The sequence below is a fragment of the Caulobacter sp. CCNWLW153 genome (genome assembly GCF_036889365.1).
Classification (GTDB): Bacteria; Pseudomonadota; Alphaproteobacteria; order Caulobacterales; family Caulobacteraceae; genus Caulobacter; species Caulobacter radicis.
This window is the reverse complement of sequence record NZ_JBAKFV010000009.1, coordinates 1-228211: the sequence shown is the minus strand read 5'-3', so window position 1 is coordinate 228211 and position 228211 is coordinate 1. Positions and strand designations below refer to the sequence as shown.

Here is a 228211-nt window from a genome sequence, read left to right as displayed (position 1 = left end):
ACGGCGGCTTCATGACCCTGATGATGCTGAGCGCCGAAGGCACGCCCTTCAAGGCCGGCGTCGCGGGCGCCCCGCCCACCGAGTGGGGTCTCTACGACACCCACTACACCGAGCAGTTCATGGGCAAGCCGGACGAGAACAAGGCCGGCTACGCGGCCTCGGACTTCCTGGGTCGCGTCGACAAGCTGAAGCCCGGCAGCCTGATGCTGATCCACGGCATGGCCGACGACAACGTGATCTTCGAGAACAGCACCCGCGTGCTGGCGGCCTTGCAGAAGAAGGGCATCGCCTTCGAGACCATGCTGTATCCGGGCGAACGCCACAGCGTCATCCGCAGCCGGTCCAAGGGCCTGCACGTGATGAAAACACATCTCGACTTCTTCGACCGCAAGCTCAAGGGCGAGTGATCGAGCAAGCGGCCCCGGTTCTCGCCGGGGCCGTTTTCGTATCCGGCAGGGGGAATGACCGTGGGGATGAAGCGCCTGTTGCTGCTCGGTGTAGCCGCCTTGCTGTTGGCTGGTCCGGCCGTGACAGCGCCCGCAACACCGAAGACCAGGACCCCGGCCGAGTTCCTCGCCTCGCTCTCCGAAGCCGCCAAGGATGAAACCGTGCTCATCGGCTTCATCGGCCCGGACGGCGATTTGACAGACGAACAGGCCCGACAGGCCTCGGGCGAACTGACCGCCGAGGACGCCGTGCTGGGCCGCCTCATGGCGCAGCACCTGTTCGGCGCCAGGACCAACGCCATCCTGGCCTTCAATCCGGACGCCCTGGATATCGCCCGCGCCCTCGACGCCGAGCGCAAGGCCGGCAAGACGCGCGGCCCCCTCCACGGCCTGCCGATCCTGGTCAAGGACAACATCGAGACCGCCGACCCGATGGCCACCACCGCCGGCTCGCTGGCGCTGAAGGACAATGTCACCGGCCGCGACGCAGCCCTGGTCGCCCGGCTGCGGACGGCGGGCGTGGTGGTGCTGGGCAAGGCCAACCTGTCGGAATGGGCCAACATCCGCTCGTCGCGCTCGACCAGCGGCTGGAGCGCCGTCGGCGGCCTGACCCGCAATCCCTACGCGCTCGACCGCAGCGCCTGCGGCTCGTCCAGCGGTTCGGGCGCGGCGGTCGCGGCGGGCCTGGCGGCGGCCGCGATCGGCACCGAGACCGACGGCTCGATCACCTGTCCGGCGGCGATGAACGGCCTGGTGGGCCTCAAACCCACGGTGGGTCTGGTCTCGCGCACCCATATCGTGCCTATCAGCCACAGCCAGGACACCGCCGGCCCCATGACCGCCACGGTGCGCGACGCGGCCCTGCTGCTGACCGCCATGGCCGGCTCGGACCCAGCCGATCCGGCGACGCTGGAGGCCGACGCCCGCAAGGGCGACTACGCCGCCGCCCTGTCGAAGGACGCGCTGAAGGGCGTCACCCTGGCGGTGGCGCGGTTCTACGCCGGAGATTCCCCGAAGACCGACGCGGTGTTCGAGCAGGCGCTGAAGGACCTGACCGCCCAAGGCGCGACCCTGGTGGAGGTGAAGGCCTTCGACGAGGGCCCGGTCGGCAAGGCCGAGGGCGTGGTGCTGTTCACCGAGTTCAAGGCCGACATCGCCGCCTACCTGGCCTCGACCGACCCGGCCAAGGTCAAGCCGCGAACCCTGGCCGACCTGATCGCCTTCAACGCCGCCACGCCGGAGGAACTGCGCTGGTTCGGCCAGGAGACCTTCGAGAAGGCGCAAGGGACCAGGGGCCTGGACGATCCCGACTACCTGAAGGCCAAGGCCGACGCCAGGCGGCTGGCAGGCCCCGAAGGCATCGACCGGATCCTGAAGGAGACCGGCGCCGTCGCGATCGTCGCCCCGACCACGGGGCCGGCCTGGACCATCGACCCGGTCAACGGCGACCACTACGGCGCCTCGGCCACCACCCTGCCCGCCGTGGCCGGCTATCCGCACCTGACCGTGCCCATGGGCCAGGTCGAGGGCCTGCCCTTAGGCCTGTCGTTCATCGGCCCCGCCTGGAGCGAGGCGCGGCTGCTGAGCCTGAGCTACGCCTACGAGCAGGCGACGATGCGACGCAAGCCGCCGGAGATGAAGGCGACGGTGGGGCCTTAGGTTTGATCCCTCTCTCTTCGAGAGAGGGAGGGGCCCGCCGCGAAGCGGTGGGAGGGTGAGAGGTGACAAACTCACCAGAACGTCCGGCGCCGTCGGCGCGGCTTCGGATAAGGCCGAGGTCAGCCTGCCGACGTTGAAACCTCTCACCCTCCCACGCCTTCGGCGCGGGCCCCTCCCTCTCTCAAAGAGAGAGGGATTTTGGCCTCACACCTTCGGGCGGATCACGTCGATGGGCGGCGGGGGCGGCGTCACCTCCGACGGGTGCGGCGGCGGGGGTGGGCGGTGGCCGTGCGGGGTCGTGCAGGCGGTCAGGACGACGACGGCCAGGCCCAGCAGGGCGAGACGGATCAGCATCCGCGCGCGCCGGGGAAGATGCCCAGGCTGCCGCGGAAGCAGCGGTGCTCGCCGCGCGGATCCCAGTACTCGGTCGTGCCGTCGGAACGCTTGATGGCCCAGCGCTCGCCGGTCTGGCCGTCGCGGCCGACCACGGCGATGTCGCCCGGCCCGCGCGAGGTGACCGCGTAGCCGTCGCCGGTCAGGGCGTCGGAAGCGCAGCTTTCGGTCACGCCCGGCTTCGACAGATCGCCCCGCAGGCCCGCCGACGAGCCGGTGCGCTGGTTGAAGGCCGAGACCTCTGTCCCGCCCTGGCCGCTGACGAACACCTGCGTGCCGGTGGCGCGGTCGTAGGTCATGACGTCGGGCGCCTGGCCGGTCAGGGGAGCGCCGCACGGAACCCGGCCGGGCGGGCCAGGACGCTTGGCGGGTCCCGCCGGCTGGGCCTGGGCCGCGCCGGCGACAAGGGCCAAGGCCAGAACGCTGGTTGCGATAAGGCGGATCATCGCGGGCTCCCTTGAGGACCAACGGGCGGAGCGCCGACCGGACCGCCGGCGGCGGCCGAGGCGTCGTAGGGATCGGCCGGACCGCCGGCCAGGGCGCTGGACGGCGGCCCCGACAGCACCGCCACCGCGCCGGTCGGCCAGTAGCTGTCATAGTCGGCGCGGGCCCGGTCGCGCGGCGTGCGGAACAGTTCCGGCGCCTCGAACCACGGGCGGCAGGTCAGCGCGCCGTCGAAATAGCCGGTGACCAGGGCCTCGCAGCCGCCGGGGCGGGCGAAGACCCGGTTGTCGCGGGCTCGGATCTGGGCCCCGCTGTCGGCGAACAGCCCCGCGCGCATCACCCCGGCGATGGCGTTGTCGGAGGCGTAGACCACGCCCGAGGCGGCGTAGATGCCGACGTCGGCGGCTTCCAGCCGGCCGTCCAGCACCCGAAGGTCGGCGCCTTCCAGCACCACCGCCCAGTCGCTGTCGCGGACCACGGGGCGCTGCAGGGTGGTCTCGCCGCCGCTGATATAGATGCCGCGCGAGAAGCCGTCGGTGGACAGGCCGTCGATCTGCACCAGCTGGTCACGGTTGACGCCGGTCAGCACGAAGCCGGCCGAGTTGCGGGTGCGCGACGAACCGCTCCAGTCGCCCAGGCGAACGACGCGGACGTCGCGCAGGCGGCTGTCGCGGCCGGTCTCGACGGCCATGCCGATGGCGGTGGCGGCCACGTCGATGTCCTGGGCCTGCAGGCTGCCCGACAGCTTGACCACCGGGGCGCGGGTGCGGCCGACGAAGGCCGTCTCAATCATCTCCACCCGGCTGTCGGCGACGTCTATGGCCGAGCCCTCGCCGTCATAGCGCACGACCACGCCCTTCAGGGCCAGCTCGGTGGCGCGGCCGACGATGCACGAGGCGGTTCCGCCACGCGAGGCTTCCAGGCCCAGGTTCTGCAGCACCACGAAGGCCACGCCCGGCGCGATGCGGATGCAGGGCTGGTCGGCCGGCGCCAGCAGGATCGGCCGGGTGCGCGCGGGGCTGTAGTCGCGGGCGGTGATCACCACCGAGCGGGTGACGCTGAGCGATTCCAGGCAGGCGCCGCCGTTGCGCGAGACGAGGGTCAGGGTGTCGCCGTCATAGAGGCGGGCGAGCACGTCGTTCACCTCGCCCGGATAGGCGATGTCGCAGTCGACGACGGTGCGATACGGGCCGTAGCCGCCGCCGGGATAATGGGGCCGGCGCGGCGGCTTGCGCTTGACCGGCCGGCGCGCGCCGCAGCCCTTCGACAGGTTGGGCTCGAGCAGCAGGCCGAAGCACGGGCGGATCTGCTGGTCGATCCGGGCGTCGGGCGAGGCCTGGGCGACCTGCGGCGCGGCGCCCACCAGGCCCAGGACGACGAGGGCCGCCGCGAAGGAAGCCAGGCGCTTCATCGATAGTCCCTTTCGGCATCAGGGCGGGCGGGGGCGTTGACGGGCACGGCGTCGACCGGACCGGCATTGGCCGGCGCCACATAGGCGCGCGCCGCATAGGGCTGGGGCCGCTCGCCCGGGCCGCGCGGCGGGCGCGAAACCTGGGCCAGCAGCTGTTGCAGCCGCCAGGCCGACGGCTTGAAGCCGGCCAGCGCCGCGTCCAGCTGGTAGACCACCGCCTTGGCGCGATCCTGGTCGGCCACGCCCTGCAGGCCCAGCGAGAAGAAGGTCGACATGGCGTACTTGGCCTCGGGCGAGCCCTGGCGCTCGGCCTCCTCGTACCAGTGGTAGGCCCGGGCGTAGTCGCGCGGCACGCCGACGCCCTCGGAATACATCACCGCCAGAACGAGCTGGGCCTTGGACGAGCCGTTGACGGCCGCGTACTGCACCGCCCTCACCTTCTCGATCGGCGACAGGCGGCCCGTGGTCCGGCGGCCGATCGAGGCCTGGAAGGTCTGGGCGTCGTTGAGGGAAAGCAGCCGCTCGTCGAGCAGCGGCGCGGGGATGATCCGCAGGTACGACAGCGCCTCGCCGATGTGCACGAACGGCAGCTCGTGCAGGCGGGCCAGGGCCGCCTCCTTGGCCTCGCCGGCCGGATCGCTCTCGTCGGAATGCGGCACGCCGGAATCCGGCGAGTCCGGCGGGTAGAATTCGTAGGGCGGGATCCAGCGCTTGGCCTTGGTCTCGACGAACGTGCCGTACGAGGCCCGCTGCGGCGACGAGCGCTCGAAGTCCTTCAGCATCACATAGGCCGACACGTCGCCGGTCTGCACCGCCAGGTAGTTGTAGAGATAGGCGTCGATGTCGTTGCGGCGGAACAGGTCCAGCGCCGCCGGCGCGCCGACATGGCGGCGGTCGCCATAGGCCTCGACGGCCTGCAGGTTGTCGGACGGCTCGCCATAGGGGCCGAAATAGCCGTCATGCATCCGCGCCAGGGTGCGGTAGCCGTCGGCCCCCTGCGTCGACAGGATGTAGATCACCCGGTTCCTGACCTGCTCGCGCTCCTCGGTCGACATCCGCGACAGCTGGCGGTCGAGCGCGCCATAGGCGGCGTGGCGCTCGTAGGCGCGGCAGTCGTCGAAGCGCGAGACGGCCTTGCCCGGCTTGCCGCGCGGCTCATAGGCGGCGATCGGCGCGTAGCCGGACGGATTGGCCAGGGCCATGGCGTACCAGGCGGCCGCCTCGACCGGATCGTCGAGGTTCTTGTCGCTGGTCCGCTGGCCCTCGTAGCGGCGGGCCAGTTCCAGCTGGGCGAAGAAGTCGCCGCGGAAGCCGCCCTGGCGCAGGTTGCGGATCTCTATCTGCTGCTGGTTGAACTGGCCCGAAGACCCTTGCGCCACCTGCGGGCGCGGACACGCCGTGGCCCGCTTGGCGAACAGCTGCGGCGCGGAGAAGTCGCAGCCGAACAGCGGCAGCACGGCGACCGCCGCCACCGCGCCCAGCGGCACGCGGCGGATCAGACGACGCCTGTTTTCGAGGAGATGGACGCCCGCGCGCCTCAGCCGGCGGAGGAGCGCAACAGCATCGCCGGCCTCGTGCATCGCTCCCCCTCCAGCACGCCGTTAACCATGATCGGAAACCCGTTCATGAGCCGCCGGAAGCGAGACTGTCAAGCTCGCCGACCGACGTTCATCAACTCTTGTTTGACGTGCCTGAAATGGAACGGGTTTTGGGGAGGTCGAAGTGGGGAAGTACGTGTATTTTCACGGTTTATGGCTCAGCCGCGCTCACGTCTGACCCGATCGATAGCCCGCAGAATCTCGTCCCGATTCTTCGCCGACTTGGCCCATGCCGGCAGCCGCGAGACGATGGTCCGATTGCGGGGCCCGACCGGATCGGCGGACCGTTGCTCCACCCTGACACGGCCTGACAGGTAGGTCTCGAGATAGTCGAGGTGCGCATCGTTCCAGGCCACGAGGTCACCGTGACGGGTCACCGCGCGGAAACGCGGCGCCAGGCCCATGAACGGGTCGATCGGCGCGCCGTTCGGGGTCTTGGGCCTGTCGCGCGTCGCTCCACAGTCGCGGCAGACCATCCGGCGCGCGGCGGACGCCTGCGCGTCGGCCGGATCGCGCGGCAGGATGGACGCATACCCGCCGCACACTGGGCAATCGACGACGAGCCGGCCCAGAAAGTCGTCGGGCAGGCGGGCAGGAACCACGGAACGTCCATCGCTGCCCGCCATCCCGCCCCCTGTCTTGGCTACCGTCCCGTCGGCATGTCCCTGAACGGCACGTCCTTGTCCACGCGCACGTCGCCCGGCAGGCCAAGGACGCGCTCGGCGATGATGTTCTTGAGGATCTCGTCGGTGCCGCCGGCGATGCGCAGGCCCGGGGCCCACATCAGGCTTTGCTGGAAGGCCGCGCCGGCGGCGGCTTCGGGGCCGGTGAGGATGCCGTATTCGCCCTGCATCTCGACGGCGGTGTTGGCGAGGTCCTGAAGCTGGTTGGCCGAAATGATCTTGCCGATCGAGCTTTCCGGGCCGGGGGTCTGGCCGCGCGACAGGGCGGTCATGGTGCGGAAGCGGGTGAACTTCAGCCCCTGCGAGGCCACGAACCAATCGGCCAGCTTTTCGCGGAAGGCGTCGTTGGCCAAGGCGGGGCCATCGGCCCCAGGGAGGGCGCGGGCCAGCTCCAGCACCTCGCGGTAGTTGGGGCCGGCCGAGCCGCCGACGGCCAGGCGCTCGTTCATCAGGGTGACGAGGGCGACCTGCCAGCCCTGGCCCACCTCGCCCAGGCGCTGGCTGTCCTTGACCCGCAGGTCGCTGAAATAGACCTCGTTGAACTCGCGCCCGCCCGACATCTGGTGGATGGGACGGCACTCGACGGCCGGATCGCGCATGTCGATCCAGAACATGGTCAGGCCCTTGTGCTTGGGCACGTCGGGATCCGTCCGTGTAAGGAGTATGCCGAAGTCGCTGTAGTGGGCGCCGGTGGTCCAGACCTTCTGGCCGTTGATCACCCACTCGTCTCCGTCCTTGACCGCCCTCGTGCGCAGGGCCGCGACGTCGGAGCCGCCGGCCGGTTCGGAGAACAGCTGGCACCAGATCTCCTCGCCCTTCACGGCCGGGGAAACGAAGCGCTTCTTGGCAGCGGTGTCGGAGAAGGCCATCACCGTGGGCACGCACATGCCAAGGCCGATGGTGAAGTAGCCGTAGGCGACGCCGGCCTTGCCCTCCTCCTGGCCGAAGATGACGGACTCGATCGGCGTGCCGCCGCCGCCGCCCACGGCCGCGGGCCAGGTGATGCAGGCGTAGCCGGCGGCGGCCTTGCTGGCCTGCCAGGCCTTGGCGGCGGCCATGTGCTCGGGGGTGTTGGGTTTGGGCTCGCCATGCTCGGCGCGATGAGCGGCGGCGGCCTCGACCAGCCAGGCGCGGGCCTTTTCGCGGTAGGCGGCTTCGGCGGGGGAGTCGTTGAAGTCCATCTTGGATCTCCTTCCTTCTCCCCTTGCGGGAGAAGGTGTCGGCGAAAGCCGACGGATGAGGGGTTGAAAGGTCGATCCGGAAAGATCTGAGAGACCCCTCACCCGACCCTTCGGGCCACCCTCTCCCGCAGGGGGAGAGGGATCGCCGCTGCTAAGCCGCGTTCTTCTTCTCGAGCTCGCTGACCAGCCGCTCCTTCCAGAGCCTCGGCGAGCCGGCGACCAGGGAGAGCTGCCGCGAGCGGCGATAGTAGAGGTGGCAGTCCACCTCCCAGGTGAAGCCCATGCCGCCATGCACCTGGACGCTCTCCTTGCTGGCGAACCAGAAGGCCTCCGAAGCGGCGATGCGGGCGGCGGCGGCGGCGGTGGGCAGCTCGGGCGCCCCATTTTCCTTGAGGGTGGAGGCGTTGAGGGCCCAGGCGCCGTAATAGGCGTTGGAGCGGGCGACCTCGTTCTTGACGTACATGTCGGCCAGCTTGTGCTTGATGGCCTGGTAGCCGCCGATGACCCGGCCGAAGGCGTAGCGGCCAAGTGCGTAGTCCTTGGCCATCTCCAGGCAGCGGTCGGCGCCGCCCAGTTGTTCGAAGGCCAAGAGCACGGCGGCGCGATCGAGGATCGACTGCACGAGGTCGAAGCCCTCGCCCGCCCCGCCCAGCCGCTCGGCTGTCGCGCCGTCGAAGGTGAGGCGGGCGACGCTTCGGGTGGGGTCCAGGCTCTCCAGCGTCTCGCGCTTCACGCCGGCGCCGGTCAGGTCGACGAGGAACAGGCCAGGCTTGCCGCCTTCGCTCGCCAGCACGATGGCGATGTGGGCGATGTCGCCGTCGGTGACGGGGATCTTCACGCCGGAAAGCCTGCCGCCCTCGACCCGGGCCGACAGGGCCGAGGGCGTGAGCACGCCGGGACCCTCGCTGACGGCCAGGGCGCCGATCACCTCGCCGGCGGCGACGCGGGGCAGGATGGCGGCCTGCTGGGCGCTCGTCCCGTGGGCCATGACGGCCTCGGCCAGGATGTAGACGGTTGAGGCGAAGGGGATCGGGGCGACGGCGCGGCCCAGTTCCTCGGCGATGGCGCACAGCTCGACGCGGCCAAGCCCCAGGCCCCCGTGCTCCTCGGGGATGGCCGCGCCCAGCCAGCCCTGCTCGGCCACCGCGGCCCACAGGGGCGCGTCGTAGCTCCTGGCCGGATCGTCGAGCACGCCGCGCACCACGGCGGGCGGACAGCGACCGCCCAGGAACTTGCGGGCCTCGTCCTTGAGGAACTTCTGGTCGTCGGAATAGTCGAAATCCACGGCCGCTTTCTCCCTTGGCCGTTCTGGCGACGGCCGTTGGAAGCGACGATGAACCACGTTTACGTGCGTGGAAAGATTGACCCGGCGTCAAGAATTTCAGGTTCTTATGGCCGCCGAGTATTTGGAGCCGTTCGAGATCCCATGGCCAAGACCGTCTATCAGCGGAACCAGAAGGTTTGGGTCGAGAGCGTCGGCGCCTGGGCGGTGATCGAGAAGATCGTGCCCATCTGGGCCAAGGGCTTCGACGAGCCGGTGCGGGTGACCTACGACGTGGGCCTGGGCCGCGAGTTCCTGGCCCACGAGCTGAAGCCCGAAGACCGCATGGACCCGCAGGAAGGCGGCGTGCTGTCCAACTGGCGGGTCTTGAGGGCCCGCAACAAGTGGCAGCAGGAGAGCGACTGCCTGCACCACCCCTTCCCCGGCACCTATCCGGTGGTGGTCACCGATCCCAACGACTGGGGCGGCTGGCGCACGCCGGGGGCGGAATACGACCGCGACCCGCGCAAGATCGAGTTCCAGGCCAAGCTGATCGCCGCCGCCCCGCGCCTGCACGCGCTGTCGCGCGAGATCATGACCCTGGTCGGCGACCATCCTGAAGACGCGCCCCCGGCCCTGCTGGCCCTGGCCCAGAAGGCCGCGGCCATCGAGCGGGAACTGCACGAGACCCCGGCGGCGAGCGGAAGCGTGGAGGGGTGAAGCCCTTCATCTTTTCTCCCGTCATTCCCGCCCTTGTGGCGGGAACCTCTGGTTCCGCTCGCACGTGAGGCGCCAGCGGCGTGCTAAGCACGCCGCCCCTCCCGCCCGTGCAGTTGATAGAGGGGTTCCCGCCACAAGGGCGGGAATGACGGAAGGTTTGGGGGCTGTCAGAACCGCCGCCCGATCCCCACCGACACGACCATCGGATCCAGGTTCACCTTCGACTTCAGGGCGCCGCCGTTGATCTTGGCGTCGGTCTCGAACCACACCTTCTTGACGTCGACATTGACGACGTAGGGGCCCTTCACGGCGATGTCGGCGCCGGCCTGCAGGGCGTAGCCGAAGCCGTCGTCGAGATCGACGGTGAAGCCGTTTTTGTCCTTGCCGCTATAGAAGATCATGTAGTTCAGGCCCGCGCCCACATACGGATTGAACCGGGCCTTGGGCGCGAAGTGGTACTGGGCCGAGACCACCGGCGGCAGCACCCAGGTCTTGTGAACGACGACGTCGGTTCCCGGCCCCACGGCCTTGACGGTGTGCTGGGTCGTGCCGGCGATCACTTCCACAGCCAGCTTGTCGGTCAGGAAGTAGGAGACGCCCAGGGTCGGCATGACGTCGTCCTTGACGTCGGCCTTCAGGCCGCTGGCGGCGCCGGCAGCGGTGACGATCGGGTCGCCGGCGTCGGGCGAGACGCTGGTGGCGCGCAGGTTGACCTGCCAGGTCCCCTTGGCGGCGGGCGTGAAGGCTCCCTGGGCCTGCGCGCCCGTGGCGACGGCGGCCAGCGCGAAGCCGACGGCCCCCAATGCAGCAAGGCGAGCGTTGGGAAGGGCGGTCATGGTCTTAATCCCCTTGGAATTCGACGCGTCGAGGCGTCGCCAGGGTGATGCGCCCGCTCGCCGGGGCGCACCTTGATCCGCCTCAAGTGTCCGAGAAGCGGCCCTCCTTCCAGGCGCGCCAGGCCAGGAAGGCGGCGGCCAAGACACATCCCGCCAGCAAGGGAACCGAGTTTTCCGGGCCGCCCGTCCCTCGCAGCCAGGCGATCAGGTGTCCCCGCCCAGGCTCGTAGATGGACGTATCCCCGCCGTCGACCATCGGAGAGCCGGCGATCACCACGCCGGACAGCGCGCCCCACCCCGTCGAGAGGCCCAGCCCCGGCCACAGCCGCCCGTAGCGCAGCCAGAAAAGGCCGAGGATGGCCCCGCCCAGCGCCACGTTCACCCACTGGAGAGGCGGAAGCTCCTCCACGAACGATACAAGCCAGGACGCCAGCAGGGCCGCCAGCGCCACGCCGACGACCGGCCCGAACGCCTGGGTCGCCAGGCGTGCGCCTCCGCCCTGCACGGCCAAGCCCAGCAACAGGCCGCCGAGCGCGCCGTTGCTGGAGCCGTCCAGCGCCCAACGCCAGTTGACGATCGCCGGCGACCGCCAGACCACGTCGCCGCTCAGGATAAGCACGCCCATCAGCAGGCCGAAGGCCGACACGGCCAGGATGATCCCCATGCCCAGTCCAGGGATCGCCGAGGCCGGCGCCAATTCGGACGGCCAGCGCTTTTCGCCCAGCCGAACCGCCAGGACATAGGTCCCAAGGGCGACGACCGTCGCCGCCAGTACCGCCACGGGCGTCTTGACCAGAAGAGGCTCGTAGCAATCGCAGCGCGTCGCGAGTTCGACGAAGACGAAGTCGCCGATGACCGACACGGCCGTCACGACGGCGACGCCCGCGATACCGGGCGCCAGCGTCAGGATGATCGCCCAGACCAGGATCATGACCCAGCGGCCCAGTGACATACGGCCGCCCTGGGCGAGCGTTTCGGGCATGGACGGCGCCTCCGGTCTAGCTTCGAAACTTAGCCGATAAATCGACAAGTCGCGCAACCGCCGGCCTCGCCGACGCGCGGACGGGCGACTACATTGCGGTGATGCGCACCGAAACGCCCCAGCCGATCCGGCTCTCCGACTATCGTCCGTTCCCGTTCGAGATCGAGACGACGCACCTTGCCTTCCAGCTGGAGCCGTCGGCCACGCGGGTGACCGCCACGCTGAAGGTGCGCCGCACGGGCGCGGCCGGCGAGGCCCTGGCGCTGAACGGCGAGCGGCTGGCGCTGAAGTCGATCGCCATCGACGGCCAGGCCCTGAGCGCCAACCAGTACGTGCTGGACGAAGAGCGCCTGGTGATCGCCGAGGTCCCCGACGCCTTCGAGCTGACCACGCAGGTCGAGATCGATCCGTCGGCCAACAAGGCCTTGATGGGCCTCTACATGTCGGGCGGCCGGTTCTGCACCCAGTGCGAGGCCGAGGGCTTCCGCACCATCACCTTCTTCCCGGACCGGCCGGACGTGCTGTCGCGCTACACCGTGCGGATCGAGGCCGACCAGGCCTTCGAGCACCTGCTCAGCAACGGCAACCTGATGGAGACCGGCGAGCTTCCGGAAGGCCGCCACTACGCCGTCTGGAACGACCCCTTCCCCAAGCCGGCCTATCTGTTCGCCCTGGTGGCCGGGCGGCTGGACGTGCTGGAGGACGACTTCGTCACCATGAGCGGCCGCACCGTGGCGCTGAAGGTGTTCGTCGACCCCGGCCAGGCCTCGCGCGCGGCCTATGCGCTGGACGCCCTCAAGCGCTCGATGAAGTGGGACGAGGAGGCGTTCGGGCGCGAGTACGACCTGGACCTCTTCATGATCGTGGCCGTGCGCGACTTCAACTTCGGGGCCATGGAGAACAAGGGGCTGAACATCTTCAACAGCTCGCTCCTGCTGGCCGAGCCGGAGACGGCGACCGACTTCGACTACGAGCGCATCGAGAGCGTCGTCGCCCATGAATACTTCCACAACTGGACCGGCAACCGCATCACCTGCCGCGACTGGTTCCAGCTGTGCCTGAAGGAAGGCCTGACGGTCTTCCGCGACCAGTCGTTCAGCGCCGACATGCGTGGCGCGGCCGTGCAACGGATCAAGGACGTGAAAGCCCTGCGCGCGCGGCAGTTCGCCGAGGACGCCGGCCCGCTGGCCCATGCCGTGCGGCCGTCGAGCTATCTGAAGATCGACAACTTCTACACCGCGACCATCTACGAGAAGGGCGCGGAGATCATCCGCATGCTGAAGACCATCCTGGGCGTGCAGGCGTTCCGGGCCGGTCTTGATCTCTATTTCGAGCGCCACGACGGCGAGGCGACCACGGTCGAGGCCTTCATCGCCTGTTTCGCCGAGGCCTCCGGGCGCGACCTGAACAGCTTCTTTTCCTGGTACGAACAGGCCGGCACGCCGTCGGTGTCGCTGACCCACGCCTATGACGCGGCCGCCAAGGCCCTGTCGATCACCCTGACCCAGAAGACCGCGCCGACCAGCGGCCAGCCGGTCAAGAAGGCGCTGCCCATCCCGGTGACCATCGGCCTTCTGGCCCAGGACGGCAACACCCTGCGCGACAGCGAGGTGGTGCTGCTGGAGGGCGAGAGCCTGACGGTGCGTTGGGAAGGCGTGACCGAGACGCCGGTGATCTCGGCCCTGCGCGGCTTCTCGGCCCCGGTGACCCTGACCACCGACGCGCGGCCGGCCGACGCCTATGTGCTGTTCGCCGCCGATCCGGACCTCTTCAACCGCTGGGAGGCCGGCCAGGGCCTGGCCCGTGGCCTGATCCTGGCGCGCGCCGCCGGAACGCCCGACGAGGTCGGCGAGGAACGCTACGCGCAGGCCCTGGGCCAGGCGCTGGACGACGCCGCCGCCGATCCGGCCTTCAAGGCCCTGTTGCTGGCCCTGCCGACCGAAGGGGATCTCGCCCTGGCGGTCGAGCCCGCCGATCCGGCCGCGATCCACGAAGCTCGCGGCGCCTTGCGCGCCCGCATCGCCGTGCACCTGGGCGAGCAGCTGGCCCGCATCCACGGCGCCATGCAGGGCGACGGCGAGTTCTCGCCCGACGCGGCTTCGGCCGGCCGCCGGGCGCTGCGCAACGCCTGCGTCGACCTGCTGGCCGCAGACCCGCACGCCGACAACGTGCAACGCATCGTCGGCCATTTCGAGGCCGCGGCGGCGCTGACCGACGCCATGGGCGGCCTGTCTGCCCTGCTGGCGGTGGGCGGCGAGCCTTGCGAGACGGCGCTTGCCGCCTTCCACGCCAAGTGGCGGCACGAGCCGCTGGTGCTGGACAAGTGGTTCTCGGTGCAGGCCCGCGATCCGTCGCCGGACGCGCTGCAGCGGGTGCTGGCCCTGACCGCGCACGCCGACTTCGACGCCGGCAACCCCAACCGCTTCCGCGCCCTGGTGCAGGGCTTCGCCAGCGCCAACCCGGCGCGGTTCCACGATCCGAGCGGCGCGGGCTATCGCTTCCTGGCCGACCAGATCCTGGCGGTGGACGACTTCAACCCGATGACCGCCGCGCGCCTGGTCGAGCCCCTGGGCGGCTGGCGGCGCTACGTCCCGGCGCTGGGCGACCTGATGCGCCGCGAACTCGAGCGCGTGAAGGCCGCGCCGGGCCTGTCGAAGAACGTGCTGGAGCTGGCGGGGCGGGCGCTGGAGTAGGGGAAACCTCCCCGTCTGGGGGAGGCGGCCGAAGGCCGGTGGGGGGACGTTTTCAACTTCCGGTGCGTCGACCGGGGTCCGGATCAGCCCCCCGCCGATCGCTTCGCGATCACCTCCCCCCGGGGGGAGGTTCCCTCAGGCGGCGAGCCTGGGGTGATTCCTCCGCGCAACGGTTGCGACCAAAGCGCTCATCCCCCGCTTATTCGCCTCTCCCCCGGGTGACGGCGCATGAACGGGTACGGTAGATTCACCATGTCGGCGAACTGACTCGCCTGGGGTGCTAGAGGTTCAAGCGTTGCGAATTGGCGGGGCGAAACCCGGAAGGCCGGCCAAGGCTGGACTTTCGGCTGCGGGCGTGGCCCGCATGCGCGCCGCCCGGTCGTCGCAGGCCTATGTCCGCATCGTCATTCTGGCCGCGCTGCTGCTGCTGGCCGTCTATACCGCCCTTGGCCTGCACAGCCTGCAGAAGGAAGCCTCCGCTCCCCCCGGCGGCGCGGGCCTGGCGGCCGAGGCGCAGATCCTGTCCGGCAAGGTCGAGACCAACCTGGCCGCCCAGCGCGCGGGTCTGTCGGCGGCCGCCGACATGCTGGAACGCGACCCGACCTCGGCCATCGACGCGGCCGAGACCGCCCTGCGCGCCGCCGGCGGCGAGGCCATGGCCGTGGCCGTGACCACCAACGCCGAGGTGCTGGCCGTCGCGGGCCGCGATCCGTCGGCCGACTGGCGCCTGGCCGCCAAGGCCGCCTCGGCCTCGGGTCGCAGCGTCTGGGTCGGCGGTGTCGGCCGCAGCGGCCGCCTCTACGTCGCCATGGCCGCCCAGACCAGCGCCGGCCGCGGCTATGTCATCGCCGCCGGCGATCCCTCGCGCCTGCTGGGCGAGCCGGCCAAGGAGCGCTCGGTCGCCCTGTTCCTGGCCGACGGCGGCCTGCTGGTCGGCGCCGGCCGCGCCGTTCAGGGCGCCGCCAGCCTCAGCCAGGCCTACACCCTTTCCATCGAGGACCTGCAGGGCGGCGCAGCCGCCCTCACCGGCCGCGGCGTCGACGGCTCCAGCCTGGACGTGGCCTTCGAGCCCCTGGCCCAGGGCGCCGTCATCGTCGCCGTCAGCACCCCCAGCCACACCGTGGCCAATGTCGATCGCCGCGTCATGGAAGGCGCGCTGAACCTGCTGATCCCGCTCGCCGCCGGCATCGCGCTGGCCTTGATCCTGATGCTGCAGAGCCGCCGCGCCGAAAGCGCCCAGAAGGAATTCATCGACAGCGAGCAGCGCTTCCGCCTGGCCGTCGAAGCGGCCCGCTGCGGCATCTGGGAATGGGACCTGCGCTCGGACGAGGTCTACATGTCCGACGTCACCGGGGCGATGTTCGGCTGGGGCGGCGGCGGCGTGGCGCCCGGCCAGGACCTGGTCGAGCGGATCTCGGCCGACCATCGCGACCGGGTGCGCCAGGCGCTGGCCAACGCCGCCCAGTTCGGCGCCTTCGACGTCTCGTTCCGCATCCCGGCCCGCGAGCACGGCGGCCGCTCGATCTGGGTGGACGCCCGCGGCCAGGGCTTCGGCAAGCCGGGCGAGGACGGCTATTCGCGGATCATCGGCGTGGCCCTGGACGTCACCGAGGAGCGCCTGGCCCAGGCCCGCGCCCAGGCCGCCGAGAACCGCCTGCGCGACGCCATCGAGAGCGTGTCGGAGGCCTTCGTGCTCTGGGATCGCCAGGGCCGCCTGCTGATGTGCAACAGGAACTACCGCAACGTCTTCTCGCTGGAGCCCAAGCTCTTGAAGCCCGGCGCGGCCCGCGCCGAGGTCAACCGCTTCGCGGCCCTGGCCATCCGCCAGGAGATCCCCGACCCCACCGGCGCCAAGGGCGTGCGCGAAGCCGAACTGAACGACGGCCGCTGGATCCAGATCAGCGAGCGGCGCACGGCCGAGGGCGGCCTCGTCATGACCGCCGCCGACATCACCGCCATCAAGACCCAGGAAGAGGCCCGCCGCCGCAACGAGGAGCAGTTGCAGAACGCCGTCACCGGCCTCGAGCGCAGCCAGGAGCAGTTGGCCGAGCTCGCCCGCAAGTACGAGATGGAGAAGGTCAAGGCCGAGGGCGCCAACAAGGCCAAGAGCGAGTTCCTGGCCAACATGTCCCACGAGCTGCGCACGCCGCTGAACGCCATCAACGGCTTCTCCGAGATCATGATGAACGAGATGTTCGGCCCGCTCGGCGACCAGCGCTACAAGGGCTACAGCCTCGACATCCACAATTCCGGCCAGCACCTGCTGGCCCTGATCAACGACATCCTCGACATGTCGAAGATCGAGGCCGGCAAGATGGCGCTGAAGTTCGAGCCGCTGCACCTGGAGGACGTCACCGAGGACGCCGTGCGCCTGGTGCGCAACCGCGCCGAGGCGGCCGGCCTGAAGCTCGAGGTCGACTTCCCGCCCCTGCCCGAGATCGAGGCCGACTATCGCGCGGTCAAGCAGGTGCTGCTGAACCTGCTGAGCAACGCCATCAAGTTCACCCCCCGCCAGGGCCGCGTCGTCGTGCGCGCCGAGATCCGCCGCGATCCGCTGGGCGAGCGCGTAAAGGTCTCGGTCACCGACACCGGCATCGGCATCGCCGCCGAGGACCTGGCCCGCCTGGCGCGTCCGTTCGAGCAGGTGGAAAGCCAGCACTCCAAGACCACGCAGGGCACGGGCCTGGGGCTGGCGCTGACCAAGTCGCTGGTCGAGATGCACGACGGCGCGCTGGAGATGGTCTCGACCCCCGGCGACGGCACCACGGTCAGCTTCACCCTGCCGATCAGCCAGAGCAGCCCGATGCAGGTGCGCGACTACGCGGTGGCGTAGAGACGTCCTGTCGACAAAAACGACCCAACAAGCTTGACCGCTCGCGGCAACAGCTAAACTCTCGCTTGCAGTAGCAGGAGAGACTTCTTGAAGATGGTGCGTTTTCCATATGTGTGCAGGCTCGCCCTAGGACTGGCGCTTCTGGCGCTTTCGACGGCCGCCGCAGCGGCCGAAGCCGACAAGGCGAAGGCCCTCGAGAACATCACCGTTCCGCAGGGCTCGACGCTTATTCTGAACCCTGGCTTGACGCTAATAGGCCAGCTGCAGCTCGGGCCCGGTGCACAGATCATCACCAGAGGCGCTTCGGTGCAGTTGCAGATCCAGGTCCTGATCATCGAAGACACGGCCGAGCTAATAGCCAACACCCCCGCGGGGCTCAACACCGGCCCAATCGAGCTGACGGTCGGCGCCGTGGCCGGCAGCGGTCTCTCGATCCTCAACGCCGGGACACCGGGCTTGCCAGGCCCCAATGCCTCGCCTCGCGACCAATCCACCTGCGCGGCCGACGCCGCCGCCTCGGCGGGCAACCCCGGCGGGCCGGGACAGAACGGTGGTGACGCGGGCAGTGTCTCCATCTCCACCATATCGCAGTCGAACTTGGCGGCCTTCCGGGTGCTCACTGACACGAACGCCGCCGGGCAGCCTCAGGATTGCGGCGGCCACATCTGCGGGGGTTTCGGCGGTCCAGGCGGCGCGGGCGGCAGCGGTGTTCCCGTCAAGCCCGCATGCGACAGCAACGCCCTCGGACCGAACGGTCCCCAAGGCGCGGCGGGGTCGACGGGCCGCAATGCGCAGTTCAAATCCCAGGTCATGTTGAGCGGGTCCATCGCCAAGCCCTAGCTTTCGCGGCAGGATTCGCGGAAAGCACCTCGCGGGGAGTGAAAGACCATGCCAGCCGCCTCCGGAACGCCCGTCGCCTTTATCCATGTCAGCGACCGCCAGCGCGCGCTGGACTTCTATGTCGGCAAGCTGGGCCTTGTGGTCCGCAGCTCCGATCCGTTCGGCGACTTTCTTGAGGTCGGCGCGGCGCTGATCCGCCTGACCGCCCTGCCCGACTACAAGGCCGGCGCCCATCCGGTGTTCGGCTGGCACGTCGACGACATCGAGGCCGGCGTGAAGGCGCTGACCAGCCGGGGCGTGGTCTTCACGATCTATGACGGCTTTGGCCAGGACGCCCTGGGGATCTGGACCGCCCCGGGCGGGGCGGCCAAGGTCGCATGGTTCGCCGATCCCGACGGTAACGTGCTGAGCCTGTCGCAGGGGTGAAAGTGTTCCCGCTCCCAGAGGGAGAGAGGGTTCTCAGTGCGCCGCCAGCCTGGCCACCAGCCCTGACCCCGCCTCATCCAGCCCCACGACCTCGACCGTCGCGCCCTGGCGGCGATAGCGCAGCACCACCTTGTCGAGCGCGCCGACGGCGGTGAGGTCCCACAGGCGCACGGCGGTCATGTCGATCTCGACGCGCTCGGGATGGCCGTGGAACTCGAAGCCGGCGGCGAACAGTTCGGCCGAGACGAAGAACAGCTGGCCCTCGACGACGTAGCGACGGGCGGTCTGCGTGCTGTCCGGGCGCTCGGTGACGCTGATCATCTTGCCGACCTTGCGGGCGAAGAACAGCACACTGAGGAGCACGCCCAGCACGACGCCCTTGGCCAGGTCGTGGGTGATCAGCACCGTCACGGTCGTGGCCAGCATGACGATGGTCGACTGCAGGGGCGTCGAGCGCAGCTTGCGCACCGAGTTCCAGTCGAAAGTGGTGAAGGCCACCATGATCATCACCGCCACCAGGGCCGCCATGGGGATCTTGGCCACCCAGTCGCGCAGCACCAGGATCAGGATCAGCAGGAACAAGCCCGCCCAGAAGGTCGACAGGCGCGAGCGGCCGCCGGATTTGACGTTGATGATCGACTGGCCGATCAGGGCGCAGCCGGCCATGCCGCCCAGCAGCGGCGAGACGATATTGGCGATCCCCTGCCCCCGGGTCTCGCGATCCTTGTCGGACGGGCTGTCGGTCAGGTCGTCGAGCAGGTTGGCGGTCAGCAGGCTTTCGAGCAGGCCGACGAAGGCCAGGGTCAGCGACACCGGGGCGATGATCGCCAGCGTCTCCAGCGTCAATGGCACGGCCGGCAGGTGGAAGCCGGGCAAGGCCGTGGGCAGCTGGCCCATGTCGCCAACGGTGCGCACCGGCAGGTTCAGCGCGATGGCCACGGCGCTGAGCGCCAGGATCGCCACCAGCGACGAGGGGACCGCCTTGGTCAGGCGCGGGAACAGATAGATGATCGCCAGGCCCGCTCCGACCAGGGCGAAGGTCTGCCAGTTGCCGCCGATCAGCTGGGGCATCTGTGCGGCGAAGATCAGGATGGCCAGCGAATTGACGAAGCCGCTCATCACCGAGCGCGAGACGAACTTCACGTAGCGCCCCAGCCGCAGCATGCCGATGACGATCTGGATGACGCCGGTCAGCAGGCTGGCGGCGAACAGGTACTCGATCCCGTGGTCGCGCACGAGGCCGCCCATCAGCAGCGACATGGCCCCGGTGGCGGCCGAGATCATCGCCGGCCGGCCGCCGACGAAGGCGATGGTCATGGCGATGACGAACGAGGCGTAGAGCGTCACGGCCGGATCGACGCCGGCGATGAAGGCGAAGGCCAGGGCCTCGGGGATCAGGGCCAGGGCGACGACCGTGCCGGCCAGCAGGTCGCGGCCAGGATTGGCGAGCCATTGCTGGCGCGTCTTGGCGAGGAAGCTCATGGGATCTGTCTTGCGTGGTGCGACGAGACGGGCGCCGCGAAGGTTTCCCGAGGGATCGGCGCCCGGGGTAGCCATCCGGCGGGACCGGATCCGTTGTGCGGCCTGCTGATGCCGCATCCGGCGGCGCGGGGCAAGCACCCCGTCCGCGAACTATTTTTCCGTCGATGGTGGCCCAACTTGCGGTTTCGTGCTCCGCCTGCGTCAAGCTTAGGGGGCCGGCGAGAAAGCACGCCCCGCTTTGGTGGATGGGGAGTGCGATGACGCGACACGTAGCGATGGCCGGGGCCGCCCTGGCGCTGGTGATGAGTTTCGGCGGCCAAGCGGCCTTCTCCGCGGAGATCACCCCGCCCGCACAGGCCTTCGCCCAGGATCCGGGCAGCGACTACTTCCTGGCCGACTACACCGCCTACGAGGCCTATCTGAAGACCCTGGCCGGCCAGTCGGACCGCATGAAGCTGGTCGACATCGGCAAGTCCGAGGAAGGCCGCACCCAGTGGGTGGCCATCGTCTCCTCGCCGGCGAACCTCGCCAAGCTCGACGAATACAAGACCGTCGCCCGCAAGCTGGCCAAGGGCGAAGTCAGCAAGGAAGAGGCCGAGAAGCTGGCCGCCACCGGCAAGGCCGTGGTCTGGATCGACGCGGGCATGCACGCCACCGAGACGGTGACCTCGCAGGGCCAGATCCAGGTGCTCTACCGGATGCTGACCAAGACCGATCCGGAAACGCTGCGCATCCTCGACGACGTCATCGTGCTGTTTGGCCACGACAATCCAGACGGCATGGAGCTGGTGTCCGACTGGTACATGCGCAATGCCGACCCGCAGAAGCGCGAGTACAACTCGATCCCGCGCCTCTATCAGAAGTACGTCGGCCACGATAACAACCGCGACAGCTTCATGTCGCAGATGTCCGAGACCACCAACGTCAACAAGGTGCTGTTCCGCGACTGGTATCCGCAGATCATCTACAACCAGCACCAGCCGGCCCCGAACGGCATGGTGGTGTTCGTGCCGCCGTTCCGCGACCCCTTCAACTACAACTACGACCCGCTGGTCATGACCTCGCTGCAGGAAGTCGGCATGGCCATGCACAGCCGCCTGGTGGCCGAAGACAAGCCGGGCTCGGGCGCCCGCAGCGCCGCCCCCTACTCGACCTGGCACAACGGCATGGAACGCTCCATCGCCTACTTCCACAACGCCGTGGGCCTGCTGACCGAGATCACCGGCTCGCCGACGCCGATGCCGCTGAACCTGGTGCCGGACGTGCAACTGCCCAACGGCGACCGCCCGATGCCGGCCCCGCCGCAGACCTGGCATCTGGCTCAGACGGTCGAGTACCAGTGGAGCCTGGACCGCGCGGTGATGGACTACGCCTCGCGCAACCGCGAGCGCATGCTGTTCAACATCTGGAAGATGGCCAGCAACTCGATCGCCAAGGGCAGCAAGGACAGCTGGACCATCACCCCGACCGAGATCGACGACCTGAAGGCCGCCGGCGCCAAGGTGAAGTTCGAGGGCCGCGTCACCGGTTCGCCGACCTCGGCCTCGGTGGATCCGTCGCTCTACAAGACCATCCTGCAGGCCCCGGAAAAGCGTGACCCGCGCGGCTACATCCTGACCGCCGACCAGGCCGACAAGCCGACAGTCGTGGCGTTCCTGAACGCCCTGATCAAGGCCGGCGTCGATGTCGACGAGGCCACCAAGCCCTTCACCGTGGCCGGCAAGACCTATCCGGCCGGATCCTACGTGGTGAAGACCGCCCAGGCCTATCGCCCGCACATCCTCGACATGTTCGAGCCGCAGGACCACCCGCACGACGCCGAGTATCCGGGCGGTCCGCCCAAGGCCCCCTACGACGTCACCGGCTACACCCTGGCCTACCAGACGGGCGTGAAGTTCGACCGCGTGCTCGACGGCTTCGACGGGCCGTTCCAGCGCGTGCCCGACCTGATCGCCGTCAAGCCGGGCGCCGTGAAGGGCTCGGGCAAGGCCGGCTGGCTGATCGACCACGCGCCCAACAACGCCTTCACCCTGACCAACCGCCTGCTGAAGGCCGGCGCGCAGGTCTCGTGGCTGAAGGACGGCGCCAAGGCCGGCAAGCAGAGCTTCGCCGCCGGGGCCATCTGGGTCCCCTACTCGCCCGCCGCCGCGCAGGTGATCGGCGCAGGCGTCAAGGAACTTGGCATCGACGCCTGGGCGGTCGGTTCGAAGCCGGGCGGCTCGGCCCTGCCGCTGAAGCCGATCCGCGTGGGCCTGGTCGACGTCTATGGCGGCTCGATGCCGTCGGGCTGGAACCGCTGGATGTTCGAGAAGTTCGAAGCGCCCTTCCAGGTGGTCTACCCGCAGCGCCTGGACGCCGGGGACCTGGCCAAGGACTTCGACGTGCTGGTGTTCGCCGACGGCGTGGTGCCCGCGCCCGCCGGCGGCCCGTTCCGCGCCGGCCGCGGCTATCCGCAGCCCAAGCCCGAGGACATCCCGGCCGACTATCATTCGTGGCTGGGCACGGTGACCGACGAGACCACCATCCCGCAACTCAAGGCCTTCGCCGAGAACGGCGGCACGGTGATCGCCATCGGCGCCTCCACGCGCCTGGCCACAGCCTTCGGCGCGCCGGTCGACGTGGCCACGGCCAAGACCGAGAACGGCAAGCTGGTGGGCCTGTCGACCAAGGAGCTCTACATCCCCGGCTCGGTGCTGCGGGCCAAGGTCGACGTCACCCAGCCGCTGGCCTACGGCATCCCGGCGGACGTCGACATCTTCTACGACCGCTCGCCGACCTTCACCCTGAAGTCGGACGCCAAGGGCGTTGCGCGCGTCTCGTGGTTTGATGCCGACAAGCCGCTGCGCAGCGGCTGGGCGGTCGGCCAGGAGCGCCTGAAGGACACCACGGCGATCCTCGACGTCGACGTGGGCAAGGGCAAGCTGTTCGTCATGGGCCCGGAGATCACCCAGCGGGCGCAGTCGTACGGGACCTTCAAGTTCCTGTTCAACGGCATGCTCTACGGGCCCGCGGTCAGCGCGGGGAAGTAAGGCTCAACCACCGTAAAACCCCCGCGAAGGCGGGGGCCCAGGTGCTTTATCGTCGAGCGCCACGCGTTTCAGAAAAGCCTGGGTCCCCGCCTTCGCGGGGATTTGACGGATGAGGATATGGAAAAGCCCCGGTCGCAGGACCGGGGCTTTTTCTTTTGCCCTTCTCCCTGGAGGGAGAAGGTGGCGGCCAAAGGCCGTCGGATGAGGGGTTAGGGACCGGAGACGGCGTGCCGGCACGACGGTCGACGCCGTCACCCCTCACCCTCCCACGCTTTGCGCGGGCCCCTCCCTCTCCCCTCCGGGAGAGGGTTTACCTGATAACCCGCGCCCCGGCGCCCTTCACCAAGGCCTCGACCTCCTTCAGGCGCACCATCGAGGTGTCGCCGGGGGTGGTCATGGCCAGGGCCGCGTGGGCCGCGCCGTAGTCGACGGCGGCCTGAGGACCCAGGTTCTCCATCAGCGCGTAGGCGAGGCCCGAGGCGAAGCCGTCGCCGCCGCCGATGCGGTCGTAGATGGCCAGGCCGTCACGCATCGGGGCTTCATAGAACGCCCCGTCGGCCCACAGGACGGCGCCGAAGTCGTTGACGCTGGCCGAGCGCACGGCCCGCAGGGTGGTGGCCAGGACCTTCAGGTTCGGGAAGGCCTTCACCGCCTGCGGAGCCAGGGTCTTGAAGTTGGCCGGGTTCGTGGGTTCGAGACCCTTCACCAGGCCATCGATCTCCATCCCCAGGCACACCACGAAGTCATGATCGTTGCCGATCATCACGTCGGTCATGGCGGCGATCTTGCGGTTCAGGGCCTGGGCGGCGTCGAGACCGCCGCGGTCCTTCCACAGCGAGGCGCGGTAGTTCTGGTCGAAGCTGACGATGACGCCGTGCTTCTTGGCGACCTCGAGGGCCTCCAGCACCACTTCGGCGGTGTTGGACGCCAGGGCGGTGAACACGCCGCCGGTGTGGAACCAGCGCACGCCTTCCTCGCCGAACAGTCGCTCCCAGTCGATCTCGCCGGGTCGCAGCTGCGAGGCGGCCGAGTTGGCGCGGTCCGAAACCCCCAGGGCCGGACGCACGCCGAAGCCGCGCTCGGTGAAGTTCAGGCCGACCCGGGTGTTGCGGCCCAGGCCGTCGAACTCGCGCCAGACCACGTGGGACATGTCCACGCCGCCCTGGCCGATCAGGTCCTGGACCAGCCAGCCCAGATCGCTGTCGGGCAGGGCCGTGGCGACGGTGGCGCGCTTGCCCCAGCACTTGCTCATGCCGCGGGCGAAATTGTACTCGCCGCCGCCTTCCCAGACCTGGAACTGGCGGGCGTTGCGCACCCGCCCGTCGCCGGGATCGAGCCTCAGCATCACCTCGCCGAGGGCCGCGCAGTCCCAGCGGGTCTCCGACGCCGGGCGAAGCTTAAGGATCGGGTCGCTCATCAGGCCTTGCCGCGCACCTTGGCGATCAGGTCGACCGTCTCGCGCACCTTCTTGGAGATGCCGGCGTAGTCCTTGGCGTCGAGGGCTTCCTGGGTGATCAGCTTGGAGCCCATGCCGGCGGCGACGATGCCCGCGCCGAACCACTTCTTGATCGAGGCCTCGTCCGGATCGACGCCGCCCGTCGGCATGATCTTGGTCCAGGGCATCGGGCCCATCACGGCCTTGATGAAGTCCGGGCCGCCGACCGACGAGCCGGGGAACACCTTGACGATCTCGCAGCCCAGTTCCTGGGCGTAGGAGATCTCGGTCGCCGAGCCGCAGCCGGGGCTGTAGGGGATCATGCGGCGGTTGCAGAGCTTGGCCACGTCGGCGTTGACGATCGGGCTGACCATGAACTTGGCGCCGTTGGCGATGTAGAGACCGGCGGTCGGCGCGTCGACGATCGAGCCGACGCCCATGATCACGCGCGGATCGGCCGAGGCGAAGTGCTTGGTCACTTCGTAGAAGACGTTGGCGGCGAAATCGCCGCGGTTGGTGAACTCGATGCAGGGCGCGCCGCCGTCGGCGCAGGCCTGGATGACGTTCTTACAGATCTCGACGTCCGGGTGGTAGAACACCGGCACCACGCCTTGGGTCTCAAGGGCCTGCAGCACCGCCATACGGTTCTTCAGCATTCTCGTACTCCTCCCGGAAAGGGCCGTTCTTGCGCGAGGCGCCGCCGTGGCGCGCCGCGCGTGGAAGATCTGTTCGGGCGATCCCTTAGCCCGCGCGCGCGACTTGCGCCACAGCGCGTGGCTGCCGCCGCGTCACTTTCCGCGAGCCCCCTGCTCCCGGCGAAATAAAGGGCGCCGAGCCAAGGCCCGGCGCGCACCCCAAGGTAAAATGAAGGGCGTCGAGCTAAAGCTCGACGCCCTGGAAAAGTTTGCGCAGGAGCGAACTCAAAGAGCCGCAGGACGCCGGGCCGGGGGAGCCGACCCAAAACGTCATGACACCGGTAGCAAAAAGAGCTCGGCTCGCTTTGTCACCGGTGTCATAGACAGATAAGCGCAGTTTCTGCATTTGAGCAAGCCTGTAGAAAACGTCGCTCGGGGACCGTCGGCGTTTTTGACGGGCGCGCGGATTTATCCCGCGCGCCGCGCCCTTCCCGGCTCAGCCGGTGTTGCGCAGGCCCGCGGCGATGCCGGCCACGGTGAGCTGGATGGCCAGGCGCACGTCCTCGGCCTGCTCGCCGCCGCGACGGCGGGCCAGCAGCTCCAGTTGCAGGTGGTTCAGCGGATCGACCGAGTGGCCGGCCAGGGCCACCGACTCGGCCAGCTCCGGCTGGTTGTCGAGCAGGCTGGCGCCGCCGCGGATCGCCAGGGCGATCTCGGTGGCCTTGTCATGCTCGCGCTTGATGGTCTCGAAGATGCGCTGGGCGTTGGCCTGGTCGGGCGACAGGGCCACGTAGCGGGCGGCGATGCCCATGTGGCTCTGGGCCAGGGCCAGCTCCATGTTCGACAGCAGCGAGGCGAAGAAGTCGAAGTCGCCGGCCAGGTCCTGCAACTGGCCCGTCGACAGGGTCGCGCGCTCGACGCCCGAGGCGAAACCGTACCAGCCCGGCAGCATGAAGCGGGCCTGCGACCACGAGAACACCCACGGGATGGCCCGCAGGTCCTCGATCTTGCGGCTGGCGGTGCGCGAGGCGGGGCGGCTGCCGATGTTGAGGCCGACGATCTCGCCGATCGGGGTGGCCGACCAGAAGAAGTCCTCGAAGGCCGGATCGTCGTAGACCAGCGCGCGGTAGCCCTCGAACGAGGCCTGGGCCAGGGCGGTCATCGCGGTCTCGACCTTGGGATCGGGGCGATTGACGTCACGCTGGCTGGACTGGACCACGGCGGCGGCCAGGCCGTCGAGGTTGCGGCGGGCCGTGGGTTGGTCGCCAAAGCGGCGGGCGATCATCTCGCCCTGCTCGGTCATGCGGATGCGCCCCTGGACGGTGCCGGCCGGCTGGGCCAGCACGGCCTCGGCGGCGGGACCACCGCCGCGCCCGACGCTGCCGCCGCGACCGTGGAACAGCTGGATGCCCACGCCCATGCGGTCAGCCTCGAACGCCAGGGCCGAGGCCCCGCGCGCCACGCCCCGACGCGAGGCGACATAGCCGCCGTCCTTGTTGCTGTCGGAGTAGCCGAGCATGATCTCCTGCACCGGCCGGTCGCCCAGGATGGTGCGGCTGATCGGCAGTTCCAGCCACTGGCGCAGCACGCGCGGGCCGTTCTCCAGGTCCTCGATGGTCTCGAACAGCGGGGCGATCTTCAGCGACGAGCGCGGCGCGGCGCCGCCCCAGACCAGGCCGACCTGCTTGAGCAGGACCAGCGGCTCGAGGATGTCCGACAGGGTGGCCGACTTGGAGATGATGTAGGCGCCGATGCAGGCGTGGCCGTAGTCGCGCACGGCCTGGGCGGCGGCTTCCATCGTGGCCAGTTCCTTGGCCGTCTCCTCGCCATAGGCAGTGAACGGCGAGACCAGGGGCCGCTGGTGCGACAGCTCCTCGATCAGCAGCTTGGAGCGGGCCTCCTCGTCGAGATCGAGATAGCGCACGCCAGAGCCCGAGCGCTGATAGAGCTCGTGGATGGTGCGTTCATGGACGTCGGCGTTCTGGCGCAGGTCCAGGCTCATCAGGTGGAAGCCGCAGGCCCTGGCGACGGCGACCAGGGTGCGAAGGGCCGAACCGACCAGGCGCTCGCCGCCGTTGGCTTCCAGCGACTCGATGATGATCTGCAGGTCGGCGACGAAGGCGTCGGGGTGGGCGTAGGGCTCCACGTCCGTGCGGCTGGTGGCGTAGGCCACCCACTGGCCGGTCAGCTTCTGCGACACGGCGGTGAGGCGGTCGAAGATCAGCTCCAGGGCTAGGCGGTAAGGCTCATCGAGGCGATGCACCGACGGGTCCTTGGCCTGGGAGGCCAGGGCCAGCAGTTCGTCCGACACCGGGGTGTAGGCGGTCGAGACGGCGAGGTTCGACCACAGCTTGCGCACCTCGCCGGCGTACCAGTCGAGGATCACCCGCGATTGCGACGAGAGGGCCAGCTTCAGGGTGTCGCCGTTGACGCCGGGGTGGCCGTCGCGGTCGCCGCCCAGCCACGAGCCCATCTTCAGGAGCGGCGCGATGTGGCCGTGGCTGCCGATCTTGCCCGACCATTCCTCGTAGAGGTCGACCATGGCCGGCAGGATCGAGGTGCGGACGATCGACAGGGCGTTGCGGATCTCGTCCTTCACGGTGATCCGCTCGGGCCGATAGAGGCGCGTGCGCCACATCAGGGCGATCTCGCGGAACAGGCGCTCGCGGATGTCGGCTTCCAGGTCGGCCGGCAGGTGGTGGCGGCGCAGGGTCATCAGGCGCGAGATCTCGGTCTCGCGGTCGACCATGCTGCGACGGCGCACTTCGGTCGGGTGGGCGGTCAGCACCGGCACCACGTTCATGGCGGCGAAGATCTTGGCCAGTTCCGCGTCGGTCTTGCCCGAGGCCTTCAGGGCCGCGACGGCGTCGACCAGGGTGCGGGCGCGCTCGTCGCCGGGACGGGCGTCGGCCTCGGCGTGGCGGCGGCGGCCGGCGACGTCCTCGCCGATGTTGGCCAGCAGCGAGTGGCTGGCGAAAGCCCGCGCCAGGAACACGGCCTGGTCGTTGGAGAGGCCTTCGAACAGGTGGTCCAGACCCGGGGCCTCGCCCGCCTCGGTCTCGTGCGCGGCGGCCTTGCGGGCTTTGCTGACCAGGCCGGCGGCGTCCTCCCCTTCCAGATAGGCGATGGCCTCGATGAGGAGGTCGCCCAGCAGGTTGGCGTTCTGCCGCACGTCGCGGCTGGTGGGACGGCTGGCGCCGAGGGAGAGGGCCGAGTCGCGCATGCGCATGCTCCATCACCGCCGTCAGGGAGAACGGCGGATCGTCGGGACTGTAAGAACAGATCTAACGGTTCTCGCGTTCAGCCCGGCCCGGTCGAACGCTGTGCGGGCTCTACAGCCCTTCTTCGCCCGGGGGAAGCCGGGCGGCTCAATGGTTGCGCTACCATCGTTCGGCGGCGCGCTTTTTATGCGTGAGCTGAACGGATAGCCCTGCTTCCTGAAACGAAAATCCCCGCGAAGTCGCCTTCGCGGGGATCATGCGGCTTGGTGACGGCCCGGGGGCCGACGGCCTTAGCGGGCCAGCCAGCCGCCGTCGACCGGCAGGGTCACGCCCTGAACGTAGTCGGCGGCCGACGAGGCCAGGAACACCGCGGCGCCGCCCAGGTCTTCCGGGCGCCCCCAGCGACCGGCCGGGATGCGGGCCAGGATCGAGGCGTTGCGGTCGGCGTCGGCGCGCAGGGCCTCGGTGTTGTTGGTGTCGAAATAGCCCGGCGCGATGGCGTTGACGTTGATGCCCTTGGTCGCCCACTCGTTGGCCAGGATCTTGGTCAGGCCGGCCAGGCCCGATTTGGCGGCCGTGTACGACGGCACGCGGATGCCGCCCTGGAAGGACAGCAGGCTGGCGATGTTGATCACCTTGGCGCCGGTCCCTTGCGCCAGGGCCTGCTTGGCGAAGGCCTGGGTCAGGAAGAAGACGACCTTGAGGTTGGTGTCGATCACCGCATCCCAGTCGGCTTCCGAGAATTCGATCGAGTCGGCGCGGCGGATGATGCCGGCATTGTTGACGAGGATGTCGACCTTGCCGAGGGCGGCGACGGTTTCGTCGATCACGCGCTGGACAGGCTCGGTGGTCGAGAAGTCGGCCTTGATCGACACGAACTTGCGGCCCAGCGCCTCGACGGCGGCCTTCGTCTCGGTCGGTTCGCTGCGGCCCGCGGCGGCGATGTCGGCGCCGGCCTGAGCGAGCGCGATGGCGATCCCCTGCCCGATGCCGGTGTTGGCGCCGGTGACGAGCGCGACCTTGCCTTCGAGGCTGAACGGATTGGCCATGGTGCTTAGTTTCCTGAATCCCAAAGTGTCATCATCCCGGACGGCCTAAGGCCGATCCGGGACCCAGGGGCCGGCGCACTGCGGCTGCCCCTGGATCCCGGCTCTACGCTGCGCTTCGGCCGGGATGACGGCCGAAGGAACGCGGGCGGCGTGTTACGCCTACTTCAGCTGGCAGATGTCCAGCACGTTCATGTCGGTGTAGTCGAGGTTCTCGCCGCCCATCGCCCAGATGAAGGTGTAGTTGGCGGTGCCCGAACCCATGTGGATCGACCACGGCGGGCTCATGACGGCCTCTTCGTTGGCGATCACGATGTGACGCATCTCGTCCGGCTCGCCCATGTAGTGGAACACGCGGTCGTTCTCGCCCAGGCCGAAGTAGAAGTAGGCTTCCGAACGACGATCGTGCAGGTGGGGCGGCATGGTGTTCCAGACGCTGCCCGGCTTCAGGACGGTCATGCCCAGCAGCAGCTGAGCCGACTTGCAGGTGGTCGGCACGATGTACTGGTAGATGGTGCGCTCGTTGCTGGTCTCGAGAGCGCCGCGCTCCAGCGGGATGGCGTCGGCGAAGGCCAGCTTCTTGGTTTCGAACGAAGCGTGGGCCGGCAAGCTGACCAGGTAGAAGCGAGCGGCTTCGCCGCCCGTGCCTTCGAAGGTCACGTCCTTGGCGCCCATGGTGACGTACAGGCCGTCACGCGGAACGATGTCGTAGACGACGCCGTCGACGGTGATCTTGCCGGTGGTCTCGCCGACGTTGATCACGCCCAGTTCGCGGCGCTCCAGGAAGGGGTGGCCGGCGGCCGAGGCGGGCTCGGTCTGGTCGGGCAGCTTCACGGCGGCGCTGGCGACGACGCCGCCGACGACGAAGCGTTCGGCGTGGTTGTAGTTCAGGACGATCTCGCCTTCGACGAAGAGGTCCTGCATCAGGTAGCGGTCGCGCAGGTCGTCGTTGCTGACGGCGAACATCATGTCCGGATGGGTGGCGTGGTAGGTCTTGGCGAACATCGAGTTTACTCCGGAAGTGGTGTTCTTATTCGGCAGCGAGCGCCGGGGCCGGTAGCGGCCGCGGCTGATCGAGCTTGTAGGCCTTCTTAGGCAGATTGTACGTCAGGTCTACGATGAGCTCCTGAGCTTCCACCAAATCCATGCGGTGCTCGCTCACCATGCGCGCCAGGAAGGCGCTGTCGACGCGACGGGCGACATCGTGGCGAGCGGGAATCGACAGGAAGGCGCGGGTGTCGTCGTTGAAGCCGACGGTGTTGTAGAAGCCGGCGGTCTCGGTGACCTGCTCGCGGAAGCGCATCATGCCTTCCGGGCTGTCGTGGAACCACCAGGAGGGGCCAAGCTTCAGCACCGGATAGTGGCCGGCCAGCGGGGCCAGCTCGCGGCTGTAGGTCGTCTCGTCCAGGGTGAACAGGATCACCGACAGGCGCTTGTCGTTGCCGAGGCGCGTCAGCAGCGGCTTCAGCGCATCGACATATTCCGTGCGCATCGGAATGTCGGCGCCCTTGTCGCGGCCGTGCGATTCCAGCAGGCCGACATTGTGGTTGCGGTGCGAGCCGGGGTGGATCTGCATCACTAGGCCGTCCTCGAGGCTCATCTTGGCCATCTCGGTCAGCATCTGGGCGCGGAACAGCTCGGCCTTCTCCGGCGTGACGTTGCCCTTCACTAGGTCGGCGAACAGGGCTTCGGTCTCGGCTTCCGACAGGTCGGCGGTGGCGGCGGTCGGGTGGCCGTGGTCGGACGAGGTGGCGCCGGCCTCGATAAAGGCCTGGCGACGCAGGCGGTGGGCTTCGAGATAGCCCTTCCAGCTGTAGACGTCCTGGCCCGAGATCTCGGCGAAGCGCTCGAAGGCGCGCGGGCTGCGCTCGTCCTCGAAGTCGATGACCGCGTCGGGACGATAGGCGGTGATGACGTGGCCGCCCCAGCCGCTCTCGCGGATGGCCTTGTGGTGCTTCAGCGGATCGTGCGGCCCCTCGGTGGTGGCCAGGGTCTCGATGTTGAAGCGGTCGAACAGGGCGCGCGGACGGAAGGCGTCGGTGGCCAGGGCCTCGTTGATGCCGTCGAAATAGGCGTCGGCGTTGTCCTCGCCCAGGAACTCGGTGAAGCCGAACACCTTGCTGAACACGTGGTTCAGCCAGATCCACGACGGCGTGCCGCGGAAGAGATGGAAGTTCTGGGCGAACAGCTTCCAAGCCGCGCGCGGATCGGTGGCCGGCACGCCGGACTTGCGCGGCACCTTCAGGTCGTCCAGCGCCACGCCCTGGCTGTAGAGCATGCGGAAGACGTAGTGGTCGGGCGCCAGCAGCAGGTCGGTGGCGTCGCGGAACGGCTCGTTGGTGGCGAACCAGGCCGGGTCGGTGTGGCCGTGCGGGCTGATGATTGGCAGGGCCGCGACCGTCGAATAGAGCTCACGGGCGATGCCGCGGACGGTGGGATCGGCCGGGAACAGGCGATCGTCGTGCAAAATCAGGGGCCGGGCCATGGCGTGTCTCCTCGTCCCTTCGCCGGCGGCTGCTAGCTGGCCGCTTCGTGGCGCTTGGTAACCGGTGTCAAAGTTCGGTGCAAGGTGCAGGGCGCGCGGCGCACCCTACACTTTCTTCGGTGACGAGGAAGACTCGCGCACCACGAGATAGGGGATGGTCTTGGCCGGATCGCCCGGCTCGTAGCCATCGCGGGCGATCAGCTTCTCGGCCGCCATGCGGCCCACTTCCCGCGTCGGGATGTGGATCGTGGTCAGCGGCGGCCAGACGGCCTGGGCGATCTGGAAGTCGTCGAAGCCGACCACGGTCAGGTCCTCGGGCACCGTCAGGCCGGCGCGGCGAGCGGCCTGCAGCACGCCGGCGGCCATTTCGTCGTTGCCGGCGAAGATGGCGGTCGGACGCGGGGTCTTAGCCAGCAGCGCCTCGCCGCAGGCCAGGCCCGATTCGAAGGTATAGGCGCCCTGCACCACGTAGTCGGGATGGAGCTTCACACCGGCTTTTGTCAGCGCGTCCTCGAAGCCCCCTCGCCGCTCGTGCGACGACCGGAAGCTGGGCAGGCCGGTGATGAAGCCGATGCGCTCGTGGCCCAGACCCACCAGGTGCTCGCCCATGGCCTGGGCGCCCAGCCGGTCGTGACCGACGATCATGTGCTCTTCCTCGTCGAGCGGCACCGAGGCGATGCGGATGTACTCGCAGCCGATGTCGCGCAGCAGGTCGGCGACGCGCTCGTCCTCGGACACCGACGGCGGCAGGATCACGCCGAACAGCTTCTGCCGCTCGATGAACATCCGCACGTCCTGCAGGAAGGTGGGGCTGGAGCGGTCGCACGGATGGACCACCAGCTCGAAACCCGAACCGCGCATGCCGTCCAGGAGGCCCAGCTGCATGTTCACGACGTACTGCGGGTTGGGGTTGTCGTAGATCATGCCGATCAGGAACGAGCGGCGGAAGGCCAGGCCCCGGGCCTGGGGATCGGGGGCGTAGCCCCACTCGGCGATCACCGTCTCGATCCGCACCCGCGTCTCTTCGCGGACGAACGGCGACTGGTTGATCACGCGCGAGACGGTCTTCTTGGAGACCCCCGCCAGGCGGGCGATGTCGTTGATGGTGGCGCGGCGTCGACCGCTTTCCAGCGCGGCGTTCACATCCGACTCGTCGGCGGACTTGTTGGGCGTCTTTGACGAGGTCACGGCGTTTCCATGCGGCGGGCGTTCTTTTCTTTTGTCATACTCCAGCGTCGAAAGCGTAGCCAATCTGCGGCTAAAAGCGCGCTGGCGAAGCTCTTGACACCGGTTTCCACTCCCTTAGGACCGGATGGCAACACAAAAAGTCGCAAAGACAAAGACCCCAGATGAGCGAAACGGCCACCTTTCCCGGCGAATCGATCCACGGCGTCGATCCGCGCGACCACGTCGCCACCGCCCTGCGCCCCCTGGCGGCGGGCGAGACCGTCGACCTGCACGGCCAGCAGATCCTGGTGCGGAGCGACATTCCCAAGGGCCACAAGATCGCCGTGCGCGCGGCCGCCAAGGGCGACGACGTGCTGAAGTACGGCTGGCCGATCGGCCGGGCCGTCAGCGACATCGCCGTCGGCGACCACGTGCACGTCCACAATGTCGAGACGCGCCTTTCCGGCGTCGAAGGCTACGCCTACGCGCCGACTGGGACCGACAACACCGAGGTCGTGGGCGAGCGCAGCTTCCTGGGCTATCGCCGCAAAAACGGCCGGGTCGGCACGCGCAACGAGATCTGGGTGCTGTGCACCGTCGGCTGCGTGGCCAACACCGCCCGCCGCATCGCCGAGAAGGCCAACGCCCGCTTCGCCGGCCGCGTCGACGGCGTCTTCGCCTTCCCCCATCCGTTCGGCTGCTCGCAGCTGGGCGACGATCTTTCCCACACCCGCCAGCTGATCGCGGGCCTGGCCGCCCACCCCAACGCCGGCGGCGTGCTGATCCTGGGGCTGGGCTGCGAGAACAACCAGCTCAAAGCCCTCCTCGACAGCGCCCCGGACCTGGACCCCGAACGCCTGCGCTCGTTCACCACCCAGTTCGTCGAGGACGAGTACGAACAGGGGCTGGAGGCCATCGAGGCGCTCATCGAGATCGCCGAGAAGGACAAGCGCGAGCCCGCCCCGATCTCCGAGCTGGTGGTGGGCCTCAAGTGCGGCGGTTCGGACGGCTTCTCGGGCGTGACCGCCAATCCGCTGGTCGGCCGCATCGCCGACAAGGTGGCCGCGGCCGGCGGCACCCCGGTGCTGACCGAGATCCCCGAGGTGTTCGGCGCCGAGAACGTGCTGCTGCAAAGGGCTGCAAGCCGCGAGATTTTCGACGAGGCCGTCGAGGTGATCGACGACTTCAAACGCTACTTCATCGACAACCACCAGCCCATCTACGAGAACCCCTCGCCCGGCAACATCGCCGGCGGCATCACCACCCTGGAGGAGAAATCCCTGGGCGCGGTGCAGAAGGGCGGCCGCGCGCCGCTGGTCGAGGTGCTGCGCTATGGCGAGCGGGTGGGTCCGCACGGGCTGACCTTGCTCGAAGCGCCCGGCAACGACGCGGTATCGTCCACGGCCCTGACGGCGGCCGGCGCAACGGTCATACTGTTCACCACCGGCCGCGGCACGCCGCTGGGCTTCCCCGCCCCGACCCTGAAGATCGCCTCCAACAGCGCCCTGGCCGCCCGCAAGCCGTCGTGGATCGACTTCGACGCCGGCGTGGTGCTGGACGGCCAGACCATGGACCAGGCGGCGGACGCGCTGCTCGACCTGGTGGTCGCCACCGCCTCGGGCCAGGAGACCAAGGCCGAGCGCAACGGCGAGCGCGAGATCGCCATCTGGAAGTCGGGGGTTACGCTCTAGGCTCGTTCCGCCTTGGCCGGCAGCCGCGCGCCGACGAAGTCGGCGAGGCAGGCGGCGGCGGGATGGCCGCGGTTGCACAGCGTGATCGTCGTGAAGTCCGGGAAGACCGCCAGGTCGCCGTTGATCCCGGGCGCGGCGCCGCCATGACCGTAGTAGCGCAGGCCGTTGCGCTCACGGATCGGAAAGCCGAGACCCCAGTGCGCGCTTCCGGCGACCACCAGCGGCTGGGTCATGGCCCGTAGCGTCTCGGAACGCACGAGCTTGCCCGCCCGCAGGGCGACCACGAAGGCGTGCAGGTCGTCGACGGTCGAATAGGCCCCGCCAGCCGGCAGGCCGACATAGGGGCCCAGCGGCTTCAGGCCGGTGGCGCGCGCGCCGGTATAGGCGGCGGCCGTGGTCCCGGCATGGTCCGCGCTCAACGAGGTCGCCGTCATGGCCGCCGGCTCGAAGACCGCCGCCTTGACCAGCGCCGCATAGGGCCGGCCGCCGACACGCTCCAGGATCCGCCCCAGCAGCACGAACCCGTAGTTGCTGTAGCCCCACCGCGAGCCCGGCTCGAACAGCGGATCGCGGCCGCCGTACATCGCCACCAGGTCGGCCGGCTCGGCGCTGGCGCCGGCGCCGGCGCGCCCGTCATAGCCGGGACCGAAGATGTCGCCGGTTCCGCCGGTATGGGTCAGCAGATGGCGAACGGTGACGCGATCGGCGATGGCGGCGTTGGGATAGTCGGGAAGACAGGCCCGGATCGGCGCGTCCAGCGTGACGATCCCCGTCTCGACCATCCGCATGACGGCGACGGCGGTGAACATCTTGCCCATCGAGCCGATGCAGAAGCGCACGTCCGGGCGATTGGGCGTCCGCGCGGCCTCGTCCGCCAGGCCGCGCGCTTCGCGCAGCAGGACGCGCTCACCCCGGGCGACCAGCACGGCGCCGTTGAAACGGCCGGCCAGCCCCTCGCCCTCGATCTTCTCGCGGGCGGCTTTCAGCGCCATCGCCTCGCTCAAGCGAGGAATCGCCTCGCCGACCGGCGCGCCGGCGAAGGCGATGTCGTCAAGGCGCTGGTCGCCCGACGCCTGCAGGGTGAGGCGCGAACGCCGGTCCCAGGCCCGGTCCCGGACCAGGGCGGTGATGCTGCCCGCCGTCGCCGTCTCGACCGCGATCAGGTCGAACCCGCCGCTGATCTCCCGCACGGAAAGGTCGTCGTCGAGATAGGGAACGACGCTTGGAGCCGTGCGGGTCACAAAGGCCTGATAGACGACGAGGTCGGCGTCGTTGAAGGCCGCCAGCCAGCGCTTCAGCCACGACCGCATGCGATCGGCCTCGCCGCCGGCCTGGGCCCGCGCGACGCCGGACGACGTCGCCGCTCCGGCGACCCCAGCCACGAACTCCCGACGGCGCATGCTGCCTCCCCTGCCCCGAAATCGCTTGCGCCGAATCGTTGTAACTAGTTACGATGAGAGTCAATGACCGAACCGCTCGACCCTCCCTCCGACTTCAGCAAAGGCAGCGGCGCGGCCGCCATAGGCGCGCGCCTGCGCCGGCTGTCCGAGCGGATCGACCGCGACGCCGCCCGGCTCTACCAGGAAAGCGGGGAAGCGTTCGAACAGCGCTGGTACGGCGTCGTCCAGTTGCTTAGCCGCCAGGACGCGCTGTCGGTCGGCGACCTGTCGGCGGCGCTCGGCGTCAGCCACGCCTCGATCAGCCAGATCCGCGACGGCCTGGCCAAGGCCGGCCTGATAGCCTGGGAAATCGACGCCAAGAACGCCCGCCTGCGCCGACTGCGCCTGACGCCGAAAGGGCGAGACCTGGCGGCTCGCCTGGCGCCGCTGTGGGCCGCCCTGAACGCGGCGGCCATCGATCTGAACGACGAAGCGGCCGACGCCCTGGCCGCGATCGAGCGCCTCGAAGCGGCGCTGGCCGGGACCTCGCTCTACGACCGGGTCAGGGCCAGGCTCGACTAGCCGGAGAGGCCGCTCACTTGGCCTCGGCGATCTCGTACATCAGGTCGACATAGCTCATCGTGCCGCCGACCAGGCCCTGCACCTTCGGATTGCTGCTCTCGATCACGTAGTACTCGTTGGGCGCATGGGCGCCGCTGCCGTGCCCCAGGCCGAACTGGCCCGCCGGCAGGCTGACCGGCGGCGAGGTGAACACCGTGCCCGGCCACGAGCCGGCCAGGCGCGGATAGAGCGTCGCCGGCGCGCCCAGGCGCTTGTAGCTGGCCAACTGGGCGCGGATCAGGCGGCTGTCCTCCGGCGTCTCGGTGGGGTCGTAGCCGCCGCTGACCTTGATCTCGACGTCGTTGAAGCCGCGCTTGTCGAGATGGGCGCGGATCTTGGCCACCGCGTCGTCCATGGTCATGTTCGGCACCAGGCGCAGGTCGATCTTGGCCACGGCGCGGCCGGGCAGCACGGTCTTGCCGCCGGGACCGGTATAGCCCGAGACGAGGCCCTCGATGTTGATCGTCGGCTGCGAGGCCAGGCGCTCCAGCGCCTTCTCCCACGGCAGGTCGTCGATCCAGCGGTCGACGCCGAGCGCCTTCTTGGCGTCGGCCTCGGTCATGCGCTGGGCCGCCAGCGAGATCAGCTCCTTCTCGCGGGCGGTCAGCGGCCGGACCTTCTCGAAATAGCCGTCGACGGCGGGCGTGTTGCCATCGGGCGTGACCAGGGTGGTCAGCGCCTGAACCAGCCGCCAGGCGGGACTGTCGACGCGGGCCTTCTCGCTGGAATGGATGTCGGTCTTGGGACCCCTGCCCCATTTCTCGCCGCTGGCGACCAGTTCGAACTCGACGACGCCCTTGGCGCCCAGGTTGACGCTGACGCCGCCGTTGCTGGGGCTCTGCCAGCCGGCCGGGATGATCACGCCCTCGCACTTCTTGAGGGCCGCCAGCACGTGGGGCCGAGTGACGATCTGGCGGAAATGCGGGCTGCCGATCTCCTCCTCGCCCTCGCAGACCAGGACGAGGTTCACCGGCGGCTTCTTGCCCGCGGCGCGGATGGCGTGCAGCGCGGCCAGCAGCGAGGCCTGCGGCCCCTTCTGGTTCACCGCCCCGCGCCCGACGATCACCTTGCCGAAGCCGGGCTTGTCGACGATGCGCGCTTCAAGCGGCGGCGAGCTCCATTCGGCCGGGTCGTACTGCTTGACGTCGTACATGAAGTAGATCGCCAGCCAGCGCCTGGCGCCGACGTCGAGCACGCCGAACACGCCCGGCGCGCCGTCGGTCGGGATCTTCTCGACGCTCGTGAAGCCGGCGTCGCGGGCCAGGGCCGCCATGTAGTCGGCGCCCTTGTCCATGTCGCGGTTCTCGGCGGCGATCGACGGCAGCGCGATCCAGTCCTGGATGCGCTTGACCGAGACGTCGTAGCCGGCCTCGGCGGCCTTGCGGATCGCCGCCATGTCAGCCTCGCGCGCGGACGGCTTGGCGGCGGCCAGGCCGGGGGCCAACAGGGTGGCGGCGGCCGCGCCGGTCATCAGCGCGCGGCGGCTAGGAGCGTCGGACATCGTCTTCCCCACGAAACTCTGCGTGGAGAGGATAGGAGGCTACGACTCACCGGGGAGCAAGACGCCCGACCGCGCTTCAGCCGCGGCCGCGCACCCAGGGCATGATGCGGTCCTGCACGGGCTGGTCGACATAGGTGTGGAACAGCCAGGCCGCGCCGATGGCCAGCGGGAAGCCGGCCAGCCACATCAGCCATTGCCAGCCGATGCCGATCGGCACGGTGTCGATCAGCTTGTGAACGGCGCTCCAGTAGATCACGCCCACGAGGATGTGGGTGATGAACAGGGCGAACGAGAGCTTGGCGCCCTCCTCGATCCAGGCCTTGGGATGCTTCACCGGCAGGCGGCCGGCGCCGAGGATGATGGCGGCCAGGCAGGTCAGGCTGGGCAGGTCGAAGCGGCCGATCATCTGCAGGATGACCAGGCCAGCGCAGCCCAGCGTCAGCAGGACCTTGGCCGCCTTCTCGGTCGGCCAGGACAGCTCGACCGCCCGCGCCAGGCAAAGACCCAGCAGGAACAGCGGGATGGCGCGCAGCACGCCTATGCGCAGCGGCAGGTCGGAAAGGCCGATCGGGACCTCGGCGAAACCGAAGCCTTTGGTGCTGCGGGCGGCGATGTCGAACAGCGCCACGACCACGGCGGCCAGCACGATGGGCAGCCAGGGCCGGCGCGTGGCGCTGGCGGCGCGCCAGAACCAGGGGAACAGGGCGTAGCAGACGATCAGCGCCGACAGCGACCAGCTGGGCAGGTTCCAGCCGTCGCTGTTGAAGCCCCAGGCGTGCATCAGCATGGCCTGCAGCGGCAACTGGTCCCAGGCGAAGCGCGAGGGCTTGTGGGCGTCGGTGCCGACCAGGTTCAGGGCGAAGACGAGGCCGGCCATGGCGGCCAGCACCATCAGGTGGCCCGGCCAGACGCGGGCGGCGCGGCGCAGCCAGAACTGGAAGTGGGTGATGCGGCCGGAGATGGCCGACGGTCCGTAGGCGCGGCCAAGCACATAGCCCGAAAGCATCAGGAAGAAGTCGGTGGCCAGATAGCCCCGCGCGAACACCGGATGGAACCGCTCGATCCGCAACGGGCTCTCGGCGCCGAAGTGGTAGACCACGATCAGCAGTGCGGCCAGCAGGCGCAGCAGGTCCAGGGCGCCGCCACGGGTGGCCGGACGGGACGAATGGCCGACGGGTGACGCGACCGGGGCGGCGGATCCCGACGGGGACGCGGCCGACTCCGAGGATGACTGGGACGTGCTCACGAGGGGAGGCCTTAACAAAGCCGAGCCGCCGGGGGAAGCGGCGGAAGGTCGCGCTGGGCCATGCTTGACCACCGAGGTGCGAGCGCCCATCTGTAACTGCACAAGTTTCTATTCGGATATCGCCGCCATGACCCGCATGCCCGTCCTCTTCATCGGCCACGGCTCGCCGATGAACGCCATCGAGGACAACGCCTGGAGCCGCGCCTGGGCGCAGCTGGGCCGCGACCTGCCGCGCCCCAAGGCCGTGCTCATGGTCAGCGCCCACTGGGAGACCATGGGCGGCACGGCGCTGAGCGCTTCGGAGCGGCCCGAGACCATCCACGATTTCGGCGGCTTCCCCCAAGCGCTGTTCGACGTGCAGTACCGGGCGCCGGGCGATCCGGCCCTGGCGCAGCGCGCGGCCGACCTGCTGGCGCCGCAGCGGACCGTGCAGCACCCGACCCGCGGCCTCGACCACGGCGCCTGGAGCGTGCTGCTGCCGATGTATCCCGACGCCGACGCGCCGGTGGTGCAGCTCAGCATCGACCGCGGCCAGCCCAACGCCTGGCACTACGAGGCCGGCCGCAGGCTGGCGGCCCTGCGCGACGAGGGCGTGCTGATCATCGGCAGCGGCGACATCGTCCACAACCTGCGGGCCGTGAACTTCCGCACCGGCGAGACCCCCGACTGGGCGCCGCGCTTCAACGAGCGCGCCAAGGCCCTGATCGCGGCGGGCGACCACCAGCCGCTGATCGACTGGGAAAGCCTGGGTCCGGACGCGGCGCTGTCGATCAACAGCGCCGAGCACTACCTGCCCCTGCTCTACGTGCTGGGCGCGCAAGCGCCGGGCGAGTCGGTGTCGTTCTTCGCCGACGACGTGTTCGCGGCGATCTCGATGACGGGCGTGCAGGTGGGGTGAGGGCTTTAGCGTCCCACTCTTAACCTCCCGTCATTCTCGCCCGAGAAGATCCCGACACGGATAGCGGGCCGCCTAGAAATCCGCCAACGGCCTTGCGCCGTTGGCCTCCATCGTCCTGAGCCCACTGGAGCAGCGTCTCAAAGCCGCTGCGAAGCTCGGCGAAGATCTCGCCGCGATTGGGGCCGGGGGTGAGGATGATCTCCTGAATGAGCGCCCGGATCGCCTGGGCGGCAGCGTCGCGCTCCTCGGGCTGGCTAAGCGCTTCGCTCAACCGCTCGACCTTGCGGCGGTAAAGCTCGGCGATGTTGGGGTGAAGGTCGGGCACGTCGATCATCGGCTCGGCGAGCTTGGCCTCCAGCGCCTCGACGTCGGCCTCCAACGCCTTCAGGCGCTCCATGAGGGGGCGAGTGTAACCACCGTCCTCGATGGCGCTCACGATGCCGTCGATGGCCTTGCGCGCCTTTTCTAGGCGCAGGAGGTCGGCTCCGCGATTGGCCCGGCGGTGATGGTTGAAGCGGTTGCTCTCCTCGATATAGGTCCGCATGGCCCGCTCAAGGGCCTCGGGCGTAACCAAGCTCTCCTTGAGGCCTTTGAGAACCCGCTCCTCCAGCCGGTCGCGGATGATCGTGCGGCCGTTGGAGCAGCCGTTGCCCAAGGCGTTGTTGGAGCAGCCAAAGCGGTTGTTCGACCGCTTGGCGACCGTGCCCCCGCAAAGGCCGCAGACGATCAGGCCGGAAAGCAGGGTCTTGGGGCGACGCATGGCCGGCAAGGCCGCCTTGTGCTTGGCCATGTTCTCCTCAAACACGTTGACCAAGCTGGCCTGACGCTCGCGGGCCGCCGCCCAAAGCGCGTCGCTGACGATCTTCAGGTGCGGGGCCTGCACATGCACCCACTCGCTCTCGGGATTGAACCGCATGGCGTTGCGGCCGGTGTCGGGGTTCTTGAGGCGGCGACGCCGGTTCCAGATCATTTCGCCTACATAGAACTCGTTGTTGATGATCCCCGAACCCAAGGCCCGGTTGCCCCGGATAGAGGTGTCGCTCCAGCGCCCTCCCCACGGCGAGGCCACGCCCTCGGCGTTGAGTTCGATGGCGATGCGGCGCGGGCTCTTGCCGGCGGCGTAGTCGCGGAAGATGCGCCGGATGATCTCGGCCTCCTCGGGAACGATCTCCCGCTCGCCGGTCGTCACCTTGCCTGAAGCGTCGATGGTGCGAACGACCCGATAACCGTAGGCGTTGCCGCAGCCGACCTTGCCGGCCTCCACCCGTCCGCGAATGCCGCGATGGGTCTTGGCCGCGAGATCCTTGAGGAAGAGAGCATTCATCGTGCCCTTGAGGCCGACGTGAAGCTCTGTGATCTCTCCCTCCGACAAGGTGACGATCGGCACGCCCGCGAACCTCAGTCGCTTGAAGGCGGCTGCGATATCCTCCTGATCGCGGCTGAGCCGGTCCAGGGCCTCGGCGAGCACCATGTCGAACTTGCCGTCCAGCGCGTCGCGGATCAGCGCTTGGACGCCGGGACGAAAGATGACTGTCGAACCGGAGATCGCCGCATCCGAATAGGTCTCGACCACCCGCCAGCCTTGCTTGTCGGCGTGCATGCGACAGATGCGGAATTGATCCTCAATCGAGGTGGCCGACTGCTTGTCGTCCGAATAGCGGGCGTAGAGCGCAACGCGGGTCATGTCCTACCTCCAAAACAGATCAGGTCTCGTCGTCCTCGCCCCCATCCCCGCCATCCCCGCCATCGGCGTTGGCCGCCGCCAGACGGGCCAAGTGATGCTCGCGGGCCAGCTGCCGCCCCAGAAGCTCAGCCAGGGTCATGACCACGGCGTCGAACTCGGGATGGGAGGGCGGAGCGTCGTTGGCCGGCACGTTGGCGTCTGGGGCGGGGGGCGAAGTCTCGTCCATGGGCGGCTCCTCGGGAGGGGGAGCCAGAAGCGTTCGAGGGGCGTCGATATCGGTCAACGCAGGGCCAACGGCCTGCGGACCTTCGACAGGCAAGGCGCAAGAACGCCCGGAAACCTCGCGAGGGGTCACGGGAATTTCCGGGAAACTAGTAGAAAGCGTCAGATTTCTGCGCAGCATGCCCCTTAGACGATCCAGACCGGCAACAAGGACAGGACCGACCGGCAACAATCCGCGCCCGCGCCCTCGTTTCATCGCACAAAGGCCGGCAAGGTTTCGGGCGCGGCGTAAGCGGCGCCGCAGTCGGGGCAGTGGCAGCGCGACAGATATTCCCAGGCGCTACGCACGAACGGCCAAGCCGGTTCTTCCTGCAAGGCGAGGAGACGATAGGCGACCGAGAGCAGGGCGACGGCGTCTTGAGCCGAACGCGGCTTTAGCTTTCCGAGCGGCCCTAAGGCCTCTTCAGAGATATCGCCTAAGCGGACGGTCTCGGCGTCGATGGCGGCCATTTCGGCGCTCATCGGCAAGGCCCGCAGGCGCTCGGGGCTGAGGTTGAAATAGTCGAACTGCCGGACCGCCTGGTCCTCCAGCTCCGACCAGCGCCGGGCGATGCGGTCGATTTCCTGGTCCAGCGCCACCCAGGCCGCACAACGGGCCGGAATGCTGACGCGCTTGGGACCGCCCACGGCTCTTGCGGAACCGACCACGGGAACACCGCTGGCGGCGATCACCGCGCGGCGCGAGATGGCAGGCAGGCGCAACTGGTCGCCCGCCTTTCGACGCTGGCCCATGGCGTAGGTCCTGATTCAGTGGTTATGATTTTTCTATCAAATTGGTCGGTTCAAATCAATAGAAAATCATCATGCGAGGCGAAAATTGTCACCGAGGCTGACGACCGCGCAAATCCGGGCAGCTCGGGCTTTGCTGGACTGGAGTCAGCCGAAGCTTGCTGAAGCGTCGAAGCTATCGCTGCCGACGATTAGTCGCATGGAAGGGCCATTGGGGCCTGGTCGCAGCACCCCCGCTAATGTCGAAGCGGTTCGCAGGGCGTTCGAGGATGCTGGGGTGGAGTTTCTTGACGCTGATGAGCCCTCGCAGGGCGGCGGGGTGGGCCTTCGCCTCAAAGATTGAGGCTGGCGGTTAAGCCGCAGGCGCCTCGCGCCTGAAGCGGCTTAAACCGCATGCCGAGCCCAAGCCGGGCGACGAGCGGCCGGTCAAGGGTGCGCGTAGCGCACCGCCGTAGGCGGCGGCGAAGCCGTCCTTGAGGGGGCGAACGGCGTCTGGCCGTAGCGCTACAAGCAGACGACCCCAGTTGCCGCCAACCACCGCCAAACCCAAGCATGTCAAAGTCCTGCCGAAGAACGGCGACGTGATAGATAGCCAGACCTAGGAAGAGGACTCCCGAGAGAATACCTCCCACTCGGATCGGATCGAAGCTGACGCCGTTTCGCGTAGTGACGAGGTAATTCAGGAAAGTTTTGATGAAGTCGAACATGCCCATATTTATTGTGGGCGATCTGGCTCCGACGTCGATTCGAGGACAACACATGACTGAAGACAAAACCAAGCTGACCGAACTCACGGCTGAAATCGTCTCGAACTACGTGGCCAACAACCCCACAGCCGTCAGCGATCTGCCCGCCCTGATCAAGGCCACCTATGACGCCCTCGCTGGCGTCGAGAGCGGCGGCACTGTTGAGGGGAAAGGCGTCGAAATCACCAAGCCGACCCCGGCTCAAATCCGTAAGTCCATCACGCCGGACGCTCTGATCTCGTTCGAGGACGGTCGCCCCTACAAGACGCTCAAGCGCCACCTGACAACCCAAGGCCTGACGGTCGCGGAATACAAGGTTAAGTGGGGCCTGCCGAACGACTACCCGACCACGGCCCCGGCCTACAGCGAAGCCCGTTCGGCGATGGCCAAGGCGCTTGGCCTTGGTCAGGGCGCTCGCAAGGCCAAGGCTCCGGCGGCTAAAGGCCGCGCGAAAAAGGCAACCGCGTAAGGTTTGCAAGCATGAGGCGAGGCCTCTACGGTCTAGCTTTTGCGTGATGGATGACGATGAGCCGCTTAGACCAATACGTTTTCGCACTCTTGGCCGCTGGCGCCGTGCTCGGATCGGCCGAGCTAATCAGTGGCTCGATTAGAGACGGCCAAACCCAAGAGCAGCGCATCTATCCCAATCGCTGGAGCGTCCATCAGGAACTTACTGACGGGTGGGTCTTGCTCGACGCCGAGGACGGCCGCCTGTGTGTGGTCATGAAGAACGTCAGCATTCCGACGCAGCAACCCTCCTGCACTCAGCGACCACCGCACTCGTGAACCCGCGACCTCTCGACTTGCCACCGCTGACGAGACAGCTACAATTATGGCGCGTCACAAGACGCCAACATCAACCGATCCGAGCTTGCTCGGTGGCAGCAAAAGAGAATTCGGATTCAACACTGAATGTCGATTACGTTAGCGACCGTTCTCACGGTCACTCAACTTGCTTATTGGACTATCAAGGTCGCCAAGGCGGTTAAGAACTTCAATAAGAGCTAAGACGAAGGCCGGGCCACAAACCCGGCCTTTCTTTTTGCCCTGCGATCAGTGCAGCCGGTAGGCGTCGAGGAAGCTCCAATCGACGTTGTCGAGAGCCGCCCGCGACCACTCGCGAACTAGCTCCTCGTGCTCATCCTCGGGGTAGTCCTCTAGGGCTTTCTCAACGGCCGCCATGGCGCTCGTCATGCTCTCTTGCAAGCCTTGCCACGCCTCCACGGTCTCGGCGTCGGCCCTGCCTTCCAAGACGTCGGCGCGGACCTCTAGCAGCCTCTTGAACGTGGGGCTGTTCACCAGTTCCTTAAACTCGTCTTCGGTCATGACGCCACCTCAGATAGCGGCTCAACGCTATCCCGTAGGCAGGCCTCCGTCGAGCAAGCTGCTCAGAATGACCTTCAGGAATCCATGCCTCAGAAATGGCGCTCCTAAATCCGCATCTAAAAATGGAGTGCTAAAAAATGATCCATAAAAAATGGCATCAGGAAATTGCGCGTATAATTGAAAATAGGTGGAAAAATTTTGACGACCTTTAAAGCGTTCCCATACGCGTCAAACTCTACATCTGTTTATTATCGCAAAAAAAGTTCGATTGAATCGCCCATTTTGGGCGAATTTATACGCCAAAGCGCAACTGTTACCTTGCACTCATTAGATGCCTTGAGAGAGATTTCAGCCGTCGAGGGCATCACGCCCCGGCAGCGGTGACGAGGGGCCAGTTCCTAGGCCGGACCCCTCGCCAGAACTCCAAGCAGCGGCCAGAGCCGTGAAGGAGGTGCGCGGTGCGGCACATCGCCCGGAGGAGAAGAGCCAACGCCCGGCTAGTCTAACATGACTGCCGGGCCAAGGTCATCAACGGGGCCGGATCAGCAATGGTCCGGCCTTTTTGTTCTCGTGCTTTGGCATGGCGACGCCTAGCGCTGAGTAGCGCCTTCGAGATTTGCCGCCGCGTCCAGCACCCGTTCCAAAATCTCTTGGCTGTAGCCGCTACCGGCCTTCATGGCTTTGACAGCCCGCTGCGCTTCGTCGGCCGTTATGACGAACTGCGTCGCGGCTTCGTCAAACTTCATGGTGATGTGAAAATCCTTGGCCACTTGGCCAACGACGATCTGCGGAAATCCTTGTAGGCCGAGGCCGTTGCCCCGGACGTCTTCGATCAACGCGAGGGCTACAGCGCCGCCGATGTCTCCCGACGAAATCCCGATCGCATATCGCGTTCCCATCGCTCACCTCCGTCTGCTGCAAGCAAAGCTAGGCATGCGGTTTTCAGTCGGGAACCCCCTATTTCTACGGTATTGCGCGGGCCAGCGTTCTGCGGGATCGTTGGCCGTCGCCGGTTGCTTGAGAACAGCCGACGACAGGCCCGGCGCGTGAGAACGTCGGGCCACCCTCTCGTGGCTACCCACCCTTAGCCGCCTTATCTCCGAGTGGCCGCAGCTGCGGGCAGTTCAGACCCCACCGCAGCGCGATCACTAGTGGCAGGTTGGGCTAGGGAAGTGCTCAGCCAGGTAAGCGTCGATCAAATCGGCGCCCTGGCGCCAGAGCGCGTCAGCGGCGTCTATGTCGGCGGCGGCTTCCATGTCCCGAGTAATGCGCTCCACCATCCGGCCAAGGTCTCGATAGGCCCGCACCTGCTCTAGCGTCAGACGTCCCGCCTTGAGGTCGTCACGAACCATCATGATCCGAGCCAAGATGGCGTCAGCCTCGTCCTCTTGGTCATCCACGCGTGATGCGTTCCCTGAAGGTGGTCGCCAGCTTGCGGGGCTATAGCCTCGCAGCAAAGAGCAAAGCCGGGAGGGCGCAAGCCGTTCCTATGGAGCGCTCAAACCGATCTCGCGCGCAAGAACCCTCCCAGGCTTCCGGCCGCGATGGACGCCGCCGCACTCATTCCTTTTGATGGCTAGGGCTTCTCTTTCGTCGATCCATCAGCCGGCGGGATTGAAACCTCGGCGTCGCAGCCGACCATGCCGCACGGTCTTGGAGCCGCGACATGGGTCAGCCCCTCCACCTCACAAGCGTCGATCTGATCTGGCTAAAGGCCCGCCTTCAGCGCTGGGTCCGTTTCGGCCGCCCCGTCGCTGACGAGCAGATCGACCGCCGCCGCCGAACCGTCAGCTTCGCCCCCGGCTCGGTCTTCGCCGTCGTCCATTGGGAGGCCGGCGACTACGGCACGACCCTCTCCCGCCTCTGGGTCCTGCGGGCCGTCGCCCCCGCCGAGCCCTGCGACCGCGTCCCCTTCGTCAGTCCCGGCGCCGAAATCCTCCTCGACCTCAAGACCTGGGTAAAGGTCCGCGCCGCCCTGGAAGCCATCGACGCCATCGAGGCGGCAGGCTTTCGCCCCGAAAGCATCTGCCCCGACCACTGGCGCCACGTCGGCGGCCGCATCGCCGTCGCTGAGACGGTCTCGCCCTATACCCGCGCCCGTCATCGCGCCTGGCTGATGAGGAAGCGCCTGGGCCTGACCGACGAGGCCGCCGCATGAAGGTCGAAACCAAGGTCTATCTGCCCGCTGATCTCTCCAAGGCCCTAGACCAACTGGCGATCCGCACCCGCCGACCAAAGTCCGAGATCGTCCGCGCGGCCGTGGCCTCGTTCATGTCGCCGGACGGCTCGGAACGCTCGGAAGCGGCCTTGCTCCGCCGCCTCGACCGCATGAACAGCCGCATCGAGCGGCTGGAGAAAGAGGCCCAGGTCGGCAACGAGGCCATGGCGATCTTCATCCGCACCTGGCTTGGCACCGCCCCCATCGTCCAGGCGGCCGATGAGCCAGCGACGCGGGCGCTGGGCCAAACGCGCTATGCGAAGTTCATCGAGGCCCTTAGCCGGCGCGTCGCCAGCGGGACCTCGTTGACCGATCAGGCTTTTGAGCCTTCCGGTTCTCCTCCTATCGACGAGACCGCTAGTTAGTCTTTGTCTCCCAGCCGAGCGTCAAAATGCGACCGGTTCGGTGATAGTATGCGCGGCCATTCGGTGCTTTCGCAGGTTCTTGTAACGGTAAGCCACTAGGGCGAGGATTGGCGACTTTTTCCGCCATGAAATCAAGCATGCGATCAATGAACCACGACACCGTGGCCTCATCGTATGAAACATCAGCCTCAACCACGGACGGAACGTAATTGGAATTATCGCCTTTATGGCGCGTCACAATCATACGCTCGACACGAACTCTTCCAGCATTCAGGTAAAACGACAAGTGCTGCTCGTTGTCTGATCCGTAGTCGTGCCCAGCCTGCTTCAATCCCATCGAAACCTGCTGATAGCCCTCTTCGGAACGCCCCGCATACCCTCCGGGAACAAGTACGAACTCCGTGTCCAATGCAAAGGCATGCATTTGATCGAGTGCGGCCTCTAAGCGGGCGAGAATGAACCTTCGGCGCAAGGCTGCTTCAGCCTTTTCGTCGAGCGCCCTTCCATCGGCGTTGTTCCAGGCGACCGCCAACTCAACAAGGCGACGTTGCTGTTCATCGGTCATGCTGAACCTTCCGTAAGACCCGTGGAGCGCTCTCGTTCTAAGCAACCCACCAAGTTCGGAACGTGTCTTTTTGCACTCTATGGATTCCAACAGTAGCCGCCAGACCGGGTAGGGATCATAGCCCAAGGCCTCGCCCCCGCCCGAGCTGCCACGAGATCCCGCCGCCGATTTCGACGGTCCCGCTGATCTCCTGGCCAAGGTGGTGCTCCATCGCCGGCCGCCAGGGAACGAGGGTGAACGCCTTGCTCTCCTCGATCACCGCGTACTTTCCCGATGCAAGCTGTGTGGTGTCCGTCAGCTTGCCGCGCACGCTCTCGCCGGGCTCGGCGATGCGGAACGGCAGGCCCTTGGCCCTGGCCATGGCCCGGCCTGCGCTGCCGACCTCCTGACGCTCCAGGGTGGCCAGAAGGTCGCGCTTGGGCTTCCAGCCGCCTTGGCTGTCGCGGCTGTCGCGGCTGTCGCGGCTGTCGCGGCTGTCGCGGCTGGCGTGGCCCTGGCGGACCAGCACGTCGCGGCGGCGCTCCAGGGCGCGGCCGACCTCGCCGCCGAAGCCCTGGGGCGAGGCCTCGAGCGCGCCCTTGCCGACGAGCTGGCGGTCGAGCCAAGTGGCCCCGTTGCTCCTGATCTGCCCCTCCAGGTCGAAGGCCGACAAAAGCCGTACCTGCGCCCGCTTGCCTTGGGCCTGGTCGAAGGCCTCGGCGCGAGCCGGGAAGTCCTTGGGGATGCTCCAGGCGTCCTTGTCCCAGCGCTCGACCACCCCGCCTCGGCGCAGGGCCTCCAGGCGGCGGACGTGCGAGGCGACGAGGTCGTCAGCGTCGGCGCCGGGAGGAAGGCGCATCTCGCCATTGAGGAGCCGCTGGCGGTGCTCGCTGGGCCGATAGACCCCGTCCTCTGCCAAAGCCGCGATGGTGCGATCTGCCGGACGGCTGGCAGGCTTCTGGCCGGTCTCGACGACGGCGCCGATGCGGATATCCGCAGCCGTCTGGCCATCGACCTCGACGTGACGGACCCGCCCGTCCAGGCCATCGACCACAAGGCCGATGCGGTCGCCAAGCTCGTCGGTCAGGCGCTTGTCGATCACCCGGCCGACCTTGGGCGAGGAGGCCTCGCCGGCAGGGTCGATGACGAAGGTTTCGGGCGCGGCCTCGCGGCCTCGGCGGCTGACCGCCCGGCTCATGGCGCGGATGATGTCGCCGCGCTCTCCCATGGCCTTCAAGGTCGGCTCTATGTCCTCGGACAGCCGCCAGACGCCGGGCGAGACCTGCTCGGCCAGGTCCATACGCTCTAGGGTCTTGAGGCGGCCCTGGCGCAAGGTCGTTTCGGCCTGGGCGCGGACCTGTCCGGCGACGGGGCGCACGTCCACGGTGCGCTCCAGGCTCGCCTCGGCGACGAGGCTGCGGTCGATGCTGGTGAAGCGCTCGGCGGTGATCTCGGCTTGGCGCTTCCTGGCGATCTCCTGCTCCGTCTGCGGTCCAAGCTCCAGGGTCGCCAGATCCTGGGCGCGATGGCGCAGGCCCTGGGTGATGTAGTCCTGGGCGATCACGAGATCCTTGCCGAACTCGTCCTTGCCCCGGATGACGACATGGCTGTGCGGATGGCCGGTGTTGAAGTGATCGACCCCGACCCAATCGAGCTTGGTTCCTAGGTCGCGCTCCATCTGGCCCATCAGGTCGCGGGTATAGGCGCGCATGTCCGAAAGCTCCGCGCCGTCCTCGGGCGCGACGATGAACCGGAACTGGTGGCGGTCGCCCGCGCCGCGCGCGGTGAAGGCGCCGCCGTCAACGCCTTCGGTGTCGCGGTCATAGAGTTTAGCGGGCTCGCCCTCACGGGTGACGCCATCGCGCACGAGGTAGCGCAGATGCGCCCCGGCCGCCTGGCTCCCGGCCTTCAAACCAACGATGCGGGCTTTGATGACGACGCGGCGCCCCGCGCCGCCGCCTCGGAAGCGCAGGGCGTTGGCCACGTCCTGGCCTCGGCCGGTGCGCGAGCACTTGCCCGGCGCGGTCGCCGGCCGCGCCGGTCGACCGCCGGCCCGCCGGGCTCGGACCGGCTTGGGCTTCCCGACCAAGCGAGAGAGCCGCTGATTGCCGCCCACCGCTTGCCGGCCGTCGCTGCGGATGCGGCCAGGGCGCAGCTCGAAATCCAGCAGGTGATCGTCCATGGCCCAAGCTTGCGCCCAAGGCCGCCAGCGGCAAGCGGGACCGGCTTTGGGGACAGCTAAGGGGAAGAAAAAGAACCCGGCGACAAATTCGAGGGCCGGTCGCCCGTTCGGCTAGGCCCGAAAATTCCAGTGTGCAGACAATCGCGTGCGGGGATCTGGCCCCGGACGCTTCAATCTTGCAATCCTCCCTTACCCCGCTTTCCGCCCCTCCAGCCCCCATTTCCCCCCGCCTTCCAAAGGTCGGGCGACGCACAAAGTACGCCGCCCGCATGCGGTTAGATGGTCCAGACTTGGTTCAAAACCTGCGCCGCCAACGCCGCCTTATCCTGTGGCAGGAAGCGCCCGTAATGCTCGGCGATGGTGTCGGGCGTGTCCTGGATCGCGTAGCTCGCCTGCTCGAAAGAGCCCGTCCGCTTGAGGACGTGGGTCGCCAGCACGTCGCGCACATTGTGCGGACCGTGGGGCAAAAGACCCTCGATGGCGCCGCGCCCGGTGTAGGGATTGTAGATCCCGTAGCGCTGAATGATCGTGCGCCACGCTTCATAGAAGGTGTGCTGCTCGTAGGCCGGATTGGTGCTGATCGTCTTCACCGTCTTGATGAAGAACGTCCGTGGATCGGCCCGGCCTCGCAGCAGCGTCGGCCGATCCTTGGCCAGATAAACGTCGATCTCGTCATACAGGCCGTCGAGGTCTTGCAGGATCAGACGCAGCGGACTTTTGCGGAAGAAGGTCGAACCGGCGTTCTTGAACGCCACGGCCGGAACAAGCACCTCCCATCCACCCTCGCGGTCACTCCACCGCATTTCACCGCGCTTGAGGCCCTCAAGCTGCTTCTCCGGTGTCCCGCTGCGCCCCCTTGGCACGAACAGCAACTCCCGCAAGTTCTTCTGACGAAGGCCCAGGTGAAGGCCGACGCGGAGCATCAGATAGGCCCGTGTCGCCTCGGCCGCTGCGACCGGAAACCGCCGCCGATCCGGCCGCAACCGGCGCACCTCCTCGCCGATCTTCCGGTACTCACCAAGCGGGCTATCGGCCTCCAAAACAGGAAGGATCGGCTCGAAGGGATCGCGATGGACGCGCGCCACCCGGTCGATTTCGCGTGTCCGAACGAGCGCATGGCGGTGCATGGTCTCGCAGACTGCATCCCAGTCAGCGTGCGCCGCCTCGACGTCTTCTGCGCTGATCAGCCCCTCAATAGGGCGCAGATAGCTGGCTAGATGCGGTGATTGCCGAAGCCAACCCGTGCCCTTGCGTGTGAGGCCGGCGATGACGATCAGCATCTCGCTTTCCCACCGCGTGAAGAAACCGCGCTTGGTCTCGCGCCAACGCAAGTACCAATCCCAAACGGGCGGGAAGAGCAGCATCGCGAAGGTCAGGGAGCGAAGCGGCGCGCCATAGCCGCGCAAATCGTCCTCGGGACATGCCGCCAGGGCGCCGAACATCAGCCCGAGGTGATCCATCTTCTGATCGGCCGTCGCCTCGTTCCAGACGCCGTTTCGGCCCTTGCCGCTGGTTGGTCAGGGTCGCGGTCTTGAAGAGGCGTAGGTCCCTGGCTTCGGCGTCTAGAACCGGCGGCGCCCGCTCGGCGCCGAGCGGCCGGCCTATGACGATTTCGCCGCCGTCAGCCAGGCGGTCGGCCAGCGCGGCGGGCCGTGGCATGGGCAGCGGCCGATTGCCTTCTGAGAAGCGGAACGAGAACCGATAGAGCTGCGCGTTAGCGTGATAGCGCCGGTACTCGGTCGAGCCGGACACGACGACGGTACGCACCCATTCTAGGATCTCGTCGCGTTTGGCCTTGGGAAGTCGGTCAAAGTCGTCGGGCAGGTGCCAGGCGATCCGGCGGCGTTCGGCCGTAGAAAGCTTCTCTAGGCCGCCGCCCGTGACCATCCGGCTTGGATGCGTGAGCTTGGCGCGGAAATAGCCCTCGGGCAGTCGATAGCGGGCCTCGATCGCCGTCAGGATGCGGAAGGTCGAAGTGCTGCGCGGCTCCTTCTCTCTCCGCTGCCAAGTGTAGAGGGTTTGGACGTCGATCTTGTCGCCGCTGACGGCGAGGGCCTTGTGAAGGGCGTAGATGGTCTCGCCGTGACGGCGGACGTGCAGATCGAGGGCGGCGGCGAAGTCGCCGGGGTCTTCCCATTCGATCCACAGTGGATCCGGCCGGGCGACGATGGGGCGGGTCTTGTAGACCCTCTTGGGCTTGCTGGCGGCTCGGCTGATTTGCGCAGAGAGGCGCACGCCTTTCAGCGGCGCGGCTTTGGATTTGGAAGGCATGGTGTTCGCACTGACGCGCGGACCAGTTGTCCGCACGGTCTAGACGCGCTGGCTGCCTAAGTCAGGCAGTGCCGCCATGAAATTTCCTAGGGTTTTAGGCTGGGGGCGAGCAATCACAAGCTCGCCACCCTCGCGGCCCCAATTATGGTGAGCTCAGCGAAGACACCAAGGACGCAAAAAGCTCATAGCGGCCCCGACCCAGCAGGCTCTTCCGCAAGTTTGGAAGGTTCCGACGCGCAAGATTGCCCACCTGGTGCATTCACCGCTGGGGTCGACGCTTTACGCTTTCGCTTTACTGGTCGTTGCTCGTGTATTGAGGGATTGATTGCGTCCTTCTGGTTGCAAATTACTTCAGTTGAAACGTTTTGCGTCACCCTCTCAAAAGAAGCTTCATTTCGAGATTCAGTTTTCGTGGAACGATGCTGCCACAAATATGCAAAGGCTACCAGCATGATGAGTATCATGCCTATAACAATATATTTAGTAACATAATATGTTCGCTCCCCTCGTTTCACCCTCCTCCATTCAAATCTTAAAAGGGATTGAGAGCATTCGATAAATTTTTCTTCGACCTCTTTTATATTTTCGGGGGTTAATTTCGCATTTTGACCAGCAAGGGTTTCAAATTCTTTCATTTGGAACAAAAGCGCCTTTGAGGGCTCTTCATCCGGGTTAATTCTAAGGGTTATTCCGTGGCTAGCTTCGTTTAGATTCTTATAGTTACCCAACAATGCGGAACTATCGACCGCCTTGCCAGATTTATTCAATCTTATTACGTCCGATATTGCATTTATGCACGCCAAATAATCAATTATACACTTCCTGAGGTCATTTATCCATGCTTGGCGAAACTCGGATACCTTTTGCTCCTTCCCGATTACTAAGCCCAGGAGGGATACAAGGCCGGCGATTATCGCAGCGCCGACCGCGCCGATGCTTATGTCGTTCATCTTACCGTTGCGAGCCATCTTGCGTTGCCACCCACTCTGGGCGGCAGCCGGGCTTGGAATTTCCACCGGAGGATGCAAGCTTGAGGCAAGCTTAACAAGGAGGCAGTGCCTCAGGGGGCAGTTCCAACAATGCCAGAGTCGATCACATTTCACTTCGAGGGTGGCCTCGCCGATAGCCACCAAATGAACTTCTACGAGGCCGCTAGATTTCAGTATTCCGCAGCGCGCCTCATGGTTAAACTTGCCCAATTCCGCCAAACCGGGCGATTCGTTAAGAAAATAACGAACAAGTCAAACTTCAATATCCTCCTTAAGAGTCAAACTGACGGATCCTTCAATATAAACGTCGAGGAACCTGAGCAGGAAGCATCTAAAGACAATTTTATCGATATATCGATTGCAGATTTGATCGCTTATGTGAGCGAGCGCGTGATCGAGAAGATTGATGAGGGCGCAAGGGCATCGGTCCCCGGAAGTCTCGCATCGCTACTCCCCACCAGTGCGCTCGGTGGCGACGAATCCGTTCTCGACAAGCTTGCTCAAGCAGCCATTGCTGACGACAATTTCGTCGCGACGCTTCCGTGGCAAGTTCAAGACCTCGTAAAGCGAAGGGTGTCTGAATTCTATCGTGAGCAGAGGATGCTCGAAAAGAAGGATGCGCTCGCAAAGATCGATTTTGCGAGAAGTCAAAAACTGATAGCGATGTCCGCCCCGCTTCTGAGCGACATGGCCACAGCGTTGCGACGCAGCGCAGATACTCTTGAAGTGACGTCATCGAAAAGCGGCACTTCTCGCCCCCTGCTATTTCTCGATCAAGACATGGCTCAAGAGATCGAGACAGCAATCGTTGATGATGAAATAACCCCCATACTGGGAGACATAACTCAGTTCAATAAGGACAATGGCTGGGGTAAGTTGAAAATTGAAGACGGAACAAAGACCGTAAGCTTTAGCATTCCGTCAGACATACTTCCGACCATGAAGCAAATTCTTATTGATAACATGAAAAGAGACCTGGTTTATCTCCAGGTATATTTTGTTCGCGATCGATCCGGCGAGATAGTTCGGATGATTCCCGTGGGCATAATCCCGACGCCAACGCGCTAGGCGGCCCCATTCGACCAGGCGGTCCGGTGCCCGAAGACTACGAGAAGCCCCACCTTTTAAGGTGGGGCTTGTTGTTAAGTGACAATTCTTAGGCCCGTGGGGGAGCCGCGCTCGTCCGGTGCCGACGCTATGCCGAACAACATGCTTCGCAGTTCATGTTCAGGAACCGATAGACGCTCGGCTACGCGCGAAAGCGATATACCTTGGCGCCATAGATCTTGGAGTACCTTTGCCCAGATTTGAGAGGTCTCCCTAGGCATTGGGTTCGGCTCAACATTTCTCCCCATCTTGCCAAGCTCAATGCAATGGCCACGATAGTGCCAATCGCTGATCTTACCGATTTTATGCAGAGCATATGCCAAGGCCGCCGCCGAAACGCCCCAGCGCCGTTTTTTTTCGATAATTTCGTGGAGGCCTCGTACCCAGCGCACTTCTGCCTTGAGGTCCTCTTCAGGCATTAGGAAAGCTGAAGCAAAGGCGTCAGCCTCGCTCTCTGCCCGCGGATGGGAAGAGCCCGTGTGCCGATGGAGGATCAGATGGCCGAGTTCATGGGCGGCATCAAAGCGACTGCGCTCGGCGGTCTTCATCGTGTTGAGGAAGATATACGGCTTGTCGTCTCGCCAGAGTGAATACGCATCTAGGTGCCGCGTCTCTTCAACTAGTGAGAAGACGCGCACGCCACGGGCTTCCAGCAGGTTCACCAAGTTCCCGATGGGGCGCATGCCTATCCCCCAGGCCGCTCGAACCTGCATAGCGGCATGGGACGGCGATGCAGCCGTCACTCTTTCTGGCGAAAGATCGTGAGGCGGAAGCGCGTAGCGCTCGGAAACCCAATCATCCAACTCAAACGCTAAGGCTCCTGCCGCCATGGCCGCATTGCGCATCCCGGCTGTTAGGGAGCGCAACGAGCGAAAGCTGACGCCTTCCGGGTTTGGGTACTCAGGTGCCGGCTTCTCAAAGAAGGAAAGCGGAAACGACGAAGCAGACAGGAGCTTCTCACGGCTCGCTGCTGGCAGATCGCAATCACCAGCCTCAAACCTCTGTATTGTCTTTCTGTCGACGCCAAGCAGATCGGCGAATCCGATCTTCGTCAGTCCAAGCCGTAGCCGGACCAACTCAACGCGTTCTGGATTGAACATCGCTACTTCCGTGCGATGACGATATCGACAATCTCCGTCGGGCCTTCGCGCTCGCGACGATCGTTCGGCGCCAGGCTGGTGCCACGGCCGTCCAGCAAAACAATGCGCTGTTCGAAGCGCGTATAACGCCCGGCAGTGAATGTCACGGGCCTGGAAAGCTCCGCAAAAAGGGTGTCGCCGTCCTTATCATAATGGGTCCCAAGGACCCACGTGGTGTACTCTGAATCTTCTTGATGGTCCGGAACGGGAAGGCCAGGAATCCACGCCTGATTGCTGGCAACCTTCATCCGCGACGCAGCCCCCTTTTCGGCAAGGTTGGTCGGGCTGTTGGTCGAGTCACAACAATTGCGGTCGAAGTTGCAGTGGATCACACGCACCTTGTTGTGCGGGTTCCTGATCCCGGCTTGGTTATCCTTCTCGTCGAAATGCCAGCGCTCACCACCGAACGCCTCACGAAGGCCACGGGCGGCGCGAGCGTTCATGGTGATCAGATCGAAGCCGCGAGGGTCGGCGCTCGTGCAGAGCGCTCTCTCACTGTCAGCGTACCGCACCACTTCGATGAGCTTCTCAGCGTCAAGCTCGAGCGACGCCAATACGGAAATGGCCTCGGTGTGATGGGCTAGCAGCATGGAGCGAGTCGATGTCCCAAATTTCTCCCTCATATGATGGGGAAAATTGGGACATGCGTCAACGTCGTTCGGCAGAAGCGGCTGGCGCTGTTTCATCCTCCCACTGATACGCCTCCGCTTCTTTAGCCCCTTGAACCAATGGGCCTGACCGAGTGAGGCTGTGAGCTTTGGCAAAGGGTCGTGAAGCGAAGTTGGCGGCAGCATGTTTTCGAGGCGGTCAGATTGACGCCGCTAGCAAGTGTCGGTCTCGGTCAATTCCCGCCCTTGTGGCGGGAATGACGGGAGGTGAGGGAGCGGCTTGCTCAAGCCGTCTCCAGCGCCCCCTTCCGCAGCCTCTCCGCCGCCGCCACGGCCGCGGCTCGGCGTTCGTCCATGCCGTTGTCGTAGATGCGGCGCACGCGGGCGAGGATCTCGGGCGGGGCCAATTCGGGCCGGCCCGACTGGAACGGCGGGTCGGGGGCATACTCGACAGCCAGTTGGATGGCCTGGGCCACGGTCGGGCCGGCGATCTCGGCGACCAGGGTCAGGGCGAAGTCGACGCCGGCCGTGACCCCGCCCCCGGTGACGAAGCGGCCGTCGCGGGCCACGCGGGCCTCGTCGGGAATGGCGCCGAACAGAGCCAGCTGGTCGCGCCAGGCCCAGTGGCAAGCGGCCCGCTTGCCCTCCAACAGCCCGGCCGCCGCCAGCACCAGCGAGCCGGTGCAGACGCTGGTGACGTAGCGCGCGCTCCAGGCCAGGCGCTTGATCTCGGCGAGAAAGGCCTCGTCGCCCATGGCCTGCGTCGTGCCGAAGCCGCCGGGAATGCAGAGGATGTCGCACGCCTCGATCTGATCGAGCCGCGCCAGATGGGCGAAGATCAGGCCGTCGGCCTCGATCTCGCCGCCGGCCAGGCTGGCGACGGTGATGCTTGCCCCCGGCAGGCGCGCCAGGATCTGGTGCGGACCGGTGAAGTCGAGATGGGTCACGCCCGGAAACAGGGCGAAGACGATGCGGATCGGGTCGGCCATGGGTCGGCGCTCCAGGTTTGACGACCGATGCTCTCCCAGATAGCGTTCGGCGGAAATGACGGAGATCCCTCGATTTCCGCCAGCAATGGGGGAGCCATGCCTCGCGCGATCGGCATGCTGGTCTATCCCGGCTTCCAACTGCTGGACGCCGCCGGACCGATTTCGGCCTTCGAGATCGCCGCCCGGTTCGATCCGGGCGCCTACGGCCTGACGGTGGTGTCTCGCGACGGCGGCTGGACGGCCAGCAGCTCGGGCGCGGCCTTCGACACGGTCGCCTTCGACAAGGCCCCGATCTTCGACACCCTGCTGATCTCCGGCGGCGACGGCGTGCGGGCGCCGGCGACCTGCGCGGCGACGCTGGACTATGTGCGCGGGAGCGCCCGCGCGGCGCGGCGGACGGCCAGCGTCTGCTCGGGGACCTACGTGCTGGCGGCGGCGGGCCTGCTGGAAGGCAAGCGCGCGACCACCCACTGGAGCCGCACCAAGGACTTCCAGAAGCGCTTCCCGAACGTGCGGCTCGAAGCCGACAGGATCTGGGTGCAGGACGGCCCGATCTGGAGCTCGGCCGGCATCACCGCCGGCATCGACCTGGCCCTGGCCATGATCGGCGCGGACCTGGGCGAGGCGATCGCCAAGCGCACGGCCCAGCAGCTGGTGGTCTATCACCGCCGTCCGGGGGGCCAGTCGCAGTTCTCGGCCCTGCTGGAGCTGAAAGGCGGGCGCTTCGACGCCCTTCTGGCCTGGGCGCGCGAGAACCTGGCCCTCTCCCTTTCCGTGGAAGAACTGGCCGAACGCGCGGCCATGAGCCCGCGCAACTTCGCCCGCCTGTTCGCTGCCGAGACCGGCTCGACCCCGGCCAAGGCGATCGAGCGCCTGCGGGTCGAGGCCGCCCGCGCCCTGCTCGACAGCGCCCCGTTGCAGGTGGAGGACATCGCCCTGGAGGCCGGCTTCGGCGACTCCGAGCGCATGCGCCGGGCCTTCATCCGCGTCTACGGCCAGCCGCCCCAGGCGCTGCGCCGCGCGGCGAAGGCCGGCTAAGCGCCCCGCAGCGCCTTCACCTCGGCCCGCAGTTCGTCGAGGCAGGCGGTGTTGGCGCGAGCCATCTCGGACAGCTCGGCCATCCGCAGGGCGTCGAGCTTGTCGTGCAGGCGCATGATCTCGAGCTCGGCGCGCAGGTTGACGATGTAGTCGTGCTCGGCCGCCTCGCGGTCCTTCGTGGCCTGGCGGTTCTGGCTCATCATGATGATCGGGGCCTGGATCGCCGCGAGGGTCGAGAGCACCAGGTTCAGGAAGATGAAGGGATAGGGGTCGAAAGCCTTGTGGAACGGCATCAGGGCCAGGTTGAGAAGCACCCAGGCCGCCAGCACCGCCGAGAAGCCGCCGATGAAGCCCCAGGAACCGCCGATCGCCGCCACCCGGTCGGCCAGCCGCTCCCAGTAGCTGCCTTCCTTCTCGGCCAGCCCGGGCGCCAGGCCGGTGGGCGCCTCGGCGGCGATCAGGTCGATGACGCTGCGCTTGACGGCGGAAAGCTCGGCATAGGCCTCGCCCAGCAGGGTGCGCGAGAGGTGGTCGAGTTTGTCCGCGCTCATGGATCCGTCCCGCTTGGTGCCTCTCCATCATTCCGTGCGTCGGGCTTCACCGCAACGCGGTTGACAGGGTCGCGTCAGGGGCGCGAGGGTCGCTACGTCGGCTCGTCGACCAACGACAAGTCATCATCCCGGGAGCACCAGATGGCCCACAAGTTCCTGATCAAGAAGAACAAGGCTGGCGAGTTCGTCGCCTACTTCACCTACAACGGCGAGAGCATCTTCTGGACCGAAGGCTACGCCTCGAAGGCGTCGGCCAAGAACGCCATCGAGTCGATCAAGAAGAACGGGCCCGACGCCGAGGTCGACGACCAGACCGACTGACGCACGCGTGAACTTGACCCCTCCCCGTCGGTCGCTGTCTGATCGGCGATAATCAACGATAACGACGGGGAGGCGGACATGTCGGCTCGCAAGGCCATCTTCATCACCGGCGCGGCCAGCGGCATCGGCCTGGCCAGCGCCAAGCGCTTCGCGGCGGAAGGCTGGTTCGTCGGCCTTTCGGATATCGACGAGGCCGGACTTTCCCGCGCCCTGGCCGACATCGGGCCAGGCAACGGTTCCATCCACCCCCTGGACGTGCGTGACCGCGAGGCCTGGACGCCAGCCCTTTCCGCCTTCACCCAGGCCGCCGGCGGCCGGCTGGACGTGCTGTTCAACAACGCCGGGGTCGCGCGCTTCGGCCCCTTCTCGGAAAGCGACCCGCAGGGCGACGACCTGATGCTGGCGGTCAACGTGCACGGCGTGCTGAACGGCGCGCGGGCCGCCCTGCCCTTCCTGAAGGCCACGCCCGGCTCGCGGCTCGTGAACATGGCCTCGTGCGCGGGGATCTACGGCTCGCCGGGCCTGGCGGTCTATTCGGCGACCAAGTTCGCGGTGCGCGGGCTGTCCGAAGCGCTGGACGCCGAGTTCGCCGCCTTCGGCGTCAGCGTGGCCTGCGTCATGCCCTGGTTCGTCGAGACGCCGATCCTGCGCAACTCGCAGCCGGGCAAGAACGCCGACATGGGCGAGGAACTGCGCAAGAGCGGCCTGCCCGTCTATGGCGTCGACGAGGCCGCCGAAACGGTGTGGCGCGCGGCCCACGGCCGCGAGCTCTATTACCTGGTGGGCAAGCGGGCCAGGCAGATGCGCCTCATGGCACGCCTGGCCCCCGGGTTCCTCAGGAACCAGCTCCGGTCGCGATCACTGAAGACGGCTTGACCGCATCGGCCTTGTCGGCGGCCTTGGCCGGATGCATGGCCGGGGCCGAGGCCGGCTCGGGACCGACCTTCTCGGGACCGCCCATGCCGCCTTCCTTGGCGATCGCCATGGCGCTGGCGACGTAGATCATCGGCTTGCCGTCGGCGCTGGGCGCCTGCGGCAGGGACGTCAGGACGGGCGCGTTGGGCAGGTCGTCGATGGTCGAGGGACGCGGCTTGTCGGTGAAGGCGCCCGGCGCGCCGGCGCGACCGCCGAAGCGGTAGAACACGTGCATGCCGACCTGGGCGACGCGCATCAGGCGCGGACCCCAGTTCGGCGCGACGCCGGTGGTGTGGAAATGGGTGGCCGAGCCGACCTCGGACATCACCGTGCCGGCCAGGGCGCGCGAGGCGACCTTGCGGGCCCGGGTCCAGGCGGCGCGTTCGCGACCGGCGCGCATCGAGCCGTCGCAGGCGAAGCTGAACTGGCAGCCGGTGCGGGCCGAGGCGCCCTGGAACACCACGCCGCAGATCGACTTGGGGAACGAAGGGTGGCGTACGCGGTTTAATACGACTTGAGCCACCGCGGCCTGGCCGCTGGAGGTCTCGCCCCGGGCCTCGTAGTAGACGGCCTGGGCCAGGCACTCGAGTTCGCGCGAGCTTTCGAGGGCGTTGGCGAGGTGGAATGGCGCGGCGGCCGGATTGAACGAACCGCCGAGGCTGGCGCGCAGCAGGAGCGGCTTGTCCGCGGCCTTGTCGTCGCCGCTCTCGAGACGGGAGGCGAGCAGCGAGGCCTGGCGGTCGCGCTGGGCGTCGCCGGCGACGGTGTAGGGGTCATGGCGGCGGGCGATGGCGAGCGCCCCGGCGTCCATGCGCGACGCGGCCTGATGCAGCGCCGCTTCGGAGTAGCTCCCCGCGGCGCTGTCGGCCAGGCGCGTAACCCGAGCGTGCTGAGCGGCGGTCTGGGCCATGCCCCCCGCCAGATAGACGCCGCCAAGCGCCAGGCCCGTGACGGACCCGACCAATACGGCGCCGATCAGCCCGCGCGCGTCAGCGCACGTCTGCGACATGATATTCAAAACTTGCGTCCTGCGCGACGAGGGCGCACCGGCCCCCCGACAAAAACGCTCCCAAGACACCCGGAAAAAGCACTATCGGGCCGGTCTGGCAGCGGAGGTTCGACCATTCGCAATAAGGTCGAGATCCTGCTTATGCCTCGCCTTATGACCGAACTATGACCGAGTCGCAAGCGCCTGCTGCACCGCAGCATGGATTCTGCTCTGCTTTTCGGCGACCGATACCGTTAACACTTTGATTCACAGGAAAAACCTGGACGGGCGCCAAAACGCCGCAGCGGCGCGGTTTTTGGCCAGCCCGCGCGGCCTGTTCGGAACCTCGATCAAGCTTCGCCGTTAACCGCTGCAGTTTGGTCGGCCCCGCGCCGACGCCTTGGAGACCCGCCATGCCCCGCCTCTCGCCGTCCGTCCCGCGCCTGGCCGCCGTCCTCGCCCTGGCCGCCCTGACCACGGCCTGCGGCCACAACATGGAACAGCGGGCCGCCACCGGCGCCATCGCCGGCGCGGTGGTGGCCGGACCGTTCGGCGCCGTGGTCGGCGCGGGCGCGGGGGCGGTGGTGGACACCGCCGCCAGGCCGGCGCCGCGTTCGAAGAAGCGGCGGTAGGACGCGCTTCGCGCGTCCCCCTCTGGCCCTCCGGACCACCTCCCCCAGAGGGGGAGGATCCCTAGCCCAGCGTCACGAACAGTTCGTTCTCGATAACCCATTGGCCGGCGAGCTTGCGCCAGGTGGCCAGGTAGGTTCCGCTCTGGGTCGCGCCCTCGCCTTTCCAGGTTCCGACCCAGCGGCCGCTTTCCGCCGCGCGGGCGCCCTCGGCGTCGATCTCGATCAGGTCGCTGGTGCGGACGTAGGAGACGAAGTCGCGGTCGGCGAACTGGCCGGCGAAGGCCTCGATGATCTGGTCGCGGCCCAGCAGCAGCGAGCCGTCGCCGGCGATAACCTTGGCGTCGGTCGTGAAGAACGGGACGAGGCGCTCCGCGTCCTTGCCGGCGATCAGCCGGTTGGTGAGCTTGCGGCGGGCGGCGACGGCGTCCTGCGGCGCGATCATGAACTGACGGGTCCCTTCCTGGCGAAGGCTTTAGTCTTCGCGCATTTTCTTCACGCGAACCGGCATCCACTTCGCTCGAAAATGCCTCGCGCGGTATAGGCTGCGCCGTCGCCCCTCAGCAAACCCGGATCCGATGCCGCCGCTCGACGACCTCGCCGCCCGCACCGCCGACCTGCCCGTCCTGACGACGCCGCGCCTGACCCTGCGCCCGCCGGAGACCTCGGACTTCGAGGACAGCGTGGCCATGTGGTGCGAGCCGGAAGTCTATCGCTATGTCGGCGGCCGCGCCTCGACGCGCGAGGAAAGCTGGGCGCGGCTGCTGCGGGCCCGGGGGCTGTGGGCGCTGCTGGGCTATGGCTACTGGGCGGTGCGCGAGACGGCGACCGGGCGATATGTCGGCGAGGTGGGCTTCGCCGACTTCCATCGCGACATCGAGCCATCGTTCGAGGGCGTGCCGGAGATGGGCTGGGTGCTGGCCGGCTGGTCGCACGGCAAGGGCTTCGGGACCGAGGCGGTGAGCGCGGGCCTGGCCTGGGGCGAGCGCCGGTGGGGCCGAGATCCAGTGGTCTGCATCATCCACCCCGACAACGCCGCCTCACTGGCCCTGGCGGCCAAGACCGGCTTCGTCGAGGAGACGCGGACGACCTACAAGGAAAGTCCCACGGTGCTGCTGCGGCGGGGGTGATCAGGGCTCGCGATCTTCGAGCGCCATCAAGTGTCGTCATCCCGGCCGAAGCGTAGCGCAGAGCCGGAATGACGGTCATGGGGATGCGGAAAGCCTGGGTCCCCGCTTTCGCGGGGATTTTACGGAGAGAGAGTAGCTTCTAAGCCGCCTGGAGCTGCTGCTTGACGCGTTCGGCCAGGGTCTTGATGTCGATCGGCTTGGGCAGGAAGGTCACGCCGGTCTCGCCTTCAAGCAGGTCGCTGAACTCGGCCTCGGCATAGCCGGAGATGAACATCACCGGCGCGGTTCCCAGGTAGCCGCGCGCCTTCTTGAGCAAGGTCGGACCGTCGATGCCGGGCATGATCACGTCGCTGATCAGCAGGTCGATCTTGCCGGCGTTCTCCTCGGCGATGATCAGGGCCTCCTCGCCGTCGCTGGCCTCGAGCACCTCGTAGCCGCGGGCGCGCAGCAGGCGGGCGGCGACGCCGCGCACGGCGTCCTCGTCCTCGACGAACAGGATGCGGCCGGCGCCCGACAGGTCGCGGGCGGCGCGGGGCTTGGGCGGCTCGGCGACGGCGACGGCGGCCGCGGCGGCCTGGGCCGGGGTCGGCTCGTGGACGGGCAGGAAGATGCGGAAGGCCGCGCCCTCGCCCGGACGGCTGTGGACGTGGATCCAGCCGTCGCTCTGCTTGACGATGCCGTAGACGGTGGCCAGGCCCAGGCCCGTGCCCTCGCCCACCGGCTTGGTGGTGAAGAACGGGTCGAAGATCTTGCCCATGACCTCGGGCGGGATGCCGGGGCCGTCGTCGCTGACCTCGATGAAGGCCTGGTCGCCCTCGGCGCCGGGGAAGCCCAGGCTCCTGGCCTCGTCCTCGTTGAGGCGGGCGGTGCGGATGCGCACGACGCCGCCGCCCTTGGCGGCGCGCACGGCGTCGCGGGCGTTGACGGCCAGGTTCATGACCGCCGTCTCGAGCTGGCTCTTGTCGGCGCGCACCTGCGGCAGGTCGCGGCCGTAGTCGGTGATCAGCTTGACGTCTTCGCGCAGCAGGCGGCGCAGCAGGACCTCGAACTCCGAGATCAGCTCGCCCAGCTCCAGCACCTCGCGCTGGACGGTCTGCTTGCGGCTGAAGGCCAGCAGCTTGCGCACCAGGTCGGCGGCGCGCACGCCGGTCTGGCGGATCTCGTTGAGGCCCTCGTAGGACGGGTCGCCGACGGGGTGGCGGTGCAGCAGCTCGTCCAGGCGCAGCTGGATGGCGGTCAGCAGGTTGTTGAAGTCGTGGGCCACGCCGCCGGCCAGCTGGCCGATGGCCTGCATCTTCTGGGCCTGGGCCAGCTGCAGCTCCATCTGCTTCTGCTCGGACACGTCGATCAGATAGGCCACCAGGCGCCCGTCGGCGCGGTAGAGATAGAGGTGGGCGATGCGCGAGGGGTCGCGGGCCAGGCGCACCTCGAAGGGACCGGCCTTGCCTTCGGCGAGGCGCGTCTCGGCCTCGGCGCGCGAGGGCGGGTCGATCAGCTCGCCGAGCGCCATACCGGCGCGCACGGCGCCCGCCATGGCCGAGAGGGCCGGATTGGCCTCGAGGATCGGCGAGTTGAAGGGGTCCAGGCCCTCCAGCAGGGCGGCGCCGAACGGCGAGGCGCCGGAGAAGGCGTCCAGCGCCCGTGGCGGCGGGGCGGCCTGGGCGACGACCGGCGCCGTCGGCGGCAGCGGGGCGGCGATCGGCTCGGCCATGGCCGGCAGGCGGACCAGCAGGCGGCCGCCGGCCACGCGGGCGGCCAGGGCGGAGCGGTCCTGGCCGGCGACCAAGATGACGGCCTCTCCGACCTCGCCCTTGCGGGCGCGGACCAGGGCCGAGAACAGAGCGGCGTCCTTGGGCAGGCGGCGGGCCTCGCCCAGGGTGTCGCGCCAGGCCTGGTTGGCGGCCAGGATGCGGCCGTCGGCGGCGGTCAGGGCCGCGGGCTCGCCCAGGGCGTCGATGAAGCTGTCGACGACGTCGACGCCGTTGTCGTGCGCGGCCGAGGCGCGGATGGCCACCAGGCCCAGGATCGCCACGCCCGCGACGCCGGCCAGCAGCAGCAGGCCCGCCAGGGTGGCCGGACCGGCGCGCAGGGCCGGGGCCGTGGCGAAGCCGGCGGCGAGGACGAAGAAAACGGCCGCGCCCCAGATCAGGGGGTCGGCGCGGCGGCGGGTCGCCGTCATGTCTTTTCCGGGCGTCTCGGCCATGCCGACCGAAATCCTTCTGCAACCTGGTCGGGTGGAGGCCCCGACGATTCGTCCGGTAAGGATACTCCTTACGCGGCGCTAGAGCGCGTTTATCAAGCAGACCACTGATTCTACGGCGGAAATGTGATTTCCCGGCGGTTGCGTACCAGGCGGCGGAACGATCCGTTCACCGTCAATCGGCCCAGGCGCGACGCTTGGACTGCTTGTTGCCGAGCACGAAGCCGATGACCTTGGCGACGGCCTCGAAGTGCTCGGCCGGAATCTGCTGGTCGATCTCGACGGCGGCGTAGAGGGCGCGCGCCAGGGGCGGATCCTCCAGCACGTGGACGCCGGCCTCCTCGGCCACGGCGCGGATCTTCAGGGCGAGCTCGTCGAGACCTTTGGCCACGCAGATCGGCGCGGGGGTCTCGCCCTGCTCGTACTTCAGCGCCACGGCGTAGTGGGTCGGGTTCATGACGACGACAGTGGCCTGGGGCACGGCCTGCATCATCCGCTGGCGCGAGCGCTGCATCTGGATCTGGCGGCGCTTGGCCTTGATGTGGGGGTCGCCGTCGCTGTCCTTGTGCTCGTCCTTGACCTCTTTCAGGGTCATGCGCATGCGCCTGTTGAAGCGCAGGCGCTGCCAGAACCAGTCGAAGCCGGCGGTGACGACCAGGAAGATCAGCACGGCCCAGAACAGCTTCTTGCAGAGGTCGACGGCCAGCGGGAGCATGGCGGCCGGGTCCATGCCGACGAGGCCGATCACCACGCTGGCGTCGGGCTTGAGCACGAACCAGGCGATGACGCCGGTGACCAGGAACTTCAGGGCCGACTTGGCGAACTGCATCAAGCCGTCGGGCCCGAAGATCCGGCCCAGCCCCTTCATCGGGTCGAGCTTGTTGAGGTCGGGCTTCATCTTCTCGGCCGAGAACAGGAAGCCCGACTGGGCGATGTTGGCGGCGGCCCCCATCAGGCCCGAGACCACCATCACCAGCACCAGCGGCGGCAGGGCCGCCATCAGCACCTTGCGGGCGATCAGGTTGGCGCCGCCCTCGACGTCCATCTGGCCGGCCTGGGCGATGAACGGCACCAGGGCCTGGGCCATGTCGCGGGCCAGCCAGCCGCCGGCGATGGCGACGACGCCGAACGCGCCGGCCAGCGAGGCCAGCTGCGAGAAGTCCTGACTTTTGGGAACGTCGCCTTTCTTCCGGGCGTCCGCCAGTTTCTTGGCTGACGGATCTTCTGTCTTCGATTCCTGGTCCGTATCGTCAGCCACGGCGCGCTCCTAGTTGAAGACGCCGAGCAGATCGCGGTAGCGATCGCTCCACACCATGGCGATGCCGCCCAGGGACAGGGCCAGCAACGAAAGGCCCAGGATCACGCTGAGCGGCGAGGTGACGAAGAAGATCTGGAACGAGGGCATGACCCGGCCGACCAGGCCGGTCGCCAGGTTGAAGACGATCGAGAACACGATCACCGGCGCGGCCAGCTGGACGCCGAGCATGAAGCTCTGGGCCACCGTGCGGACGGCAAGGGCGGCGGCGTCGTTGACCGGCACGCTCTTGGTGAACGGGAAAAGCTCGTAGGAGCGCGCCATCGCGCCGATGAACAGGTGATGCAGGTCGGTGGCCATGACCAGGGTCAGGCCCAGCATCGACAGGAAGGTGGCGATGGCGGTGCTGGAGGGCGCGCCGGACGGGTTGGTGGTCTGGGCGAAGGACAGGGTGGTCTGCAGCGAGATGATCTCGCCGGCCGTGGTCAGGGCGCTCATGAACAGCTTCAGCACCGCGCCGATCATCAGGCCGATGAGGATCTCGTGGATCACCTGTCCGGCCAGGCCGCCCAGGGTGGTGGGCAGCGGGCCAACGGTCTTGGCGACCACCGGGGTCAGGACGACGGCGATCAGCAGGGCGAAGGCCAGGCGGATGCGCGGCGGCACGGCCTGCTCGCCGATGCCCGGCATCAGCATGACCATGGCCCCGATCCGGGCGAAGACCAGACCGGCGACATAGACCTGGGCGGTCGTCGCGAAGCTGTCCACGCCCCGCCCTTCCCTACATCGCCGCGATGCGGGCGGCGATCTGGCGCATGAAGCCAGACATCAGCGCGCCCATCAGCGGCAGGAACAGAAGCAGCGAGATGAAGATGGCCACGATCTTGGGCGCGTAGACCAGGGTGGCTTCCTGGATCTGGGTCAGGGCCTGGAACAGGCCGATGGCGACGCCGACCACCAGGCCGACGATCAGCACGGGCGCGCACAGTTGCAGGGTCAGCCAGATCGCGTCGCGACCCACGTCGAGGACTTCGGCTCCGGTCATGAACGGGCTTTCTGCGTACGCTCTGGTCGGTTTGGTGTGATCGCCACCCTGCGCCCGACATGGTTAACAGGGAGTTAGGGACTGTTAACACCGCGCCTGCGTCACCGCGCCGCACAAGTGACGCGGCGGCGGCGCGCTTTAGTTGCTGGCGAAACTATCTCGTGACATGCAAGCTTCACCGATCAGTCGGGAAAGTGTCATGCATACGGATTCGAAGTGGCATTGGTGGCAGCGTCATCCCTTTGTGGGCCTGGCCATCGGCTGGGCGGCGATCGCGCTCGGCGCGGACCTGGTCGCCCTGCTGCTGCGCCATTGAACGAAAAAGGGCGCGGATGAAATCCGCGCCCCTCTTACCGACGACGATCGACAAAAACCTCAGCAGTCGTGGCCCGCGCCCAGCGGTCGGCAGCGGCCGTCGATCGCCTTGGGGATCGGCACGCCGGTGACGGCGGCGATGGTCGGGGCGATGTCGACCGTCTCGATCGGCAGGATGCGCTCGCGCGGTTGCGCGGTCTTCCACCAGAACAGGATCGGCACGCGGCGGTCATAGTCCCAGGGCGTGCCGTGGGTGGCGACATAGGTATTGCTGGCGGTGGCCGGCACCAGGTTCGGCTTGAAGGCCACCAGGATGTCGCCCGAGCGGCCCGGATAGGCGCTGCGGCGCAAGCGCTCCTTGACGCTGATGGTGTCGGGCGAGGTTCCCTTGGCCACGGGCGGCGTGGTCAGCAGGTCGTTGATCTCATAGGCCTCGGCGACCTCGCCGCGCGAGCGGACGAGCGCCAGCGCGGCCGAGGCGATGCGGGCGCGCTCGACGGCCGGCGGGGTCTTCTTGTCGGCGCCGACGATCACCAGGGTGTCGATGCCGCCCGGGGCGACCAGCGGGTCGTAGTCCAGCGCCAGGTCGGCGCGCAGCTGCTGGTTCAGGCCCTTGAGCCAGGCCGAGGTGGCGATGCGCGAGACGTCGTAGCCTTCGTCATGCAGGCGCTCGGGGAAATCCGAACCGCCGTGGTCGGCGCTCAGCACCACCAGCACCTCGCCCTTGGCCTTGCCGATGCGCGACAGGAAGGTGTCGAGGCGCGCGTCCAGGCGGCTGAGGTGGTCGCACATCTCCGGACCGCGAGTGCCGTAGCGGTGGCCGATGAAGTCGGTGGCCGACAGGCTGACGGTCAGCACGTCGACCTGCGGGCCGTCGCCCAGGCCGAACTCGTCGCGCAGGGCGGCGGCGGCTTCCAGGGTCACGGCGTCGGTGTAGGGGCTGGCCGACAGGTCGCGCAGGGTCTCGGCGTCATTGGTCGGCAGCGGACGCGGCAGCTTGGCGTCCCAGGTGCGCTCGCCGGTGGTCCAGGTCTTTTCGAGGGCGGCGCAGGCCTTGTTCTCATAGGTCCAGACGAAGGGCTTCTTCTTCTGCTCGGCGGCCAGGCGCGCGTTCAGCGCGGCCACGGGCTTGAGCTTGGTCGCGGCGTCCTCGCCCGGCTTGACGTAGGTCGTGAAGCCGAAGCCCGCCTGGTACCAGAAGGCGCCGTCCGGATCGTGGCCGGCCATGGTGATGGCGCCGCGGTCCTTGCCCGACACGCCATAGACGCGGCTCTTGGGCGACACGGCCTTCAGCCATTCGCCATAGGTCGGAACCATCAGGTTCCTGGGGCTGACCGGATCCTGTTCGGACGGCGCGGCCAGGGTCACCGACTCGTCGAGCAGGCAGTAGGACTTCTTGCCGGTCGTGGCGTCGTACCAGTTGTTGCCGACGATGCCGGTGCGGTTGGGATAGGAACCGGTGAGCAGGCTGGAGTGGCCCGGGCAGGTCTCGGTCATGCCATGCGACTGGTAGCCGTTGGGATAGGTCACGCCTTCGCGGCCGAGCTTGCCCAGGCCGCCCTTCCACTGGCCGCGCCACTGTTCGAACAGGTTGGCGCTGAACTGGTCGATGGAGATCACCACGACCAGCTTGGGATCGGGCTTCACCTGGTCGGCCGCCTGGGCCGGGACGGAGGCGAAAAGGGCGACGCCGGCCAGCGCCGACAGCGCCGTCTTGGGGCCAAACGGGGAGGTAAGCTTGCTCATGGCGCGCAACCTGCCTCAACGACCGGGCGGTCGCAAACAAAGCTTCAGCAGACGAAGTTCACTGAGCGACGACGCCCAGTTCGCGCGCGGCCGCGGCGGGCGACTGCTTTGCGGTGTCGCGATCGACGGCGTAGTTGGCCCGGCGCATGGCCTCGACCGTCAGCTTGCCCGACAGCGAGGCCGCCAGGGCCCTCAGATCCGGATCGGCGGCGCGCCCGGGCGAGACCACCAGCACCGCGTCGTAGGGCGGCAGCGCGCCCCTGGGATCTTCCAGCACCACCAGGTCGTCGGCGGCGATGCGGCCGTCGCTGGAGAAGGCCGAGATGACGTCGGCCTCGCCCGAGGCCAGGGCGCGGTACATGAAGGTGGGCTGGAACTGGCGGCGGCTCTTGAACTTCAGGCCATAGGCCTTCTCGACCGCCGCCCATTCGGGCCGCGAGAAGAACTCCAGGTCGCCGCCCATGACCAGGTTCGGCGCCTTGGCGGAAAGATCGGCCAGGCTGCTTACGCCCAGCGCCTGCGCCCTCTCGCGCTTCATGGCGAAGGCATAGGCGTTCTCGAAGCCCAGCGGCGCGGCCAGCACCACGCCGTCGCGACGGGCCAGCTCGGTCTTCAGCGTGTCGAGCACCGCCCGGCGGCCGGGGTTGTCGGTGCGGTGCAGGACGTTGGCCCACAGGGTGCCGGTGTAGTCGACATAGGCGTCGATCTCGCCGGCGGCCAAGGCGCGGTAGGCGACGGCGGAGCCGAGATTGATGCGCCGCTCGACGCGGGCGCCCCGCCCTTCCAGCCGCTGCGCCATCAGTTCGGCCAGCACGTACTGCTCGGAGAAGTTCTTGGCGCCGATCACATAGGCCTTGGGGCGCGGCGTCAGGGCCGGAACCGCCAGCGGGGCCAGGGCGACGGCGAGGCCCAGCCCCAGGGCGGCCAGTGCGCCGCCCCAGAGGACGGGCCTGCGCTGCTCCAGCCCGCGACCGACGAGGCCCAGGAACTGGTCGACGACCAGGGCCAGGGCGGCCGAGGCCGCGCAGCCGACCAGAACCATGTCCCAGGCCTCGGTCTGAAGCCCCGAGAAGATGTAGTCGCCCAGCGAGGTCTGGCCGACGGGGGTGGCCAGGGTCGCGCCGCCGATGGTCCAGACGGCGGCGGTGCGAACGCCGGCCAGGATCACCGGCGCGGCCAGCGGCAGCTCGACCTTCGTGAGGCTCTGGCGCGGAGTCATGCCGACGCCCCGGGCCGCCTCGGTCACGGCGGGGTCGACGCCGGCCAGGCCCGCGGCGGTGTTCCGCAGGATCGGCAGCATGGCGTAGAGCGACAGGGCCAGCAGCGCCGGCAGGAAGCCGAGCGCGGGAAAGCCGAAGCCAAGCGTCGCCTTCGCCAGGTTCGAGAGCAGCAAAAGCAGCGGATAGAACAGAGCCAGTAGCGCCAGGCTGGGAATGGTCTGGACCAGGCCCGTGACCGCCAGGGCGGTCCAGCGCAGCCCCGGTCGGCGCGCGGCGGCGAAGCCCAGCGGCAAGGCGACGGCCAGGCCCAGCGCCAGGGCGGCGGCCGACAGGGCCGCGTGCCAGGCCAGGCGTTGCGGCAGCAGGGCCAGCAGCTCAGTCATCCAGCAGCGCCCTCACCCGCTCGGCCTGGCGGCGCGGCGCGGCCATCAGCGCCTCGACGCGCGGGTCGTCCTGGCCGGCCATCAGGTCGCGCGGCGCGGCGTCGGCGATGATCCGACCCGCGTCGAGCACCACGATGCGGTCGGCCAGCAACAGGGCCTCGGCGACGTCGTGGGTGACCATCACCGTGGTCAGGGACAACGCCTGGTGCAGGCGGCGGACGTCGTCGCCGAGGGCCTGGCGGGTGATCGGGTCGAGCGCGCCGAACGGCTCGTCCATCAGGAGGATCGCGGGGCGAGCGGCCAGGGCCCGGGCCACGCCCACCCGCTGGCGCTGGCCGCCCGACAGCGCGGCGGGCCGGCGCTGGGCGACCGCGCGCGGCAGGTCGACGAGGTCGAGCAGTTCGTCGACGCGGGCGGCGATCTCGTCCTTCTTCCAGCCCAGCAGGGCCGGCGCGACGCCGATGTTTTCGGCCACGCTCATGTGCGGGAAAAGGCCGATCTCCTGGAAGACATAGCCGATGCGGCGGCGCAGGACCGGGCCGTCGAGGCCGTTCACCGCCTCGCCATCGATCCTGACAACGCCGGACGTGGGCGGCGCCAGGGCGTTGATGGTCTTGAGCAGCGTGGTCTTGCCCGCGCCCGAACCGCCGACCAGGGCCACGAACTGGCCCGGCGGGATCGACAGGTCGACGCCCTGCAGCGCGACGGCGCCGTCATGCGTCTTGCCGACCTGTTCGAGGGCGATGGCTGGTGTCATGCGCGCTCACCTTTCCCGCTGCCGGGCGCTGCGACAAGCCGTCCCGCTTGCACCAAGCCAAATCAGACGCGTTAATGGTGGTTAACGGGGGTAGTTCTGGCTGGCGTGGAGCATGACGATGGCCGCAACCCTGACCGCCGCCTCCCCTGCGGGAGGCTTCAAGGCCCGCAAGCGCCGCAAGGCCGTGCAGCGCCGCCTGCGCGTGGCCGTGGCCCTGATGGTGCTGCTGAACCTGGCCGTCTGGGCCGGCGTCGTGGCGGCCCTGCGGGGCGTGGACGTGGCGGGGCTGGTTCCGCTCCTGGGACAAACCCTCTCTCTTTGAGAGAGGGATTCCTCAGAGAGAGGGATTCCAAGTCAGTCCTTGGCGTCCTTAGCCGCCGCCTTGAGGTCTTCGCCGGCCGATTTCACGCCGCCGACCACCTCATCCTTCTTGCCTTCCTTTTGCAGGTCCTTGTCGCCGGTGAGATCGCCGACGGCGGACTTGATCTCGCCTTCGGTCTTCTGGGCGTGGCCGGAATCCTTGTCGCCGCAGGCGGTCAGGGCGAGCGCGGCGGCGGCGATGGCGACGAGGGAGAGAGGACGCGCGAGGTTCATGCGGTAGAGCTCCTTGTTCGAGCTCCCAACGCCTCGCGGGCGCTTTAGGTTCGATCCGTCACGGCCAAGCCGTCAGATCGACATCCGCATGATCTCTTGATAGGCCGAGATCACCTGGTCGCGGATCGAGATCACGGTCTCGAGGCTGGCTTCGGCCGACGAGATGGCGGTGACGACGTCGATCAGCTCGGCCTTGCCGGCCGCCTGCTGGGCGATCTTGTGCTCGGCCTGGCGCGAGGCCTGGACCGTGTCGGTCATCGCCGACTTCAGCATGTCGCCGAAGTCCATCTTCTGGGACTCGCCGACGCTCTTGCCGAGCGACAGCGGCGTGGAGCCGGCGGCGGCGTAGGCCTTGGAGGCTGCCAGAGCGGTGATCATCGCCTAGCTCCCCTACTTCTTGAGGATGTCGAGCGTGCGCGACTGCATGCTGCGCGCGGTCTCGATGACGTTGAGGTTGGCCTCGTAGGCGCGCTGCGCCTCCTTCATGTCGAGCGCCTCGACCAGGGTGTCGACGTTGGGCAGCTTGACGTAGCCCTTGGCGTCGGCCGCCGGGTTGCCGGGGTCGTACTCGGTCTTGAAGTCCTTCTGGTCGCCCTCGACGCGGGCCATGGCCACGCCCTCGGCGCCCTCGACCTTGGCCGGACGGAACACCGGCACCTGGCGGCGATAGGGATCGCCGCCGGCCGTGCGGGCCGTCGAATTGGCGTTGGCGATGTTCTCGGCGATGATGCGCATGCGGCCCTGCTGGGCCTTGAGCGCGCTGGCCGCCACGGCCATCGCCGCCGCCGACTGGGATCGGATCTCAGCCATCTATGCGTCCTCTAGCCGTTGGGGCGACGCGCGGCGGTGCGCAGCATCGACATGGAGCGTTGGTAGAAGGAGACCGCCGCGTCGTAGTTCATGCGCGCATCGGTCATCTTGAGCATCTGGTCCTCGAGCGTCACGGAGTTGCCGTCGAGGGTGGTCTCGCTGTCGGGGCCCTGGGGCGAGCGCCACAGGCTGGCGGGCTTGGACGGCGCGATGTGGCCGGCGCTGGTGGTCAGCATCTGCAACGGGCGGCCCATCGTGGCCAGGCCGCTGCTGGTCCCGCCGGTCGCCTGGGCGTCGAGCGAGGCCTGGAAGGAGAAAGCCTTGAGGTCCCGCGGCTGATAGCCGGGGGTGTCGCCGTTGGCGACGTTCTGGGCGACCACCTTCTGCCGCTCGGTCAGATAACCGAGCCGGCTCTTCAGCATCGAGAAAAGAGGGATGTCGTCCGGACCCATGCGAGCATGGTGAAGAAACAGGGTTAATCAGGCTTTAAGAACCGTGAGGCACACCAGGGATGCGGCGCCTCGCCGCGCCTCTTTCCTGTGGAATCCTGTCCGCGCATGGACGTCTTTCTTCTGATCCGCGCCGTCGCGGCGCTGGCCGTCACCCTGGGCCTGATCGGCCTGGCCGCCGTGGCCCTGCGCAAGTTCGGCCCCGAGGCCCTCAACCGCATCGTCTCCAAGCGCCGCGAGCGGCGCCTGCAGGTGGTCGAGACCTTGGTGCTGGACCCCGCCCGTCGCCTGGTGCTGTGCCGGCTGGACGGCGAGGAGCGCCTGGTGCTGCTGGGCGACGGCCGCCTGCTGGACTGGACCCCCGCCGGCGCCCCCTCGCCTTCGCCCGCCCCCGTCACGACCCAGCCGGAGCCCGTGGTCTGATGCGCCTGCTCAAGACCCTCACCGGCGCCACGCCGCAGGAACTGCGCCGCGCCGCCGTCATCGCCATGCTGGCGGGCCTGGCGACGACGCTGGGTCCGTCGCTGGCCATGGCCCAGTCGGCCATCAATGTCGATCTCGGCACGGGCGCGGGCCTGACCGAGCGGGTCGTCCAGCTGGTCGGCCTGCTGACGGTGCTGTCGCTGGCGCCGTCGATCGTGATCATGACGACCTCGTTCGTACGCATCGTCGTGGTGCTGGGCTTGCTGCGCACCGCCATCGGCGTGCAGCAGAGCCCGCCCAACCCGGTGATCATCAGCCTGGCGCTGTTCCTGACGGCCATCGTCATGGGCCCGACCTTCGAGCAGTCCTACGACGCGGGCGTCAAACCCCTGCTCGACAAGCAGATGGAGCTGCCGCAGGCCTTCGAGGCGGCCGGCCAGCCGGTGAAGACCTTCATGCTGCGCCAGGTGGACGAGGACGACCTGGCCCTGTTCATCCGTCTTTCGAAGATCGAGAAGCCGAAGACCGCCCAGGAGACCCCGCTGAAGGTGGTGACCCCGGCCTTCATGATCTCGGAACTGAAGCGCGCCTTCGAGATCGGCTTCCTGCTGTTCATCCCGTTCCTGGTCATCGACCTGGTCGTCGCCAGCGTGCTGATGAGCATGGGCATGATGATGCTGCCGCCGGCGACGGTCAGCCTGCCGTTCAAGCTGATCTTCTTCGTGCTAGTGGATGGGTGGCGACTCGTCTGCGGCAGCCTGGTGGAAAGCTTCCAGCGCGGGACCGGCAGCGGGTAAGATCCGACGACACCGAACAGAATAACTAGAACAACAGAAGACCAAGACCGATGGGCGTTTTCGTACTGGGCTCGATCAATCTGGACGCCGTGGCGCGGGTCGACGACCTGCCGCGGCCGGGCGAGACGGTGGCCGGCCTGTCGCTGGAGCTGTTCCTCGGCGGCAAGGGCGCCAACCAGGCCGTCGCCGCCGCCCGCATGGGCGCGCCCACCCGCCTGATGGGCGCGGTCGGCAAGGACGACAGCGGCATCAGCCTGAAGGGCAAGCTGGCCGGCTACGGCGTGCAGGTGGCCGACGTGGCCGAACTGTCGGGCGCCCCCACGGGCCAGGCCCACGTCTGGGTGTCGTCGGGCGGCGAGAACATGATCGTCGTCACCGGCGGCGCCAACATGATGATCACGCCCCAGCAGGTGGCGGCCACGGCGCTGGAAGGCCAGCGCGTGCTGCTGGCCCAGCTGGAAACCCCGGCCCCCGCCATCGAGGCCCTCTTCAAGGCCGGCGCGGCCAAGGGCGGCCTGCGCGTGCTGAACGCCGCCCCCGCCCTGCCCCAGGGCGCGGCGCTGTTCCCGCTGACCGACATTCTGATCCTGAACCAGACCGAGCTGGCGACCTACGCTCGCCTCGACCACGAGCCGGCCAAGCTGGAGGAGGTCTCCAAGGCCGCCCGCAAGCTGATGAGCCGCCCCGACCAGACGATCATCGTCACCCTGGGCAAGACCGGCGTGGCCGCCGTGCGCCGCGACGAGGCCTTCCTGGTCGAGGGCCGCAAGGTCAAGGCCGTGGACACCGTCGGCGCGGGCGACTGCTTCTGCGGCGCCCTGGCTGCTGGCCTGGCCGCCAATCTCGACCTGCGCGAGGCCGTCGAGCAGGCCAATGCGGCCGCCGCCCTGTCGGTGCAGAAGCCGGGCGCGGCGCCGTCGATGCCCAGCAAGCGCGAGGTCGAGGTGTTCCTGGAGGGGTGAGGTCGCGGACCTTCCAGTCCTCCCGTCATTCCCGCCCTTGTGGCGGGAAACCCTGGTTCCGTTCGCATATGGGGTTCAAGCGGCGTGCTGAGCACGCCGCCGCACTCTCGCTTGCGGCTGACAGAGGGGTTCCCGCCACAAGGGCGGGAATGACGGGAGTTTTTGAACGCCGCCCGTCAGGCGGCGCGGATGCCGCTGAAGCCGCCTTCGGCCTGGGCGCCGACGATGGCGTCGTAGCCGAGGATCATGTCGACGTCCTTGCCGTTGGTCGCCAGCGGCAGGCGCAGCCACAGGATCGAGACGTGCGGCGCGCCGCGCCAGGCCAGGCTGTGCACGCCCACGCCCGGACGACGCTCGTCGACGACCTTGTCGAGTTCCTTGCGCCAGTAGTCGCCGGCGGCGGTGTTGTAGACCTCGCTCAGCGCCTTGCCGGTGATCTCGCGGCCGTAGACGCCGTAGAGGCCGGTGCCGGCCAGGCGCAGGCGATAGTCGCGCGGCTCGCGCACGACGTCGATCAGGCTGACGGTCGGCAGCAGGCGCTTGATGCCGGAAGGGTGAAGATCGGCACGCGCAGGCAGGTTCGCCCCGCGGCGCAGGGACGCCCAGTATGCGAACATTTCCTGATGAGCGCGGGCCGCGGTCGCGGATGCGCTCAGTTGCGCGGACATCTTCAGAGTCCTTAACAAGCCTTTGGAATCACGGTGATTCACCGCTCATTCACTATGTCTTAAGCACCGAATCGGCGGAAGCGAAAAAACGCCGCCGCCAACAAAGATTCCGCTTGAGAGTCAATCTGGAAGCACAACGCCCGGGCGCTGGAAGAGCGCCCGGGCGTCGATTTTCTCGCTTAGCTTAACCACAAGCGATTGATTGAATTAAGGTAAATGAACGCTCAGACTCAGCCCTTGCGACCCTTCCCAGCGCCCCGGCCGGTCTGGCCAAGGCCCATCTGGCGGGCAAGCTCCGAACGCGCCTTGGCGTAGTTCGGCGCAACCATGGGGTAGTCCGAAGGCAGCCCCCACTTCTCGCGGTAGTCCTCGGGGCTCATGTCGTACTGCGTGCGCAGGTGACGCTTCAGCGATTTGAAGCGCCGGCCGTCCTCCAGGCAGATGATGTAGTCGGGGGTCACCGAGCGGCGGACCGGCACGGCCGGCTCCTTGGGCTCGGGCGCGGCGGCCTCGGGCGAACCAACCGACCGGAGCGCGTCGTGCACGCTGCGGATCAGGGCCGGCATGTCCGACGCCGAGACGGCGTTGCCGCCGACGAAGGCCGCGACGATGCCCGCGGTAAGTTCGACGAATGGGATCTCTTCTTCCATGACGCCTCTCCCGTTCCCTTTATCTTTCTTCACGCGCACGCAGCTTTGGAGCGCGAAGTTGCATCATGGATAAACGCGTCAGTAAAACCGGGCAATAGATGCCGTCGCGGAATATTGACTGTCGATCAATGCGATCATTCGCATCGGCAACTTAAGGTCGCGGGATAAAAATTCAGATTTTCTGGATTTTGACTGAACGCGTTCGCCGAACTTGACCGTGCGGACACGACCGCCGGCCCTGGAACGCGAGCGCCTAGCGGCCGAAATCCCTCGACAGGGCCAGCATCGCCGCCCGCTGCGGCACCGAGTACTCGTCGATGGCGTCGGTGTCGCCGTCGCGGATGGCCTTCAGCAGCGCCGGCGTCAGGGCCGACGACAGCGACCAGTTCCAGTAGCGCAACACGGTCTGGGCCCGGTCGACGGCGATGGCGTCGAACACCCCCAACACCCGCTCCAGACCCGGCGACGGCGCGCCCTCGGCGTCGGCCTCCGGACGACGCAGGCCCCGCCACAGGGCCCGGACCGCCGCGCGCGGCAGGCCGGTGGCCTTGCACAGGATGGCGATCGGCTCGCCGCCGGCGTCGGTGAAGATCTTGGCGCCGGTCATCGGCTTGAGGCCGGCGAGGTACGAGATCTCCTCGGCCGTCTCGCGGGTCAGGCCGCTCTGGGCGGCCGCGACGGCGTCTTCCAGGCTGTCGAACGGGCTCTTGGCGATGGCGGCGCGGTTGCGCTGCCGGCGCTCGATGAACTGCAGGGCCTTGCGCGACAGCGGATCCTGCCAGCCCTCCTCGGAGGCCACCGCGAAGACGTCGCCGACGGCGTCCTGCAGGATCTCGCGCGAGACGGCGAAGCGCTGGAGGATGGTGCGGCGAGCCTCGGCGTCGGCCCACCAGAACATCACATAGGCGTGGCTGGGACGCAGTTCGGCGCGCTTGAGCAGCAGCGGGATCAGGCTGGGATTGTCGCGCGTCATGGCCACGACGTTCTCGACGCCCTGGTGGCTGAAACGGGCCAGTTCGTTGCGCAGCAAGGCCTCGACCACGGGGGTCTCGCCCATGTCGACCAGGGCGTCGGCCACCACCTCGCCCACGCCGCGGCGGATGGCGATCAGCCGGCGATGCTCCTGGGTGGCGTGGTAGAGGCAGTCGATCAGGTCGGCGTCCGACAGGTTGGGCGAGTTCTCGAGCAGGGCCCGGGCGACGGCGACCTCGTCGCGCAGCAGCAGGCGCACCAGCGAGCCGGGCATGTCGTTGAGGTTGGCCAGGCGACGGGCGACCTTCTCGCGCTCCTCGACCACCGCCTCGCGCAGCATCTCGACCAGCAGGTCGGCGCACATCGCCCGCTCGAAGGCGTTGATGCGGCTGGCCGGCAGGCAGACCACGTCGGCCAGGCGCTTGAGGAGAGCGGCGCGCGACTTGGGCGGAACGGCGATCGGCTTGGCGAAGGGCGAAATCGGGTCGGTCATGATCTTCCTGGCGGCGAAGCCCCGGTCGCCGAGTTTCGAACCTAGACGGTAACGCCCTTAAGTTCGAATTAGCGCCAGGGATTCTCCCGCCGGGGGAATTTGCGGCCTCAGGCCGCGCTTCGCCAGAGCTTCTTCTCGCCTCCACGTCGCTCCAAGGCCGTCATCCCGGCTTTCCGCTTCGCTATGGCCGGGATGACGTGCGTGGGGGGGCTCTGAGCATCCAGGCTTTGCCGGACGCGCTCTAGCGAAATTGTCGCGGCGCCCACTCGGGCCAGATGTCGGGCAGATCCGAGGAAACGCGGTTGGGATAGGCGGGCGGGCGCTTCTCCAGGAACGAGGTCACGCCCTCCTTGGCGTCGCCCGAGGCGCCGCGCGACTGGATGGCCCGGCTGTCGGCCTTGTGGGCCTCCATCGGATGGTTGGCGCCGGCCATGCGCCACAGCAGCTGGCGGGTCAGGGCCACCGAGACCGGGGCGGTATTGTCGGCGATCTCGCGGGCCAGGGCGCGGGCCGCGGGCAGCAGGTCTTCGGGCGCATGCAGCGAGCGCACGAACCCACGCTCCTTGGCCTCGGTCGCCGGAAACACCCGGCCGGTGTAGCACCACTCCAGCGCCGTCTGCATGCCCACGAGGCGCGGCAGGAACCAGGACGAGCAGGCCTCCGGCGTGATGCCCCGGCGAGCGAAGACGAAGCCGAACTTGGCGTCTTCGGCGGCCAGGCGGATATCCATCGCCAGTTGCATGGTCGCGCCGACGCCGACGGCCGGGCCGTTCACGGCGGCGATCACCGGCTTGAGGCTGTCATAGATGCGCAGGGTCACCCGGCCGCCGCCGTCGCGATAGACGTCGCCGACCTTGCCCTCCTCCCGTTCCAGGGCCTGGGGCGAGGTGCGGTCGAAGGTCGCCCCGCCGCTCGACAGGTCGGCCCCGGCGCAGAACGCCCGGCCCGCGCCGGTGACGATCACCGCCTTCACCGCGTCGTCGGCGTCGGTGATGTCGAAGACCTCTATCAGCTCCTTCATCATGCGGGCGGTGAAGGCGTTGAGCTTTTCGGGCCGGTTCAGGGTGATCGTCGCGACGCCGTCCTCGACGGCGTAGAGCAGGGTCTCAAAGGTCGGCTGCGACATGTGGCGGGCTCCCTGAATTATTTTAAACAACCGTATGACCGCTTGCCGCATATGCACAACCCCTCCCCTCGATGGGGGAGGGGCAGGGGTGGGGGTGGCTGGAGCGGTTGAAGCCACGCAACGCGGCCGGCTCAGCAGTTCACCCCCATCCCCGGCCCTTCCCCCATCAAGGGGGAAGGGAGATCAGGCCCGCCTCACCCCCAGCTTGCTGATCGCGTGGACGAAGTTGTTCGCCGCGATCTCGGCGCCTCCTGTCCATTCCAGGTCGGGGAAGCGGGCCAGGATCTGGCGATAGGCCTCCTCCAGCTGGATCTGGGCGACGCGCTTGCCCAGGCAGGTATGCGGACCGTAGCCGAAGGCCACGTGCTTGCCGGCGTTGGGGCGGGTGACGTCCAGGCGGTCGGGGTTTTCGAACATGGCCGGATCGCGGTTGGCCGCGCCGTAGTACATGACCACCTTCTCGCCTTCACGGATCTGCTGGCCGGCCACCTCGACGTCGCGCGTGGCGGTGCGGCGCATGTAGATCACCGGGCTGACCATGCGGATGAACTCGTCCACCGCGCCGGGCAGCAGGGACGGATCGTCGATCAGCCGCTGCTTCTGCTCGGGAAACTCGGTCAGCAGCCGCATGGCGCCCGACAGGGTGTTTCGCGTCGTGTCGTTGCCGGCGAACACGATCAGCAGCCACGAGCCGTCGAGATATTCGTCGGCCAGCAGGTCGCCGTCGACCTGGGCGCGGGCGATCGCCGTCATGAGGTCCTGCCTGGGATCCTCCCGCCGCTTGAGCAGCATGGTGCGGCCGTAGTCGAACATCTCCTCGATGTTGTCGTTGAAGTCGGCGACGAACTGCATGAGCTCGAGGGTGGGCGTGATCGGCGCCTGGGCCTGCTGCACGGCCAGGTCCTGGGCCCGCTCCAGATAGTGCATCCAGGTCAGGAACTTGGCCCGGTCCTCGGGCGGCACGCCGAGGATCTCGCACAGGGTGAACAGCGGCAGGATCGACGAGAAATGCTCGACCATGTCGATCTCGGCGCCGCCAGCCAGCAGCGGCTCCATCTCGTCCAGAAGGCGGGTGACCTCCGCCCTCACCTTGTCGGTCAGGCCGCGCAGGTAGGCGGCGGTGAAATAGGGCATGTGCTCGCGGCGCAGCTGCAGGTGATGCGGCGCGTCGAGATTGATCATGGTGTCCATGGTCGCCCGGAACAGCAGGGCGTGGCGCTTGTCGGGCGGCCCCATCGACATCAGGATCCCGCCCTTCTGCGAGGAGAAGGTCTCCGGGTCGCCGTTGACGCGCATGACGTCCTCGTAGCGGGTCACCGCCCAGAAGCCCGGCCCGCCGAACGGCTCGCCGTGCCACATCACCGGCGCCTCGGCGCGCATCCGCGCGAAGTCGGCGAAGGGCTGGCCCTTGGTGAAGCGGAAGATGTCGGCCAGGTCGATCCCGTCGAGAGTGGGATAGGCCTTGGGCGCGCCGGGCCCCGGCCGGCCGTCGACCACCGTCTTGCTGATCAGCTCCATGCGCTCGCCTCCCATCGAACATCGTTGTCGGACGCACGATCACCCAGGATTGCGCGGCCGCCAACGGCGCCCCTACGGCAACTTGCACGCGCGTCGCGCCTTGGGTCATGCTCCCGACTGAACGCCGATCATGCGGGCAACACGCAGGCGGCGGCAGGGAGAGAAACGGCCGTCGCCGCCATGGCGAGCGGCCCAGGAGGTCGCATGCATCCGAGCGTCCACGCCCGCACCCAGCCCGACAAGCCCGCCTTCGTGATGGCCGGCTCGGGCGAGACCGTCACCTACAAGGAGCTCGACGACCGCTCGAACCAGGGAGCCCAGCTGTTCCGGTCGATGGGCCTTCAGGTCGGCGACGTCGTCGCCATCCTGCTCGACAATCACCCGCGCTACCTGGAGATCGCCTGGGCGGCGCAGCGCGCCGGGCTCTACTACACCTGCATCTCGACCAAGCTGACCGCGCCCGAGGTCGAGTACATCGTGGGCGACTGCGGGGCCAAGGCGCTGATCACCGGTCCGGCGCTGGACGGGGTGGCGCAAGGCCTGGCGGCGCTTATCCCGGGCGTGGCGCTGCTGCGGGTGGACGGGGCCGCCGGCCCCTATGCCGACTTCGACGCCGCCCGCGCGGCCATGCCGGCCACGCCCATCGCCGACGAGACCTCGGGCTCGGACATGCTCTATTCCTCGGGCACTACGGGGCGACCCAAGGGCGTCAAGCCGGCGCTGAACGGCGCGCCGATCGACGCGCCCCACGCCTTGCAGATGATGGCCCAGCACCTGTTCAAGCTGGACGGCGACAGCGTCTATCTCTCGCCCGCGCCGCTCTATCACGCCGCCCCGCTGCGCTGGTGCATGAGCGTGCACAAGCTGGGCGGCACGGTCGTGGTGATGGAGAAGTTCGATCCCGAGACCGCCCTGGCCCTGATCGAGGAGCACAAGGCCACCTGCGGCCAGTTCGTGCCGACCCACTTCGTGCGGATGCTGAAGCTGCCGGAGCAGACGCGCGGCAAGTACGACGTCTCGACCATGCGCTCGGCGATCCACGCCGCCGCCCCCTGCCCCGTGCCGGTCAAGGAACAGATGATCGCCTGGTGGGGGCCGGTGATCTACGAGTACTACGCCGGCACCGAGGGCAACGGCTTCTGCTGGATCGACAGCAAGAGCTGGCTGGAGCGGCGAGGCTCGGTGGGCCAGGCGGCGCTGGGCGAGCTGCGCATCTGCGACGAGGCCGGCGATCCCCTGCCCGCCCGCAGCGAGGGCGTGGTCTATTTCGCCAACGGCCCGGCGGTGACCTATCACAACGCACCGGAGAAGACGGCCGAGAGCTACAACAAGCACGGCTGGACGACGCTGGGCGACGTGGGCTGGGCCGACGAGGACGGCTATCTGTACCTCACCGACCGCAAGAGCTTCATGATCATCTCGGGCGGGGTGAACATCTATCCGCAGGAGATCGAGAACCTGCTGATCACCCACCCCCGGGTGGCCGACGCCGCCGTGGTCGGCGCCCCCGACGAGGAGATGGGCGAGAAGGTCGTGGCGGTGATCCAGCCGCTGGACTGGGACGACGCCGGCGAGGCCCTGGCCGCCGAACTGCTGGCCTTCACCCGCGACAACCTCAGCCACGTGAAGGCCCCGCGCCAGGTGGACTTCGTCCGGGAACTGCCCAGGCACCCGACGGGCAAGCTCTACAAGCGGCTGGTGCGGGACGCCTACTGGGGCAAGGGCGAGGGGCGGATCGTTTGATGCGCAAGCGCTAGGGAATTGATTTTCCGATCTTTTGCCACCAGCTTGTTGGAAGCGGTGGCAAGGACTATTCCCGTGCGCCCCGACGCGCTACGCGGTGCACAAACTGATCATCTCGCGCAAGCGCAGCCAGGCCAATCCCAAGCGCCGCAAGGACGTGGAACAGGCGCAGGCCCTGATCCGCGCCCTGGCCGTGGACGATCCATTCGCCCTGCGTGACGCCTGTGCCGAGGCCCGCGGCCGCGGCGAGGCGTGGCGAAAGCTGCGGGATGAAGCGGTCAGCCTGCTGCCCGACGACGTCCGAGCGACACTGGAAGACTTGTGACGCACTCCGCCCCGTGATCTCTTCCAAACAAACGTTTGGGAGAGCGCCACATGAAAGAGATCGCCTTCGCCGACATCGCCAGCCTGGTCGGGCAGGAGGTCGGGGTGTCCGACTGGGTCGAGATCAGCCAGGAACGGGTCAACCAGTTCGCCGAAGCGACCGGCGATCACCAGTGGATCCACGTCGACGTCGAGCGGGCGACGCGCGAGATCGGCGGGCCGATCGCCCACGGGTATCTGACCCTGTCACTGATCCCGATGCTGGGCGCGGGCGTACTGCACGTCACCGGCGTGACGCGCGGCATCAACTACGGCTGCGACAAGGTGCGGTTCACCAGCATGGTGCGCGTGGGCAAGCGGGTGCGGATGCGCCAGAAGCTGGTCAGCGTCGAGCCCAAGGCCGGCGGCCTGCAGATGAAGAACGAATGCACCATCGAGATCGAGGGCGAGGAGCGCCCGGCCTGCGTGGCCGAGACGATCTCGATCATCTACGGGGGTTAGGGGACGAATGGACGGCCAGCTTTTGGGAAGCTGAGAACGTCCCCCCCTCCGGCCCTTTGGGCCACCTCCCCCGGAGGGGGAGGATCTTGGAAAGACGAAGGCCCCGGATCGCTCCGGGGCCTTTGTTTCTGGGGCTGGAACCAAGCCTAGCGCTTGATCGCGTCGCCGATCTTGTCCTGGGCCTGGCCGACCTTGTTCTGGACGTCGCCCTTGACCTTCTGGGCCTTGCCCTCGGCTTCGAGGCGTTCGTTGTCGGTGGCCTTGCCGACGGCTTCCTTTACGGCGCCCACGCCCTTGTCGATGGCGCCCTCTACGCGATTGGTGCTCATTGGCTTGCTCCTGCCAGCGTTGAACTCCCCATCCGAACGGAGCCCCGGGAGCAATGGTTCCTAGCGTGGCCGCAAGGGATTTCGGCGAAGTCAGGGATTGAAACCGGGCGCGGCCACCGCCTGCACCGCGACGGCGTCCTGCGCCGCCGTCGAACCGGGCGGCTTGGCCGGAGCAGCCTGGATCAGCGGCGGCCCCGACGGCTTGTCGAGCAGGGCGACGGTCTCGCGGATGTACTTGGCGTGGGTGACGATGCCGATCTCGAGGCGCTCGCCCGACAGCTCGACCTGCTGGGTCAGCATGCCGGCGACGAACTGCACCTCCTGGCTTTCGGTCGAGCCCGGCCGGCGACGCGCGCCCTCGGCCATGAACACCGGCCCGCCCGAATTACCGGGAAACACCGAGAAATCCATCAGGAAGGTCGGGAACACGCTGGCCGGGGCCAGCGGATACGACGCCACCCGGCCCGAGCGCAGGATCGGAAAGCCCGCGGTGTTGGCCGACAGGCCGCGCGGGAAGCCCAGGGCCATCATCTCGTCGCCGGGGCCCAGGCTGTACTTGTTGAAGGTGTCGTCCTGGGCCAGCCAGGCCAGCGGGATGGCGGCCTTGGCGAACTCGGGCGGGGCCTCGACGACGATGGCGGCGACGTCGCGGCTGGGATGCTTGATCCACAGCGGATGGTCGCCATCGCGAATCTTCAGGGTGCGGGGATCATAACGCCAGACACCCTCCTTGCTCTGCACACGATAGCCGATCTTGGCCGACACCGAGGGCATGCGGTCGAAGACGTGGGCGGCGGTGACCAGGATGGTGCGCGGGCGGCCGTCGGGCGTGGGATCCTCGATCAGGAATCCGGTGCCGACCGTCCGCGAGCCGTCGGCGAGCGGCTGCTCCAGCTGCACCGTCGCCTGGATCAGATCGACCGACAGGTCCCAAGCCATGAATGCCCTCGTCTCCGATTCAACCTTGGACGTCGTATGAGTTTGACCAGACGCCCCTGCCGCAACAAGTTGGCGTTCTGACGCATCCGAGGGGGAATCTGTCCATGAACCGGCGCGAAATGATGACGAGCGTTGCCGCCGTCGCCGCCACGTCCTCCGCCCTCATTCCCGGGAGTTCCATGTCCGCCACCGCCAAGCCCGTTCCTCCGGTCGCCAAGAAGGTCCCCAAGCGCATCGAGCAGCTGGGCCGGGTGCGCGTCGACGACTACGCCTGGATGAAGGACGACAACTGGCAGAAGGTCCTGCGCGACCCGAGCCTGATCAAGGCCGAGGTCAAGGAGCACCTGACCGCCGAGAACGCCTATGTGAAGGCGATGCTGGCCCCGACGCAGGACCTGCAGAAGGCGATGTTCGAGGAGATGAAGGGTCGCATCAAGGAGGACGACTCCTCGGTCCCCTCCCCCGATGGCCCCTACGACTACTATTCGCGCTTCGCCCTGGGCGGCCAGCACCCGATCTACGCCCGTCGCCCGCGTGGAAAGACCGACGGCGAGGAGGTGCTGCTCGACAGCGACGCCCTGGCCAAGGGCAAGGCCTACAGCCAGGTCAGCGCCGCAGACCACAGCCCCGACCACAAGCTGTTCGCCTATGCCGAGGACGCCCAAGGCTCGGAAGTCCACAAGATCTACGTCAAGGACCTGGCCACCGGCGAGATCCTGCCCGAACCGGTCGACAGCAGCACTGGCGACTTCACCTGGTCGCCCGACTCCAAATGGCTGTTCTGGACGCACCGCGACGACAACGGCCGCTCCGACAAGATCTATCGCCGCCCGGCCCGCGGCGGCCTGAAGGACGACGTGCTGGTCTATGAAGAGCCCGACGACGGCTTCTTCGTCAGCGTCAGCGTCACCGGCTCGGACGCCTTCATCGTCATCAGCGCCGGCGACCACGAGACGTCGGAAACCCTGCTGATTCCGGCCAGCGACGTCGCCGCCAAGCCAAAAGCCGTGGAGCCCCGCACGCCGGGCCTGCGCTATTCGGTCGAGCACTGGGACGGCAAGTTCGTCATCCTGACCAACGCGGACGACGCCATCGACTTCAAGCTGGTCGAAGCTCCGGTCGACAATCCCGGCCGCGCCAACTGGAAGGACTTCGTGGCCCACAAGCCGGGGACCTTCATCACCGGCCACGCCGCCTACAAGGATCACCTGGTCCGCGTCGAACGGGTCAACGCCAACACCCGCATTGTCATCACCGACCGCGCCACCAAGGCCGAGAAGCCGATCGTCGTCGACGAGCAGGCCTATGTGCTGAGCGTCGAGGGCGGCTACGAGTTCGACACGCCGACCCTGCGCTATGTCTACCAGTCGCCGACCACGCCGCGTCAGTGGTTCGACTACGACATGCGCAGCGGCGACAAGGTGCTGCGCAAGACCCAGGAAATCCCCTCGGGCCACGATCCGTCGAAGTACGTGACCAAGCGCCTCTATGCGAAAGCGCCCGACGGCGCCGAGGTGCCGGTGACCGTGCTGATGAAGAAGGACGTCAAGCTGGACGGCAAGGCGCCGCTGCTGCTCTACGGCTACGGCAGCTACGGCATGTCGATGGATCCGTCGTTCTCGATCCGCAACTTCAGCCTGGTCGACCGCGGCTGGATCTGGGCCACCGCCCACATCCGCGGCGGCTCGGAAAAGGGCTACGGCTGGTTCCTGGACGGCAAGAAGTTCAAGAAGAAGAACACCTTCACCGACTTCATCGCCTGCGCCGAGCACCTGCATGCGAACGGCTACGGCGCCAAGGGCCGCACGGTGGCCTATGGCGGCTCGGCCGGCGGCATGCTGATGGGCGCGATCACCAACCTGCGGCCGGACCTGTGGTCGGGCATCATCGGGGCGGTGCCGTTCGTCGACGTGCTCAACACCATGAGCGACACCTCCCTGCCGCTGACCCCGCCGGAATGGCCCGAATGGGGCAATCCGCTGGAGGACAAGGAGGCCTACGACTACATCGCCAGCTATTCCCCCTACGACAACGTCACCGCCAAGCCCTATCCGGCCGTTCTGGCCACCGGCGGCCTGTCGGACCCGCGCGTCACCTATTGGGAGCCCGAGAAGTGGGCGGCCAAGCTGCGGGCCAACACCACCAGCGGCAACCCGATCCTCTTGAAGATCAACATGGAGGCCGGCCACGGCGGCGCCTCGGGCCGCTTCGACTTCCTCAAGGAGATCGCGCTCGACTACGCCTTCGCCGTGTGGGCGGTCGACAAGGGCTGGACGAAGGCGTGATGCGGAGTTCGAACTTCAAGATCCTCCCCCTGAAGGGGGAGGTGTCGGCGCAGCCGACGGAGGGGGAAGTGAAATCCCCGGCTCCCCGCATACTTCCCCCTCCGGCGCTTCGCGCCACCTCCCCCTTCAGGGGGAGGATCTAGATGACGCTGATCATCCGCCCCTCCATCGACGCCGACATCGGCGCGATCACCGCCATCTACGGCTGGAACGTGCTCAATGGCCTGGGCACCTTCGAGGAGGTTCCGCCCGACGAGGCCGAGATGGCCCGGCGGCGCGGGGCGTTCCTGGAGCGCGGCCTGCCCTACCTGGTCGCCGAACTGGACGGAAAGGTGCTGGGCTACGCCTATGCCGGTCCGTTCCGCCTGCGGGCGGCCTATCGCTACACCGTCGAGGACAGCATCTATGTCGCCCCCGACGCGTCCGGAAAGGGGGTCGGCAAGGCGTTGCTGACGGCCTTGATCGAGGCCTGCGAGGCCTTGGGCCTTCGCCAGATGTGCGCGGTGATCGGCGACAGCGGCAACGCCGCGTCGATCGGCGTGCACGCCGCGCTCGGCTTTACGCACAAGGGCGTGTTTCCGGCCATGGGCTACAAGTTCGACCGCTGGGTCGATCTCGTCTGGATGCAGCGGCCGCTGAACGGCGGCGGCGACACCCCGCCCGACGCCCCCGGCATGTCGCTCAGCGGCGTCTGAACCTTCCGACAGAGCCGCCACAAAGCAAAAGCCCCGCTGGCGGACCGGCGGGGCTTTCGTGTTTTCGGGGCTCTAAGAAGAACCGAGGATCAGGCCTTGCGGGCGCGGGCCTTGCCCGGAGCCTTGGCCTTGCGGCCGCCTTGGCCCAGGCCCAGGGCCTTGGCCATCGCCGAGCGGGCTTCGCTGTAGGAGGGGGCCGTGGTCGGATAGTCGGCGGGCAGGCCCCACTTCGACTTGTACTCGGCGACGGTCATGCCGTGGGTGGTCAGGTGACGCTTCAGCGTCTTGTAGGGCTTGCCGTCCTCGAAGCTGATCAGCGCGTCCGGCGTGATGCTCTTGCGGATCTGGGCCGGAGTAGCCTTGGTAACGGTCTCGGTAACCGGCGCTTCCGGCGAACCAAGACCGGAAAGGGCGTCGTGCGTGGCCCGAATCAGAGCCGGCAGGTCAGAGACCGAGGTCGTGTTGTTGGCCACATAGTTGGCCACGATCTCGGCGGTCAGCTCGATCAGGGTCGATTTGTCTTCCACGGCGTCACTCCACAATGACTTTAAATTCGGAAATACACCCGCCCCGTGGAATTACAAGTACACAAATACGCAACCGAGCGAGCAACGCTCCGCGAAAACAGGCTTTATTTCGCGGCAACAATGTCGATGGCGGATTTTCAAAGCCTTAGCCGTAACCGATCGCGCTCGCCTTCAAGTTCAGTTCCAAGCTCGTGCGTTTTCGCGCACGCGAAGACCGGCGAGGTTCGCGTGCAATTGCACTTTGAGCAAAATCAGGCGCGCGTTTCAGATTCGCCGCGCCTCTGCGCCCCCATCTTCAGATCGAGACCAGCGCCCTGACGGGATCGCGCAAGGGCTCGGACGCGCGAACGCGCCGGCGACCAAAGCAAAGCTTGAAGGAAGGAGAAGATCGCGATGTAAACGCCGCCTCGATCGGAGACTGCTGATCAGCGAAGAGATTGGAGAGAGTGGCTGGGGAACTAGGACTCGAACCTAGAATGACGGTACCAAAAACCGCAGTGTTACCATTACACCATTCCCCAGCAGGAACGGCTGCCGACCCAGTGGGCCGCGGCGAGGCGGTGGAGATAGCTCAGGATTCGGACGGTGGCAACGCCCTCCAAATTCTTTTTTTGGGTCTATTTTCACGCTTGCGACTCTCGAAACAGCCCCCTATAAGCCGCCTCCCAAGTCGAGCACAGCCAACCGGCGGCGCGGCTTCGGAAGTCGGAGTGTGGCTCAGTCTGGTAGAGCACTGCGTTCGGGACGCAGGGGTCGCAGGTTCAAATCCTGCCACTCCGACCATCTTCTCTCCCGAGAAAATTCCCTTATTTGCACCGCCTGAGCGACAAGTTCGGCAGGTTGCTTGCTGTTCATTTGACCGCAACGCGACAGTCGTTAGCTTGCGACGACATTGAAGCGCGACGGACGCACGACCACCTGTGCTTTTCCGCCGCCGCGCCTCGGCTATCGCAACGGGACCCCGATGAAGCAGTTTCTCATGACCGTGGCCGGCGTATTCGTCGGGCTGGTGCTCTTTCTCGTCGGGGTTCCCTTCATACTGATCGTGCTGGCGGCCGGCGCCGCCCGCCCTGCCCCGGTGTCGGCCAACTCGGTCGTGCAACTCGACCTGCGCGGCGGCTTGTCGGACCAGGATTCGCAGAACCCGTTCGCGGCCTTCGGCGGCGGCGGCCAGTCGGTGATGGGCGTGATCGAGGTGCTGCGCCGCGCCGAGACCGACGACAAGGTCAAGGCAGTGTTCGTGCGCCTGCCCGAGGGCGGCGTCGCCCCGGCCTCGGCCGACGAGCTGGCCCAGGCCTTCAAGCACTTCCGCAGCGTCGGCAAGAAGCCGATCTTCGCCCACAGCCAGGGTCTCTATCCCTCGGGCATGTCAACCTCGACCTACCGCCTGGGCGCGGCCGCCAGCGAGTTCTGGATGCAGCCCGACAGCTCGCTGCAGGCCGTCGGCGTGGCCAGCGAGACGATGTTCTACAAGCGCCTGTTCGACAAGTACGGCGTCAAGGCCGACTTCGAGCAGCGCTATGAATACAAGAACGCCGTCAATCCCTACCTGAACAGCGACTTCACCCCGGCGCACCGCGAGGCGACGCTGTCATGGATGGGCTCGGTCTATACCAGCGCCCTGACCGCCGCCGCCCAGGACCGCAAGCTTGATCCGGCCCGCCTGATCAAGGCCATCGAGGCTGGCCCCTACAGCGCCCAGCAGGCGCAAGGGCTGGGCCTGATCGACAAGGTCGGCCAGGTGAAGGAAGCCCAGGACGCCATGCTGGCCCGCGCTGGCAAGGGCGCCAAGCTGATCGAGTTCTCCGACTACGCCTCGCGCTCGAAGAAGGACCTGCCCAAGACCGGCGCGGCCATCGCCGTGATCGGCGCCGAAGGCCCGATCGTCACCGGCACGTCTGGCCAGGCCTCGCCGTTCGGCGGCGACAGCACCATCCACTCCGACGAGACCGCCAAGGCGATCTACGACGCGATCGAGGACAAGGACGTCAAGGCGATCGTGCTGCGCGTCTCCTCGCCGGGCGGGTCGGACACCGCCTCCGAACAGATCCTGGCGGCCGTCCGGGCCGCCAAGGCGGCCGGAAAGCCCGTCGTGGTCAGCATGGGCACCTATGCGGCTTCGGGCGGCTACTGGATCAGCAGCCAGGCCTCGGCGATCGTCGCCCAGCCCTCGACCCTGACCGGCTCGATCGGCGTGTTCGGCGGCAAGTTCGCCCTCGGCGAGGCGCTGTCGCGCTTCGGCGTCGACACCCGCCAGATCAGCGTGGGCGGCGACTATGCCGGCGCCTTCGGCACGGGCCAGGAGTTCACCGCCGACCAGCGCGCCCGCTTCTCGGCCTGGATGGACAATATCTACGCCGGCTTCATCAATCGCGTGGCCGAGGGCCGCAAGCTGCCGGTCGAGCGCGTGCGCGAGATCGCCAAGGGCCGCGTCTGGACCGGCGCCCAGGCCAAGGAGCTGGGCCTGGTGGACCAGCTGGGCGGCTTCTACGACGCCGTCGACAAGGCCAAGGCCCTGGCCAACCTGAAGGGCGACGTGCGCCTGAAGAAGATCGGCGGGCCCAAGTCGCCGTTCGACGCCCTGGAGAAGGCCCTGGGCGTCAGCTCGACCTCGATGCGCACCGTGGCCGCCGCCGCCTGGATCCTGGGCGACCCGCGCTCGGAGGCGATCCTGGACGAGATGGCCAAGACCCGCCTGCGCTCGCAAGGCGCCAGCGTCCTGGCCGACACGCCGACCTACTGAGGTTTCGGCGAGGTTCACGGGAAAGGCCGCTCCGCAAGGGGCGGCCTTTTTTGTTGGGCGGCCCCGAGCCCCTCCGGCCCTCCCGGCCACCTCCCCCAGAGGGAGAGGATCTGTAAGCGCTCAGATGCTCCCCTCTGGGGGAGCTGTCGCGGAGCGACTGAAGGGGTCTGCGCAGGCATAGGCTTTCGCACTCCCGTGAAAACTCACGAAAGCAGGTCGGATGAGGGGTTAGGGAAGGTCGACGGCGTACCGGCGCGCCGGCCGGCGGCGTAACCCCTCACCCTCCCAGGCTATCGCCTGCCCCCCCTCCACCCTCCGGGAGAGGGACGTAGGGAAAGCAAAAACAAAAACGGCGGGTCCTTTCGGACCCGCCGTCGATGCCGTCTGTCCCGGCGATCCCAAGACCGCCGGGGCGAACGCCAGGCTGCTTAGAAGCGCAGCTTGGCGCCGAGGAAGTACGAACGACCCAGGATGTCGTAGGTGTTCGGGTCGGTGTTGCCGTCCGGCGAGTTGTCGAACACCGGCGGCTTCTTGTCGCCGAGGTTGCGGACGCCGCCGAAGACTTCGACGTTGTCGTTGACGGCCCAGCGAGCGCTGACGTCGTGGTACATGAAGGCCTTGACGGTGTTGTAGCCGCCATCCTCGAAGTCGGGGATGTTGCCCTGGTTGTCCATCTTGCCGACGTAGGTGCCGGTGTAGGCCAGGCGGACCGGACCAACGTCGTAACCGACGCGCAGGCTGGCCTTCCATTCCGGCAGCGAGGCCGAGATGTTGTAGGCGCCGATGGTGCCCTTGTACTCGATGCCGTCCAGCTCATAGCTGTCGAGGTAGGTGGTCGACAGGTCGAACTGCAGCTTGTCGCCCCAGACGCCGCCGGCCCACGGCACGTTCCAGCCGTACGAGACGGCCACGTCGATGCCCTTGGTCTGCAGAGACGACACGTTGCCGAGCGGCGCGCGAGCCTTCAGGTTGCCGGCCGCGTCGCGGTAGATCAGCGGCAGGTTGATGCCCGAGTCGAAGCAGGCGGCCGAGGTCAGGTTGCCCGAGGCGAAGCAGTCGTTGACGATGCCCGAGACGCCGCCCTTGATCGTGCCGATGTAGTCGTCGATCTTGATGTCGTAGTAGTCGACCGTGGCGCTCAGGCCCGAGATGAAGCTCGGTTGCCAGACGACGCCGAAGGTGATCGTTTCCGACTTCTCTTCGTTCAGGCTCGGGTTGCCGTAGAAGAACGACTCCGTCTGGGTGTTCTGGGCGACGAAGTTGCCGGCGACCGGATCATAGCCCAGCTGAGCGGTGCAGAAGGTGCGGACCGCGGCCGACAGGGTGCGGGCAGCGCCCGTGCCCGGGTTGACGGTGGTGCAGGGGTCGAGCACGGCCGGGAAGCCCTGGTCGCCCGACTGGTACAGTTCGAACACCGACGGCGCGCGGCTGGCCTTCTGGAACATGGCGCGCAGCTTGATGTCCGAGATCGGCTTGTATTCCAGGCCGACCTTGTAGCTGTAGACGCTGCCGACCGACGAGTAGTCGGAGTAGCGGCCGCCCAGTTCCAGGCCCAGGTACTGCACGCCGGTCACGTCGGCGACCAGCGGAACCACGGCTTCGGCGTAGAGTTCGCCGACGCTCGAGGCGCCGCCGACGGCGCGTTCGGCGTTGAAGCCGAAGATGTCGCCGGCGTTCTTGGCCGCGTCCGGGGTGAAGGCCAGGCTGTCTTCACGCCATTCGGCGCCGACGGCCACCGACAGGTCGCCGGCCGGCAGCTTGAACAGCGGACCGGTGGCGTACACCGAACCGACGTTACGCTCGAACACGGTCAGGTCCGAGAAGTTCAGGCGGATGAAGTTGGCCGCGGCGGGCGAGATCGTGCCGGCGCCGAACATGTTCAGCGGGGCGCAGGTCGGGAACAGGGCCAGCGAGGCGGTCGAGCAGCTGGTGGTGCTGGCGCCGGCGCCCGAAGCGATCGCCGCGGCGACCTTCGAACGCGAGACGTCGTTCTGCACGCCGACGCGGAACTCGGTGCGGCCGAAGCTGTAGAAGGCTTCACCGGTCCAGCCGTGGCCCAGGTCGGCCTTCAGGCCGAGGTTGATCTGGTACAGGTCGGAGTCGCGGGTCTCGACGCGCGGGCCGACTTCTTCCATGCGGCGATCGAAGAAGATCGGGGCCGTCGGGTTCGGACGGGTGGCCAGCAGGGCGGCCAGGGCCGGCGAGACGAAGGGGTTGGTGCCGATGGCGCTGGCCGCGCCGGTCACGCCCGTGCCCGAACCGCCGGCGTTGGAGACCAGCGACCACGGACGGTCGGCGTTCGGCAGGATCTTGTCGCGGCTGTAGTAGTTGGCGTAGGCGGTGACGTTGCCCTTGCCGTCCGGCGAGTTGGCGCCGATCAGCACGTAGGTGTTGGTGGTCTTGCCGTCGCCGATTTCGGTGCCGGTCCACTGGGTGCCGAGTTCGACGCCTTCGAAGTTCTTCTTCAGCTGGAAGTTCACCACGCCCGACAGGGCGTCCGAACCGTACACGGCCGAGGCGCCGCCGGTGACGATCTCGACCTTGTCGATCAGGGCGGTCGGGATGTTGTTCAGGTCGACGGTGTTAGCGCGCGTCGACGGGTTCATGCGGTGACCGTTGACCAGCACCAAGGTACGCGACGCCCCCACGCCACGCAGGTCGACGGTGGCCGTGCCGTCCGACGGGTTGTTCGAAGCGGCGGTCAGGCCGGGCATCACCTGCGGCAGGCGGTTCAGCACGTCTTCGGTGGTGGTCGAACCGGCGGCCTGGATGGCCTCCGACGTCACCGTCGAGATCGGGCTGTTGGCGACGTAGTCCTGGCGCGCGATACGCGAGCCGGTGACCACGACGGCTTCGATTTCCGTCGACTCGCCTTCGGGAGCCGTCTGGGCCGACGCCACACCGGCGCTGGCCGCGGCGATCGCGAGGCCGCTGATGATGGTCGTCGTCAGCAGGCGCTTACGCGTCATCTGAATCTTCAATGGAATCCCTCCGAGAATGGGCCGGCGGGGACGAAGTCGCCTGCCGTTGTGCCCACGTCTTGCAATCCCAGGCTGCTCACAGCCCGGTTGGCGGGGACGTTAGGAGCGCCCGCTCGCGGCGGTCAATTTCCGATTACGGTTATGTAACGTGAAGCATCGTGCCTGTCGCAAATTGAACACACTGCTGTCGCCTATGCGGCAGATTACAGCCGCCAGAACCGCGTTATACGGCCAAGCTAGCGCATGATTGTTCAAATAAGGCAGCTTAGTGGCAATTTTCTCCGCTTTGAAATAACGCGACTATCGGAATATGTTCACTTCCTGAAACGCGATTCCCGCACGACGTTCCCCTTCGGGACCTCGTCGGCGGCCATAGTGGCGCCACAATCTGGCCGCGTGTCGTCCACGACACATATCGGTCTCCCCCGGGACCACTTCCTCGCCAGTCGGATCCGTTCATGCGCTCGATTCAGCTTCCGCTCGCCCTGCTCGTCCTAGGCACCCTCCCCGCCGCGGCCCTGGCCGGTCCCGCCGGACCGACCGCGCTGGACGCGGTGACCGCCTGCCGCGCCATCCCCGAGGCCGAGGCGCGCCTGGCCTGCTACGACAAGGCCGCAGGCGCGCTGGTGGCGGCGGACGCGGCCGGCGACATCGTGGTGCTTGACCGCCAGAAGGTGGAAAGCGTCAAGCGCGAGGCCTTCGGCTTCAACCTGCCCAAGCTCGACCTGTTCGGCGGCAAGGGCGAGAAGGCCGAGGCGCTGGATCGCGTCGAGGGCGTGGCCAAGCAGACCTGGCAGAACGGAACCGGCGGCTGGACCATCGTGCTGGAAGACGGCGCCAAGTGGGACCAGGTCGGCCGCGACCCGGTGCGCCGCGCGCCCAAGCCGGGCTCGAAGATCGCCATCCGCAAGGCGTCGATGGGGAGCTTCTTCCTCAATATCGACGGCCAGACGGCGATCCGGGCGCGCCGCGTCGACTAGTAGGGCTTGCCCTCGCCGCCCGCGCCGCGCATCTGAAGGACCTTATTATAGAGGTTCTTCGAGGCCCGACGCCCATGACCGATTTCCGCCGCGTGACCGACAGCCTGTCGGTCAGCCCCCAGATCACCGCCGAGGACGTGGCCCGGGCCAAGGCCGAGGGCTTTTCGCTGATCGTCAACAACCGTCCCGATGGCGAAGACCCCAGCCAGCCGACCAGCGCCGAGATCGAGGCGGCGGCCAAGGCCGAGGGCCTTTCCTACCTGCACGTGCCGGTGCGCGGCGGCCCGACCCAGGAGCAGGTGGACGCGGTGCGCGAGGCCGTCGAGGCCGCCGACGGTCCGGTCCTGGCCTTCTGCCGCTCGGGCACGCGCTCGATCGTCACCTGGTCGATCGGCCAGGCCCTGTCGGGCGCGTCCGATCGCGAGACGCTGGTGAAGCAGGGCTACGAGGCCGGCTACGACCTCTCGGGCGTCCTGCCGCACTAAGTTGGGCCCTAGTAGCCGCCCAGCGTACCGACGCGGGCGGCCATCGGGCTGGGCTCGGGTTCGCAGGACGCCAGCACGAACTGCGCCGCAATGAGACACAGGATGGCGAAGGCCGCGCGCTGGAGCCGTTTTGAGACAAAAATCGCCGTGTCGGCCGCCATGATCCGTACTCCGTAGGGTTTACGGTTCGTTAAGCGCAAGACCGGGGCCGCTCAGGATGGGTCGCGATGATCCCCTTCGTCCGCGAGATCGAGTTCGAGTACGGCCGCTGCGACCAGGTCTCGCCGCTGATCCGGCGGGTGATCGCCGACAATCCGGGGCCGTTCACCTACACCGGCACGGGGACCTACATCGTCGGCCGCGGGACCGTGGCGGTGATCGATCCCGGCCCCGACATCCCCGCCCACCTGGACGCCCTGCTGGCGGCGATCGAGGGCGAGACCGTCAGCCACATCCTGGTGACCCACCACCACGCCGACCACTCTCCCCTCGCCGGCCCGCTGGCGCAGCGCACGGGCGCGCGGATCTGGGGGCGGCCGGCGCCGACGGTGGAGGTTTCGGAAGAGACCGGCGTTCAGCTGGACGCCGAGGACGACGGCCATTTCCGCCCCGACATCGTGATCGCCGACGGCGACCTGTTCGAGGGCCCCGGCTGGACGCTGGAGGCGATCACCACGCCGGGCCACACCTCCAACCACGTCTGCTTTGGCCTGAAGGAAGAGAACGCCCTCTTCAGCGGCGACCACGTGATGGGCTGGTCGACGACGGTGATCACCCCGCCCGACGGCGACATGGGCGACTATTTCGCCAGCCTGGCCAAGATCCAGGCGCGGGAATTCACCACCCTGTGGCCGACCCACGGCTCGCCGGTGCGAGAGGTGGGGCCGTTCCTCGCGGCCTATGTCGACCACCGCCGGGCGCGCGAGGCCCAGGTTCTGGCCGCGCTGGCCGAGGGTCCGGCGCGGATCAAGGCCATCGTGCCGGTGCTCTACGCGGCGGTGGACCCTCGCCTGCACCCGGCGGCGTCGCTGTCGATGCTGGCGCACCTGATCCAGCTGGTGCGCGAGGGCCGCGTGGTTTGTGACGGCACGCCGGGGCTGGACAGCGAGTACCGGCTGGCGGGTTAGCGCCCAGCCTCCAATCGTCGTCATCCCGGAAAGCGCGCAGCGCTTATCCGGGCCCCAGGGGACGGGGGGCTACGCCAAGGTTCGCCGCCAAATCGGCAGCCAACGCAGTGCCGCGGCTCCTGGGCGCCGGCTCTTCGCTACGCTACGGCCGGGATGACGAGCCTTGGGGGTTTGAGCGCTACAGCCGCGCCTTCACGCTGGCCCGCAGCGTGCGCGGCGCGCCGGGGAAGATCCAGACGGGGCTGTAGGAGCTCTGGGCGTAGTGCTCGTCGAAGAGGTTGTCGACCTCGAGCCGGACATCGACCCTCGGCGTCACGGCGTATTCCACCGCCGCCTTGGCCTTCCAGTAGGACGGCAGGATCAGGCCCGAGCCGTCCAGCGCCCCGGCCCGGTCGCCCATATAGGCCGCGCCGACAGTCAACGACCACCTGTCGAACGTGCCGACCGCGAAGGCGCCGCCGGAGTGCTCGGGCACGTTCAGCACCGCGTCGCTGGCGAAGGCCGTGTCGTCGGCCTTGGCGTCGGTCCAGGCGTAGTTGACCACCACGCGCCAGGCGGCGCTGACCTCGAACGAGCCGTCGAACTCCACGCCCCGGCTGGTCAGCTGGCCAACGGGGGCCAGGAAGCTGGCGTCGACGGGATCGTTGGCCAGGATGTTCTGCTTTTCGATGTCGAACAGCGCCACCGCCAGGTCGACGCCCGGCCAGCGTCCCGACAGGCCCAGCTCCCAGCCCTTGCCCTTCTCGGGCGCGAAGCCCTGGCCGGTGCGGCCGGTGCCGGAGTTGAGCAGGAACGAGCGGCCCCAGCTGGCATGCGCGACCACGGCGTCGGTGAGCTGGTAGCGGGCGCCCAGGCGGTAGTCGACGGGCGAGCCCTCGCCGCGCCCCACCGCGCCGGTGCGGTTGTTGCGCACGGTCTGGCGGTAGTCGTCGATCCGCACCCCGGCCAGCAGGCTGAGGCGCTGGGTGGCCTGCCAAAGGTCCTGGGCGTAGAGGGTGGTGACGCGCCGGGTCTCGCGGTTGTCGGTGAAGGGCAGCAGCGGCAGGGCCTGGCCGCCATAGACCGGATCGTCGATCGAGATCGCGTGCGGCGCGGCGGCGGTCGGGTTCCGGCGCAGCAGGAACTCGCTGTAGTCGAGGGTGTAGCCCTTCACGCCGACATTGAGGTGGTGGGCGCCCAGCCGGCCGTCGAGCTCGATGCGGCCCGAGACGTCCTCCACCGAGTAGTCGCGCTCGCGCCGCTGGCGCCACAGCTGGCGGCCGACCAGCCGCGACTGGTCGCTGGAGAAGCCGTGCATGTCGCCGGTGCGGTAGGCGAGCCCGGCGGTCAGCCGCCAGTCGGGCGACAGTTCGTACTCGCCGGTCAGCTGGTGGCGCTCGTTGCGGAAGCGGGTCGTGCCGTCGCCCGGCTCGCCGAAGAAGCGCGAGCGCGGGATGGCCAGGGCGTCGCCGTTCACCGCCGGCACGCCGCGGTCGAAGGGCGCGTCGAAGACGGTGAACTCGCCCACATAGGTCAAGCGCAGGGCGTCGGTCGGCCGCCAGGTCAGGGACGGGGCGATGGCGCGGCGGTGCAGGTCGACATGGTCGCGCCAGCCGTCGCTGCGCTCGTCGGCGACCACCAGGCGGGCGGCCAGGGTGTCGGACAGCGGACCGGTGAAGTCGAGCTCGCCCCGGCGCAGGCCGAACGAGCCGACCGTCGCCGCCACGTGGCCCCCGCGAACGAACTGCGGGGTCTTGGAGACGATGTTGACGCGGCCGGCCGGATCGATGTCGCCGAACAGGGCGCCGGCCGGACCTTTCAGGATCTCGACGCGCTCGGCCGTGGCCGGATCACGCGGCGGCGCCAGGCCGCGATTGGCCAGGAAGCCGTCGACGTAATACTCCGCGCCGCCGTCGGGCGTGCCGAGAAAGCCCCGGATGGCGAAGTTGTCGAGGAAGCCGCCGCGGTTGTTCTGCTGGGAGACGCCGCTGGTCAGCTCCAGGGCGTCGGCCAGGCGCCCGGCCCCGACGGCGTCGAGCAGGTCGCGCTCGACCGAGCGGCTGGACGGCGAGGTCGCCTGGGTGATCTCGCCCGCGCCCAGCGTCACGTCACGGGCCGCGCCCCGACGGCCCAGGATGACGATCTCGCCCACGGCATGGGGCTCCGTCTCGGCGGCCGGGACGGTTTCCGGCGGCTCGGCGGCGGACAGGGCCAGCAGGCATGCGCTGACGCAGCTCCACGACAGGGGCAAGAGGATAACTCCGTTTGTAATGTTATTTCATATCAGCTATGCCGCCCCGGTGATGCTGTCAACCGACCCTGTTTCCACCGCCCTCCCCGCGCCTTCAGCCGGCCGGATCGCCGCCATCGACGCCCTGCGGGGCCTGGTGATGTTGCTGATGATGGTCGACCACGTGCGGGAGTTCTTCTTCATCCACGCCCAGGTCTCCGACCCGATGGACGTGGAGGCGACGGCGCCTTCCCTGTTCTTCACGCGCCTGGCGGCGCACCTGTGCGCGCCGGTGTTCGTGGCGCTGACCGGCCTGGCCGCCTGGCTCTACGGCCGCAAGGCCGGCGGAAACGATCCCGCCGCCATCGCCCGCGCCGCCTCGGGCTTCCTGTTCAAGCGCGGCCTCTTCCTGGTGTTCCTGGAGCTGACCTTCGTCAGCTTCGCCTGGAACTTCGACCTGACGCCCAGGACCTATTACCTGCAGGTGATCTGGGCGATCGGCCTGTCGATGATCGCGCTTTCGGCCCTCGTCCACCTGCCGCGCGCGGCGTTGGTCGCCATCGGCCTCGTGATCATGCTGGGCCACAACCTGCTGGACCCGATCAGCATCGCGCAGGGCCAGCCGGGCCACGCGATCTGGGCGATCCTGCACGACCGGGGCTTCATCGACCTGCCCTGGGGCGCGCGGGCGCGGACCTCCTACCCGCTGCTGCCGTGGATCGGGGTCGCGGCCCTGGGTTTCGGCATTGGCCCATGGTTCGTCGGCGCCTGGCGCGACCGGCGCAACCACCTGCTGCTGACGGGCCTCTGCGCCCTGGCCCTGCTGGTGATCCTGCGCGTGCTGAACGGCTATGGCGAGACGCCCTGGGTCGTCGGTTCCAGCCCGATCCGCACGGTGATGAGCTGGCTGAACGTCACCAAGTATCCGCCCTCGGCCGACTTCCTGCTGCTGACCCTGGGCCTGGGCGCCCTGCTGCTGGCGGGACTGGAGAAGGCGCCGGCGCGGCTGGTTTCCTGGCTGGCGGTGCTGGGCGGCGCGCCGCTGTTCTTCTACCTGGTCCACCTCTACGCCCTGCACCTCTTGCAATTGCTGGCGGTGGCGGTGCTGGGCCCGAACCAGGGCGAGGTCTGGAGCCTGCCGGGCGTGGCCTCGATCTGGCTGCTGGCGGCGCTGGTCGCCGCGCCCTGCTGGTACGCCTGCCGCTGGTTCGGCCCGGTCAAGCGGGCCAGCCGGCAGCCGTGGATGAAGTATCTCTGATAGCTCCCATCCCATTTGATTGGGGGGAGGGGTTGAAGGGTTTGTCCGATACTCGACACACGCCCCCGCTCAGGGTGAAATGGCGGTTCGGCGTCTCCCCCGCGCCGGCAGCGTTACAGGACCCGATGTTCACCAGCGACGAGACCGCGCGCCTGGCGGCCCTGCACGAGTACGGCCTCGTGGACACCCCGCCCGAGGCGGCGTTCGACCGGATCACGGCCCTGGCGGCAGAACTGTTCGACACGCCGATCGCCGCCGTCACCCTGATCGACGCCGACCGGCAATGGATCAAGTCGATCGTCGGGCTGGAGCCGGGCGGCACGCCTCGCGAGGACGCCTTCTGCCACTACACCATCGAGTCCGACGAGGTGATGGAGGTGCTCGACCCGGAGGGCGACGACCGCTTTCGCGACAATCCCTTCGTCACCGACGATCCCAACATCCGCTTCTACGCCGGCGCGCCGCTGCGGCTGCACAACGGCCATAGGCTGGGGGCGCTGTGTGTCATCGACCAGCGACCTCGCCCGCCGCTGACCGCCGAGGAGAAGCGGCGGCTGAAGGCCCTGGCCCAGATCGTCGTCACCGAGATGGACCTGCGGCTGCTGAACGCCCGCAACGAGCTGCTGACCCGAAGGGCGCAGGCGGCCACCGAGGCCAAGAGCGAGTTCCTGGCCAACATGACCCACGAACTGCGCACGCCGCTGACCAGCGTGATCGGCTTCAACGGCCTGCTGGCCGCCTCGCCCAACCTGCCCGAGCGCGAGCGGATGCTGGCCACCAAGGCCAAGTCGGCCGGCGAGAAGCTGCTGACCATCGTCAACGACGTGCTCGACCTGGCGCGACTGGAGGCCGGGGCCGCCGACCTGGCGGCCGAGCCGATCGACGTGGCCGAGGTGGCGCGCTCGGCCGTCGAGCTGTTCGCCGAGCGGGCGCTGGCCAAGGAGATCGTGCTGAACGCCGAGATCGCCGGCGCCCTGCCGACGGTGCGCGGCGACGCCTCGCGCCTGCGCCAGATCCTGGTCAACCTGCTGGGCAACGCCCTGAAGTTCACCGAGCTGGGCCAGGTCAGCCTGGTCATCGCTGCGCGCGACGGCGACCTGGTGATGACCGTCACCGACACCGGCGTGGGCGTTCCCGCCGACCAGCTGGAGCGGATCTTCGAGCGCTTCGAGCAGGCCCCCGGCGCGGCCAGCCGGTTCGGCGGCACGGGCCTTGGCCTGGCGATCTCGCGCCGGCTGGCGCGGCAGATGGGCGGCGATATCACCGTGAGGAGCCGCCTCGGCGAGGGCTCGACGTTCACCGTGACCCTGCCGGGCCGCTGACGCCGCCGGGCACAACTTTACATGGAGGGGGAAATCACCATTTCCTGGCCTCGGGGAGCGCTGGCGATGGCCAATGGCTCGATGTCGAGGAGGCCGCCTTGCTGCTCAAAGGAACCCAGATCGCGATCGACGCGACGGCGTTCAAGCCTATTGAATGCTTCCAGGTCGGCGACCCGGTCTCGACGGCCGGGCTGAGCCTTGGCTGGAACGAAGAGTTTGTCCAGTTCTCGAACGGGACCGGCGACGCCGGGCCCTCGAGCGCCATTCAACTCCATGCCGGAAACGATAGCGAGCTGATCGGCTCGCCGGAGCAATACGTTCTCACGTCCAGGGGTCTGGTCCCAATGAAAGACATCAGCCCCGGCGACACGCTGATCCAGGCCGATGGCCAAGACGCCGAAGTATTGGCGGCCACGATGGAGATGCTCGATCTGGGGATGTGGTCGATCGCGACTTCGCAAGAGTTCGCTGTGTCCATCGACAGACACCTGCTGGTCGCGAACGGGTTCGTCGTCGCCGACTATGCGCTGTGTCTGGCTCTGCAAGCCGGCATGCTGCCGACGACGATCAGCTCGGCAGGCCAGATCGCTTGACGCCCGATCACGGGCCGGAGGGACCCTCCCCTTCGCCCCCGACCTGGTTGATGCGGTTGTAGAGGGCCTGCAGGTGCGAGAAGTCGACCGAGAACAGGTCCTCGATCACCTTGGTGTTGACCATGTCGAGCGTTCCCAGCCTGACGACGACGCGGCTCAACACGATGATTGTCAGATAGGCCGGGTTGGCCTGCACCCGATGGTCCTTGAGCGGCAGGATCTCGTCACCGGCGGTGGCCAGGCGCATCACGCCCTGCCTGTGCAGATTGCCGTCGGCGTCCCGATAGCCGACCGGCAGCGTGAACTCGAATTCGGTCGCGAATGGATTCATGACGCGTCTCCCCCAGCTGAATGCGGCCGTCAGGCGTCCAGGCCGCGGTCGCCATCAAGATCGCGCATGGGTTGACGCACCGTTACGCTTCGAGCGGTGGGATCAGGGCGCCCCCACCCTGCCCCGCAGGTGCTCGGCCAGGCGGATCGACAGGGTGATGATCGTGAAGGTCGGGTTGGAGATCCCGGTCGAGGGAAACACCGACGAGCCGGCGACATAGAGGTTGTCGAGGCCGTGCACCTTGAGGTCGGCGTCGACCACGCCCTGCGTCGGGTCGGCCGACATGCGGGTTGTGCCGATGTGGTGGCCGTTGACGGTGAGCCCCTCCTTCACGGCGGGCCAGGGCTGGTAGTAGACGTCGCCGCCCAGTTCCTCTACCGCGGCTTTAAACAGCGCCGTCGTCTGGGTGTAGGTCGCCTCGTCGCGGTCGCTGAGCAGCCAGGTGATGTGGGTCTGGCGCTGGCCGAAGACGGGGTCGACCGTGTCGGCGAGGGCGACCCGGCTGTCGGGGTTCGGCGCCATCTCGAAATAATACTGGCCGTAGTTGGCCCAGAACCAGCAGCTGCCGATGCCCAGGCGCTTCTGCTCGTCGGCCGTCGGCGAGAACCGGCCCGAGACCCGCACCCCGTTCTCGTCCTGCCAGGGCACGGCGCGGTTGCCGCTGAGGGTCTGGCCGGCCATCAACCGGGTCTGGGCGTCGGTCAGGTAGGCGCCGCTGGCGCTGAGCACCGGCCCGTTCGACAGCGGATGGCACATGAAGTAGCGGCCGACCTGGTCGTGGTCGTTGCCGACGTCCGACAGCAGCAACTGGCGGGCGTTCTCCACCGCGCCGCAGGCCAGCACCACCATGTCGGCCATGATGGTGAACTCGGTCGCCTTCTTGGGCGCGCCGGCGGCGCCGTCCATGCTGGCGACCCGCAGGCCGCAGACCCGCCCTTGGTGCTGCTCGATCTCCAGCAGGGTGGCGTTGACGATCACGTCGACATCGGTGTCGGCGATCGTGACGCCATCGAAGGTGCGCAGGGCGAAGTTCAGGTAGTTCTTGCCCAGGTACTGGTAGATCGTGGTGTCGAAGCCGGTCAGCTCGGGCACCTCGGCGCCGAGGATCTCGGCCCAGGCCTGGGGACTGAAGTCGTCGCCATGCAGCAGGCACAGCTGCGCCGCCTTGGCGTAGTAGGGATCAAGCTCGGCGCGATCGATCGGCCAGCCGGGAAAGCCCGGGCGGGCCTCGAAGTCGATCGGGTCGAGCGGCCGCGACTGCCCGCCCCAGTGGGCCGAGGTCCCGCCGAACATCCGCTCGCGCTCCCAGGGACCGCCGGCGCGATTGTAGGGGCGGATCAGGAAGTCGGGCTCGCTCTCGGCGAACTGGCCGTCGGCCTTGCCGGCGTAGAGCACGCTCTTGTCGGGCCAGGTGGGATCGAGCGCGCCCTTGGGACTGTCGGGGCCGCCCTCGATCAGCGTGACCTTCACGCCGGCCTTCTGAAGTTCCCAGGCGGCGGTGATCCCGGCGGGGCCGGACCCGACGATGCAGACCTGAGTCTCAATCACCGCGCCGTTGGCGATGTCCTTGCCATTGCGGAGCATGAGAGCCTCCCCCGTTCGCTCTCATGCAACTTGCCGCGCCAGACGCCCGAAGGTTGTATCAAATCACACACCCGGATGGGTGGATTGAAATTCTAGCCCTCGATCGCCTTGAGCAGGCCGGTGACGCGGCCGCAGTTGCGGCCGAGATCGCCGCCCTCGTCGCGGGCGACCGAGCGAACGTCGACGCGGGCCCCGCCGGCGTCGGGACGGACCCGGACGACGAGGTCGTCCTTCAGGCCGTACCAGAAGCTGGCGCCGGCGGCTTCCAGCCGGCCCTCGCCCGGGTCGTCGGTGACCAGCGTCAGGCCCTTGGCCTGGAGGGCGGCCTTGGCCGCCTCGTAGGCGTCGGCGGGCGAGCGGGTCAGCACCAGGGTGCGGGCGGCCGGACAGGTCTCGGCGTTGACCTCGGCCACGCGGCGGCCGGCGAACAGCTCCGAGCCGACCGGCAGGCTGGGCTCGTCGAGCACCGGGGCGGCGGCCTCGCCGCGCTGGACCATGACGGTCTCTGAAAAGGCCAGCGGCGCCTTCCAGTCGGTGGCGACGTCACCGACCGGGGCGGCGCGGGCGGGCGTGCCGGTGGCCAGGAAGAAGACGCCGAGGGTGGCCACCGTGATCGCCAGGGCCAGCAGGGCCCGACGCCAGTGGCGCTGGATGCCGCCGATCATCGCCACGATCACGCCCAGCAGCCCGGTCAGCAGGCTGAGCCAGGCGATCATCGGCGCGAGATCGCGGGTCAGGAGGTCGTAGGCCACCGCCTTGTCGAGCAGGCCGAGCTTGCCGCCCAGCGCGCCCACGGTCACCAGCGCGGCCGGAACCAGGGCGATGACGACGGCGCCGGCGAGGATCGGCGCGGCCCAGCCGCCCCGGTCGCCCGACGGAGCCTTGGCGGCCTTGACCTTGCGCGGCCTGGCGGCGCTGAGCGGCATGGCCAGCGGCGCCTCCTCGGCGACGAACACCGGCGGGGCGTCGAAGGCCTCTTCCGGCGTCGCGGACAGGGGCTTGGCCTGCGGCTCGACCAGGGGCTCGTGCGGGAAGACGTCCTCGGACGAGACCGGCTCGGCCGGCGCGAACTGGGCGACCGGCGCCGGCTCCGGATCGGGCAGCGCGGCGGCCAGGGCCTCGACGCTGACAGGCTCCGAAGCGGCCTGGGCGGCGACCACCTCGGGCTCGTGGACCGGCTCGACGGGAACTTCGGCTTCCGCCGCGTCCTCCTCGGCCACGTCCTGCGGCGCCGCGACCGGCTCGGGGGCGTAGAGCACGGCGGCCTGGGCGCCGTCGGCGGCGGCCAGGGTGGCCGAACCCGTCGCGGCCGAACCCAGGGTCGGCAGCACGTAGTCCTTCATGCGCTGGCGGATCAGCTTCTTGTCGATCTTGCCGGTGGCGCCCAGCGGGATCTCGTCGACGAAGACCACGTCGTCGGGCATCCACCACTTGGCGATCTTGCCCTGCAGGAAGTCGATGAACTCTTCCTTGGTGGCGGTCTCGCCTTCCTTGAGCTTGACCAGCAGGATCGGCCGTTCGTCCCACTTGGGGTGCGGCACGCCGATGACGGCGGCCAGGGCGGCCTTGGGGTGGCCGACGGCGATGTTCTCGATCTCGATGGTGCTGATCCACTCGCCGCCGGACTTCACGACGTCCTTGGCGCGGTCGGTGATCTGCATGAAGCCCATCTCGTCGATGGTCGCCACGTCGCCGGTGTCGAAGAAGCCCTCCTCGTCGAGGATCCTGCCGCCGGCGCCCCTGAAATACTCGGCGGCGATGATCGGGCCGCGGATCTTGAGGTGGCCGAAGGCCTTGCCGTCGTGCGGCAGGGCCTTGCCGTCGTCGTCGGTCAGCTTCAGCTCGACGCCCATCGGCGGGCGGCCCTGCTTGAGGCGGTAGGGGATCTGCTCGTCGTAGGACAGCTTTTCCAGCCGGTCGGTCATGGTCGACAGCGTGCCGACCGGCGAGGTCTCGGTCATGCCCCAGGCGTGGACCACCTCGACGCCGTACTTCTCGTGGAAGGCGCGGATGATGCTTTCCGGGCAGGCCGCGCCGCCGATCACCACCTTCTTCAGCGTGGTGATCTTCGAGCCCGTGCTCTCAAGGTGCTGAAGCAGCATCTGCCAGACGGTGGGCACGGCGGCCGAGAAGGTGACGCCCTCGGTCTCGAGCAGCTCATGGATCGCCGCGCCGTCCATCCTGGCGCCCGGCATGACGATCTTGGCGCCCGTGGCCGGGGCCGAGAACGCAACGCCCCAGGCGTTGGCGTGGAACATCGGCACCACCGGCAGGATCACGTCGCGCTGCGACAGGCCCATCACGTCGGGCTGCATGGTGATGAAGGTGTGCAGGAAGTTCGAGCGGTGCGAGTACATCACCCCCTTGGGGTCGCCCGTCGTGCCCGAGGTGTAGCAGAGGCCGGCGGCCGTGCCCTCGTCGAACCCGCCCCAGACGCAGTCGGCCGACTGCTCGGCGACCAGGTCCTCGTAGCAGAGCAGGCCCTTGAAGTGCGGGGCCTCGCCGGCGAGGTGGAAGTCCTTGGGCATGTGGTCGCGGTCGGTGAAGACCACCACGTGCTCGACATTGGGCAGGCGGGGAATGATCCCCGCGATGATCGGCAGGAAGGTCAGGTCGGTGAAGATCACGCGGTCGCCGCCGTGGTCGGCGATCCAGGCGATCTGCTCGGGGAACAGGCGCGGGTTCAGGGTATGGCACACCGCCCCGATGCCCATGATCCCGTACCAGGTCTCGATGTGGCGGGCGGTGTTCCAGGCCAGGGTGCCGACCCGGTCGCCCGGCTTGATTCCTAGCGCCAGCAGCAGGTTGGACACCCGCTTGGCGCGGCCGTGGATCTCGGCATAGGTCGTGCGGACGATAGGCCCCTCGACCGACCGAGTGACCACCTCGCGGCCGCCGTGCCACTGGGCGGCGTGATCGATGATCTTGTCGAGCGTCAGAGCGCCATGCTGCATCAAACCTTGCATCGAAACCGCTCTCCCGCGTCCTGCTTATCGTTGTTCAGGAGAGGCTAGCGGCGCGCGCCCGGCGGCGCAACGCATGGCTCGCCCCAGGCGAGCAAAGGCGCGGCCCGACTTTGCGCGCACCTGCACGGAGGCGTAGAGTGTGCGCATCTACACACGGCCGCGCTGATCGGCCGCATGCCCCGTTCACTCCCAGAACGCCGTTTTGCGGTTAGCTTCAGCACGGCCTGGTTCGGTCCAGGTCCGGGATGGGTGCGCGGCCATGCAATGGCTCGATGCTCTAGGCGCCGACGAACGGCTCGACGAGGTGGCGAACGACACGCGCCGCCTGACGGTGTCGCGCCTGGTTTCCGCCGCACTGGTGGCCATGGTCGTCGGGATCGCTCTGGGTCCAGCCATGGCCGCCGGCTGGTTCGCGGCGCTGGCGGCCGGCGAGGCCCTGGCCTCGCTGGTCATCCGCCGCTTCACCGGCCCCACGACCGACCGCCTGCGGGCGCTGTTCGTGCTGGCCTCCATCCCGATCAACGTGGTCTGGTCGTGGCTGGCGGTGGCGCTGTGGATGTTCCCCGACCAGGACCTGCGGCTGGCGGCCCTGGGGGTGTGCGCGGGCCAGATCATCTTCACCCAGAACTTCCGGCATCAGCCGATCAGCCTGCTGGCGATCACCACCGCCCCGCCGCTGCTGTGCCTGGCGGCCTTCCCGTTCCTGACCAACGCCCCGCACGGCATGGGGTCCCTGACCAACCGCTGGGCCATGCTGATGCTGGTGGCGACCACCATCAACGCCATGCTGCTGAACCGCGCCGCCGCCCGCAAGATGGACGAGCTGACGCGCGGCCTGCGGCAGGAAAAGGAACGGGCCCTGGCCGCCTCGCGCGTGAAGTCGGTGTTCGTGGCGACCATGAGCCACGAGATGCGCACGCCGATGAACGGCCTGCTGGGCCTCGCCCACGCGCTGAAGGCCACCGACCTGGACGAGCGCCAGCGCGACTATGTGGAACTGATGATCCATTCGGGCGACAGCCTGATGCAACTGCTCAACGATGTGCTCGACATCGCCCGCCTCGACGCCGGCGACGCCGAGCTGACGCCCTGCGACTTCGACCTGCACGACCTGGTCCACGCGGTGGCCGACACCTGGCGCGACATGGCCATGGTCCGCGGCCTGGCCGTGGACGTGCGCATCGACGCCACCGCCCCCGAACGCCTGCACGCCGATCCGGCCCGGATCCGCCAGGTGCTGGGCGGCCTGCTGTCGAACGCCCTGAAGTTCACCCGCGTGGGCGGCGTGACCATCGAGGTCTCTGGCCAGGGCGCCACGCCCGACGGCCTGGAGACGGTGGCGATCCGCATCACCGACACCGGCCCAGGCATCGATCCGGCCTTCGCCGAGCGGATCTTCGAGAGCTTCACCCAGGCCGACGAGACCGTGTCGCGGGCCTATGGCGGCATGGGCCTGGGCCTGACCATCGCCCGCGCCCTGGCCCGCCGGATGGGCGGCGACCTCAGCCTGGAGCCGGCCGAGCGCGGCGCGCGGTTCCTGCTGCTGCTGCGCGCGCCTCGTCCGGAAGCCCCGCCCCTGCCCGCCCCGACGCCCGAGGCCGCCTCGGACGACGGCGCGACGCCGCGCGTGCTGATGGCCGAGGACAATCCGATGAACCAGATGGTCGTGCGGCTGATGCTGGAAGCCGCCGGCGTCGACCTGACGGTGGTGGAGGACGGCCGCCAGGCGCTGGACGCGCTGAAGGCCTCGCACTTCGACTGCGTGCTGATGGACATCAACATGCCGGTGATGGACGGCGTGACGGCCCTGTCGGAGATCCGCTCGGGCGCGGCCGGGGCGGCCAACACCCCGGTGATCGCCCTGACCGCCTCGGCCATGGCCGGCGACCGCGAACGTTTCCTCAAGCTGGGCTTCGACGAGCACCTGGGCAAGCCGGTCAAGCCGCTGGACCTGATCTCGGCCATCGCCATGGCGGTGGACCGGACGCCCCCGCCGAGGGCGGCGGTGGGGTAGGTTGCAAGACCCTCCCCCTGAAGGGGGAGGTGTCGGCAAAGCCGACGGAGGGGGACGTGAACTCCCACCTCCTCAGCATTTTCAGTTTCAGAAGGGACTTCCCCCTCCGGCCCTTCGGGCCACCTCCCCCTTCAGGGGGAGGATCTTGGGCATCACCCCATCTGCTCCGCGAGCGCCCTCGCCTCGTCCTCGAAGGCGCTGACCGTATCCACCCGGCGCCAGTCGATGTCGCCGGTGTCGCGCGTGAGCTGGCTTTCCAGCACGGCGACGTCGGCGTCGGAGGCGTCGTTGACGCGGGCGGCGACGCGGGCGCGCAGGACGTCGGCGGGGGCTTCCAGCCAGACGCCCTGGAAGGCGACGTCCAGCTTCCTGGCCAGGGCCTCGGCGCGGGCGCGCTGCTCGGGCTTGATGAAGACGGCGTCGACCACTACCGAGCGACCGGCCTTCAGCACCAGCTCGGCGTCGCGGAACAATTCGTCATAGACCTTGTCGCTGACCTCGGAGGTGTAGGCCTCCTTGGGCAGGCGCTGCAGCGAGGGCACGTTCCACAGGCGCTTGCGGATCTCGTCGGTGCGCAGGACCACCGCGCCCGGCGCGGCGCCCAGGCCCGGCGCGCAGACGCGGGCGAAGGTCGACTTGCCCGAGCCCGACAGGCCGCCGGTGGCCACCAGGCTGACCGGCTTGGGCGCCAGGTGCTCGATGGCGGTGGCCAGATAGGCGCGGGCGGCCTCGTCGTCGCCGGTGTAGGCCCAGACGTGGGTGCGCACGGCGGCGCGGACGCTGAGCATCAGCGGCAGGGCGGCCAGGCCCGTCCACAGGCCTTCCCCGAACGTCCGGGCGGCCTCGTCGAGATAGGCGTTCAGCACCCGGCCGGCGGCGTCGCGGCGACGGCGGAAATCCAGGTCCATCAGCAGGAAGGCCAGATCGTACTGCACGTCGATGTCCGACAGGGCGTCGTTGAACTCGATGCAGTCGAAGAGGATCGGCTTGCCCTCCTCGATCAGGATGTTCCCCAGGTGCAGGTCGCCGTGGCAGTGGCGGGCGAAGCCTTCGGCGGCGCGGGCGTCGAGCTGCGGGCCCAGGCGCTTGAGGGCGAGATCCGTCTCCTCGACCAGCCGCTCGACGGCCTGGGCGCCCAGGCGCGGGGCCAGGCCCCGCAGCAGGTTGGCGTTGGAGGCGATGGTATAGCCCAGCGCCGAGACGCCGCCGCCCTGCGGACGCAGCGCCGCTCCGGCGTGGAACTGGGCGATGGTGCGGCCCAGGGATTCCTCCAGCGCGTCGTCGATGGCCCAGGGCTGCGAGGCCAGCACGGCTTCGCCGTCGAACCGGCGCATCTCCAGCAGGTACTCGACCACCTCGCCGGATCCGTCGATCTCGATCCCGCCATCGGCGGCCCGGGTCAGCTGGCGCACGGCGCGATAGATGTCGGGCGCGGCGGCGCGGTTGAAGGAAAGCTCGCGCTGCAGCGACCAGCGACGCAGCTCCAGCGTCGAATAGTCGAGGAAGCCGAAGTCGACGGGACGCTTCACCTTGAAGGCGGACTCGCCCACCAGGAACACCCGCGCGCACGAGGTCTCGATGGTCTGGTCGGCCTTGCCTCCCAGCCAAGCCGCCACTTCCTGTTCGCGCGCCGCTTCCGCGTCCTTGATCACGCCGTCCAACCTTCGTCTTCGCCCGCCCGATCGGCGGCGCCCGGGGCGTCCCATAGCGCAAAGTTCGGTGCAAGTCCTCGCAGACGCTTGCGCGATCTACTTAAGCGATAGTAGCGTTTAACCATCACAGTCTGATGTTGAGGAATCCCATGCTGATCGGCGCCGGACTGAAGCGGTCCGAGCACAAGAAGGCGGAGATCCTGGCCGCGGCTCGCGACATCTTCCTCAAGGAAGGCTACGCGGACGCCGGCATGGAGGCGGTGGCCCGCGCGGCGGGCGTGTCGACCGCCACCCTGTATGCGTATTTCCCGAGCAAGGCCGAGCTGTTCCGCACCGTGGTCGTCGACAGCGTACGCACCATGGCCGAGCCGGTGCGCGAAAGCGCCAAAGCCGTCGGCGACGCCCGCGCCCGGCTGACCGCCCTTTCCCGGGCCTATGCCGAATTCTTCGCCACGCCGGCGACGCGGGCCATGTTCCGGATGGTCACGGCCGAGCGGCGGCGTTTCGAGGGGGTGGCCGACCACTTCCTGGGCGCGGCGCGCGAGTCCCTGGGCGGGGCGGCGATCCAGGTGGTCAAGGATCTGAACGCCTCGGGCGAGCTGAAGGTCGACAAGCCGTCATGGGCCGCGGGCCAGCTGATGGGCATGCTCGACCACGCCACCCTGGTGCTGGGCCTGTCGGCGGGCGACGAGGTGCAGCCCGACCGGCCGGTGAACCAGATCGCCGAGGACGCGGTCGAGACCTTCCTGGCGCGCTACGGGACGCGGTAGAGGCGGGTCAGCGCCTTCTCCGTCCCCGATAGTCCCGCCTCCATCGCCGTTGTGGCGAGGGTCCATGCCGACGGTCGCTCAGACCCTGCTGGTCTGGCAAAGGCCTGAGCAGACTGAACGACGGATCCTGGGCGCAAGGCCCAGGAAGACGGTCGAAGGGAGCCGAGCGCCTAAGGAAACAGCCGCTTGGTCGTCCAGGCGCCGCCGACGTGCTCGTAGACCAGGCGTTCGTGCAGGCGGAACGGGCGGTCGCGCCAGAACTCGATGACCTGCGGGACGATGCGGAAGCCCGACCAGTGCGGCGGGCGCGGCACCTTGCCCACGATGCCGTACTTCAGGCCCATCTCGGCCACGCGGCGCTCGAGCGCCAGGCGGTCGGGCAGCGGCCGCGACTGGTCGCTGGCCCAGGCGCCCAGCTGGCTGTGGCGAGCGCGGCTGGCGAAATAGGCGTCGGCCTCGGCCTCGCTGACGGGCTCGACCACGCCCCGCACCCGCACCTGGCGTCGCAGCGACTTCCAGTGGAACAGCAGGGCCGCCTTGGGATTGGCGGCCAGCTCCCGGCCCTTGGCGCTTTCCAGGTTGGTGTAGAAGACGAAGCCGCGGCTATCGACGTCCTTGAGCAGCACCATGCGCGAGTCGGGCATGCCGTCGGCGTCGACCGTCGAGACGGTCATGGCGTTGGGATCGTTGGGCTCGGACTTGCCGGCCTCGGCCAGCCACTCGCCGAACAGGTGGATCGGATCGCCCTCGGGCAGCAGCGCCGGCGGGGTGGCCGAAGCCACCTGGGCGACATAGTCGTCTTCGCTGGGCGAGGCGGGGATCAGCGGGGCGTCGGTCATGACCCGGATATAGGCCTCCGCGCGGCGCGGGGCCATGCTTGACCGCTACGTACGCGCCCTGCAATCCAGGCGCGCAGGCCAAGAGAATCTCTCGTGAAGATCAGAAACCATCTCGTGCTATCGCGCCTGGAAGTCCTGGCGGCCGCCACCATCGCCGCGGCCCATCTCGGCTCGTGGATATCGCTGCACGCCCAGCCGTCGTTGTGGAAGCCCTGGGACCTGTTGTCGCTGGTCGTGCGCCTGGGCGTCTGCATCGCCTTTCCGGCGTGGTCGTATCACCGCCTGCGCACGCTGCGGGGCAGAGCGCGGATCGAAGGCGGCGAGGCCAGCTATCCCCTGGACTGGACCGCCTGGAACATCGCCTGCGGCCTGGGCGCGGCCATGATCCTGGCGACCAGCGTTTCGATCATGGTGGTCCAATACCTAAAGTCTTAACTTAACGCCCCGTTGACCAAGTCGGCGCAGGGTCGCGGCATGACCGCCGCCTCGGCCCCTTCCCTGTCCCTTTCCGCCGCCCGCGCGATCCTGGGCGTCGCGCCCGGCGCCGACGAGCGCGAACTGCGCGCGGCCTATCGCGAAGCCGCCAAGCGCGCCCATCCGGATCGTCCTGGCGGCGACACGGCCCTGTTCCGCGACGTGCTGACCGCCTATCGCATGCTGCAAGGCGTCGAGCCCCCGGCGGGCCTGGGCTTTCCGCCCGCCACCGTCCAGACCCCGGCCATGCCGAGCCAGGCGGTGCTGGAGATCGAGCCGGCCTTCGCCTTCCTCGGCGGGGCTCTTGAAACCGAGGTCGGCGGCCGACGCCTGCGCCTGACCCTGCCGGCGGGCCTGCGCCACGGCGACACCGTGCGCGTCGGCGAGACCCTGCTGATCGTCCGTATCAAGGCCGATCCGGCCGCGATGGTGCGTGGCCACGACCTGTGGCTGACCGTGCGCCTGGACGCCAAGGTGCTGGCCGAGGGCGGCCGCGTGGAGCTGGACACCGTCATCGGCCCGCGCACCGTGTGGATCTCGACCAAGGCCGCCGAACGGGGCCTCGTCAGGTTGAACGGCCAGGGCCTGCCGGCCCGCGCCGCGCACACCGCCGGCGACCTGTTCCTGCGCCTGGAGCGCACCGGGGCCGTGCACGAGAGCGCCGCCCGCTCGCAGCTGAAACGCTTCGCGGCCGCCTGGGCGGCCTGATCCCTCACGAGGCCTCGGCGAAGCCCTTGGCCCGCAGCACGAGGCGACCCGCGCGCGGATCGTGCTCGAACACCAGCCCGCCGCTGACCCGCGACTGTTCGGGGATGTAGTCCAGCGTCGCCTGCGCGGTTTCCGGCTCGCCCTGCCCGCTCAGCACGCCCTCGACCGTCACCTGGGCGGCGGAGGATCCCCCGTGGTTGATCGCCTCGACCTGCGTGACGAAGCCGTGCGGCGTGGGCGTGACGGCGACGAGCCGTACTTCGATCTCCGGCGGCGAGCGCTCGCCCGTCAGCGCGTCCCAGCCGACGAAGCCGATGGCGACAAGGGCGCAGACGAGGCCGATCGCGGCCGAGATCCACTCCAGCAGCGGCGGCTCGCTGCGCGGCGACGGCTTGGCGGCCCGGCGGGACTTGCTCGCGGTGGCCATCAGACCACCAGCCGCGCGGTGGCCGCGCCCAGAGCGGCCGGAAAGGCCAGGACGATGGTCATGGTGGCGATCTCGTGCGGGGCGACGCCGTCGGTGCGTCCGAAGGTCCACAGCAGGTAGAGGCTGACGATGAGCGCCACGCCATAGCCGGGCGCGGTGAAGCCGACGAAGGTGCGCAAGGGTCCGCCCGCCTCGCGCCGGCGGCTCTCGCCCGGAAACCCCAGGCGGTAGACGAAGACGTGCAGCAGCAGCACCGACAGCGCCATCAGCAGCAGGGCCTGAAGCGGGCCCATCTGGTAGGCGATGAGGATCATCTCCTCGGTGGGGGCGACGGTGAAGGCCAGGAACAGCGCGCCCACGGCCATCAGGAAGATCTCGCCCAGGGTTCCGGCGCGTTCCTTCTGGCGCGCGCTGGGAGCGCCCTCGCCCAACTGCTTGCCGGCGACCAGCGCGCCGATGGCGCCGGGCACGGCGCAGAGCGCGACCTTGCCGAGGTCGGCCTGGAAGGACAGCCCGCTTCGCCCCAGGACGCCGAACACTCCCAGCAGCACCGCCGCCAGCAGGAAGCCGACGCCGAAGGCGGCCAGGGCGTCCAGCACCTCGTCCTTCAGGTGGAAGGTCGGCTCGAAGCCGGCGTAGTACGACAGTCCCAGCAGCATGGGCAGCGACAGCAGCAGGAAGGCCAGCAGGCGTACGCGCTCGACGGCCATGCCCAAGGACCACATCTCCATGGTCATCAGCAGCGGGAACGAGAACAGCAGGGCCCCGCCGAACGCGCGGGCCAGGGCGCGGCCATAGGCGGCGTTGGCGTCCAAGGCGGCTCCTTCCGTGATCGCCCATCCAACGGCCAGGCTTGAAGCGCGGTTCCGCCGGACCTCGACAGTCAGGCGTAGGCGATCAGCCGGCCCAGGGCGCCGACCGCGATCCAGGCCAGGAGCGAGGCCAGGGCCATGATCCGCGCGACGGGCGGCGCGGCGCCGTCCCATGACGAGAGCCGCCGCCCCCAGAGCAGGCGAAAGGCGACGGCGTTGACCAGGGCCGCGGCGATCAGGGCGAGCTTCCAGCGAAACACCGTCGAACGCGCCAGGGCTTCGGCGTCGGCGGCGAACAGGACAAGGCCGCTGGGAGCCATCAGCACGAGGCCGACGACCGCCAGCGGCGTCAGGACGCGCGACAGGGCGACCACGGGCAGCGCCCGAAACGCGCCGGCCAGCCTCAGGTCGAGCAGGCCTATGGCGCCGACCAGCAGCACCAGGCCGGCCAGATGCAGCAGGTTGGCCAGCGGATAGGCGTAGGCCGAGCCTCGCGCCCAGGCCCCGAAGCCGGAGTCCTGCAGCGCCGCGACCAGCTCCACCTAGCGCAGCTCGACCGTCTTGCCGTCGGCGGTGACGCGCTCGATGCGCATTTCGGCCACGCCGTCCTTGCGCGGATAGCCCTCCAGCGTGACCGGCTTGCCCGAGGTCAGCATCTCGCGCGCGAGGCCCCGCGCCTCCATGCGCGCCACCGGGGCCAGGACCACGTCCCAGACCTTGCCGGCGTGGCGCACCTTGGCCGCGCCGTGGGGATTGCCCCAGGTGACGTCGGTGACGGGCGCGGTGATCTTGATCACCTGCTCGGCGTCGTAGGCGCTCCAGCCGTGATGGGCCAGGGCGGCGGCGGGAACGACGAGCACGACGGCGGCCGCCGAGAGCGGCATGAGCCTGAACATGGTCTCACCTCTTCAACGCCCCGACCGGCGAAGTGGGACACGAAGCGGCGACGGGGGCAAGCGCCCCGCGGTCACTCCAGCGTCATCCCCGGCGTCCAGCCGCTGGCGGCGAGCAAGGCGCGGGCGTCCGAGACGGTGAGGATCTCGCGCAAGGCGGCCCGCTTGTCCTTGGCGTTGGCGTAGTAGGCCTTGGCGATGCGGTAGCCGGTCCAGTAGCCGAGGTCGGCGGGCTTTTCGGGCGTGGAGTTGTAGAACCAGGCCGACAGGTCGGTCTTGTCGAGGTCGGCGGCGAAGGCGGTCTCGATCTCGCGCTCGCGTCCCTTGGTCAGGGGCTCGAAATAGACGTAGGCGGGCCGGCCGACCAGCAGTTCGGTGACGAACTCGGCCCCGCCCTCGAGCAGGGCGGCCTCCAGCACGGTGGGCTTTTCCTTCTCGGTCAGCAGCGGGTTCTGCTGGGCGTGGGCGTATTCGTGGACCAGCACGCCGACGAAGCGGCCCTCGGTGTCGGGGTTCATGAACTCGGTGGCGCACAGGGCCTCGAGCCCGACCTGGACGCCGGTGACAGGGCTGCCGATCGCCACCGGCTTGCCGCGGCCGACCGCCACGGTCACCGAGGGCGCGCGCGCCTGCGGATAGAGCGCCGTGAACTTCTCCAGGGCCGCGTCCACCCGCCCCTTCACCTTGGGCAGGACCCCAGCGCAGGCGCGGGCCTTCTGGTAGAGTTCTGGCCGGGCGGCGATGGCTTCGGCCAGCCGGGTCGCTGTGGTGCGGCGGGCGACGAAGAAGGTGCGCAGGCCCGGCGAGCCGGCGTCGATATAGCCGGCCTGCAACTGTTCGGCGCTCGGACGGCCGCCTGAGGCGTCGTAGAGGCGGTAGAAGAGATCGACGTCGGCGGTGTCGAGGCTCGCGCCCGCGCCCTTCGTCCAGGCCGGGCTGGCCAGCGCCATCGCAGCCGCAAGGCCGGCCGTCATCATCCAGGATCGCACGCGCCCCTCCCCTTGGTTCTTGTCTGGGCGGCGAAACTGGCTCGTCGGAGGCCCCAAGATCAAGCGCTCCGCGGCGAAACGGACCAGGACGCGTCAGCAGCCTTTTCCGGGGCGCGGAGAAAAATCGCGACAGGGCCCTTGAAGTTATATCGCGCACGATTAAATCGTTCTCACTAATTCAATCGCAGGAGCGAACCGATGAGCACTCTCTACCAAACCCGCGCCACGGCCACCGGCGGTCGCGAAGGCGGCGTCCGCAGCGACGACGGCCTGCTGGACGTGCGCCTGGCCATGCCCAAGGCCCTGGGCGGCAAGGAAGACGGCACCAACCCCGAGCAGCTGTTCGCGGCCGGCTACGCCGCCTGCTTCCAGAGCGCCATGGCCTTCGTGGCCCGCCAGAAGAAGATCCCGCTGACCAGTTCGACCGTCACCGGCGTCGTGGGCCTGGCCGCCCAGGAAGTCGGCTTCAAGCTGGAAGTGGCGCTGGACGTCGAAACCCAGGGTCTTTCGCAGGAAGAAGCCGAAGCCCTGGTTGCCATGGCGCACCAGGTCTGCCCCTATTCCAACGCCACCCGCGGCAACATCGATGTCGCCCTCAACGTAAAGGCTGCATGACCTCGGACGCCGACAAAGCCCTGGACAAAGCGGTCGAGGTCTTGCGCCTCGACCGCCAGCTCTGCTTCGCCCTCTACAGCGCGGCCAACCGGGTCACGCGCCTGTACCGGCCGCTGCTGGACGCCCTGGGCCTGACCTATCCGCAGTACCTGGCCATGCTGGTGCTGTGGGAGCACAGCCCGCGCACCGTCGGCGAGATGGGCCAGGCGCTGGACCTGGAGTCCAGCACCCTGACCCCTCTGCTGAAACGGCTGGAGAGCGCGGGCCTGATCGCGCGCAGCCGCGACCCCGACGACGAGCGGCGGGTCATCATCTCGCTGACCGACGCCGGCGACGCCATGCGCGACCAGGCCCTGGACGTGGCCGAGCAGTTCTTCTGCAAGCTGGACACGCCGTTGCCCGAACTGGTGGACCTGCGCGAGCGGCTGAAGCGGCTGGCGGTTTAGCCTATCTCCCCCTTCCCCCTTGATGGGGGGAAGGGTCGGGGATGGGGGTGGTTGCTGAGCTGGCGGCCGTGCGCGGCGTCCACCGCCGAGGTCACCCCCACCCCTGCCCCTCCCCCATCAAGGGGGAGGGGAGCGCTTTATGCTGAAGCGCGGGCGAGGCCCCTGCCCCATGGCGCACGCGCTCGCGACCGGCTAAACCCGCGCCATGCTGCGCCTTTCCGAACTGAAGCTGCCCCTGGACCATCCGCCGGAGGCCATGGCTCCGGCCATTTGCGCGCGCCTGGGCGTCGACCCGGCCGACCTACTGGAGATCAAGCTCTGGCGGCGGGCCCACGACGCCCGCAGGAAGAGCGCGATCCTGATGGTCTATACGGTCGACATCGCCCTGCGCGACGAGGCCGCCGTTCTGGAGCGCTTCAAGGGCGACAGCCAAGTGCGCCCGACGCCCGACACCGACTACCGCTTCACGGCCCGCGCGCCGGAAGGCTTCGACGGCCCGCGCCCGGTGGTCATCGGCGCCGGCCCCTGCGGCCTGTTCGCCGGCCTCGTGCTGGCCCAGATGGGCTTCAAGCCGATCATCCTCGACCGCGGCAAGGTGGTGCGCGAGCGCACCAAGGACACCTGGGCCCTGTGGCGCAAGAGCGAGCTGAACCCGGAGTCGAACGTCCAGTTCGGCGAAGGCGGCGCGGGCACCTTCTCGGACGGCAAGCTCTACAGCCAGATCAAGGATCCGCGCTTCCTGGGCCGCAAGGTGCTGGAGGAGTTCGTCGCCGCCGGCGCGCCCGAAGAGATCCTGACCGAGGCGCACCCCCACATCGGCACCTTCCGCCTGGTGCACATGGTCGAGAACATCCGCGCCCTGATCGAGGGCCTGGGCGGCGAGTACCGCTGGCAGCACCGGGTGACCGACTTCGAGATCGAGACCGGTGAGGACGGCGCCCGCAAGCTCAAGGGCCTGCATCTTTCGACCGGCGAGTACCTGGAGACCGAGCACGTGGTGCTGGCCGTCGGCCACAGCGCCCGCGACACCTTCGAGGTGCTGCACGATCGCGGCGTCCACATCGAGGCCAAGCCGTTCTCGATCGGCGTGCGTATCGAGCATCCGCAGTCGTGGATGGACAAGGCCCGCTTCGGCGCCTGCGCCGGCCATCCGGACCTGGGCGCGGCCGACTACAGCCTGTCGCACCACTGCGCGAACGGTCGCACGGTCTACAGCTTCTGCATGTGCCCCGGCGGCACGGTGGTGGCGGCGACCTCGGAGCCGAACAGGGTGGTGACCAACGGCATGAGCCAGTATTCGCGCAACGAGCGCAACGCCAACTCCGGCTTCGTCGTGGCCATCGATCCCGAGCGCGACTATCCGGGCCACCCGCTGGCCGGCGTCGAGTTCCAGCGCAAGTGGGAAAGCCTAGCCTTCACCGCCGGCGGCGGCGACTACAAGGCCCCGGCCCAGAAGGTCGGCGACTTCCTGGCCGGCCGTCCGTCCGAGGCGCTGGGCGAGGTCTCGCCGTCCTACAAGCCGGGGATCAGGATGACGGATCTGGCCGAATGCCTGCCGCCGTTCGTGCTGGAGGCCATGCGCGAGGCCCTGCCGGTGTTCGGCCGCCAGATCGCCGGCTACGATCATCCCGACGTGCTGATGACCGGGGTCGAGACCCGCACCTCCTCGCCGATCCGCATCACCCGCGGCAAGGACGGCCAAAGCCTCAACACCGCCGGCCTGTTCCCGGCTGGCGAAGGCGCGGGCTATGCCGGCGGCATCCTGTCGGCGGGCGTGGACGGCATCAAGGCGGCCGAGGCCGTGGCCGCGGCCTATGTGGCCAAGGGCTGGGCGACGGGGGTTTAACCCCTCTCCCATCTCTCCATTCCTGTCCTTGCGGCGGGCATCACGTCCGAACAGTTCTTCGAATACCGAAACCCAATTCAGCTATCGCCAAAAGAGCATTTCAAACATCAGCCCCATTTGCGCGATCACACATGCAATGGATTGCGGATATTGGAATTTAACCTTGATGCGCTAGGCTGAAATCTAGTCGGCGTTTCGGGGACTTCGATCAAATGGCTGAGGCATCGGCTCGCGACGCTCTGCTGGTGGACGCCAGCACCTTCTTCGAGGTCTCGCTAGACCTGCTGATCATTCGGGATCTGGAGGGGACGGTGCTGAAGGCCAGCCGGTCGTGGCAGACCAAGCTGGGCCATCGCCCCGAGGACATGGAGGGCCAGCCCCTACTGCGCCTCGTCCATCCCGACGACATGCCCGGCACGCGCGACAGCGTCGTCGAGGTCGAGAACCGCAAGGACGGCGATCCGGTCCGGGGCTTCATCAACCGCTATCGTCACGCCGACGGCCACTACCGGACGCTGGAATGGCGGGCCCAGCGAGCGGGCGACCGGATCTACGGCGTGGCGCGCGACGTCACCGACCGGGTGGCGGCCGAACGGCAGCTGATCGAGGCCAAGGCGGCGGCCGAGGCCGCCAACCGCGCCAAGAGCGACTTCCTGGCCAATATCAGCCACGAGATCCGCACGCCGCTGAACGGCGTCATAGGCATCGTCGACGCCCTGTCACGCACCGCGCTCAGCCCCGAGCAGGCCGAGATGATCGCCCTGGTCCGCGACTCCGGTGCGACGCTGGAACGACTGGTGTCGGACTTCCTGGACGTCTCGAAGATCGAGGCGGGCCAGCTTCAGCTGGAAAAGCGCTCGTTCAACCTCGACCAGGCCCTGCGCCCGGGCGTCGAGGTGATGCGCCGCCGGGCCCAGGAGAAGGGCCTCTCCTTCGCCATCGAGCGCCCGCCGATCACCGGCGGCCGGCACCTGGGCGATGGCACGCGCCTGAGCCAGGTGATCGGCAACCTGCTGTCGAACGCCATCAAGTTCACCGAAGCGGGCGGGGTCACCCTGCGCGTCGCGGCCGCCGAGGCCAACGGCGAGACCCACCTGACCTTCGAGGTCGAGGACACCGGCATCGGCTTCGACGCCGAGCAGGCCACGAACCTGTTCACCCGCTTTGGCCAGGCCGACGAGTCGATCAGCCGCCGCTTCGGCGGCACCGGCCTGGGGCTCGCGATCTGCCGCTCGCTGGTCGAGATGATGGGCGGCGAAATCTCGGCGACATCGCAGCCCGGCGTCGGCAGCCGCTTCACCTTCTCGCTCAGCCTGCCGCGCCTGCAGGAGGCCGTGGAGGTCAGCGCCGAGCCCCCGCCGCCCGAGCCGATCGCCCTGCCCGATCATCCGCTGCGCGTGCTGCTGGTCGAGGACCATCCGACCAACCAGCGGGTGGCCCAACTGATCCTGGCCACCCAGGGCGCCGACGTCGTCACCGTCGGCGACGGCTTCGAGGCGGTCGCCGCCTTCGGGGACGGCCGCTTCGACATCGTGCTGATGGACATGCAGATGCCGCGCATGGACGGCCTGACCGCCACGCGGGCCATCCGCGCCCTGGAGGTCGAGCGCGGCGCGACGCGGACGCCGATCATCATGCTCAGCGCCAACGCCCTGATGAAGCACCGCAACGAGGCCCTGACCGCCGGCGCCGACCTGCACGTGGCCAAGCCGATCACGGCGGCAAACCTGCTGGCGGGCATCCAGGCGGCGGTGGGGTGAGTTTTCGGGATCCCTCTCTCTGAGAGAGAGGGCCGGGCCCGCCGCGCAGCGGTGGGAGGGTGAGAGGTTTCACCGCCGGCCGGCAAGCCTCCTGAACGACCCCTTTATAGTCATCCCGGATAAGCCCGCAGGCTCTCCGGGATGACGAGCGCTTTGGCTTTGATCTCTGAGGCGGCGCCCCATCCGGCGAGACTGTTGCCTCTCACCCTCCCACGCCTTGCGGCGCGGGCCCCTACCTCTCTCAAAGAGAGAGGGAAAGGGAACGGCCGATCAGGCCGCTTCCGCCTGCTCCGCGGGAAGGCGGATCAGGTAGTCGAAGGCCGACAGCGAGGCCTTGGCGCCCTCGCCCATGGCGATGATGATCTGCTTGTACGGCGTGGTGGTCGCATCGCCGGCCGCGAAGACGCCCGGCATCGAGGTCTCGCCGCGGTAGTCGACCTCGATCTCGCCGCGGTTGCTCAGGGCGACGTTCGAGTCCTTCAGCCACTCGGTGTTGGGCACCAGGCCGATCTGCACGAACACGCCTTCCAGGTCGACGCGGTGAGCCGTGTCGTGGTTGCGGTCCTTGTAGGACAGGCCGTTCACCTTGGCGCCGTCGCCGTGGATCTCGGTGGTCATGGCCGAGGTGACGATGGTGACGTTGGGCAGGCTGGCCAGCTTGCGTTGCAGCACCGCGTCGGCGCGCAGCTGGCTGTCGTACTCGATCAGGGTGACGTGGGCGACGATGCCGGCCAGGTCGATGGCCGCCTCGACGCCGCTGTTGCCGCCGCCGATCACCGCTACGCGCTTGCCCTTGAACAGCGGGCCGTCGCAGTGCGGGCAATAGGCCACGCCCTTGTTCTTGTACTGCGCCTCGCCGGGCACGTTGACGTTCCGCCAGCGGGCGCCGGTCGACAGGATCACGGTGCGCGACTTCAGGCTGGCGCCGTTCTCGAGCTTGACCTCGATCAGGCCGCCCTGGGTCTTGGGAGCCACCAGGCCGACGGCCTTCTGCAGGTTCATCACGTCGACGTCGTACTGCTTGACGTGCTGTTCCAGCGCCGTGGCCAGCTTCGGGCCCTCGGTGTGCTGCACCGAGATGAAGTTCTCGATGGCCATGGTGTCGAGCACCTGGCCGCCGAAGCGTTCGGCGGCGACCCCGGTACGAATGCCCTTGCGGGCGGCGTAGACGGCCGCGGCCGCGCCGGCGGGACCACCGCCGATGACCAGCACCTCGAAGGCGTCCTTGGCCTTGATCTTCTCGGCGGCGCGGGCTTCGGCGCCGGTGTCGAGCTTGGCCAGGATCTGCTCGACATCCATGCGGCCCTGGCCGAACGGCTGGCCGTTCAGCAGGATGGTCGGAACGGCCATGACCTGGCGCTGTTCGACTTCCGCCTGGAACAGCGCGCCGTCGATGGCGACGTGGCGGATGCGCGGGTTGAGGGCGCTCATGGTGTTCAGCGCCTGCACCACGTCGGGGCAGTTCTGGCAGGACTGCGAGAAGTAGGTCTCGAAGCTGTAGTCGCCGTCCAGGCCCTTGATGCGCTCGATCACCTCGGCGTCGAGGCGCGGCGGATGGCCGCCGACGTGCAGCAGGGCCAGCACCAGCGAGGTGAACTCGTGGCCCAGCGGCAGGCCGGCGAAGCGGACATCAGCATCGCCAGAAGCGCGGGTGATGGCGAACGAGGGCTTGCGGGCGTCGTCGCCCGAGAGATCGAGGCTGACCTTGTCGGACGTCGCGGCGACGTCTTCCAGCAGGGCCAGCATATCCTTGGAGCCCTTGTCCTCACCCAGCGAGGCGACCAGTTCGATCGGCTGGCGCAGGTTCTGCAGGTAGGTGCTCAGTTGGGTCTTCAGACCAGCGTCCAGCATGACGGGCTCCCAGAAAACTAGGGGGAGGAGGAAGTGCGTTCGAATGTCGGGGGAGGATCGAACGCGGCGAACGATCGGAGGGTTGCGCCGCCGCCCCAGAAGGAGCGGAGCGGCGGCGCGGGCAGTTCAGGTCGTCTTAGATCTTGCCGACGAGGTCGAGCGAGGGGGCCAGGGTCTTTTCACCCTCTTCCCACTTGGCCGGGCAGACTTCGCCCGGGTGCGAAGCCACGTACTGGGCGGCCTTGATCTTGCGGAGCAGTTCGATGGCGTTGCGGCCGATGCCTTCGGCGGTGACTTCCATGAACTGGATCACGCCTTGCGGGTCGACCAGGAAGGTGCCGCGGTCGGCCAGGCCGATGCCCGGACGCATGATCTCGAAGTTGTTGGTGATCGCGCCCGACGGGTCGCCGACCATGGTGTACTTGATCTTGCCGATGGCCGGCGAGCTGTCGTGCCAGGCCTTGTGCGAGAAGTGGGTGTCGGTCGACACGGCGTAGATCTCGACGCCCAGGCGGGTGAAGACGTCGTAGTTGTCGGCCAGGTCTTCCAGCTCGGTCGGGCAGACGAAGGTGAAGTCGGCCGGGTAGAAGAAGAAGACCGACCACTTGCCCTTGGTGTCGGCGTCGCTGACCGTGACGAACTTGCCGTCCTTGTAGGCCTGGGCGGTGAAGGGTTTGATCTCGGTGTTGATCAGCGACATGGGACGCTCCGTTGGAAAAGGATGCGTCGTAGGTATCGCGATGCAGCAAATAGGTCCAATCGATAAAATCAGTTCCGAAGATAGATCTGTCCTATCTCGGTTTCAGGACGCCTTCCGATCAAGCTGAGCTTTGGCGGGGGCTTGTGGCGCATAGGGTTCGACAACGGGCAGGCAGCGCACCAGCACCTCCACGGTGAGCTCGCGGTCGGTGATGATCGGCGGCGCCTCACCGAACACCGATCGCCAAAGTTCGGCCAGTTCTTCGCAGGTGCGGTCGGTCAAGCAGCGGGCCTCCTTCCGGAGAAGGAAAGCCTTATGGCGCAAGGGGTTGCTGGTTAATAAGCGGGGCTGGAGCCCATTTTCGCCCCCTCCCCCTTCTCCCGTCATTCCCGCCCTTGTGGCGGGAACCCCTCTGTCAGCCGCACGAGCAGAGGGGCGACGTGCTTAGCACGTCGCTTGCTCCTCACCTGCAAACGGACCCAGAGGTTCCCGCCACAAGGGCGGGAATGACGGGAGGTGGGGTCAGCGCACTGGGATTTCGAACGGCGTCGCCGGCAGGCGGTTGTGGCCATGGAGGTTCAGCACCGGACTGTCGGCCCAGGCGAAGCGGACTTTCACGGCGGCATAGCCGGTCGGGACCGCCAGGCGGACCTTGTCGCCCTCCACCGCCGCGTCGACGAAACGGCACGCCTCGGCGGCCTCGCAGAGTTCGAACCCGGCCGGACGTCCCGAGCCGTAGACCACCGCCGGCTGGTCGAGCTTGACGACGATGTCGGCGCCGTCGCGCACCGCCGAGACCGGCGCGGGCCCGGAGGCGTTCAGGACCTCGCCATAGGCCAGCTTGCGGGCGAGGCCGGAAAGGCGCAGGCCGACCTGCAGCTTGTCGGCCGGGTGGATGTCGTAGGGCGAACCGAGGTCGACGGCCGAGGCCAGGCCCGTCTTGGGATCGGCGGCGACGGTGCGGCGCTGGACGTCGCGCAGTTCGGCCCACCGCGAGACGGCCGGCTTGTCGACCTGCGGGCCGAAGGCGGCCAGCTGCACCATCAGGAACGGCGCGCCGGGGGCGTCGAAGGCTCGGCGCCAGTCGGCGATCAGGGCCGGCATCAGCCGGGCGTATTCCTTGGCCTCGGTGACGTTGGCCTCGCCCTGGTACCAGGCGAAGCCCTTGACGGCGTAGGGCGCCAGCGGGGCGATCATGCCGTTGTGGAGGGTCGACAGGCCCGAGGTTCCCAGCCACGGCGCGTGCGGCGGCAGGCCGGTGTCCGACAGCTTCGTCGAGACCTTGTAGCGCCAGGTTCCGCTCAGCGGGACAAACGAGCCGTCGGCCAGCTTCAGGCCCTTGTCCTTGGCGGGGCCCCAGGCGCCGCCGCCGCCGCCAACGTCGATGGCGCGCACGGCGATCACGTTGCGGCCGGCCTTCAGGGTTCCGGCCGGCACGGCGTAGGCGCGCTTGAAGTCCCAGCCCTCCTGCGAGCCGACCTGGCGGCCGTTGACGAAGCTGGTGTCGATGTCGTCGACCGGCCCCAGCACCAGGGTCGCCCCTTGCGCCGCCTGGGCCTTGGTCAGGGCGATCTCGGCGCGCAGCCAGATCGTGCCGTCGAAGGTTTCCAGGCCCGGATTGGTTTCCCAGAACTGCTCGGCCGGCATGGTGGTCCAGGCCCGGTCGTCGAAGTCGGGCCTGGCCCAGCCCGCCGCATGCGGCTCGACCCTGGCGGCCCAGCGGTCGAGCATCGCGCCCCAGCGGGCCATGCCCTTGGCGGGATCCTTGGCGTAGTCGGCCAGCACCGACAGGCCCTCGTCATAGCCGCCCAGCGCCTTCAGCCCCTGGCCGCTGATCCAGTCCTGGATGATCGACCCGCCCCAGGTGGCGTCGATCAGGCCGACCGGCGCATGGGTGCTCTTGCGGATGTCGCGGCCCATGAAGAAGCAGGCGGCCGAGAAGTTGTTGGCGCTCTCGTAGCTGGAGACCCTCCAGGCGGCCTGGGCGGGCAGCGTATCGGTCGGATTGGGCAGGCTGGTGCGGCCGGTCTGCAGCAGGCGCACGTGCGGGTCGGTCGCGCCGGCCGCCTCGGCCTCGCCGTTGAGCGCGCGGCGCAGCGGGTACTCCATGTTCGACTGGCCCGAGCACAGCCAGACGTCGCCCATCAAGAGGTCGGAGACGGTCTGGGTCGCCTCGCCCGCCTTGACGGTCAGGGTCAGGGGCTGGCCGGTCGCCGGACGGGCGTCGAGCAAGGCGACCCAGCGACCCTTGGCGTCGGCCGTCGCCAGGCCCTGCTCGCCTGACAGGTCGAGGGCGACGACGGCATTGGGCGCGGCCATGCCCCAGACCCGGATCGGCTGGTCGCGCTGGAGCACGGCGTGGTCGGTGAACACCGAGGCCAGCAGCGGCGCGGCGGCGGCGGGGCCGGCGAAGGCCAGGGCGGCGGCCCCGGCGAGCAGGTGACGGACCACGCTATGTCTCCTGGTGAGCAATTCTGGGAAGCCGATATCCTCGTCCTTCGACAAGCTCAGGATGAGGATATCTACTGCGACGCCGGACATGACCCTCATCCTGAGCTTGTCGAAGGACGAGGGTCACGCAACGCATCTGACGGGGACCTAGTCCGCCTTGGCCGGGCAGGTCGTGCCGGTCGGGTCGGTGGTCAGCTTCACGCCGCTGATCGAGACCGTCAGGGTCCCCGCCGTGGCCAGCGAGAACGGGGCCTCGACCTTGGTGACGTCCGTGCCAGCGGCCTGGAAGCACTTCAGCGGCACCTTCAGGCTGGTCCACTCGCCGGCCTTGGCGCCCGAGAGCACCGAGGTGACGTCGAGCTTGCCGGCGCCGATGGAGAGGGTCGTCTTGGCCGACGGGGCGGCGTCGACGCGCCAGTTCACCTGCAGGGCGATCTCGGCATTGGTCTGGAAGGCCAGGTCGAAGGCCTTGTCGGCGGCGATCTCGGCGGCGGCGGGCACGCCGCCCGCGAAGGTCAGCTGGCGACCGGCCTCCTGCACGTTGCCGGCGTCGACCGGCTTGATGTGCACCGAGGTGGTCGGCAGCAGGCGGAACTCGAACGGCGCCGGGGTCTTGCCGCCGACGAAGTAGTTGCTGTCGTTGGCCGCGATAGCGGTGACGCCCGAGACTTCCGACAGCTTGGGCAGGGTCCGGCCGGCCTTGTAGGTCAGGCCATAGCCGTAGGCGAACAGGGGCGAGTGGGTCTTGTCGCCCTTGTTCAGCGAGAACTGCGCCGCGGTCTTGGGCCAGCTGAACGACAGCTTGCCGCCAAAGTCGCGGCGCGGCTTGCCGGCCGCGTCGCCCACCAGCACGTCGGCGATCCCGCCGCCTTCCGAGCCCGGCAGCCAGGCGGCGACGAAGGCGTCCGAGGCGTTCAGCTCGGGGTTCACCCACAGCGGACGGCCCGACAGGAACACAGCCACCACCGGCACGCCGGCGGCCTTCAGCTTCTTCAGGAGCGCCAGATCGGTCTTGTCGCCCGGCTGGTATTCCAGGGTCTTCAGGTCGCCCACGCCCTCGGCGTAGGGCTGCTCGCCGAACACCACGATGGCGACGTCAGGCTTGTCGGAGAAGCTGCCGTCGACGCTGAGGGTGGCGCTGCCGCCCGAGGCCTCGACCGCCTCCTTGAAGCCCGAATAGATCGACTGGGCGTTGGGGAAGTCGCTGTTCTTGTTGTCGGTGCCCTGCCACGACAGGGTCCAGCCGCCCGACTGCTGGCCGATGTCGTCGGCGCCCGAGCCAGCGACCAGCACCTTCGCGCTGGCCTTGATCGGCAGCACGCCGCCGTTGTTCTTCAGGAGCACCAGCGACTTGGCCACGGCCTCGCGGGCGATGGCGCGGTGGTCGGCGTTTCCGAGCACGCCCTCGCGGCCTTCCCACGGCCGGTCGGCGCGGAACAGGCCCAGCTTGGCCTTCACGCGCAGGATGCGGCGCACGGCGTCGTCGATGCGGGCCATCGGCACCTCGCCCGACCTGGCCTGGGCCAGCAGGTTGTCATAGAGGCCCTTCCAGCTGTCGGGGGCCATGTACATGTCCAGGCCCGCATTGGCGGCCTGGGCGCAGTTGGTCGGAGTGCAGCCCTCGACCTGGCCGTGGCCGTTCCAGTCGCCGACGATGAAGCCGTCAAAGCCCATGCGGCCCTTCAGCACGTCGGTCAGCAGCGACTTGTTGCCGTGCATCTTCTGGCCGTTCCAGCTGTTGAACGAGGCCATGATGGTCATGGTCCCGGCGTTGATGGCCGGGACGTAGCCCTGGGCGTGCAGGCGGATCAGTTCGCCTTCCGAGACCTGGGTGTCGCCCTGGTCCTTGCCGTTGGTGGTGCCGCCGTCGCCCAGGAAGTGCTTGGCGCTGGCCGCCACGTGGCCCTTCTGCAGGGCCTGGCCCTCGCTGACGGCGCCCTGCAGGCCCAAGATCATCTCGCGGGCGTACTGGCGGACGATCTCGGGGTCTTCCGAATAGCCCTCGTAGCTGCGGCCCCAGCGGTCGTCGCGCGGCACGGCCAGGGTCGGACCGAAGGCCCAGTCGAAGCCTGACACCGCTGTCTCCTGGCCCGTGGCGGCGCCGATCTTGCGGATCAGTTCAGGATCCCGGGCGGCGCCCAGGGCGATGTTGTGCGGGAAGAGCGTGGCGCCGACGAGGTTGTTGTTGCCGTGCACGGCGTCGATGCCGAACATCAGCGGGATGTTGGTCCCGCCGCGCTGGGCGGCGGCGTCGCGGAACGCCTTGACGGTGTCGACCCAGGGGCCGACCGGCGAGCGGTCGGGCGCGCCAAGGGGCGGCGAGCTGCCGCCGGCCAGGATCGAACCCAGCGGATAGGTCTTGAGGTCCTCGGCCTTGATCGAGGCGGTGTCGGCCTGGATCATCTGGCCGATCTTCTCTTCCAGCGTCATCTTGGCCAGCAGGCCATCGACAAAGGCTTCGGTGGCAGGATCGACCAGGCCCTGGCTCTTGGCCGCGGGCCACAAAGCCGGATGGGCGGTGCTCTTGGGTCCGTCGGCGGCGAAGGCCGGGGCCGACAGAAGGGTGGTCGCCATCAGCGCGATGGTCAGGGTCCTGGTGTTCATGCTCCCCCGCTCTTCCTTGCTTTGGGCGGTCTGGAAGCCGCCTGGATGTTACCGGTATCGAAAGCTCGACGCCGATGCATACACGGTCTAATTAATACGACAAACACTGAGACAACGAATTTTAGGGAGACGTTGCATGGGGGTCGTTCGGAGCGCCTTGCTGGCTGGAGCCGCATTGACAGCGCTGTATGGCACGAAAGCCTCCGCCGAAACCCGCACTCTCTCCTCCCCTGACGGCGCGATCTCGATCCAAGTCTCCGACGAGTCGGGACAGGCGCGCTACGCCGTCAGCTACAAGGACAAGACCCTGATCGCCCCCTCGGGCCTGGGGCTCGAACTCTCGAAAGGCGGCCGCTTTTCCTATGGCGTGAAGATCGTCGGCGCCGAGACGTCGAGCGGCCAGGACGCCTACGACCTGCCCGCCGCCAAGGTCAGCCGCGTCTCCCAGAAGCGCAACGAACTGGCCGTCGACTTCCAGGAAGAAGACGGCCGACGCTTGCGGGTAATCTTCCGCGCCTACGACCAGGGCGTGGCCTTCCGCTATGTGCTGCCCCAACAGGAAGCGACGGCGGCCACCAACGTCAACGACGAGGTGACCGGGTTCTCGTTTCCCAAGGACTACGGCTGCTGGGGCCTCAACCTCGGCAAGTTCGGCACCAGCCACGAGGGCGAGTTCGACGCCGTCCAGGCCTCGAAGTTCCGCGAGCACAACCTGTTCGACGCACCCCTGGTCTGCCAGGGCGACAACGCCGCCTTCGCCCTCGCCGAAGCCGACCTGAAGGACTGGGCGGGCATGTACCTGACCGGTCGGGGCGACGGGCGCCTAGGCCTGTCGGTCAAGCTGTCGCCGCGTCTGGACGGATCGGGCGCGGCGGTGAAGACCCGCCTGGGCGCCGACGTCGTCTCGCCCTGGCGGGTGATCATGATCGCGCCCAAGGCCGGCCAGCTGGTCGAGAACACCCTGCTGACCACGCTGAGCGCGCCATCGGTCGTCGCTGACGCCAGCTGGATCAAGCCGGGCAAGGCCGCCTGGGACTGGTGGAACGGTCCGGCGCTGAAGGCCGTGCCCAATGCGGGCATGAACCCACAGACCATCAAGGCCTATATCGACTTCGCCGCGGCCAACGGCCTTGAATACATGCTGATCGACGAGGGCTGGAACGTCGGGGCCGGCGGCGCCTCGGTGGTGCGTCCAGGTGTCGACGTCACCCGCCCCAAGCCCGAACTGGACCTGCCGGGCCTGATCGCCTACGGCGCCGACAAGAAGGTCGGCGTCTGGCTGTGGCTGAACTGGAAGGCGCTGGACGCCCAGATGGACGAGGCCCTGACCCTCTACGAGCAGTGGGGGATCAAGGGGATCAAGGTCGACTTCATGGACCGCGACGACCAGCAGATGGTCGACTTCTATCACCGCCTGCTCAAGCGCGCGGCCGAGCATCACCTGATGGTCGACCTGCACGGCGCCTATCACCCGACGGGCCTGATCCGGACCTACCCGCATTACCTGACGCAGGAAGGCGTGCTGGGGGCGGAATACAACAAGTGGAGCGCGCGGATCACCGCGACCCACAACGTCAACCTCGCCTACACCCGCATGCTGCTGGGGCCGATGGACTACACCCCCGGCGGCTTCCGCAACGTGGAGCCCGCCAAGTTCGAGCCGCGCGACAAGCTGCCCTTCGTGCAGACCACGCGCGGCCAGGCGCTGGCGATGTTCGTGGTCTACGACAGCCCGTTCACCATCGTCGCCGACAGCCCCGACACCTATGCCGAAAGCCCGCAGGGCCTGGACTTCGCCGCCGCCGTGCCGACCACCTGGGACGAGGTGCGGTTCGTGACCGGCGAGATCGGCCAGTCGATCGTGATCGCCCGTCGCAAGGGCGCCGAATGGTGGATCGGCGCGCTGAACAACGAGACCGCCCGGACGGTGAAGGTTCCGCTCGATTTCCTCGGCAAGGGCGCGTGGAAGGCCGATGTCCGCCAGGACGGCGCGACGCCGACCGCTATCGAGGGTTCGAATCCATCCGTCTCCGCCACCTCGACCCTGACCCTTAAACTCGCCGCCAGCGGCGGCGCGGCCGCGCGCCTGACGCCGGTCCAGTAGAGATGAGCTCGTCCATGCCCTTCACCCGCCGCGCGCTTCTGGGCGCGACCGCCGGCCTCGCCGCCTCGCCCGCCCTGGCCGCATCGCAAGGCAAAATGAGCCGCGGTCCCTTCAAGGCGTCCTGGGAGTCGCTGGCGGCCGGCTACAGGACGCCCGACTGGTTCCGCGACGCCAAGCTCGGCATCTGGTCGCACTGGGGCCCGCAATGCGTGCCCGAGTACGGCGACTGGTACGGCCGGCAGATGTACCAGCAGGGCAACCCGTTCTACGAACACCACGTGAAGACCTACGGGCACCCGACCCAGTTCGGCTTCATGGAGTTCATCCCGCGCTGGAAGGCCGACGCCTGGGATCCCGAAGGCCTGATGAAGTCCTATGTCGCCGCCGGGGCGAAGTTCTTCATGTCGATGGCCAACCACCACGACAATCTCGACCTGTTCGACAGCCGCCACCACGCCTGGAACTCGACGCGCGTGGGCCCCAGGCGTGACATCGTCGGGACCTGGGAGAAGGTCGCGCGCCGTCACGGCCTGAAGTTCGCCGTCTCCAACCATGCCGCCCACGCCTGGCACTGGTGGCAGACCGCCTACGGCTACGACGCCGAAGGCCCGCTGAAGGGCCAGCGCTACGACGCCTTCCGCCTGAGGAAGGCCGACGGCAAGGGCAAGTGGTGGGAGGGCCTGGACCCGCAGGAGCTCTATACCGGCCCCAACATGGTGATCCCCGACGGGATGAACTCGATCGCGCAGGCCAACGCCTGGCACGACAAGCACGACGGCGAATGGCTGGAGACCCCGCCGCCGAACAACCCCGCCTTCGTGCGCAATTGGCTGCTGCGCCAGAACGACCTCGTCGACCGCTACAAGCCCGACATGGTCTATTTCGACAACTACGCCCTGCCGCTGGGCCAGGCGGGGCTGGAAGCGACGGCGCACTTCTACAACAACGCCATGCGCCAGTTCGGCCGCACCGACGTGGTGGTTACCGGCAAGAAGCTGACGCCCTTCCAGCGCAAGGCGATCGTGGAAGACGTGGAGCGCGGCTTCTCCGACCGCCTGCGCGACGAGCCCTGGCAGACCGACACCTGCATCGGCAACTGGCACTACGACCGGGGGCTCTATGAGCGCGACGGCTACAAGACCGCCAGGGACGTGATCCAGCGCCTGACCGACGTGGTCAGCAAGAACGGCACGCTGATGCTGTCGATCCCCCAGCGCGGCGACGGCTCGATCGACGACAAGGAAGCCAGGGTGCTGGCCGACATGGCCGGCTGGATCGCCGTCAACGGCGAGGCGATCTACTCCACCCGCCCGTGGAAGATCTACGGCGAGGGCCCGACGCGCCTGGTCGAAGGCATGCAGAACGAGGGCGACGCCAAGCCATTCGAGGCCCGCGACATCCGCTTCACCACCAAGGCCGGCGCGCTCTACGCCCTGCCGCTGGTCGAGCCGGGCCGCGAGATGGTGATCGAGAGCCTGGCCCTCGGCGCGCCGCATGCTGGCGGCGAAGTGCGCAGAGTGTCGCTGCTGGGCGGCGATCCGCTGGAGTTCAAGCGCGACGACAAGGGCCTGAAGATCACCCTGCCCGAACGCCGCCCGGCCTTCACCCCGGTGGTGAAGATCGAAGGTCCGGGGCTGGCCTAAGCCTTTCAAACGCCCGTATGCTTCCTTTCGAAACCGAGGGAGCATACGCCATGACCGATCTTTCCGGCCGCACCGTCCTGATCACCGGCGCCTCGTCGGGCATCGGCGCGAACCTGGCGCTCGCCGCCGCCAAGGCCGGCGCGCGGGTGGCGGTGGCGGCGCGACGGGCCGACAGACTGGCGACCCTGGTCGGCGAGATCGAGGCGATCGGCGGGACGGCCCTGGCCGTCTCCATGGACGTCGAGGACGAGGCCTCGGTGATCGCCGCGTATGACGCGGTCGAGGCCGCCTGGGGCGCGCCGAACTCGGTGATCGCCAACGCCGGGATCAATGTCCGCGCCTCGGCGCTGGATATCGCCATCGAGGACTTCGACAAGATCCTGGGCGTCAACACCCGAGGCGTGTTCCTGACCGCCCGCGAAGGCGCGCGGCGGATGATCAAGGCCGGGGTCGAGGCGCGCGGCCGGGTCGTGCTGGTGGCCTCGATCGGCGCCCACAAGGTGCTGCCGGGCATCACCGCCTACTGCGCGTCCAAGGCCGCCACGGCCCACATGGGCAAGAGCCTGGCCCGCGAGTGGGCCAGCAAGGGCATCAACGTCAACGTTCTCTGCCCCGGCTACATCCGCACCGAGCTGAACGACGCCTGGTTCGACAGCGAAGGCGGGCAAAAGCTGGTGGCCGGCTTCCCGCGCAAGCGGCTGATGGATACCGGCGACCTGGAGGCCACCGCGCTGTACCTCGCCTCCGACGCCTCGCGGGCGGTGACGGGGTCGGTGTTCACGGTGGATGACGGGCAGTCGCTGTAGGGCCGCCCCAACCATCCGTAAAATCCCCGCGAAAGCGGGGATTTTACGGGGAAAGAGAACACTCCCCTCCCAGAAACGAAAACGCCCCCGAACCGAAGCTCGGAGGGCGCTCTTCTAGTGCGTCAGTTCGGGATCAACGCAGCTTGGCGCTGAGCGAAATGCCGACGATGCGCGGCTCGTTGTAGACGGCCGCCATGTAGTTCTCGATCACGCCCTTGAGGTTCTTCTCGTTGGTGATGTTGCGGCCGAACAGGGCGACCTCGTAGGCGCCGTTGCCGCCTTCGTAGCCGAGCTTCAGCCCGCCTTCGAAGTTGCCCTTCGAGTAGAACTCGGCCGTGTCGTAGAGCACGAAGTTCGTATAGCCCTGCTTGTTCCAATCGGTAGCGGCGAACAGCTTGCCGTCGGCGCCCACCGGCAGCTCGTAGCGCGCCGTGAAGCTGAGGTTGTACTCGGGCGCGTTGGGCAGCGGCTGGCCGTCGATCTGGGTGAAGTAGTTCGTGCCGAAGGCGCCCGGGATCGCGATCGTCGGCGTCTTGACCGTGCAGACCACCACGCTGTTGAGCGCGCAGACCTGGGCGTAGACCCGCTTGTCGTTGATCTCGCTGTGCAGCAGGCTGAGGCCCGCCGTCAGGGTCAGGTTGGCGATCGGCCGCCATTCGGCGTCGGCTTCCATGCCGTAGGCCTTGGCTTCATCGGCGTTGAACAGCACGCCGTTGCCGTTGGCGTCGTTGCCGTTCAGCTGGATGTCGCTGACCTTGTAGGTGAAGGCCGAGGCGTTCAGGCGCAGGCTGTTGTCGAGCAGGACGCTCTTGAAGCCCGCTTCCCACGACAGGATCGTCTCGGAGTCGGCGGTGGTGAAGTCGGAGTTGAACACCGCCGAACGGCCCTGGATGGTCGGACCGCGGAAGCCCTTGGCCACGCGCGCATAGACGCTGAGGTCGGGGTTCACTTCGTAGAGGGCGCTCAGGTCCCAGCTGGGCTGCTCGTCCGACAGGCGCACGAAGCGACGGCCCGCATAGGTGTCGGCGCCGGCGGCGGTCAGCGAGGTCTTGGCCAGGCGGGTCTTCTTGGCGTCGTAGGTATCGCGCGCGCCGGCCGTGATGGTCAGGGCGTCGGTCACCTTGTAGCTGACCTGGCCGAACAGGGCCCACGAGGTGTTGAGTTTGTTCAGGCGCACCCAGTTGTTGGGATTGCGGGCGGCCACGCCGGTGTTGAGGAAGTAGCCGCGCTGGTAGAAGTCGGTGGTGTCGCGCGAGTCGAAGTACAGCGCGCCGACCTGCCACTTCAGGCGGTCCTCGCCGTTGCTGGCCAGGCGGATTTCCTGGGTCAGCTGGTCGAGGTCGCGGACCTGGCCCATCGACTGGCCGAAGCCGTTGGCCACGCCGCCGACCGGGAAGTTGGCGCCGGCGCCGCCGTCGGTGTCGCCGCGGCTGTAGCCGCTGGTGGTCTCGTAGGCGCTGATCGAGGTCAGGGTCATGCCGCCGAAGTCGTAGGCGACGTTCAGCGAGGCGCCCTTGGTGTCATAGGCCTGCGGATTGTCGTGCGCCTCGTCGTAGGCGACGCTGTCGCGCGGGGCGGTGACGACGTTCGAGCCCTTCTTGATGGCGTTGCGCAGGAAGAGGGTCGAGGTGCCCTCGTAGTTGCGCACGTGGGCCGAGGCCAGGACCGTCAGCTGCTCGGTCGGCTTGGCCAGGATCTGCAGGCGCGCGTCCTTCTCGTCGAAGCCGCCCATGGCGTTCTTGCGCGGGGTGACGGTGCCGTCGAGGCTCGTGCCGGCGAAGGTGTTGTCCACCCAGTCGTCGCGGTGCTGGTACAGGGCCGAGACGCGGAACATCAGCTTGTCGCCGGCGATCGGGCCGCCGATGCCGCCGTCGAAGGTGGTCGTGCCGTAGGTGCCGTACGAGGCGCTGGCGCGGCCCTGGAAGGTTTCCGACGGGCGGATGGTGTCGAACTTGACGATGCCGGCGGTGGTGTTGCGGCCGAACAGCGAGCCCTGCGGGCCGCGCAGCACTTCAACCTGCTGGACGTCGAACACCGGGTTCGACTTCAGCACCACGTGCTCGAGGACGACGTCGTCCTGGATGATCGACACCGGCTGGGAGGCGCCGAGGTAGAAGTCGATGTTGCCCAGGCCGCGGATGTAGAAGCGCGGGAAGATGCGGCCCGTCGTGGTCTCGGCGTAGAAGCTCGGCACCTTGCCCGACAGCGAGATGATGTCGTCGCCGCCGCCCTGGATGGCGCGCAGCTGGTCGCCCGCGACCACGCCGACCGACACCGGCGTATCCTGCAGGTTCACCGAGCGGCGCTCGGCGGTGACGATGATCTCTTCGAGGCTGGTGGAGTCAGCGGCTTCCTGGGCGTTGGCGGCGACGCCGAACGCGAGCGCGCCGAGCGCGCTGGTCAGCATCAGCGCCGACCGGCCGAAGGTGGTCTTGGACAAGAAGTAATCCCCTTTTTACGTATAAGCGGCTGCGGTTGTTGATTATTTCCGCAACACGCCGTTCGGATATCAGGAGCTTGCAAAGCTGTCATGACACCCCTCGCGGACGGCCGGGGATAAAGTCCGTCCGCGAACAATAAATCGGCAGACCGCCGTCAGATCTGCGACAGCCCCAGCCACAGCAGGCCCAGCAGCAGGAAGACGAACGCCATCTGGGTGGTCACCCAGACGACGCCTGTCTTCAGCACCGCGCCGAAGATGTTGGAGCCGTAGACGCCGCGCAGGGTCTGGAACAGGTTGACCGGGGCCCAGAGCAGCGCCACGAGGACGCCGATCTCGCTCACCGGGCGCGGCAGGATCAGCACCACCGCCCACAGCAGGAAGATGAACGACAGGTAGTTCATCGAGACGATCAGGTGATCGTACATGAAGAACTTCCGCCGGTAGAAATAGCAGCCGGCCAGGGCCAGGGCGAGGATCGGCAGCAGGAACACCGCCAGCCTGTGCCCCCAGCCGAAGACCACGGCCATGAAGTAGCCGGGCGTGGCGACGGCCTTGTTCAGCTGGGTGGTCAGCCATTCGGCCTTGGCCTTGTCCTTGGTCAGCGCGTCCTTGCTGGGGCCCACGAACCGAAGCTTCGTGCCGTCCTTGCCGACCGTGAGGACGCCGTCCTCCTGAAGCTCCTTGGCGGTTTCGGCCGACGCCTGGCTCGCCGCGCCGCCAGCCTCGCCATGAGCCGCCTTGCCCGCCTCGCCGTGAGCCGCCCCGGCCGGAGCCGCATGCCCGGCGGGGTGCTGCGCATCGTGCACCGCCTTGTGGATCACCGTCTCGGCCGAGAGGATGAACAGCAGCAGCGAGACCAGGAACAGCCGGAACGGCGGCACGTGCCGGGCGCGCTTGCCGTCGAGATACTCGCGGCTCAGCGTGCCGGGGCGGACGAACAGCCACGGCAGGGTGCGCCACAGGCGGCCGTCGAAGTGGAACATCCCCTCGATGGCTTCCCAGGTGACGTGCAGGATCGACTTGTGGTGATCCGCGGCTTCCTGGCCGCAGGCGTGGCAGTAGTGCCCGACCAGTTCGGTCTCGCAGTTGTCGCACTTGGTCCCGGCCGGCGGCGCGGGATGGCTGGAACGCCCATCCGACTTGAACCGCGCCATCCAACCGCCCAGCGCCCCGCCGGTGATCGCCTCGAGTTCCTTCACGCCACGTCCCCACGCACGCCCCAAGCGCGATTCAGCCCGCGCTCGCGTGCTGATGTACGACAGCTTGGGCGTGCATGCACGAGGGGAACGGTCGCGACCGGCGATCCGGTCGCCGTCGCCCAACCAACGGGCGTCAGTCGAGGTAGTCCCAGTAGGCCTTGCCTTCCAGGGTGCGCAGTTTCAGGCCAACGGCGCATTGTTCGAGATTGAAGAAGATCTGGTGCTCGCGATCGGCCGCCTCATGCCGGTAGACCAGCGCGGGAACGCCGGCGCTGGCCTCCAGAAGTCCGGCCTCCTCGGCCTGGCAAGGCAGGGCGCGCGTATCGGAGAAGGCCAGCTTGGCGTGATCGGCGGCGATGCCTGGCATGGCGTTCCAGGCGCGCAGCGGATCGGCGAAGGTCCGCTCGGACGACCCTAGCGCCGCGAAGACCAGGCTGTCCTGGATGACGCGCTTCTCGACCAGCACCGGCTTGCCGTCCAGCAGATGCAGGGCCCGCAGGTGCAGCACCCTTCGTTCGACGGTGTTGGTCCTGTCGACCGTGAAATCGAACATGCGGTGGATGACGTCGAGGATTCTCACCTCGCGCCGCGGCGGGTCCGGCGAGCCGTCCCAAAGGTCGAGGCCCGGCGGGCGCATCTCGGCGGCCGGCAGCAGTTTTAGGGTCGGCTCGGTCACGGTGATAGTCCCCCTCGAAGTCCGCTTGCCAGCGGCTCGCCCGAAGGTGTAGCGCGCCGACCGTTAACGCCAGGGGCGAGACGGCAGGTCAGCGCGCCGGGCCAAAGCGGGCCACCAGGTCGTAGGCCTCGCCGGGGAACAGCTGGCGCACGCGGGTGACGGGCTCGCCGGCCCGCCAGGTGCGGCGCTCGACGGCCAGCAGGGCCGCGCCGGGATCGAGGGCCAGCAGTTCGGCGACGGCGGGCTCCGCGCCCACGGCGCTGATGCGGCTTTCCGCTTCCGTCCACGGCACGTGGTGCAGGAGCCAGGCCCCGGGCGGCTCGGCGGCGAAGTCGGCAGCGGCGGCTTCGGGCACGGCCGACAGGCTGATCAGCCGGTCTTCCAGGGCGAAGGGCCGGCCGCCGGCCACGTGCAGGCCGCGCAGGGCCACGAGATCGCCCTCCCCGGCCAGCTCGACCTCGTCGCCGTCGTCAGGATCGGCGGGACGGCGCTCTGCGGCCAGCAGCCGGAAGGCGTAGGTCTCGCCCCGCGCGGTGATCTCGGCCTGGATGTCGGGGATGTCGAGGACGGTGGAATGCACCTTGGGCCGGGCCACGAACGAGCCGGCCCGACGGCGGCGCACGATCAGCCCGGCCTCGGCCAGGGCCGACATCGCCTTGTTCACGGTCATCCGCGAGCAGCCGTACTGGGCCATCAGCTCGCTCTCGGAGGGCGCGCGATGGCCCGGGGCCCAGGCGCCCGAACGGATCAGCCCCTCGATCTCGTCGCGGATGCGCTGGTGCAGCGGGACGGCGGTCACGACAGCAGGCTCTTGAGCACCTGGCGATAGCGTTCGGCGATGGCCTCGCGATGCCGGTGGCGACCGCCGGAGACCACGGGACGACCCGCGCGCCAGACGCTGTCGATCGCCCCAAAGCGGCCGGCGAAAACCAGGCTGTCGACCAGGGCGTCGCCGCCGCGGCCGACGATGGCCGGATGCTCGCGATCCAGGGTCACGAAGTCGGCCGGCGCGCCGCGGCGCAGGCCCGGACGGCCCGCGCCCAGGGCCTGGCTGCCGCCCGCCACCGCCGCGCGCCAAAGCTCGCCGCCGGTCGAGCGCCTGGGACCGCCGGCCAGCACGTTGCGGGCCCGGCGCGTCAGGCGCTGGGAGTATTCCAGCACCCGCAGCTCCTCGGCCGCGTCGATCAGCACGTTGCTGTCCGAGCCGATCCCGAAGGCGCCGCCGGCGGCCTGGTAGTCGTGGGCGGGGAAGGCGCCGTCGCCGAGATTGGCCTCGGTGATCGGGCAAAGGCCCGCCACCGCGCCGCTCTTGGCCAGGCGCTCGGTCTCCATGGCGTTCATGTGGGTGGCGTGGACCAGGCACCATTGCTTGCCGACGTCGGCGTGGTTCATCAGCCAGCGCACCGGACGCTGGCCGGTGGCCGCCAGGCAGTCGTCGACCTCTTTCGTCTGCTCGGCGATGTGGATGTGGATCGGGCCGCCGGCCGCCAGCGGCGTGATGGCGGTCAGTTCCTCGGCCGTGACGGCCCGCAGGCTGTGCGGCGCGATCCCGACCACCGCGTCGGGCAGGCCGGCGACAGCGGCGCGGCTGGCCTCCAGCAGGCGGGCATAACCGTCGACATCGGTGACGAAGCGTTTCTGCCCTTCACCCGGCGTGGCGCCGCCGAAGCCGGAGTGGGCGTAGAACACCGGCAGCAGGGTCAGGCCGATGCCCGTCTCCTGCGCCGCGGCGGCGATCCGCGCGCCCATCTCGGCCGGGTTGTCGAAGGCTGCGCCGTCGGTGTCGTGGTGCAGGTAGTGGAACTCGCCGACACGGGTGAAGCCGCTTTCCAGCATCTCGACCTGGCCCATGGCGGCGATGGCCTGCAGGGCGTCGGGGTCCAGCCGCTCGACGAAGCGGTACATCAGTTCGCGCCAGGTCCAGAAGCTGTCGCCGCCCTCGCCGCGCGCCTCGGTCAGGCCGGCCATGGCCCGCTGGAAGGCGTGGCTGTGCAGGTTGGGCATGCCCGGCAGGGCCGCGCCCAGGCGGGGCTCGTTACCGGCGACGACGTCGGTGTCGATGCGGGCGATGCGGCCTTCGGAAAGGGTCAGTCGCACGCCGCGCGCCCAGCCATCGGCCAGCAGCGCGCTCTCGCACCAGACGACGACGTCCTTGGGGGTCTCGGGAGCGACCTGCGGAGCGGGCTCGCTCGAAGTCTCGATGACCTCCTCTTGGGCCCGCTCGGGGGACGCCTCTTCCGGCCCTTCAAGATTCTCGGCGTCGCTCACTGGACAATCCTCGTCGCTCGCGAATATGTCTATACATATTGAACCGCGCCGCAAGGGTCGCGGAGCACGACTCAAGACGTCACGGGAGGCGCTGGCGATGCGGTGCGATCGGGTTTGGATCAAGGCCCGGCTTGCGACCCTCGCGCAAGGCGCGCCTGGACTGGGCGTCGTCGAGGACGGCGTTATCGCCGCCCGGGACGGCAGGATCCTCCACGCCGGCCCCGCCAGCGACGCCCCTGCCTTCGACGCGGCCGAGACCGTCGACTGCGACGGCCGCTGGATCACGCCCGGCCTGATCGACCCGCACACCCACCTGATCTTCGGCGGCGACCGCGCGCACGAGTTCGAGCTGCGGCTGGCTGGCGCGTCCTACGAGGAGATCGCCCGGGCTGGCGGCGGCATCGTCTCGACCATGAAGGCCACCCGCGATGCGACCGAAGAGCAACTGGTCGCCGCCGCCCTGCCCCGCCTGGACGCCCTGATCGCCGAGGGCCTGACGACCATCGAGGTCAAGTCCGGCTACGGCCTGTCGCTGGAACACGAGCTGAAGAGCCTGCGCGCCGCCCGAGCCCTGGCCAGGGCGCGCCCCGTCTCGGTAAAGACCACCTTCCTGGGCGCCCACGCCCTGCCTCCGGAGTTCAAGGACGACGCCGACGGCTATGTCGACCTCGTCTGCCGCGAGATGATCCCCGCCGTCGCCGCCCCTGAATTCGGGGGGGAAGGATTGGCCGACGCGGTGGACGGCTTCTGCGAGGGCATCGGCTTTTCTCCCGCCCAGATCCGCCGGGTGTTCGAGACCGCCCGCGCCCATGGCCTGCCGGTGAAGCTGCACGCCGAGCAGTTGTCGAACCTGCACGGCGCGGCGCTGGCCGCCGAGTTCGGGGCGCTGTCGGCCGACCATCTCGAATATCTCGACGAGGCCGGGATCGCGTCCATGGCCCGGGCGGGCACGACGGCGGTGCTGCTGCCCGGCGCCTACTACTTCGTGCGCGAGACCAGGCTGCCGCCGATCGAGGCCCTGCGCGCGGCCGGCGTCCCGCTGGCCCTGGCGACCGACTGCAACCCCGGCACCTCGCCGCTGACCAGCCTGCTGCTGACCATGAACATGGCCGCCACCCTCTTTCGCATGACGGTGGACGAGTGCTTGGCCGGCGTGACGCGCGAGGCCGCGCGGGCCCTGGGCGTACTGGCCGATCGCGGGACGCTGGAGGCCGGCAAGGCCTGCGACCTCGCCATCTGGGACGTCGAGCGTCCCGCCGAACTTGTCTACCGCATGGGCTTCAATCCGCTCCATGCGCGCGTCTGGAGCGCCGTTTCGTGAACACTGAAGTCCTGCATCCCGGCGAGGTCAGCCTCGCCCAGTGGAAGTCCGTCTATCGCGGCGCGGCCGCGCGCCTGGCCGACGGCGCCTGGCCGGTGATCGAGGCCAGCGCGGCGGCGGTGACCCGCATCCTGGCCAAGGGCGAGCCGGTCTACGGCATCAATACGGGCTTCGGGAAACTGGCCAGCGTGCGCATCGGCGACGAGGACCTGGCCACGCTCCAACGCAATATCGTGCTGTCCCACGCCGCCGGCACGGGCGAGCCCTCGCCGGTTCCGGTGATCCGCCTGATGATGGCGCTGAAACTGGCCAGCCTGGCGCAAGGCGCCTCGGGCGTGCGGGTCGAGACGGTCAAGCTGCTGGAAGCCATGCTGGAGCTGGGCCTGACGCCGGTGGTGCCGAGCCAGGGCTCGGTCGGGGCCTCGGGCGACCTGGCGCCCCTCTCCCACATGGCCGCTACCATGATCGGCGTCGGCGAGATCGATGTCGGCGGCGTGCGCAAGCCCGCCCTAGAAGCCCTGAGCCGGGCCGGTCTCGCCCCCGTCGAGCTGGGCCCCAAGGAGGGCCTGGCTTTGCTGAACGGCACCCAGTTCTCGACCGCCAACGCTCTCGCCGGCCTGTTCGAGGCCGAGGTGCTGTTCCAGTCGGCCCTGGTCACCGGCGCGCTGTCGACCGAGGCGGCCAAGGGTTCGGACACGCCGTTCGACCCCCGCATCCACGTGCTGCGCCGCCACGCCGGCCAGATCGAGACCGCCGCCGCCCTGCGCTCGCTCATGGCCGCCTCCGGCATCCGCGCCTCGCACCTCAAGGAAGACGAGCGGGTGCAGGACCCCTACTGCCTGCGCTGCCAACCGCAGGTGATGGGCGCGGCCCTGGACGTGCTGCGCCAGGCGGCGACCACCCTGGCCACCGAAGCCAACGGCGTCTCCGACAATCCGCTGATCTTCCCGGAAGCCGACGAGGCCCTGTCGGGCGGCAACTTCCACGCCGAGCCCGTGGCCTTCGCCGCCGACATGATCGCCCTGGCGGTCTGCGAGATCGGCTCGATCGCCGAGCGCCGCATCGCCATGCTGGTCGACCCGGCGCTGTCGGGCCTGCCGGCCTTCCTGACGCCCAAGCCCGGCCTCAACTCAGGCTTCATGATCCCGCAGGTCACGGCCGCGGCCCTGGTCTCGGAGAACAAGCAGAAGGCCTATCCCGCCAGCGTCGACTCCATCCCCACCTCGGCCAACCAGGAAGACCACGTGTCGATGGCCGCCCACGGGGCGCGCCGCCTGCTGTCGATGGTGGAGAACGCGACGGCGGTGATCGGCATTGAACTGCTGGCCGCCGCGCAGGGCTGCGACTTCCACGCGCCGCTGACCTCCAGCGCCGCCCTCGAGGCGGTGCGGAGCACGGTGCGGGGCAAGGTTCCGCACCTGTCGGACGACCGTCACTTCCATCCCGACATGGAAGCGGCCAACATCCTGGTGCGGACCGGCGCGATCATCGACGCGGCGGCCGGCGTTCCCTTGCCCGGAGCGACCACATGAGCAGCGACTGGCTGGAAGTCTGGCGGGGCGACGCGCCCCTGATCGTCAGCATCCCCCACTCGGGATCCTTCATCCCCGAGGACATCGAAAAGCGCCTGGTCTCGCCCTGGCTGGCCCGCAAGGACGCCGACTGGTGGATCGAGCGGCTCTACAACTTCGCCGACGACCTGGGGGCGACGACGGTGCGGACGGCCGTGTCGCGCACCGTGATCGACGTCAATCGCGACCCATCGGGCGCCTCGCTCTATCCGGGGATGGCGACCACCGCGCTCTGCCCCACCGACACCTTCGACGGCGAGCGGCTCTATGCCGAGGGCTTCGAGCCGGACGAGGCCGAGATCGCCGCCCGCCGCGAGCGCTGGTTCATCCCCTACCACGCGGCCCTGCGGGCCGAGATCGACCGACTGCTGGCCCAGCACGGCAAGGTCGTCCTGTACGACGCCCACTCGATCCGCTCGCGGGCGCCGCGTCTGTTTCCGGGCGAGCTGCCGGTGTTCAACATCGGCACGAACTCGGGCCAGAGCTGCGACCAGGCCCTGGCCGCCGCCGTCGAGGCCGCCTGCGAGAGCTCGGGCCTGCCGATGGTGACCAACGGCCGGTTCAAGGGCGGCTGGATCACCCGCCACTACGGCAAGCCCGAGCGCGGCATCCACGCCGTGCAGATGGAGCTGGCCTGCCGCGGCTACATCGACGACCCCTCGCCCCGCATCACCCCGCAGTCCTGGCCCTCGCCCTATCGCCCGCAGAAAGCCGCGCCGATGCGCAGCGTGCTGGGCGACGTGCTGAAGGCCTGCGTCGAGTTCGCTTCTCCCGCTCCTCCCTCGTGAAACGGGGGAGGTGGCGCGCTGCGGATACGCAGCGTGACGGAGGGGGCGAGTTCAAGCTCGGCGCCCAGTCACGCCCCCTCCACCGCTTCGCGGTCCCCCTCCCCCGCCTCGCGGGGGAGGAGTTCGTTCCCCATTCCCCGCCAGAGACCCGTCATCCATGACCCGCCTCGACAACACCCGCGTCATCCGCCCCGCCACCGGAACCGAGCTCACCGCCAAGTCCTGGCTCACCGAAGCCCCGCTCAGGATGCTGATGAACAACCTGCACCCCGACGTCGCCGAGCGGCCCGAGGAGCTGGTGGTCTATGGCGGCATCGGCCGCGCCGCTCGCGACTGGGAGAGCTACGACAAGATCGTCGAGACCCTCCGCCGCCTGGAGGACGACCAGACCCTGCTGGTGCAGTCGGGCAAGCCGGTCGGCGTGTTCCGCACCCATGCCGACGCGCCCCGGGTGCTGATCGCCAACTCCAACCTGGTGCCGCGCTGGGCGACCTGGGAGCACTTCAACGAGCTCGATAGGAAGGGCCTGGCCATGTACGGCCAGATGACCGCCGGCTCGTGGATCTATATCGGCGCCCAGGGCATCGTTCAGGGCACCTACGAGACCTTCGTCGAGATGGGCCGCCAGCACTATGCCGGCGACCTGTCGGGCAAGTGGCTGCTGACGGCGGGCCTGGGCGGCATGGGCGGCGCCCAGCCGCTGGCCTCGGTGTTCGCCGGCGCCTCGTGCCTGGCCATCGAGTGCCAGCCCTCGCGCATCGAGATGCGCCTGCGCACCGGCTATCTCGACAGGTCGACCGACAGCCTGGACGAGGCCCTGGCCTGGATCGAGGAGTCGTGCGCCGCCAAGACCCCGATCTCGGTCGGCCTGCTGGGCAACGCCGCCGAGCTGCTGCCGGAGATGTTCAAGCGCGGCATCCGGCCCGATCTCCTGACCGACCAGACCAGCGCCCACGATCCGATCAACGGCTACCTGCCGGCCGGCTGGACTCTGGACCAGTGGGCCGACGCCAAGGCGCGAGACCCGGTCAGCGTCAACAAGGCCGCCCGCGCCTCGATGGCCGTGCACGTCCAGGCCATGCTCGACTTCCAGGCCGCCGGGGTGCCGACCGTCGACTACGGCAACAACATCCGCCAGATGGCGCTGGAGGAAGGCGTCGCCAACGCCTTCGACTTCCCAGGCTTCGTGCCGGCCTATATCCGCCCGCTGTTCTGCCGGGGGATCGGCCCGTTCCGCTGGGCGGCGCTCTCCGGTGACCCCGAAGACATCGCCAGGACCGACGCCAAGGTCAAGGAACTGATCCCCGACAACCCCCACCTGCACAACTGGCTCGACATGGCCGGCCAGCGGATCAAGTTCCAGGGTCTTCCCGCCCGCATCTGCTGGGTGGGCCTCGGCGACCGCCATCGACTGGGCCTGGCCTTCAACGAGATGGTCGCCAAGGGCGAGTTGAAGGCTCCCGTCGTCATCGGCCGCGACCACCTCGACAGCGGCTCGGTCGCCTCGCCCAACCGCGAGACCGAGGCGATGAAGGACGGTTCGGACGCCGTTTCGGACTGGCCGCTGCTGAACGCCCTGCTCAACACCGCCTCGGGCGCCACCTGGGTGTCGCTGCACCACGGCGGCGGCGTGGGCATGGGCTTCTCGCAGCATTCGGGGATGGTCATCGTCTGCGACGGGACCGACGCGGCCGCCAAGCGGATCGAGCGCGTACTGTGGAACGACCCGGCCACCGGCGTCATGCGCCACGCCGACGCGGGCTACGAGATCGCCAGGGACTGCGCGCGCGAGTACGGGCTGGACCTGCCGGGGATCTTGTAGCGGGACCGAAATCCCCGCCCTTCGACAAGCTCAGGGTGAGGATTTCAAATGCAACGCCAGCAATAGCCCTCATCCTGAGCTTGTCGAAGGACGAGGGCGGCCCACGAAAGTCGCCCATGCGCCTCCTCCCCGCCGCCGACCGGATGCCCGCGCCCTGGAAGAACGGCGGCGGGACGACCTGGGAGATCGCCGCCCAGCCGCCTGGCGCGGGTCTGGACGCCTTCGACTGGCGGCTGAGCATCGCGCAGGTGGCGACGGACGGTCCGTTCTCCGTCTTTCCCGGCGTCGACCGGGTGCTGACGGTGATCGCCGGGGCCGGCCTGCGGCTGACGATCGAGGGGCTTGGCGAAGGCCAGGGCGAGGTCGTGCTGGACGAAGCCTCAAAGCCCCTGCCCTTTCCCGGCGACGCGGCGGCTTCCGCGACGCTGGACGGCGGTCCGATCCGCGACCTCAACCTGATGGTCCGGCGCGGCGCCTGGCGAGGTTGGGTTCGGCGCATCGGCGGCGGGGCGACGATCACCGCCGAAGCGCGGGTCAGCGTGCTGGTGGCGCTCGCACCAGCAAGGGCCGGCGATCAGGTCATGGCCGCCGAGGACGCGCTAATCCTCGATCCCCATGCAACCTTGACCGTAGACGGGCGTTTGCTGCTGATCGGCATCGATCCGGCCTGACTTCGCGTCGCCTTCTCGATCCGGTTGCGGAGCCCGGAATGACAAGCAGCCTCTATGTGACCTTCCGCGCCGGCGCGCTGGAAGCGGCCCTGCCGCAGGCGGCCGTCGCCGAGATCCTGCCCGTGCCGGAACTGGCGGCCGCGCCCGGCGCGCCGCGCGTGCTGGCCGGCTTCGTCAATCTGGGCGGCGAGGCCGTCGCGGCCCTGGCGCTCGATCGCCTGCTGGACGCCGAAGGCGGCGAGCCCGCCCCCGCCCTCTATCGCCACCTGATCCGCCTGCGCCCGCTGGCCGGCGCCCCGTCGGTGACCCTGCTGGTCGACCGCGTCACCGACGCCGCCGCCCACGCGCCCGACACGCAAGCGGTCGAGGAAGCCGACAGCCTGGGCGGCTGCGTCGCCGAGACCGCCCTGATCGACGGTCGGCTGACGCCCGTGCTGTCGCCCGAACACCTGCTCCTGGCCGAGGAGAAGGCGCGGCTGGACGAGTTCGCCCGCCGGGCCCAGGAACGCCTGGCCGCCTGGGAAAGCGAGCCGGCGTGAAACCCCTCAGGGCCGTCCCGCGGCCCCTGATCCCTCGCCCATTGGCCCTGGCCGCCGACGAGCCGTTCCAGCGCCTCAAGCGCGCGGTGATCGCCCGCACCGGCCACCACTACTACGCCGACAAGGACGAGGTGCTGTGGGACCGCGTGCAGCGGCGCCTGCTGGCCACCCGCGACCGCGACGTCGGCGCCTATCTCAAGCGGCTGGCCGGCGACGACGGCGAACAGGAATGGGCCGCGCTCGAGACCGAGATCACCATCGGCGAGACCTTCTTTTTCCGCTACGCTGAGCAGTTCACGGCTTTGCGCTCGACGATCCTGCCCGACATCCTCGAGCGCCGGGCGCAGGACAAGCGGATACGCATCTGGAGCGCCGGCTGCGCCACCGGGGCCGAGCCCTATTCGATCGCCATCCTGCTGTCGCAGATGCTGGGCGAGGCGCTTGCCGACTGGCGGATCTCGATCCTCGGCGGCGACATCAACGCCGCTTTTCTCGAGACCGCGCGCAAGGGCCAGTTCGGCCGCTGGGCGCTGCGGGCCGTCAGCGACGCCGACCGCGACCAGTGGTTCACCGAGACCGCCCGCAACACCTGGACGCTGAAGAGCGCCTATCGCGGCCTGGTGCGGTTCGAGCGCCAGAACCTGCTCGACCTTCTGGGTCCGGCCCCGCCGCTGGAGCTGACAGAGTTCGACCTGATCCTGTGCCGCAACGTACTGATCTACTTCCACCACGATGTGGTCGAGCAACTGGTCGGCGCCCTAGGCGGCCGGTTGGCGCCCGATGGCTGGCTGCTGCTGGGCCATGCCGAGCCGAACCCCGCCTTCGGCAAGCTGCTGGACGTCACCCAACTGCCGGGCACCGTGGCCTATCGCCCGCCGGATCCCGAGCGGCCGGCCCAGCCAGGCCCGAGCTTCGAGGCCTTCTCCGCGCCGGAGCCCGAACCCCAGCACCTGGCCGAAGCGCCCTCGCCGCTCTGGCGGCCCGCGCCGATCCCGACGCCCGTTCCCAACTCCGCTCCCCTTGGCGCCCCGCCAGCCGCCGACCTGGTGGAGACGGTGCGACGGCTGGCCGACGCCGGCGACTACGCCGCCGCTGAAGCCGCCTGCCGGCAGGCCCTGGCGGTCGCGCCCGAGGATCCGGCCCTGCACCTGCACGATGGGTTGGTGCTGCGGGCGCTGGGTCGCCCGGCGCCGGCCGAGGCCGCCTTCAAGCGGGCGCTCTATCTCGATCGCGGCTTCGCCCTGGCGCATTATCACCTGGGCCTGCTGCTGCTCGACCATGGACGCACCAGGGCCGCCGCGCGCTCGCTGAAGACCGCCGCCCAGATCGCGGGAACCGTTCCGGCGGAGACGCGTTTGGCCCACGGCGCAGGTCTGGACGCCGGCCAGCTGCGCAAGAGCGTCCGTCTGCTGCTGCAGTCGCTCGTGGGGGTTTAGTAACGATATGACTAGGGCCGACGCCGACTACGGCGACGGATTGGGGGGACTTTTGGACGATGCGCGCGCCCGGGCGATCCTGGCGGCGCGCACCCGTCGGCTGGCGCAGCGCCGGACCGCGCCCCAACCCGAAACGCCGCTGGAAGACGTGCTGCTGTGCCAGGCCGGCGCGGGCCTCTTCGCCCTGCCGCTGAACGCCGTGGAACGCGTGACCCCGTTCGAGCCGCGCCGCCTGACGCCGGCCGGCGGACGCCCCGGCCTTCTGGGCCTGGCGAGCGTCGAAGGCCGCCTGCGTCGCGTGCTCGATCTTTCCCGCCTGACCGGCGGCGCGCCTGCCGCGCCCGACGCGCCCGGCTTCCTCATCGCCGTGCGCGGGGCGGGGAACCTGGCCCTGCGCGTGGACGCAGCCCCCGGCGCCGCCAAGGCCTCCCGCGAGGCGCCGGGCGCCGACGCCTTCGAGGGCGGCGCGCGGGGCGTCGTGGCCGAAGGGTCCGGCGACCTGGCGGGCCGCACCATCACCCTTCTTCATCTCGACGACCTCGTCGCCGACCACCTTTCCGCCGCCTTGGGGGCAAGAGCCAAGTGACCATCGCCAACCGCATCATCCTCGGCTTCGCGGCCGTCACCGTCCTGCTGCTGGGGGTGGGCCTGTTCGGCCTCGTCCAGATCGGCGTGGTCAAGGACACCACCGAGACCATCGTCACCCGCGACATGGCCGTGGTCCGCCAGATCGCCCAGATCCGCACCACCGCCAACGAGATGCGCGCGGCCAGCGACGCGGTCATCACCAGCTACCTGTCGCGTTCGGCCGGCGGCGCGGGCGGCAACGAAGAAGATCCCGTCACCCGCTGGCGCCAGCGCGGCGTCGATATGGACTCGGCGCTGGAAAAGGCCGCCTCGGCCGCCCGCGACTATCGCCAGACCGCCCTGTCGGCCGAGCGCGCCGACGCCTGGCGCCGCATCGAGGACTACCTGAACCAGACCGCCGCCTCGTCGCGCCAGGGCCGCACCGACACCGAGAACCTGTTCAGCGCCATCCGCCGCAACGACAGCGCCGGCGTGGCCGCCGCCCAGACCGCTCTGGTGCAGCGCCGCGGCGAGTTCGGGCGCGGCATCCAGGGCGCCGAGGACGTGCTGGACGACGCCATCCTGTCGGGCCAGCGCCGCATCAACGACGTCTACAAGGTCAGCCAGGTGTCGATCATCGTCGCCCTGATCGTGGCCTCGATCATCGCCGGGGTGATCACCTGGGCGATCCGCGGCTCGATCGTCGGGCCGCTGGGCGCCTTCATGGGCTTCGTCGGGAAGGTCGGCGAAGGCGACCTGACCGGCCGCGCCGCCGCGACCAGCACCGACGAGATCGGCAAGCTGGGCGGCACGCTCAACACCATGGTCGACGGCCTGGTCGTGCTGGCCCGCCAGAGCCGCGAAGCCACCGAGAACCTCAACGCCGCCACCGCCGAGATCCGCGCCTCGACCCAGGAGCAGGCCGCCAGCGTGGAGGAACAGCTGGCCGCCGTGCAGGAAACGGCCGCCACCGTCGACGAGATCACCCACTCCGGCGCCCAGATCGGCAAGCGCGCCCAGGAGGTGATCGCTTCGGCTCAAGCGACCGCCCACACCAGCAACGAGGGCCTGCGCGCCGTCGACGAGACCGCCAAGGCCATGGACGCGATCCGCGAGCAGGCCGAGGCCGTCGCCGAGAACATCGTCGCCCTGTCGGAGAAGACCCAGGCGATCGGCGACATCATCGCCACCGTCAACGACATCTCCGAACGCTCGCACCTCCTGGCGCTGAACGCCGCCATCGAGGCCGCCTCGGCCGGCGAGAACGGCCGCAGCTTCGCGGTCGTGGCCTCGGAGATGAAGATGCTGGCCGACCAGGCCAAGGAAGCCACCACCCAGGTGCGCTCGATCCTCGGCGACATCCAGCGCGGCATCAACGCCTCGGTGATGCTGACCGAGGAGGCCGTCAAGCGCGTGGCCGCCGGCAAGGAGCGCACCGACACCACCCAGCGCACGATCACCGAGATCACCGGCCGGGTGCAGGAGAGCGTCCAGACCTTCCAGCAGATCGTCGCCTCGACCAACCAGCAGCAGTTGGGCATCGAGCAGGTGATGGGCGCGCTGCAGAACATCCGCCAGGCCAGCCAGCAGACCGCCGCCGGCACCCGCCAGCTGGACGAGGCCGCCGCCAACCTGTCGGACCTGTCGCGCCAGCTCCTGGCCCTGTCCGAGCGCTACCGGACCTGATCGCGCCGTGCCCGACATCCGGCGACAGCTTCTGGCGGCGTTCGATCTCGAGCACCGCGAGCACCTCCAGGCGATCCGCCAGGCCATCGCGGCCGGCGGCGAGGCCGACACGCGCGAGATCTTCCGCCGCGCCCACAGCCTGAAGGGGGCGGCCCGCGCCGTCGACCTGCCCGCCGTCGAGGAGCAGGCCCACGCGCTGGAAAGCCTGTGCGCCGAACTGATGGACGGCCAGCGAGCGCTCGACGCCGACACGGTGACGATGCTGGAACGCCTGCTCGACGCGGTGGAGGACGCGGCCGGCGCGGCCTACGCCCCGCCCCCGCCGAAGCCGGCCGCGACCACCGCTCCCGCTTCGGAGGAGGCGGTGGAGTACGTCCGCATCGACGTCGAGGCGGTCTCTGGCCTGTCGCGCGCCATGCAGACCCTGTCGGGCGACGTGCTCGACCACGGGGCCATCGACGAGGACCTGCGCCGCCTGGCCGCCGACGCCCGCAAGCTGGAACGCCGCTGGCGCGACGCGCGCGGCGCGGCCGCCCGCACGCGCGAGGTCGAGCAGGGCCTGAAGGACCTGTCGCGCGCCCTCAACGAACTGTCGGTGCGGCGAGTGCGGGCCGGCTGGGCGCTGGACCAGGGGCTTTCGGACCTGCGCGGCAGGGTCGAGGAGATCAGCCAGGCCCCGGCCGAGACCGTGTTCGGCGGTTTCGCCACCATGGTCCGCGACATCGCCCGCGAGGCCGGCGTGCCGGTCGACGTGCGGGTCACGGGCCTGGACACCCGCGCCGATCGCCGGGTGCTTCAGGCCCTGAAGGACCCGGTGATGCACCTGCTGCGCAACGCCGTCAGCCACGGCCGCGAGGCGCCGAATGCCCGCGCCGCCGCCGGCAAGCCCGAACGCCTGACGGTGGTCATGGCCGTTTCGGCCGCCTCGGGCCGGCTGCGCATCGACATCGCCGACGACGGCCCGGGGCCGGACCTCGCCCGGCTGGAAGCGGCCGCCGTCGACAAGGGCCTGATGCCGCCCCGGCCCGAGGGCGCGCCCGCGCCGACGCCCGAGGAGCTTCTGGCCCACGCCTTCGCGCCGGGGGTCTCGACGGCCCAGGGCGTCGACAAGCTGGCCGGCCGCGGCATGGGGCTGTCCGTCGTCGCCGAGGCCGTGCGCAAGCTGCGCGGCGAACTGCGCCTGACCGCCGGCCGCCCCTGGGGCGCGCGGGTGGCGCTGTCGACGCCGTTGTCGGCGGCCAGGCAATCGCTGCTGTTCGTCGACATCCAGGGCCGCCAGGCCGCCCTGCCCTCGCTGGGCGTGCGCCGACTGTTGCGCCTGGACGCCACCGCGCTGGAAACGGTGGAAGGACACCCGGCGGCACGGATCGCGATCGACGGGGACGACGTTATCGTCCCAATGGTTCCGCTTTCTGCTCTCCTGACCGGCGTCGCCGCCGAAGTTCCCGTGCACGCCGGCGCCGTATCCGCCGTGCTGCTCAGCCATGGTCGCCGACACGTGGCCCTGGCCGTCGACGCCCTGTGCGACGTCCGTTCGGCCCTGGTCGAGGACCTGGACGCCGACGACCTGGACGCCGACCTGATCGCCGGCGCCGTGCAGTTGGACGACCAGGCTCCGGCCCTGGCCCTGGATCCCGACGCCCTGGTGCGCCGCTGGCTGCGCGACCAGCGCCATCTGGCCGCCGGCGGCCTGGGCTTCGCCGAGGCGGACGAAGACGCCGACGAGACGACCCGCACCATCCTGGTCGTCGACGACTCCATCACCACCCGGACGCTGGAGAAGAGCATCCTGGAGGCCCAGGGCTATCGCGTGCTGCTGGCCGTCGACGGTCTGGACGCCCTGAACCTGCTGCGTTCGGGCCAGGCGATGATCGACCTCGTCGTGGCCGACATCGAGATGCCGCGCATGGACGGCTTCTCGCTTCTGCAGGCGGTGAAGGCCGATGCGGCCCTGGCCGCCACGCCGGTGATCCTGATGACCTCGCGCGCCGACGTCGCCGACGTGCGCCGAGGCCTGGACCTGGGCGCCGAGGCCTACATCACAAAGCAGAAGTTCGACCAGCGCGAGCTGCTGGCCGCCATCGGGCAACTGCTGTGAAGGCCTCGGGCAAGCCCGTTCGGGTGATGATCGTCGAGGACTCCATGGTCGTGCGGGTCCTTCTGACCCATATCGTCGAGCGCGATCCGCGCCTGACCGTGGCCGCCGCCGTCGCCTCTGCCGAGGAAGCCCTGGCCTGCATCGCCAGCGTCAGGCCCGACGTGATCTCGATGGACATCCGCCTGCCCGGCATGGACGGGCTGGAGGCCACGGCGCGGATCATGTCGGACCATCCGACCCCGATCGTCGTCATCGCCGACGCGGTCGAGGACGCATCGCTGAAGATCTCGATGAACGCGCTGCGGGCCGGCGCCCTGACGGTGGTGGAAAAGCCGGTGGGCCTGGCCACCGACGGCTACGAGCGGCTGGCCGACACGATCTGCACCCAGCTCTTCATCATGAGCAGCGTGCCGGTGATCCGCCGGCGGGCCATCGGCGGCGGGGCCCGGGCCCCGCGCGAGGCCGCGCCCGTCGCCACCGCCGCCGACTTCCAGGACCTGGGCTATCTGGCCCTGGCCGCCTCGACGGGCGGGCCGCCGGCTCTGGCCCGGGTGCTCGACGCCCTGCCCGCCGACCTGCCCGCGCCGGTCCTGATCGTCCAGCACATGGGCGCGGCCTTCATGGAGGGTTTCGCAAGCTGGCTGGACGGCCTGTCGCCGATCCGCGTCGCCGTCGCCAGGGACGGCGAGCTGGCCTTGCCCGGCCGCGCCTATGTCGCCCCCGGCGACCGCCACCTGACCCTGACGCCCGGCGGCGTGCTGCGACTGTCGGGCGCCGCGGCCGTCAGCGGCCAGCGGCCTTCGGCGACGGTGCTGTTTCAGTCGCTGGCCCGGTCGGTGGGCTCGCGCACGGTGGCGGCCCTGCTGACCGGCATGGGCGAAGACGGCGCCAAGGGTCTTTCCGAGCTGCGCGCGGCCGGCGGCTTCACCATCGCCGAGCACGAGAGCAGCGCCGTCGTCTACGGCATGCCCGCCGCCGCCGTGAAGCTGGGCGCGGCCCGCGCGGTGCTGAGCCTCGACCTGATCGGTCCGCGCATCGCGCAGCTGGCCAAGCGCCGGGAGGACGCATGAGCGCCTCCGTCCTGGTCGTCGAGGATTCCGAAACCCAGGCCCTGCGCCTGCGCGGCCTGCTGGAGGCCGAGGGCTTTTCGGTGTCGTGCGCGGCCAGCGGCGAGGCGGCGCTGGAGCACCTGAACGCCCACCTGCCCGACCTGATCGTCGCCGACTTCCACCTGCCCGGCATGGACGGCCGCGAGCTGTCGCGCCAGATCCGCCTCAACGGCCGCACACGCGCCCTGCCGGTGCTGATGCTGACCGGCGCGCGCGAGAGCGATCTGGAGCGCCAGGGCCTGGAGAGCGGCGCCGACGCCTATGTCGCCAAATCGGCCGACCCCAAGGTGGTGATCGTGCGGCTGAAGGCGCTGCTGCGCCGGGCCCGCGCCGAGACCGCCACGCCCAAGGCCTCCGAGCCGTTCCGCCGCGCCCGGGTTCTGGTCGCCCATCCCAGCGCCACGCTGCGCCTGCGCCTTGGCCACCTGCTGGAGCAGGACGGCTACGAGGTGGCGACGCTGGAACAGCTGGACCCCGACGCGATCCTGCTCGACGGCGAGCTCGACGGGGTGGTGGTGGGCGTGCGCGGCGGCGACCGCGACGACCTGGCCCTGCTGGCCGCGCTGGACGCCCGCCGCACGCGCCTGCCCGCGCCGTTCCAGCTGCTGGCCTTCGGCGGCGAGGAGGCCGACCGCGACCTGCTGACGGACGCCCTGGAGGCCGGGGCCGACGACGTCGTGCCCGCCTCGGCCAATGACGAGGTGGTCCGCGCCCGGGTCAGGGCCCAACTGCGCCGCAAGCTGATGGCCGACGAGGCCCGTCGCAGCGCCGGCGAGGCCCGCGCCCAGGAACTGGCGCTCGCCCGGGCCGAGGCCCGCGCGGCCGTCGCCGACGACCTGGCCAGCGCCAACCGCCAGCTGAAGGACGCGCAGGGCCAACTGGTCCAGGCCGCCAAGATGGCTTCGCTGGGCGAGCTGGTCGCCGGCATCGCCCACGAGATCAACAACCCCCTGGCCTTCCTGCTGGGCCACCAGGACACCGTCGAGCGCCTGGTCGCCGCGGCGGCCGAGGAAAGCCCCTCCCCCGGCCTCGACAAGGCCAGGGCCCGCCTGGCCTCGATGCGGGTGGGCATGAAGCGGATCCAGGACCTGGTCCTGAACCTGCGCAAATTCTCGCGCCTGGACGAGGGCGATCGCCACGTGCTGGACGCCGCCGACTCCATCGAGACCGTGCTGGCCCTGCTGACCCACAAGCTGGGCGACGGCATCGAGGTGCGCCGCGACTACGCCGCCCGCAACACCCTGGAAGGCTCGCCCGCCCTGCTTAACCAAGTGGTGATGAACATCGTCGGCAACGCCGCCGACGCGCTGGGCGGCGCCGGCGGGGGTCAGGGCGTGATCGCCATCACGACACGCGACGAAGGCGGCGATTTCGTCATCGTCATCGAGGACTCCGGCCCCGGCGTGCCGGCCGAGCTTCGCGACCGCATCTTCGAGCCGTTCTTCACGACCAAGCCGGTCGGCGCCGGCACCGGCCTCGGCTTGGCCATCGCCTACAACGTGGTGCGCGCCCACGGCGGCGCGATCGTCGTCGACCAGGGCCACCTGGGCGGCGCGCGCTTCACCATCACCATCCCGCCACCTGTCACCGACGGAGAAGGCCGATGATCGCTTCCGGGAGCGAACGCCCGACGATCCTCGTCGTCGACGACGAGCCCGACATCCTGGTCGCCCTGGGAGACCTGCTGGAGGACCGCTACCGCGTCCTGACCAGCAACGCCCCGGGCAAGGCCCTGGACATCCTGGCCCAAGAGCCGTCGGTATTCCTGATCCTGTCGGACCAGCGGATGCCGGGCCTTACCGGCGACCAGTTCCTGGCCGCCGCCCGCTCGATCAGCGACGCCGACTCCATCCTGCTGACCGGCTATGCCGACCTGTCGGCCGTGGTCTCGGCCCTGAACCTGGGCGGCGTCAGCGGCTACGTCGCCAAGCCGTGGGAGCCCGAAGCCCTGCGCGCGGCCGTCGCCGCGGGGGTCGAGCGCACGCGCCTGCGCCGCGCCCTGCGCACCGAGCAGGCCCTGCTGCGCGGCCTGATGGACAGCATCCCGGCCGTCATCGCCTTCAAGGACGCGCAAGGCCGGGTCGTGCGCACCAACGCCGCCGGCGAGCATCCCTTCGCCGACGCCCTGCAGGCGGACGAGGCCCTGGCCATGGGCCAGCCTGTGCAGGTGGTCGAGGAAGAGGCCACCCTGACCGGCCCCGTCTGGACCGAGCGCCAGTACGTGCCGCTGCGCGACGAGGCCGGGCACCTGCTGGTCATCGAGCGCGACGTCACCGACCAGAAGATGGCCGAGATCCGCCTGCGCCAGGCCGACAAGCTGCAGGCCCTGGGCACCCTGGCCGGCGGCGTGGCGCACGACTTCAACAACCTGCTGACCGCGATCCTGGGCAGCCTGGAGCTGGCCGGCCGCCGCCTGCCCGACGCCGACAAGGTGCGGCGCTATCTCGACAACGCCAGCCTGGCGGCGCGCAAGGGCGCGGCCCTGACGCATCGCCTGCTGGGCTTCAGCCGCCAGCAGGAGAGCCAGCCCAAGGTGGTCGACGTGGCCGACACCCTGATGGGCATGGACGCCATCCTTGTGCGCACCCTGGGCGGCGCGGTGCGCATCGCCTGGGACCTGCCGAGCGACCTGTGGCCGGCGCATGTCGAGCCCGACCAGTTGGAACTGGCGGTGCTGAACCTGTCGGTCAACGCCCGCGACGCCATGCCGGGCGGCGGGGTGATCTCGATCAGCGCCCGCAACTTCGCCATGTCGGGTCCGACCGCGCGCCACGACCTGCCCGACGGCGACTATGTTCTGGTCACGGTGCGCGACACCGGCGAAGGCATCAGCCCCGAACTGATGGCCCGGATCTTCGAGCCGTTCTTCACCACCAAGCCGGTCGGCAAGGGCACGGGCCTGGGGCTGTCGATGGTCTATGGTTTCGCCCAGCGCTCGGGGGGAGCGATCGACATCGAAAGCCAGCCCGGCGAGGGCACGGCGGTGAACCTCTACCTGCCGCGCGGCTCGGGCGACTGCGGACCGGGCGAAGACTGCGCGCCGGCCGATACCGCCCTGGACAGGCAGCCATCCCGCACCGTGCTGGTGGTCGACGACGATCCCACCGTGCGGGCCGTGACCGTGGCCATGGTCCGCGACCTTGGCCACCGGGTGATCGAGGCCGAGGACGGCGAACAGGCCCTGCGCAAGGTGCGCGAGGCTGGCCCCGACCTGATGATCGCCGACTTCGCCATGCCCGGCATGACCGGCCTGGAACTGGCCCGCGCGGCCGAGGAGCTGTCGCCGGGAATCCGGGTGATCCTGGTCACCGGCCATGCCGACGTGACGCCGGATCGCACGGACCTGTCGATGGTGCGCAAGCCCTTCGAGAACAGGGAACTGGCCGACCGCATCCGCTCAGTTCTCGCCGGTGCGTAAGTCGACATTCGAACAATGTTCGATTGAATCTCGAGCTTCCAGCTTGAGCACAGACAAGCACACGCGCGTCGTACTGACGCAGCAATCGTGCCTTTTCATCGCCTTATCTGAATGGTTAACGACGCCCGTGGCGGCCTCAACGCCCCACGAAGCGAAACGATCCATAGGATGGCGAAATGCATTTTCCGGCGCTGAAGAAGCTTCCTCCCCAGGCGCGGATCGCCCTGGGTCTGACGGTGCTCTTCGCGCCGATGGCGGGTCTGGCGATGGAGAACCCGCACGCGAACCGGTCGGCGCGGCCGGCGGTGCAGACGCTGCTGAACAGGCTGGACGAGGCGCCGCCCCAGCCCGTCCGCATGGAGACGGTCTGGAAGGGCGCCGACGTCGACGGCGACGGCGCGCCCGACTTCGCCAATCCCACGGGCGCGGCCCCGCGCGAGCATGACGACTTCGGCAACGGCGCCTTCGGCGCCCGCCGCGACGGCGGCTCGCGCAGGCACGAGGGCGTCGACTACGTCGCCGTCGCCGGCCAGGCCGCCAAGGCCCCGATGTCGGGCTACGTCACCAAGATCGGCTATGCCTACGCCGACGCGCCGGACCTGCGCTTCGTCGAGATCACCAACCCGGCCCTGGGCTACGTCGCCCGCGCGTTCTACGTCGATCCCGACGTCGAGGTCGGCCAGACCATCCGCCTGGGCCAGGTCATCGGCACGGTGGCCAGCCTGCAGAAGCACTACCCCGGCATCACCGACCACGTGCACCTGGAAGTCATCAAGCCCGGCGGCCGGCGCATCAACGCCGCGGCCTTGATCCAGCCGAAGCTGGTGGTTGCGGCGTGACAAACCTCCCCCTGTGGGGGAGGCGGCCGAAGGCCGGTGGGGGGCGTTCTCAGCTTTCGAGGCGATGGCCATCCTAGCGGCCACTCCCCCCACCGATCGCTTCGCGATCACCTCCCCCACAGGGGGAGGTTCCTTTGATCCGCGCCCTACTTCTCGTCCGCGTAGATCGCCGTGCCCTTGCCCTTGGCGCTGGCCCAGCCGCGATACATGCCCGAGCTGTTCATCGGGAAGGCCACCTCGCCCTTGGCGTTCATGGTGATCATGCCGCCGTCGCCGCCGATGTCGCCGATGGCCTTGATCGTGGCGTCGCCGGCGGTCTTCAGGTCCTCGCCCTTCCAGGCGATGCGCGCGCAGACCTGGTGGGCGGCGCTGGTGCGGATGAAGTACTCGCCCGAGCCGGTGGCCGAGACCGCGCAGACGCCGTCCTGGGCGTAGGTCCCGGCGCCGATGATCGGGCTGTCGCCGATGCGGCCCCACTTCTTGCCGACCATGCCGCCCGTCGAGGTGGCGGCCGCCAGGTGGCCCTTGGCGTCGATCGCCACGGCGCCGACCGTGCCGTAGAGGTGGGTCGGATCCAGCGCGGCCTTCTGCTTGGCCCGCCAGGCCTCCAGCTGCTTCCAGCGCTCCTCGGTGCGGAAATAGCTGGGATCGACCTGCTCCAGCCCCTGCTCGACCGAGAACTTGTCGGCGCCCTCGCGGGCCAGCATCACGTGGGGCGACTTCTCCATCACCGTCCGGGCCAGGCTGATCGGGTGCTTCGTACGGGTCACGCCCGCCACCGCGCCGGCCTTCAGGGTCGCGCCATCCATGATCGAGGCGTCCAGCTCGTTCTTGCCGTCGGCGGTGAAGACCCCGCCGCGGCCGGCGTTGAACAGCGGATTGTCCTCCAGCACCTTCACCGCCGCCTCGACGGCGTCGAGGCTGGACCCGCCCTTCTCGAGCACCGCCGAGCCGGCCTTCAGCGCCGCGTCGAGGCCGGCGCGATAGGCCGCGTCCTTCTCCGGCGTCAGGCTGCCGCGGTTGATCACGCCCGCCCCGCCGTGGATGGCCAGCGACCAGTCGCCGGCGAAGGCGGCCGGCGCGGCGGTCAGCGAGGCCGCGAGCGCGGCGGCGGCGATGAACTTGGACATGGAGCGGCCCTCTTCGGATTCGTCGCCGCCAAGGTGGACCGCCCTTCCCCGCAAAGCAAAGCCCCGGCGCTTGCGGCGCCGGGGCTCATCAACTGTGCGTGGTCCTCGTCCTTCGACAGGCTCAGGATGAGGACCAAGGCAAAGATCGTGCATTCAAGTTCCTCACCCTGAGCCTGTCGAAGGGCGAGGAACTTGCACCCCTACTTGCGGGTCAGCACCACCGGCTGGCCGTCGTACTCCACGGTCAGGTCGGCGGCCGCGTCGAAGTCGGTCGGCCTGGCGCCCTTGCCGATGAAGCGGACCTGGAAGGTGCGCTTGCCGACCATGCCCTTGAAGCCGCCCGAGCGGGCGCCGATGGTCACGCGGCCGGTCGCGTCGTCATAGGAAATCGGCGTGCGGGCCCAGGCGCCGCGGGCGTAGCCGTTGGACAGGCCGTCGTCTTCGTAGAGCTCGTACTTGCCGTCCTTGCCGGTGAAGATCAGCAGGGTGATCGGCGCGTCGGGCTTTTCGCCGACATACTGCTGGACGACCGTGGTCGGCACGATGGCGCCGGCCTTCACGAACAGCGGCATGCGCGAGAGCGGCGCGTCGGCCTTGACCGTCTGGCCGCCCTTGAAGGCCTTGCCGGTCTCGAAGTCGTACCAAGTCCCGGCCGGCAGGTAGACGCCGCGCGAGCGGGCCTTGAAGGCGGTGACCGGCGCGACCAGGAAGTCCTGGCCAAACAGGTACTGGTCATCGACGTTCCGGGCCTTGGCGTCGTTCGGATAGTCCATCACCAGGCCGCGCATCATGCTGCCGTCGCGGTGATAGGTGTCGGCCGCCAGGGTGTAGACATAGGGCATCAGCCGGTAGCGAAGCTCGTCGTACCAGGCCAGCGACTTGTAGACCTCGGTCCCTTCGTCGGCGAGTTCGTAGATCTCGCGCAGCGGCAGCTCGCCGTGGCTGCGGAACAGCGGGCTGAAGGCGCCGAACTGGAACCAGCGCAGGTTCAGCTCCTGCCACTCGGCCCAGTGGGCGGGATCCTTGGTCTCGTAGCGCTTCTCGACCGAGAAGCCGCCGATGTCGGTGGTCCAGTTGGGAATGCCCGACATCGACAGGTTCACGCCGGCCGAGATCTGGTCGCGGAAGTCGTCCCAGCGGGCCACGACGTCGCCGCTCCACACCGCCGAGGCGTTGCGCTGCAAGCCGCCGAAGCCCGAGCGGGTCAGGATGAACGGGCGGACGTCCGGGCTGTCCTTGATCTCGCCTTCGTAGACGCCGCGGGTGTGCTCCAGGGCGTAGCTGTTGAAGTATTCCGCGCCCGGGCCCAGCGCCGTCGGGCTCATGCGCAGAGTGCGCTCTGGCACGTCGACGTTGGAGTGCAGGTCGGGCTCGGAGGCGTCCATCCACCAGGCGTCGACGCCATAGACCTTCAGGTCGCGCTTGACCTGCTTCCAGTAGATGTTGCGGGCTTCCTGCGAATAGGGATCGTAGAACGAGTTCAGGTAGCCGGGGCCGACCCAGTCAAGCGCGCCCTGCTCGATGTTGCGCTTGTACATGTGGCCCTTGGCGTCCAGCTCCTTGAAGTTGTCCGTGGTCAGATAGAATTTCGGCCAGATCGAGATCATGAAGTGGGCGTTCATCCCGTGGATGTCGTCGACCATCTTCTGCGGGCTCGGGAAGCGCGTTTCGTCGAACTTGTGCGTGCCCCACTCGGGGTCCTTCCAGTAGCGCCAGTCCATGACGATGTTGTCGAGCGGCAGGCCGCGTTTGCGGTATTCCTTCACCACGCCGACGATCTGGTCCTGGGTCTCGTAGCGCTGGCGCGACTGCCAGAAGCCATAGGCCCAGCGCGGCATCATCACCGCCGAACCCGTCAGGTCCCGATAGCCCGAGACCACCTGATCCAGGTCGCCGCCGCCGATGTAGTAGTAGTCGATGGCCTTGCCGACTTCCGAGGTCAGTTGCAGCGAATGGCGGTCGAGCGCCGGCATCGGGTCGTTGTGCAGGAGGCCGATATAGCCGTCGTCGGGCGTCCACTCGACGCGCACCTTGTGCTTCTTGCCCGGCGTCAGCTTGGCGTCGAAGTTGTGGTACCAGGGGTTCCAGTTCTGCCGCCAGCGGTCGATGACCAGCTGGCCGTCCAGCCACACCTTGGCGTAGCCGCTGGAATAGAGCTTGAAGTTGTGCTCGCCGGCCTTGTCGGTCTGGACGAAGCCGTCCCAGGTCACGGTCTGGCCGGGCAGGTTCTTCTTGGCGGCGTCCTGAAGTTCGGCCGGCCAGTTGGGCAGGTCCTTGAGGAAGCGGTAGTCGATGTCCTTCTCGACCCGCGTCACCTTCAGCTGGCCGTTCTGGTAGTATTTGGCCGTGAAGCCGCCGGCCTTGCCGTCGGCGTCGAAGATCTTCAGGTCGCGCGAGGCGACGTCATAGGGGATCGGGTTGCCGAAGCGGGTGATCGAGTTGTTGTCCCACAGCAGGCCGTAGCCCTTGGACGACAGCAGCATCGGCACGGCGATGGCGCGGTTGTACTGGAGCAGCTCCACGTCACGGCCATTGTAGTTCATCTGGCCGTTCTGGTGCTGGCCAAGGCCATAGAAGGCCTCGTCCGTGCCCGGATTGAACTGCTGGCGGACGCTGTAGAAGTCCTGCCCCTCGACCTTGACCGGCGTGAAGGCGCCGCGATCGCGCTCGGCCAGCACCTTGCGGCCGGCGGCGTCGAGGAAGTCGACCGTGCCGTCCTTCAGCGAGACCTGGGCCGTGGCCTTGGCCGTCTTCAGCGTCAGCACCCCGCCCTTCTCGTCGACCGTGAAGCCGCTGGCCACCGGCTTGGCCGTGACCATCAGGCTGGGCGGATTGTCGAAGGTCTGCGTCGGCGAGGCGGTGACGTGGATGATCCGCTCGCCCATCACCTGCAGCCGGACCTTCTTGGCCGGCCCCGAGGCGGGGGTCACGACCACGCCGTCGGCGGTCTTCTCGAAGCCGCCGTCGAGGGCGAAGGCGCTGGTCGAGGCCAGCAGGGAGAGGGCCAGGCCCGCATAGAGGCTGCGCATGTCTTCGTTCTTCCCTGTTCTCGTTCTTTTGTTGGGGCGAAACCCTCGTCCTTCGACAGGCTCAGGATGAGGGTTTGGGTAGGCTCGGGGCCGGCAATGATCCTCATCCTGAGCTCGTCGAAGGACGAGGATCACGCACCGGCCTAGTAGGTCGCCAGCTTCACCTTCAGGATCTGGGGCAAGGTGGTCAGGTTCAGGCCGTAGTCGACCTGGTCGCCGTTCCAGACGCGGTCGAACACCCACTGGCCCGCCTCATTGAAGTGACCTTCCTCGACCCGCGAGACCATGAACCGCTCGTTCTTGGCCGAGCCGAAGGTCAGGCGGGCGCGATAGCCGGTGATCAGGAACTCGTCGGGCGACAGCTGGGCGATCAGGGCGCCGGCGTCGGGGATCTCGCGGTCGGGCTGCTTCTCGGCCTTGGCCATCCACGGGGCCTCGATCGAGCCGAACTGCCATTCGCCGTAGGTGACGCGCACGTTCCAGCGGCCGCCCAGGTCGATGGTCTCGGGCTTGCCGCCCTCCTGCTCGCCCACGCCCCAGACCTTGCCCTCGTAGGACAGGCGGGCCCACTCGCGAGCCATCGGCGACAGCAGGCGGTAGTGGACGGCGAAGTTCTCCAGCGTCTTGGCGTCGACCGTCTTGGCGCCCAGCGGGTAGTTGGAATAGCCGGTGAAATCGAGGCCGAACGGCGCGAAGCCGATGCCCTGGTGGCCCAGAACGTCGTAGATGTAGCGGGCATAGGCCTTGTCGCTGCCGATCTCGGGCACGAACAGGGCGTTGTCGGGCCGGCCGTACTGCTCCAGCGTCTTCCGGACCTTCTCGCTCTCGCGCATGTAGATGTCGGGGGCCAGGGCGTCGATCGACGGCGCGGCCGCCTTCCAGACGTCGAGCACGTTCCAGGTCGGGCCGCCCGACGAATAGGTGAACGGGTCCTGGTCGTGGAAGGGGTCGCGCAGGGCGGCGTTGACGTACATCGGCAGCGGCAGCACCTGCTTGCCGGCGGCGGCGATCTCGTCGACATAGCAGCCGATCGACCAGGCGTAGAAGAACTCGTCGGCGTCCTTGCCGAACACCTCCTTCCAGGTCCCCGGCTTCTTGTTCATCGCCTTGACCAGGTCCTTGGGGACCGGGCCGTCGAAGATCTTCTGGGCGGTCGGCGAGAAGTCGCGGATGGCGCTGTAGGCCCCGACCTCGTTCTCGGGCTGGACCATGATCACGGTGTGGTCGGGATCGTTGGCCTTGATGAAGCGCATCAGCTCGACGAAGGCCTTCTTGTCGGCCTCCAGCGTCGCGCGGAAGTGCGGCGACAGCGAGTTCTTGACCTCGCCCTTGCCGTTGACCAGGCGGGGGAAGCGCTTGTTGTCGAGCTTGACCCATTCGGGCGCGTACTGCGGGCCGTTGTTCTTCCAGGTGGCGAACCACAGGATGACCAGCTTGGTGTCGTTCTCCCGCGCCTGCTTGAGCAGCAGGTCGAGATAGGAGAAGTCGAACTTGCCCTCGACCGGCTCGATCTGCTCCCAGGCGATCGGGATTTCCAGGGTGTTGGCGTGCAGCGCCTTCACCGCCGGCCACACCTTGGGCATCTGCGAGGGATAGTTGGCGGCGTTGTTGGCCTGGACGCCCAGCATCAGGAACGGCTTGCCGTCGACCAGAAGCGCATGCTTGCCGTCCTTGGTCACCAGCTTGGGCAGTTGGCCTTGCGCGAAGGACGGCGCGGCGACGGCCAGGCTGAGGATCGCGCCCAGGGCGGCGAAGCCCTGCCGGCCCCACTTGGGCTTCCAATGAGACGTCACGCGGGAACCTCCATGCTGGCGAACCGGTCGGAACCTATGCCTGCATCGATCGTCCGCGACGGAAAGTAAGCGCTGTCATCCGGCATCGACATGCCTCTCGCCTCCTCCCGATACGGCGGTCGCGCGAGAGACTTCAGCCCCGCCAACTCGTTACCGCTACCATTCTTATAAATAGGACAATTAGCCGAGGCGGCCGCGATTGCAACCGGTTTTCACGGCGCGGCTTCGGGCGCGATAGCCCGGCAAATCTTTGTAACAATTGCACAAAAGGCAAAAAAATCCGCGCATCGCCCGCAGGAGGCGATGCGCGGTTGAAAAGACTCGCGCGAGACCGGGGAGGTGGTTCGCGCGGCGCGCTGGCGAACTTCGCGAGAAGATCACACGGCCGGACAGTCGCTCTCGCGACCCCGGCGCCACGATCAGATATGTATAATCATACAAATGAATGCGCAAGGGATTTGATAGCGTTGTCAGCCCATTTTTTGCGTGACCATCGTTCAGAGCGGTAACGCCGACCGCCAAGACGGCTGGCGCGGGCATGGCGTCGGCGGCCGGCCGCCCCCTCCCCGCCCGGTTCAGCTCAACGGCGCCGCCGCGCAGTGGCGGGCGATGAAGGCGTCCTGCGTGGGCATCGACTGGGCCGTATGCCGGATCAGCGCCCGGCGATGCTCCATCAGCTTGCGCAGTTCCGCCTCGGGGATGCGGTCGGCCAGCGGATCGTAGGCTTCGGGCACGACGCCCAGGCCGTTGTAGATGGCGATCCAGCTGGGCCGGCCAAAGCCGTCGCCCTCGTGGATCGCCACGTGGCCCCGCGCCTTGTAGAGCGCGATCTTGGCCTGCAGGCTGTCGGGCAGTTCGACCTCGCGCACCTGCCGCCACATCGGCTCGTCGCGCTGGTTGATGCAGTAGTGCAGGATGATGAAGTCGCGGATGCGCTCGTACTCCTGGGCCGAGACGCGGTTGAACTCGTCGGCCAGCAGCGGGTCGCAGCGACGGTCGGGGAAGAACTCCAGCAGGCGCGCGACGCCGTTCTGGATCAGGCTGATCGAGGTCGACTCCAGCGGCTCCAGGAAGCCGCCCGACAGGCCGACGGCCACGACGTTGCGGTCCCAGAACTTCCTGCGGCGACCAGCCAGGAAACGCAGCGGCCGCGGATCGTCCAGCGCCTCGCCGTCCAGGTTCCCCATCAGGGTGCGGGCCGCGCGCTCGTCGTCGACGAAGGCGCTGGAATAGACGTAGCCGTTTCCGATGCGGTGCTGCAGCGGGATCCGCCACTGCCAGCCGGCCTCGCGGGCGGTCGAGCGGGTGTAGGGCGTCAGGCCGTCACCGCCCAGCTTGCACGGCACGGCCAGGGCGCGGTCGCAGGGCAGCCAGCGCGACCAGTCCTCGAACCCGGCCTTCAGCGCCCCTTCGATCAGCAGCGCGCGGAAGCCAGAGCAGTCGACGAAGAGGTCGCCCTCGACGCGGCGGCCGTCCTCCAGCACCACCGCCTCGACGAAGCCGTCCTCGCCGCGCAGGGCGACGTCGACGATCCTGCCCTCGGTGCGCGTGACGCCCCGCGCCTCGGCGTAGCGGCGCAGGAAGGAGGCGTAGAGCCCGGCGTCGAAATGGTAGGCATAGGCGTAGTCGTGCAGCGGCGAGCGCGGATCAGGGCTGGGCGGGATGAAGCGGTTCAGGGCCGCCGCCGCCGTCGGCAGCGACCAGTCCTCCAGGCCGCTGGGATCGCCCAGGGCCTTCAGCCGGCGCCACAGCTGGTGGGCCTGGACGGCCTCGTGGTCGGCGCCGAAATCGCCGAAGCCGTGGAAGTAGCGATGGCCCACGCGGCCCCAGTCGCGAAAATCGATGCCCAGCTTGAAGCTGGCCTGGGTGGCGCGGATGAACTCGACCTCGTCCAGGCCCAGGGTCTGGTTGAAGTTGCGGATGGTCGGGATGGTGGCCTCGCCCACGCCGACCGTGCCGATGGCCTCGGACTCGACGACCTCGACCGACACCGCGTCGCCGACCAGCAGCCGGCTGAACGCCGCCGCCGCCATCCAGCCGGCGGTGCCGCCGCCCACGACCACGACCTTGCGAATGCGCTGGTCCACCACGTCTCTCCCCTGGGGCCCGTTCGAAGGCCGCCCCGAAAACACGAAAGCCCTCCGACGGCCCCGACCAGCATGTGGTCCGGATCGTCGGAGGGCCCTCGTTCCTAAGTCAGATCAGCTTAGAAGCTGGCGCGCAACGCCACGGCGACGCGACGGTCGGTCTCCACCCAGTTGTAGGGGGCGACGCGATCGGGGTTGCCGACCTCGAGCACGGTGCGTTCCTTGAGGATGTTGGTCGCCTGCACGCCGATCTTGTACTGCTTGTTGATGCTGTAGAAGATCGAGCCGTCCAGCTGGCCGTAGTCACGCGACCAGACCGGGGCGTTGACGTTGGCCGCCGAGCTGGTCAGCAGGTAGCGCTGGCGCCAGTTGTAGGCCAGGCGGGCCGAGATGCCGTACTTCTCGTACATCACAGCCACGTTGTAGCTGCGCGACGACATGCCCTCGAGCGGCAGGGCGGCGTTGTTGGCGGCCCCCGTCTGGTTGCCGTCGTCGACGTCGGCGGCGGTGTTGCGGCCGCCTTCGTTGTCGATGAACGTGTAGTTGGCCTGCACGCCCAGGCCCGACAGCGCGCCCGGCAGGAAGTCGTAGAACTGCTGGTAGCCGATCTCGAAGCCTTGAACCGAGCCCTTGTCACCGTTGTAGTAACGCATGACTTCGAAGTCGAAGGTCTGGCCGTTCGAGGTGTAACGCTCGGTGGCCGTGTCGGTGAAGATGTAGTCCTTGATGTTCTTGCGGAAGACCGCGAACGTCAGGCTGCCCGTGGGGGCGAAGTACCATTCGGCGCTGAGGTCGTACTGGTCCGACTTGATCGGGCGCAGGTTCGGGTTGCCGCCGGTGCCGGTGGCGCCGTTGTAGACCGTGGTCGTGCCCGAGGTGGTGAAGTCGAAGCCCAGCGCCGTGTAGGGCTGCAGCTGCGACAGGGTCGGGCGGACGATCGCCTTCGACGCGGCGAAGCGGACCTGCAGCTGCGGCGTGACGTGCAGGCGCAGGTTCAGGCTCGGCAGAACGTCGGTGTAGTCGGACTTGGTGCTGCCGCTGACGATCGTGCCGCCGGCGGCGAAGGCCTTGGCCGCCGCGCAGGTGGCGTTGGTGATCTCATCGCAGGTCGGCGACGAGGGCACGATGCTGCCGCCGTCAGCCGAGGCCTCGGTCTTGACCACGCGGACGCCGATGTTGCCGTCCAGCGGCATGTTGCCAAGCAGGTTGTCAGAGCCGAAGCGCAGCAGGCCGTAGCCGGCGTAGGTCTTCTCGTTCTGGGTGTTGTCGTTGGCGTCCAGGAACGAGGTCACCGGCGACCAGCCCCAGCCGGCGGTCTCGGTGTGCTTCAGCAGGTCGTAGGCGTTCTGCGAACCGTTGGTCACGACGCCGGCCACCGGGAACCAGGCCACGCCGGGGACGCGCACGTCGCCGCCGAAGAAGTTCTTGAAGGTGTAGAGCTCGGTCAGGTTCGCCGTCTTGCTTTCGTTCAGGTAGACTGGCGTGCCGCCGCCCCAGTATTGGGCGCTCAGCAGGCTCCAGTTCCAGCCGGACTCGCGGGTCTCGAAGTCCTTGTCGGTGGCGCGGACGCCGAAGCGGAAGCTCTTCAGCCAGCCGTCTTCCGGGAAATCGTAGGTCACGTCGAGGCGGGCGGCCTTCTCGGAGGCCTCGCCCTCGTCGATGTGGTCCATCGCCGCGCCCCAGTAGTACTGGTCCTTGACGTAGGTGTTGTTGCCGCCGAGCGTGGTGACCGTCGGCACGCTGGTGCCCAGGTTCCAGTTGACGTCCGGCAGGTCGCCGTCGACGCCGGCCACGTCCTGCAGCTGGGTGAAGACGGTCAGGCTCGAGGTCTTCGAGGTCGACTTCACGTATTGCAGGTCGCCCGAGATCGTCCAGGCGTCGTTGACGAACCACTTGCCGTTCAGGGCGATGTCGCCCGTCTTCTTGTGGCCTTCGCCGGCGCGGGTGTCGGCGGTGTATTGGGCGTCATAGACGGTGCCGCCGGTGAACACGCCGGCCGAGTTGTAGGTGTAGCCGTTGGCGTTGGTCTGGTTCATCGTGTTTTCCACGAGAACCGCGCGCTCGATGTCCTTCGGGTCGGCCTTGGAGCCCATGGCCTGCAGCGAGAACTCGAACTTGTCATTCGGGCGCCATTGGGCGGCGAAGGCCAGCGACTGGCGCTTCTGTTCCCAGTCGACCGAACGCCAGCCCATGGCCTTGGGCACGTAGACGGTCTTGCTGTTCACGGTCATCGGGTCGTAGCGGTCGACCGAGATGCTGTTGGTGCGGTTGCCGACGCTGCCGTAGCTGTAGGCGATCAGGGCGCCGAACTCGCCGAGCTTGGTGTCCCAGCGGTCGCTGGCGATCACGTTGCCCGAATAGTAGCCCTTCTTCTGCAGCTCGCCGTAGTTGTAGTCGCCCGAGAAGGCCAGCAGGCGGCCCTTCTGGTCGAACGGCAGGCGGGTGCGCAGGTTCACGGTGCCGCCGATGCCGCCTTCGATCATGTCCGACGACGGGTTCTTGTAGACGTCGACGCCGGCCAGCAGGTCGGCCGACACGTCCTCGAAGCTCAGGCCGCGGCCGTTCTTGGCCGAGAAGATGTCACGGCCGTTGGTTTCCGAACGCACCCACGACAGGCCGCGAATGGCCACGCCGCCGCCTTCCGCGGCCATCCGGGCCGGGTCGCGCGCTTCGTTGGTGCGTTGCAGGGTGATGCCCGAGATGCGCTGCAGGGCTTCGGAGACCGAGCGGTCCGGCAGGGCGCCGATGTCGACCGCGGTGATCGAGTCGACGATCACTTCGGCGTTCTGCTTGATCTTCTGCGCGGACTGGATCTGGGCGCGCTGGCCGGTGACCACGACCTCTTCGACCTGGGTCTCTTCGGCCGTCGGCGCGGTCTGCGCCAGCGCTGTCAACGGAGCCACGGCGCACAGCGCCAAGGCCGAAGCGCCGAACATGAAACGATGTGAGTTATGAAGGCGTCGCATGCCTGTTTCCTTCCCCCGTGAGTGAAAACCGCCCCGGCGTTCTCATCGGCGCCGGTGACGTGCGGGACCAGGGCCCCACACAATCCGATTGGTAGCTATAGTCATATAATTGTGGTCATCAAGACAAAATTGATAGCGCTATCATTTCCACTAATGGCCGCGCCTTTTCGGTCACAGGCGCAGGCTTGCCATCCCTAAACTCCTAGGCGAAACAATGGTCTGACCACATCCGCAGGAGGCTGGACCACCCTGTCGTTTGCACCGGTCATTATTATATTATAAATGCCTTGCGACCCGGCCTGGAGCCTCTCGTCGGGCGCGCGTTTAGGGATGAACATGACGCAGGCTGTAGACTCCGCACGGCTTCACACGGGCAGCGCTCGCGCCGGGGGATCCTGCTGATGGTCGCGTCCGATCCCTCGATCACCATTTTCGGCGACTGGGGCACCTCGCGCCTGCGCCTCTACCTGCGCCAGGGCAAGAGCGTGCTGGACCGTCGCGACGGTCCCGGCATCGGCTCGCTGACCGCCTCGCCCGAGCAGACCTTCCTCGACCTCGTCGGCGACTGGCGTGAGGCCGGTCCCGAGACCATCCTGCTGTGCGGCATGGTCGGCTCGCGCAACGGCTGGGTCGAAGCCCCCTACGCCCCCTGCCCCGCCGACGCGGCGGCGATCAGCGAACGTCTGGTCAAGGTGGAGGCCCAGGGCCTGACCGTCTCGATCGTGCCGGGCCTGTCGTGCGTCAATCCGCTGGGCGGTCCCGACGTGATGCGCGGCGAAGAGACCCAGATCCTCGGCGCCCTGGCGCTGAACCCCGAACTGAAAGCCGGCCGCCATCTGCTGGCCATGCCCGGCACCCACACCAAGTGGGTCGTGGTCGAGGACGGCGCGATCGCTTCCTTCCTGACCGCCCCGGTCGGCGAGACCTTCGCCGTGCTGCGCGAGCACTCGATCCTGGCCAAGGCCGCCGCCGGCGACGCGCCGGCCACGCCCGAAGGCTTTGACCTCGGCCTCTCGCGGATCACCGACAAGGGCGCGGCCCTGCTGCCCCACCTGCTGTTCGAGACCCGCAGCCGCCAGCTGATCGACGGCCTGCCCAAGGCCGACGCCATGGGCTTCCTGTCGGGCCTGCTGATCGGCGCCGACGCGGCCGGCGCGGCCGGCTGGTTCGGCCAGCTGGGCAAGGTCGCCCTGATCGGGGCCCCAGCCCTCAACGCTCTCTACGCCAAGGCCATCAAGGCCGCCGGCGGCGACAGCTTCGAGATCGACGGCGACGCCGCCGTGCTCGCCGGCCTGTCTTCCCTTTCATCCTCAATCACGCGTGATGCCCATGTCCTTGCCTGACGCCCCGCCCATCGTCGCCATCCTGCGTGGTGTGAAGCCCGACGAGATCGTCGAGATCGCCAGCGCCCTCGTCGACGCCGGCATCGGCTATATCGAGATCCCGCTGAACTCGCCCGAGCCGCTGGTCAGCATCGGCAAGCTCTGCGAAGCCTTCGGCGACAAGGCCCTGTGCGGCGCCGGCACCGTCCTGACCCCGCAGGCGGTCGACGACGTCGCCGCCGTCGGCGGCAAGCTGATCGTCACCCCCAACATCGATGCGGACGTGATCGCCCGCGCCGTCGAGCTGGGCCTGACCGTCATGCCCGGCTTCTCGACCCCGACCGAGGCGTTCGTCGCCGTGAAGGCCGGCGCCAAGGCGCTGAAGCTCTATCCGGCCGGCTCGTTCGGCCCCGGCCACCTGAAGGCCGTGCGCGACGTGCTGCCCAAGGACATCGAGATCTATGCGGTCGGCGGCGTCGGCGCGGCCAACCTCAAGCCGTGGCTCGACATCGGCGTGGCCGGCATCGGCGTCGGCGGCGAGCTGTATCGCCCCGGCTACACGGCCGCCGAGGTCGGCGAGCGGGCCCGCGCCCTGGTCGCGGCCTGGACTGCGCAGACCGCCGGCTGAGCCGTCTTACCGTCATAACGAAGAGCAGCCCTAAAGGGGGGAAGCCCAAGTGACCCTAGCAACCATCGACCTCGCGATCCTCGCGATCTACGCCGTGGCGATCTTCGCCCTGGCGCAGTGGGTTTCCCGCGACAAGGGCGGCCACAAGAAGGACTCGACCGACTACTTCCTCGCGTCGAAGGCCCTGCCCTGGTGGGCGATCGGCGCTTCGCTGATCGCCGCCAACATCTCGGCCGAGCAGATCATCGGCATGTCGGGCTCGGGCTACGCCATCGGCCTGGCCATCGCCTCCTACGAGTGGATGGCGGCCCTGACCCTGCTGATCGTCGGCAAGTTCTTCCTGCCGATCTTCATCAAGAACGGCATCGTCACGATGCCGCAGTTCCTGGAGCAGCGGTACGGCCCCAGCGTGCGGACCATCATGGCCGTGTTCTGGCTGGGCCTGTACGTGTTCGTGAACCTGACCTCGATCCTGTGGCTGGGCTCGATCGCCGTGCACACCGTGACCGGCATGGACCAGATGTGGGCGCTCGCCGCCATCGGCGTCTTCGCCCTGGCCTACCAGCTGTGGGGCGGCCTCAAGGCCGTGGCCCTGACCGACATCGTGCAGGTGGCCCTGCTGGTGGCCGGCGGCCTGATCATCGCCTGGCTGTCGCTGGACAAGATCGGCGGCGCCGGCGGCGTCGTGGCCGGCTTCCACCACCTGACCACCCAGTTCCCCGACCACTTCGACATGATCCTCGACCGGGCCAGCCCGCACTACAAGGACCTGCCGGGCCTGTCCGTCCTGTTCGGCGGCCTGTGGATCATGAACATCAGCTACTGGGGCTTCAACCAGTACATCATCCAGCGCGCCCTCGGCGCCAAGGACCTGCCGGAAGCCCAGAAGGGCATCGCCCTGGCCGCATACCTCAAGCTCTTGATGCCGGTCATCGTGGTGCTGCCGGGCATCGCCGCCCTGGTGCTGGTCGACGGGACCATCAAGCCCGACCAAGCCTATCCGGAGATGATGAAGCTGCTGCCGCCCGGCCTCCTGGGCCTGGTGTTCGCCGCCCTGGTGGCCGCGATCGTCGCGTCGCTGGCGGCCAAGATCAACTCGATCGCCACCATCTTCACCCTCGACCTCTACGCCAAGGCCAAGCCGGGCTCGAGCGAGCAGCACCTGGTGCTGGTCGGCCGCGTCACCGCCGTGGTCGCCGTCATCATCGGCATCCTGACCGCCAAGCCGCTGCTGGGCGGCGCCGAGCAGGCCTTCCAGTTCATCCAGGAGTTCACCGGCTTCTTCACGCCGGGGATCGTCGTGATCTTCATCCTGGGCATGTTCTGGAAGCGGGCCACGACCGCCGGCGCCCTGACCGCCGCCATCGGTTCGGCCGTTCTGTCGGCCATCTTCTGGTGGCTGCAGGAACAGGCGATCTTCACGATGCCGTTCATGAACCGCGTCGGCGTGGTGTTCCTGCTGACCCTGGCCGCGGCCGTGATCGTCTCGCTGGTCGCCCCGCAGAAGAAGGACGTAAACGTCGTCAGCCTCGACGGCGTCTCCTACAAGACCACCAACGGCTTCAACATCGCCGGCCTGGGCGTGATCATCATCCTGATCGCGCTGTACGCCACGTGGTGGTGATTTCCAGCCAGCAGCCGGCCGCGATCATCGCGGCCGGCGACGTGCTCGGCGAGGGGCCGGTGTGGGACGCTCACGCCGGCCGCCTGCTGTGGACCGACATCCAGAGCCGCCGCCTGCGCGCCTTCGATCCCGCCGGCGGCGCGGTCGAGACCTTCGCCGCCCCCGAACGCATCGGCTCGATCGCCCTGTTGCCCGAAGAGACGGGCCGCGTCATCGCCGCCTTCGAGACCGGCCTTGGCCTGTTCGACCTGGCTTCGGGCCAGGTCGAGTGGCTGCACCGCGTCGAGGCGCAGGCCAACGGCCGCCGCTTCAACGACGGCCGCGTCGACCGCGCCGGGCGCTTCTGGGCCGGGACCATGGTCGAGGACGAGGCCATCCGCCATCGCGCCGAAGCCAGCGTCTGGCGCCTGGACCACGCCGGCGACTTCGCGCCCCACTTCGGCGGCGTGCAGATCGCCAACGGCCTGGCGTTCAGCCCCGACGGCAGGACCGCCTATTTTTCCGACAGCCCGCTGCAGACCATCTTCGCCTTCGACCAGGACGAGGACGGGACCCTCTCCAACCGTCGTGTCTTCGCCGAGGTGACCGAGGGCTATCCCGACGGCGCCACGGTCGACGCCGAAGGCTGCCTGTGGAGCGCCCGCTGGGCCGCCGGAACCGTTGTGCGCCATGCGCCCGACGGCCGCGTGCTGGAGACCCTGCGCGTGCCCGCCAGCCAGCCCACCTGCGTGGCGTTCGGCGGCGAGGACCTGCGCACGCTGTATGTCACTTCGGCCCGTGACGAACTCTCGGACGACGAATTGGTCAGACAACCACACGCTGGCGATGTATTCGCGTATGACGTGACCGTTCCTGGCCTGCCCGAACCACGATACACAGGGGCGATTCGTTTCGCGTCCAACGTATAGAAAAGAAGACTTTGGCGATGCGCACCCAGCCTGGACTGAGCCTCACCTACGGCCTCGTGGAATCGCTTGGTCAGGCCATCGTCACCGGCGAGTACGCCGAGGTGGGTTTTCCCACCGAAGGCGAACTGTCCAAGAAGTTCGGCGCCAGCCGCACGGTCACGCGCGAGGCGGTGAAGATGCTCACCGCCAAGGGCCTGCTCAGCGCCCGCCCCCGCCACGGCACGGTGGTCGAGCCGGAAGCCAACTGGAACCTGCTCGATCCCGACGTGCTGCGCTGGCTGCTGGAGCGCAAGTTCTCGCTGAAGCTGCTGTCTGACTTCACCGAGATGCGGCTGGGCATCGAGCCGGTGGCTGCCGCGCTCGCCGCGCGCAACGCCGACGAGGCGGGCCTGGAAGGGATCCGCAAGGGCCTGGCCCGGATGAAGGCCGCCGGCGAGGGCGAGGACGACCCGCTGGCCGCCGACATCGCCTTCCACATCGCCATCCTCAGCGCGACGAAGAACCCGTTCTACAGCGAGCTGCACGAGCTGGTGAACACGGCGCTGCGGATCTCGATCCGCTTCACCAACCGCATCAAGGGCCGCACGGCCTCGATCCCCTCGCACCAGGACGTGGCCAACGCGATCATCGCCCGCGACGCCGTGGCCGCCCAGACCGCCATGCAGGCGATCATCGTCGACGTGCTGGAGCTGATCCGCGCCGCCTCGGCCACCGACGCGCAGGCGGCCCGCAAGGAAGCCTGACCCCCGCTTCCGCGCCTTACCCCGATTTAACTCGTCGAACTTCGTTTCTCGTCTAGAAGTCCCTGCTGGGAATCTGACGAAAAAGGGGCATGTCGTGGGTTACGGGTTCAAGGGGTCGATCGGGCGCACGACAGCGCTGGCCCTGGTTCTGACGGTCGCGGCCGCCGGCCTTTCCGCCTGCGGCAAGGACAAGAAGGCCGAGGCCAAGGGCAAGAAGCCCGTCGCCGCCCAGACCGTCAGCGTCGCGCCGGTCGCCGTCCTGCCGCTGCCGCGCGTGATCAACGCCTCGGGCACCATCTCGGCCTGGGAAGAGGTGCCGGTCGGCGCCGAGACCGGCGGCCTGACCGCCACCGCCGTCAACGCCGAGGAAGGCCAGTTCGTCCGCCAGGGCCAGGTGCTGGTCGCGCTCAACGACACCCTCCTGCGCGCCCAGCTGCGCCAGCAGGACGCCTCGGTCGCCAGCGCCCGCGCCACCCTCGCCGAGGCCGAGGCCTCGCTGAAGCGCTCGCGCGAGCTGCTGGCCAAGGGCTTCCTGTCGCAGGCCTCGCTCGACACCGCCACCGCCCGCCAGGCCACCGCCGCCGCCCAGGTGGCCGCCGCCGAGGCCGCCCGGGGCGAGACCGCCGCCCGCGTCGCCCAGGCCTCGATCCGCGCGCCCGTCTCGGGCCTGATCGTCCGCCGCAGCGTCACCAAGGGCCAGATCGTCAACGCCGGCAACGAGCTGTTCCGCATCGTCCGCGACGGGCGCATGGAGCTCGACGCCGAACTGCCCGAGACCGACCTCGGGGTCGTCAAGGCCGGCATGCCCGCCGTCATCACCTCCGAGCAGGTCGGCCAGGCGAACGGCGCGGTGCGCCTCGTCACCTCGGAAGTCGACCCGCAGACCCGCCTGGGCGTGGCCCGCATCGCCCTGACGGCGATGGGCGCCTTCCGCCCGGGCATGTTCGCCCGCGCCCAGATCCAGGCCGGCGACCAGGCCTCGCCCGTGGTGCCCAGCGCCTCGATCCTCTACCGCCAGAACCAGCCCGGCGTGTTCATGGTCGACCGCAACAGGAAGGCCCAGTTCCGCAAGATCGGCATCGTCGCCCGCACCGGCGACGTCACCGCCGTCACCGGCGTCTCGGCCGGCGAGGAAGTGGTCGTGCAGGGCGCGGGCTTCCTGGGCGACGGCGACGCCGTGCGGGTGGCCGTCCACCAGCCCGCCCCGACCCTGTCCGCCGTCAAGCGCTAGGGCCCGACGATGGACACCAACAACATCTCGCGCTGGGCGATCAAGAACCCGATCCCCGTCCTCATGCTGTTCGTCATGCTGACCCTGGCCGGCATCGTCGGCTTCAACAGCATGCGGATCAACAACAACCCCGACGTCGACCTGCCCCTGGTGGTGGTGTCGGCCTCGCGTCCGGGCGCCGCGCCCAGCGAGCTCGAGACCCAGGTCACCCGCCTGATCGAGGACTCCATCGCGGGCCTGGGCCAGGTGCGCCACATCACCTCGACGGTCGGCGACGGCTTCTCCTCGACCTTCATCGAGTTCGAACTGGGCGTCGACCACGAGCGCGTCACCAACGACGTGCGCAACGCCATGTCGAACCTGCAGTCCGCCCTTCCGCAGGACATGCAGATCCCCAACGTCACCCGCATCGACATCTCGGGCGACCCGCTGATCACCTACGTCGTCCAGGCTCCCGGCCTGACGCCCGAGCAGCGCAGTTGGTTCGTCGACAACGACGTGGCCCGCACCCTGCTGGCGATCCGCGGCATCGGCGAGGTCAACCGCCTGGGCGGCGTCAGCCGCGAGATCCAGGTGGCGCTGGACCCCGACCGCCTGTCGTCGCGCGGCGTCACCGCCGCCTCGGTCAGCCAGGCCCTGGCCAGCACCAACGCCGACCTGCCCGGCGGCCGGGTGACGGTCTCGGGCTCCGAGCGCGCCATCCGCACGCTGGGCGCGGCCGGTTCGGTGGACCAGTTGCGCGAGACCCGCATCCAGCTGCCCTCCGGCGGCACCGTGCGCCTGGGCGACCTGGGCGAAGTCACCGACCGCTGGGCCGAGCCGCGCAACCGCGCGCGCTTCGACAACCAGGAAGTCGTGACCTTCAACATGGTCCGCTCGCGCGGCGCCAGCGAGGTCAAGGTCGCCGAGAAGGTCCGCCACGCGATCGAGAAGCTCGACAAGGAACATCCCGAGCTGACGATCTCCGAGATCACCTCGAACGTGAAATACATCGAGGAGAGCTACTGGGCCTCGATGGAGGCGCTGATCCTGGGCGCGGTGCTGGCCGTGCTGGTGGTGCTGCTGTTCCTGCGCGACTGGCGCGCCACCTTCCTGGCGGCGGTGGCCATCCCGCTGTCGCTGCTGCCGACCTTCGCGATCATGGCGCCGCTGGGCCAGTCGCTGAACGGCGTCACCCTGCTGGCGCTGTCGCTGACCGTGGGCATCCTGGTCGACGACGCCATCGTCGAGATCGAGAACATCGTCCGCCACATGCGCGGCGGCAAGTCGCCCTACAACGCGGCCATGGAAGCCGCCGACGAGATCGGCCTGGCCGTGGTGGCCACCACCTTCACCATCGTGGCGGTGTTCGCGCCCACCGGCTTCATGCCGGGGATCATCGGCCAGTTCTTCAAGGCCTTCGCCCTGGCCGCCTGCGTCTCGGTGCTGTTCTCGCTGCTGGTCGCACGCATGCTGACGCCGCTGATGGGCGCCTACATGCTCAAGCCCCACCACAAGCCCGACACCGATCCGTTCTGGATGGACGGCTACCTCAAGAGCCTGGGCTGGGCGCTGAACAACAAGTGGAAGGTCGCCCTGATGGCGATCCCGATCCTGGTCGGTTCGGTGATGCTGGCCAAGAGCCTGCCCTTCGAGTTCCAGCCGGCGGCCGACCGCGGCCGCGCGCCGTTCTCGATCGAGCTGCCGCCCGGCGCCACGCTGGACGAGACCGACGCCATCGCCGAGCGCGTCACCCGTGAGCTGAAGGCCCGTCCGGAGGTCAAGAGCGTCTACGCCTCGGTCGGCAACGACGGGGTCAACAAGGCGCGGATCACCGCCGACCTCGTGCCGAAGGGCGAGCGGATGAACCAGCAGCAGTTCAGCCGCCTGATGGTCGACCAGTTCAAGGCCATCCCCGGCGCGCGTATCGGCGCGGGCAACAACAGCGGCGGCGGCCCCGGCGACGGCGGCAGCTACACCTTGCGCCTGGTCGGCGACGACGGCCCCGAACTGGAAGCCGCCGCCCGCAAGGTCGAGGCCGAGATGCGCACGGTCCCGGGCCTGGCCAACGTGGTCAACACCGCGTCGATCGCCCGTCCGGAGATCATCGTCACCCCGCGTCCCGACCAGGCCGCCCGCATGGGCGTCTCGGCCGGCGCGATCTCGCAGGCCGTGCGGGTGGCGACCATCGGCGACATCGACCAGTCCCTGCCCAAATATAACCTGGGCGACCGCCAGGTGCCGATCCGCCTGCGCCTGACGCAGAACGCCCTCGAGGACCTGTCGGTGCTGGAGACGCTGAAGGTGCCGTCGTCCACCGGCGCCTCGGTGCCGCTGAACGCGGTGGCCGACATCCGCTTCGGCGCCGGCCCCTCGCAGATCAGCCGCCAGGACCGCTCGCGCGTGGCCGAGATCACCGCCGAACTCGACGGCATCGTGGTCGGCGAGGCCGGCAAGCTGGTGCATGCCCTGGAGTCGGTCAAGAAGCTGCCCCCCGGCGTCAAGGAGGTGGCGGCCGGCGACGCCGAGTTCATGGCCGAGATGGCCACCGGCTTCGCCATGGCGCTCTTCACCGGCCTGCTGCTGATGTACGTCGTGCTGGTGCTGCTGTTCCGCAGCTTCGCCCACCCGGTGACCATCATGGCCGCCCTGCCCCTGGCCATCGGCGGCGCCTTCGCCCTGCTGAAGCTGGTCAACAGCAGCTTCTCGATGTCGAGCCTGATCGGCATCCTGATGCTGATGGGCATCGCCGCCAAGAACTCGATCCTGCTGGTCGAGTACGCGATCATGGCGATGAAGGACGGCAAGATGACCCGGCGCGAGGCCCTGATCGACGCCGCCCACAAGCGGGCCCGCCCGATCCTGATGACCACCGTGGCCATGGGCGCGGGCATGGTGCCGGTGGCCGTCGGCTTCGGCGCCGACGTCGAGTTCCGGGCCCCGATGGCGATCACCGTCATCGGCGGCCTGATCACCTCGACCTTCCTGTCGCTGCTCTACATCCCGGTGGTGTTCGTGTTCATGGACCAGTTGAAGAACTGGTCGAACAAGATCCTGGGACGGTTCTTCCACCACTCCCATCACCACCCCGCCCACGGGACGCACCAGGAAGAGCCGGTGCTGGTCACGCGGGACTGACGATCATGGGGCGGACCTTCGGGTCCGCCCCTTTTTCATGCGCGTCAGGCCAGCGAGCCGGCCAGGCGTCGCAGCGCCGAGGCCAGCACCGCCTGCTTGCCCGGCGCCCCCAGCGACAGCCGCGCGCCTTCCGCCGCGACGCCGGGCGCGGCGAACAGCGAGGCCGGCGCCAGCGTCAGGCCCTCGGCCGAGCCTTCCGCCGCGCGATGCAGCCAGACATGCAGGCAGCCCTCGGGTCCCGTCGCCTCGGGCAGGATCTGGATCGCCAGCATCCGGCGCGCGGCCGCCTCGGCGCGGACGCCGGCCAGGATCGCCTCGGCCGTGCCGTCGCGGATCCATGTCGTGGCCACGGCCGCCATCAGCGGCGCGGGCATCTGGCACAGGGCGTGGCCCGCGGCGGCCAGGCGCCCGGCGGCCTCGGCGTCGGGCGCTGCCACATAGGCGATGCGCAGGCCCGGCGTCAGGGCCTTGGCCAGGGTGGCCACATGCCACGCCCGTTCCGGCGCCAGCGCCGCCAGGGCGGTCGGCGCGGGCTGCGGCAGCCGGCCGTAGGCGTCGTCCTCGACGATGCGGGCGCCAGCCCCGGCGCAAGCCTCGACGATCGCCGACCTCCGGCCCGCGCTCATGGTCGCCGTGGTCGGGTTCTGCCAGGTGGGCGTGACCACCACCAGACGCGCGCCGGTGGCCGCCAGGCGCTCGGCCAAGGCTTCGGGAACGATCCCCTCCCCGTCCATCGGACAGGCGACGGCGCGGACGCCGCGCGCGGCCAGTGCCGCCAGCAGGCCGGGATAGGTCAGGGCCTCGACGATCACCGCGTCGCCCGGCGCGGTCTCGACCGCCAGGATCGCCGACAGGGCCGCCTGGGCGCCCGCGCAGACCACCACCCGCTCAGGATCGACCGCGCCCAGCCCCGGCGACATCCAGGCCGCGCCAGCCGCCCGCTGGGCCAGCGAGCCCGGGCCCGCGTGATAGGCCATCAGGGTCGCCGGATCGGTGCGGGCCAGCACGCCCGCCGTCGTCTCGCGCAGCAGGGCCGCCAGCGACAGCCCCTGCGGCGGCGGCGGCAGGTTCATCGACAGGTCGACGAGGCCCGCCTCCTCCTCCCCCGCCCGCCGGCGCACGAAGGTGCCGCGCCCGGCCGCGCCTTCGACCAGTCCCTGCTCGCGGGCCAGGGCGTAGGCCCGGGTGACCGTGGTGAAGTCGACGCCCAGCAGGGCCGCCACCGTCCGCTGCGGCGGCAGCTGTTCGCCGGCCGACAGCTCGCCGTCCGCGACCGCCGCGCGCAGGGCCTCGAACACCCGGCGATAGATCGGCCCGTCGCCCGCGGCGACCCGCCGCAGCCATGCGGCGCCCGCCGGCAGAACAGCGTCTCTTGCGTCGGCCATCACTTATCCATACATTTAATGCACAATGTATGGATCAATTTTCGGATTGTAGGTAGGGGTCATGACGCCCGGACACGAGTTTTTCGATCCGCCCTCGCCCATTGTCAGCGGCTTGCGCCAGCGCTGCCCGCGCTGCGGCGAGGGCAAGCTGTTCAAGGGCTTCCTGGCGCTCGCCCCGTCCTGCGACCACTGCGGCCTGGACTACGGCTTCGCCGAGCCGGCCGACGGCCCGGCCTTCTTCGTGATGAGCGGCGTCGGCCTCCTGGTGACCTTCGCCTTCGCCTGGGTCGAGGTGGTCTATCGCCCGCCGATCTGGGTGCATTTCGTGACCGTGTTCCCCGCCCTGATCCTCGGATGCCTGGCCACCCTGCGGCCGGTGAAGGCCTGGCTGGTCGCCTCGCAGTTCGTCAACAAGGCCGAGGAAGGCAAGTTCGAGAGCCTGGGCCGCCACGATCACGATCCGCGACGGCTCTGAGCCGTAAAGCCTAGCCGCCGCGCCGCGCGGCCAGGCGGAACAGCAGGGAAGCCCCCGCGAACGAGGCGGCGAACACGCCGTTGGCGACCAGGATCTCGACCAGGGCGCCCGGCGATCCGCCGCGCCCCGTCAGCACGGCGAAGGCGGCGATGGCGACCAGGGCCGCGGCCCCGACCAGCATGGCCTTCGCAAGCCCGGCGGCCCTGAACCGCCACGCGGCGGCCGTCGCCAGAACCAGCGCCACGACGCCGGGATAGGCCAGGTTGATCGGATCGCTCTCGCCGCCGACGATCCCGACCGCCAGGCTGGCCCAGATCATCAGGAACGCCGCGCCTGCGGCCAGCACCGCACCCGCCCGATAGGCCAGGTCGCGCGTGCGCATCACCGCCAGTTCCAGCATCAGGCCCGCCCCGCCCAGCATGGCGGCGAACAGGGCGAAGTCCCACGGGCTCCAGGCCACCTCGTCGGTGACCTGCATCGCCAGCCAGGGCGCGGTCAGCAGCAGCGCCGCAAGCCCCCAGCCGGCGGCTCTCAGGTTTCTCGGCTTCACAGGCAGGTCCATCACCGCGCTCCCGGTCTTCAGGACCGGAAACATGCCTCATCCTGCCACGAGGACGGATGAAGGCGGCGTGGATATTCGGTGCAGGCCGGAGGCTACTTCTTCTCGAGCAGCAGCGTGCCCTGCTTCTTGACCTGGCCGGTGATCTTGCCGGCGATCATGCCCAGCAGGCCCGGCAGCACGACCTCGACGATCACCACGTTGGCGGCGACGTTCAGCTTGCCGGTGATGTTCTGACCCATGACCAGGGCCGAAAAGTCCAGCACGTCGTCGCGCCAGGCCTTGGTGACGTTGGCCAGGCCGCCGGGGATCTGGGCCCCCAGCTGTTCGAAGCCGTTCTCGATCCGTCGCTTGGCCTCGGCCACGCCGAGTTCGTGCGGGATGTTGATGGTGACGGGCTTCGACATGGGGACTCCAAAGGCGTGTTGCGCCCCTGACATAAGGATGCGCGGGCCGTTCGGCTATACGTCCAGTTCTGACGCATCAGAGGCGCAGGTTCAAAAGCGTCCACGGAGGAAGCCATGACCGACATCGCCATGACCCAGTTCTTCGACGCTACCGCTCGCAGCGCCTCCGTCCGCCCGGTCCGCGTCGCCCGTCCCGGCCGCCCGGCCGGCGTCTGGGGCTCGATCACCTACGCCGGCGTGCTGCTGGTCTGGGCCGGCCTCTTCGTCATCCGTCCGCGCCTGGCCTTGCGGGTCATGGCCGAGCGCCGCGCGGACTCGCCGATCCCGCGCTTCTCCAGGCGCTGATCCCCTCGCCAAACGCTTCGAACGGCGCCAAGCCAGGGGCATGAGCCGCCTCGTCGCCGTCCGCCCCGTCAGCCATCCGCTCGCCGCCCCGTTCCGCATCTCGCGCGGGGTCAAGACCGCCGCCGACGTGGTGGTGGTCGAGATCGCCGAGGGCGGCCATGTCGGTCGCGGCGAGAGCGTGCCCTACGCCCGCTACGGCGAGACGGTGCAGGGCGTCGAGGCGCAACTGGCGCCCGCCGCCCGCCTGCTCGCCATGGGCGGCGATCTGTCCGAGGCCCTGGCCCTGCTGCCGGCCGGCGCGGCGCGCAACGCGCTGGACTGCGCGATCTGGGACCTGCGGGCCAAGACGTCGGGCGTGTCGGTCGCCGCCGCCACCGGCCTGGCCGTCCCGCCCGCGCTGGTCACCGCCGTCACCATCAGCCTCGATACGCCCCAAGCCATGGCCGAGGCCGCCCGCAAGGTCGCCGAAGCGCCGCTGATCAAGGTCAAGCTGTCGGCCGAAGACCCCGCCGCCCGCCTCGCCGCCGTCGCCCAGGCCGCGCCGAGCGCGGCGCTGATCGTCGACCCCAACGAGGGCTGGACCTTCGACATCCTGCGCGGCCTGGAAAACCAGCTGTCGCGCCTGAACATCGCGCTGGTCGAGCAGCCCTTGCCGGCCGGCGAGGACGCGGCGCTGGAAGGCTACGCCCCGCCCTTCCCGATCTGCGCCGACGAGTCGGTGCACACCGCCGCGGACCTGCCGGCCCTGCGCGCGCGATACCAGGCCGTGAACCTCAAGCTCGACAAGTCCGGCGGCCTGACCGAGGCGCTGGCCATGCTGCGCGCGGCCAAGGACCTGGGCTTCACCCTGATGACCGGCTGCATGGTCGCCTCGTCCCTGGCCATCGCCCCGGCCCTGCACCTGGCGGCCGAATGCGCCTTCGCCGACCTCGACGGCCCGTGGTGGCTGAAGGAGGATCATCCTGGCGGTCTGCGGGTCGTGGGCGGCCGCATCACGCCGCCGGCGGCGGGGTTCTGGGGCGACGGCGTCGACGCCGAGGGGCTGTGGCTGTGAGCAGCTCTCCCTCTGGGAGAGGTTGCGATCAGCGGCGGCGCCGAGCACCGGTCGGCGGAACCAAGCGCGGGGACTTGACCCCACTCACATAACGCCGTGCTCTGGCGTCATGACCGACGCCCTCGCCGACGCGCCGCCCCCGCCTTCGCCCCCTGGCCGCAGGAACCCGCTGCAGGCCTGGTTCGGGATCTCGCTGTGGAAACGGATCCTCGCCGCCCTCGTGGTCGGGGCCGTGGTCGGCTACTTCTGGGGCGAAGGCGCGACCAGCCTCAAATGGATGGGCGACATCTTCGTGCGGCTGATCCGCATGATGGTGGCGCCGCTGGTCTTCGTGATCATCGCCTCGGGCGTGGCCCAGTTGGGCGACGCCCGGCGGCTGGGCGGCATCGGCGTCAAGACCATCGCCATGTACGTGCTGACCACGCTGATCGCGGTCGGCATCGGCCTGGCCATCGCCACCCTGCTGGGTCCCGGCGTCGGCGCCGACCTGCACAACGCCGCCCCTCAGGCCGTCGCCCCGCCGAAATCGCCGGCCGAGCTGTTCATCGGCATCGTGCCGCTCAACCCCATCAAGGCCCTGGCGGAGGGCGAGACCCTGGCGATCATCTTCTTCGCCGTTCTGGTCGGAGCGGGCGTGATCGTCGCGGGCAAGGACGGTGAACCGGTCGCCCGGCTGCTGGCCAGCGCCAGCGAGGTGATGCTGCGCATCGTCGGCTTCGTGATGGAGGCCGCGCCGTTCGGCGTCTTCGCCCTGATCGCCGTGGTCATGGGCACGAACGGGCCCGAGACCTTCCTGCACGTGGCCAAGCTGGGCGTCTGCGTGATCATCGGCGCGGCGATCCAGACCTTCGTCACCCACGCCGCCGTGGTGCGGCTGGGCGCCTGGCTGCCACTCTTGCCGTTCTATCGCGGCTGCATGGACGCCATCCTGGTCGGCTTCTCCACCTCGTCGAGCTCGGCGACCCTGCCGGTGGCGATCCGGGTGGCGGAAGAGAACCTGGGGATCAAGCCGTCGATCTCGTCGACCGTCCTGCCGCTGGGGGCCACGATCGGCATGGACGGCACGGCGATGTACGTGGCCATGCTGACCATGTTCGCCGCCCAGGCCTTCGGCGTGCCGCTGACCCTGGCCGACTACGCCCTGGTGGCGATCACCACAACCATCGTGGCCATGGGCGTGGCGCCGGTGCCCTCGGGCTCGCTGTTCGTGCTGGCCGCGGTGCTGGCCACCATCGGCGTCGGCCCCACCCAGACGGCGATCATCGTCGGCTTCATCCTGCCCTTCGACCGCATCCTCGACATGATCCGCACCGTGCCCAACGTCACCTGCGACCTGTCGATCGCCACGGCCGTGGCGCGGTGGGAGAAGGAGATCGACGTGGCGGAGTATCTGTCGAAGAAGGATGTGTGATCAGAGACCCTCTCCCAGTGGGAGAGGTGTCGCCGAAGGCGACGGAGAGGGAAGCGGCCAGGGCCGTCCAACTCTCAGCAAGCTGAAAACGTCCCCCCTCTGGGGGAGCCGTCGCGGAGCGACTGAGGGGGCGGCCGTCAGGCCGTACGCCCGATCCGCTTGATTTCCCAATCCAGCTGGACGCCGGTCTTGGCTAGCACGTCGGCGCGGACAGTATCGCCCAGGCCTTCAAGGTCGGCCGCGGTGGCCTCGCCGGTGTTGATCAGGAAGTTGCTGTGCAGCGGCGAGAACATCGCCCCGCCCTCCTTCCCACTCGCGGAGAACAGCTTGCCGCGCCAGCCGGCCTCGTCGACCAGCTTCCACGACGAGTGGCCCGGCGGGTTCTTGAAGGTCGAGCCGCCGGTCTTTTCCCGGATCGGCTGGGTGGTCTCGCGGCGGCTGGTGATCTCGGCCATGCGGGCCTTGATCGCGGCCGGCTCGTCGGCGGTCCCTTCATAGGTCGCGTCGAGCACGATGGCCGCCTCGCCGTCCTGCAGGGCGCTGTGGCGATAGGTGTAGTGCAGGTCGTCGACCGACAGCTCGCGCACCACGCCCGCACGGTCCATGACGCGCACGGACTTGACGACATTGACCGTCTCGGAGCCGTAGCAGCCGGCGTTCATGATCACCGCGCCGCCGACCGTGCCGGGGATGCCGGCATAGAACTCCAGACCCGCGATGCCGGCCTCGGCCGCCTTGCGGGCCAGGATGGCGTCGGGCACGGCGCTGCCGGCCTTGATGCGGTTGTCGCCCTGGGCCTCGACGGTGTTGAAGCCCTTGCCCAGGCGGATGATCACGCCCTCGACGCCGCCGTCGCGGACCAGCAGGTTCGAGCCGACGCCGATGGCCATCACCGGCACGGCCGGGTCCAGGGCCTTGAGGAAATCAGCCAGGTCCTGCTCGTCGGCCGGCAGGAACACCACGTCAGCCGGGCCGCCGACGCGGAACCAGGTGAACGGGGCCAGCGCCTCGTCGATCAGCAGCTTGCCGCGCACGGCGGGGAGATTGGTCTTCCAGGTCATCGCTTCGTCTCCCCTTCTCCCCTTGCGGGAGAAGGTGTCGTCCGGAGGACGACGGATGAGGGGTTTCTCGGCCTCGCCGCGCGACCCCTCATCCGACCGCTACGCGGCCACCTTCTCCCGCAAGGGGAGAAGGAAGGGATCGAGCGAAAACTACTTCGCCAGCGCTTCCAGCTGACCCGGCAGGGCGTAGGCCCAGGACGTGATGTCCCCGGCGCCGAGCAGCACCACCAGGTCGCCGCTCACAGCTTCGGCCGCGATCAGCGCCGGCAGGGCCGCCGGGCTTTCCAGCGGCAGGGCGCGGCGGTGGCCGAATTTCTTGAGGCCTTCGACCAGGTGGTCGCGGTCGACGCCCTCGATGGGCTGCTCGCCGGCCGTGTAGACGTCGGCGACGATCACCGTGTCGGCGTCGTTGAAGCAACTGCTGAACTCGGTCATCAGGTCGCGCAGGCGGGTGTAGCGGTGCGGCTGCACCACGGCGATCACCTTGCCCTGGCTGACCGCGCGGGCGGCCTTGAGCACGGCGGCGATCTCGACCGGGTGGTGGCCGTAGTCATCGACCACGCGGACGCCATTGGCGACGCCCGTGGTCGTGAACCGGCGCTTGACCCCGCCGAAGGCCGCAAGGCCCGCGCGGATCGCCTCGGCGTCGACGCCCAGCTCGCGGGCCACGGCCACGGCGGCGGTGGCGTTGAGCACGTTGTGGTGCCCCGCCATGGGCATCTTCAGGCCTTCGTAGCGGATGGTCTCGCCTTCCAGCGGCGAGATGGCGATGTCGAAGCTGGCGCCCTCGGGGCCCATCTCGACGTTCTGCACGCGCACCTCGGCCTGCGGGTTGGTTCCGTAGGTCACCAGGCGCCGGTTCTCGATGCGCGAGGTCAGGGCCTGCACTTCGGGGTGGTCGGTGCAGACGGCCGCGAAGCCGTAGAACGGGATGTTCTCGATGAAGTCCTGGAAGCCCTTCTTCACCGCGTCGAAGTCGCCCCAGTGGTCCAGGTGCTCGGCGTCGATGTTGGTGACGATGGCCACGGTCGACTTCAGCTTCAGGAACGAGCCATCGCTCTCGTCGGCCTCGACGACGATCCAGTCGCCCTCGCCGACCTTGGCGTTGGTGCCGTAGGCGTTGATGATGCCGCCGTTGACGACCGTCGGATCCAGACCGCCGGCGTCGAGCAGCGCCGCGACCATCGAGGTCGTCGTCGTCTTGCCGTGCGTGCCGCCCACGGCCACCGAGAACTGCAGCCGCATCAGCTCGGCCAGCATCTCGGCGCGGCGAACCAGCGGCAGGCGCTTTTCGCGGCCGGCGACCATCTCGGGGTTATCGGCCTTCACCGCCGTCGAATAGACGATGGCCGAGGCGCCTTCGACATTGGCCGCGTCGTGGCCCACGAAGATGCGCGTGCCCAGCTTCTCGAGCCGTTCGGTATTGGCGCTGGCCTTCGCATCGCTGCCCTGCACGGTGTAGCCGATGCGGATCATGATCTCGGCGATGCCGGACATGCCAATGCCGCCGATGCCGATGAAGTGCACGGGGCCGAGTTCGAAGGGGACGGGTCGTCGACGCTGGATCATCGCGTCGGATTAGACGATTTGACGGCCGCCGTGAACGGGGTCGATGACGCAAACCCGTCACGCCCCCTCGCGAAGCGGTTCAAATGTGATAGACGCACGCGCATGAGCTCTACGCCCCTGGATAAAATCCGCAATTTCTCGATCGTGGCCCACATCGACCACGGCAAGTCGACCCTGTCCGACCGCCTGATCCAGACCACGGGCGGCCTGACCGCGCGCGAGATGAGCGCCCAGGTCCTCGACAACATGGACATCGAGAAGGAGCGCGGCATCACCATCAAGGCGCAGACCGTGCGCCTGAACTACAAGGCCGCCGACGGCGAGACCTATGTCCTGAACCTGATGGACACGCCCGGGCACGTCGACTTCGCCTATGAGGTGTCGCGCTCGCTGGCCGCCTGCGAAGGCTCGATCCTGGTCGTCGACGCCTCGCAGGGCGTCGAGGCCCAGACCCTGGCCAACGTCTACCAGGCGATCGACAACAACCACGAGATCGTCCCGGTCCTCAACAAGGTCGACCTGCCGGCCGCCGACGTCGATCGGGTCAAGGCCCAGATCGAGGACGTCATCGGCCTGGACGCCTCGGACGCGGTGGAATGCTCGGCCAAGACCGGCATCGGCATCCCCGACGTGCTGGAAGCCATCGTCACCCGCCTGCCCGCCCCCAAGGGCGACGGCAACGCGCCGCTGAAGGCCCTGCTGGTCGACGCCTGGTACGACGCCTATCTCGGCGTGGTCGTGCTGGTGCGCATCTTCGACGGCACGCTGAAGGCCGGCCAGCAGGTCCGCATGATGCAGACCGGCGCCACCCACCGCATCGACAAGGTCGGCGTGTTCACGCCCAAGGCCACCGACGTCGCGCTGCTGGGCCCGGGCGAAGTCGGCTTCTTCACAGCCTCGATCAAGGAAGTGGCCGACGCCGCCGTCGGCGACACCATCACCGACGAGAAGAAGCAGACCGCCGAACCGCTGAAGGGCTTCAAGGAAGTCGTGCCGGTGGTGTTCTGCGGCCTGTTCCCGGTCGACGCCGCCGACTTCGAGGACCTGCGCGCCGCCGTCGGCAAGCTGCGCCTCAACGACGCCAGCTTCACCTTCGAGATGGAAAGCTCGGCCGCGCTGGGCTTCGGCTTCCGCTGCGGCTTCCTGGGCCTGCTGCACCTGGAGATCATCCAGGAGCGCCTGTCGCGCGAGTTCGACCTCGACCTGATCGCGACCGCCCCGTCGGTGGTCTACAAGATCAAGATGCGCAACGGCGAAGAGATCGAGCTGCACAACCCGGCCGACCTGCCGGACGTCATGCAGATCGAAGAGATCGCCGAGCCCTGGATCAAGGCCACGATCTTCACCCCGGACGAGTTCCTGGGCGGCGTCATCAAGCTCTGCCAGGACCGCCGCGGCATGCAGCGCGAACTGTCCTACGTCGGCAACCGCGCCATGGTCATCTACGACCTGCCGCTGAACGAGGTGGTGTTCGACTTCTACGACCGCCTGAAGTCGATCTCGAAGGGCTATGCCAGCTTCGACTACCAGCTCGAGGACTACCGCGCCGGCGACCTGGTGAAGATGTCGATCCTGGTCAACAGCGAGCCCGTCGACGCCCTGTCGATGCTGGTCCACCGCAGCCGCGCCGAAAGCCGCGGCCGCGGCATGTGCGAGAAGATGAAGGAGCTCATCCCGCAGCACATGTTCGTCATTCCGATCCAGGCGGCGATCGGCGGCCGGATCATCGCCCGCGAAACCGTCCGCGCCCTGCGCAAGGACGTGACCGCCAAGTGCTACGGCGGCGACGCCAGCCGGAAGCGCAAACTTCTGGACAAGCAGAAGGAAGGCAAGAAGCGGATGCGCCAGTTCGGCAAGGTCGAGATCCCGCAGGAAGCCTTCATCGCCGCCCTCAAGATGGACGAGGATTGATCGGCGGAGGGCCCCGCCCTCCCGCGCCTTGTGCGAAATTTCCTATTCTGAAAGCCGCGGCCATCCATAGGGATGAGCCGCGGTTTTCCTTTGAAGGCCGCCTGATCCAGCACGGAGACGACCATGGCCTTCCCGACCAACGTCAACGACCAGATCACCGACTCCGTCAGCCAGGTGAACACCAAGGTTCTGGGCGACGCGCCCGCCATCGCCATGGGCAACCTGTTCCAGGCCACCGCGCAGGCCCTGTCGAACGCCGCCCACAACGCGACGGAAAGCCAGCAGCAGTCCTATGAGACGATGCAGGCCTCGACGACGCAGGGCGTCTCGACGCTGCTGTCGGTCGACACCGCCAGCGCCGGCGAGGCGACGCAGAATATCCTCGACGCCGCCCCGCCTGCACCGCCGAGCGCCCCTGCCGAGGCGGCGATGAAACAGCCCAACCCAGCCATCCAAGCCGCCCTGGCGGCGGAGGAGGCGGCGATGCGCGCGGCGATGGAAAAGGTAGAGCAAGCAACCGCAGCCGCCAACGCGGCCGCCCAAGCCGCCATGGCCGCTGCGATTGGGGCCGCTCCGGAAGACTAGGGCCCGCACCCAGGCTTAGGCAGGGAAAACCGCGGATCCGTGACGAAGGTCTCGTCGGTCAGCGTACCCAGGAACTCGACGAGCTCCGCGACCTGGCGATCCCCCAGGCGCATCGCCACGCGATGCCGACGGATCGCCGTCTCCAGAGTCGGCGCCGAGCCGTCGTGCAGGTAGGGCGCGCTCAGCGCTGCATTGCGCAACGAAGGCGTACGGAAGCGCCCCGCATCGGCCGCCTCGCCCGTGACGTCGCCCAGGCCCTGGTCGCCGGCAAAGGGCGCGTCGATGCGGTGGAAGCGGGCCTTGTCGGCGTCGGTGAACAGCGGGCCGGCATGGCAGCTCGCGCAGCCGGCCTTGAACAACCGCTCGCCGCGCTCGGCTTCGGCCGACACCGCGACGGCCTCGCCCCGTCGACGCCGATCATACGGACTGTCGAACGAGACGAGCGTGCGCTGGAAGGCGGCCAGGGCCTTGGCGATCGTCACCATGCTGACCTCGCCGCCAACCTCGGGAAAGGCCTCGCCGAACATCCTGCGATAGCAGGCCTGGCCCGCCAGGCGCGCGGCCAGCACCGCCTCCTGGCCGGCGAAGCCCATCTCCACCGGCCTGGTCCCGGCGATCGGGATCAGGGCCTGGGCCTCCAGCGTCTTCACGCCCGGATCGCCCCAGGTCAGGGCGCGGAAGTAGCCTGCATTGGCCAGGGTCTGGACGTTGCGCTTGCCCGGATCGCCATGCACGCCCGGATGGGTGCGGTTGCTGTCGGTGAATCCGCGCCTCTGCTCGTGGCAGGTGGCGCACGACATCGTGCCGTCGATGGAGAGGTCGGCGTCGTAGAACAGCTTGCGCCCCAGCTCGACCTTGGCCTGGCTCATCGGATTGTCGATCGGAACCGGCGGCGGCGCGACGCCCTCAGGCAGCTTCCAGTCGAAACTCGAGACGGCGGCGGGCGCGAAGGCGACGCTCAGCAGCAGGCCGGCCGCCAGGGCCAGCGCCTTGCCGTAGACCTCCAGCTTCACGTCTCCGCCCCTCGTCGCGTCAGGGCTTGCGGGCGACCATGATCGGCAGCTCAGCCTGGGCGTTGGCCGAGATCTGGATCAGGTAGTCGCCGGGCGCCAGGTCGAAGGTCACCATCTTGCGCACGGTCGAGCAGGCCGGGCCCCGGCCATGGGCGATCGAGCGCTGGGCCGCGCCGTCCTTCAGCACGTCGATCCAGGCGCCGGTCCCCAGCGCGATCACGTACGAACCGGCCGTTTCCACCTTCAGCGAGAACAGGCCGCCCTTGCTGACCGTGCCGCCGGGCTTTTCCGGCTGCACGGCGTAGGCCACCTCGGGCGTCGGCGACAGGGCGGCGGCATAGGCCAGGCCGGGCGCCAGCACGGCCTTGGGCAGGTCCGCGACCGAGGTCGCCGCCGTCAGCGGCGACTTTGCCGTCCAGCCCGCCAGCTCCGGCGGCAGGCCGGCCTCGACGCCGGGCGCGCAGGCCGCGTCCGGCTGGGTCTGGGCCAGGGCGGCCGGCGCGGTAAGGGCGAGGCCGGCGGCCAGGATCAGGGCAAGACGCATGGCGAGGCTCCTCAGAACTTGACCCGCAGGTCGGCGCGGAAGTTGCGGCCTTCCTCCGGGAAGCCGTCGACCAGCTGGTACTTCTGGTCCAGCAGGTTGCGGGCCCCGAGGATGACGTCGATCTTGGGCGTCACCGTCACCTGGGCCGTCAGGTTGGCCAGCACGTAGCCGCCGGTGCGGTAGTAACGGGCGGGGCTGACCAGCGAACTCGAGGTCACCGTCCAGCGCTTGGACGCCGCCTCGACGCTGGGCGTCAGCGACAGGCGGTCGTTCAGCGTCCAGTCGGCGTAGACGAACAGCTTGTGGTCCGGCGTGCCGGTCGGGCGGAAGGCGGCGTTGGTCGGGTCGGTCAGCTTGCGGTGCAGATAGGTGTAGTTGCCGCCCAGGGTCAGGTGATCGCTCGCCTTGAGGGTCGCCGCGCCTTCCAGGCCATAATACTCGCCATCGCCGGCGTTCTTGGTCTGGTTGACCGTGCCGTAGGGCGGGCCCAGCGCCACCGGGATCAGGATCAGGGCGTCGCGCACGTCGCTGTAGAACACCGCCCCCTCGATCTTCAGCAGCGGCGTGAAGTCGACCGCGCCGCCCAGCTCGTAGTTGATCGCCCGCTCGGCCTTGACGTCCGGATTGGGCACGGCCTGGCCCATGCGGGCGCTGTAGCGCTCGAACAGGGTCGGGAAGCGGGCGCGCGACGAGACGCTGCCGTGCAGTTGCACGTCCGGCAGCGGTCGCCAGACCAGGGCCGCCTGGCCGTTCCAGGCCACGTCGTCGGTCAGCGGATAGAAGACGAAGGCGTTCGAGTTGTAGTCCTGGGCGGTGACCAGGTCGCGGCGGTCGCGCGAGACGCCGACCACCAGGTCGACCTTGTCGCCGAAGCGCTGGGTGTCCTCCAGGGCGACCGAGGTGGTGTCCTCGATCACGGTCTGGCGCGGTTCGGTCCCGGCGGGGGCGAAGCTCTGCTGCCACTCGACATGCTCGTCGCGGCGATAGAAGGCGGCGGCCTTCAGGGTGTTGGACGCGGTGACGTCGACGTCCAGCTCCAGGTTCCCGCCATAGGCCACATCGTCATAATAGGAGCGGAAAGCGCGCCCCAGGGTCTGGCTGTTCTGGCGGGCGTTGTCCCACGAATAGAGCGCGTTCTCGAAGGTGTTGCGATAGACGCGGGCCTTCAGCACGGCGTTGTCGGCGATCTTCGTCCGCGTCAGCAAGGCCAGGCTGTCGATGTTCCAGTAGGGCCAGGACCAGTAGCGCGTGCTGGCCGTGTCGGTGACGTGATAGGGCGCGTTCTTCTCGCCCTCTTGCCGGGTGTAGGTGATCGAGTACTCGTCGGTGGCGTTCGGCGTGAAGCCGGCCTTGAGGTTGACCCGCCAGTCCTCGCTTTCGGAGTGGTCGCGGTTGCCGCCGTTCTCGAGCGCGGTGGCCTTGTAGTCGTCTGGCAGCCGCCAGTGGGTGCGCTCGCTACGCGCGCCGCTGGCCTGGACGTAGAAGCGGTCGGTCTTGCCGCCGATGCGGCCTGACACCGTGTTGCCGTTCAGCGAGCCGTCGCCGTCGAAGCCCGCGCCCAGGCGGATCTCGCCCTCGAAGGGCCGCGACGGCTTGCGGGTGACCAGGTTGATGGCCCCACCCAGGCCGCCCGGACCGTCCAGCACCGAGACATAACCCTTGGAGACCTGGACCTCGGAGAGGTCGGCCGTGAGAAAACGCGCGAAGTCGATGCGGTTGTCGGCCGGCAGGAACACCCGCACGCCGTCGATCGACAGGGTGGTCTGGAAGCGGTCGAAGCCGCGGATGAACACCAGCCGCTCGTTGCGCGAGCCGCCGCTGTTTCCGGCCGCCGCGCCAGGGATCAGGTCCAGCGCCTGGTCGACGCTGGCCTTGTCGAACCTGCGCAGATCCTCGCCCTTGACCGTGCTGCCGCCTACCGTCTCGCCGGCGGCGTTGCGGGCGGTCACCTGCACCTCGCCCAGCGCATAGACGTCGCCCTGGGCGTGGGCGGCGCCGGCCAGCAGCGAACCGGCGAGCAGTACGGAGCGAAACAGCATGAAATCCCCTCGTTATGTAATTTGACTACATAACGAGTCGTCGCCCGTCGCGCCTTGCAGATTTTCTCCGCCGGCCGCCGCATCCGAAATGCTAGAAATCGCGGCGCCACGGAGGCCCGCATGCTCAAGATCCCCATGCTCAAGATATTGGGCCGCACCTCGTCGTTGAACGTCCGCAAGGTGTTGTGGACCTGTGGCGAACTTGATCTCGCCTACACGCGCGAGGACTGGGGCACGGGCTACGCCTCGACGAGCGATCCGGCCTTCCTGGCGCTCAATCCCAACGCCCTTGTGCCTGTGATCATCGACGAGCACGGCCCGCTGTGGGAGTCGAACACCATCTGCCGCTATCTCGCCTCGCGCCACGTCGGCGGCGAGGCCCTGCTGCCCACCGAGCCGCGCGGCCGCGCCGCCGTCGAGCAGTGGATGGACTGGCAAGCCACCGAGCTCAACACCGCCTGGCGCTACGCCTTCGCCGGCCTGGTGCGGCGGATGCCCGGCTTCGACGACCCGGCCCAGATCGCCGCCAGTATCCGCACCTGGAACGGCGCCATGGCCCTGCTCGATCGCCAGCTGGACCGCACCGGCGCCTTCGCCGCCGGCGAGACCTTCACCCTGGCCGACGTGGTGCTGGGCGTCTCCGTCCACCGCTGGGCCGCCTCGCCCATAGATCGCGACGCCCTGCCGGCCGTCGAGGCCTATTACGCCCGCCTGAAGACCCGCGAGGCGTTCGGGCCGTGGGCGCTCGACTCGGTTCCCTGAGGCCCGCGCCGCCCTCGCCCACCCGCCTGCCCGTTTCCTGCGCAGCCCGATCTTCCGAACGCTGCGGAACGGTGATCCGCGAACCCATCCGCCCGCCACGCGAACAAAGTGGGCGGCGGGGGCGACGGGCGCCCTGCTTAGCTCGGCCCAGCGCCGCCTCGTCGCGGGCGGCGGCGAAGGGGATAGGGCCGAGCACATGCCAGACGGAGTCCGCGTACCGACCAGAAGACAGCTGCTGACCGCGATCGCCCAGGTGGGCGGGACGGCGGCGCTGTACCAGGCCATGACCACTCTCGGCCACGCTGCCGAGACCCAGTTTCACGGCCCGCCAGACCTTGCGGGCGCGAGGCCCGGCGCCTCGGTGCTGGTGCTGGGGGCGGGCCTCGCCGGCCTGCTGGCCGCCTATGAGCTGACCCGCGCCGGCTACAAGGTGCGGATCCTCGAATACCAGGGCCGCGCGGGCGGCCGGAACTGGTCTCTGCGGGGTGGCGACACCTATACCGAGCTGGGCGGCGCGACCCAGAAGATCGGCTTTGCTCCCGGCAACTACTTCAATCCCGGCCCATGGCGCATCCCGCACCATCACCGCACCCTGCTGCACTACTGCAAGCAGTTCGGCGTGGCGCTGGAGCCGTTCATCCAGTTCAACCACAACACCTGGCTCCACTCCTCGACCGCGTTCGGCGGCAAGCCGGTGCGCTTCAAGGCGGCCGCGGCCGACTTCGAGGGCAATGTCGCCGAACTGCTGGCCAAGTCGATCAACACTAAGGCGCTGGACAACGCGGTCACGCCCGAGGATCGCGAGAAGCTGCTGGAGGCGCTCAGGGGCTGGGGCATGCTCGATGGCGACTACCGCTACGCCAAGGGCCTGCGCAGTTCGGCCCACCGCGGCTATGATCGGCCGCCCGGCGGCGGGATCGACGGCGCGCCGATCCCGTCCGACCTCTACGCCCTGCACGACGTACTCGACCCGCAGGTCTGGACCTCGATGGCCTTCTTCATGGGCCACGAGATGCAGACCACCATGTTCCAGCCCGTCGGCGGCATGGACATGATCGGCAAGGCCTTCGCCAAACAGGTCGAGGGCCTGACCACCTTCAACGCCAAGGTCACCAAGATCGCCCAGGACGACAGGGGCGTGGCCGTCACCTTCGCCGACACCGCCACCGGCAAGGTCGAGACCGCCAAGGCCGACTGGTGCGTTTGCACAATTCCTCTCTCGATCCTCGGCCAAATCGACAGCGAGATCAGCGACGACCTGGCCGCCGCCATCAAGGCCGTGCCCTATTCGGGCCAGGTGAAGATCGGCCTGGAGATGAAGCGGCGCTTCTGGGAGGAGGAAGACTCCATCTACGGCGGCCACAGCTTCACCGACCAGGAGATCGCCCTGATCTCCTATCCCAACAACAACCTGTTCGGAAACGGGCCGGCCGTGCTGCTGGGCGCCTTCGCCCGGGAGATGGGGGCCTACCGCCTGGCCGGCATGACGCCGCAGCAGCGCATCGAGGTCGCCCTGCAACAGGGCTCGGTCCTGCACCCGCAGAGCTATCGCAAGGAATTTTCGAACGGCGCCTCGGTGGCCTGGAGCCGCGTGCCCTGGGCGCTGGGCTGCTGCGCCCGCTGGACCGAGGAGACCCGCAAGCAGCACTACCAGACCCTGGTGGCCATGGACCGGCGGATCGTGCTGGCCGGCGAGCACGCCTCGTATGTCGGCTGCTGGATGGAGGGCGCCCTGCTCTCGTCGCTGGACGCCATAACCCGCCTGCACAAGCGCGCCCTGGAGGCCTGAGCATGACCCGTCCCGTTCTCGTCGCGGCGTCGGCGCTCATCGCCGCCCTCGCCTGCGCCATCCCCGCCGTCGCCCAGGCCCCAGCCGACGGCGACACCGGCGGCGGCGTGGTGCGCGTGGCAAAGCCGATCACCGGCCAGCAGGTCTACGAGGCTGTCTGCCAGGCCTGCCACATGGCCGACGCCAAGGGCGGAACCGGCGCGGGGACGATTCCCGCCCTGGCCGCCAACCCGAAGCTGGCCGCCGCCCCTTACGTCACCATGGTGGTGGTGCGCGGCCAGGGCGGCATGCCGCCCTTCGCCGGCACGCTGGACGACGCCCAGATCGGCGAGGTCGTCACCTATGTCCGCACGCACTTCGGAAACGCCTACGCCAAGCCGGTGACGGCCGCCGACGTGGCGAAGGTTCCGCACCCCGATCGGTCCGGAGGTCACTAAGCGCGGGCGCGGGGCGTCGCGGCGTGCTAAAGCGCGCCGATGAGCAACGAGACCAACGACGCCCCGCCGAACGAAACCCCGATGCAGCGCGCCCTGCGCCTGAAGAAGGCCGCCCAGGGCCGCCACGGCCATGGCCCCAAGGCCTCCAGCGGCAAGGTCGACAAGGCCGACGCCGTCGCGCCGACGGGCAAGTCGCGCCCCTGGATGACCCGCTAGGGTCGCCAGCCGGCCGGAGGACGATCCATGGCCGACAACTTCGTCCTGATCACCGGCTGCTCGGGCGGCGGCAAGTCCAGCCTGCTGGCCGAGCTGTCCGCCCGCGGCTATGCCGTCGTCGAGGAGCCCGGCCGCCGCATCGTCCGGCAGGCGGCGCAAGGGCCCGACGACCACGTCCTGCCCTGGATCGATCCCAGCGCCTTCGCCCGCCGCGCCATCGAGCTGGCCCTGGCCGATCGCGAGGCCGCGCGCGGGCTGCATGGCTGGGTGTTCTTCGACCGCGGGCTGGTCGACGCGGCCAGCGCGCTTGAGGCCGCCACCGGCGAGCCCAGCCTGCGGGCGCTGGATCGCGCCCATCGCTATCACCGGCGCGTCTTTCTGGCCCCGCCCTGGCCCGAGATCCACGTCGCCGACGCCGAGCGTCGCCACGGGTTCGACGCGGCGCTGGACGAGTATGGCCGCCTGGAAGCCGCCCTCCCCGCCCTCGACTACGAGGTCGTCGTCCTGCCAAGGACTTCGGTCGCCGCCCGCGCCGACTTCGTCCTCGCCACCCTGGAAGCCTGAGCCATGCTGATCCGTCCCGAGCGCCCCGAAGACGTCGCCGCCATCGGCGCGGTGACGGCCGCCGCCTTCCTGGGCCGTCCCTACAGCAGCCAGACCGAGGCCCTGATCGTCGCCGCCCTGCGCGCGGCCGGCGCCTTGTCGCTGTCGCTGGTGGCCGAGGTCGACGACCAGGTGGCCGGCCACATCGCCTTTTCGCCGGTCGACATCGAGGTCTCGTCGGGCGACTGGTACGGCCTGGGTCCGGTGTCGGTGAGCCCCGACCAGCAGGGTACGGGCCTTGGCCAGGCCCTGATCCGCGAGGGCCTGAAACAGCTGGAAGCGCGCGGCGCCGCCGGCTGCGTGCTGCTGGGCTCGCCCAAGTACTATGAGCGGTTCGGCTTCGTGGCCGACGAGGCCCTGACCTATGGGGGCGAAGCTTCGCCTTACCTGCAACGCCTGGTCTTCAAGGGCCGCCCGCCGCGCGGCGCGGTGACCTACCACACGGCGTTCGGCGCTTAGGGCGCCCCCTAGACCATCCCCACCGTCTTCAGGCGGGCGCGGGGGTGGATCTCGTTCTGGCTCATCACCACGGTCTGGCCGCGGAAGCGCTCGATGATCGAGCGGACGTAGGGGCGGATGCCCGGGCTGGTCAGCAGCACCGGCGACTCGCCCTGCAGGGCGGCGCGTTCGAAGGTGTCGCGCACGCCGCGGATGAAGTCCTGCAGGCGCGAGGGAGCCAGGGCCAGCTGCTTGTCCTCGCCCGGACCGATCAGGGCCTCGGCGAAGGCCTGTTCCCAGTCGGCCGACAGGGTGATGATCGGCAGGGCGCCGTCCTCGCCGCGATTGGCCCAGCACAGCTGGCGGGCCAGGCGCGCGCGCACCTGCTCGACCAGCTGGGTGACCGAGGCCGTGTGCGGCGCGGCCTCGCCGATGCCTTCCAGGATCTGCGGCAGGTCGCGGATCGAGACGCGCTCCTTGAGCAGGGCCTGCAGCACGCGCTGGATGGTGGCGGCGTTGACGACGCCGGGGATCAGGTCGTCGACGAGCTTTTTCTGGTTCTCGGGCAGCTCCTTCAGGAGCTTCTGCACCTCGGCGTAGGAGAGCAGGTCGGCCATGTTCTCCTTGAGGATCTCGGTCAGGTGCGTGGTCAGCACCGTGGCCGGATCGACGACCGTATAGCCGCGGAACGTGGCCTCCTCGCGCAGGTCGTCGGCGACCCAGGTGGCCGGCAGGCCGAAGGCGGGCTCGCGCACGTGTTCGCCGGGCAGCTCCACCTGGCCGCCGCGCGGGTCCATGGCCATCAGGTGGCCCAGGCGCACTTCGCCGAGGCCAGCCTCCATCTCCTTGATGCGGATGGCGTAGCCCTGGTTGGCCAGGCGCATGTTGTCGAGGATGCGCACGGGCGGCATGACGAAGCCGAACTCGGTGGCCAGGGTCTTGCGCAGGGCGCGGATCTGGTCGGTCAGGCGGCGGCCTTCCAGGTCGTTGATCAGGGTCAGCAGGCCGTAGCCCAGCTCGATCTTGACGTCGTCGATGGCCAGGGCCGCGCTGATCGGCTCTTCCTCGGGCTCCGAAGGCGCCTCGGCCGCGGCGGCGGCGGCCGCGGCGGCGGCCTCCTTGGCCGGCGCTTCCTTGGCCTGCTGGGCGCGGCGATAGGCCAGGAAGCCCGCGCCGACGGCCAGGCCCGCGAACGGCAGCAGCGGCATGCCCGGGATCAGGGCGATGACGCCCGACGAGGCCGACACCATGCCCAGCGCGACCGGGTTCATAGCCAGCTGGGTGGTCAGGGCCTTGTCGGCGCTGCCCTCGACGCCGGCCTTGGAGACGACCAGACCGGCGGCGATCGAGATGATCAGGGCCGGGATCTGGCTGACCAGGCCGTCGCCGATGGTCATCAAGGTGTAGGTCGAGGCGGCCTCGCCCATCGGCACCTTGTGCTGGACGACGCCGATCAGGATGCCGCCGACGATGTTGATGCCGGTGATGATCAGGCCGGCGACGGCGTCGCCCTTCACGAACTTGCTGGCGCCGTCCATGGCGCCGAAGAAGGTCGATTCCTGCTCCAGCTCCTTGCGGCGGATCTTGGCCTGGTCCTGGTCGATCAGGCCCGTCGACAGGTCGGCGTCGATGGCCATCTGCTTGCCGGGCATGGCGTCCAGGGTGAAGCGCGCGGCCACTTCGGCGATGCGGCCCGAACCCTTGGTCACGACCATGAAGTTCACCACCACCAGGATGATGAAGATGATCACGCCGATGACGAAGTTGCCCTGCATCATCAGGTTGCCGAAGGCGGCGATGACCGCGCCGGCCCCGTGGCCGCCCTCGTGACCATTGCCCAGGATCAGGCGGGTCGAGGCGATGTTGAGGCCGAGGCGATAGAGGGTCGCGACCAGCAGGACGGTCGGAAAAGAGGTGAATTCCAGCGGCTTCTTGATCAGCACCGCCGTCATCAGGATCAGCACCGAGCCGGTCAGCGACACGGCCAGCAGGATGTCGAGCAGCGCCGGCGGCACCGGCAGGATCAGCAGGACGATGATGCCCACGACGCCGACGGCCAGGCCCATCTCGCCGCGCAGGATCCCCTCCCACAGCGACCTGGCGCTGGGGATCGAGGAAGCGGCCTTGGGGGCGGCGGCGTCAGCCATGGAAAGCCTTGCTGCTGTGTCTAGGACGGGACCGTTCCGCTTGAAGCGATTTGTGGCGGCCCGCCATCTCCTTAATCGAAATTAGCCATGTTCGGCGCCGGACCGATCGTCGCGGGCGCCGAACAGGATTCTACACTTGAGGTTTAAGCGGCCGCGCCGACGCCGCCCTGCGGCGGGGGCACGTTGACGCCGGCGTCGCCGTATTCCTTGAGCTTGTTGCGCAGGGTGCGGATCGAGATGCCCAGGATGTTGGCGGCGTGGGTGCGGTTGCCCAGGCAGTGCTCCAGGGTGTCGATGATCAGCGTCTGCTCCATCTCGGCCACGGTCTGGCCGACGAAGCTGCGGGCGACCGCGGCGCTCGCCACGGCTTCGGCCGCCGCCATCGAGGCGCCGCGCGCCACGGCCGCGTCGGGGGCCGGAGCCAGGGGCTGGCCGTCCGGCAGGCGGATGGCGAACTCCTCGATCTCGACGCCGGTCGACAGCAGCACCGCGCGGTGCATGGCGTTTTCCAGCTCGCGCACGTTGCCTGGCCAGCGGTGGGCGATCAGGCGGCGCTTGGCCTCGGCCGAGATCGGCTTGAGGTCGATGCCGTTGGCGGCCGAGTACTTCTTCACGAAGTGCTCGCACAGATTGATGATGTCGCCCGGGCGTTCGCGCAGCGGCGGCAGGGCCAGGTTCACGACGTTCAGGCGGTAGAGCAGGTCTTCGCGGAACACGCCTTCCTTGACCGCCTCGGCCAGGTTGCGGTTGCTCGTGGCGAGGATGCGGATGTCGACCTTGACCGGCTTGGTGCCGCCCACGCGATCGATCTCGCGCTCCTGGATGGCGCGCAGCAGCTTGGCCTGCAGGCGCACGTCCATTTCCGAGATTTCGTCCAGCAGCAGGGTGCCGCCGTTGGCTTCCTCGAACTTGCCGATGCGGCGGGCCAGGGCGCCGGTGAAGGCCCCCTTCTCGTGGCCGAACAGCTCGCTTTCCAGCAGGTTCTCGGGGATGGCGGCGCAGTTGACGCTGATGAACGGCGCCTTGGCCCGACGCGATTTCGCGTGGACGTGGCGAGCCATCACTTCCTTGCCCGAACCGCTTTCGCCGGTGATCAGGATCGAGGCGTCCGACGGCGCGACCTGGTCGGCCAGCTTGATCACCTGCTCCATGTTCGGGTCGCGGGCGATCATCGGGCGGTTGTCGTCGGTGACGGCGGCCAGGACCGCGGCGATCAGCTCGGCGTCCGGCGGCAGCGGGATGAATTCCTTGGCCCCGGCCTTGATGGCGCCGGCGGCGCGCATCGGATCGGCGTCGACGCCGCAGGCCACGACCGGCACCCGGATCCGCTCGCTCTCGTTGGCGGCGATCAGGCCGGCGATGTCGAGGCCGTAGTCGACCATCATCAGGTCGGCGCCCTGCCCGGCCCGCAGCGCGTTGGTCGCCTGCTCCGTCGTCTCGACGTGCGAAACCTTGGCCCCGGCGTTCATCGCCATCTTCACGGCGACCGAGAGCTGACCGTTCAGTTTACCAACGACCAAGAGGCGCATTGTCTTGTCTCCGGGCGGCCCTTCCGGACCGATCTTTTACTGCTTCGCCCTCTTTCAGAAGGCGCGGACTAAGGTGGACGGGGAGCCTCGGGCGATCAGCCCGCGGCGTCGCCGTCCTTGATGATTTCCGTCATGGTCACGCCCAGGCGCTCGTCGACGACGACGACCTCGCCCCGGGCGACCAGGCGGTTGTTGACGTAGATGTCGATCGCCTCGCCGACCTTGCGGTCGAGCTCGAGGATCGAGCCGGCCTGCAACTGCAGCAGTTGGGCGACCGACATGTTCGAGCGGCCGAGCACGGCCGAGATGTTGACGGGAACGTCGAACACCGGGGCCAGGTCGGAGGCGATCTTGTCGCTCAGCTCGACCGGGATCTCCGAGGCCAGCATGCCGCCGTTGAAATCGTTGAGGGTCAGGTCGTCGGACATGGCGGTCAGCCTTCGCTAGGAAGCAGGGGTTCGGCGTGCAGGCCCTCGGCCGCGATGGCGGCTTCCAGGGCCTGGGCGACGCGCTGCGCCGCCTCGTCGGGATTGAATTCGGCGCGGCCGTCGCCCCAGTCGAGGACGAAGGCGGCGGGCGGCTGGGCGCCGTCGGCGCGGGCGACGATCGCGCCCGGGAAACCGATGGCCTGGGCCGTCTGCTCCAGGGCCGCCTGGGTGCGCTCGACCAGGTGCGGCGCGACGCGGACGGAAAGCTTGGGCTGGGCCTCGACCTCGCGGGCCAGGGCCAGCAGGGCCGCCGAGGCCGGGGCCTCGGGGAACTGGTCCAGCGCAGCGTCGGCGATCTTGTTGGCGCAGGCCAGGGCCAGGCGGGCGGCGTGCTCGCGGTGCTCGTGGGCCACGGCCGCCAGGGTCGACATCGCGCCGTGCACGGCGTGGGCGATGACGTTCATGGCCTGGGCGGCTTCCTGCTCGGCGCGGGCCACGGCCGAACGCTCGCCCTCGGCGAAGGCCTCGGCGCGGGCGGCCTCGACCTCCTCGGGCGTGAAGCTCTTCTTCACCTTGGGGGCCTCGTAGGCCACCCCGCCACGGTCGTCGAAGACCGTGTCGAAGGCGAAGCGCTGATAGGTTCCGTTGCTCATCCCGCGCGCCTCAGTAGATCAGCTCGTCGTCGCTGCCCGAACCGGCCAGCATGATCTCGCCCTTGGCGGCGAGGTCCTTGGCGATCTGGACCATGGCGACCTGGGCCTGGTCGACGTCCTTCAGACGCACCGGGCCCATGCTTTCCATGTCCTCGCGCATGATCTTCGAGGCGCGTTCGGACATGTTGGAGAAGAACATCTCGCGCAGCTTGTCCGAGGCGCCCTTCAGAGCCAGGGCCAGCTGTTCCTTGCCGGTGGCGCGCAGCAGGGTCTGCACGCCGCCCGGATCCAGCTTCGACAGGTCCTCGAACACGAACATCAGGGCCCGGATGCGCTCGGCCGCCTCGCGGTTGCGCTCTTCCAGGGCGGCGATGAAGCGGGCCTCGGTCTGGCGGTCGAAGTTGTTGAAGATCTCGGCCATCATCTCGTGGCTGTCGCGCTTGGAGGTGCGCGCCAGGTTCGACATGAACTCGATCCGCAGGGTCTGCTCGATCTTGTCGAGGATCTCGCGCTGCACCGGCTCCATGCGCAGCATGCGGGTGACGCACTCCAGCGCGAAGTCTTCCGGCAGGCAGGCCAGCACGCGGGCGGCGTGGTCGCTCTTCACCTTCGACAGCACGACGGCGACGGTCTGGGGGTATTCGTTCTTCAGGTAGTTGGCGAGCACCGCCTCGTTCACGTTGCCCAGCTTGTCCCACATGGTTCGACCCGCCGGACCGCGGATCTCTTCCATCAGCTGATCGACCTTCTCGGGCGCCATGAACGACATCAGCAGGCGCTGGGTCTGCTCGTAGGAGCCCATGATCGCGCCCGTCGAGCTCATGCCCGAGACGAACTCGACCAGCAGCTCTTCGACCACGCTGGCCGAAACCGTGCCCAGGCTGGCCATGGCCTGGGAGACTTCCTTGATCTCCTCGTCGTCCAGCGCTTCCCAGATCTTGGTGTGATCTTCACCCAGGGCGAGCAGGACGATGGCGGCCTTTTCGGGCCCGGCCAGCTTGGCGATGTCTGTGACGGCGGCCTTCATCCGATCACTCCGACTCGTGCAGCCAGTTGCGCAGGATCGCGACCGACTCTTCGGGGTGCTTCTCGACGAACTCCGACACGCGCTTGATCGACGAGGCCTTCACCTGGCCTTCGATCTTGGCGATGTCGATGCGCTGATCGATGTCGGAAACCGGGCCGGCGATGGCGATCGGCTCGCCCGACTGGTCGACCACGACCTGCTGGGTGGTGCCGTCCGACAGGGTCACCAGGCGGGTGACCGGCTGGTCGCCCTGGCCCAGGGCCAGTTGGATCGGGTGCTGGCCGGCCGGCTGGGTCAGGCTCTTGATGAACGGGCGCACGGCGAACAGCAGGATCAGCAGGGCGACGATGGCCAGGACGCCGATCTCGGCGACGCGCATCAGGTCGTTCTTGTCGAAGCCGGCCATCAGCCCGCCCTTGCCGTCCAGGCCCTGGTCCTCGGCGGTCGGGAAGCGGATGTTGGTGACCTTCACCTGGTCGCCGCGGGCGGCGTCGAAACCGATGGCGGTCTTAACCAGCTCTTCGATCTGCTGGATCTCCTCGGCGGTGCGCGGGGTGTAGGCGCCCGGCTTGCCGTCCTTGCCCGGGGCGGCGGTGACGCCGTCCACGGCCACGGCCACGGCGACCTTCTTCATGGCGCCCGGCTCGACCACTTCGGTGCGGACGGTCTCGGAGTTCTGGTAGTTGGTCGTCGTCTCGTTGGCGCCCGAGGTCGAGCCCAGCGGCTGCAGGCCGCCCGGCGCGGCGCCGGGGATGTTCTGGGTGGCGGTGACGCCGCCGGTGTCGTCGTTCTTGGTCTCGGAGGCGTTGTTGGCGCTGGTGCTTTCCGACAGCACGACCTGGCCATCCGGATCGTAACGCTTTTCCTGGGTGGTGATGCGGTTCAGGTCGAGGTCGGCGGTGACCGTGACGCGGGCCTTGCCCGGGCCCAGGACGCCGTCGAGCATTTCCTTGACGCTCTTGCCGATGCGCGCTTCGGCCTCGGACTTGCGGTCTTGGGCCAGGCGGCCGGCCAGGCTCTCGTCGCCGCCGGCCGACAGGGTCTTGCCGTGGTCGTCGATGACGTTGACGCGCTCGGGCTTCATGCCCGGGACCGAGCCGGCGACCAGGTTCTGGACGGCGGCGACCATGTCCGACGACGGCTCGCGGCCGGCGGTGCCGATGGTGACGGCGGCCGACGGCTGCTCGGCGTCTTCCTCGAACAGCTGGCGCTTGGGCAGGACGAGGTGGACGCGCACGTCGCGCACGCCCTGCCAGCCGCGGATGGTGCGTTCCAGCTCGCCCTGCAGGGCGCGCTGGCGGTTCAGCTGCTGGACGAAATCGGTCTGGCCGATGGCGTTGCCGGTGTCGAAGATCTCGTAGCCGATCGAGCCCGAGGTCACGAGGCCCTTGCCCGAAACCAGCAGGCGCGCGGAATTGACCTTGTCGCGGGCGACCATGATGGTCGAGCCGTCGCCCTTGGTCTCGTACTTGATGCCGGCCTGGTCCAGCGCCTGGGTGACGGCCGAAGCTTCCTTGAGGTCGAGATTCGAATACAGCAGCTCGCTCGGCTGCTTGCCCAGCATCATCACAACCGCGGCCAGCACGGCGATGGAACCGACGGCGACGCCCGCCAGGGCGGCCAGTCGGCCGACGCCGAACTTCTGAATCGCGCTCAGGAATTTATCCACTGGGCCTGTCCCTCAAACTGCGTCCGAACGGAACGCAAGCGAGACGGATGGAAGTCCGCCGTCGCTAGGCAGGATTTACCCAGTCGATGGTTAACACCGGCTTTAGATTTGAGGCCGGAACCCGGCTCCATAGGCGCCAAATGGTCGCGGCCGCGCCCCAGGGGGCGCGGCCGCTGAACAGACCGTTCGGGCGCTTCCTGGAGCATAACTCCTCGCGCCCTTTCAGTTTTTCCGCCGTTTAGCGGTACTGCTGAAGCCGGGTGGTCCGCAGACCCGCCAGGCCGTGCCGGTCGATAGACTGCTGCCAGGCGAGGAATTCCTCGTTGGTCAGCTTGTAACGATCGCACGCCTCGTCGAGCGAGAGGAGACCACCGCGGACGGCGGCGACCACCTCGGCCTTGCGCCGGATCACCCAACGCTGGGTTTCCGGGGGCGGAAGATCCGACAGGGTAAGAGGCGCACCGGTCGGACCGATGACGTACTTTTCACCCCGGCTGTTCGTGCGCTGCTGCTGCAACATGGCTTTACGCCTTTCCCACAACCATCACTGTTGACGAGGAATATAGGCGCCGGGGAATAACGACGGCTTAATTCCAGTAGTAAAGAAAGACCTAAACACGGGACTTCCTCCAGCGATCAGAGTGTATCGATGTGACACACTCTGATTAAGACCAGTTAATACCTATGATCAGCGCTTAATGCTCAGAAGTTCTTCCAGCATCTGATCGGCGGTAGTGATGATTTTCGACGAGGCCGAGTACGCGCGCTGCGTAGTGATCAGGCCGGTGAATTCAGTCGACAGGTCGACAGTCGAAGCTTCCAGCGTCGAAGGAGCCAGAGAACCGGCGCCGCCCTGGCCCGGGGTCTTCAGGCTGTAGGTGCCGCTTTCATTGGTGACGCGGTAGGCGTTGCCGTTAACGCCCTTCAGGCCGTTGGGATTCGAGAAGGTCGCGATGGCCACCTGGGCGATCCGGCGAGTCACCCCGTTGTCGAAGATGGCCGAGACGTAGCCGTCTTCATCCACCTCGATGTTGGTCAGGTTGCCGAACGCCGTACCGTTGGTGTTCACCGACTGCACGACCGACTGGCTGTTGTACTGCGTCAGGCCGCCGGCGGCGTTGGCCAGGTCGATCTGGATGTCCTGGGCGTCGATGCCCAGGCCGTCGGCCCAGCGCGGACCCGTGCCGGTGGCGGTCGGGTCCGAGGCGCCGATGTTGATCGCCGTCGGGGTCACGCCGCCGAACAGGTTGCCGACCGAGGCCAGCTTGCCGTCCGTGGTGAAGGTGATCTTGCCCGAGCTGATCAGGCCGTTGGTGTTGTTGTCCAGGTCGCCCGGCTTGGCGCGCAGTTCGGCGAACCATTCGTTCGGGCCGGGGCCCTTGAGCAGCGACAGGGTGACGGTGCGCTGGCCGCCCTTGGAGTCCGAGACCGGGATCTGGATCTCGAAGTCCGGCTTGACGCCGGTGGTCGGGTCTTCGGCGTAGTCCGACATCGAACGCGTGGTCGGATCGTAGGCGCCGGCGCTGACGGCCTGGGCCTTGGTCGACAGGCCCAGGTCGGACAGGTTCACGGTCACGCCGCCCGAGGTGACGGTGGTCGTGCTCGGGGTCGTGGAGCCGTTCGGCGTGTAGCCGGTCAGGGCGCCCGTGGTCGGGTCGTAGGTGGCCACGCCCGACTGGAACGCCACGCCGCCGCGCGTGATCGACACGGCGTACTCGTTGCCGTTGCCGGTCGGGCTGTAGGCGACGTTGTAGTTGGCGGTGCCGGCGGGGGTCTCGGGCACGGCGGTCTTGGCGACCGAGGCGTTGGCCGCGGCCGACACGGCCTGTTCCGAACGCAGGTTGGCGTTGACGCCGACGCGCGTGGTCTTCTCGGCGGTGCCGCCGACGGTGCCGACGTTGATCGACGACAGCTGGGTCAGGTCCGACGGGTCGGGCGTGATCATGCCGGTGACCGGATCGGCCAGCCAGCCTTGCAGATACAGGCCCGCGTCGTTCTTCAGGTAGCCCAGGTTGTCCAGCTGGAACGAACCGGCGCGGGTGAACGAGCGGGTGTCGGTGGCGGTCAGGCCTTCCGGCTTCTCGGTGGCGACGAAGAAGCCCGAGCCGGCGATCGACAGGTCCAGGCTCGAGGTCGTCGACTGGGTCAGGCCCTGCTGGCTGATGAACTGGTGCGTCAGAGCCTTCACGCCGCCGGCGCTGTAGGTGTTGTTCTTGCTCTGCGAGGTGACCAGCGTCGAGAAGTTGGCCGACGAGCGCTTGTAGCCGACGGTGTTGACGTTGGCGATGTTGTCCGAGATCGCGGCCAGGGCCGACGAGTTGGCGACCAGACCGGAGACGCCCGAGAGCATGGCGCTGTTGATGGACATGACTGAAATCCTGCTCGTGAGGTTTGTTTGGCGGGGTTCAGCGCAGTTTGCGTTTGGGTCCCGGGTCGGCCGTCTGGCTCGGTGGGGGACCGCGTCGGCGTCATTCTGACGCCCGGTTCATTCCGTGGAGGCCTTAGGCGGCCTCGGCTGGGGTTTCCGGTGTCTTGTCCGGAGCATTGGTGACGCCGATCACCTGGCTGATCGGCACCTTGACGCCGTCGATGGTGACCATGTTCTGGCCGCTCTCGTTGGTCACCGCGGTCACGATGCCTTCGATACGACCCTTGGAGGTGGTGGCGATCTTCGTGCCTTCGCCGTCGAGGGCGGTGACGCGCAGGGTGTAGGCGGCGCCGTTGGGCTGCTGGACGCCGCTGGTGCTGTCCTTGCCGTCCCACTCGAAGGTGTGGTCGCCCTTGCTCATGTCGTCGGGCAGCTTGGTGGCGACCACGTTGCCGTACTTGTCGAGCACCTCGATCTTCACCGAGGTGGCGTTGCGGCCGAGGGTGTAGCTCCAGTTGGCCTTGCCGTCCTTGAGCACCGAGGTGTCGGTCTCGGCGGTGGCCTGCTTGCCCATCATGTTGACCGCGTCGGCGATGCCGCCGTCGTTCATGCCGACCAGCGCCGCCAGCAGGTCGTTGGTGACCAGCTGCTGCTCGACGCCGGTCATCTGGACGATCTGGCCGGTGAAGGCGTTGGAATCCATCGGCGACAACGGATCCTGGTTCTTCATCTGCGTGGTCAGCAGCTTGAGGAAGGTCTCTTCGCTGCTCGCCAGCTGGTTCCTCGAGTTGTTGATCTTGTCGATCACCGAGGTGCCGGACGTCGCGCTGGTCGTGGTGGCCATGACGCTTGCTCCTAGATCTTGACGTCGACGCCGTCGGAATCCGCGAGGCGATAGCCCGGGATCAGCGACGCGGCCGAAAGGGTGGGAATGTCTTCGGCCATGGCGCCCGCGAAGGCGCGGCCGGCGAAGGCGCGGCGACCATGGTCGCCGCCCTGGAAGTCGAAGAAGGCGTTCTGCTGCTGGCCCTGGCCGCCGTTGCCGCCCTGGCTCGACACGTCGAACTTCAGGGCGTTGTCGGCGACGTCGAAGCCGGCCTGGCTCAGCGCCTGGCGCAGCTCGCCGGCGCGGTGGCGCAGATCGGCGGCGGCCTGCGGGTTCTCGAAGGCCATGACGGCCGTCAGCTTGCCCTCGGCCCCGATGCGCACCTGCACGTCGACCTTGCCCAGGCCTTCCGGCGTCAGGACGATGTCGAAGCGGGTGGTCTTGGCCTCGAGCTTCTTGGCGATCTCGGCCGACATGGCCGCGACGGTCTCGGGCGAGCCGCGCACGATGGTCTCGGCCGGCGCCTGGGCGGTCGTGGCGGCCTGGGCCTGGACGGTCGGGGCGAAGGTCGCTTCGGCCTTGGGCGCGGCGGCGTCGACCGGCGCGGCGTCGGTCGCCATCTGGGCGAAGGCGTCGGCGCCGCCGCCTTGCGATCCGCTATCGCTGTTGGTCGCCGCGTCGTGGGCGGCCTGCTCGGCGGCGACGGCGTTGGCGGTGACCACGGCCTCGCCCTTGGCGGCGACCTCGATCTTGCCGGTCTTGGGCGCGAGCACCTGGGTCTCGGCGGGCTTGGCCGTTTCGACGGCCGCGGCCTGGGCCTCGACCGGCGCGGCGACCTCGGCGGTGTCGACCGGCGTCGCGGCGACCGTGGTCGCGGCGTCGTCGGCCGGAACCTGCACGGCCTTCAGGCTGACGATCTCATCGCCCAGCGAGGCGGCGGCCGGCTGGGCGGCGTCGGCGGCGGCCTGCGCCTGGGCTTGAACCTGGGGCTCGGCCTTCGGCGCGGCGGGCGTTTGGGCGGGCGCGGCGGCCTGCGGCTGGGCGGCCAGCTTGCTCAGGTCGATGGCGGGAACGTCGGTGGTCGCGGCGGCCGCGTCAGCGGCGACCGGCAGGACGGCCTCGGCGTCGACCTGCGGCGCGGCCGCGTCGGCCACCAGATCGGCGGCGGCCTGCACGGTCTCGGCGGCGGCCGCGACCGGAGCGGCGCCGGCCAGCTTGGCGACGTCGGAAACGGTGTCGGCCACGTCGCCGACCAGGTCGGCGGCCTTGGCCAGAAGATCGGTGGAGCCCGCGGCCGCGGCTTCGACGCCGTCGACGGCCTCGGCGGCTTGGCCGACAGCGGCGGGCGGCTGCTGTTGTTGTTGCGTGCTCATGGCGGCGACGACGGCCGCGCCGGCCTGGGCGGCGGCGGCGTCCTGGCCGGCGGTCTCGTCGCTGGCCTTGCCGTCGTCGGCCTTGCGGTCGGCGGCGGGCTTGGCCTGCGCCTTGTTTCCACTCGCGGGACGGGCGGCCGGCTGGTCCTGCTTCTCTTCGCTCGCGCCCTTGGCGGCCAGCAGCGCGCCAAAGACGTCGCCGGCGCTCGAAGCGTCGGACGCGCTGGCGGCGCCCTGGGCGGGCGTCGGGAGCGGAAGAGAGGCGGCGATCGCGGTCATGCGGGTCGGTACGCTCTGGCTGGACGGCGGCTCGGATGGAGCACGCCTTGATCCGCCGTCCCCTGAGCAATCGCCGGGCCAACCCGGAAATTTCCATCAAGTCATTGATCTAAAAGACTTTAACCTTCGATTTACCCTTTGATTTCGGCAGGTTGCGGAGGTTTTTGCCGAGCGGAAACGGAAAGAATGACCCGTCCCTTGCCGCGCCCTTTGCCGCGTCGGCGCGTCGCAGCCGGGCTGTTGGCCGGGTTGGCGCCATCCTTGCGCTCCCCTCCTCGTCGTCCGCACGGCGCATGGAACCCAACGCCTTGTATTTCAACGGTTTGCACAACGGAAACGAGACGCTCTCGACGCCGACCCGGCAAGTTTCGCCGGGCAAGGTCGCGTCGCGTGGTCCGTGCTTTGCCGAGCGGACAGGAGATCGCTGATGTCGCTGAACACCATCCTGAACACCGCGACGTCGGGGATGATGGCCGCCCAGACGGGCATGCGCGTCGTTTCCGACAACATCGCCAACGTCAACACGGCAGGCTACGTCCGCAAGACGATCAGCCAGTCCAACCTCGTGTCGAACGGCATGGGCGTGGGCGTCAACATCGACGCCATCAAGCGCGCCACCGACCGCTTCCTGCAGTCGGCCAGCCTGAACGCCGCCTCGGACGCCGGCCGCGCCTCGGCCCTGTCGAGCGCGCTGGACAACGCCCAGGAGCTGTTCGGCGACCCCAGCGCCAAGACCAACTTCTTCTCGATGCTCGACGACGTGTTCAGCGCCTTCTCGCAGGCCGCTGACGAGCCGTCCTCGTCGCTGCTGCGCGCGCAGGCCCTGACCAAGGTCGAGGACTTCCTGGGTGAAAGCAGCCGCATCACCGCCGGCCTGTCCAGCCTGGGCAAGGACGCCGACACCAAGATCTCGGCCGACGTCGACCGCGTGAACGTGCTGCTCAAGCAGATCGACGAGCTGAACGCCGACATCACCCGCGCCAAGACCACCGGCGTCGACGCCACCGGCTCGGAGAACATCCAGAGCGGCCTGATCGACGAGCTGTCGTCGCTGATGAACGTGCAGGTCAGCCAGCGCGCCAACGGCGGCGTGCTGATCCGCTCGACCGAGGGCATGAGCCTGGCCGGCGAAGGCGCGGCCGTGATCAAGTACGAACAGTCGCCCACCGCCAACGGCTTCCTGACGGTCACCTCGGCCAACAGCGGCGGTCAGGCCAGCCCGCTCTATATCAGCAGCGGCGAGATCAAGGGCCTGCTGGAGCTGCGCAACACCGAGCTGCCGGCCCTGTCCGACCAGCTGGGCGAGTTCGTCACCCGCGCCACCGAGGAGCTGAACCGCGCCTCGAACGCCAACTCCTCGGTCCCCGCCCCGGCCACCATGACCGGCCGCGACACCGGCCTGGACGCCACCACCGCCCTCACCGGCTTCACCGGCAAGACCACCATCGCCCTGACCAACTCGGCCGGCGTCATCCAGCGCCGCATCGAGGTGGACTTCACCGCCGGCTCGATGACGGTCGACGGCGTCGCCGGCCCGGCCTTCACCCCGGCCAACTTCCTGACCCAGCTGAACAGCGCCCTGGGCGCCGACGGCCAGGCCAACTTCTCGAACGGCGCGCTCAGCCTGTCGGCCAACGGCGGCCTGGGCGTGGCCATCGCCGACGATCCGACCAATCCCTCGACCAAGGCCGGCAAGGGCTTCAGCCACTTCTTCGGCATGAACGACATCATCCGCCAGAACGGCTACTCGCCGTACGAGACGGGCATGACCACGGCCTCGCCGCACGGCTTCACGCCGGGCGAGGAAATCACCCTGCGCCTGACCGACATCGAGGGCGGCCGCATCCGCGACGTGAAGGTCACCGTCCCGGCGGGCGGCACCATGCAGGACATGCTCAACGCCCTGAACTCGCGCAGCGACGGCGCGGGCCAGTATGGAACCTTCGCGCTCGACTCCAAGGGCGCGCTGAGCTTCGGCTCCAACAGCGCCTCGCCGGTGACCCTGTCGGTGGTCGAGGACGGCACCCAGCGCGGCGCCGGCGGCCCGTCGCTGAGCCAACTGTTCGGCCTGGGTCCGTCCGAGCGCAGCACCCGGGCTTCGGGCTACACCGTCGACGCGGCGATGAACAGCAACCCGGCCCGCCTGCCCTTCGCCAAGCTCGACCTGACGGCCGCCGCGGGGACCTCGTCCCTGGCCGTCGGCGACGCCCGCGGCGCCCTGGCCCTGGCCAAGGCCGGCGACAGCGCGGTGAACTTCTCTTCGGCCGGCGGGGTCGGCGCGGCCACCAGCAGCGTCCTGCGCTACGGCGCCGACTTCGCCGGCTCGATCGCCCGCAAGGCGGCCGCCGCCGAATCCAAGAAGGACGCCACGGCCTCCGTGAAGGTCGAGGTCGACACCCAGCGCCAGTCGCACGAGGGGGTCAATCTCGACGAAGAGCTCATCAATCTGACGACGTACCAGCAGGCGTTCAACGCCTCGGCTCGCCTGATCCAGGCGACCAAGGACATGTACGACGTCCTCGTGAACATCATCTGAGGTCCGCCATGACCCGTGTCTCCACCTCCGGCAACTACGGCGTGATGACGTCGAACCTGATGCTGGCGCAGGTGCGCCAGAACCAGATCGGCGAGCAGGTCTCCAGCCAGAAGGTCGCCAGCGACCTGAAGGGCTATTCCAAGAACGCCGAGATGCTGACGGCGATGAAGAGCGCCCAGGCCAAGATCGACGGCTTCCTCGACCAGACCAAGCTCGTCTCCAACCGCCTGGAGATGCAGGACATGGGCATCGAGCGCCTGGCCAACTCGGCCACCAGCGCCCGCGAGGCGATCGCCAACGCCCTGGCCGCCGGCAACGCCACCACCCTGATGCAGCAGCTGCAGAACGCCTTCGGCGACGCCGTGCAGGGCCTCAACACCAAGGCCAATGGCTACTACGTGTTCTCGGGCGCCAAGAACGACACGGCGACGACCACGGCGACCAGCATGGCCGACCTGACGGCCGCGCCCAGCACCGCCTCGCTGTTCCAGAACGACCAGTACGTCACGACCAACCGCATCGACGAGTCGACCACGGTGTCGACCGGCGTGCTGGGCGACGCCCTGGGGACCGACCTGTTCGACGCCTTCAAGCAGGTGCAGGCCTATGTCGACGCCAACGGCCCGTTCACCGGCAACCTGACCGACGCCCAGTCGACCTTCCTCAAGGGCCTGCTGCCGTCCTTCGACGCCGCCCACAAGGACCTGGTGACGGCCCAGGGCAAGAACGGCCTGAACCAGAAGCGCTTCGAGGACGCCCAGGTCTCGCTGCAGGACCAGTCCGACAGCCTGACGGTGATGATCGGCGGCGTGGTCGACGTCGACATGGCCGAGGCCGTCACCCGCCTGCAGGCCGCCCAGTTGGCCGTCCAGGCCTCGGCCCAGGTGTTCGCCTCGCTGCAGAACTCGTCGCTGCTGAACGTGCTGAAGTAGGGCCTTTAGAACCTGCGGCGCTGCTCCACCTCGCAAAATCGGGGTCGAGGCTCTAAATAGCGCCGATGGACGCCGACCTCGCCCGTTTCGACCCCGCCCACGCCCCCCTTCCGGAGGGCGACGCCCTGATCGCGCGCGCCGCCGAGGCCGCCAGGCGGGCCGTCGGCCTGCCCGAAGGCGCGCGGATCGTCGCGGCCATGTCCGGGGGCGTCGATTCCACCGTCACCGCCGCCCTGCTGGCCCGCGCCGGCTACGACGTGGTGGGCGTCACCCTTCAGCTCTACGACCACGGCGCGGCGATCTCCAAGAAGGGCGCCTGCTGCGCCGGCCAGGACATCATGGACGCCCGCATGGCGGCCGAGCGCATCGGCATCCCGCACTACGTCCTCGACTACGAAAGCCGCTTCAAGGAGCAGGTCATCGAGGAGTTTGCCGACGCCTACCTGCGCGGCGAGACCCCGATCCCGTGCGTGCGCTGCAACCAGACCGTCAAGTTCCGCGACCTGCTGGACGTGGCCCGCGACCTGGGCTCCGAGGCCATGGCCACCGGCCACTACGTGCAGCGCGGCTTCACCTCGGCCAGCAACCGCCCGCAGCTGCGCCGCGCCGCCGACCCGGCCAAGGACCAGTCCTACTTCCTGTTCGCCACCACGCGCGACCAGCTGGACTTCCTGCGCTTCCCGCTGGGCGGGTTCTCCAAGCCCGAGGTCCGCGCCGTCGCGACCGCGCTGGGCCTGTCGGTGGCCGACAAGCCCGACAGCCAGGACATCTGCTTCGTGCCCGAGGGCAAGTACACCACGGTCATCGACCGCATCCGCCCACAAGGCGCGGAAGCGGGCGACATCGTGCACCTGGACGGCAAGGTGCTGGGCCGCCACGAGGGCGTCACGCGCTACACCATCGGCCAGCGCCGCGGCCTCAACGTGGGCGGCGGCACGGGCGAGCCGCTGTTCGTGGTCCGCATCGACGCCGACAAGCGCCACGTCGTGGTCGGCCCGCGCGAGGCGCTGCTGACCAAGGCGCTGACCCTGAAGGAAGACAACTGGCTTGGCGGCGAGGACGACCTGATCGCGGCCGCCAAGGCCAACGCGCCGGTCCTGGCCCGCGTCCGCTCGACCCGCGAGCCGGTGCCCGGCCGCCTGATGCTGGAAGACGGCGGCGTGCGCCTGGTGTTCGACGTCCTGGAAGAAGGCGTCGCCCCCGGCCAGGCCTGCGTGCTCTACGACCCCGCCGATCCCGAACGCGTGCTCGGCGGCGGGTTCATCGCCACGACGCAAAGGGCGATGGACCAATAGCGTCCCTCTCCCCCTGCGGGAGAGGGTGGCCTCCCGCAGGGAGGTCGGGTGAGGGGTCGCACAAGCAGAAACGCCGCGACAGCTGATCAGCTGTCGCGGCGTTTTGCGTCTGAGAAACCCCTCATCCGTCGGCTTTCGCCGACACCTTCTCCCGCAAGGGGAAGGGTCAGGTCTAAAAACTCAGTCCAGCGCGCCGATGTACGGCAGGCCGCGGCTCTTGCCTTCGTCGTCGAGGCCGTAGCCGACGAGGTAGCGGGCCGGGGCTTCCCAGGCCACGAAGTCGGGCTCCATGCCGCGCGAGGTCGGCCAGGGCTTGCGGGCGAAGACGGCGGTCAGCACTTCGCTGGCGCCGGCGTCCTTGACCAGGCGCGCGGCTTCCGACAGCGACAGTCCGGTGTCGAACACGTCGTCGAGCACCAGGGCGCGGCGGCCCACCAGCGGGCGCTGCAGGTCGGCGCGCACTTCGCAGCGGCCGGTGCTCTTGCGCTCGTCATGGTACGAGGCCAGCCACAGGGCGTCGAAGCGGACGTTGCGGCCGGCCTTCCACAGGGCGCGGGTCAGGTCGGCGGCGAACCACAGGCCGCCCGTCAGCAGGCAGACGGCGACGGTGTCGTCGTCGATGCGCGGGGCGATCTGGCGGGCCAGGGCTTCCACCCGCTCGGCGATTTCTTGCTCGGAAATGAGCACTTCGGGGCGGTGGAGCTCGGTCATGTCAGGGGATCTTGGTCAATGATGGTCGGCGGCGGCCGGTTCGGCCGCTCCGGTCTCATGACCAGGGGCGCCGTGTCCAGCCCCTTCCGCCGCGGAATCGGCCCCATGGGCGTCCTCGGCGGCATGATCCGTGGTCGGCGTGTCCTGGGCGCCGCGCAGTTCGGGCTCGCCGTGGCCGGCCTTGGCGGGCCCCAGGCCCGTCTTGACGGCGTGGGCCGCGCCCTTCTCGACCGCGAAGCCGACTTCCAGGATCTGGGCGCTGGACGGCGGGTTCAGCAGGGTGACCGAGAAATGGCGGGTCTGGCCGGGCGGGATGACCGGGTCGGCCGCGGCGGCCAGTTGGCCGGCCACGCGCTTCTGGCCCTTGTTCAGCAGGGCGATGCGCAGCGGCGGCGCCGAGACCGGCTTTTCGGTGATGTTGCGGATCACGCCGGTGACGATCAGGGCGGCGCGGCCGTCCTGCATCGAGGGCTGGGCGCGGATGCTGCTTTCCTCGACGATCAGGCCCACGGTGTTGATCGGCTTGCCGACCATGGCGTAGGCGCCCGCGGTGCTGGGCATCAGCTTGCCGATATCGAGGCGGAAGACGGCCACGCAGCCTAGCACCAGCACCACGAAGGCGGCCATCGAGGCCCAGACGATGCCGGTGGTCTTGGCTTCCTTCAGGCGGCGCTCGGCGTCGGCGCGGGCCCGGAACACCTTGGGCAGTTCCTCGCCCGGCAGGGCGCTGACCGGCGGTTCCGGCTCGGGCTCGTCATCGAGGGCGTGTAGCGGGTCGAGCGGGGCCGACACGGCCGCGTCGTTGGCCGGCCCGGGGTTCGCCCCCGCGGCGGGCGGGGCGTCGAACAGGTCGTCGTCGGCGGCGGATTCGTTACGCGCGGTCCACCGGGCGCCGCACGAGGCGCAGCGCACGACGCGCCCGGTCGAACCGACCTTGGCGTCGTCGACGAAATAGCGGCTGGCGCACTCGGGACAGGTCAGTATCATGGCCGCGAATCGGTCATCCCCGCTTTACAGCATTGGAGGTCGCCGATTTTAACCCTGATGTCCAGAAACCCCATCGACACACCCTTGCGGACCGGCGCAGATCAAGACCCCGACGCCGTCCCCGTGGTCCGTTTCGAAGGCGTCTCCATGCGCTACGGGCGGGGTCCCGAAACCCTGCGCGACATCGGGTTTTCCCTTGCCCCGGGCTCGTTTCACTTCCTGACCGGCGCCTCGGGCGCGGGCAAGAGCTCGCTGCTCAAGCTGATCTACCTGGCCCATCGTGCGTCACGGGGTCGCGTCGAGCTGTTCGGGCGCGACGTGAACCTGGTTCCGGGCGCCGACCTGCCGTTCCTGCGCCGCCGCATCGGCGTGGTGTTCCAGGAATTCCGCCTGCTCGAGCACCTGTCGGTGTTCGACAACGCCGGCCTGCCGCTGCGCATCGCGGGCCGCAAGCCCAACACCTATCGCGACGACGTCGCCGAGCTTCTGCACTGGGTGGGCCTGGGCGAGCGCATGCACGCCCTGCCCGCCACCCTGTCGGGCGGCGAAAAGCAGCGCCTGGCCATCGCCCGCGCCGTCGTCGACCGCCCCGACATCCTGCTGGCCGACGAGCCGACCGGCAATGTCGACCCGACCATGTCGCTGCGCCTGCTGCGCCTGTTCGTCGAGCTCAACCGCCTGGGCACCACGGTGCTGATCGCCACCCACGACGAGGAGCTGGTGGCCCGCGCCGGCCGCCCCGTCCTGCACCTCGAGCACGGCCGCCTGGTCGACACCGGCGAGGCGCGATGAGCGGCCCGTTCGACATCAACCGCTGGAAGCCCGGCCCGCTGCTGCCGCCGCGCGACGCCCGCGACGGAGCGCTGGTGTTCGTGGTCGCCGTGCTGTGCTTCCTGGCCTGCCTCACCGCCCTGGCCGCCCTGGCGGCCAACCGCGCCGCCGAGGGCTGGACCTCGCAGCTGACCGGCTCGGCCACCGTCGTGGTCCGCGCCAAGTCCGGCGAGACGCCCGACAGCGCCGCCGCCCGCGCCGCCGAGACCCTGGCCGGGGTCAAGGGCGTGGTCCAGGCGCAAGCGCTCACCAAGGACAAGGCCGAGGCCCTGCTGGAGCCGTGGATCGGCCGCGACGCCCTGGTCGCCGACCTGCCGACCCCGCGCCTGGTCACCCTCGACCTGGATCCCAAGGCCCCGGCCACCGCCGAAGCCCTGACCAAGGCCCTGCACGAGGCCGCCGTCGACGCCGTGGTCGACGACCACAGCCGCTGGATCGCCGACATCGAGCGCGGCGCGGGCCTGGCCCGCTGGGCGGCGCTGGGGGTCTTCGGCCTGATCGCCGCGGCGACGGCCGCCGTCATCACCTTCGCGACGCGCGCGGGCCTGGCCGCCCGCCACGAGGTGATCGAGGTGCTGCACCATTCCGGCGCCGAAGCCGGCTTCATCGCCAGGCTGTTCCAGAACCGCTTCGCGGCCATGGCCGCCAGCGCGGGCTTGCTCGGCGGCGCGGCGGCGGTCATCGTCGGCGTCGCGGCGCGGCTGGCGGGGGGCGGCACGGGTCTGACGCCGGTTCTGCCCCTGGCGTGGATGGACCTTCTGGCTCCCTTGCCCTGTCCGCTGATCGCCGCCCTGGTCGCGGGGCTGGCCGCGCGCGCCGCGGCCCTCCGCCTTCTGAAGGACATGCCGTGAAGAGCATCGCCGCCTTCCTGATCGTGGTGATGATCTGGGTGCTGGGCCTCCTGGCCTTCACCTCGCGGGTGGAACGCTCCACCCCGGCCGCCGACCCGCCCGTCGCCGACGGCGTCGTGGTGCTGACCGGCGCCTCGAACCTGCGGCTGGAGGCGGCTACAAAGCTGCTCGAGGCCGGCAAGGGCAAGCGCCTGCTGATCTCCGGCGTCAACCGCGAGGCCACCCGCGCCGACGTGCTGGACGTCACCAAGGCGGTCAAGCCGATCTACGACTGCTGCGTCGACCTGGGCTTCGCCGCCGCCGACACCGTCGGCAACGCCCGCGAGACCGCCGAATGGGCCAAGGCCCGCGGCTACAAGAGCCTGATCGTCGTCACCGCCGACTACCACATGCCGCGCTCGATGCTGGAGCTGCGCGCCACCATGCCGGACGTCGAGCTCTCCGCCTATCCGGTGGCCACCGAGAGCCTGAACGCCCGTCGCTGGTGGAAGCGCTCGCACACCGCCCGGCGGATGATCGTGGAATACTGCAAGTACCTGGCGATCCTGGGGCGCGAAGCGTTCCTGAACCTGGGTCCGAAAGACAAGCCCGCCGAGACGTCGGAGACCGGGCCCGCCGAGACGTCGGCAACGGGGAAAGACTCTTGATCTATCTGCGCTCGTTCCTGTTCCAGCTGTTCTTCTGGCTGTGGTCGGCGACCATGGCCATCCTGATGCTGGTGACCCTGGTCCTGCCGCGTCCGGTCAACCGCGCCGCCATGCGCATCTGGTCGCGGGGCGTGATCCTGGGCCTGCGCATCCTGGCGGGCGTGCGGGTCGAGGTGCGGGGCCAGGTCCCCACCGGCCCGGCCCTGGTGGCCGCCAAGCACCAGTCGATGTTCGACGTCTTCAGCCAGTTCGCCATCCTGCCCGACGCCTGCTTCGTGATGAAGAAGGAGCTCTTGATGGTGCCGCTCTTCGGGTGGCACGGCCTGAAGGCCCGGATGATCGTCGTCGACCGCGACGGCCATTCGGCGGCCCTGAAGAAGCTGGTGCGCGATAGCGTCGACCGCATGAAGGAGACCCGCCAGGTGGTGATCTTCCCCGAAGGCACCCGCGGCAAGGTCGGCGAGCCCGGCGACTACAAGCCCGGCATCGCCGCGCTCTATCGCGAGCTGGAGCTGCCGGTCACGCCGCTGGCCCTGAACTGCGGCCAGCACTGGCTGCACAAGAGCCTGCTCGTGCAACCCGGCGTCATCGTCTTCGAATACCTGCCGCCCATCCCCGCCGGCCTCAAGCGCGGCGAGTTCATGCGCGAGCTGCAGACGCGGATCGACGGCGCGACGAAGGCGCTGGAGGACGAGGGGATTTAAGATCCTCCCCCTGAAGGGGGAGGTGTCGGCGAAGCCGACGGAGGGGGACGTGACTTCCGAGTCAGCGACCTCCTAGAGATCAGCAGGGGGCTCCCCCCTCTGGCCCTTCGGGCCACCTCCCCCTTCAGGGGGAGGATTTCAGCTCCCTCGCCTCCACCATCTTCAGCAGCGCCTCCATGGCGTGATCGCGCACCCCGTCCTCGCGCAGGTGCCCCACCAGGTCGCGCAGGTAGTCGATGTTCGGCCCCGACAGGCCCCTGGCCCCGGCGATCAATTCGGCCTGCTGCTCGAGGGTCAGCGCCCCGGCCCACTGGCCGTGCGCGCGGTCCGACAGGAACACCAGCGCCGGGACCTCGCCGTCGCCGTCGATGCGCAGCTTCGACCAGGCTTCGAAATAGGTCTCGGTCGGCTGCTCGCGTTCGCGCAGGTAGGCGTAGACCTCCGGCCAGGCGGCCTCGGCGATCCGGTAGGCCACGCCGCGCACCGAACCGCCCGGCGCCAGGCCCAGCACCAGGCCCGGCCGCTCGTAGGTGCCCCGGTGATGCACCGAATAGATGCAGAAGGCGCGCCTGCGCCCATGGAGAACCGCGGTTCTTCGGTCTATGAACGGGAACCCGGGCCGCCACATCAGCGATCCGTAACCGAACACCCAACGATCGCCGCCCTGCGGCTGCTCGCTCGCCACGCCTAAAACCCTCACCGACCGGAACAGCCCCTTCGCCCATGACCCATAGCGACCCGACGCCGTCCCGCAAGCCCCGCCGTCGCGGCCTCGTCTTGCCTTTCGTGCTCGCGGCCCTGGTCTGCATCGTCTGGAGCGTCGGCTGGTTCTACCTGCGCAACGAGATGATCAAGCGCATGGACGCGACCTCGGTCCAGCTGAAGGCCGAGGGCTACGACCTGTCGTGGACCAGGCGCGAGGTCACCGGCTTCCCGTTCCGTCTGGACGTGCGGCTGGAGAACGCCCGAGTCGCCGAGCCCACTGGCTGGGCCGTACGCGCGCCGCAGCTGAAGGGCGAGGCGATGATCTACGGCATCGGCCACTGGATCATCGTCGCCCCGGCCGGCGTCGTGCTGACCCGCCCGGAGAAGGGCGACGTGACGATCACGGGCGAGGCGCTGCGCGCCAGCCTGGCCGGCTTCGACCAGTATCCGCCGCGCATCTCGGTCGAGGGCGCCAGGCTCCTGTTCACCACCGCCGCCGACGTCGAGCCGTTCCCGATCAGCTCCACCGAGGCCCTGCAGCTCCACCTGCGCCCGGGCCCCGACCAGCAGGGCGCCATCCTGTTCAAGGCCGACGGCGCCAAGGTGGCCTTCACCGGCCTGCTCGGCCGCATCGCCCAGGACCGCACCGCCTCGCTCTACTGGGACTCGCGCCTGTCGAAGGCCCCGGCCCTGCGCGGCGACAACTGGACCGACGCGGTGCGTGACTGGACCGCCGCCGGCGGCGCCATCACCGTCGAGAGCGGCAAGCTGACCGCCGGCGACGCCCTGATCGAGGCCAGGTCCGGCGCCCTGACCGTCGACCAGAACGGCCGCCTGCAAGGCGCGCTCGACGTCACCGTGCGCGAGAAGCCGACCACGGCCGAGGCCATCACCGACGCCCGCTCGGCCGTGGCGGCGGTCGCCGCGGCGGCCGGCAAGGACCCGACGCTCAGCGCCACCCTGGAATTCCAGAACGGCCGCACGCGCCTTGGACCGTTCGATACGGGTCCTTCGCCGCAGGTGTATGTGCCGCGCTAACAACCCTTCTCCCGTCATTCCCGCCCTTGTGGCGGGAAACCCTGGTTCCGTACGCACGTGAGGAGCAAGCGACGTGCTCAGCACGTCGCCCCTATTGCCCTTGCGGCTGACAGAGGGGTTCCCGCCACAAGGGCGGGAATGACGGGAGTTCGGGACGGCGCCTATCCGGCCGCCTCCTCAGCGACCATCTCGCCTCCACCAAACCACGCAATTTCCTTCCCCGGCGACGCGGCTATTGCACCCTTCGCGGCAAGGACTATGTTCCGCCCCTCATTTTCGGGGATAGACATGGGTCGCGACGCGGACGAGACGCCGCCCTCGCTGGACGAGGTCCGATGGCGCATCGACGCCATCGATAGCCAACTGCTCGCGCTGATCGACGAGCGGGCCGGATTGTCGCGCGCCGTCGCCGCGGCCAAGCAGGCCGCCGGCGACACCGGCTTTGGCCTGCGCCCCGGTCGCGAGGCCCTGATCGTCCGCAAGCTGCTGTCGGCGCAGCGCAACCACGCTCCCGACGGTCTCGTGATCCGCATCTGGCGCGAGCTGATGGCCGACAGCCTGTCGCGCCAGGGCCCGTTCCACCTGACGGTCTGGGGCGACGGCCGCACCGTCGAGCTGGCCCGCCTGCGCTTCGGCGCCGCGCCGCCGATGGCCGTGGTCGCCGCCGACAAGGACGCCCTGGCCGCCGCCAAGACGCCGTGGGCCGTCTCGGTGCTGGGCCTGCAGCCGGGCAGCGCCTGGTGGGGCCGCCTGCTGGCCGAACCGACGCTGAACATCTTCGCCGCCCTGCCCTGCCTGACCCGCTGGGGCCCGCAGGCCGCCTTCGCCGTGGCCCAGGTCGAGGTCGAACCCACCGGCGGCGACCAGACCTTCTGGGTGACCGACAGCGCCAAGAGCGCCGGCGCCATCGTCGAGGCCCTGGGCGCCGACGGCGTGGCGGCCGAACCGCTGGCCGAGGCCGGCGGCCTGAAGCTCTTTTCGCTGTCGGGCTTCTACCAGCGCAACGACGAGCGCCTGGCCCGCGCGCCTGGCCAGCTGACCGGCGTCATCGGGGCTGCGCCGGTTCCCTTCGACGTGTAAGAAGGCCCCGTTTTTTCCGAAGGGCGCAAAGCCGCCCGCCGAGACCCGTGATGACCGCTTCCGACCGTTCCGCCTCGCCTCGTCCGCTGCCCAAGCCGGGCATCCTCGACATCGCCGCCTATGTGGGCGGCAAGTCGAAGATCGAGGGGATCGCCCATCCGGTGAAGCTGTCGAGCAACGAGAACGTCCTGGGCTGCAGCGAGCAGGCCAAGACCGCCTATCGCGACGCCGTCGACCGCCTGCACGTCTATCCGGACGGCAAGTCGAACGCCCTGCGCGCCGCCGTGGCTCAGCGTTACGACCTGGAGCCCGAGCGCCTGACCTTCGGCGACGGCAGCGACGAGATCTTCGCCCTGCTGTGCCAGGTCTATCTCGAGCCGGGCGACAACATCGTCCAGGGCGAGCACGGCTTCGCCGCCTATGCGATCGGCGCCCGCGCCTGCCAGGCCGAAGTCCGCTTCGCCAGGGAACCCAAGCGCCGCATCGATCTGGAAGAGACGATCAAGTGCGTGGACGAACGCACCCGCCTCGTCTTCATCGCCAACCCTGCAAACCCGACCGGCACCTGGCTGACCGGCGAGGAGATCCGCAGCCTCCACGCGGCCCTGCCTCCGTCGGTGATCCTGGTTCTGGACGGCGCCTATGCCGAGTTCTGCACCGATCCGCGCTTCGAGGACGGCCTGGCCCTGGCCCGCGAAACGCAGAACGTCATCGTCACCCGCACCTTCTCGAAGATCCACGGCCTGGCCGCGCTGCGCGTGGGCTGGGGCTATGCCGACGCCGGCATCATCGATCCGATCGAGCGCATCCGCCCGCCGTTCAACACCTCGATCCCTGGCCAGGACGCCGCCATCGCCGCCCTCGCCGACCGCGAGTTCGAGGCCGCCTCGGTGGCCCTGGTCGAGCAGTGGCGCCCCTGGCTGGCCCAGCAGCTGGGCGGCCTTGGCCTGACCGTCACCCCGTCGGCGGCCAATTTCGTGCTGGTCGACTTCCCCACGACGCCGGGCAGGACCGCGCTCGACGCCGAGGCCTTCCTGGCCAGCAAGGGCTACCTCGTGCGCGCCGTGGCCAACTACGGCCTGCCGGAATCGATCCGCATCACCATCGGCCGCGAGGAGCACAACCGCGCCGTCGTGGATCTGCTGGCGCAGTTCGTGGGGCAGTGATGGAATCCCCCTTTCCCCTCGATGGGGGAAGGGTCGGGGATGGGGGTGACCACCCACCGTTCCGCCGCAACCAGACCGACCGCCGCGTCACCCCCACCCAACCCTCCCCCATCGAGGGGGAGGGGGTATAAGACAAGAACCATGTCCCCCACCGGCCTGCTCTATCCCAAGATGACCGTCGTCGGCGCCGGCCTGATCGGCGGCTCGGTGATCCTGGCCGCCCGCGCCCACGGCGTGGTCGGCGAGATCACCATCGCCGACGCCAGCGAGGCCCACCGCGCCCGCGCGCTGGAGATCGGCCTGGCCGACCACGTCACCGGAGACCTGGCCGAGGCCGTCAGGGACGCCGACCTCGTCGTCATCGCCACGCCGGTGTTGTCGATCGGCGAGGTGGCCGCCGCCGTCGCCCCGCACCTCAAGGCCGGCGCCACCCTGACCGACGTCGGCTCGACCAAGGCCACCATCGCCGAGGCCTTCCGCGCGCCGGCGCTCTCCAAGGTGTTCCCAATCCCCGGCCACCCGATCGCCGGCACCGAGCAATCGGGTCCCGACGCCGGCTTCGCCGAGCTGTTCGAAGGCCGCTGGACCATCCTGACCCCGCTGGCCGACCGCGAGGACGAAGCCTACGCCGCCGCCGTCGCCAAGCTGTCGGCCTTCTGGCGCTCGTTCGGCGCCCAGGTCGAGCTGATGGAGGAGAAGCACCACGACCTGGTGCTGGCCGTCGTCAGCCACCTGCCCCACCTGATCGCCTACACCATCGTCGGCAGCGCGGCCGACCTCGAGAACGTCACCGAGAACGAGGTCATCAAGTATTCGGCCTCGGGCTTCCGCGACTTCACCCGCATCGCCGCCAGCGACCCGACCATGTGGCGCGACATCTTCGTGGCCAACAAGGACGCGGTGCTGGAGATGCTGGGCCGCTTCACCGAGGACCTGCAGGCCATGAGCCGCGCCATCCGCTGGGGCGACGCCGACACCCTGCACGCCCACTTCACCCGCACCCGCGCGATCCGGAGAGGCATCGTTGCGGCGGGCCAGGAAAGCGCCGAGCCGAATTTCGGGCGGGACCGGGGCAAGCACTAGTTCTTGATCCCTCTCTCTTTGAGAGAGGGAGGGGCCCGCGCCGCAAGGCGTGGGAGGGTGAGAGGTTTCACTGCTGGCCGGTGATCGTCGCCCGAGCCCCGCCCCGAAAGTCTGTAACCCCTCACCCTCCCACTGCTTCGCAGCGGGCCCCTCCCTCTCCCCATGGGAGAGGTTTGGTTTGCGCCCGCTGGACTATTTTACACCCGTATAGCAACCTCTCCCCCAACCGCCTCCTGGGGAGAGAGACGATGACCGACACCCGTGACGCCGTGATCATCGGCGGAGGCCACAACGGCCTCGTCTGCGCCTTCTACCTGGCCAGGGCCGGGATGAAGGTCACCGTCTGCGAGGCCCGCGGCGTGGTCGGCGGGGCCGCCGTGACCGAGGAGTTCCATCCCGGCTTCCGCAACTCGGTGGCCAGCTACACGGTCAGCCTGCTCAATCCGCGCGTCATCGCCGACATGGACCTGCACGGTTTCGGCCTGACGTTCCTGGAGCGGCCGATCTCCAACTTCCTGCCGATCAGCGACGACAAGTATCTGAAGCTCGGCGGCGGCCTCGAACGCACCCAGGAACAGTTCCGCAAGTTCAGCCGCCGTGACGCCGAGATCCTGCCGGCCTACTACGCCATGCTCGACGAGATCGGCGACGTGCTGCGCGATCTCGCCCAGGAGACCCCGCCCAACCTGGGCGACGGCCTGCCGGGGATCCTGCGGGCCCTTCGCCAGGGCGGACGGCTGGCCATGCTGTCGCGCGAACGCAAGCGCGACCTGCTCGACCTGTTCACCAAGAGCGCGCGGGATTTCCTGGGCGGCTGGTTCGAGAGCGAGCCGGTCAAGGCCGCCTTCGGCTTCGACGCCGTGGTCGGCAACTATGCCAGCCCCGACACGCCCGGCTCGGCCTATGTCCTGCTGCACCACACCTTCGGCGAGGTGAACGGCAAGAAGGGCGCCTGGGGCCACGCCGTCGGCGGCATGGGGGCGATCACCCAGGCCATGGCGAAGGCCTGCGAAAAGGCCGGGGTCGAGATCCTGCTCAACGCCCCTGTCGAGGGCGTCCACGTGGACGGAGGCAAAGCCGTGGGCGTGCAGCTGGTCGACGGCCGCCAGATCATGGCCCCGATCGTCAGCGCCAACGTCAACCCGGCCCTGCTCTACAAGAAGCTGGTGCCGCCCTCGGCCCTGCCGGCCGATTTCAGGAAGGCGATCGACGGCTACAAGAACGGCTCGGGCACCTTCCGCATGAACGTCGCCCTGTCGGAGCTGCCGGACTTCACGTCCCTGCCCGGCAAGGCGGTGGCCGAGCATCACCAGAGCGGGATCGTCATCGCCCCCAGCCTCGACTACATGGACGCGGCCTATCGCGACGCCAAGGCCGGCGGCATGAGCCGCGCGCCGATCGTCGAGATGCTGATCCCCTCGACGCTGGACACCAGCCTGGCCCCGCCAGGCCAGCACGTGGCCAGCCTGTTCTGCCAGCAGTTCGCGCCCACCCTGCCCGACGGCCGTTCCTGGGACGACGAGCGAGAGGCCGCTGCCGACCTGATCATCGACACGGTCGACCGCTGGGCCCCCAACTTCAAGGCCTCGGTGCTGGGCCGCACGGTCCTGTCGCCGCTGGATCTCGAACGAAAGTTCGGCCTGATCGGCGGCGACATCATGCACGGCCACATGAGCCTGGATCAGCTGTGGGCCACGCGGCCCCTGCTGGGCCACGCCAGCCACCGGGCGCCGATCAAGGGCCTCTACATGTGCGGCGCGGGCACGCATCCCGGCGGCGGGGTGTCGGGCAATCCCGGCCGCAACGCCGCCCGCGAGATCCTGCGCGACAAGGACTTCGCCACGGCGGTGAAGCTGAGCGTGGCGGGGCGGTGATGGGCGCGCGCCTTCTCCCTTCCCCCGCCTCCACAAACTCGCCTTCCTCGCCCTTGTGGCGAGGACCCATCGTTCAGCCGCTCAGGCTGCGCGATCCAGAGCAAGGCATAGGCGGCGGCGCCATGGATCCTCGCCACAAGGGCGAAGAAGACGATCTGGTTTGCGAAGGGGGAGTCCAGGCATGACCGCCCTCCCCAACCACGACCCCCTCTCCGACTGGGGCTTGCCCGGCTGGATCTACGGCTCCGAGCGCTTCTTCCGCGAGGAGCAGGACAAGGTCTTCCGGCCGTCGTGGCAGATCGTCTGCCACCTCAACGACATTCCCAGGGCCGGCGACTTCCACACCTTCGACTTCGTGGGCGAAAGCCTGATCGTCGTGCGCGGCAAGGACGGCGGGGCGCGGGCCTTCGCCAATGTCTGCCGCCACCGGGGCGCGCGGCTGCTGGACGGCCCCACCGGCCGCTGCGGCCGCATCGTCTGCCCCTACCACGCCTGGACCTACGACCTGGAAGGCCGGCTGATCGGCGTGCCGATGCAGGGCGACTATCCGGCGCTCGACATGGCCAAGGAGGGCCTGGCCAGGCTCGACACCGAGATCTGGCGCGGCTTCGTCTTCGTGCGCCTGGAGGGTGACGGCCCCAGCGTCGCCGACATGATGGCGCCCTACGAGCACGAGGTCGCCCACTACCGGTTCGAGGACCTGCAACCTTTCGGCCGCGTCACCCTGCGGCCGCGCGACGTCAACTGGAAGAACATCAGCGACAACTATTCCGACGGCCTGCACATCCCCGTCGCCCACCCGGGCCTGACCCGCCTGTTCGGCAAGGGCTATGGCGTCGAAGCGCAGACCTACGTCGACAAGATGTGGGGCCAACTGATCGACGAGCCGTCGAACAACCCGTCCGAGCGCCTGTATCAGCACATCCTGCCCGACGTTCCGCACCTGCCAGGCGATCGCAAGCGGCTGTGGACCTACTTCAAGCTCTGGCCGAACTTCGCCTTCGACATCTATCCCGACCAGGTGGACTTCATGCAGTTCATCCCGGTCTCGGCCACCCGCACCATGATCCGCGAGATCGCCTACGCCCTGCCCGACGACCGGCGCGAGATGAAGGCCGCGCGTTACCTGAACTGGCGCATCAACCGCCAGGTCAACGCCGAGGACACCGAACTCGTCGCCCGCGTCCAGCAGGGCATGACCTCGCGGACGTTCACGGCCGGGCCGCTGGCGACCAGCGAGGTGTCGTTGAGAAGCTTCGGCCGCAAGCTGCGGGCGCTGATCCCGGAGAGCCGCCTGCCGCGGCCGCCGGAGGGGTGGTGATGGGAAACGCTCTTCTCCCTTCCCCCTTGATGGGGGAGGGCTAGCGGAAGCATCATGACCCGCGCCCCCTTCACCCGCGAAGCCGCCGACGTCCGCCGCCAGGCCCTGGTCGCGGCGGCCGAGGCCGTGCTGGCCCGCCAGGGCGTGGCCGCGGCCTCGGTGCGGACGATCTGCGCGCAGGCCGGCGTCTCGGCCGGACTGCTGCGGCACTATTTCGAAGGCGTGGACGACCTGATCGCCGCCGCCTACGAGGCGGTGGACCTGCGGATCGACGCGGCGCTGGAGGCGGCCGTGGCCAGCGCCGGAAACGACCCTCGCGCGCGACTGTCGGCCTATCTCGCCGCCAGCTTCGCCCCGCCGGTGCTGGATCCGGACCTGCTGGCCGCCTGGATCGGCTTCTGGAGCCTGGTGAAGACCAAGCCCCGCATCGCCGCCATCCACGCCCAGTCCTACGCCGCCTATCGCGCGCGGCTGGAGACCCTGCTGGCCGACTGCGGCGCGCGCGATCGGCGGCTGGCGGCGATCGCCCTGACGGCCATGGTCGACGGGCTGTGGCTGGAGCTGTGCCTGGATCCCAGCACGTTCGGCGCGGCCGAAGCGGTGCGGGCGCTGGAGACGGCGGCCGGCGCGTGGCTGGGCTGAAACCCAGCTCCTCCCCCGTAGCGCAGCGTGCGGGGGAGGTGGCGCGGCGCCATCGGCGACGTGACGGAGGGGGCGACGGCCGGCACAGCGTCCAGTCTCGGGGGGGGGGGGGGGGGGGGGGGGGGGGGGGGGGGGGGGGGGGGGGGGGGGGGGGGGGGGGGGGGGGGGGGGGGGG

Annotated in this window: 197 protein-coding genes, 2 tRNA genes, 3 pseudogenes and 1 other annotated feature (1 of these 203 cut by a window edge); of the genes and pseudogenes, 95 read left to right on the top strand and 107 right to left on the bottom strand. The window is 68.7% G+C overall.

Translation table 11 applies throughout. The features are described from left to right. Together V6S85_RS15685 and V6S85_RS15680 are read left to right on the top strand one after the other, a co-directional pair. Positions 1-407, top strand: the final stretch of a protein-coding gene (locus tag V6S85_RS15685) for a S9 family peptidase (protein WP_334349501.1). Its footprint begins 1825 nt before the window's first position; the window shows 407 of its 2232 coding nt (coding positions 1826-2232); the start codon falls outside the window, past its left edge; the stop codon is at positions 405-407. A gap of 66 nt (positions 408-473) precedes the next feature. Further along, positions 474-2105: an amidase gene (locus V6S85_RS15680; protein WP_334349500.1), complete on the top strand. Its 1632-nt coding sequence runs from the start codon at positions 474-476 to the stop codon at positions 2103-2105. Between the two features lie 204 nt (positions 2106-2309). Here the strand turns inward: V6S85_RS15680 and V6S85_RS15675 are convergent, their stop codons facing one another. The 7 genes from V6S85_RS15675 to V6S85_RS15645 form a co-directional block, all read right to left on the bottom strand. Next, positions 2310-2459, bottom strand: coding sequence for a hypothetical protein (locus tag V6S85_RS15675; RefSeq protein WP_334349499.1), 150 nt, complete (start codon positions 2457-2459; stop codon positions 2310-2312). After that, positions 2453-2944 carry a hypothetical protein gene (locus V6S85_RS15670; RefSeq protein WP_116565361.1) on the bottom strand — a complete coding sequence of 164 codons (492 nt, stop codon included), beginning with the start codon at positions 2942-2944 and terminating at the stop codon, positions 2453-2455. Before V6S85_RS15670 ends, V6S85_RS15675 begins: the two co-directional genes overlap by 7 nt. Next, positions 2941-4353 (bottom strand): hypothetical protein, encoded by a 1413-nt coding sequence (locus V6S85_RS15665; RefSeq protein WP_334349498.1) that lies wholly within the window; start codon positions 4351-4353, stop codon positions 2941-2943. Before V6S85_RS15665 ends, V6S85_RS15670 begins: the two co-directional genes overlap by 4 nt. Beyond that, positions 4350-5933 carry a tetratricopeptide repeat protein gene (locus V6S85_RS15660; protein WP_334349496.1) on the bottom strand — a complete coding sequence of 528 codons (1584 nt, stop codon included), beginning with the start codon at positions 5931-5933 and terminating at the stop codon, positions 4350-4352. The genes V6S85_RS15665 and V6S85_RS15660 overlap by 4 nt, the downstream gene beginning before the upstream one ends. A gap of 176 nt (positions 5934-6109) precedes the next feature. Then, a complete protein-coding gene (locus V6S85_RS15655; protein WP_334349495.1) occupies positions 6110-6577 on the bottom strand; it encodes a hypothetical protein in 468 nt (155 codons plus the stop codon). Between the two features lie 17 nt (positions 6578-6594). Continuing rightward, on the bottom strand, positions 6595-7815 hold the full coding sequence (locus V6S85_RS15650) for an acyl-CoA dehydrogenase family protein (RefSeq protein WP_334349494.1): 1221 nt from the start codon (positions 7813-7815) through the stop codon (positions 6595-6597). 151 nt (positions 7816-7966) lie between these two features. Next, positions 7967-9100, bottom strand: a complete 1134-nt coding sequence (locus V6S85_RS15645) for an acyl-CoA dehydrogenase family protein (protein ID WP_334349493.1) — start codon at positions 9098-9100, stop codon at positions 7967-7969. A gap of 141 nt (positions 9101-9241) precedes the next feature. On the opposite strand from V6S85_RS15645, the gene V6S85_RS15640 reads away from it, so the two are divergent. Continuing rightward, positions 9242-9796, top strand: coding sequence for a hypothetical protein (locus tag V6S85_RS15640; protein WP_334349491.1), 555 nt, complete (start codon positions 9242-9244; stop codon positions 9794-9796). Positions 9797-9963: 167 nt separating this feature from the next. Here the strand turns inward: V6S85_RS15640 and V6S85_RS15635 are convergent, their stop codons facing one another. Together V6S85_RS15635 and V6S85_RS15630 are read right to left on the bottom strand one after the other, a co-directional pair. Next, positions 9964-10632, bottom strand: coding sequence for an OmpW/AlkL family protein (locus tag V6S85_RS15635; RefSeq protein WP_334349490.1), 669 nt, complete (start codon positions 10630-10632; stop codon positions 9964-9966). Between the two features lie 82 nt (positions 10633-10714). Further along, positions 10715-11614, bottom strand: coding sequence for a hypothetical protein (locus tag V6S85_RS15630; protein WP_334349489.1), 900 nt, complete (start codon positions 11612-11614; stop codon positions 10715-10717). A gap of 101 nt (positions 11615-11715) precedes the next feature. On the opposite strand from V6S85_RS15630, the gene pepN reads away from it, so the two are divergent. The 4 genes from pepN to V6S85_RS15610 all read left to right on the top strand — a co-directional run bounded on the left by pepN (position 11716) and on the right by V6S85_RS15610 (position 18406). Next, the gene (pepN, locus tag V6S85_RS15625) at positions 11716-14307 is read left to right on the top strand and encodes an aminopeptidase N (RefSeq protein ID WP_334349512.1); all 2592 of its coding nucleotides are present in this window, start codon (positions 11716-11718) and stop codon (positions 14305-14307) included. A 364-nt stretch (positions 14308-14671) separates the two neighbouring features. Next, on the top strand, positions 14672-17140 hold the full coding sequence (gene pleC, locus V6S85_RS15620) for a cell cycle histidine kinase PleC (protein ID WP_334349488.1): 2469 nt from the start codon (positions 14672-14674) through the stop codon (positions 17138-17140). 87 nt (positions 17141-17227) lie between these two features. Then, positions 17228-17980, top strand: coding sequence for a hypothetical protein (locus tag V6S85_RS15615; RefSeq protein ID WP_133244716.1), 753 nt, complete (start codon positions 17228-17230; stop codon positions 17978-17980). Between the two features lie 48 nt (positions 17981-18028). Continuing rightward, a complete protein-coding gene (locus V6S85_RS15610) occupies positions 18029-18406 on the top strand; it encodes a VOC family protein (RefSeq protein ID WP_334349487.1) in 378 nt (125 codons plus the stop codon). A gap of 33 nt (positions 18407-18439) precedes the next feature. On the opposite strand, the gene V6S85_RS15605 is transcribed toward V6S85_RS15610, so the two are convergent. After that, positions 18440-19888: a SulP family inorganic anion transporter gene (locus tag V6S85_RS15605; protein ID WP_334349486.1), complete on the bottom strand. Its 1449-nt coding sequence runs from the start codon at positions 19886-19888 to the stop codon at positions 18440-18442. 41 nt (positions 19889-19929) lie between these two features. Then, positions 19930-19983 (bottom strand) — a sequence feature (sul1 is cis-regulatory element that is thought to sense ions involved in sulfur or methionine metabolism; They are found in Alphaproteobacteria). 69 nt (positions 19984-20052) lie between these two features. On the opposite strand from V6S85_RS15605, the gene V6S85_RS15600 reads away from it, so the two are divergent. Beyond that, positions 20053-22917: a M14 family metallopeptidase gene (locus tag V6S85_RS15600; protein WP_442885671.1), complete on the top strand. Its 2865-nt coding sequence runs from the start codon at positions 20053-20055 to the stop codon at positions 22915-22917. 310 nt (positions 22918-23227) lie between these two features. On the opposite strand, the gene V6S85_RS15595 is transcribed toward V6S85_RS15600, so the two are convergent. The 8 genes and pseudogenes from V6S85_RS15595 to V6S85_RS15560 all read right to left on the bottom strand — a co-directional run bounded on the left by V6S85_RS15595 (position 23228) and on the right by V6S85_RS15560 (position 32927). Continuing rightward, positions 23228-24334 (bottom strand): sugar kinase, encoded by a 1107-nt coding sequence (locus V6S85_RS15595; RefSeq protein WP_334349484.1) that lies wholly within the window; start codon positions 24332-24334, stop codon positions 23228-23230. Beyond that, positions 24334-25008: a bifunctional 4-hydroxy-2-oxoglutarate aldolase/2-dehydro-3-deoxy-phosphogluconate aldolase gene (locus V6S85_RS15590; RefSeq protein ID WP_058348668.1), complete on the bottom strand. Its 675-nt coding sequence runs from the start codon at positions 25006-25008 to the stop codon at positions 24334-24336. Before V6S85_RS15590 ends, V6S85_RS15595 begins: the two co-directional genes overlap by 1 nt. Positions 25009-25483: 475 nt before the next feature. Further along, positions 25484-28210, bottom strand: a complete 2727-nt coding sequence (gene ppc / locus V6S85_RS15585) for a phosphoenolpyruvate carboxylase (protein ID WP_334349483.1) — start codon at positions 28208-28210, stop codon at positions 25484-25486. A gap of 288 nt (positions 28211-28498) precedes the next feature. Continuing rightward, a complete protein-coding gene (kduD, locus tag V6S85_RS15580; protein WP_058348670.1) occupies positions 28499-29257 on the bottom strand; it encodes a 2-dehydro-3-deoxy-D-gluconate 5-dehydrogenase KduD in 759 nt (252 codons plus the stop codon). Positions 29258-29287: 30 nt separating this feature from the next. Beyond that, a pseudogene (locus V6S85_RS15575) lies at positions 29288-29384 on the bottom strand (hypothetical protein); the annotation flags it as partial. 32 nt (positions 29385-29416) lie between these two features. Beyond that, a complete protein-coding gene (gene kduI, locus V6S85_RS15570) occupies positions 29417-30259 on the bottom strand; it encodes a 5-dehydro-4-deoxy-D-glucuronate isomerase (protein WP_116565327.1) in 843 nt (280 codons plus the stop codon). 25 nt (positions 30260-30284) lie between these two features. Next, complete coding sequence (gene uxaC, locus V6S85_RS15565; RefSeq protein WP_116565325.1) at positions 30285-31739, bottom strand: glucuronate isomerase; 1455 nt, start codon at positions 31737-31739, stop codon at positions 30285-30287. Positions 31740-31844: 105 nt separating this feature from the next. After that, entirely contained in the window at positions 31845-32927 is a 1083-nt protein-coding gene (locus V6S85_RS15560; protein ID WP_116565323.1) for a LacI family DNA-binding transcriptional regulator, read from the bottom strand. Between the two features lie 161 nt (positions 32928-33088). Between V6S85_RS15560 and V6S85_RS15555 the strand changes: the two genes are divergently transcribed. Then, a complete protein-coding gene (locus V6S85_RS15555) occupies positions 33089-34597 on the top strand; it encodes a UxaA family hydrolase (protein WP_334349482.1) in 1509 nt (502 codons plus the stop codon). Here V6S85_RS15555 and V6S85_RS15550 read toward each other — a convergent pair. Continuing rightward, on the bottom strand, positions 34594-35997 hold the full coding sequence (locus V6S85_RS15550; protein WP_334349481.1) for a serine hydrolase domain-containing protein: 1404 nt from the start codon (positions 35995-35997) through the stop codon (positions 34594-34596). The two genes, V6S85_RS15555 and V6S85_RS15550, sit on opposite strands and share 4 nt — an antisense overlap. Positions 35998-36060: 63 nt before the next feature. Here V6S85_RS15550 and V6S85_RS15545 point away from each other — a divergent pair, with 63 nt between their 5' ends. Next, positions 36061-36558 carry a MarR family winged helix-turn-helix transcriptional regulator gene (locus V6S85_RS15545; RefSeq protein ID WP_334349480.1) on the top strand — a complete coding sequence of 166 codons (498 nt, stop codon included), beginning with the start codon at positions 36061-36063 and terminating at the stop codon, positions 36556-36558. A gap of 13 nt (positions 36559-36571) precedes the next feature. On the opposite strand, the gene V6S85_RS15540 is transcribed toward V6S85_RS15545, so the two are convergent. Together V6S85_RS15540 and V6S85_RS15535 are read right to left on the bottom strand one after the other, a co-directional pair. Continuing rightward, complete coding sequence (locus V6S85_RS15540; RefSeq protein WP_334349479.1) at positions 36572-38098, bottom strand: M20/M25/M40 family metallo-hydrolase; 1527 nt, start codon at positions 38096-38098, stop codon at positions 36572-36574. A gap of 76 nt (positions 38099-38174) precedes the next feature. Beyond that, positions 38175-39344: an acyltransferase family protein gene (locus V6S85_RS15535; RefSeq protein ID WP_243410482.1), complete on the bottom strand. Its 1170-nt coding sequence runs from the start codon at positions 39342-39344 to the stop codon at positions 38175-38177. A gap of 127 nt (positions 39345-39471) precedes the next feature. On the opposite strand from V6S85_RS15535, the gene ygiD reads away from it, so the two are divergent. After that, positions 39472-40242, top strand: coding sequence for a 4,5-DOPA dioxygenase extradiol (gene ygiD / locus V6S85_RS15530; RefSeq protein WP_334349478.1), 771 nt, complete (start codon positions 39472-39474; stop codon positions 40240-40242). A gap of 19 nt (positions 40243-40261) precedes the next feature. Here the strand turns inward: ygiD and V6S85_RS15525 are convergent, their stop codons facing one another. The 3 genes from V6S85_RS15525 to V6S85_RS15515 all read right to left on the bottom strand — a co-directional run bounded on the left by V6S85_RS15525 (position 40262) and on the right by V6S85_RS15515 (position 42940). Further along, on the bottom strand, positions 40262-41926 hold the full coding sequence (locus tag V6S85_RS15525; protein ID WP_334349477.1) for a recombinase family protein: 1665 nt from the start codon (positions 41924-41926) through the stop codon (positions 40262-40264). Positions 41927-41945: 19 nt separating this feature from the next. Then, on the bottom strand, positions 41946-42152 hold the full coding sequence (locus V6S85_RS15520) for a hypothetical protein (RefSeq protein WP_334349476.1): 207 nt from the start codon (positions 42150-42152) through the stop codon (positions 41946-41948). Positions 42153-42400: 248 nt separating this feature from the next. After that, positions 42401-42940 carry a hypothetical protein gene (locus V6S85_RS15515; RefSeq protein WP_334349475.1) on the bottom strand — a complete coding sequence of 180 codons (540 nt, stop codon included), beginning with the start codon at positions 42938-42940 and terminating at the stop codon, positions 42401-42403. Positions 42941-43696: 756 nt separating this feature from the next. Between V6S85_RS15515 and V6S85_RS15510 the strand changes: the two genes are divergently transcribed. Continuing rightward, positions 43697-44152 (top strand): MucR family transcriptional regulator, encoded by a 456-nt coding sequence (locus V6S85_RS15510; RefSeq protein WP_334349511.1) that lies wholly within the window; start codon positions 43697-43699, stop codon positions 44150-44152. A gap of 584 nt (positions 44153-44736) precedes the next feature. Here the strand turns inward: V6S85_RS15510 and V6S85_RS15505 are convergent. From V6S85_RS15505 to V6S85_RS15495, 3 genes are all read right to left on the bottom strand, one after another. After that, complete coding sequence (locus V6S85_RS15505) at positions 44737-45009, bottom strand: hypothetical protein (protein ID WP_334349474.1); 273 nt, start codon at positions 45007-45009, stop codon at positions 44737-44739. A gap of 590 nt (positions 45010-45599) precedes the next feature. After that, entirely contained in the window at positions 45600-45908 is a 309-nt protein-coding gene (locus tag V6S85_RS15500) for a hypothetical protein (RefSeq protein WP_334349473.1), read from the bottom strand. Between the two features lie 249 nt (positions 45909-46157). Further along, a complete protein-coding gene (locus tag V6S85_RS15495) occupies positions 46158-46409 on the bottom strand; it encodes a hypothetical protein (protein ID WP_334349472.1) in 252 nt (83 codons plus the stop codon). A gap of 266 nt (positions 46410-46675) precedes the next feature. Between V6S85_RS15495 and V6S85_RS15490 the strand changes: the two genes are divergently transcribed. Beyond that, positions 46676-47167 carry a DUF2840 domain-containing protein gene (locus V6S85_RS15490; protein ID WP_334349471.1) on the top strand — a complete coding sequence of 164 codons (492 nt, stop codon included), beginning with the start codon at positions 46676-46678 and terminating at the stop codon, positions 47165-47167. Continuing rightward, a complete protein-coding gene (locus V6S85_RS15485) occupies positions 47164-47592 on the top strand; it encodes a ribbon-helix-helix protein, CopG family (RefSeq protein WP_334349470.1) in 429 nt (142 codons plus the stop codon). The genes V6S85_RS15490 and V6S85_RS15485 overlap by 4 nt, the downstream gene beginning before the upstream one ends. Here V6S85_RS15485 and V6S85_RS15480 read toward each other — a convergent pair. From V6S85_RS15480 to V6S85_RS15460, 5 genes are all read right to left on the bottom strand, one after another. Further along, positions 47585-48157 carry a hypothetical protein gene (locus tag V6S85_RS15480; RefSeq protein WP_334349469.1) on the bottom strand — a complete coding sequence of 191 codons (573 nt, stop codon included), beginning with the start codon at positions 48155-48157 and terminating at the stop codon, positions 47585-47587. The two genes, V6S85_RS15485 and V6S85_RS15480, sit on opposite strands and share 8 nt — an antisense overlap. A gap of 115 nt (positions 48158-48272) precedes the next feature. Then, positions 48273-50318, bottom strand: coding sequence for a DUF3363 domain-containing protein (locus V6S85_RS15475; protein WP_334349468.1), 2046 nt, complete (start codon positions 50316-50318; stop codon positions 48273-48275). A gap of 275 nt (positions 50319-50593) precedes the next feature. Continuing rightward, entirely contained in the window at positions 50594-51598 is a 1005-nt protein-coding gene (locus tag V6S85_RS15470; protein WP_334349467.1) for a hypothetical protein, read from the bottom strand. After that, positions 51510-52589 (bottom strand): hypothetical protein, encoded by a 1080-nt coding sequence (locus tag V6S85_RS15465; protein ID WP_334349466.1) that lies wholly within the window; start codon positions 52587-52589, stop codon positions 51510-51512. Before V6S85_RS15465 ends, V6S85_RS15470 begins: the two co-directional genes overlap by 89 nt. 182 nt (positions 52590-52771) lie before the next feature. Next, positions 52772-53557 (bottom strand): hypothetical protein, encoded by a 786-nt coding sequence (locus V6S85_RS15460; RefSeq protein WP_334349465.1) that lies wholly within the window; start codon positions 53555-53557, stop codon positions 52772-52774. Between the two features lie 165 nt (positions 53558-53722). Between V6S85_RS15460 and V6S85_RS15455 the strand changes: the two genes are divergently transcribed. Next, complete coding sequence (locus V6S85_RS15455; protein WP_334349464.1) at positions 53723-54646, top strand: hypothetical protein; 924 nt, start codon at positions 53723-53725, stop codon at positions 54644-54646. Between the two features lie 74 nt (positions 54647-54720). Here the strand turns inward: V6S85_RS15455 and V6S85_RS15450 are convergent, their stop codons facing one another. From V6S85_RS15450 to V6S85_RS15440, 3 genes are all read right to left on the bottom strand, one after another. After that, the gene (locus V6S85_RS15450) at positions 54721-55785 is read right to left on the bottom strand and encodes an XRE family transcriptional regulator (protein ID WP_334349463.1); all 1065 of its coding nucleotides are present in this window, start codon (positions 55783-55785) and stop codon (positions 54721-54723) included. Between the two features lie 2 nt (positions 55786-55787). Continuing rightward, positions 55788-56414, bottom strand: coding sequence for a hypothetical protein (locus V6S85_RS15445; RefSeq protein ID WP_334349462.1), 627 nt, complete (start codon positions 56412-56414; stop codon positions 55788-55790). A 302-nt stretch (positions 56415-56716) separates the two neighbouring features. Further along, the gene (locus tag V6S85_RS15440) at positions 56717-57421 is read right to left on the bottom strand and encodes a DJ-1/PfpI family protein (protein WP_334349461.1); all 705 of its coding nucleotides are present in this window, start codon (positions 57419-57421) and stop codon (positions 56717-56719) included. Between the two features lie 96 nt (positions 57422-57517). On the opposite strand from V6S85_RS15440, the gene V6S85_RS15435 reads away from it, so the two are divergent. Then, positions 57518-58459, top strand: a complete 942-nt coding sequence (locus V6S85_RS15435) for a GlxA family transcriptional regulator (RefSeq protein ID WP_334349460.1) — start codon at positions 57518-57520, stop codon at positions 58457-58459. Here the strand turns inward: V6S85_RS15435 and V6S85_RS15430 are convergent. Then, positions 58456-59010 carry a DUF1003 domain-containing protein gene (locus V6S85_RS15430; RefSeq protein ID WP_116565303.1) on the bottom strand — a complete coding sequence of 185 codons (555 nt, stop codon included), beginning with the start codon at positions 59008-59010 and terminating at the stop codon, positions 58456-58458. The two genes, V6S85_RS15435 and V6S85_RS15430, sit on opposite strands and share 4 nt — an antisense overlap. 141 nt (positions 59011-59151) lie before the next feature. On the opposite strand from V6S85_RS15430, the gene V6S85_RS15425 reads away from it, so the two are divergent. Both V6S85_RS15425 and V6S85_RS15420 read left to right on the top strand, forming a co-directional pair. Further along, complete coding sequence (locus V6S85_RS15425) at positions 59152-59331, top strand: YegP family protein (protein ID WP_101718111.1); 180 nt, start codon at positions 59152-59154, stop codon at positions 59329-59331. 78 nt (positions 59332-59409) lie between these two features. Continuing rightward, on the top strand, positions 59410-60207 hold the full coding sequence (locus tag V6S85_RS15420; protein WP_116565301.1) for an SDR family oxidoreductase: 798 nt from the start codon (positions 59410-59412) through the stop codon (positions 60205-60207). On the opposite strand, the gene V6S85_RS15415 is transcribed toward V6S85_RS15420, so the two are convergent. Then, positions 60167-61264 carry a cell wall hydrolase gene (locus V6S85_RS15415; protein WP_116565299.1) on the bottom strand — a complete coding sequence of 366 codons (1098 nt, stop codon included), beginning with the start codon at positions 61262-61264 and terminating at the stop codon, positions 60167-60169. The two genes, V6S85_RS15420 and V6S85_RS15415, sit on opposite strands and share 41 nt — an antisense overlap. Before the next feature lie 383 nt (positions 61265-61647). Here V6S85_RS15415 and V6S85_RS15410 point away from each other — a divergent pair, with 383 nt between their 5' ends. Further along, positions 61648-61866: a hypothetical protein gene (locus V6S85_RS15410; RefSeq protein ID WP_334349458.1), complete on the top strand. Its 219-nt coding sequence runs from the start codon at positions 61648-61650 to the stop codon at positions 61864-61866. 61 nt (positions 61867-61927) lie between these two features. On the opposite strand, the gene V6S85_RS15405 is transcribed toward V6S85_RS15410, so the two are convergent. After that, positions 61928-62308: a YybH family protein gene (locus V6S85_RS15405; RefSeq protein ID WP_334349457.1), complete on the bottom strand. Its 381-nt coding sequence runs from the start codon at positions 62306-62308 to the stop codon at positions 61928-61930. 133 nt (positions 62309-62441) lie between these two features. Here V6S85_RS15405 and V6S85_RS15400 point away from each other — a divergent pair, with 133 nt between their 5' ends. Continuing rightward, entirely contained in the window at positions 62442-62993 is a 552-nt protein-coding gene (locus V6S85_RS15400) for a GNAT family N-acetyltransferase (RefSeq protein WP_334349456.1), read from the top strand. 139 nt (positions 62994-63132) lie between these two features. Here the strand turns inward: V6S85_RS15400 and cckA are convergent, their stop codons facing one another. The 7 genes from cckA to V6S85_RS15365 all read right to left on the bottom strand — a co-directional run bounded on the left by cckA (position 63133) and on the right by V6S85_RS15365 (position 71914). Continuing rightward, complete coding sequence (gene cckA, locus V6S85_RS15395; RefSeq protein WP_334349455.1) at positions 63133-65196, bottom strand: cell cycle histidine kinase CckA; 2064 nt, start codon at positions 65194-65196, stop codon at positions 63133-63135. Between the two features lie 172 nt (positions 65197-65368). Then, a complete protein-coding gene (gene flhB, locus V6S85_RS15390; protein WP_116565291.1) occupies positions 65369-66451 on the bottom strand; it encodes a flagellar biosynthesis protein FlhB in 1083 nt (360 codons plus the stop codon). A 9-nt stretch (positions 66452-66460) separates the two neighbouring features. After that, positions 66461-67216 (bottom strand): flagellar biosynthetic protein FliR, encoded by a 756-nt coding sequence (gene fliR / locus V6S85_RS15385; RefSeq protein WP_116565289.1) that lies wholly within the window; start codon positions 67214-67216, stop codon positions 66461-66463. Positions 67217-67229: 13 nt separating this feature from the next. Beyond that, on the bottom strand, positions 67230-67493 hold the full coding sequence (gene fliQ, locus V6S85_RS15380; protein ID WP_058349392.1) for a flagellar biosynthesis protein FliQ: 264 nt from the start codon (positions 67491-67493) through the stop codon (positions 67230-67232). A 375-nt stretch (positions 67494-67868) separates the two neighbouring features. Next, positions 67869-69554 (bottom strand): alkaline phosphatase PhoY, encoded by a 1686-nt coding sequence (gene phoY, locus V6S85_RS15375; protein WP_116565287.1) that lies wholly within the window; start codon positions 69552-69554, stop codon positions 67869-67871. Positions 69555-69612: 58 nt separating this feature from the next. Next, the gene (locus tag V6S85_RS15370; protein WP_334349453.1) at positions 69613-71157 is read right to left on the bottom strand and encodes a glycine betaine ABC transporter substrate-binding protein; all 1545 of its coding nucleotides are present in this window, start codon (positions 71155-71157) and stop codon (positions 69613-69615) included. Further along, positions 71150-71914 carry an ATP-binding cassette domain-containing protein gene (locus V6S85_RS15365; protein WP_334349452.1) on the bottom strand — a complete coding sequence of 255 codons (765 nt, stop codon included), beginning with the start codon at positions 71912-71914 and terminating at the stop codon, positions 71150-71152. The genes V6S85_RS15370 and V6S85_RS15365 overlap by 8 nt, the downstream gene beginning before the upstream one ends. Before the next feature lie 118 nt (positions 71915-72032). Between V6S85_RS15365 and V6S85_RS15360 the strand changes: the two genes are divergently transcribed. Next, positions 72033-72236, top strand: coding sequence for a hypothetical protein (locus V6S85_RS15360; RefSeq protein ID WP_334349451.1), 204 nt, complete (start codon positions 72033-72035; stop codon positions 72234-72236). A gap of 32 nt (positions 72237-72268) precedes the next feature. On the opposite strand, the gene V6S85_RS15355 is transcribed toward V6S85_RS15360, so the two are convergent. The 4 genes from V6S85_RS15355 to flgB all read right to left on the bottom strand — a co-directional run bounded on the left by V6S85_RS15355 (position 72269) and on the right by flgB (position 73770). Further along, positions 72269-72508: a CsbD family protein gene (locus tag V6S85_RS15355; RefSeq protein ID WP_116565279.1), complete on the bottom strand. Its 240-nt coding sequence runs from the start codon at positions 72506-72508 to the stop codon at positions 72269-72271. A gap of 72 nt (positions 72509-72580) precedes the next feature. Beyond that, complete coding sequence (gene fliE, locus V6S85_RS15350; protein WP_116488991.1) at positions 72581-72886, bottom strand: flagellar hook-basal body complex protein FliE; 306 nt, start codon at positions 72884-72886, stop codon at positions 72581-72583. 12 nt (positions 72887-72898) lie between these two features. Beyond that, complete coding sequence (gene flgC, locus V6S85_RS15345; RefSeq protein ID WP_101715199.1) at positions 72899-73318, bottom strand: flagellar basal body rod protein FlgC; 420 nt, start codon at positions 73316-73318, stop codon at positions 72899-72901. Positions 73319-73329: 11 nt separating this feature from the next. Further along, complete coding sequence (gene flgB / locus V6S85_RS15340) at positions 73330-73770, bottom strand: flagellar basal body rod protein FlgB (protein WP_116565276.1); 441 nt, start codon at positions 73768-73770, stop codon at positions 73330-73332. 105 nt (positions 73771-73875) lie between these two features. Between flgB and V6S85_RS15335 the strand changes: the two genes are divergently transcribed. From V6S85_RS15335 to V6S85_RS15325, 3 genes are read left to right on the top strand one after another with little or no spacing between them, the layout of a single operon-like run. Beyond that, positions 73876-74190 (top strand): hypothetical protein, encoded by a 315-nt coding sequence (locus V6S85_RS15335; protein WP_334349450.1) that lies wholly within the window; start codon positions 73876-73878, stop codon positions 74188-74190. Continuing rightward, positions 74190-74987 carry a flagellar type III secretion system pore protein FliP gene (gene fliP, locus V6S85_RS15330; RefSeq protein ID WP_442885670.1) on the top strand — a complete coding sequence of 266 codons (798 nt, stop codon included), beginning with the start codon at positions 74190-74192 and terminating at the stop codon, positions 74985-74987. Before V6S85_RS15335 ends, fliP begins: the two co-directional genes overlap by 1 nt. A gap of 50 nt (positions 74988-75037) precedes the next feature. Further along, positions 75038-75949, top strand: a complete 912-nt coding sequence (locus V6S85_RS15325; RefSeq protein ID WP_116565274.1) for a ribokinase — start codon at positions 75038-75040, stop codon at positions 75947-75949. A 176-nt stretch (positions 75950-76125) separates the two neighbouring features. Here V6S85_RS15325 and mopJ read toward each other — a convergent pair whose 3' ends face one another. The 5 genes from mopJ to V6S85_RS15300 all read right to left on the bottom strand — a co-directional run bounded on the left by mopJ (position 76126) and on the right by V6S85_RS15300 (position 81376). Further along, entirely contained in the window at positions 76126-76623 is a 498-nt protein-coding gene (mopJ, locus tag V6S85_RS15320) for a motility/cell cycle regulatory protein MopJ (protein WP_101715230.1), read from the bottom strand. A 224-nt stretch (positions 76624-76847) separates the two neighbouring features. After that, positions 76848-77267, bottom strand: coding sequence for a MucR family transcriptional regulator (locus tag V6S85_RS15315; protein WP_116565272.1), 420 nt, complete (start codon positions 77265-77267; stop codon positions 76848-76850). A 253-nt stretch (positions 77268-77520) separates the two neighbouring features. Beyond that, positions 77521-78732: a DUF2336 domain-containing protein gene (locus tag V6S85_RS15310; protein WP_116565270.1), complete on the bottom strand. Its 1212-nt coding sequence runs from the start codon at positions 78730-78732 to the stop codon at positions 77521-77523. A 241-nt stretch (positions 78733-78973) separates the two neighbouring features. Then, complete coding sequence (locus tag V6S85_RS15305) at positions 78974-79858, bottom strand: crotonase/enoyl-CoA hydratase family protein (RefSeq protein WP_334349449.1); 885 nt, start codon at positions 79856-79858, stop codon at positions 78974-78976. 183 nt (positions 79859-80041) lie between these two features. Beyond that, a complete protein-coding gene (locus V6S85_RS15300) occupies positions 80042-81376 on the bottom strand; it encodes a cytochrome P450 (protein WP_334349448.1) in 1335 nt (444 codons plus the stop codon). A gap of 204 nt (positions 81377-81580) precedes the next feature. Between V6S85_RS15300 and V6S85_RS15295 the strand changes: the two genes are divergently transcribed. The 3 genes and pseudogenes from V6S85_RS15295 to V6S85_RS15285 all read left to right on the top strand — a co-directional run bounded on the left by V6S85_RS15295 (position 81581) and on the right by V6S85_RS15285 (position 83944). After that, on the top strand, positions 81581-83119 hold the full coding sequence (locus tag V6S85_RS15295; protein ID WP_334349447.1) for an acyl-CoA synthetase: 1539 nt from the start codon (positions 81581-81583) through the stop codon (positions 83117-83119). Between the two features lie 79 nt (positions 83120-83198). After that, a pseudogene (locus tag V6S85_RS15290) lies at positions 83199-83444 on the top strand (GSU2403 family nucleotidyltransferase fold protein); the annotation flags it as partial. 50 nt (positions 83445-83494) lie between these two features. Beyond that, positions 83495-83944 (top strand): MaoC family dehydratase, encoded by a 450-nt coding sequence (locus V6S85_RS15285; protein ID WP_116565259.1) that lies wholly within the window; start codon positions 83495-83497, stop codon positions 83942-83944. A gap of 147 nt (positions 83945-84091) precedes the next feature. On the opposite strand, the pseudogene V6S85_RS15280 reads toward V6S85_RS15285, so the two are convergent. Together V6S85_RS15280 and V6S85_RS15275 are read right to left on the bottom strand one after the other, a co-directional pair. Beyond that, positions 84092-84273, bottom strand: a pseudogene (locus tag V6S85_RS15280) (CsbD family protein); the annotation flags it as partial. A gap of 90 nt (positions 84274-84363) precedes the next feature. Next, entirely contained in the window at positions 84364-85212 is an 849-nt protein-coding gene (locus tag V6S85_RS15275) for a trypsin-like serine peptidase (RefSeq protein WP_334349446.1), read from the bottom strand. A 104-nt stretch (positions 85213-85316) separates the two neighbouring features. On the opposite strand from V6S85_RS15275, the gene V6S85_RS15270 reads away from it, so the two are divergent. Together V6S85_RS15270 and V6S85_RS15265 are read left to right on the top strand one after the other, a co-directional pair. Next, positions 85317-87497 (top strand): S9 family peptidase, encoded by a 2181-nt coding sequence (locus tag V6S85_RS15270; RefSeq protein WP_334349445.1) that lies wholly within the window; start codon positions 85317-85319, stop codon positions 87495-87497. 143 nt (positions 87498-87640) lie between these two features. After that, complete coding sequence (locus V6S85_RS15265; RefSeq protein ID WP_334349444.1) at positions 87641-88192, top strand: GNAT family N-acetyltransferase; 552 nt, start codon at positions 87641-87643, stop codon at positions 88190-88192. Between the two features lie 89 nt (positions 88193-88281). On the opposite strand, the gene V6S85_RS15260 is transcribed toward V6S85_RS15265, so the two are convergent. Continuing rightward, positions 88282-88719, bottom strand: a complete 438-nt coding sequence (locus tag V6S85_RS15260) for a MucR family transcriptional regulator (RefSeq protein ID WP_116489006.1) — start codon at positions 88717-88719, stop codon at positions 88282-88284. 447 nt (positions 88720-89166) lie between these two features. Then, positions 89167-89240: transfer RNA gene (locus V6S85_RS15255), tRNA-Gln, on the bottom strand. A gap of 185 nt (positions 89241-89425) precedes the next feature. Between V6S85_RS15255 and V6S85_RS15250 the strand changes: the two genes are divergently transcribed. Both V6S85_RS15250 and sppA read left to right on the top strand, forming a co-directional pair. Then, a tRNA-Pro gene (locus V6S85_RS15250) sits at positions 89426-89502 on the top strand. Positions 89503-89683: 181 nt separating this feature from the next. Then, a complete protein-coding gene (gene sppA, locus V6S85_RS15245) occupies positions 89684-91462 on the top strand; it encodes a signal peptide peptidase SppA (RefSeq protein WP_334349443.1) in 1779 nt (592 codons plus the stop codon). A gap of 428 nt (positions 91463-91890) precedes the next feature. Here sppA and V6S85_RS15240 read toward each other — a convergent pair whose 3' ends face one another. Beyond that, positions 91891-94431, bottom strand: a complete 2541-nt coding sequence (locus V6S85_RS15240) for a TonB-dependent receptor plug domain-containing protein (RefSeq protein ID WP_334349442.1) — start codon at positions 94429-94431, stop codon at positions 91891-91893. Positions 94432-94901: 470 nt separating this feature from the next. Here V6S85_RS15240 and V6S85_RS15235 point away from each other — a divergent pair, with 470 nt between their 5' ends. Both V6S85_RS15235 and V6S85_RS15230 read left to right on the top strand, forming a co-directional pair. Next, complete coding sequence (locus V6S85_RS15235; RefSeq protein WP_334349441.1) at positions 94902-95423, top strand: hypothetical protein; 522 nt, start codon at positions 94902-94904, stop codon at positions 95421-95423. A 74-nt stretch (positions 95424-95497) separates the two neighbouring features. Then, positions 95498-95908 (top strand): TIGR01244 family sulfur transferase, encoded by a 411-nt coding sequence (locus V6S85_RS15230; RefSeq protein ID WP_116565242.1) that lies wholly within the window; start codon positions 95498-95500, stop codon positions 95906-95908. An 8-nt stretch (positions 95909-95916) separates the two neighbouring features. Here V6S85_RS15230 and V6S85_RS15225 read toward each other — a convergent pair whose 3' ends face one another. Then, positions 95917-96069 carry a hypothetical protein gene (locus V6S85_RS15225; protein ID WP_101715219.1) on the bottom strand — a complete coding sequence of 51 codons (153 nt, stop codon included), beginning with the start codon at positions 96067-96069 and terminating at the stop codon, positions 95917-95919. 66 nt (positions 96070-96135) lie between these two features. Here V6S85_RS15225 and V6S85_RS15220 point away from each other — a divergent pair, with 66 nt between their 5' ends. After that, the gene (locus V6S85_RS15220; RefSeq protein ID WP_334349440.1) at positions 96136-97035 is read left to right on the top strand and encodes an MBL fold metallo-hydrolase; all 900 of its coding nucleotides are present in this window, start codon (positions 96136-96138) and stop codon (positions 97033-97035) included. A 178-nt stretch (positions 97036-97213) separates the two neighbouring features. Here the strand turns inward: V6S85_RS15220 and V6S85_RS15215 are convergent, their stop codons facing one another. Beyond that, on the bottom strand, positions 97214-99265 hold the full coding sequence (locus tag V6S85_RS15215) for a TonB-dependent siderophore receptor (RefSeq protein ID WP_334349439.1): 2052 nt from the start codon (positions 99263-99265) through the stop codon (positions 97214-97216). Between the two features lie 19 nt (positions 99266-99284). On the opposite strand from V6S85_RS15215, the gene V6S85_RS15210 reads away from it, so the two are divergent. From V6S85_RS15210 to V6S85_RS15200, 3 genes are all read left to right on the top strand, one after another. Continuing rightward, the gene (locus V6S85_RS15210; protein WP_334349438.1) at positions 99285-100502 is read left to right on the top strand and encodes a DUF1624 domain-containing protein; all 1218 of its coding nucleotides are present in this window, start codon (positions 99285-99287) and stop codon (positions 100500-100502) included. 125 nt (positions 100503-100627) lie between these two features. Further along, entirely contained in the window at positions 100628-101824 is a 1197-nt protein-coding gene (locus V6S85_RS15205; RefSeq protein WP_334349437.1) for a GAF domain-containing sensor histidine kinase, read from the top strand. A gap of 98 nt (positions 101825-101922) precedes the next feature. Then, positions 101923-102417, top strand: coding sequence for a hypothetical protein (locus V6S85_RS15200; protein WP_334349436.1), 495 nt, complete (start codon positions 101923-101925; stop codon positions 102415-102417). A gap of 7 nt (positions 102418-102424) precedes the next feature. Here the strand turns inward: V6S85_RS15200 and V6S85_RS15195 are convergent, their stop codons facing one another. From V6S85_RS15195 to V6S85_RS15185, 3 genes are all read right to left on the bottom strand, one after another. Beyond that, positions 102425-102748 (bottom strand): hypothetical protein, encoded by a 324-nt coding sequence (locus V6S85_RS15195; RefSeq protein WP_334349435.1) that lies wholly within the window; start codon positions 102746-102748, stop codon positions 102425-102427. 102 nt (positions 102749-102850) lie between these two features. Continuing rightward, complete coding sequence (locus V6S85_RS15190) at positions 102851-104332, bottom strand: GMC family oxidoreductase (RefSeq protein WP_334349434.1); 1482 nt, start codon at positions 104330-104332, stop codon at positions 102851-102853. Between the two features lie 92 nt (positions 104333-104424). Further along, positions 104425-107298: a long-chain-fatty-acid--CoA ligase gene (locus V6S85_RS15185; RefSeq protein WP_334349432.1), complete on the bottom strand. Its 2874-nt coding sequence runs from the start codon at positions 107296-107298 to the stop codon at positions 104425-104427. 259 nt (positions 107299-107557) lie between these two features. Between V6S85_RS15185 and V6S85_RS15180 the strand changes: the two genes are divergently transcribed. Continuing rightward, complete coding sequence (locus V6S85_RS15180; protein WP_334349431.1) at positions 107558-109312, top strand: response regulator; 1755 nt, start codon at positions 107558-107560, stop codon at positions 109310-109312. A gap of 152 nt (positions 109313-109464) precedes the next feature. Here the strand turns inward: V6S85_RS15180 and V6S85_RS15175 are convergent, their stop codons facing one another. Further along, positions 109465-110964 (bottom strand): bifunctional aminoglycoside phosphotransferase/ATP-binding protein, encoded by a 1500-nt coding sequence (locus V6S85_RS15175; RefSeq protein ID WP_334349430.1) that lies wholly within the window; start codon positions 110962-110964, stop codon positions 109465-109467. A gap of 149 nt (positions 110965-111113) precedes the next feature. Between V6S85_RS15175 and V6S85_RS15170 the strand changes: the two genes are divergently transcribed. After that, positions 111114-111734: a TetR/AcrR family transcriptional regulator gene (locus V6S85_RS15170; protein ID WP_116565226.1), complete on the top strand. Its 621-nt coding sequence runs from the start codon at positions 111114-111116 to the stop codon at positions 111732-111734. Between the two features lie 170 nt (positions 111735-111904). Here V6S85_RS15170 and pdxH read toward each other — a convergent pair whose 3' ends face one another. Then, a complete protein-coding gene (gene pdxH, locus V6S85_RS15165; protein WP_334349509.1) occupies positions 111905-112573 on the bottom strand; it encodes a pyridoxamine 5'-phosphate oxidase in 669 nt (222 codons plus the stop codon). Between the two features lie 93 nt (positions 112574-112666). Here pdxH and V6S85_RS15160 point away from each other — a divergent pair, with 93 nt between their 5' ends. Continuing rightward, positions 112667-113008: a hypothetical protein gene (locus V6S85_RS15160; protein WP_334349429.1), complete on the top strand. Its 342-nt coding sequence runs from the start codon at positions 112667-112669 to the stop codon at positions 113006-113008. Between the two features lie 39 nt (positions 113009-113047). Beyond that, entirely contained in the window at positions 113048-113755 is a 708-nt protein-coding gene (locus V6S85_RS15155; protein WP_334349428.1) for a DnaJ C-terminal domain-containing protein, read from the top strand. A gap of 4 nt (positions 113756-113759) precedes the next feature. Here V6S85_RS15155 and V6S85_RS15150 read toward each other — a convergent pair whose 3' ends face one another. The 5 genes from V6S85_RS15150 to V6S85_RS15130 form a co-directional block, all read right to left on the bottom strand. Then, entirely contained in the window at positions 113760-114182 is a 423-nt protein-coding gene (locus V6S85_RS15150; RefSeq protein ID WP_334349427.1) for a hypothetical protein, read from the bottom strand. Further along, entirely contained in the window at positions 114182-114997 is an 816-nt protein-coding gene (locus V6S85_RS15145) for a TIGR02587 family membrane protein (protein ID WP_334349426.1), read from the bottom strand. The genes V6S85_RS15150 and V6S85_RS15145 overlap by 1 nt, the downstream gene beginning before the upstream one ends. A gap of 68 nt (positions 114998-115065) precedes the next feature. Next, on the bottom strand, positions 115066-115536 hold the full coding sequence (locus V6S85_RS15140) for a hypothetical protein (RefSeq protein WP_334349425.1): 471 nt from the start codon (positions 115534-115536) through the stop codon (positions 115066-115068). Then, entirely contained in the window at positions 115537-115890 is a 354-nt protein-coding gene (locus V6S85_RS15135) for a DUF6152 family protein (protein WP_116488170.1), read from the bottom strand. A 71-nt stretch (positions 115891-115961) separates the two neighbouring features. Then, a complete protein-coding gene (locus tag V6S85_RS15130; protein ID WP_334349424.1) occupies positions 115962-116876 on the bottom strand; it encodes a DUF2268 domain-containing putative Zn-dependent protease in 915 nt (304 codons plus the stop codon). 198 nt (positions 116877-117074) lie between these two features. Here V6S85_RS15130 and V6S85_RS15125 point away from each other — a divergent pair, with 198 nt between their 5' ends. The 4 genes from V6S85_RS15125 (at position 117075) to V6S85_RS15110 (ending at position 121543) form a co-directional block, all read left to right on the top strand. After that, a complete protein-coding gene (locus V6S85_RS15125) occupies positions 117075-117491 on the top strand; it encodes an organic hydroperoxide resistance protein (RefSeq protein ID WP_334349423.1) in 417 nt (138 codons plus the stop codon). Then, on the top strand, positions 117488-117937 hold the full coding sequence (locus V6S85_RS15120) for a MarR family winged helix-turn-helix transcriptional regulator (RefSeq protein ID WP_116565211.1): 450 nt from the start codon (positions 117488-117490) through the stop codon (positions 117935-117937). The genes V6S85_RS15125 and V6S85_RS15120 overlap by 4 nt, the downstream gene beginning before the upstream one ends. Positions 117938-118142: 205 nt before the next feature. Continuing rightward, positions 118143-119783 (top strand): NAD(P)/FAD-dependent oxidoreductase, encoded by a 1641-nt coding sequence (locus tag V6S85_RS15115; RefSeq protein ID WP_334349422.1) that lies wholly within the window; start codon positions 118143-118145, stop codon positions 119781-119783. A 212-nt stretch (positions 119784-119995) separates the two neighbouring features. Beyond that, on the top strand, positions 119996-121543 hold the full coding sequence (locus tag V6S85_RS15110) for an ATP-binding protein (RefSeq protein ID WP_334349421.1): 1548 nt from the start codon (positions 119996-119998) through the stop codon (positions 121541-121543). Between the two features lie 270 nt (positions 121544-121813). On the opposite strand, the gene ahpF is transcribed toward V6S85_RS15110, so the two are convergent. From ahpF to V6S85_RS15085, 5 genes are all read right to left on the bottom strand, one after another. Further along, a complete protein-coding gene (ahpF, locus tag V6S85_RS15105; RefSeq protein WP_116565205.1) occupies positions 121814-123394 on the bottom strand; it encodes an alkyl hydroperoxide reductase subunit F in 1581 nt (526 codons plus the stop codon). A 136-nt stretch (positions 123395-123530) separates the two neighbouring features. Next, on the bottom strand, positions 123531-124094 hold the full coding sequence (gene ahpC, locus V6S85_RS15100) for an alkyl hydroperoxide reductase subunit C (RefSeq protein WP_116565203.1): 564 nt from the start codon (positions 124092-124094) through the stop codon (positions 123531-123533). Positions 124095-124196: 102 nt separating this feature from the next. Then, complete coding sequence (locus tag V6S85_RS15095) at positions 124197-124376, bottom strand: hypothetical protein (RefSeq protein ID WP_133244714.1); 180 nt, start codon at positions 124374-124376, stop codon at positions 124197-124199. Positions 124377-124616: 240 nt separating this feature from the next. Further along, positions 124617-126545, bottom strand: a complete 1929-nt coding sequence (locus V6S85_RS15090; RefSeq protein ID WP_334349420.1) for a sialate O-acetylesterase — start codon at positions 126543-126545, stop codon at positions 124617-124619. 147 nt (positions 126546-126692) lie between these two features. Next, on the bottom strand, positions 126693-129149 hold the full coding sequence (locus tag V6S85_RS15085) for a glycoside hydrolase family 3 protein (RefSeq protein WP_334349419.1): 2457 nt from the start codon (positions 129147-129149) through the stop codon (positions 126693-126695). A gap of 136 nt (positions 129150-129285) precedes the next feature. Between V6S85_RS15085 and V6S85_RS15080 the strand changes: the two genes are divergently transcribed. Genes V6S85_RS15080 through V6S85_RS15070 form a run of 3 tightly spaced genes read left to right on the top strand, consistent with a single transcriptional unit; the run spans position 129286 to position 133702 of the window. Then, positions 129286-131253, top strand: coding sequence for a glycoside hydrolase family 97 protein (locus V6S85_RS15080; protein WP_334349418.1), 1968 nt, complete (start codon positions 129286-129288; stop codon positions 131251-131253). A gap of 2 nt (positions 131254-131255) precedes the next feature. Then, complete coding sequence (locus V6S85_RS15075; protein WP_334349417.1) at positions 131256-132896, top strand: alpha-L-fucosidase; 1641 nt, start codon at positions 131256-131258, stop codon at positions 132894-132896. A gap of 50 nt (positions 132897-132946) precedes the next feature. Then, positions 132947-133702 (top strand): SDR family NAD(P)-dependent oxidoreductase, encoded by a 756-nt coding sequence (locus tag V6S85_RS15070; protein ID WP_116565191.1) that lies wholly within the window; start codon positions 132947-132949, stop codon positions 133700-133702. Positions 133703-133835: 133 nt separating this feature from the next. On the opposite strand, the gene V6S85_RS15065 is transcribed toward V6S85_RS15070, so the two are convergent. From V6S85_RS15065 to V6S85_RS15045, 5 genes are all read right to left on the bottom strand, one after another. Then, the gene (locus tag V6S85_RS15065) at positions 133836-136109 is read right to left on the bottom strand and encodes a TonB-dependent receptor (RefSeq protein WP_334349508.1); all 2274 of its coding nucleotides are present in this window, start codon (positions 136107-136109) and stop codon (positions 133836-133838) included. Positions 136110-136297: 188 nt separating this feature from the next. Next, entirely contained in the window at positions 136298-137344 is a 1047-nt protein-coding gene (locus tag V6S85_RS15060) for a DUF3667 domain-containing protein (RefSeq protein WP_334349416.1), read from the bottom strand. A gap of 133 nt (positions 137345-137477) precedes the next feature. Then, on the bottom strand, positions 137478-138020 hold the full coding sequence (locus tag V6S85_RS15055; RefSeq protein WP_116565187.1) for a UTRA domain-containing protein: 543 nt from the start codon (positions 138018-138020) through the stop codon (positions 137478-137480). Between the two features lie 88 nt (positions 138021-138108). Further along, positions 138109-138819, bottom strand: coding sequence for a histidine utilization repressor (gene hutC / locus V6S85_RS15050; protein ID WP_334349415.1), 711 nt, complete (start codon positions 138817-138819; stop codon positions 138109-138111). Next, entirely contained in the window at positions 138816-140222 is a 1407-nt protein-coding gene (locus V6S85_RS15045; protein WP_334349507.1) for a formimidoylglutamate deiminase, read from the bottom strand. Before V6S85_RS15045 ends, hutC begins: the two co-directional genes overlap by 4 nt. Positions 140223-140385: 163 nt before the next feature. On the opposite strand from V6S85_RS15045, the gene hutI reads away from it, so the two are divergent. The 14 genes from hutI (at position 140386) to V6S85_RS14970 (ending at position 158153) form a co-directional block, all read left to right on the top strand. After that, positions 140386-141609, top strand: a complete 1224-nt coding sequence (gene hutI / locus V6S85_RS15040; RefSeq protein WP_334349414.1) for an imidazolonepropionase — start codon at positions 140386-140388, stop codon at positions 141607-141609. Beyond that, positions 141591-143141, top strand: coding sequence for a histidine ammonia-lyase (gene hutH / locus V6S85_RS15035; RefSeq protein WP_442885672.1), 1551 nt, complete (start codon positions 141591-141593; stop codon positions 143139-143141). Before hutI ends, hutH begins: the two co-directional genes overlap by 19 nt. Further along, positions 143138-143968, top strand: a complete 831-nt coding sequence (hutG, locus tag V6S85_RS15030) for an N-formylglutamate deformylase (RefSeq protein WP_334349411.1) — start codon at positions 143138-143140, stop codon at positions 143966-143968. Before hutH ends, hutG begins: the two co-directional genes overlap by 4 nt. Positions 143969-144125: 157 nt before the next feature. Next, entirely contained in the window at positions 144126-145790 is a 1665-nt protein-coding gene (gene hutU, locus V6S85_RS15020; RefSeq protein WP_334349410.1) for a urocanate hydratase, read from the top strand. 116 nt (positions 145791-145906) lie between these two features. After that, entirely contained in the window at positions 145907-146461 is a 555-nt protein-coding gene (locus V6S85_RS15015) for a HutD/Ves family protein (RefSeq protein WP_334349409.1), read from the top strand. Between the two features lie 38 nt (positions 146462-146499). Further along, positions 146500-147000, top strand: coding sequence for a chemotaxis protein CheW (locus tag V6S85_RS15010; RefSeq protein ID WP_334349408.1), 501 nt, complete (start codon positions 146500-146502; stop codon positions 146998-147000). Then, entirely contained in the window at positions 146997-148436 is a 1440-nt protein-coding gene (locus V6S85_RS15005) for a CheR family methyltransferase (protein WP_334349407.1), read from the top strand. The genes V6S85_RS15010 and V6S85_RS15005 overlap by 4 nt, the downstream gene beginning before the upstream one ends. A gap of 7 nt (positions 148437-148443) precedes the next feature. Next, positions 148444-149022: a chemotaxis protein CheW gene (locus tag V6S85_RS15000; protein ID WP_334349406.1), complete on the top strand. Its 579-nt coding sequence runs from the start codon at positions 148444-148446 to the stop codon at positions 149020-149022. Continuing rightward, complete coding sequence (locus V6S85_RS14995; RefSeq protein ID WP_116565166.1) at positions 149019-150689, top strand: methyl-accepting chemotaxis protein; 1671 nt, start codon at positions 149019-149021, stop codon at positions 150687-150689. The genes V6S85_RS15000 and V6S85_RS14995 overlap by 4 nt, the downstream gene beginning before the upstream one ends. Before the next feature lie 7 nt (positions 150690-150696). Continuing rightward, positions 150697-152787: a hybrid sensor histidine kinase/response regulator gene (locus V6S85_RS14990; RefSeq protein ID WP_334349405.1), complete on the top strand. Its 2091-nt coding sequence runs from the start codon at positions 150697-150699 to the stop codon at positions 152785-152787. Then, positions 152784-153857 carry a chemotaxis-specific protein-glutamate methyltransferase CheB gene (gene cheB, locus V6S85_RS14985; RefSeq protein WP_207780696.1) on the top strand — a complete coding sequence of 358 codons (1074 nt, stop codon included), beginning with the start codon at positions 152784-152786 and terminating at the stop codon, positions 153855-153857. The genes V6S85_RS14990 and cheB overlap by 4 nt, the downstream gene beginning before the upstream one ends. Continuing rightward, on the top strand, positions 153854-155503 hold the full coding sequence (locus tag V6S85_RS14980; RefSeq protein ID WP_334349404.1) for a response regulator: 1650 nt from the start codon (positions 153854-153856) through the stop codon (positions 155501-155503). Before cheB ends, V6S85_RS14980 begins: the two co-directional genes overlap by 4 nt. Then, positions 155500-157314 carry a response regulator gene (locus tag V6S85_RS14975; protein WP_334349403.1) on the top strand — a complete coding sequence of 605 codons (1815 nt, stop codon included), beginning with the start codon at positions 155500-155502 and terminating at the stop codon, positions 157312-157314. The genes V6S85_RS14980 and V6S85_RS14975 overlap by 4 nt, the downstream gene beginning before the upstream one ends. 176 nt (positions 157315-157490) lie before the next feature. Further along, positions 157491-158153, top strand: a complete 663-nt coding sequence (locus V6S85_RS14970; protein WP_334349402.1) for a M23 family metallopeptidase — start codon at positions 157491-157493, stop codon at positions 158151-158153. Between the two features lie 146 nt (positions 158154-158299). On the opposite strand, the gene V6S85_RS14965 is transcribed toward V6S85_RS14970, so the two are convergent. The 5 genes from V6S85_RS14965 to V6S85_RS14945 form a co-directional block, all read right to left on the bottom strand. Next, complete coding sequence (locus tag V6S85_RS14965) at positions 158300-159283, bottom strand: isoaspartyl peptidase/L-asparaginase family protein (protein ID WP_334349401.1); 984 nt, start codon at positions 159281-159283, stop codon at positions 158300-158302. 200 nt (positions 159284-159483) lie between these two features. After that, positions 159484-162312 carry a TIM-barrel domain-containing protein gene (locus V6S85_RS14960; protein ID WP_334349400.1) on the bottom strand — a complete coding sequence of 943 codons (2829 nt, stop codon included), beginning with the start codon at positions 162310-162312 and terminating at the stop codon, positions 159484-159486. Between the two features lie 143 nt (positions 162313-162455). Further along, positions 162456-164105, bottom strand: a complete 1650-nt coding sequence (locus tag V6S85_RS14955; RefSeq protein WP_334349399.1) for a DUF5597 domain-containing protein — start codon at positions 164103-164105, stop codon at positions 162456-162458. A 575-nt stretch (positions 164106-164680) separates the two neighbouring features. Next, positions 164681-166195, bottom strand: coding sequence for a tryptophan halogenase family protein (locus tag V6S85_RS14950; RefSeq protein ID WP_442885669.1), 1515 nt, complete (start codon positions 166193-166195; stop codon positions 164681-164683). A 116-nt stretch (positions 166196-166311) separates the two neighbouring features. Continuing rightward, positions 166312-169158, bottom strand: a complete 2847-nt coding sequence (locus V6S85_RS14945; RefSeq protein ID WP_334349397.1) for a TonB-dependent receptor — start codon at positions 169156-169158, stop codon at positions 166312-166314. A 401-nt stretch (positions 169159-169559) separates the two neighbouring features. Here V6S85_RS14945 and V6S85_RS14940 point away from each other — a divergent pair, with 401 nt between their 5' ends. The 7 genes from V6S85_RS14940 to V6S85_RS14910 all read left to right on the top strand — a co-directional run bounded on the left by V6S85_RS14940 (position 169560) and on the right by V6S85_RS14910 (position 178731). Next, a complete protein-coding gene (locus V6S85_RS14940; RefSeq protein ID WP_334349396.1) occupies positions 169560-170501 on the top strand; it encodes a 2-dehydro-3-deoxygalactonokinase in 942 nt (313 codons plus the stop codon). Then, a complete protein-coding gene (locus V6S85_RS14935; RefSeq protein WP_334349395.1) occupies positions 170488-171108 on the top strand; it encodes a 2-dehydro-3-deoxy-6-phosphogalactonate aldolase in 621 nt (206 codons plus the stop codon). Before V6S85_RS14940 ends, V6S85_RS14935 begins: the two co-directional genes overlap by 14 nt. 49 nt (positions 171109-171157) lie before the next feature. Further along, complete coding sequence (locus V6S85_RS14930) at positions 171158-172732, top strand: sodium/sugar symporter (protein ID WP_334349394.1); 1575 nt, start codon at positions 171158-171160, stop codon at positions 172730-172732. Further along, the gene (locus V6S85_RS14925) at positions 172723-173640 is read left to right on the top strand and encodes an SMP-30/gluconolactonase/LRE family protein (RefSeq protein ID WP_116565141.1); all 918 of its coding nucleotides are present in this window, start codon (positions 172723-172725) and stop codon (positions 173638-173640) included. Before V6S85_RS14930 ends, V6S85_RS14925 begins: the two co-directional genes overlap by 10 nt. A gap of 17 nt (positions 173641-173657) precedes the next feature. Next, on the top strand, positions 173658-174383 hold the full coding sequence (locus V6S85_RS14920; RefSeq protein ID WP_334349393.1) for a FadR/GntR family transcriptional regulator: 726 nt from the start codon (positions 173658-173660) through the stop codon (positions 174381-174383). 94 nt (positions 174384-174477) lie between these two features. Further along, positions 174478-175614 carry an efflux RND transporter periplasmic adaptor subunit gene (locus V6S85_RS14915; protein WP_116565137.1) on the top strand — a complete coding sequence of 379 codons (1137 nt, stop codon included), beginning with the start codon at positions 174478-174480 and terminating at the stop codon, positions 175612-175614. Between the two features lie 9 nt (positions 175615-175623). Next, positions 175624-178731: an efflux RND transporter permease subunit gene (locus V6S85_RS14910; RefSeq protein ID WP_116565135.1), complete on the top strand. Its 3108-nt coding sequence runs from the start codon at positions 175624-175626 to the stop codon at positions 178729-178731. Between the two features lie 44 nt (positions 178732-178775). Here the strand turns inward: V6S85_RS14910 and V6S85_RS14905 are convergent, their stop codons facing one another. After that, positions 178776-180116, bottom strand: coding sequence for an aminotransferase-like domain-containing protein (locus tag V6S85_RS14905; RefSeq protein ID WP_334349392.1), 1341 nt, complete (start codon positions 180114-180116; stop codon positions 178776-178778). A 61-nt stretch (positions 180117-180177) separates the two neighbouring features. Between V6S85_RS14905 and V6S85_RS14900 the strand changes: the two genes are divergently transcribed. Then, positions 180178-180591, top strand: coding sequence for a DUF983 domain-containing protein (locus V6S85_RS14900; protein WP_116565131.1), 414 nt, complete (start codon positions 180178-180180; stop codon positions 180589-180591). Between the two features lie 10 nt (positions 180592-180601). Here the strand turns inward: V6S85_RS14900 and V6S85_RS14895 are convergent, their stop codons facing one another. Then, the gene (locus V6S85_RS14895; RefSeq protein ID WP_334349391.1) at positions 180602-181186 is read right to left on the bottom strand and encodes a hypothetical protein; all 585 of its coding nucleotides are present in this window, start codon (positions 181184-181186) and stop codon (positions 180602-180604) included. A gap of 59 nt (positions 181187-181245) precedes the next feature. Next, positions 181246-181557, bottom strand: coding sequence for a polyhydroxyalkanoic acid system family protein (locus tag V6S85_RS14890; RefSeq protein WP_058346591.1), 312 nt, complete (start codon positions 181555-181557; stop codon positions 181246-181248). A 114-nt stretch (positions 181558-181671) separates the two neighbouring features. Here V6S85_RS14890 and didA point away from each other — a divergent pair, with 114 nt between their 5' ends. The 3 genes from didA to V6S85_RS14875 all read left to right on the top strand — a co-directional run bounded on the left by didA (position 181672) and on the right by V6S85_RS14875 (position 184367). Further along, positions 181672-181902: a DNA damage-induced SOS-independent cell division inhibitor A gene (gene didA / locus V6S85_RS14885; protein WP_207780694.1), complete on the top strand. Its 231-nt coding sequence runs from the start codon at positions 181672-181674 to the stop codon at positions 181900-181902. 40 nt (positions 181903-181942) lie between these two features. Then, complete coding sequence (gene dgcA, locus V6S85_RS14880) at positions 181943-182956, top strand: N-acetyl-D-Glu racemase DgcA (RefSeq protein ID WP_334349390.1); 1014 nt, start codon at positions 181943-181945, stop codon at positions 182954-182956. A gap of 109 nt (positions 182957-183065) precedes the next feature. Then, positions 183066-184367: a dicarboxylate/amino acid:cation symporter gene (locus V6S85_RS14875; RefSeq protein ID WP_334349389.1), complete on the top strand. Its 1302-nt coding sequence runs from the start codon at positions 183066-183068 to the stop codon at positions 184365-184367. 137 nt (positions 184368-184504) lie between these two features. Here the strand turns inward: V6S85_RS14875 and murB are convergent, their stop codons facing one another. Both murB and murC read right to left on the bottom strand, forming a co-directional pair. After that, positions 184505-185428, bottom strand: coding sequence for a UDP-N-acetylmuramate dehydrogenase (gene murB / locus V6S85_RS14870; RefSeq protein WP_334349388.1), 924 nt, complete (start codon positions 185426-185428; stop codon positions 184505-184507). 150 nt (positions 185429-185578) lie between these two features. Next, positions 185579-186997 carry a UDP-N-acetylmuramate--L-alanine ligase gene (murC, locus tag V6S85_RS14865; protein WP_334349387.1) on the bottom strand — a complete coding sequence of 473 codons (1419 nt, stop codon included), beginning with the start codon at positions 186995-186997 and terminating at the stop codon, positions 185579-185581. 102 nt (positions 186998-187099) lie between these two features. Here murC and lepA point away from each other — a divergent pair, with 102 nt between their 5' ends. Next, a complete protein-coding gene (gene lepA, locus V6S85_RS14860) occupies positions 187100-188908 on the top strand; it encodes a translation elongation factor 4 (RefSeq protein WP_334349386.1) in 1809 nt (602 codons plus the stop codon). A gap of 123 nt (positions 188909-189031) precedes the next feature. Beyond that, positions 189032-189493: a RebB family R body protein gene (locus V6S85_RS14855; RefSeq protein ID WP_207780693.1), complete on the top strand. Its 462-nt coding sequence runs from the start codon at positions 189032-189034 to the stop codon at positions 189491-189493. Here V6S85_RS14855 and V6S85_RS14850 read toward each other — a convergent pair. Genes V6S85_RS14850 through V6S85_RS14840 form a run of 3 tightly spaced genes read right to left on the bottom strand, consistent with a single transcriptional unit; the run spans position 189490 to position 193089 of the window. Continuing rightward, positions 189490-190506, bottom strand: coding sequence for a cytochrome-c peroxidase (locus tag V6S85_RS14850; protein WP_207780692.1), 1017 nt, complete (start codon positions 190504-190506; stop codon positions 189490-189492). The two genes, V6S85_RS14855 and V6S85_RS14850, sit on opposite strands and share 4 nt — an antisense overlap. Positions 190507-190525: 19 nt before the next feature. Then, positions 190526-191050, bottom strand: coding sequence for a homogentisate 1,2-dioxygenase (locus V6S85_RS14845; RefSeq protein ID WP_334349385.1), 525 nt, complete (start codon positions 191048-191050; stop codon positions 190526-190528). A gap of 11 nt (positions 191051-191061) precedes the next feature. Next, a complete protein-coding gene (locus tag V6S85_RS14840; protein ID WP_334349383.1) occupies positions 191062-193089 on the bottom strand; it encodes a TonB-dependent receptor plug domain-containing protein in 2028 nt (675 codons plus the stop codon). A gap of 120 nt (positions 193090-193209) precedes the next feature. On the opposite strand from V6S85_RS14840, the gene V6S85_RS14835 reads away from it, so the two are divergent. The 6 genes from V6S85_RS14835 to V6S85_RS14810 all read left to right on the top strand — a co-directional run bounded on the left by V6S85_RS14835 (position 193210) and on the right by V6S85_RS14810 (position 197355). Next, the gene (locus tag V6S85_RS14835) at positions 193210-193851 is read left to right on the top strand and encodes a glutathione S-transferase family protein (protein ID WP_334349382.1); all 642 of its coding nucleotides are present in this window, start codon (positions 193210-193212) and stop codon (positions 193849-193851) included. Positions 193852-194047: 196 nt separating this feature from the next. Continuing rightward, positions 194048-195640 (top strand): flavin monoamine oxidase family protein, encoded by a 1593-nt coding sequence (locus V6S85_RS14830; protein ID WP_334349381.1) that lies wholly within the window; start codon positions 194048-194050, stop codon positions 195638-195640. 2 nt (positions 195641-195642) lie between these two features. Beyond that, positions 195643-196077 carry a c-type cytochrome gene (locus V6S85_RS14825; protein WP_334349380.1) on the top strand — a complete coding sequence of 145 codons (435 nt, stop codon included), beginning with the start codon at positions 195643-195645 and terminating at the stop codon, positions 196075-196077. A gap of 39 nt (positions 196078-196116) precedes the next feature. Next, a complete protein-coding gene (locus tag V6S85_RS14820) occupies positions 196117-196293 on the top strand; it encodes a hypothetical protein (protein WP_101718037.1) in 177 nt (58 codons plus the stop codon). A 27-nt stretch (positions 196294-196320) separates the two neighbouring features. Then, complete coding sequence (locus V6S85_RS14815; RefSeq protein ID WP_334349379.1) at positions 196321-196857, top strand: AAA family ATPase; 537 nt, start codon at positions 196321-196323, stop codon at positions 196855-196857. A gap of 3 nt (positions 196858-196860) precedes the next feature. After that, positions 196861-197355, top strand: a complete 495-nt coding sequence (locus tag V6S85_RS14810) for a GNAT family N-acetyltransferase (RefSeq protein ID WP_334349377.1) — start codon at positions 196861-196863, stop codon at positions 197353-197355. Between the two features lie 8 nt (positions 197356-197363). On the opposite strand, the gene flhA is transcribed toward V6S85_RS14810, so the two are convergent. The 10 genes from flhA to V6S85_RS14760 all read right to left on the bottom strand — a co-directional run bounded on the left by flhA (position 197364) and on the right by V6S85_RS14760 (position 209633). Next, positions 197364-199481: a flagellar biosynthesis protein FlhA gene (flhA, locus tag V6S85_RS14805; protein WP_116488120.1), complete on the bottom strand. Its 2118-nt coding sequence runs from the start codon at positions 199479-199481 to the stop codon at positions 197364-197366. A gap of 143 nt (positions 199482-199624) precedes the next feature. Continuing rightward, positions 199625-201010 (bottom strand): sigma-54-dependent transcriptional regulator FlbD, encoded by a 1386-nt coding sequence (gene flbD / locus V6S85_RS14800; RefSeq protein ID WP_334349376.1) that lies wholly within the window; start codon positions 201008-201010, stop codon positions 199625-199627. A gap of 95 nt (positions 201011-201105) precedes the next feature. Further along, entirely contained in the window at positions 201106-201438 is a 333-nt protein-coding gene (gene fliN, locus V6S85_RS14795) for a flagellar motor switch protein FliN (RefSeq protein WP_058346608.1), read from the bottom strand. Between the two features lie 5 nt (positions 201439-201443). Continuing rightward, positions 201444-202091 carry a FliH/SctL family protein gene (locus V6S85_RS14790; protein WP_334349375.1) on the bottom strand — a complete coding sequence of 216 codons (648 nt, stop codon included), beginning with the start codon at positions 202089-202091 and terminating at the stop codon, positions 201444-201446. 10 nt (positions 202092-202101) lie between these two features. Then, positions 202102-203118 (bottom strand): flagellar motor switch protein FliG, encoded by a 1017-nt coding sequence (gene fliG / locus V6S85_RS14785; RefSeq protein ID WP_058346610.1) that lies wholly within the window; start codon positions 203116-203118, stop codon positions 202102-202104. 4 nt (positions 203119-203122) lie between these two features. Then, positions 203123-204787, bottom strand: coding sequence for a flagellar basal-body MS-ring/collar protein FliF (fliF, locus tag V6S85_RS14780; RefSeq protein WP_116565101.1), 1665 nt, complete (start codon positions 204785-204787; stop codon positions 203123-203125). 238 nt (positions 204788-205025) lie between these two features. Then, the gene (gene sciP, locus V6S85_RS14775) at positions 205026-205307 is read right to left on the bottom strand and encodes a CtrA inhibitor SciP (protein WP_007675208.1); all 282 of its coding nucleotides are present in this window, start codon (positions 205305-205307) and stop codon (positions 205026-205028) included. 168 nt (positions 205308-205475) lie between these two features. Next, complete coding sequence (gene flgE / locus V6S85_RS14770) at positions 205476-207155, bottom strand: flagellar hook protein FlgE (protein WP_116565099.1); 1680 nt, start codon at positions 207153-207155, stop codon at positions 205476-205478. A 133-nt stretch (positions 207156-207288) separates the two neighbouring features. Next, entirely contained in the window at positions 207289-207999 is a 711-nt protein-coding gene (locus tag V6S85_RS14765; protein ID WP_116565097.1) for a flagellar hook assembly protein FlgD, read from the bottom strand. A gap of 11 nt (positions 208000-208010) precedes the next feature. After that, a complete protein-coding gene (locus V6S85_RS14760) occupies positions 208011-209633 on the bottom strand; it encodes a flagellar hook-length control protein FliK (RefSeq protein WP_334349374.1) in 1623 nt (540 codons plus the stop codon). Between the two features lie 427 nt (positions 209634-210060). On the opposite strand from V6S85_RS14760, the gene flgK reads away from it, so the two are divergent. The 3 genes from flgK to mnmA all read left to right on the top strand — a co-directional run bounded on the left by flgK (position 210061) and on the right by mnmA (position 214396). Continuing rightward, positions 210061-212169 carry a flagellar hook-associated protein FlgK gene (gene flgK, locus V6S85_RS14755; RefSeq protein WP_334349373.1) on the top strand — a complete coding sequence of 703 codons (2109 nt, stop codon included), beginning with the start codon at positions 210061-210063 and terminating at the stop codon, positions 212167-212169. Positions 212170-212177: 8 nt separating this feature from the next. Further along, complete coding sequence (locus tag V6S85_RS14750) at positions 212178-213101, top strand: flagellin (RefSeq protein ID WP_116565093.1); 924 nt, start codon at positions 212178-212180, stop codon at positions 213099-213101. 65 nt (positions 213102-213166) lie between these two features. Further along, positions 213167-214396: a tRNA 2-thiouridine(34) synthase MnmA gene (mnmA, locus tag V6S85_RS14745; protein ID WP_334349372.1), complete on the top strand. Its 1230-nt coding sequence runs from the start codon at positions 213167-213169 to the stop codon at positions 214394-214396. Between the two features lie 180 nt (positions 214397-214576). On the opposite strand, the gene V6S85_RS14740 is transcribed toward mnmA, so the two are convergent. After that, complete coding sequence (locus V6S85_RS14740; RefSeq protein ID WP_116565089.1) at positions 214577-215107, bottom strand: phosphoribosyltransferase; 531 nt, start codon at positions 215105-215107, stop codon at positions 214577-214579. Between the two features lie 15 nt (positions 215108-215122). Continuing rightward, on the bottom strand, positions 215123-216094 hold the full coding sequence (locus V6S85_RS14735; RefSeq protein ID WP_334349371.1) for an MJ0042-type zinc finger domain-containing protein: 972 nt from the start codon (positions 216092-216094) through the stop codon (positions 215123-215125). Between the two features lie 57 nt (positions 216095-216151). Between V6S85_RS14735 and ftsE the strand changes: the two genes are divergently transcribed. The 4 genes from ftsE to V6S85_RS14715 are packed head-to-tail and all read left to right on the top strand — an operon-like array spanning position 216152 to position 219127. Beyond that, a complete protein-coding gene (gene ftsE, locus V6S85_RS14730; protein WP_165828722.1) occupies positions 216152-216886 on the top strand; it encodes a cell division ATP-binding protein FtsE in 735 nt (244 codons plus the stop codon). After that, the gene (locus V6S85_RS14725) at positions 216883-217776 is read left to right on the top strand and encodes a cell division protein FtsX (protein WP_334349370.1); all 894 of its coding nucleotides are present in this window, start codon (positions 216883-216885) and stop codon (positions 217774-217776) included. Before ftsE ends, V6S85_RS14725 begins: the two co-directional genes overlap by 4 nt. Beyond that, a complete protein-coding gene (locus V6S85_RS14720; RefSeq protein WP_116488107.1) occupies positions 217773-218423 on the top strand; it encodes a YdcF family protein in 651 nt (216 codons plus the stop codon). The genes V6S85_RS14725 and V6S85_RS14720 overlap by 4 nt, the downstream gene beginning before the upstream one ends. After that, complete coding sequence (locus tag V6S85_RS14715) at positions 218420-219127, top strand: lysophospholipid acyltransferase family protein (RefSeq protein ID WP_116565081.1); 708 nt, start codon at positions 218420-218422, stop codon at positions 219125-219127. Before V6S85_RS14720 ends, V6S85_RS14715 begins: the two co-directional genes overlap by 4 nt. 124 nt (positions 219128-219251) lie before the next feature. Here V6S85_RS14715 and V6S85_RS14710 read toward each other — a convergent pair whose 3' ends face one another. After that, positions 219252-219812 (bottom strand): gamma-glutamylcyclotransferase, encoded by a 561-nt coding sequence (locus V6S85_RS14710; RefSeq protein WP_116565386.1) that lies wholly within the window; start codon positions 219810-219812, stop codon positions 219252-219254. A gap of 38 nt (positions 219813-219850) precedes the next feature. On the opposite strand from V6S85_RS14710, the gene V6S85_RS14705 reads away from it, so the two are divergent. From V6S85_RS14705 to V6S85_RS14675, 7 genes are all read left to right on the top strand, one after another. Next, a complete protein-coding gene (locus V6S85_RS14705) occupies positions 219851-220870 on the top strand; it encodes a DUF2125 domain-containing protein (RefSeq protein WP_116565079.1) in 1020 nt (339 codons plus the stop codon). Positions 220871-221158: 288 nt separating this feature from the next. Next, positions 221159-221950, top strand: coding sequence for a chorismate mutase (locus tag V6S85_RS14700; RefSeq protein ID WP_116565077.1), 792 nt, complete (start codon positions 221159-221161; stop codon positions 221948-221950). A gap of 50 nt (positions 221951-222000) precedes the next feature. Beyond that, positions 222001-223116 carry a histidinol-phosphate transaminase gene (gene hisC, locus V6S85_RS14695; RefSeq protein ID WP_334349369.1) on the top strand — a complete coding sequence of 372 codons (1116 nt, stop codon included), beginning with the start codon at positions 222001-222003 and terminating at the stop codon, positions 223114-223116. Between the two features lie 141 nt (positions 223117-223257). After that, entirely contained in the window at positions 223258-224199 is a 942-nt protein-coding gene (locus V6S85_RS14690) for a prephenate/arogenate dehydrogenase family protein (protein ID WP_334349368.1), read from the top strand. 248 nt (positions 224200-224447) lie between these two features. Then, positions 224448-226073 (top strand): phytoene desaturase family protein, encoded by a 1626-nt coding sequence (locus tag V6S85_RS14685; RefSeq protein WP_334349367.1) that lies wholly within the window; start codon positions 224448-224450, stop codon positions 226071-226073. Positions 226074-226254: 181 nt separating this feature from the next. Then, positions 226255-227394, top strand: coding sequence for an aromatic ring-hydroxylating oxygenase subunit alpha (locus V6S85_RS14680; RefSeq protein WP_334349366.1), 1140 nt, complete (start codon positions 226255-226257; stop codon positions 227392-227394). A 54-nt stretch (positions 227395-227448) separates the two neighbouring features. Next, positions 227449-228036 (top strand): TetR/AcrR family transcriptional regulator, encoded by a 588-nt coding sequence (locus tag V6S85_RS14675; RefSeq protein ID WP_334349365.1) that lies wholly within the window; start codon positions 227449-227451, stop codon positions 228034-228036. The last annotated feature ends 175 nt before the right edge of the window (positions 228037-228211 follow it).

Excerpts from the sequence above, each read along its gene's own strand:
- V6S85_RS15680 (WP_334349500.1), top strand. The coding sequence starts at position 474 with ATGAAGCGCCTGTTGCTGCTCGGTGTAGCCGCCTTGCTGTTGGCTGGT.
- V6S85_RS15675 (WP_334349499.1), bottom strand. The coding sequence starts at position 2,459 with ATGCTGATCCGTCTCGCCCTGCTGGGCCTGGCCGTCGTCGTCCTGACC.
- V6S85_RS15670 (WP_116565361.1), bottom strand. The coding sequence starts at position 2,944 with ATGATCCGCCTTATCGCAACCAGCGTTCTGGCCTTGGCCCTTGTCGCC.
- V6S85_RS15665 (WP_334349498.1), bottom strand. The coding sequence starts at position 4,353 with ATGAAGCGCCTGGCTTCCTTCGCGGCGGCCCTCGTCGTCCTGGGCCTG.
- V6S85_RS15660 (WP_334349496.1), bottom strand. The coding sequence starts at position 5,933 with ATGCACGAGGCCGGCGATGCTGTTGCGCTCCTCCGCCGGCTGAGGCGC.
- V6S85_RS15655 (WP_334349495.1), bottom strand. The coding sequence starts at position 6,577 with ATGGCGGGCAGCGATGGACGTTCCGTGGTTCCTGCCCGCCTGCCCGAC.
- V6S85_RS15650 (WP_334349494.1), bottom strand. The coding sequence starts at position 7,815 with ATGGACTTCAACGACTCCCCCGCCGAAGCCGCCTACCGCGAAAAGGCC.
- V6S85_RS15640 (WP_334349491.1), top strand. The coding sequence starts at position 9,242 with ATGGCCAAGACCGTCTATCAGCGGAACCAGAAGGTTTGGGTCGAGAGC.
- V6S85_RS15635 (WP_334349490.1), bottom strand. The coding sequence starts at position 10,632 with ATGACCGCCCTTCCCAACGCTCGCCTTGCTGCATTGGGGGCCGTCGGC.
- V6S85_RS15630 (WP_334349489.1), bottom strand. The coding sequence starts at position 11,614 with ATGCCCGAAACGCTCGCCCAGGGCGGCCGTATGTCACTGGGCCGCTGG.
- pepN (WP_334349512.1), top strand. The coding sequence starts at position 11,716 with ATGCGCACCGAAACGCCCCAGCCGATCCGGCTCTCCGACTATCGTCCG.
- pleC (WP_334349488.1), top strand. The coding sequence starts at position 14,672 with ATGCGCGCCGCCCGGTCGTCGCAGGCCTATGTCCGCATCGTCATTCTG.
- V6S85_RS15610 (WP_334349487.1), top strand. The coding sequence starts at position 18,029 with ATGCCAGCCGCCTCCGGAACGCCCGTCGCCTTTATCCATGTCAGCGAC.
- V6S85_RS15605 (WP_334349486.1), bottom strand. The coding sequence starts at position 19,888 with ATGAGCTTCCTCGCCAAGACGCGCCAGCAATGGCTCGCCAATCCTGGC.
- V6S85_RS15600 (WP_442885671.1), top strand. The coding sequence starts at position 20,053 with ATGGTGGCCCAACTTGCGGTTTCGTGCTCCGCCTGCGTCAAGCTTAGG.
- V6S85_RS15595 (WP_334349484.1), bottom strand. The coding sequence starts at position 24,334 with ATGAGCGACCCGATCCTTAAGCTTCGCCCGGCGTCGGAGACCCGCTGG.
- V6S85_RS15590 (WP_058348668.1), bottom strand. The coding sequence starts at position 25,008 with ATGCTGAAGAACCGTATGGCGGTGCTGCAGGCCCTTGAGACCCAAGGC.
- ppc (WP_334349483.1), bottom strand. The coding sequence starts at position 28,210 with ATGCGCGACTCGGCCCTCTCCCTCGGCGCCAGCCGTCCCACCAGCCGC.
- kduD (WP_058348670.1), bottom strand. The coding sequence starts at position 29,257 with ATGGCCAATCCGTTCAGCCTCGAAGGCAAGGTCGCGCTCGTCACCGGC.
- kduI (WP_116565327.1), bottom strand. The coding sequence starts at position 30,259 with ATGTTCGCCAAGACCTACCACGCCACCCATCCGGACATGATGTTCGCC.
- uxaC (WP_116565325.1), bottom strand. The coding sequence starts at position 31,739 with ATGGCCCGGCCCCTGATTTTGCACGACGATCGCCTGTTCCCGGCCGAT.
- V6S85_RS15555 (WP_334349482.1), top strand. The coding sequence starts at position 33,089 with ATGAGCGAAACGGCCACCTTTCCCGGCGAATCGATCCACGGCGTCGAT.
- V6S85_RS15550 (WP_334349481.1), bottom strand. The coding sequence starts at position 35,997 with ATGCGCCGTCGGGAGTTCGTGGCTGGGGTCGCCGGAGCGGCGACGTCG.
- V6S85_RS15545 (WP_334349480.1), top strand. The coding sequence starts at position 36,061 with ATGACCGAACCGCTCGACCCTCCCTCCGACTTCAGCAAAGGCAGCGGC.
- V6S85_RS15540 (WP_334349479.1), bottom strand. The coding sequence starts at position 38,098 with ATGTCCGACGCTCCTAGCCGCCGCGCGCTGATGACCGGCGCGGCCGCC.
- ygiD (WP_334349478.1), top strand. The coding sequence starts at position 39,472 with ATGACCCGCATGCCCGTCCTCTTCATCGGCCACGGCTCGCCGATGAAC.
- V6S85_RS15525 (WP_334349477.1), bottom strand. The coding sequence starts at position 41,926 with ATGACCCGCGTTGCGCTCTACGCCCGCTATTCGGACGACAAGCAGTCG.
- V6S85_RS15520 (WP_334349476.1), bottom strand. The coding sequence starts at position 42,152 with ATGGACGAGACTTCGCCCCCCGCCCCAGACGCCAACGTGCCGGCCAAC.
- V6S85_RS15515 (WP_334349475.1), bottom strand. The coding sequence starts at position 42,940 with ATGGGCCAGCGTCGAAAGGCGGGCGACCAGTTGCGCCTGCCTGCCATC.
- V6S85_RS15510 (WP_334349511.1), top strand. The coding sequence starts at position 43,697 with ATGACTGAAGACAAAACCAAGCTGACCGAACTCACGGCTGAAATCGTC.
- V6S85_RS15505 (WP_334349474.1), bottom strand. The coding sequence starts at position 45,009 with ATGACCGAAGACGAGTTTAAGGAACTGGTGAACAGCCCCACGTTCAAG.
- V6S85_RS15500 (WP_334349473.1), bottom strand. The coding sequence starts at position 45,908 with ATGGGAACGCGATATGCGATCGGGATTTCGTCGGGAGACATCGGCGGC.
- V6S85_RS15490 (WP_334349471.1), top strand. The coding sequence starts at position 46,676 with ATGGGTCAGCCCCTCCACCTCACAAGCGTCGATCTGATCTGGCTAAAG.
- V6S85_RS15485 (WP_334349470.1), top strand. The coding sequence starts at position 47,164 with ATGAAGGTCGAAACCAAGGTCTATCTGCCCGCTGATCTCTCCAAGGCC.
- V6S85_RS15480 (WP_334349469.1), bottom strand. The coding sequence starts at position 48,157 with ATGACCGATGAACAGCAACGTCGCCTTGTTGAGTTGGCGGTCGCCTGG.
- V6S85_RS15475 (WP_334349468.1), bottom strand. The coding sequence starts at position 50,318 with ATGGACGATCACCTGCTGGATTTCGAGCTGCGCCCTGGCCGCATCCGC.
- V6S85_RS15470 (WP_334349467.1), bottom strand. The coding sequence starts at position 51,598 with ATGCTGATCGTCATCGCCGGCCTCACACGCAAGGGCACGGGTTGGCTT.
- V6S85_RS15465 (WP_334349466.1), bottom strand. The coding sequence starts at position 52,589 with ATGCCTTCCAAATCCAAAGCCGCGCCGCTGAAAGGCGTGCGCCTCTCT.
- V6S85_RS15460 (WP_334349465.1), bottom strand. The coding sequence starts at position 53,557 with ATGGCTCGCAACGGTAAGATGAACGACATAAGCATCGGCGCGGTCGGC.
- V6S85_RS15455 (WP_334349464.1), top strand. The coding sequence starts at position 53,723 with ATGAACTTCTACGAGGCCGCTAGATTTCAGTATTCCGCAGCGCGCCTC.
- V6S85_RS15450 (WP_334349463.1), bottom strand. The coding sequence starts at position 55,785 with ATGTTCAATCCAGAACGCGTTGAGTTGGTCCGGCTACGGCTTGGACTG.
- V6S85_RS15445 (WP_334349462.1), bottom strand. The coding sequence starts at position 56,414 with ATGCTGCTAGCCCATCACACCGAGGCCATTTCCGTATTGGCGTCGCTC.
- V6S85_RS15440 (WP_334349461.1), bottom strand. The coding sequence starts at position 57,421 with ATGGCCGACCCGATCCGCATCGTCTTCGCCCTGTTTCCGGGCGTGACC.
- V6S85_RS15435 (WP_334349460.1), top strand. The coding sequence starts at position 57,518 with ATGCCTCGCGCGATCGGCATGCTGGTCTATCCCGGCTTCCAACTGCTG.
- V6S85_RS15430 (WP_116565303.1), bottom strand. The coding sequence starts at position 59,010 with ATGAGCGCGGACAAACTCGACCACCTCTCGCGCACCCTGCTGGGCGAG.
- V6S85_RS15425 (WP_101718111.1), top strand. The coding sequence starts at position 59,152 with ATGGCCCACAAGTTCCTGATCAAGAAGAACAAGGCTGGCGAGTTCGTC.
- V6S85_RS15420 (WP_116565301.1), top strand. The coding sequence starts at position 59,410 with ATGTCGGCTCGCAAGGCCATCTTCATCACCGGCGCGGCCAGCGGCATC.
- V6S85_RS15410 (WP_334349458.1), top strand. The coding sequence starts at position 61,648 with ATGCCCCGCCTCTCGCCGTCCGTCCCGCGCCTGGCCGCCGTCCTCGCC.
- V6S85_RS15405 (WP_334349457.1), bottom strand. The coding sequence starts at position 62,308 with ATGATCGCGCCGCAGGACGCCGTCGCCGCCCGCCGCAAGCTCACCAAC.
- V6S85_RS15400 (WP_334349456.1), top strand. The coding sequence starts at position 62,442 with ATGCCGCCGCTCGACGACCTCGCCGCCCGCACCGCCGACCTGCCCGTC.
- cckA (WP_334349455.1), bottom strand. The coding sequence starts at position 65,196 with ATGGCCGAGACGCCCGGAAAAGACATGACGGCGACCCGCCGCCGCGCC.
- fliQ (WP_058349392.1), bottom strand. The coding sequence starts at position 67,493 with ATGACCGGAGCCGAAGTCCTCGACGTGGGTCGCGACGCGATCTGGCTG.
- phoY (WP_116565287.1), bottom strand. The coding sequence starts at position 69,554 with ATGAGCAAGCTTACCTCCCCGTTTGGCCCCAAGACGGCGCTGTCGGCG.
- V6S85_RS15370 (WP_334349453.1), bottom strand. The coding sequence starts at position 71,157 with ATGACTGAGCTGCTGGCCCTGCTGCCGCAACGCCTGGCCTGGCACGCG.
- V6S85_RS15365 (WP_334349452.1), bottom strand. The coding sequence starts at position 71,914 with ATGACACCAGCCATCGCCCTCGAACAGGTCGGCAAGACGCATGACGGC.
- V6S85_RS15360 (WP_334349451.1), top strand. The coding sequence starts at position 72,033 with ATGGCCGCAACCCTGACCGCCGCCTCCCCTGCGGGAGGCTTCAAGGCC.
- V6S85_RS15355 (WP_116565279.1), bottom strand. The coding sequence starts at position 72,508 with ATGAACCTCGCGCGTCCTCTCTCCCTCGTCGCCATCGCCGCCGCCGCG.
- fliE (WP_116488991.1), bottom strand. The coding sequence starts at position 72,886 with ATGATCACCGCTCTGGCAGCCTCCAAGGCCTACGCCGCCGCCGGCTCC.
- flgC (WP_101715199.1), bottom strand. The coding sequence starts at position 73,318 with ATGGCTGAGATCCGATCCCAGTCGGCGGCGGCGATGGCCGTGGCGGCC.
- flgB (WP_116565276.1), bottom strand. The coding sequence starts at position 73,770 with ATGGGTCCGGACGACATCCCTCTTTTCTCGATGCTGAAGAGCCGGCTC.
- V6S85_RS15335 (WP_334349450.1), top strand. The coding sequence starts at position 73,876 with ATGGACGTCTTTCTTCTGATCCGCGCCGTCGCGGCGCTGGCCGTCACC.
- fliP (WP_442885670.1), top strand. The coding sequence starts at position 74,190 with ATGCGCCTGCTCAAGACCCTCACCGGCGCCACGCCGCAGGAACTGCGC.
- V6S85_RS15325 (WP_116565274.1), top strand. The coding sequence starts at position 75,038 with ATGGGCGTTTTCGTACTGGGCTCGATCAATCTGGACGCCGTGGCGCGG.
- V6S85_RS15315 (WP_116565272.1), bottom strand. The coding sequence starts at position 77,267 with ATGGAAGAAGAGATCCCATTCGTCGAACTTACCGCGGGCATCGTCGCG.
- V6S85_RS15310 (WP_116565270.1), bottom strand. The coding sequence starts at position 78,732 with ATGACCGACCCGATTTCGCCCTTCGCCAAGCCGATCGCCGTTCCGCCC.
- V6S85_RS15305 (WP_334349449.1), bottom strand. The coding sequence starts at position 79,858 with ATGTCGCAGCCGACCTTTGAGACCCTGCTCTACGCCGTCGAGGACGGC.
- V6S85_RS15300 (WP_334349448.1), bottom strand. The coding sequence starts at position 81,376 with ATGGAGCTGATCAGCAAGACGGTGGTCGACGGCCGGCCGGGGCCCGGC.
- V6S85_RS15295 (WP_334349447.1), top strand. The coding sequence starts at position 81,581 with ATGCATCCGAGCGTCCACGCCCGCACCCAGCCCGACAAGCCCGCCTTC.
- V6S85_RS15285 (WP_116565259.1), top strand. The coding sequence starts at position 83,495 with ATGAAAGAGATCGCCTTCGCCGACATCGCCAGCCTGGTCGGGCAGGAG.
- V6S85_RS15275 (WP_334349446.1), bottom strand. The coding sequence starts at position 85,212 with ATGGCTTGGGACCTGTCGGTCGATCTGATCCAGGCGACGGTGCAGCTG.
- V6S85_RS15270 (WP_334349445.1), top strand. The coding sequence starts at position 85,317 with ATGAACCGGCGCGAAATGATGACGAGCGTTGCCGCCGTCGCCGCCACG.
- V6S85_RS15265 (WP_334349444.1), top strand. The coding sequence starts at position 87,641 with ATGACGCTGATCATCCGCCCCTCCATCGACGCCGACATCGGCGCGATC.
- sppA (WP_334349443.1), top strand. The coding sequence starts at position 89,684 with ATGAAGCAGTTTCTCATGACCGTGGCCGGCGTATTCGTCGGGCTGGTG.
- V6S85_RS15240 (WP_334349442.1), bottom strand. The coding sequence starts at position 94,431 with ATGACGCGTAAGCGCCTGCTGACGACGACCATCATCAGCGGCCTCGCG.
- V6S85_RS15235 (WP_334349441.1), top strand. The coding sequence starts at position 94,902 with ATGCGCTCGATTCAGCTTCCGCTCGCCCTGCTCGTCCTAGGCACCCTC.
- V6S85_RS15230 (WP_116565242.1), top strand. The coding sequence starts at position 95,498 with ATGACCGATTTCCGCCGCGTGACCGACAGCCTGTCGGTCAGCCCCCAG.
- V6S85_RS15225 (WP_101715219.1), bottom strand. The coding sequence starts at position 96,069 with ATGGCGGCCGACACGGCGATTTTTGTCTCAAAACGGCTCCAGCGCGCG.
- V6S85_RS15220 (WP_334349440.1), top strand. The coding sequence starts at position 96,136 with ATGATCCCCTTCGTCCGCGAGATCGAGTTCGAGTACGGCCGCTGCGAC.
- V6S85_RS15210 (WP_334349438.1), top strand. The coding sequence starts at position 99,285 with ATGTTATTTCATATCAGCTATGCCGCCCCGGTGATGCTGTCAACCGAC.
- V6S85_RS15205 (WP_334349437.1), top strand. The coding sequence starts at position 100,628 with ATGTTCACCAGCGACGAGACCGCGCGCCTGGCGGCCCTGCACGAGTAC.
- V6S85_RS15195 (WP_334349435.1), bottom strand. The coding sequence starts at position 102,748 with ATGAATCCATTCGCGACCGAATTCGAGTTCACGCTGCCGGTCGGCTAT.
- V6S85_RS15190 (WP_334349434.1), bottom strand. The coding sequence starts at position 104,332 with ATGCTCCGCAATGGCAAGGACATCGCCAACGGCGCGGTGATTGAGACT.
- V6S85_RS15185 (WP_334349432.1), bottom strand. The coding sequence starts at position 107,298 with ATGCAAGGTTTGATGCAGCATGGCGCTCTGACGCTCGACAAGATCATC.
- V6S85_RS15180 (WP_334349431.1), top strand. The coding sequence starts at position 107,558 with ATGCAATGGCTCGATGCTCTAGGCGCCGACGAACGGCTCGACGAGGTG.
- V6S85_RS15170 (WP_116565226.1), top strand. The coding sequence starts at position 111,114 with ATGCTGATCGGCGCCGGACTGAAGCGGTCCGAGCACAAGAAGGCGGAG.
- pdxH (WP_334349509.1), bottom strand. The coding sequence starts at position 112,573 with ATGACCGACGCCCCGCTGATCCCCGCCTCGCCCAGCGAAGACGACTAT.
- V6S85_RS15155 (WP_334349428.1), top strand. The coding sequence starts at position 113,048 with ATGACCGCCGCCTCGGCCCCTTCCCTGTCCCTTTCCGCCGCCCGCGCG.
- V6S85_RS15150 (WP_334349427.1), bottom strand. The coding sequence starts at position 114,182 with ATGGCCACCGCGAGCAAGTCCCGCCGGGCCGCCAAGCCGTCGCCGCGC.
- V6S85_RS15135 (WP_116488170.1), bottom strand. The coding sequence starts at position 115,890 with ATGTTCAGGCTCATGCCGCTCTCGGCGGCCGCCGTCGTGCTCGTCGTT.
- V6S85_RS15125 (WP_334349423.1), top strand. The coding sequence starts at position 117,075 with ATGAGCACTCTCTACCAAACCCGCGCCACGGCCACCGGCGGTCGCGAA.
- V6S85_RS15120 (WP_116565211.1), top strand. The coding sequence starts at position 117,488 with ATGACCTCGGACGCCGACAAAGCCCTGGACAAAGCGGTCGAGGTCTTG.
- V6S85_RS15115 (WP_334349422.1), top strand. The coding sequence starts at position 118,143 with ATGCTGCGCCTTTCCGAACTGAAGCTGCCCCTGGACCATCCGCCGGAG.
- V6S85_RS15110 (WP_334349421.1), top strand. The coding sequence starts at position 119,996 with ATGGCTGAGGCATCGGCTCGCGACGCTCTGCTGGTGGACGCCAGCACC.
- ahpF (WP_116565205.1), bottom strand. The coding sequence starts at position 123,394 with ATGCTGGACGCTGGTCTGAAGACCCAACTGAGCACCTACCTGCAGAAC.
- ahpC (WP_116565203.1), bottom strand. The coding sequence starts at position 124,094 with ATGTCGCTGATCAACACCGAGATCAAACCCTTCACCGCCCAGGCCTAC.
- V6S85_RS15085 (WP_334349419.1), bottom strand. The coding sequence starts at position 129,149 with ATGAACACCAGGACCCTGACCATCGCGCTGATGGCGACCACCCTTCTG.
- V6S85_RS15080 (WP_334349418.1), top strand. The coding sequence starts at position 129,286 with ATGGGGGTCGTTCGGAGCGCCTTGCTGGCTGGAGCCGCATTGACAGCG.
- V6S85_RS15075 (WP_334349417.1), top strand. The coding sequence starts at position 131,256 with ATGAGCTCGTCCATGCCCTTCACCCGCCGCGCGCTTCTGGGCGCGACC.
- V6S85_RS15070 (WP_116565191.1), top strand. The coding sequence starts at position 132,947 with ATGACCGATCTTTCCGGCCGCACCGTCCTGATCACCGGCGCCTCGTCG.
- V6S85_RS15065 (WP_334349508.1), bottom strand. The coding sequence starts at position 136,109 with ATGCTGACCAGCGCGCTCGGCGCGCTCGCGTTCGGCGTCGCCGCCAAC.
- hutI (WP_334349414.1), top strand. The coding sequence starts at position 140,386 with ATGCGGTGCGATCGGGTTTGGATCAAGGCCCGGCTTGCGACCCTCGCG.
- hutG (WP_334349411.1), top strand. The coding sequence starts at position 143,138 with ATGAGCAGCGACTGGCTGGAAGTCTGGCGGGGCGACGCGCCCCTGATC.
- hutU (WP_334349410.1), top strand. The coding sequence starts at position 144,126 with ATGACCCGCCTCGACAACACCCGCGTCATCCGCCCCGCCACCGGAACC.
- V6S85_RS15015 (WP_334349409.1), top strand. The coding sequence starts at position 145,907 with ATGCGCCTCCTCCCCGCCGCCGACCGGATGCCCGCGCCCTGGAAGAAC.
- V6S85_RS15010 (WP_334349408.1), top strand. The coding sequence starts at position 146,500 with ATGACAAGCAGCCTCTATGTGACCTTCCGCGCCGGCGCGCTGGAAGCG.
- V6S85_RS15000 (WP_334349406.1), top strand. The coding sequence starts at position 148,444 with ATGACTAGGGCCGACGCCGACTACGGCGACGGATTGGGGGGACTTTTG.
- V6S85_RS14980 (WP_334349404.1), top strand. The coding sequence starts at position 153,854 with ATGAGCGCCTCCGTCCTGGTCGTCGAGGATTCCGAAACCCAGGCCCTG.
- V6S85_RS14975 (WP_334349403.1), top strand. The coding sequence starts at position 155,500 with ATGATCGCTTCCGGGAGCGAACGCCCGACGATCCTCGTCGTCGACGAC.
- V6S85_RS14970 (WP_334349402.1), top strand. The coding sequence starts at position 157,491 with ATGCATTTTCCGGCGCTGAAGAAGCTTCCTCCCCAGGCGCGGATCGCC.
- V6S85_RS14965 (WP_334349401.1), bottom strand. The coding sequence starts at position 159,283 with ATGTCCAAGTTCATCGCCGCCGCCGCGCTCGCGGCCTCGCTGACCGCC.
- V6S85_RS14960 (WP_334349400.1), bottom strand. The coding sequence starts at position 162,312 with ATGCGCAGCCTCTATGCGGGCCTGGCCCTCTCCCTGCTGGCCTCGACC.
- V6S85_RS14945 (WP_334349397.1), bottom strand. The coding sequence starts at position 169,158 with ATGCGACGCCTTCATAACTCACATCGTTTCATGTTCGGCGCTTCGGCC.
- V6S85_RS14940 (WP_334349396.1), top strand. The coding sequence starts at position 169,560 with ATGGTCGCGTCCGATCCCTCGATCACCATTTTCGGCGACTGGGGCACC.
- V6S85_RS14935 (WP_334349395.1), top strand. The coding sequence starts at position 170,488 with ATGTCCTTGCCTGACGCCCCGCCCATCGTCGCCATCCTGCGTGGTGTG.
- V6S85_RS14920 (WP_334349393.1), top strand. The coding sequence starts at position 173,658 with ATGCGCACCCAGCCTGGACTGAGCCTCACCTACGGCCTCGTGGAATCG.
- V6S85_RS14910 (WP_116565135.1), top strand. The coding sequence starts at position 175,624 with ATGGACACCAACAACATCTCGCGCTGGGCGATCAAGAACCCGATCCCC.
- V6S85_RS14905 (WP_334349392.1), bottom strand. The coding sequence starts at position 180,116 with ATGGCCGACGCAAGAGACGCTGTTCTGCCGGCGGGCGCCGCATGGCTG.
- V6S85_RS14900 (WP_116565131.1), top strand. The coding sequence starts at position 180,178 with ATGACGCCCGGACACGAGTTTTTCGATCCGCCCTCGCCCATTGTCAGC.
- V6S85_RS14895 (WP_334349391.1), bottom strand. The coding sequence starts at position 181,186 with ATGTTTCCGGTCCTGAAGACCGGGAGCGCGGTGATGGACCTGCCTGTG.
- V6S85_RS14890 (WP_058346591.1), bottom strand. The coding sequence starts at position 181,557 with ATGTCGAAGCCCGTCACCATCAACATCCCGCACGAACTCGGCGTGGCC.
- didA (WP_207780694.1), top strand. The coding sequence starts at position 181,672 with ATGACCGACATCGCCATGACCCAGTTCTTCGACGCTACCGCTCGCAGC.
- dgcA (WP_334349390.1), top strand. The coding sequence starts at position 181,943 with ATGAGCCGCCTCGTCGCCGTCCGCCCCGTCAGCCATCCGCTCGCCGCC.
- V6S85_RS14875 (WP_334349389.1), top strand. The coding sequence starts at position 183,066 with ATGACCGACGCCCTCGCCGACGCGCCGCCCCCGCCTTCGCCCCCTGGC.
- murB (WP_334349388.1), bottom strand. The coding sequence starts at position 185,428 with ATGACCTGGAAGACCAATCTCCCCGCCGTGCGCGGCAAGCTGCTGATC.
- murC (WP_334349387.1), bottom strand. The coding sequence starts at position 186,997 with ATGATCCAGCGTCGACGACCCGTCCCCTTCGAACTCGGCCCCGTGCAC.
- lepA (WP_334349386.1), top strand. The coding sequence starts at position 187,100 with ATGAGCTCTACGCCCCTGGATAAAATCCGCAATTTCTCGATCGTGGCC.
- V6S85_RS14855 (WP_207780693.1), top strand. The coding sequence starts at position 189,032 with ATGGCCTTCCCGACCAACGTCAACGACCAGATCACCGACTCCGTCAGC.
- V6S85_RS14845 (WP_334349385.1), bottom strand. The coding sequence starts at position 191,050 with ATGCGTCTTGCCCTGATCCTGGCCGCCGGCCTCGCCCTTACCGCGCCG.
- V6S85_RS14840 (WP_334349383.1), bottom strand. The coding sequence starts at position 193,089 with ATGCTGTTTCGCTCCGTACTGCTCGCCGGTTCGCTGCTGGCCGGCGCC.
- V6S85_RS14835 (WP_334349382.1), top strand. The coding sequence starts at position 193,210 with ATGCTCAAGATCCCCATGCTCAAGATATTGGGCCGCACCTCGTCGTTG.
- V6S85_RS14830 (WP_334349381.1), top strand. The coding sequence starts at position 194,048 with ATGCCAGACGGAGTCCGCGTACCGACCAGAAGACAGCTGCTGACCGCG.
- V6S85_RS14825 (WP_334349380.1), top strand. The coding sequence starts at position 195,643 with ATGACCCGTCCCGTTCTCGTCGCGGCGTCGGCGCTCATCGCCGCCCTC.
- V6S85_RS14820 (WP_101718037.1), top strand. The coding sequence starts at position 196,117 with ATGAGCAACGAGACCAACGACGCCCCGCCGAACGAAACCCCGATGCAG.
- V6S85_RS14815 (WP_334349379.1), top strand. The coding sequence starts at position 196,321 with ATGGCCGACAACTTCGTCCTGATCACCGGCTGCTCGGGCGGCGGCAAG.
- V6S85_RS14810 (WP_334349377.1), top strand. The coding sequence starts at position 196,861 with ATGCTGATCCGTCCCGAGCGCCCCGAAGACGTCGCCGCCATCGGCGCG.
- flhA (WP_116488120.1), bottom strand. The coding sequence starts at position 199,481 with ATGGCTGACGCCGCCGCCCCCAAGGCCGCTTCCTCGATCCCCAGCGCC.
- flbD (WP_334349376.1), bottom strand. The coding sequence starts at position 201,010 with ATGCGCCTCTTGGTCGTTGGTAAACTGAACGGTCAGCTCTCGGTCGCC.
- fliN (WP_058346608.1), bottom strand. The coding sequence starts at position 201,438 with ATGTCCGACGACCTGACCCTCAACGATTTCAACGGCGGCATGCTGGCC.
- V6S85_RS14790 (WP_334349375.1), bottom strand. The coding sequence starts at position 202,091 with ATGAGCAACGGAACCTATCAGCGCTTCGCCTTCGACACGGTCTTCGAC.
- fliG (WP_058346610.1), bottom strand. The coding sequence starts at position 203,118 with ATGAAGGCCGCCGTCACAGACATCGCCAAGCTGGCCGGGCCCGAAAAG.
- sciP (WP_007675208.1), bottom strand. The coding sequence starts at position 205,307 with ATGTTGCAGCAGCAGCGCACGAACAGCCGGGGTGAAAAGTACGTCATC.
- flgE (WP_116565099.1), bottom strand. The coding sequence starts at position 207,155 with ATGTCCATCAACAGCGCCATGCTCTCGGGCGTCTCCGGTCTGGTCGCC.
- V6S85_RS14765 (WP_116565097.1), bottom strand. The coding sequence starts at position 207,999 with ATGGCCACCACGACCAGCGCGACGTCCGGCACCTCGGTGATCGACAAG.
- V6S85_RS14760 (WP_334349374.1), bottom strand. The coding sequence starts at position 209,633 with ATGACCGCGATCGCCGCCTCTCTTCCGCTCCCGACGCCCGCCCAGGGC.
- flgK (WP_334349373.1), top strand. The coding sequence starts at position 210,061 with ATGTCGCTGAACACCATCCTGAACACCGCGACGTCGGGGATGATGGCC.
- V6S85_RS14750 (WP_116565093.1), top strand. The coding sequence starts at position 212,178 with ATGACCCGTGTCTCCACCTCCGGCAACTACGGCGTGATGACGTCGAAC.
- mnmA (WP_334349372.1), top strand. The coding sequence starts at position 213,167 with ATGGACGCCGACCTCGCCCGTTTCGACCCCGCCCACGCCCCCCTTCCG.
- V6S85_RS14740 (WP_116565089.1), bottom strand. The coding sequence starts at position 215,107 with ATGACCGAGCTCCACCGCCCCGAAGTGCTCATTTCCGAGCAAGAAATC.
- V6S85_RS14735 (WP_334349371.1), bottom strand. The coding sequence starts at position 216,094 with ATGATACTGACCTGTCCCGAGTGCGCCAGCCGCTATTTCGTCGACGAC.
- ftsE (WP_165828722.1), top strand. The coding sequence starts at position 216,152 with ATGTCCAGAAACCCCATCGACACACCCTTGCGGACCGGCGCAGATCAA.
- V6S85_RS14725 (WP_334349370.1), top strand. The coding sequence starts at position 216,883 with ATGAGCGGCCCGTTCGACATCAACCGCTGGAAGCCCGGCCCGCTGCTG.
- V6S85_RS14705 (WP_116565079.1), top strand. The coding sequence starts at position 219,851 with ATGACCCATAGCGACCCGACGCCGTCCCGCAAGCCCCGCCGTCGCGGC.
- V6S85_RS14700 (WP_116565077.1), top strand. The coding sequence starts at position 221,159 with ATGGGTCGCGACGCGGACGAGACGCCGCCCTCGCTGGACGAGGTCCGA.
- hisC (WP_334349369.1), top strand. The coding sequence starts at position 222,001 with ATGACCGCTTCCGACCGTTCCGCCTCGCCTCGTCCGCTGCCCAAGCCG.
- V6S85_RS14690 (WP_334349368.1), top strand. The coding sequence starts at position 223,258 with ATGTCCCCCACCGGCCTGCTCTATCCCAAGATGACCGTCGTCGGCGCC.
- V6S85_RS14685 (WP_334349367.1), top strand. The coding sequence starts at position 224,448 with ATGACCGACACCCGTGACGCCGTGATCATCGGCGGAGGCCACAACGGC.
- V6S85_RS14680 (WP_334349366.1), top strand. The coding sequence starts at position 226,255 with ATGACCGCCCTCCCCAACCACGACCCCCTCTCCGACTGGGGCTTGCCC.
- V6S85_RS14675 (WP_334349365.1), top strand. The coding sequence starts at position 227,449 with ATGACCCGCGCCCCCTTCACCCGCGAAGCCGCCGACGTCCGCCGCCAG.